The organism is Pseudomonas sp. OVF7 (assembly GCF_030644265.1).
GTDB classification, from domain to species: Bacteria; Pseudomonadota; Gammaproteobacteria; order Pseudomonadales; family Pseudomonadaceae; genus Aquipseudomonas; species Aquipseudomonas gorinensis.
This window is the reverse complement of the sequence record NZ_CP128996.1, coordinates 5,894,010-6,124,695: the sequence shown is the minus strand read 5'-3', so window position 1 is coordinate 6,124,695 and position 230,686 is coordinate 5,894,010. Positions and strand designations below refer to the sequence as shown.

At 59.4% G+C, this 230,686-nt stretch carries 201 protein-coding genes, 1 tRNA gene, 1 other RNA gene, 4 pseudogenes and 1 riboswitch (2 of these 208 only partly in view); of the genes and pseudogenes, 102 read left to right on the top strand and 105 right to left on the bottom strand.

Annotated features, from left to right (window positions below; genetic code table 11):
• Both QU606_RS27770 and QU606_RS27765 read left to right on the top strand, forming a co-directional pair.
• Positions 1-449 carry the 3' end of a 3-hydroxyacyl-CoA dehydrogenase NAD-binding domain-containing protein gene (locus QU606_RS27770; protein ID WP_024076919.1) on the top strand. 1,699 nt of this gene lie to the left of the window's left edge, so the window shows 449 of its 2,148 coding nt (coding positions 1,700-2,148); its start codon lies beyond the left edge, outside the window; it ends in the stop codon at positions 447-449.
• Between the two features lie 188 nt (positions 450-637).
• The gene (locus QU606_RS27765) at positions 638-1,381 is read left to right on the top strand and encodes an amidotransferase (protein ID WP_304997852.1); all 744 of its coding nucleotides are present in this window, start codon (positions 638-640) and stop codon (positions 1,379-1,381) included.
• On the opposite strand, the gene QU606_RS27760 is transcribed toward QU606_RS27765, so the two are convergent.
• The 3 genes from QU606_RS27760 to QU606_RS27750 all read right to left on the bottom strand — a co-directional run bounded on the left by QU606_RS27760 (position 1,359) and on the right by QU606_RS27750 (position 4,025).
• Positions 1,359-2,330, bottom strand: coding sequence for a magnesium and cobalt transport protein CorA (locus QU606_RS27760; RefSeq protein ID WP_041161284.1), 972 nt, complete (start codon positions 2,328-2,330; stop codon positions 1,359-1,361). The genes QU606_RS27765 and QU606_RS27760 overlap by 23 nt on opposite strands.
• Positions 2,331-2,372: 42 nt before the next feature.
• Entirely contained in the window at positions 2,373-3,119 is a 747-nt protein-coding gene (locus QU606_RS27755; protein ID WP_024076916.1) for a 1-acyl-sn-glycerol-3-phosphate acyltransferase, read from the bottom strand.
• 213 nt (positions 3,120-3,332) lie between these two features.
• Positions 3,333-4,025 (bottom strand): crotonase/enoyl-CoA hydratase family protein, encoded by a 693-nt coding sequence (locus tag QU606_RS27750; RefSeq protein ID WP_024076915.1) that lies wholly within the window; start codon positions 4,023-4,025, stop codon positions 3,333-3,335.
• A gap of 319 nt (positions 4,026-4,344) precedes the next feature.
• Between QU606_RS27750 and QU606_RS27745 the strand changes: the two genes are divergently transcribed.
• Positions 4,345-4,434 (top strand) — tRNA-Ser (locus tag QU606_RS27745).
• A gap of 593 nt (positions 4,435-5,027) precedes the next feature.
• Here the strand turns inward: QU606_RS27745 and QU606_RS27740 are convergent.
• The 3 genes from QU606_RS27740 to QU606_RS27730 form a co-directional block, all read right to left on the bottom strand.
• Complete coding sequence (locus QU606_RS27740) at positions 5,028-5,747, bottom strand: hypothetical protein (RefSeq protein ID WP_304997851.1); 720 nt, start codon at positions 5,745-5,747, stop codon at positions 5,028-5,030.
• 47 nt (positions 5,748-5,794) lie between these two features.
• Complete coding sequence (locus QU606_RS27735; protein ID WP_133714986.1) at positions 5,795-6,622, bottom strand: hypothetical protein; 828 nt, start codon at positions 6,620-6,622, stop codon at positions 5,795-5,797.
• Between the two features lie 200 nt (positions 6,623-6,822).
• Positions 6,823-7,986 (bottom strand): Arm DNA-binding domain-containing protein, encoded by a 1,164-nt coding sequence (locus QU606_RS27730; protein ID WP_304997850.1) that lies wholly within the window; start codon positions 7,984-7,986, stop codon positions 6,823-6,825.
• Positions 7,987-8,394: 408 nt separating this feature from the next.
• Here QU606_RS27730 and QU606_RS27725 point away from each other — a divergent pair, with 408 nt between their 5' ends.
• Both QU606_RS27725 and QU606_RS27720 read left to right on the top strand, forming a co-directional pair.
• The gene (locus tag QU606_RS27725; RefSeq protein ID WP_304997849.1) at positions 8,395-9,072 is read left to right on the top strand and encodes a hypothetical protein; all 678 of its coding nucleotides are present in this window, start codon (positions 8,395-8,397) and stop codon (positions 9,070-9,072) included.
• A pseudogene (locus QU606_RS27720) lies at positions 9,045-10,039 on the top strand (hypothetical protein). Before QU606_RS27725 ends, QU606_RS27720 begins: the two are co-directional and overlap by 28 nt.
• Here the strand turns inward: QU606_RS27720 and QU606_RS27715 are convergent.
• Together QU606_RS27715 and QU606_RS27710 are read right to left on the bottom strand one after the other, a co-directional pair.
• Entirely contained in the window at positions 10,008-10,688 is a 681-nt protein-coding gene (locus tag QU606_RS27715) for a hypothetical protein (protein ID WP_304997848.1), read from the bottom strand. The pseudogene QU606_RS27720 and the gene QU606_RS27715 overlap by 32 nt on opposite strands.
• Positions 10,681-11,943, bottom strand: coding sequence for an AAA family ATPase (locus tag QU606_RS27710; protein WP_304997847.1), 1,263 nt, complete (start codon positions 11,941-11,943; stop codon positions 10,681-10,683). Before QU606_RS27710 ends, QU606_RS27715 begins: the two co-directional genes overlap by 8 nt.
• A gap of 1,051 nt (positions 11,944-12,994) precedes the next feature.
• Between QU606_RS27710 and QU606_RS27705 the strand changes: the two genes are divergently transcribed.
• The gene (locus QU606_RS27705; RefSeq protein ID WP_304998656.1) at positions 12,995-13,204 is read left to right on the top strand and encodes a diguanylate cyclase; all 210 of its coding nucleotides are present in this window, start codon (positions 12,995-12,997) and stop codon (positions 13,202-13,204) included.
• A 53-nt stretch (positions 13,205-13,257) separates the two neighbouring features.
• On the opposite strand, the gene QU606_RS27700 is transcribed toward QU606_RS27705, so the two are convergent.
• The 6 genes from QU606_RS27700 to QU606_RS27675 all read right to left on the bottom strand — a co-directional run bounded on the left by QU606_RS27700 (position 13,258) and on the right by QU606_RS27675 (position 17,786).
• The gene (locus tag QU606_RS27700; protein ID WP_024076913.1) at positions 13,258-14,298 is read right to left on the bottom strand and encodes a DMT family transporter; all 1,041 of its coding nucleotides are present in this window, start codon (positions 14,296-14,298) and stop codon (positions 13,258-13,260) included.
• 77 nt (positions 14,299-14,375) lie between these two features.
• Positions 14,376-14,711: a hypothetical protein gene (locus QU606_RS27695; RefSeq protein ID WP_024076912.1), complete on the bottom strand. Its 336-nt coding sequence runs from the start codon at positions 14,709-14,711 to the stop codon at positions 14,376-14,378.
• Between the two features lie 91 nt (positions 14,712-14,802).
• Positions 14,803-15,156 carry a gamma-glutamylcyclotransferase family protein gene (locus QU606_RS27690; protein WP_024076911.1) on the bottom strand — a complete coding sequence of 118 codons (354 nt, stop codon included), beginning with the start codon at positions 15,154-15,156 and terminating at the stop codon, positions 14,803-14,805.
• 17 nt (positions 15,157-15,173) lie between these two features.
• Complete coding sequence (locus tag QU606_RS27685) at positions 15,174-15,833, bottom strand: M24 family metallopeptidase (RefSeq protein WP_069076755.1); 660 nt, start codon at positions 15,831-15,833, stop codon at positions 15,174-15,176.
• Positions 15,834-16,268: 435 nt separating this feature from the next.
• Positions 16,269-16,847, bottom strand: a complete 579-nt coding sequence (locus QU606_RS27680; RefSeq protein ID WP_024076909.1) for a DUF4337 domain-containing protein — start codon at positions 16,845-16,847, stop codon at positions 16,269-16,271.
• A 54-nt stretch (positions 16,848-16,901) separates the two neighbouring features.
• On the bottom strand, positions 16,902-17,786 hold the full coding sequence (locus QU606_RS27675; RefSeq protein WP_024076908.1) for a LysR family transcriptional regulator: 885 nt from the start codon (positions 17,784-17,786) through the stop codon (positions 16,902-16,904).
• A gap of 93 nt (positions 17,787-17,879) precedes the next feature.
• Between QU606_RS27675 and QU606_RS27670 the strand changes: the two genes are divergently transcribed.
• Positions 17,880-18,875 (top strand): NAD-dependent epimerase/dehydratase family protein, encoded by a 996-nt coding sequence (locus QU606_RS27670; protein ID WP_024076907.1) that lies wholly within the window; start codon positions 17,880-17,882, stop codon positions 18,873-18,875.
• On the opposite strand, the gene QU606_RS27665 is transcribed toward QU606_RS27670, so the two are convergent.
• A complete protein-coding gene (locus QU606_RS27665) occupies positions 18,835-19,191 on the bottom strand; it encodes a DUF2784 domain-containing protein (RefSeq protein ID WP_024076906.1) in 357 nt (118 codons plus the stop codon). The genes QU606_RS27670 and QU606_RS27665 overlap by 41 nt on opposite strands.
• 109 nt (positions 19,192-19,300) lie before the next feature.
• On the opposite strand from QU606_RS27665, the gene QU606_RS27660 reads away from it, so the two are divergent.
• On the top strand, positions 19,301-19,987 hold the full coding sequence (locus tag QU606_RS27660) for an HAD-IA family hydrolase (RefSeq protein WP_024076905.1): 687 nt from the start codon (positions 19,301-19,303) through the stop codon (positions 19,985-19,987).
• Positions 19,988-20,351: 364 nt separating this feature from the next.
• Here QU606_RS27660 and QU606_RS27655 read toward each other — a convergent pair whose 3' ends face one another.
• Positions 20,352-21,098, bottom strand: a complete 747-nt coding sequence (locus QU606_RS27655) for a 3-oxoacyl-ACP reductase family protein (protein ID WP_024076904.1) — start codon at positions 21,096-21,098, stop codon at positions 20,352-20,354.
• A gap of 125 nt (positions 21,099-21,223) precedes the next feature.
• On the opposite strand from QU606_RS27655, the pseudogene QU606_RS27650 reads away from it, so the two are divergent.
• Positions 21,224-21,805: pseudogene (locus QU606_RS27650) on the top strand (LysR family transcriptional regulator); the annotation flags it as partial.
• 275 nt (positions 21,806-22,080) lie between these two features.
• Here QU606_RS27650 and QU606_RS27645 read toward each other — a convergent pair.
• The gene (locus QU606_RS27645; protein ID WP_168233670.1) at positions 22,081-23,118 is read right to left on the bottom strand and encodes an IS110 family transposase; all 1,038 of its coding nucleotides are present in this window, start codon (positions 23,116-23,118) and stop codon (positions 22,081-22,083) included.
• A gap of 66 nt (positions 23,119-23,184) precedes the next feature.
• Between QU606_RS27645 and QU606_RS27640 the strand changes: the two are divergent.
• Positions 23,185-23,544 (top strand): annotated as a pseudogene (locus QU606_RS27640) (LysR substrate-binding domain-containing protein); the annotation flags it as partial.
• Positions 23,545-23,575: 31 nt separating this feature from the next.
• Here QU606_RS27640 and QU606_RS27635 read toward each other — a convergent pair.
• The 3 genes from QU606_RS27635 to QU606_RS27625 form a co-directional block, all read right to left on the bottom strand.
• A complete protein-coding gene (locus QU606_RS27635) occupies positions 23,576-24,304 on the bottom strand; it encodes an aspartate/glutamate racemase family protein (protein ID WP_168232602.1) in 729 nt (242 codons plus the stop codon).
• A gap of 13 nt (positions 24,305-24,317) precedes the next feature.
• Complete coding sequence (locus QU606_RS27630; RefSeq protein ID WP_024076901.1) at positions 24,318-25,847, bottom strand: NCS1 family nucleobase:cation symporter-1; 1,530 nt, start codon at positions 25,845-25,847, stop codon at positions 24,318-24,320.
• Between the two features lie 483 nt (positions 25,848-26,330).
• The gene (locus QU606_RS27625; RefSeq protein WP_024076900.1) at positions 26,331-27,065 is read right to left on the bottom strand and encodes a phosphoadenylyl-sulfate reductase; all 735 of its coding nucleotides are present in this window, start codon (positions 27,063-27,065) and stop codon (positions 26,331-26,333) included.
• A 152-nt stretch (positions 27,066-27,217) separates the two neighbouring features.
• On the opposite strand from QU606_RS27625, the gene thrH reads away from it, so the two are divergent.
• Positions 27,218-27,835, top strand: coding sequence for a bifunctional phosphoserine phosphatase/homoserine phosphotransferase ThrH (gene thrH / locus QU606_RS27620; protein WP_024076899.1), 618 nt, complete (start codon positions 27,218-27,220; stop codon positions 27,833-27,835).
• Between the two features lie 50 nt (positions 27,836-27,885).
• Here the strand turns inward: thrH and QU606_RS27615 are convergent, their stop codons facing one another.
• The 6 genes from QU606_RS27615 to QU606_RS27590 form a co-directional block, all read right to left on the bottom strand.
• Positions 27,886-28,242 (bottom strand): type II toxin-antitoxin system HigA family antitoxin, encoded by a 357-nt coding sequence (locus QU606_RS27615; RefSeq protein ID WP_069077441.1) that lies wholly within the window; start codon positions 28,240-28,242, stop codon positions 27,886-27,888.
• Positions 28,242-28,544, bottom strand: coding sequence for a type II toxin-antitoxin system HigB family toxin (locus QU606_RS27610; protein WP_024076897.1), 303 nt, complete (start codon positions 28,542-28,544; stop codon positions 28,242-28,244). Before QU606_RS27610 ends, QU606_RS27615 begins: the two co-directional genes overlap by 1 nt.
• A 229-nt stretch (positions 28,545-28,773) precedes the next feature.
• Entirely contained in the window at positions 28,774-30,117 is a 1,344-nt protein-coding gene (gene pabB, locus QU606_RS27605) for an aminodeoxychorismate synthase component I (protein ID WP_024076896.1), read from the bottom strand.
• 100 nt (positions 30,118-30,217) lie between these two features.
• Positions 30,218-31,204, bottom strand: coding sequence for an alpha-L-glutamate ligase-like protein (locus QU606_RS27600; RefSeq protein ID WP_024076895.1), 987 nt, complete (start codon positions 31,202-31,204; stop codon positions 30,218-30,220).
• Positions 31,204-32,736 (bottom strand): inactive transglutaminase family protein, encoded by a 1,533-nt coding sequence (locus QU606_RS27595; RefSeq protein ID WP_024076894.1) that lies wholly within the window; start codon positions 32,734-32,736, stop codon positions 31,204-31,206. Before QU606_RS27595 ends, QU606_RS27600 begins: the two co-directional genes overlap by 1 nt.
• A gap of 5 nt (positions 32,737-32,741) precedes the next feature.
• Positions 32,742-33,287: an ATP-dependent zinc protease gene (locus QU606_RS27590; RefSeq protein WP_102625418.1), complete on the bottom strand. Its 546-nt coding sequence runs from the start codon at positions 33,285-33,287 to the stop codon at positions 32,742-32,744.
• 272 nt (positions 33,288-33,559) lie between these two features.
• Between QU606_RS27590 and QU606_RS27585 the strand changes: the two genes are divergently transcribed.
• From QU606_RS27585 to prpD, 6 genes are all read left to right on the top strand, one after another.
• Positions 33,560-34,282: a GntR family transcriptional regulator gene (locus QU606_RS27585; RefSeq protein ID WP_024076892.1), complete on the top strand. Its 723-nt coding sequence runs from the start codon at positions 33,560-33,562 to the stop codon at positions 34,280-34,282.
• Complete coding sequence (gene prpB, locus QU606_RS27580; RefSeq protein ID WP_024076891.1) at positions 34,279-35,172, top strand: methylisocitrate lyase; 894 nt, start codon at positions 34,279-34,281, stop codon at positions 35,170-35,172. Before QU606_RS27585 ends, prpB begins: the two co-directional genes overlap by 4 nt.
• A 52-nt stretch (positions 35,173-35,224) precedes the next feature.
• The gene (gene prpC, locus QU606_RS27575; RefSeq protein WP_024076890.1) at positions 35,225-36,352 is read left to right on the top strand and encodes a 2-methylcitrate synthase; all 1,128 of its coding nucleotides are present in this window, start codon (positions 35,225-35,227) and stop codon (positions 36,350-36,352) included.
• A 169-nt stretch (positions 36,353-36,521) separates the two neighbouring features.
• Positions 36,522-39,116 (top strand): Fe/S-dependent 2-methylisocitrate dehydratase AcnD, encoded by a 2,595-nt coding sequence (acnD, locus tag QU606_RS27570; RefSeq protein ID WP_304997846.1) that lies wholly within the window; start codon positions 36,522-36,524, stop codon positions 39,114-39,116.
• An 11-nt stretch (positions 39,117-39,127) separates the two neighbouring features.
• The gene (gene prpF, locus QU606_RS27565; protein WP_193689663.1) at positions 39,128-40,318 is read left to right on the top strand and encodes a 2-methylaconitate cis-trans isomerase PrpF; all 1,191 of its coding nucleotides are present in this window, start codon (positions 39,128-39,130) and stop codon (positions 40,316-40,318) included.
• Positions 40,319-40,586: 268 nt separating this feature from the next.
• The gene (prpD, locus tag QU606_RS27560; protein ID WP_024076887.1) at positions 40,587-42,071 is read left to right on the top strand and encodes a 2-methylcitrate dehydratase; all 1,485 of its coding nucleotides are present in this window, start codon (positions 40,587-40,589) and stop codon (positions 42,069-42,071) included.
• 165 nt (positions 42,072-42,236) lie between these two features.
• On the opposite strand, the gene QU606_RS27555 is transcribed toward prpD, so the two are convergent.
• The 7 genes from QU606_RS27555 to QU606_RS27525 all read right to left on the bottom strand — a co-directional run bounded on the left by QU606_RS27555 (position 42,237) and on the right by QU606_RS27525 (position 51,037).
• The gene (locus tag QU606_RS27555; RefSeq protein ID WP_041161281.1) at positions 42,237-43,559 is read right to left on the bottom strand and encodes an AAA-associated domain-containing protein; all 1,323 of its coding nucleotides are present in this window, start codon (positions 43,557-43,559) and stop codon (positions 42,237-42,239) included.
• A gap of 14 nt (positions 43,560-43,573) precedes the next feature.
• Positions 43,574-45,319 carry an ABC transporter permease subunit gene (locus QU606_RS27550; RefSeq protein WP_150056265.1) on the bottom strand — a complete coding sequence of 582 codons (1,746 nt, stop codon included), beginning with the start codon at positions 45,317-45,319 and terminating at the stop codon, positions 43,574-43,576.
• A 226-nt stretch (positions 45,320-45,545) separates the two neighbouring features.
• The gene (locus QU606_RS27545) at positions 45,546-46,274 is read right to left on the bottom strand and encodes an alanyl-tRNA editing protein (RefSeq protein WP_069076762.1); all 729 of its coding nucleotides are present in this window, start codon (positions 46,272-46,274) and stop codon (positions 45,546-45,548) included.
• 2 nt (positions 46,275-46,276) lie between these two features.
• Complete coding sequence (locus QU606_RS27540; RefSeq protein WP_024076883.1) at positions 46,277-47,269, bottom strand: serine O-acetyltransferase; 993 nt, start codon at positions 47,267-47,269, stop codon at positions 46,277-46,279.
• Positions 47,270-47,306: 37 nt separating this feature from the next.
• Complete coding sequence (locus tag QU606_RS27535) at positions 47,307-48,221, bottom strand: PLP-dependent cysteine synthase family protein (RefSeq protein ID WP_304997845.1); 915 nt, start codon at positions 48,219-48,221, stop codon at positions 47,307-47,309.
• A gap of 24 nt (positions 48,222-48,245) precedes the next feature.
• The gene (moeB, locus tag QU606_RS27530; RefSeq protein ID WP_024076881.1) at positions 48,246-50,108 is read right to left on the bottom strand and encodes a molybdopterin-synthase adenylyltransferase MoeB; all 1,863 of its coding nucleotides are present in this window, start codon (positions 50,106-50,108) and stop codon (positions 48,246-48,248) included.
• Between the two features lie 35 nt (positions 50,109-50,143).
• Positions 50,144-51,037, bottom strand: a complete 894-nt coding sequence (locus QU606_RS27525; protein WP_162163613.1) for a DMT family transporter — start codon at positions 51,035-51,037, stop codon at positions 50,144-50,146.
• Positions 51,038-51,197: 160 nt separating this feature from the next.
• Here QU606_RS27525 and QU606_RS27520 point away from each other — a divergent pair, with 160 nt between their 5' ends.
• The gene (locus QU606_RS27520; protein ID WP_024076879.1) at positions 51,198-52,622 is read left to right on the top strand and encodes a PLP-dependent aminotransferase family protein; all 1,425 of its coding nucleotides are present in this window, start codon (positions 51,198-51,200) and stop codon (positions 52,620-52,622) included.
• Positions 52,623-52,733: 111 nt separating this feature from the next.
• Here the strand turns inward: QU606_RS27520 and QU606_RS27515 are convergent, their stop codons facing one another.
• Positions 52,734-53,552 carry a pyruvate, water dikinase regulatory protein gene (locus tag QU606_RS27515; protein WP_024076878.1) on the bottom strand — a complete coding sequence of 273 codons (819 nt, stop codon included), beginning with the start codon at positions 53,550-53,552 and terminating at the stop codon, positions 52,734-52,736.
• Between the two features lie 178 nt (positions 53,553-53,730).
• On the opposite strand from QU606_RS27515, the gene ppsA reads away from it, so the two are divergent.
• From ppsA to QU606_RS27475, 8 genes are all read left to right on the top strand, one after another.
• Positions 53,731-56,106 (top strand): phosphoenolpyruvate synthase, encoded by a 2,376-nt coding sequence (gene ppsA / locus QU606_RS27510; protein ID WP_024076877.1) that lies wholly within the window; start codon positions 53,731-53,733, stop codon positions 56,104-56,106.
• Between the two features lie 105 nt (positions 56,107-56,211).
• Positions 56,212-57,201: an alpha/beta fold hydrolase gene (locus tag QU606_RS27505; protein ID WP_024076876.1), complete on the top strand. Its 990-nt coding sequence runs from the start codon at positions 56,212-56,214 to the stop codon at positions 57,199-57,201.
• Positions 57,202-57,390: 189 nt separating this feature from the next.
• A complete protein-coding gene (rraA, locus tag QU606_RS27500) occupies positions 57,391-57,882 on the top strand; it encodes a ribonuclease E activity regulator RraA (RefSeq protein WP_024076875.1) in 492 nt (163 codons plus the stop codon).
• 24 nt (positions 57,883-57,906) lie between these two features.
• Entirely contained in the window at positions 57,907-58,902 is a 996-nt protein-coding gene (locus QU606_RS27495; protein WP_024076874.1) for a zinc transporter ZntB, read from the top strand.
• 86 nt (positions 58,903-58,988) lie between these two features.
• Entirely contained in the window at positions 58,989-59,234 is a 246-nt protein-coding gene (locus QU606_RS27490) for a hypothetical protein (RefSeq protein WP_005790375.1), read from the top strand.
• Positions 59,235-59,236: 2 nt separating this feature from the next.
• Positions 59,237-60,061 carry a mechanosensitive ion channel domain-containing protein gene (locus QU606_RS27485; protein ID WP_003175519.1) on the top strand — a complete coding sequence of 275 codons (825 nt, stop codon included), beginning with the start codon at positions 59,237-59,239 and terminating at the stop codon, positions 60,059-60,061.
• 87 nt (positions 60,062-60,148) lie between these two features.
• On the top strand, positions 60,149-60,739 hold the full coding sequence (gene sigX / locus QU606_RS27480; protein ID WP_017845210.1) for an RNA polymerase sigma factor SigX: 591 nt from the start codon (positions 60,149-60,151) through the stop codon (positions 60,737-60,739).
• Positions 60,740-60,846: 107 nt separating this feature from the next.
• Entirely contained in the window at positions 60,847-61,827 is a 981-nt protein-coding gene (locus QU606_RS27475) for an OmpA family protein (protein WP_024076873.1), read from the top strand.
• A 64-nt stretch (positions 61,828-61,891) separates the two neighbouring features.
• On the opposite strand, the gene cobA is transcribed toward QU606_RS27475, so the two are convergent.
• From cobA to QU606_RS27435, 8 genes are all read right to left on the bottom strand, one after another.
• The gene (cobA, locus tag QU606_RS27470) at positions 61,892-62,635 is read right to left on the bottom strand and encodes a uroporphyrinogen-III C-methyltransferase (RefSeq protein ID WP_024076872.1); all 744 of its coding nucleotides are present in this window, start codon (positions 62,633-62,635) and stop codon (positions 61,892-61,894) included.
• 10 nt (positions 62,636-62,645) lie between these two features.
• On the bottom strand, positions 62,646-65,354 hold the full coding sequence (locus tag QU606_RS27465; RefSeq protein WP_304997844.1) for a nitrate reductase: 2,709 nt from the start codon (positions 65,352-65,354) through the stop codon (positions 62,646-62,648).
• Positions 65,354-65,671: a nitrite reductase small subunit NirD gene (gene nirD, locus QU606_RS27460; RefSeq protein ID WP_024076870.1), complete on the bottom strand. Its 318-nt coding sequence runs from the start codon at positions 65,669-65,671 to the stop codon at positions 65,354-65,356. The genes QU606_RS27465 and nirD overlap by 1 nt, the downstream gene beginning before the upstream one ends.
• Positions 65,668-68,121, bottom strand: a complete 2,454-nt coding sequence (gene nirB, locus QU606_RS27455) for a nitrite reductase large subunit NirB (RefSeq protein WP_024076869.1) — start codon at positions 68,119-68,121, stop codon at positions 65,668-65,670. Before nirB ends, nirD begins: the two co-directional genes overlap by 4 nt.
• A 298-nt stretch (positions 68,122-68,419) precedes the next feature.
• A complete protein-coding gene (locus QU606_RS27450) occupies positions 68,420-70,087 on the bottom strand; it encodes a bifunctional protein-serine/threonine kinase/phosphatase (RefSeq protein ID WP_024076868.1) in 1,668 nt (555 codons plus the stop codon).
• Positions 70,087-71,298, bottom strand: a complete 1,212-nt coding sequence (locus QU606_RS27445) for a NarK/NasA family nitrate transporter (protein WP_041160996.1) — start codon at positions 71,296-71,298, stop codon at positions 70,087-70,089. Before QU606_RS27445 ends, QU606_RS27450 begins: the two co-directional genes overlap by 1 nt.
• 210 nt (positions 71,299-71,508) lie before the next feature.
• Positions 71,509-72,084: an ANTAR domain-containing response regulator gene (locus QU606_RS27440; protein ID WP_024076866.1), complete on the bottom strand. Its 576-nt coding sequence runs from the start codon at positions 72,082-72,084 to the stop codon at positions 71,509-71,511.
• A gap of 13 nt (positions 72,085-72,097) precedes the next feature.
• Positions 72,098-73,324: a CmpA/NrtA family ABC transporter substrate-binding protein gene (locus QU606_RS27435; RefSeq protein ID WP_304997843.1), complete on the bottom strand. Its 1,227-nt coding sequence runs from the start codon at positions 73,322-73,324 to the stop codon at positions 72,098-72,100.
• 247 nt (positions 73,325-73,571) lie between these two features.
• Between QU606_RS27435 and sctC the strand changes: the two genes are divergently transcribed.
• The 4 genes from sctC to QU606_RS27415 all read left to right on the top strand — a co-directional run bounded on the left by sctC (position 73,572) and on the right by QU606_RS27415 (position 77,269).
• Complete coding sequence (gene sctC, locus QU606_RS27430) at positions 73,572-75,131, top strand: type III secretion system outer membrane ring subunit SctC (RefSeq protein ID WP_370531081.1); 1,560 nt, start codon at positions 73,572-73,574, stop codon at positions 75,129-75,131.
• 167 nt (positions 75,132-75,298) lie between these two features.
• Entirely contained in the window at positions 75,299-75,703 is a 405-nt protein-coding gene (locus QU606_RS27425; RefSeq protein WP_024076863.1) for a winged helix-turn-helix domain-containing protein, read from the top strand.
• Positions 75,696-76,157 carry a transglycosylase SLT domain-containing protein gene (locus QU606_RS27420; protein WP_024076862.1) on the top strand — a complete coding sequence of 154 codons (462 nt, stop codon included), beginning with the start codon at positions 75,696-75,698 and terminating at the stop codon, positions 76,155-76,157. Before QU606_RS27425 ends, QU606_RS27420 begins: the two co-directional genes overlap by 8 nt.
• Before the next feature lie 86 nt (positions 76,158-76,243).
• Complete coding sequence (locus tag QU606_RS27415) at positions 76,244-77,269, top strand: quinone-dependent dihydroorotate dehydrogenase (protein WP_069076766.1); 1,026 nt, start codon at positions 76,244-76,246, stop codon at positions 77,267-77,269.
• A gap of 122 nt (positions 77,270-77,391) precedes the next feature.
• On the opposite strand, the gene rmf is transcribed toward QU606_RS27415, so the two are convergent.
• Entirely contained in the window at positions 77,392-77,607 is a 216-nt protein-coding gene (gene rmf, locus QU606_RS27410; RefSeq protein ID WP_002553055.1) for a ribosome modulation factor, read from the bottom strand.
• Positions 77,608-78,138: 531 nt separating this feature from the next.
• Between rmf and rlmKL the strand changes: the two genes are divergently transcribed.
• Together rlmKL and QU606_RS27400 are read left to right on the top strand one after the other, a co-directional pair.
• Positions 78,139-80,409, top strand: a complete 2,271-nt coding sequence (gene rlmKL / locus QU606_RS27405) for a bifunctional 23S rRNA (guanine(2069)-N(7))-methyltransferase RlmK/23S rRNA (guanine(2445)-N(2))-methyltransferase RlmL (RefSeq protein WP_024076860.1) — start codon at positions 78,139-78,141, stop codon at positions 80,407-80,409.
• A gap of 141 nt (positions 80,410-80,550) precedes the next feature.
• Positions 80,551-82,935, top strand: a complete 2,385-nt coding sequence (locus tag QU606_RS27400) for a diguanylate cyclase (protein WP_304997842.1) — start codon at positions 80,551-80,553, stop codon at positions 82,933-82,935.
• 64 nt (positions 82,936-82,999) lie between these two features.
• Here the strand turns inward: QU606_RS27400 and dacB are convergent, their stop codons facing one another.
• Positions 83,000-84,460: a D-alanyl-D-alanine carboxypeptidase/D-alanyl-D-alanine-endopeptidase gene (gene dacB, locus QU606_RS27395; protein WP_024076858.1), complete on the bottom strand. Its 1,461-nt coding sequence runs from the start codon at positions 84,458-84,460 to the stop codon at positions 83,000-83,002.
• Positions 84,461-84,696: 236 nt separating this feature from the next.
• Between dacB and QU606_RS27390 the strand changes: the two genes are divergently transcribed.
• Positions 84,697-85,041 (top strand): YggL family protein, encoded by a 345-nt coding sequence (locus QU606_RS27390; protein ID WP_003193255.1) that lies wholly within the window; start codon positions 84,697-84,699, stop codon positions 85,039-85,041.
• Positions 85,042-85,077: 36 nt separating this feature from the next.
• Here QU606_RS27390 and QU606_RS27385 read toward each other — a convergent pair whose 3' ends face one another.
• Entirely contained in the window at positions 85,078-86,268 is a 1,191-nt protein-coding gene (locus QU606_RS27385; RefSeq protein ID WP_024076857.1) for a benzoate/H(+) symporter BenE family transporter, read from the bottom strand.
• 360 nt (positions 86,269-86,628) lie between these two features.
• Here QU606_RS27385 and QU606_RS27380 point away from each other — a divergent pair, with 360 nt between their 5' ends.
• Positions 86,629-87,393 carry a GntR family transcriptional regulator gene (locus QU606_RS27380; RefSeq protein WP_024076856.1) on the top strand — a complete coding sequence of 255 codons (765 nt, stop codon included), beginning with the start codon at positions 86,629-86,631 and terminating at the stop codon, positions 87,391-87,393.
• Positions 87,394-87,473: 80 nt separating this feature from the next.
• On the opposite strand, the gene guaD is transcribed toward QU606_RS27380, so the two are convergent.
• The 4 genes from guaD to xdhA all read right to left on the bottom strand — a co-directional run bounded on the left by guaD (position 87,474) and on the right by xdhA (position 93,582).
• Entirely contained in the window at positions 87,474-88,778 is a 1,305-nt protein-coding gene (gene guaD / locus QU606_RS27375) for a guanine deaminase (protein WP_102623535.1), read from the bottom strand.
• Positions 88,779-88,785: 7 nt separating this feature from the next.
• On the bottom strand, positions 88,786-89,628 hold the full coding sequence (gene xdhC, locus QU606_RS27370) for a xanthine dehydrogenase accessory protein XdhC (protein WP_304997841.1): 843 nt from the start codon (positions 89,626-89,628) through the stop codon (positions 88,786-88,788).
• 113 nt (positions 89,629-89,741) lie between these two features.
• Entirely contained in the window at positions 89,742-92,141 is a 2,400-nt protein-coding gene (gene xdhB, locus QU606_RS27365; protein ID WP_304997840.1) for a xanthine dehydrogenase molybdopterin binding subunit, read from the bottom strand.
• Complete coding sequence (gene xdhA, locus QU606_RS27360; protein ID WP_024076852.1) at positions 92,134-93,582, bottom strand: xanthine dehydrogenase small subunit; 1,449 nt, start codon at positions 93,580-93,582, stop codon at positions 92,134-92,136. Before xdhA ends, xdhB begins: the two co-directional genes overlap by 8 nt.
• A gap of 282 nt (positions 93,583-93,864) precedes the next feature.
• On the opposite strand from xdhA, the gene QU606_RS27355 reads away from it, so the two are divergent.
• From QU606_RS27355 to ffs, 6 genes are all read left to right on the top strand, one after another.
• Entirely contained in the window at positions 93,865-94,524 is a 660-nt protein-coding gene (locus QU606_RS27355) for a GntR family transcriptional regulator (RefSeq protein ID WP_024076851.1), read from the top strand.
• Positions 94,525-94,526: 2 nt separating this feature from the next.
• Positions 94,527-98,015: a chromosome segregation protein SMC gene (smc, locus tag QU606_RS27350; RefSeq protein ID WP_069076771.1), complete on the top strand. Its 3,489-nt coding sequence runs from the start codon at positions 94,527-94,529 to the stop codon at positions 98,013-98,015.
• Between the two features lie 259 nt (positions 98,016-98,274).
• A complete protein-coding gene (gene zipA / locus QU606_RS27345) occupies positions 98,275-99,138 on the top strand; it encodes a cell division protein ZipA (protein WP_024076849.1) in 864 nt (287 codons plus the stop codon).
• Between the two features lie 86 nt (positions 99,139-99,224).
• A complete protein-coding gene (gene ligA / locus QU606_RS27340; protein WP_304997839.1) occupies positions 99,225-101,591 on the top strand; it encodes an NAD-dependent DNA ligase LigA in 2,367 nt (788 codons plus the stop codon).
• 475 nt (positions 101,592-102,066) lie between these two features.
• Positions 102,067-103,233 carry a putative zinc-binding metallopeptidase gene (locus QU606_RS27335; RefSeq protein ID WP_024076847.1) on the top strand — a complete coding sequence of 389 codons (1,167 nt, stop codon included), beginning with the start codon at positions 102,067-102,069 and terminating at the stop codon, positions 103,231-103,233.
• A 236-nt stretch (positions 103,234-103,469) separates the two neighbouring features.
• An RNA gene (gene ffs, locus QU606_RS27330) (signal recognition particle sRNA small type) lies at positions 103,470-103,566 on the top strand.
• Positions 103,567-103,671: 105 nt separating this feature from the next.
• On the opposite strand, the gene QU606_RS27325 is transcribed toward ffs, so the two are convergent.
• A complete protein-coding gene (locus QU606_RS27325) occupies positions 103,672-104,238 on the bottom strand; it encodes a hypothetical protein (RefSeq protein ID WP_024076846.1) in 567 nt (188 codons plus the stop codon).
• 258 nt (positions 104,239-104,496) lie between these two features.
• Between QU606_RS27325 and QU606_RS27320 the strand changes: the two genes are divergently transcribed.
• Both QU606_RS27320 and QU606_RS27315 read left to right on the top strand, forming a co-directional pair.
• A complete protein-coding gene (locus QU606_RS27320) occupies positions 104,497-105,543 on the top strand; it encodes an N-acetylmuramidase family protein (protein ID WP_024076845.1) in 1,047 nt (348 codons plus the stop codon).
• Position 105,544: 1 nt separating this feature from the next.
• Positions 105,545-106,132 carry a hypothetical protein gene (locus tag QU606_RS27315; protein ID WP_024076844.1) on the top strand — a complete coding sequence of 196 codons (588 nt, stop codon included), beginning with the start codon at positions 105,545-105,547 and terminating at the stop codon, positions 106,130-106,132.
• 58 nt (positions 106,133-106,190) lie between these two features.
• Here QU606_RS27315 and QU606_RS27310 read toward each other — a convergent pair whose 3' ends face one another.
• Positions 106,191-107,093, bottom strand: a complete 903-nt coding sequence (locus QU606_RS27310) for a DUF2167 domain-containing protein (protein WP_168232617.1) — start codon at positions 107,091-107,093, stop codon at positions 106,191-106,193.
• A gap of 61 nt (positions 107,094-107,154) precedes the next feature.
• Positions 107,155-108,018, bottom strand: a complete 864-nt coding sequence (locus QU606_RS27305) for a LysR family transcriptional regulator (protein WP_102623529.1) — start codon at positions 108,016-108,018, stop codon at positions 107,155-107,157.
• A 102-nt stretch (positions 108,019-108,120) separates the two neighbouring features.
• On the opposite strand from QU606_RS27305, the gene QU606_RS27300 reads away from it, so the two are divergent.
• Positions 108,121-109,080: a DMT family transporter gene (locus QU606_RS27300; protein WP_102623528.1), complete on the top strand. Its 960-nt coding sequence runs from the start codon at positions 108,121-108,123 to the stop codon at positions 109,078-109,080.
• On the opposite strand, the gene QU606_RS27295 is transcribed toward QU606_RS27300, so the two are convergent.
• A complete protein-coding gene (locus tag QU606_RS27295; RefSeq protein WP_069076777.1) occupies positions 108,994-109,365 on the bottom strand; it encodes a VOC family protein in 372 nt (123 codons plus the stop codon). The two genes, QU606_RS27300 and QU606_RS27295, sit on opposite strands and share 87 nt — an antisense overlap.
• A 255-nt stretch (positions 109,366-109,620) precedes the next feature.
• Here QU606_RS27295 and dnaX point away from each other — a divergent pair, with 255 nt between their 5' ends.
• From dnaX to QU606_RS27270, 5 genes are all read left to right on the top strand, one after another.
• Complete coding sequence (dnaX, locus tag QU606_RS27290; protein WP_193689649.1) at positions 109,621-111,681, top strand: DNA polymerase III subunit gamma/tau; 2,061 nt, start codon at positions 109,621-109,623, stop codon at positions 111,679-111,681.
• A gap of 43 nt (positions 111,682-111,724) precedes the next feature.
• Positions 111,725-112,063, top strand: coding sequence for a YbaB/EbfC family nucleoid-associated protein (locus tag QU606_RS27285; RefSeq protein WP_017527493.1), 339 nt, complete (start codon positions 111,725-111,727; stop codon positions 112,061-112,063).
• Positions 112,064-112,195: 132 nt separating this feature from the next.
• Positions 112,196-113,230, top strand: a complete 1,035-nt coding sequence (locus QU606_RS27280; protein ID WP_024076838.1) for an NADP-dependent oxidoreductase — start codon at positions 112,196-112,198, stop codon at positions 113,228-113,230.
• 66 nt (positions 113,231-113,296) lie between these two features.
• Complete coding sequence (gene recR / locus QU606_RS27275) at positions 113,297-113,899, top strand: recombination mediator RecR (protein ID WP_017845247.1); 603 nt, start codon at positions 113,297-113,299, stop codon at positions 113,897-113,899.
• 181 nt (positions 113,900-114,080) lie between these two features.
• A complete protein-coding gene (locus QU606_RS27270; RefSeq protein WP_024076837.1) occupies positions 114,081-115,229 on the top strand; it encodes an acyl-CoA dehydrogenase family protein in 1,149 nt (382 codons plus the stop codon).
• Between the two features lie 43 nt (positions 115,230-115,272).
• Here QU606_RS27270 and QU606_RS27265 read toward each other — a convergent pair whose 3' ends face one another.
• Together QU606_RS27265 and fnr are read right to left on the bottom strand one after the other, a co-directional pair.
• Entirely contained in the window at positions 115,273-115,821 is a 549-nt protein-coding gene (locus QU606_RS27265; protein WP_024076836.1) for an adenine phosphoribosyltransferase, read from the bottom strand.
• 95 nt (positions 115,822-115,916) lie between these two features.
• Entirely contained in the window at positions 115,917-116,651 is a 735-nt protein-coding gene (gene fnr, locus QU606_RS27260) for a fumarate/nitrate reduction transcriptional regulator Fnr (RefSeq protein ID WP_016979302.1), read from the bottom strand.
• 155 nt (positions 116,652-116,806) lie between these two features.
• Here fnr and QU606_RS27255 point away from each other — a divergent pair, with 155 nt between their 5' ends.
• Positions 116,807-117,304: a hypothetical protein gene (locus QU606_RS27255; RefSeq protein ID WP_024076835.1), complete on the top strand. Its 498-nt coding sequence runs from the start codon at positions 116,807-116,809 to the stop codon at positions 117,302-117,304.
• A 7-nt stretch (positions 117,305-117,311) separates the two neighbouring features.
• On the opposite strand, the gene hemN is transcribed toward QU606_RS27255, so the two are convergent.
• From hemN to ccoN (QU606_RS27185), 14 genes are all read right to left on the bottom strand, one after another.
• A complete protein-coding gene (gene hemN, locus QU606_RS27250) occupies positions 117,312-118,694 on the bottom strand; it encodes an oxygen-independent coproporphyrinogen III oxidase (protein ID WP_069076780.1) in 1,383 nt (460 codons plus the stop codon).
• Between the two features lie 103 nt (positions 118,695-118,797).
• Positions 118,798-119,481, bottom strand: coding sequence for a sulfite exporter TauE/SafE family protein (locus tag QU606_RS27245; RefSeq protein WP_024076833.1), 684 nt, complete (start codon positions 119,479-119,481; stop codon positions 118,798-118,800).
• Complete coding sequence (ccoS, locus tag QU606_RS27240) at positions 119,474-119,692, bottom strand: cbb3-type cytochrome oxidase assembly protein CcoS (RefSeq protein WP_024076832.1); 219 nt, start codon at positions 119,690-119,692, stop codon at positions 119,474-119,476. Before ccoS ends, QU606_RS27245 begins: the two co-directional genes overlap by 8 nt.
• A gap of 22 nt (positions 119,693-119,714) precedes the next feature.
• The gene (locus QU606_RS27235) at positions 119,715-122,165 is read right to left on the bottom strand and encodes a heavy metal translocating P-type ATPase (protein WP_069076781.1); all 2,451 of its coding nucleotides are present in this window, start codon (positions 122,163-122,165) and stop codon (positions 119,715-119,717) included.
• A 114-nt stretch (positions 122,166-122,279) separates the two neighbouring features.
• Positions 122,280-122,819 (bottom strand): FixH family protein, encoded by a 540-nt coding sequence (locus QU606_RS27230; RefSeq protein ID WP_102623524.1) that lies wholly within the window; start codon positions 122,817-122,819, stop codon positions 122,280-122,282.
• Between the two features lie 32 nt (positions 122,820-122,851).
• Positions 122,852-124,267 (bottom strand): cytochrome c oxidase accessory protein CcoG, encoded by a 1,416-nt coding sequence (gene ccoG / locus QU606_RS27225; RefSeq protein WP_024076829.1) that lies wholly within the window; start codon positions 124,265-124,267, stop codon positions 122,852-122,854.
• A gap of 351 nt (positions 124,268-124,618) precedes the next feature.
• Complete coding sequence (ccoP, locus tag QU606_RS27220; protein WP_024076828.1) at positions 124,619-125,596, bottom strand: cytochrome-c oxidase, cbb3-type subunit III; 978 nt, start codon at positions 125,594-125,596, stop codon at positions 124,619-124,621.
• Positions 125,593-125,778, bottom strand: a complete 186-nt coding sequence (locus tag QU606_RS27215) for a CcoQ/FixQ family Cbb3-type cytochrome c oxidase assembly chaperone (protein ID WP_003193169.1) — start codon at positions 125,776-125,778, stop codon at positions 125,593-125,595. The genes ccoP (QU606_RS27220) and QU606_RS27215 overlap by 4 nt, the downstream gene beginning before the upstream one ends.
• Positions 125,779-125,784: 6 nt before the next feature.
• On the bottom strand, positions 125,785-126,393 hold the full coding sequence (gene ccoO / locus QU606_RS27210; protein WP_304997838.1) for a cytochrome-c oxidase, cbb3-type subunit II: 609 nt from the start codon (positions 126,391-126,393) through the stop codon (positions 125,785-125,787).
• Positions 126,393-127,835 carry a cytochrome-c oxidase, cbb3-type subunit I gene (ccoN, locus tag QU606_RS27205; RefSeq protein ID WP_024076827.1) on the bottom strand — a complete coding sequence of 481 codons (1,443 nt, stop codon included), beginning with the start codon at positions 127,833-127,835 and terminating at the stop codon, positions 126,393-126,395. The genes ccoO (QU606_RS27210) and ccoN (QU606_RS27205) overlap by 1 nt, the downstream gene beginning before the upstream one ends.
• Positions 127,836-128,307: 472 nt before the next feature.
• A complete protein-coding gene (gene ccoP / locus QU606_RS27200) occupies positions 128,308-129,255 on the bottom strand; it encodes a cytochrome-c oxidase, cbb3-type subunit III (protein ID WP_024076826.1) in 948 nt (315 codons plus the stop codon).
• The gene (locus QU606_RS27195; RefSeq protein ID WP_024076825.1) at positions 129,252-129,452 is read right to left on the bottom strand and encodes a cbb3-type cytochrome c oxidase subunit 3; all 201 of its coding nucleotides are present in this window, start codon (positions 129,450-129,452) and stop codon (positions 129,252-129,254) included. The genes ccoP (QU606_RS27200) and QU606_RS27195 overlap by 4 nt, the downstream gene beginning before the upstream one ends.
• Before the next feature lie 3 nt (positions 129,453-129,455).
• Complete coding sequence (gene ccoO, locus QU606_RS27190; RefSeq protein WP_017735321.1) at positions 129,456-130,064, bottom strand: cytochrome-c oxidase, cbb3-type subunit II; 609 nt, start codon at positions 130,062-130,064, stop codon at positions 129,456-129,458.
• A 10-nt stretch (positions 130,065-130,074) separates the two neighbouring features.
• Complete coding sequence (gene ccoN / locus QU606_RS27185; protein WP_024076824.1) at positions 130,075-131,499, bottom strand: cytochrome-c oxidase, cbb3-type subunit I; 1,425 nt, start codon at positions 131,497-131,499, stop codon at positions 130,075-130,077.
• Between the two features lie 79 nt (positions 131,500-131,578).
• Here ccoN (QU606_RS27185) and QU606_RS27180 point away from each other — a divergent pair, with 79 nt between their 5' ends.
• Positions 131,579-132,271, top strand: coding sequence for an alpha/beta family hydrolase (locus QU606_RS27180; protein ID WP_304997837.1), 693 nt, complete (start codon positions 131,579-131,581; stop codon positions 132,269-132,271).
• A gap of 93 nt (positions 132,272-132,364) precedes the next feature.
• Here QU606_RS27180 and QU606_RS27175 read toward each other — a convergent pair whose 3' ends face one another.
• Positions 132,365-133,930 carry a PAS domain-containing methyl-accepting chemotaxis protein gene (locus tag QU606_RS27175; protein WP_024076822.1) on the bottom strand — a complete coding sequence of 522 codons (1,566 nt, stop codon included), beginning with the start codon at positions 133,928-133,930 and terminating at the stop codon, positions 132,365-132,367.
• Between the two features lie 103 nt (positions 133,931-134,033).
• On the bottom strand, positions 134,034-134,825 hold the full coding sequence (locus QU606_RS27170) for a CPBP family intramembrane glutamic endopeptidase (RefSeq protein ID WP_069076784.1): 792 nt from the start codon (positions 134,823-134,825) through the stop codon (positions 134,034-134,036).
• Between the two features lie 419 nt (positions 134,826-135,244).
• Between QU606_RS27170 and QU606_RS27165 the strand changes: the two genes are divergently transcribed.
• A complete protein-coding gene (locus QU606_RS27165) occupies positions 135,245-136,105 on the top strand; it encodes a DMT family transporter (RefSeq protein ID WP_304997836.1) in 861 nt (286 codons plus the stop codon).
• Positions 136,106-136,163: 58 nt separating this feature from the next.
• On the opposite strand, the gene QU606_RS27160 is transcribed toward QU606_RS27165, so the two are convergent.
• Positions 136,164-137,570, bottom strand: coding sequence for an FAD/NAD(P)-binding protein (locus QU606_RS27160; RefSeq protein ID WP_069076785.1), 1,407 nt, complete (start codon positions 137,568-137,570; stop codon positions 136,164-136,166).
• Between the two features lie 653 nt (positions 137,571-138,223).
• Between QU606_RS27160 and QU606_RS27155 the strand changes: the two genes are divergently transcribed.
• The 8 genes from QU606_RS27155 to cysC all read left to right on the top strand — a co-directional run bounded on the left by QU606_RS27155 (position 138,224) and on the right by cysC (position 148,577).
• Complete coding sequence (locus tag QU606_RS27155; protein ID WP_257785229.1) at positions 138,224-139,165, top strand: glycosyltransferase family 2 protein; 942 nt, start codon at positions 138,224-138,226, stop codon at positions 139,163-139,165.
• 213 nt (positions 139,166-139,378) lie between these two features.
• Positions 139,379-141,010 carry a hypothetical protein gene (locus QU606_RS27150; protein WP_069076787.1) on the top strand — a complete coding sequence of 544 codons (1,632 nt, stop codon included), beginning with the start codon at positions 139,379-139,381 and terminating at the stop codon, positions 141,008-141,010.
• A 64-nt stretch (positions 141,011-141,074) separates the two neighbouring features.
• Positions 141,075-142,724 carry a glycosyltransferase gene (locus QU606_RS27145; protein WP_172831356.1) on the top strand — a complete coding sequence of 550 codons (1,650 nt, stop codon included), beginning with the start codon at positions 141,075-141,077 and terminating at the stop codon, positions 142,722-142,724.
• Positions 142,721-143,989, top strand: a complete 1,269-nt coding sequence (locus QU606_RS27140; RefSeq protein WP_069076788.1) for a glycosyl transferase — start codon at positions 142,721-142,723, stop codon at positions 143,987-143,989. The genes QU606_RS27145 and QU606_RS27140 overlap by 4 nt, the downstream gene beginning before the upstream one ends.
• Before the next feature lie 28 nt (positions 143,990-144,017).
• The gene (locus QU606_RS27135; protein WP_193689647.1) at positions 144,018-145,517 is read left to right on the top strand and encodes a hypothetical protein; all 1,500 of its coding nucleotides are present in this window, start codon (positions 144,018-144,020) and stop codon (positions 145,515-145,517) included.
• Between the two features lie 237 nt (positions 145,518-145,754).
• Positions 145,755-146,594 carry an ABC transporter permease gene (locus tag QU606_RS27130; RefSeq protein WP_304997835.1) on the top strand — a complete coding sequence of 280 codons (840 nt, stop codon included), beginning with the start codon at positions 145,755-145,757 and terminating at the stop codon, positions 146,592-146,594.
• Complete coding sequence (locus QU606_RS27125) at positions 146,584-147,948, top strand: ABC transporter ATP-binding protein (RefSeq protein ID WP_304997834.1); 1,365 nt, start codon at positions 146,584-146,586, stop codon at positions 147,946-147,948. The genes QU606_RS27130 and QU606_RS27125 overlap by 11 nt, the downstream gene beginning before the upstream one ends.
• Before the next feature lie 35 nt (positions 147,949-147,983).
• Positions 147,984-148,577, top strand: a complete 594-nt coding sequence (cysC, locus tag QU606_RS27120; protein WP_069076792.1) for an adenylyl-sulfate kinase — start codon at positions 147,984-147,986, stop codon at positions 148,575-148,577.
• Between the two features lie 17 nt (positions 148,578-148,594).
• Here cysC and QU606_RS27115 read toward each other — a convergent pair whose 3' ends face one another.
• The 4 genes from QU606_RS27115 to QU606_RS27100 all read right to left on the bottom strand — a co-directional run bounded on the left by QU606_RS27115 (position 148,595) and on the right by QU606_RS27100 (position 152,118).
• Positions 148,595-148,933: an EamA family transporter gene (locus QU606_RS27115; protein WP_069076793.1), complete on the bottom strand. Its 339-nt coding sequence runs from the start codon at positions 148,931-148,933 to the stop codon at positions 148,595-148,597.
• Entirely contained in the window at positions 148,930-149,928 is a 999-nt protein-coding gene (locus QU606_RS27110) for a glycosyltransferase family 2 protein (RefSeq protein WP_069076794.1), read from the bottom strand. The genes QU606_RS27115 and QU606_RS27110 overlap by 4 nt, the downstream gene beginning before the upstream one ends.
• A 649-nt stretch (positions 149,929-150,577) precedes the next feature.
• Positions 150,578-151,348, bottom strand: coding sequence for a PIG-L deacetylase family protein (locus tag QU606_RS27105; RefSeq protein WP_081329235.1), 771 nt, complete (start codon positions 151,346-151,348; stop codon positions 150,578-150,580).
• Positions 151,349-151,365: 17 nt separating this feature from the next.
• Positions 151,366-152,118, bottom strand: a complete 753-nt coding sequence (locus QU606_RS27100) for a hypothetical protein (RefSeq protein WP_069077444.1) — start codon at positions 152,116-152,118, stop codon at positions 151,366-151,368.
• A gap of 460 nt (positions 152,119-152,578) precedes the next feature.
• Here QU606_RS27100 and QU606_RS27095 point away from each other — a divergent pair, with 460 nt between their 5' ends.
• Complete coding sequence (locus tag QU606_RS27095; RefSeq protein WP_069076795.1) at positions 152,579-154,015, top strand: MBOAT family protein; 1,437 nt, start codon at positions 152,579-152,581, stop codon at positions 154,013-154,015.
• A gap of 9 nt (positions 154,016-154,024) precedes the next feature.
• On the top strand, positions 154,025-155,197 hold the full coding sequence (locus QU606_RS27090) for a hypothetical protein (protein ID WP_193689646.1): 1,173 nt from the start codon (positions 154,025-154,027) through the stop codon (positions 155,195-155,197).
• A 160-nt stretch (positions 155,198-155,357) separates the two neighbouring features.
• Here the strand turns inward: QU606_RS27090 and QU606_RS27085 are convergent, their stop codons facing one another.
• Complete coding sequence (locus QU606_RS27085) at positions 155,358-156,482, bottom strand: IS481 family transposase (RefSeq protein ID WP_102672951.1); 1,125 nt, start codon at positions 156,480-156,482, stop codon at positions 155,358-155,360.
• Positions 156,483-156,701: 219 nt separating this feature from the next.
• Here QU606_RS27085 and QU606_RS27080 point away from each other — a divergent pair.
• Positions 156,702-157,904 (top strand): annotated as a pseudogene (locus QU606_RS27080) (IS66 family transposase).
• A gap of 110 nt (positions 157,905-158,014) precedes the next feature.
• Positions 158,015-158,203 (top strand): DUF6429 family protein, encoded by a 189-nt coding sequence (locus QU606_RS27075; protein ID WP_069077445.1) that lies wholly within the window; start codon positions 158,015-158,017, stop codon positions 158,201-158,203.
• Positions 158,204-158,365: 162 nt separating this feature from the next.
• Here the strand turns inward: QU606_RS27075 and QU606_RS27070 are convergent, their stop codons facing one another.
• The 3 genes from QU606_RS27070 to QU606_RS27060 form a co-directional block, all read right to left on the bottom strand.
• Positions 158,366-159,112, bottom strand: coding sequence for a bifunctional 2-polyprenyl-6-hydroxyphenol methylase/3-demethylubiquinol 3-O-methyltransferase UbiG (locus QU606_RS27070; protein ID WP_069076799.1), 747 nt, complete (start codon positions 159,110-159,112; stop codon positions 158,366-158,368).
• A gap of 172 nt (positions 159,113-159,284) precedes the next feature.
• Positions 159,285-160,169: a DMT family transporter gene (locus QU606_RS27065; RefSeq protein ID WP_069076800.1), complete on the bottom strand. Its 885-nt coding sequence runs from the start codon at positions 160,167-160,169 to the stop codon at positions 159,285-159,287.
• Between the two features lie 52 nt (positions 160,170-160,221).
• Positions 160,222-161,832, bottom strand: coding sequence for a methyl-accepting chemotaxis protein (locus QU606_RS27060; RefSeq protein ID WP_370531130.1), 1,611 nt, complete (start codon positions 161,830-161,832; stop codon positions 160,222-160,224).
• 417 nt (positions 161,833-162,249) lie between these two features.
• On the opposite strand from QU606_RS27060, the gene aceK reads away from it, so the two are divergent.
• The 5 genes from aceK (at position 162,250) to QU606_RS27035 (ending at position 170,396) form a co-directional block, all read left to right on the top strand.
• Positions 162,250-163,971, top strand: a complete 1,722-nt coding sequence (aceK, locus tag QU606_RS27055) for a bifunctional isocitrate dehydrogenase kinase/phosphatase (protein WP_024076817.1) — start codon at positions 162,250-162,252, stop codon at positions 163,969-163,971.
• A gap of 70 nt (positions 163,972-164,041) precedes the next feature.
• Entirely contained in the window at positions 164,042-167,953 is a 3,912-nt protein-coding gene (hrpA, locus tag QU606_RS27050) for an ATP-dependent RNA helicase HrpA (protein WP_304997832.1), read from the top strand.
• A 349-nt stretch (positions 167,954-168,302) separates the two neighbouring features.
• Positions 168,303-169,424 carry a beta-ketoacyl-ACP synthase III gene (locus QU606_RS27045; RefSeq protein ID WP_150054406.1) on the top strand — a complete coding sequence of 374 codons (1,122 nt, stop codon included), beginning with the start codon at positions 168,303-168,305 and terminating at the stop codon, positions 169,422-169,424.
• Between the two features lie 127 nt (positions 169,425-169,551).
• Positions 169,552-170,166 (top strand): RNA polymerase sigma factor, encoded by a 615-nt coding sequence (locus tag QU606_RS27040; protein ID WP_024076814.1) that lies wholly within the window; start codon positions 169,552-169,554, stop codon positions 170,164-170,166.
• Positions 170,160-170,396 carry an anti-sigma factor gene (locus tag QU606_RS27035; protein ID WP_024076813.1) on the top strand — a complete coding sequence of 79 codons (237 nt, stop codon included), beginning with the start codon at positions 170,160-170,162 and terminating at the stop codon, positions 170,394-170,396. Before QU606_RS27040 ends, QU606_RS27035 begins: the two co-directional genes overlap by 7 nt.
• 120 nt (positions 170,397-170,516) lie before the next feature.
• On the opposite strand, the gene QU606_RS27030 is transcribed toward QU606_RS27035, so the two are convergent.
• Positions 170,517-171,839: a putative porin gene (locus QU606_RS27030; RefSeq protein WP_024076812.1), complete on the bottom strand. Its 1,323-nt coding sequence runs from the start codon at positions 171,837-171,839 to the stop codon at positions 170,517-170,519.
• Positions 171,840-172,122: 283 nt separating this feature from the next.
• Between QU606_RS27030 and QU606_RS27025 the strand changes: the two genes are divergently transcribed.
• The gene (locus QU606_RS27025) at positions 172,123-173,247 is read left to right on the top strand and encodes a GNAT family N-acetyltransferase (protein ID WP_304997831.1); all 1,125 of its coding nucleotides are present in this window, start codon (positions 172,123-172,125) and stop codon (positions 173,245-173,247) included.
• 12 nt (positions 173,248-173,259) lie between these two features.
• On the opposite strand, the gene aqpZ is transcribed toward QU606_RS27025, so the two are convergent.
• The 5 genes from aqpZ to QU606_RS27000 all read right to left on the bottom strand — a co-directional run bounded on the left by aqpZ (position 173,260) and on the right by QU606_RS27000 (position 178,374).
• On the bottom strand, positions 173,260-173,961 hold the full coding sequence (gene aqpZ / locus QU606_RS27020) for an aquaporin Z (protein ID WP_024076810.1): 702 nt from the start codon (positions 173,959-173,961) through the stop codon (positions 173,260-173,262).
• A 188-nt stretch (positions 173,962-174,149) separates the two neighbouring features.
• Positions 174,150-175,982 carry an ABC transporter ATP-binding protein gene (locus QU606_RS27015; protein ID WP_024076809.1) on the bottom strand — a complete coding sequence of 611 codons (1,833 nt, stop codon included), beginning with the start codon at positions 175,980-175,982 and terminating at the stop codon, positions 174,150-174,152.
• A gap of 83 nt (positions 175,983-176,065) precedes the next feature.
• The gene (locus tag QU606_RS27010; RefSeq protein WP_003210708.1) at positions 176,066-176,629 is read right to left on the bottom strand and encodes a peptidylprolyl isomerase A; all 564 of its coding nucleotides are present in this window, start codon (positions 176,627-176,629) and stop codon (positions 176,066-176,068) included.
• Positions 176,630-176,632: 3 nt separating this feature from the next.
• The gene (locus QU606_RS27005) at positions 176,633-177,436 is read right to left on the bottom strand and encodes an alpha/beta fold hydrolase (protein ID WP_093235826.1); all 804 of its coding nucleotides are present in this window, start codon (positions 177,434-177,436) and stop codon (positions 176,633-176,635) included.
• Between the two features lie 14 nt (positions 177,437-177,450).
• The gene (locus QU606_RS27000) at positions 177,451-178,374 is read right to left on the bottom strand and encodes a LysR family transcriptional regulator (protein ID WP_024076807.1); all 924 of its coding nucleotides are present in this window, start codon (positions 178,372-178,374) and stop codon (positions 177,451-177,453) included.
• 49 nt (positions 178,375-178,423) lie between these two features.
• Here QU606_RS27000 and QU606_RS26995 point away from each other — a divergent pair, with 49 nt between their 5' ends.
• The 4 genes from QU606_RS26995 to QU606_RS26980 all read left to right on the top strand — a co-directional run bounded on the left by QU606_RS26995 (position 178,424) and on the right by QU606_RS26980 (position 181,768).
• Entirely contained in the window at positions 178,424-178,738 is a 315-nt protein-coding gene (locus QU606_RS26995; protein ID WP_024076806.1) for a 3-phosphoglycerate kinase, read from the top strand.
• A gap of 151 nt (positions 178,739-178,889) precedes the next feature.
• Positions 178,890-179,489 carry an FMN-dependent NADH-azoreductase gene (locus QU606_RS26990; RefSeq protein WP_024076805.1) on the top strand — a complete coding sequence of 200 codons (600 nt, stop codon included), beginning with the start codon at positions 178,890-178,892 and terminating at the stop codon, positions 179,487-179,489.
• A 202-nt stretch (positions 179,490-179,691) separates the two neighbouring features.
• The gene (locus QU606_RS26985; protein ID WP_304997830.1) at positions 179,692-180,558 is read left to right on the top strand and encodes a carboxylate/amino acid/amine transporter; all 867 of its coding nucleotides are present in this window, start codon (positions 179,692-179,694) and stop codon (positions 180,556-180,558) included.
• Between the two features lie 172 nt (positions 180,559-180,730).
• Complete coding sequence (locus tag QU606_RS26980; protein WP_168233670.1) at positions 180,731-181,768, top strand: IS110 family transposase; 1,038 nt, start codon at positions 180,731-180,733, stop codon at positions 181,766-181,768.
• Between the two features lie 488 nt (positions 181,769-182,256).
• Here the strand turns inward: QU606_RS26980 and QU606_RS26975 are convergent, their stop codons facing one another.
• Positions 182,257-183,552: a mechanosensitive ion channel family protein gene (locus QU606_RS26975; RefSeq protein ID WP_304997829.1), complete on the bottom strand. Its 1,296-nt coding sequence runs from the start codon at positions 183,550-183,552 to the stop codon at positions 182,257-182,259.
• A gap of 193 nt (positions 183,553-183,745) precedes the next feature.
• Between QU606_RS26975 and QU606_RS26970 the strand changes: the two genes are divergently transcribed.
• Entirely contained in the window at positions 183,746-185,092 is a 1,347-nt protein-coding gene (locus QU606_RS26970) for a DEAD/DEAH box helicase (protein WP_041160994.1), read from the top strand.
• Positions 185,093-185,140: 48 nt separating this feature from the next.
• Here the strand turns inward: QU606_RS26970 and QU606_RS26965 are convergent, their stop codons facing one another.
• Positions 185,141-185,416 carry a hypothetical protein gene (locus tag QU606_RS26965; protein WP_304997828.1) on the bottom strand — a complete coding sequence of 92 codons (276 nt, stop codon included), beginning with the start codon at positions 185,414-185,416 and terminating at the stop codon, positions 185,141-185,143.
• A gap of 155 nt (positions 185,417-185,571) precedes the next feature.
• Here QU606_RS26965 and QU606_RS26960 point away from each other — a divergent pair, with 155 nt between their 5' ends.
• The 5 genes from QU606_RS26960 (at position 185,572) to copD (ending at position 189,960) form a co-directional block, all read left to right on the top strand.
• Positions 185,572-185,961 carry a hypothetical protein gene (locus tag QU606_RS26960; RefSeq protein ID WP_024076800.1) on the top strand — a complete coding sequence of 130 codons (390 nt, stop codon included), beginning with the start codon at positions 185,572-185,574 and terminating at the stop codon, positions 185,959-185,961.
• A 130-nt stretch (positions 185,962-186,091) separates the two neighbouring features.
• Positions 186,092-187,807: a copper resistance system multicopper oxidase gene (locus QU606_RS26955; protein ID WP_304997826.1), complete on the top strand. Its 1,716-nt coding sequence runs from the start codon at positions 186,092-186,094 to the stop codon at positions 187,805-187,807.
• A 10-nt stretch (positions 187,808-187,817) separates the two neighbouring features.
• Positions 187,818-188,645, top strand: coding sequence for a copper resistance protein B (locus tag QU606_RS26950; RefSeq protein ID WP_304997825.1), 828 nt, complete (start codon positions 187,818-187,820; stop codon positions 188,643-188,645).
• Positions 188,646-188,695: 50 nt separating this feature from the next.
• Positions 188,696-189,082 (top strand): copper homeostasis periplasmic binding protein CopC, encoded by a 387-nt coding sequence (gene copC / locus QU606_RS26945; protein WP_069076818.1) that lies wholly within the window; start codon positions 188,696-188,698, stop codon positions 189,080-189,082.
• The gene (gene copD, locus QU606_RS26940; protein WP_069076819.1) at positions 189,079-189,960 is read left to right on the top strand and encodes a copper homeostasis membrane protein CopD; all 882 of its coding nucleotides are present in this window, start codon (positions 189,079-189,081) and stop codon (positions 189,958-189,960) included. Before copC ends, copD begins: the two co-directional genes overlap by 4 nt.
• Here the strand turns inward: copD and QU606_RS26935 are convergent.
• From QU606_RS26935 to QU606_RS26925, 3 genes are all read right to left on the bottom strand, one after another.
• On the bottom strand, positions 189,957-190,823 hold the full coding sequence (locus QU606_RS26935) for a DUF6279 family lipoprotein (RefSeq protein WP_024076795.1): 867 nt from the start codon (positions 190,821-190,823) through the stop codon (positions 189,957-189,959). The two genes, copD and QU606_RS26935, sit on opposite strands and share 4 nt — an antisense overlap.
• A gap of 66 nt (positions 190,824-190,889) precedes the next feature.
• Positions 190,890-191,612, bottom strand: a complete 723-nt coding sequence (locus QU606_RS26930) for a TorF family putative porin (RefSeq protein WP_069076820.1) — start codon at positions 191,610-191,612, stop codon at positions 190,890-190,892.
• Between the two features lie 206 nt (positions 191,613-191,818).
• A complete protein-coding gene (locus tag QU606_RS26925; protein WP_003193095.1) occupies positions 191,819-191,998 on the bottom strand; it encodes a hypothetical protein in 180 nt (59 codons plus the stop codon).
• 322 nt (positions 191,999-192,320) lie between these two features.
• Between QU606_RS26925 and QU606_RS26920 the strand changes: the two genes are divergently transcribed.
• The 3 genes from QU606_RS26920 to QU606_RS26910 all read left to right on the top strand — a co-directional run bounded on the left by QU606_RS26920 (position 192,321) and on the right by QU606_RS26910 (position 195,311).
• On the top strand, positions 192,321-193,157 hold the full coding sequence (locus tag QU606_RS26920) for a S1 RNA-binding domain-containing protein (RefSeq protein WP_010208634.1): 837 nt from the start codon (positions 192,321-192,323) through the stop codon (positions 193,155-193,157).
• Positions 193,158-193,270: 113 nt separating this feature from the next.
• Positions 193,271-193,669: a DUF2177 family protein gene (locus QU606_RS26915; protein WP_024076793.1), complete on the top strand. Its 399-nt coding sequence runs from the start codon at positions 193,271-193,273 to the stop codon at positions 193,667-193,669.
• Positions 193,670-193,868: 199 nt separating this feature from the next.
• Positions 193,869-195,311: an NCS1 family nucleobase:cation symporter-1 gene (locus QU606_RS26910; protein ID WP_102623514.1), complete on the top strand. Its 1,443-nt coding sequence runs from the start codon at positions 193,869-193,871 to the stop codon at positions 195,309-195,311.
• Here the strand turns inward: QU606_RS26910 and QU606_RS26905 are convergent.
• The gene (locus QU606_RS26905) at positions 195,223-196,431 is read right to left on the bottom strand and encodes an MFS transporter (protein WP_102623513.1); all 1,209 of its coding nucleotides are present in this window, start codon (positions 196,429-196,431) and stop codon (positions 195,223-195,225) included. The two genes, QU606_RS26910 and QU606_RS26905, sit on opposite strands and share 89 nt — an antisense overlap.
• A 103-nt stretch (positions 196,432-196,534) precedes the next feature.
• Here QU606_RS26905 and QU606_RS26900 point away from each other — a divergent pair, with 103 nt between their 5' ends.
• Entirely contained in the window at positions 196,535-197,428 is an 894-nt protein-coding gene (locus tag QU606_RS26900) for a LysR family transcriptional regulator (protein ID WP_024076790.1), read from the top strand.
• Between the two features lie 142 nt (positions 197,429-197,570).
• Entirely contained in the window at positions 197,571-197,693 is a 123-nt protein-coding gene (locus QU606_RS26895; RefSeq protein ID WP_003193089.1) for a PA1414 family protein, read from the top strand.
• A 72-nt stretch (positions 197,694-197,765) separates the two neighbouring features.
• Here QU606_RS26895 and QU606_RS26890 read toward each other — a convergent pair whose 3' ends face one another.
• From QU606_RS26890 to speB, 5 genes are all read right to left on the bottom strand, one after another.
• Complete coding sequence (locus QU606_RS26890) at positions 197,766-198,077, bottom strand: hypothetical protein (protein WP_024076789.1); 312 nt, start codon at positions 198,075-198,077, stop codon at positions 197,766-197,768.
• Between the two features lie 207 nt (positions 198,078-198,284).
• On the bottom strand, positions 198,285-199,667 hold the full coding sequence (locus tag QU606_RS26885; protein ID WP_024076788.1) for a sodium:solute symporter: 1,383 nt from the start codon (positions 199,665-199,667) through the stop codon (positions 198,285-198,287).
• Positions 199,668-199,701: 34 nt separating this feature from the next.
• The gene (locus QU606_RS26880; RefSeq protein WP_069076823.1) at positions 199,702-201,213 is read right to left on the bottom strand and encodes a cytosine permease; all 1,512 of its coding nucleotides are present in this window, start codon (positions 201,211-201,213) and stop codon (positions 199,702-199,704) included.
• A 21-nt stretch (positions 201,214-201,234) separates the two neighbouring features.
• A complete protein-coding gene (locus QU606_RS26875; protein ID WP_304997824.1) occupies positions 201,235-201,657 on the bottom strand; it encodes a nuclear transport factor 2 family protein in 423 nt (140 codons plus the stop codon).
• Positions 201,657-202,607 (bottom strand): agmatinase, encoded by a 951-nt coding sequence (gene speB / locus QU606_RS26870; protein WP_017845302.1) that lies wholly within the window; start codon positions 202,605-202,607, stop codon positions 201,657-201,659. The genes QU606_RS26875 and speB overlap by 1 nt, the downstream gene beginning before the upstream one ends.
• Positions 202,608-202,787: 180 nt before the next feature.
• Here speB and QU606_RS26865 point away from each other — a divergent pair, with 180 nt between their 5' ends.
• The 7 genes from QU606_RS26865 to QU606_RS26835 all read left to right on the top strand — a co-directional run bounded on the left by QU606_RS26865 (position 202,788) and on the right by QU606_RS26835 (position 210,704).
• Positions 202,788-203,681 carry a LysR family transcriptional regulator gene (locus QU606_RS26865; RefSeq protein WP_024076785.1) on the top strand — a complete coding sequence of 298 codons (894 nt, stop codon included), beginning with the start codon at positions 202,788-202,790 and terminating at the stop codon, positions 203,679-203,681.
• A gap of 6 nt (positions 203,682-203,687) precedes the next feature.
• Positions 203,688-204,293 carry a tRNA-uridine aminocarboxypropyltransferase gene (locus QU606_RS26860; protein WP_304997823.1) on the top strand — a complete coding sequence of 202 codons (606 nt, stop codon included), beginning with the start codon at positions 203,688-203,690 and terminating at the stop codon, positions 204,291-204,293.
• Between the two features lie 231 nt (positions 204,294-204,524).
• Positions 204,525-205,427: a cysteine synthase CysM gene (gene cysM / locus QU606_RS26855; protein ID WP_024076783.1), complete on the top strand. Its 903-nt coding sequence runs from the start codon at positions 204,525-204,527 to the stop codon at positions 205,425-205,427.
• Positions 205,427-206,779, top strand: a complete 1,353-nt coding sequence (rlmD, locus tag QU606_RS26850) for a 23S rRNA (uracil(1939)-C(5))-methyltransferase RlmD (RefSeq protein ID WP_024076782.1) — start codon at positions 205,427-205,429, stop codon at positions 206,777-206,779. Before cysM ends, rlmD begins: the two co-directional genes overlap by 1 nt.
• Before the next feature lie 123 nt (positions 206,780-206,902).
• The gene (gene relA, locus QU606_RS26845; protein ID WP_024076781.1) at positions 206,903-209,146 is read left to right on the top strand and encodes a GTP diphosphokinase; all 2,244 of its coding nucleotides are present in this window, start codon (positions 206,903-206,905) and stop codon (positions 209,144-209,146) included.
• 153 nt (positions 209,147-209,299) lie between these two features.
• Positions 209,300-210,133, top strand: coding sequence for a nucleoside triphosphate pyrophosphohydrolase (gene mazG / locus QU606_RS26840; protein ID WP_024076780.1), 834 nt, complete (start codon positions 209,300-209,302; stop codon positions 210,131-210,133).
• Between the two features lie 25 nt (positions 210,134-210,158).
• A complete protein-coding gene (locus QU606_RS26835; RefSeq protein WP_304997822.1) occupies positions 210,159-210,704 on the top strand; it encodes a DUF2058 domain-containing protein in 546 nt (181 codons plus the stop codon).
• A 65-nt stretch (positions 210,705-210,769) separates the two neighbouring features.
• Here the strand turns inward: QU606_RS26835 and QU606_RS26830 are convergent, their stop codons facing one another.
• The 7 genes from QU606_RS26830 to purM all read right to left on the bottom strand — a co-directional run bounded on the left by QU606_RS26830 (position 210,770) and on the right by purM (position 219,406).
• A complete protein-coding gene (locus QU606_RS26830) occupies positions 210,770-212,890 on the bottom strand; it encodes a TonB-dependent receptor (protein ID WP_304997821.1) in 2,121 nt (706 codons plus the stop codon).
• A gap of 11 nt (positions 212,891-212,901) precedes the next feature.
• Positions 212,902-214,113, bottom strand: coding sequence for an MFS transporter (locus QU606_RS26825; protein ID WP_304997820.1), 1,212 nt, complete (start codon positions 214,111-214,113; stop codon positions 212,902-212,904).
• Entirely contained in the window at positions 214,103-216,028 is a 1,926-nt protein-coding gene (locus QU606_RS26820; RefSeq protein ID WP_304997819.1) for an IucA/IucC family siderophore biosynthesis protein, read from the bottom strand. Before QU606_RS26820 ends, QU606_RS26825 begins: the two co-directional genes overlap by 11 nt.
• Before the next feature lie 382 nt (positions 216,029-216,410).
• On the bottom strand, positions 216,411-216,599 hold the full coding sequence (locus tag QU606_RS26815) for a hypothetical protein (protein ID WP_003175379.1): 189 nt from the start codon (positions 216,597-216,599) through the stop codon (positions 216,411-216,413).
• A 376-nt stretch (positions 216,600-216,975) separates the two neighbouring features.
• Positions 216,976-217,689 carry a DUF3108 domain-containing protein gene (locus QU606_RS26810; RefSeq protein WP_024076775.1) on the bottom strand — a complete coding sequence of 238 codons (714 nt, stop codon included), beginning with the start codon at positions 217,687-217,689 and terminating at the stop codon, positions 216,976-216,978.
• 8 nt (positions 217,690-217,697) lie between these two features.
• Positions 217,698-218,348, bottom strand: a complete 651-nt coding sequence (gene purN, locus QU606_RS26805; RefSeq protein WP_304997818.1) for a phosphoribosylglycinamide formyltransferase — start codon at positions 218,346-218,348, stop codon at positions 217,698-217,700.
• Entirely contained in the window at positions 218,348-219,406 is a 1,059-nt protein-coding gene (gene purM, locus QU606_RS26800; RefSeq protein WP_069076830.1) for a phosphoribosylformylglycinamidine cyclo-ligase, read from the bottom strand. The genes purN and purM overlap by 1 nt, the downstream gene beginning before the upstream one ends.
• 356 nt (positions 219,407-219,762) lie before the next feature.
• On the opposite strand from purM, the gene QU606_RS26795 reads away from it, so the two are divergent.
• From QU606_RS26795 to QU606_RS26775, 5 genes are all read left to right on the top strand, one after another.
• On the top strand, positions 219,763-220,803 hold the full coding sequence (locus QU606_RS26795; RefSeq protein ID WP_102624202.1) for a DUF2066 domain-containing protein: 1,041 nt from the start codon (positions 219,763-219,765) through the stop codon (positions 220,801-220,803).
• Between the two features lie 54 nt (positions 220,804-220,857).
• Positions 220,858-221,931 carry an AI-2E family transporter gene (locus tag QU606_RS26790; protein WP_024076771.1) on the top strand — a complete coding sequence of 358 codons (1,074 nt, stop codon included), beginning with the start codon at positions 220,858-220,860 and terminating at the stop codon, positions 221,929-221,931.
• Between the two features lie 204 nt (positions 221,932-222,135).
• Positions 222,136-222,840 (top strand): DnaA regulatory inactivator Hda, encoded by a 705-nt coding sequence (gene hda / locus QU606_RS26785; RefSeq protein WP_024076770.1) that lies wholly within the window; start codon positions 222,136-222,138, stop codon positions 222,838-222,840.
• A 213-nt stretch (positions 222,841-223,053) separates the two neighbouring features.
• Positions 223,054-223,683 carry a C40 family peptidase gene (locus QU606_RS26780; RefSeq protein ID WP_168233180.1) on the top strand — a complete coding sequence of 210 codons (630 nt, stop codon included), beginning with the start codon at positions 223,054-223,056 and terminating at the stop codon, positions 223,681-223,683.
• A 144-nt stretch (positions 223,684-223,827) separates the two neighbouring features.
• A complete protein-coding gene (locus QU606_RS26775) occupies positions 223,828-224,370 on the top strand; it encodes a C40 family peptidase (RefSeq protein WP_024076768.1) in 543 nt (180 codons plus the stop codon).
• 71 nt (positions 224,371-224,441) lie between these two features.
• Here the strand turns inward: QU606_RS26775 and QU606_RS26770 are convergent, their stop codons facing one another.
• Entirely contained in the window at positions 224,442-225,755 is a 1,314-nt protein-coding gene (locus QU606_RS26770; RefSeq protein ID WP_102624206.1) for a sorbosone dehydrogenase family protein, read from the bottom strand.
• Positions 225,756-225,854: 99 nt separating this feature from the next.
• Positions 225,855-226,104: riboswitch (cobalamin riboswitch) on the top strand.
• A gap of 78 nt (positions 226,105-226,182) precedes the next feature.
• Between QU606_RS26770 and cobO the strand changes: the two genes are divergently transcribed.
• The 6 genes in view from cobO to QU606_RS26740 are tightly spaced (each overlapping or abutting the next) and all read left to right on the top strand, a layout consistent with a single transcriptional unit that may run on beyond the window.
• Positions 226,183-226,794, top strand: a complete 612-nt coding sequence (cobO, locus tag QU606_RS26765; RefSeq protein ID WP_010208674.1) for a cob(I)yrinic acid a,c-diamide adenosyltransferase — start codon at positions 226,183-226,185, stop codon at positions 226,792-226,794.
• Positions 226,791-228,113: a cobyrinate a,c-diamide synthase gene (locus QU606_RS26760; protein WP_304997817.1), complete on the top strand. Its 1,323-nt coding sequence runs from the start codon at positions 226,791-226,793 to the stop codon at positions 228,111-228,113. The genes cobO and QU606_RS26760 overlap by 4 nt, the downstream gene beginning before the upstream one ends.
• Positions 228,106-228,756, top strand: coding sequence for a 5,6-dimethylbenzimidazole synthase (gene bluB / locus QU606_RS26755; RefSeq protein WP_024076765.1), 651 nt, complete (start codon positions 228,106-228,108; stop codon positions 228,754-228,756). The genes QU606_RS26760 and bluB overlap by 8 nt, the downstream gene beginning before the upstream one ends.
• Complete coding sequence (cbiB, locus tag QU606_RS26750) at positions 228,753-229,661, top strand: adenosylcobinamide-phosphate synthase CbiB (RefSeq protein WP_069076833.1); 909 nt, start codon at positions 228,753-228,755, stop codon at positions 229,659-229,661. Before bluB ends, cbiB begins: the two co-directional genes overlap by 4 nt.
• On the top strand, positions 229,654-230,643 hold the full coding sequence (gene cobD, locus QU606_RS26745; RefSeq protein ID WP_069076834.1) for a threonine-phosphate decarboxylase CobD: 990 nt from the start codon (positions 229,654-229,656) through the stop codon (positions 230,641-230,643). Before cbiB ends, cobD begins: the two co-directional genes overlap by 8 nt.
• Positions 230,640-230,686: the beginning of a cobyric acid synthase gene (locus QU606_RS26740; protein WP_304997816.1), read on the top strand. 1,420 nt of this gene lie beyond the right edge of the window; only the first 47 of its 1,467 coding nucleotides appear in the window; its start codon is at positions 230,640-230,642; its stop codon lies beyond the right edge, outside the window. Before cobD ends, QU606_RS26740 begins: the two co-directional genes overlap by 4 nt.

The window sequence follows — 230,686 nt, the reverse complement described above, 5'->3', positions numbered from 1 at the left end:
AAACCGTGCCGACCCATCCGGCGACGGTGGTGATTGATCTGCTGGTCAACGAGTACAAACGCGGGGGCAAGGCGGCGGGGGGCGGTTTCTACGAGTACCCGGCGGGCGGGCAGAAGCATTTGTGGCCTGAGTTGAAGGCGCGCTTTGAGCGAGCCGACCAGCAGATTCCAGCGCAGGATGTGCGCGACCGTTTGCTGTTTATCCAGGCCATCGAGACCGTGCGATGCGTGGAGGAGGGCGTGTTGATGTCCACCGCGGACGCCAACGTGGGGTCAATCTTCGGGATTGGCTTTGCGGCGTGGAGCGGGGGCGCGTTGCAGTTTATCAATCAGTACGGCTTGAACGACTTCATCGCGCGGTCGCGCTACCTGGCCGAGCAATATGGTGAACGCTTTACGCCGCCGGCGTTGCTGCTGGAGAAAGCGGCGCGGGGTGAAGTATTTCGGTGATCAACCTGTGGGAGGGGGCTACACCCCGATAGCGGAGCATCAGTCACAGAATACAGTGGCTGGATCACCGCTGCCGGGAGCCAGCCCCTCTCCCACAAAGAGCATCCTGCGGGGCTTGCCTTGGAGGGGTATTTCAAGGCAGGCTCTTGGGGTGTTCAATATTCCCATCGCCGTGTCAGGTATTTTTTATGTCGCTACGCGTCTGCATCCTGGAAACCGATATCCTGCGTCCAGGCTTGATCGATCAGTACCAAGGTTACGGGCAGATGTTCAAGCGCCTGTTCTCCAAGCAGCCGATTCCCGCCGAATTTGTCGTGTACAACGTGGTGCAGGGTGAATACCCCTCGGACGACGAAGTGTTCGACGCCTACCTGGTGACCGGTAGCAAAGCCGACTCCTTCGGTACCGACCCTTGGATCCAGACCCTCAAGACCTACCTGCTCGAACGCTACCAGCGCGGCGACAAGTTGCTGGGCATCTGCTTCGGTCACCAATTGCTGGCGCTGCTGTTGGGCGGCAAGACCGAGCGCGCCGGCCAGGGCTGGGGCATGGGCATCCACGACTACAAGCTCGACGCCAAGGCCCCTTGGATGAGCCCGGAGGTGCCTGAACTGACGCTATTGATCAGCCATCAGGATCAGGTCACCACCTTGCCGGAAAATGCCACGGTCATTGCCTCCAGCGATTTTTGCCCGTTCGCCGCGTATCACATCGGCGACCAGGTGCTGTGCTTCCAGGGACACCCGGAATTTGTCCACGACTATTCCCGCGAACTGCTGGAGATTCTTCAGACAACCTTGGGCGAAAAGGTCTACACCAACGGCGTGGCCAGCCTCGAACGCGACCACCACGGCATCACCGTGGCGGAATGGATGATGCGCTTTGTGGCACACAAGCCCGAGGCCAAGGTCAAAGCCAGCCCGAGCGCTTGAAGCTGGCCCACAGTCCGGTACAGCCTAAAGCGATGAACCCCAACACCCCGAAATAGCCGTAGTGCCACTGCAGCTCGGGCATGTTCTGGAAGTTCATCCCATAGATCCCCGCGACCGCCGTGGGGAACGCCAGGATCGCCGCCCACGCGGCGAACTTGCGTTGCACCACACTCTGGCGCGACGCTTCCAGCAACACCCCGATCTCGATGGTCTGGCTGGCAATGTCGCGCAGGGTGGTGAGGTCTTCCATCTGCCGCGTCACGTGGATCTGCACGTCACGGAAATACGGGCGCATGTTCTTGTCGATAAACGGGAAGCTCAGCTTCTGCAATTCCTGGCTGATTTCCACCATGGGTGCCACATAGCGCTTGAGCCGCAACACATCACGACGCAGGCCGTGAAGGTTCTGGATATCGCGCTCACTCAGCGAGCTGCACAGCACGTTGCGCTCCAGCTCATCGATCTCGGCGTGGATCGCCTCGCTCACGGGCTGGTAGTTTTCGGTGACGAAATCCAGCAGGGCATAGAGGACAAAATCCTCCCCATGCTCCAGCAATAACGGCCGCGCCTCACAGCGTTGGCGCACAAAGCCGTAGGACGCTGAATGGCCGTTGCGCGCCGTGATGATGTAGCCGTTGCCGGCGAAGATATGGGTCTCGATAAACACCAGCTTGCCGTTCTCGCGCACCGGTGAGTAAGTGACGATAAACAGCGCGTCGCCAAACGTTTCCAGCTTCGGGCGGCTGTGTTTTTCCAGGGCGTCTTCGATGGCCAGCTCATGCAGGTTGAACTGGCGTTGCAGGTTGGCCAGCTCCTGGGCGTTGGGTTCTTCCAGGCCGATCCACACAAAGTGACCGGGTTTGGCGGCCCAGGCCGCGCCTTCGTCAAGGGTGATATCAGTAACTTTCTTTCCGGCGCTGTACACAGCGGCCGCAACAACTCTACCCATGATGCTGATCACTTCTTATTAGGAGGACAGGTGTTGGGCAGCTTAGCTTGAAGCGAGTTCTATTGTTGCGGCACTTTGCAGTTCCAGGTCCATTGCCTTGATGCACTCATCCATCTGCGCATGACACGCCTGCATCAACGCCGGGATGTCATCCGAAGTCAGGCCGATGGTAGGAATCGGCGGCAATGAGCGTATGAGTACATCACCGCTGTTCCAGCGGTTCAGCCGCATATGGGTGACGTAATTGCTCACGCACACCTGCACGATTGGCACACCCGCGGCCACCGCCATATGAAACGCACCCTTCTTGAACGGCATCAGGCCACTGCCCAGGTTGCGCGTGCCTTCCGGGAATACCCAGATCGACGTGTCCTTGTGCTGCAAGGTATGGGTGGTGGTCAGCATCGCCCGGCGTGCCTTGTATGCATTGCCCCGGTCGATCAGCACATTGCCCGCCAGCCAGAACAACTGGCCGAACAACGGCACCCATTTCAGGCTTTTCTTGGCGATGCACACCGTGCGGTGCGGCACCACGGTGCCGAGCACAAACAAGTCATAGTTGGACTGGTGGTTGGCGATGATCACGCACGTACCGGGCTTGTTGCGCAACGAGTCCACGTCGGCCTTCACGTTCAGGCGCAAGATCCACATGGCCGGCAGTGCATACAGGCGGGCACACAGGCGGCTGTTGTCCGGGTTGAACGGTCGGCAGATTCCCACCAGCACGCCCAGCCCACCGGCGGCGATAAAGTGCAGACCCATCAACAACATACGCAACAGAAAAAGCATCGATACGGCTCATCGAGACAAAAGTGGGCGCAGTGTACGGATGTGCACTGAATTCGGCAATTGCGCCTAAATAGGAAGGAGATAGGCGATGTTTAAGTACATGTTTCAACAAGTGCTGACAGAGCCTGTCTAGAGCGGTGAGGGATGATTCGGATATGCCTGTAAGAAAAAGCCCGACTCTAGGTCGGGCTTTGGTGCAGCAGGTGTAGGCGATTAGCTGAGGATATGACCCTGATCCTGGATGATGGCATCGTCCAAGGCTTCCAGCAGCCCACTGCGCACTTTCAACTTGGTGTGCTTGTGCGCGTTCATATTGAGCTTCTTCAACTGCCGTGCGGCTTCCAGCGCCGCTGCGTGCAACTCCTCCGGCGCCACCACCTTATCGAGGAAGCCGGCCTGCAACGCGCCCTGCGGGTCAAACATCTCGGCATTGATCACCGAGCGATGAAACGCCGACTTACGCAGACGATCCCGCGCCAGTTCGATACCCGCATGGTGCATGGTCATGCCGATCGCCACCTCATTCAGGCCGATACTGAACGGGCCCTCGACACCAATCCGATAATCCACCGACAACAGCAGGAACGCGCCCTTGGCCACCGCATGGCCTGGGCAAGCGACGATCACCGGGAACGGGTGCGACAACAGGCGACGTGCCAGCGTCGAGCCCGACGTCACCAGGCTGATAGCCTCTTTAGGGCCGGCCGTCATCACCTTCAAATCGTAGCCACCCGACAAAATCCCCGGTGTACCGGTGATGATCACCACCGCCCGGTCTTTCTCTGCCTGATCCAGCGCTTCGTTAAATGCGCTGACCACCGCTGGAGAAATGGCGTTCACCTTGCCGTTGCTCAAGGTCAGTGTGGCGATACCGTCTTCGAGGTGGTAGGAGATCAACTCACTCATGACGCGGTTCCTTGTAGGATTTGTTATAGACGTATGCAGCAGACGTTACCCACCACGCCCGCCCTGGTAAAGCACCATGACTGACTACCCAGTCAGACTTTTCCCGTATACCCGACGGCAGACGGCCTAGGGCAGGGCACAGCAGCCAGGGTAGACCCTCGCGATCAGTGCCTGAGATTGGCACAATCACCCTCCTGCACCGCCCCCACGCCGACATACCCCCTAACCGCATGAAAATTCTGAAAAAAACCTTTGCCATCAGAAAGGCTTTCGACTACATTAGCGCGCCTCGACAGACTGAACTGGTTTGACGAGATACGGTGAAGTGTCCGAGTGGCTTAAGGAGCACGCCTGGAAAGTGTGTATACAAGAAATTGTATCGAGAGTTCGAATCTCTCCTTCACCGCCACATTAAGTAAACACAAACCCCTGATTTTCCTAGAGAAAGTCGGGGGTTTGTGGTTTCTGGCGTCTGAAAAATGGCCATATGGGACAGATCTGGGACTGGTGGTGATGTTCCGCTTCTCGCATCACTCTCAAAATCGGCTTGTATACTCTGAAGGAATGTTTTTGAATCAGTACGGCTACGAGCGAGGTGTAGCAGTGGTCTGACCATTTCCTTAGCATCGACTGGAAGTCATCTTTATGAGTCAATTAGAAAATTTAGGCAGCACAGCTTTCTCCCGTCTCCGTGTGTTGCAGCGAATTGAGAAAATAGCCTTAGCCCAGAATGTTACGGAGTTGAGTTTCCGCTTTGGGATTACTATGGGGTACCTAAACGCAGCGGCTGAACTGAGATCGCTGGGAAAGGGGGATTGGGAGGAATTAGTTTTATCCGCAGAGAGCGCATATGACAACCACCCGTTGGCATCGGTAAGTTCTACTAGTTTAACTTGAAAGGGCAGAAAGTTCAGGCGGTGCCGCCTTTGTTGGCTCTTTGTGCTCTATGTGGTTTATTCTGAGGGCGGTAGATTGGAGTTGTAGTTGTGTGTTTTTATTTTTTTATTTTGTGAATGAAAGTTCTTTCCCGATTTCAATTAATTGAATTCGTCCAATTTTTTTCGACTCAATACATGCAACTGCGTACTTTGAGTTGATATTTCCTAGTAGGTAGCATTGCTCTGTTTTGTACTGTTCCCCTACGGCTTTTGGCAGTTTTATGTCTCCGTTTAAGATTGAGCTGCCCCAGACTTTTCCAAGATAAAGAGGAGTTATATACAGGGCGAAAAGTGCCCCGAGTAAAAAGCAAATCGCAATTTTGGTGTTGAGTTTTTTATGAATGCAGACTTGAAATACAGCGAGGGTTACTAGAGTTCCCGCAATCAAGTATAAGCTGTAGCAGATTAATTTTGAAAATTTATAGCTGTTCATCCAGTCTTTGTTTAATTCATCTGTTGGCATGTATTTTAAAAATATTAACGTGAGTGATAGAAGTAAGAAGCTTACTATTTTTGCAGTTACTAATTTTCCAGAAAAGAAAATATAGGTGCTCGCAGCACAAGTTACACCGACCATAGCTAATGGCTCAAGCCCTGCGCGGAGAATGTCCTGTGTAACAGCAAAATCAATAACCCAGCCTGCATTTAATGTTTCGTACATTGACATTAGCTTTACAAAGCCGGCAATGTACGCAAATGCAGAAAGTCCGACGATGGCGCTGCCAAGTTTACCAAGCCCTTCTAGGAGGTTCGTAGGCACGGGCGGTACGCTTAACGTATTCATGAAAACTCCATAAAGTACGCCAACCTTTTATGGTTGGCGCTGAACAACTAAATATCTATGTTTCCTATCCATTCGACACCGTAGACTTTGAAACGTTTCAACTCCCCTCTGCCAGTCAAGATTCTTGATGCATTTAATGAGATTTTTCCGTCCAGACCTCTGTTTCGATCATGGCTGGACTTTGTAAGAAATTCTTTCTCGGCAGGGCTTACATCTATATCCAAATCAAATGGTATAGTTCTATCTAGTTCGTCTACAAATACTCGACCATAGCCACTCAGAATATTGTACTTGGTGACGTTACCAATTATTCCCTCTTCAGGCTCGCCTTCATCTCGAATAGATACGTAAGCCATGGTTGTATGATCTAACCTGATCATCTCTCCTACTCTCGGGCGCGAGATGGATATTTCCATGTTGGCCGCATTTTGGATGGGACGATGTAGTGATGCCATAGGTGACTCAAGCGCAACGCCAATTTCCCCAATAAGAGGCTCAACTCTATCTGCAAGCCGCCTTACGAACGGAGTTTCTGGAATATGTTCCCCTCCTATTGCTTCAGACCAAGTCCATTTTAAAAAATCCCAAAATGCAGGTGTGATTACGCTTGCCCCGATAAATTGGACGACAGGGTCTGTAAAGACAATTGTAACCAACTCTTCGAAGCTACCATTTTTGGGCGGATGCAAATAGACTTTGGCGCCTGCAACTCGCTCAGCTCGCTTTCGAATTTGTCCTTCATTTATAAATGCATGCGTGGTTACTGACAGCGCTCTCGCCAATCCCTGCGTTGAAACGCTTGCATCATAAATGTCTAGCAGCCCTTGATCCGCGCTTCCACCGCTGTATGAAATCTTAAAATTAAGCTCTTTCATTTACACCTCACGTCCTTGAGTACCGGCCTTGACTGGCCGTAAGCCATCATTCTTGCTGGCGCCTAATGTAGTCAAATTAAGCTGAAAGGCATAGCGTCTATTCTGTCTATCCGCGAGTAGACTGCTTTTTGCTTATTTTTGTGTTGTAAATAGGTTTCAGCCTCGCGATATTTGCTTGCCTCGATGCAGCGCCACGACATCTAGAGATTCAATGCAAGCTGCAGCATCCCTACGACATGCGGACCATCCTCATTGATCCACGTCCCATAGTGCTGACGAATCATGTTCCCGTTGGTATGTCCCATCTGTTCAGCGATCCAGTCGATCGACGCTATCCCTGTGGTCAGCAACTGGCTGGCGTACGTGTGCCGGCACTGACCAGGTCCACGATATCGAACCCCGGCCGCGAGCAAGTGAGCCTTGAAAAACCTGTCCCGCACCACGAAGTCGCTGACGTGCGGCAGGCCGCTTTTCGTATTCAGGAAAACAAAGTGCAGCTTATGTTGCCGGACGGTTTTGTTGTCCCGCTCAACAATATCAACGGTTTCCGCCTTCTTTTTTCTATTCAACGCATCGATCTTCCTCAACGCATCCCACGCCGGGGCTAGCAGGCGAACCTTGCGCGTTGATCGACGGGTTTTCGTCACCCGATAAGCCCCTCGCACCTTGGACCGACGGAACGTCACCGTGCCTTGCTCCAGGTCGACATCCTCCCAGGCCAGGGCAATGGTCTCGGACACCCGGGGGCCGGCCCATATCATGAACTGAACCATCAACAGTTCTTGCGTGCGGTTGGTATGGGTTTCCAGGATCTGTTTGATTTCCGCCCTGGTGAACGGGTCGGGTGCCTCGGGATCTGGCAGTCGCACCATTAAACCCTCGGTCGGGTCATGCGCGACTTTCATCCTGGTGCGATAGAGCCGGAACACCTGGCGGACGTTGCTGATGATGTCGCGGATGGTCTTGTTTTTGAGCGTTTTCGACAGTGTTACCTGTATCCATTCCTGCAGGTCCAGGTGGTCGATATTTTGGATCTGTACCTTCCCCCAGCGCGGCCGTACGTGAACCTCCGCTTTGTTGGCGTAACCCCGATAGCTGGAAGCCGCGACGCTGTTAGCTTTGATCTTCAACCACAAGTCCAGGTAATGGCCGAATGTGTTTTCCACCAACTTGACCGAGTTGGGAAAGTGCCGTGCGTAATCGAAGGTGCCGGCCTGAATCTCGTACTCGATGATTTCAACCATGCGCTTAGCCTGGGCCACGTTGGCCGGCGTGTTGCCGCCCGGGATTGCTTCCCGGCATTTCTCCCCGTTGTATTGAAAATAGATTCTCACGGACTTCCCGCGAGCTTCGACCCCACTCATGTAAACCCCTAAAGCTGTGCTTGTGTATCGACAGTCTGACGATCGGAAACAAAAAGGCCCGTTTCCGGGCCAAGTATCTGGTAGCGCATCTTCTTGTGGACGCGGCTTACCCTTTGGGCTTGTGGTTGCGTAGATGCGCGTTCTGCAGCTGGCGCCGCTGACTGCACTTGTCATGGTTACCTTGGGCGCGCCACCTGCCGCACTGATCGCAAAGGCTGGTGTAGTCAATGTTCCATGGGAAGCGCCGCGCTGGTGTTGCTGCAGGATTGTTAGACATTGCGTGATACACCCCGGGTTGTCGGCTTGGCGAGCAGTTGGGCGACGACGGCGGCGCCCGTTTCGCTCAGTTCGCCCAGGGTGTTGGCCATCTGGCTGAGATTTTCGAGGCGGGTTTTTGATTTAGGGGTTTTGTGTACCAGGTACTCGCTGATCAAAGACGAAGTACGGTTGGAGATCAAAAGCCCCGGCCGGGAGACCTTCACCATCCAGGCAGAAGGGCCGGTCAAAGGTCTGGTGACGCTCGATATCGGCTACAACGACAACACGCTGCAGCGCCACTTCATCGGCTTTGTTGAGCGCTCCACGGCGATCAACAGCGTGCAGCAGATCCTGGTCTGCCGTGAACTGGCGGAAATCCTGTCGCAGCCTATGCCGTTGAACCTGCGCCATGTCGACCTGCAGGGCGTCTTGGCCGAGGTCAGCGACAAGACCGGTCTGCGCTTTCGCGTGCCGGACAGGGCCTATGCCCAGGCCAAGGCGCCGTTCTTCTATAGCCTGGCTGCCGGTTACCTGGCCATGGACAGCCTGGCCAGCGTGTTCAGCATCCCCGACTTTATCTGGCAGCAGCAGGGTGACGGCGAAGTATTTGTGGGCAGTTGGGCCGACAGCTTCTTTGGCATCCGCTCGCCGCTGCAGCTGCCGGTAGAACTGTTCGACGGCTACCAGGGCAACCAGAGCGCAATGATCGCGGCCCTTCCAGGACTGCGCCCAGGTGCAACCATCAACCAGGGCGAGAGGATCACCAGCGTGACCCTTGCCGGCAATCAAATGGCGAGTAAATGGACGACGCAATCTGTCGCAGCGTAGAGCGGCAATTCCCCGAACTGACCGACGGCTACCACCTGCCACACTTTGGCCGCGTGGTGGCCGTGCCCGATGCACCGGCCGCACCTGGTCTGTGCGACGACTTCCGGCCGCGCTTTGGCGTCGACGTGGAAGTGCTGCTGCCCGATGGCGAACCGGATCCTGGGCTTCTGATCCTGACTGGCCTCCCGCTGCCGGCGCCGATGGGTGGGCAAGAGGCGGGCATGTTCGGCTTCCCGGAGGAGGGTACCACCGTGGTGGTAAGCTTTGCCTATGGCCTGCCGCACAAGCCCTTTATCACGCAGATCCTGCCGCACGGCCTGAGCCTGCCCCGGGTACTGAAGGGTGACCAGGTGTGGCAGCACAGCGAGGCCTGCCAGCAGCGCGTCGACACCGATGGTAAGTGGCTGCGCCAAACGGACGGCAAGATCCAAGACAAGGCGATCGAGCGGGAAGTGGAGGCGATGCAGAACACTGAGAGCTTCCAGAGCCACACCCGGACGGTGGACGACCATTCAACCGAATCGGTGGGCGGGATCAAGAAGATCGAGGCGCTGGGGGCACTCAAGCTGCTGTCGGGGGGATTTGCCAGTCTGGTGGCGATGGATGATCTACACCAGGCGACTGGGAGAGACTTCAACTTGGTGGTCGGACAAAAACATAATGCAATAGTTGGAGGGGATATGGATGAAGCAATCAACGGCTTGCGTTATAGCATTTCAGAAGTTAGCCAAAACTTTCAGGTCCCAAAAACTTGGATAGGTTCCGCTAGCGTAAATGTTCTTCGAATTCTGAATGATGTGATTTGTCTTGTTGAGAGTTTAATATAAAGCTCTCTGAGCACGTTCATACGAATATAGGGCAAGCGCCGCAAACTGCTGCGGCGTTTATTGAAGATGCTTTTAAGTTGGAGGCGCTGTCTTCGGAGCTAACTTCCGTCACGTTGAAGGCTGAGCCTCGTAAAGGTTGATTGCTGTGTTCAATATTTCAAATAGTTCAGGTGATTCAATGATGGGCCACCTTAAAAAAGCTGAATACTCTTGTTTAACATCCATTAAAGCTTTTAAGTGTTCGATTGCGAGCTGGCGGGCGCTAGGCAGCTCGTCATCATTGATGAATGTATTAATGTGTTGAATTACTTTTGCATATCTCCTATAAACCCGCTTTCTGAGCTGGACGCTCGTAATGGACTTGTTTCCGGTGTCAGCCTCATTGAAAATTCGGTTCAGTAAATGTGCGGTTTGCAAGGTGGAGGGTTCGTCGTTGGTCGCCTCAATTATAATGTTTGAGAATGGAGTATTTGGAGGGATGTGACGAACTAACATAAGTACATTTAATGTTGGATCAGTACAGTCTAGAATATTATCGTAATGGTGTCTTTTAAAGTTGTTGCACCTGCCGCAGGAATAAAATAGATTATTCCAGTCATACATTCTGCTTTCGCACCCCTGATGAGATCGGAAGTGTTCAATGTTTAAAATAAGAGGGTCTTTGGTCTCGCAGATATAACATTTGCTATGAAAGGCTTGGTCTAGTGATGCCACAACGTCTTTTGCGCTATAACTACTTTTGGCTGCTAGGGAAGCTGGAATGGTAGATGGGCGTATGACATTAAACATTTTTTCTGGCTCGCTTCTTAGTCAGATATTTGTTTAAGGCTATTTCATAGAACATTCTAGACTCATCGTCAAGGGTGTCCGCATGTGGAGACAGTGCCTCTAGTAATTTATTGATATCCTCGGGAATAAAGTTTTCGTCGTTACTTTTGGAAGTGAGCTCCTGTAAGAGATCTTGCATTTTTTGCGATATTGGAGGAACACCCAGTATTCCTTCCACCACGTGTTCCAAAGAAAATAGAGATAAATCTTCACACTCCTGCCCAGTCGATATGTCGTAAATAAGGGCGTCATCAATCGAAGTGACCACGAACGGCGAGTGGGTCGTTACGATAAATTGAATGTTTGGAAATGATCTTGTGAAGAAGGGAAAAATTTTCCTTTGCAAGGATGTGTGAAGGTGTGCATCAATCTCGTCAATTAACACTACTCCTCTCAACTCAGTAGGAAGTACGCTGAAATACTCCGTTCGCACGAGAAGGTCTGCATATATTTCAAAAATAGCTAGGTAGCCAGATGATAAGCTCTGAAAACTGTAGGGTGGCCTGTTATCTTGTTTCAAAGAGAATGCTAAGTTCTCATCGTCAAAGACAGTGTGAATTGAATCGTCTTCAAAAAGAAACTTGAGGTTTTTTTCAAAAGCTTTAAACCAGGTTTCTATTCGTTGTATTTTTTCTTTGTTTCCCTTTCTCATAGCTAAGCCAATATTGACTTCAAGATTAACTAGGTGCTGCTCTAGGTTGCGTCCTAGGTTTTCCTTTTTCTTATAATCAGGCATTTCCGGAGTAAGTGCCGTTGCTGCTGTTACTTTCAGAATTTCAGACTTTCTCGTTGCCTCATAAAAACGAATAATTGCATGTGCTTCCTTATATTCCTTTACGAAATTGTCTGAGGACACATACGAGATGGTCAAAGGCTCTGTTATTTTTTTTATTGCTTCACGGTAATAGCTAAGTGTAGATTCGTGGCCAGAAATCCTGGTTATGGGGTTTATTCTAGGTTGGTGTGTTTCTTCTGCTTGTCTAAGCTGGTCTCGGAGGTTTTCCAGTTGTGATAATTGTCCCTCGTCAATGTTGTTCATTAGGATCTGGTGTAACGACTTTAAGAATGAGGTTTTGCCTGATCCGTTTCTACCAATTATTATCAGATTTCGAGACTTTATATCTATTGAGACTTGGCGCGCAGTAGTTATAATTTCTCCTGAAATGTGTTTTATGTGCTTTGCGCTTTTGTTTTCTGTTTCTAAGGTATCATTCATTTTAGTTGTGTCCATGCGCTAGGCTTGCCCGATTGCTATCTTCACTAGTTATGTTTGTGAAGTTTAGATCTTGGTGTTTACTAATTGGGTCTATTTTATCAGTGGTGAGCTTAGTTGCTATAAGTGCGTTATGGCCCGAAAGTGTCACAAAAATTCCATCAGAGGTGAATGGCATTAGGTGATTTTGCATTGGCGCTTCCTTGAAGCCGTTGGCTGACGCGCTCTTGGGCGGGCAGCAGGTTTGAGAGTTTAAGTAGGTATTGACACAATGGCGATGCCTAAGAGGCCGGTATTGGGCAAAAAAATCAACTTCATAAAAAACAGGGGGGTGGCGAGCTGAGCGAGCGTGTGGTTGCACACATCCCTGTACGAAGAGACAGCGGCTTACTGATGATGACCACGAGTTGATGATAACGGCTGTACCGGCGAGTGGAGGCTTTCTAAAGAATAAACTCATCCGAAAAGCACTTATCCCCCTCCCGCCGACGGGCTTTGTGTCCCTTTTTTGTGCAAACGGGGTTTGGGGTGCAAACGGTGCCCCCGCCCAAGCCCGCTGCGGGGGCTGGGGGATGTTTCGCAATTGCACAGAGCGCAAGGCTTTGCAAAAAAGTGCAGTGGCCTTGCACATGCGTCACGGGACGGCAGGGGAGTGGTCACGCAAAGGAGGTGCCCGGTTTACGGGGGCTATGGTTGTGAAAACCTGCTGCAGGCGGCGTTTTCGTTTTCGGAACCGTTCATATCAGGGGTCAACCAGCTGCGGTCAAACCCTACGCAAAAAACGACTGTGAGGCCCAGCCTGTCTGGGTTTCAAGCATCCTGAGACATTGCACAGTATCGGCATCAGTTTTCGGGTGTGAGTACCCATCGAGAGCGTGCGGAAAAAATCGCCAGAACGGTTAGCGCATTGCTATTTTCCAGGCAAGGGGTGGGGAAAAGGGTAATTTTAGTAATCGGTAGGGAAGAATGGGCTGGAGCCCTTATAAAGCTTGGCTTTCAGCCATTACCTTGGAGAGTAATATCCTTGGAGAGTAATATAAGGTAACGAAGTTCGCTGCAGGCGGCCACGGATGTCGCAGAGCGACTGCGGGCCTCGATCGAAGCGGCAGATATCTACATGGTCGGCCACATCACCGTTTCGCTTGGCGTAGCGCTGTGGCGCCCGGGCGGCGATTCGGTATCCGCTGTGCTGGAGAGGGCTGACCAGTTGTTGTACCAGGCCAAGCAAAGTGGTCGTAATCGGGTGGTGGTGCAACCGTCTTAAAGGGGTGGGGCGTCGGGGGATAACATCGTGATCACACGCCCCCCAACCCCTCTTCAATGCCTATGCCGATGATGCACATCCGGAAAATGTGCATGGCTATGCTTCATCGCACCATGCATATGCACATGACTATGTGGCACCTTCGCATCCCACTCAAACCCATGCTCATGCTGGTGATGTTCATCGTGCACATGCCAATGCCCGTGCTCAGTCGCTTCATGTTGATGCTCATGGGCGTGCCGCTCCGTCAGGTGCAGCCACACCCCTACGGCCATCAGCGCGGACGCTATCCAGAAGGCCGCTGACACCGACTCCCCCAACGCCAGCAGCGCAATCGCGGCGCCCAGGAATGGCGCGGTCGAGAAATAGGCCCCCGTGCGCGCGCTGCCCAGCCCGCGCAGTGCCAGTACAAACAGGACCAGGCTGATGCCGTAGCCCAGGAAGCCGACCAACAGGATCGGCCCCAGTTGCGCGGCACTGGGTAGCTGCGCGCCGAGATAAAGCGCCAGGCTGCAATTGACCAGGCCCGCCATCAACCCCTTGGCGCCGGCGATAAACAGTGCGTCCGACGCCGACACCTTGCGCGTCAGGTTGTTATCGATCCCCCAGCACAGGCAGGCCACGGCTACTGCCAGCGGGCCGGTCCAGTCGTGGCTTGGGCCGCCGCCTTCGGGCCATGACAGCACGACGCCGCCCAGCACGATGGCGAGCATGCCGAGGACGATGCGTCGATCCGCGTTTTCCCGGAATACCAGCCAGGCGATGACGGCGGTCAGTACCGATTCTAGGTTGAGCATCAGGGAGGCCGTCGAGCCGGTGGTGCGGGTAAGGCCGAACATCAGGGCCACGGGGCCGAGGATGCCGCCGAATGCGATGGCACCGAGCAGCCAGGGCCATTCAGGTGCGGTCAGGCCGGTGGGTTTCCAGCCGCGATCACGGATGAGGCGTACGGCACTCAGGCCAATACCGCTGCCGAGGTAGAGCAGGCCGGCGAGCAAGATGGGCGAGAGGCCCAGGCCGAGGCTTTTGGCGAGCGGGGTGCTGGCGCCGAACAGCGCGGCGGCGGCGAGTGCGTAGACGATACTGAGGTTCATGGGCCATCCTCGGAAGGTTGGCCCATGATACGTCGCTCACTCGGGTTAAATCCCGGGCGAATACAGCAACGTGAGGTTTATTGCGCTTTTTTCAGCTTGATCACATCACCGGAAATGTTGGTGGTGTAACCGCTCAGCACCCAAGCCCAGAACCATTTTTCCTGTACTTGTGTGTTGATCAGCGCGTCGCCGCCTTTTGCCTTGATGGCAGCATCCTGTGCACGCACGAAACGGCTGTTCTGGCCGATCGGGATGACGCCGAACAGCATGATGCCGGTGGCGCTGGCTTCGCTGTGGCCCAGCACGGTGTATTGATTGCTGTCGTACTGCGGGGATTTGATGGCGGTGCCGGTGCAACCTGCGAGGGCGAAACCGAGAACAGCTGCTGCAACCACTTTACTGACGTACTTCACTGAGTAACTCCATGGGCTGAATCCCGAGATTCAATTCTCGGGGGCGACACTTTAATCGCTCCTGTAACAGATTGAAATAAAAGCGCCTGCGTCAGGCTTGCACATACACCCACGCGGTGAGGCCCGAGGCCAGCGCCACCGATACCCGCTTGTAGTCCGACACTTCGTAAGCATCCGCCGCCGCCAGCTCCTGCTCGGTGATCTGGAACACCATCCCGTCGACGCTGGCGCCTTGCTCGAGGGTCGGCGCCACGATCGGATGATGGGTCTTGCCACTGGTGGCCAGGACGTGCGGGTCGGTGATTTCTACCCAGCGTTGCGAGTAGCCCAGCATGGCGTCGTGATGGCCGCTCAGTTCGCGGCCGAAGTTAGCCAGTTGTACGGCTTTGTCCTGCAAGGTGCCGTAGGAAAACAACAGCACGGGAAATTCGGTTGAGCGTTCCATTTCTGTTCCTTGAAGGGTCAGGCGAGCAGGTCTTCGTAGAAGGCGCCGTAGGGTTGGGTCGGGTGGGCGATCTGGATCTCGAGAATCCACAACCCGGCATTCGGACAGTGCTCGAAATCACCCAGGTCGCCGCCACGATGAATGGCGTGGGGAAAGTCGCTGACACGGTGGCCCTTGATGTCCAGGTTCAACCGCCAGCCCATGGCGCGCGCTTGTTCTTCGGCGTAGCGGTAGAGTTCGAGGCCGACCACCTGGTCGTTTTTCCAGCGCGATTGTACGCGGTCGAACAGCTCCTTGGCGGCGCTGGCGCAGGCGATCATGTCCGGGTCGGTGCCGGTGGCGAATGTCGCGCCGGCGTCACCTTCGTGGCCTTGCCACACGGCGCCCATGTCGATGAAGAAGATATCGTTGTCGCCCAGCACCGGGTCGCCTTCGGAGCGTTGCTTGAAGGTCTTGAGGGTGTTGGCGCCGAAGCGCACCAGCAGCGGGTGCCAGATGCGTTGCATGTTCAGGTCGGCGAGCACTTGCTTGCCCAGTTCACGCGCTTGGGACTCGAGCATACCGGGGCGGATGCGCTGTGAAAGGTGTTCGATGGCTTGCCAGGTCATGGCCTGGGCGTAGCGCATGGATTCGATGCTGTAGGCGGCGCCCACGGCTTCTTTGGGTTGTGCGGACACCGGTGTTCCCCTCGAGTTGAATAGCATCAGGCGTTATGCGTTTAACTATATAGCGACTCGCAGGCAGAGCCAAAGCGCAAAGGGGCTGTGCGACGACGTTTTCTGTCGAAATCACCTGCTGGGGTTGATGAGTCAAGCGTCAACGAGGCCGTAATCTTCTCAAGCATAAAACGACCGAATTTGTGTGGCGGGCCTGTTGTGTTGAGAGGGCTTATTGTGGTGATCGGGCCTGTTGTGGCGAGCGGGCTTGCCCCGCGTTGGGCTGCGAAGCGGCCCCAAAACCTGGCGATTTAATATGCCTGGATAAACGCGGTGGCCTTATTGGGGCTGCTTCGCAGCCCAACGCGGGGCAAGCCCGCTCGCCACAACAGGCTCGCTTGCCACGGGGGAGGGGCGGTTTACTGCGCGACAGCACTCGCAAGGTTTTTATGCCCCTCAGACATGCAACCAGGCCAGGCTCCCCAGCAGCATCGCCACACCCGCTGCCGTATACGACAGCCGCTTCAACCACTCTTTCCTCGTCAACAACGTGATCGCCGCCAACGAGATCGCGATCTGGATCGCGGTCATCGCTTGGGCCCAGCGGTGATGCTGGTGCAGTGCCTGTTCGGATTTTTCATCCCAGGCTTTCGAGGTCGCTTCGAGTTTCTCGGCCTGCTTGCGCACTTCTTCCTTCTGGTTCCTGTAGCGCTCGATCTCATCCTTGTAGTGCGCGGCGTCCACACCAGGAATATGGGTGGCCAGTTCCGCCAGGTTTTGCCGGCTGGATTTGGCCTGGTAGTAGTTCCATTGGTTGGCGGCTTCGGTCTTGATGATGGCGGCGTTGTTCTTGTCCATCGCCGCTTCGCTTTCGGTGGAGCCGGCCTGGTAGCTGAGCATGGCACCCAAGGTGGCCATCAGGGCGGTCATCACGGCGATGCGGCTGGCGAAACTGTCGCCGCGTCCGTGGGCATGTTCAGTGGTGTGTTCGATGTGTTTTTCGTGGGGGCTGGGGACTTCGAAGGCTTCGGACATGGGGGCGTCTATGAAGGGAGTGAGGGAGTCTGATTCTTTACCAGTGAAGCTGTCTCAATCCTGTACGTAACGCTGCAAACCCTGCACGAGGGCATCGAATGTGACCCGGCAGCGCGGGCTGTTGCGCAGGTCTTCATGCATGGTCACCCAGGTGTCGAGTTTCAGCGCGAAGGCCTGCGGCAATACGCGCCGCAAGCGCGGGTCTCGTTTGGCCAGTTGCACCTGGCATCCACCGATACCGGCGCCGGCGCGGATCAGGGCCAGTTGGGCCAGGTCGCTGTCGCTGCTGAAGGCAAAGTCGCTGCGTTCGAAGCCGGTGATGGCCACGCTGCGGATAAACGCGTTGGCCTGGTCGTAGCCGATCACCGAATGGTCGGTGAGGTCTTTCAATACCTGTGGTATGCCGTGTTGTTGCAGGTAATCGTCGCGGGCGTGCAGGCCGACTTCGATCAGGCCGATGCGCTGTGCCAGCAGTTGTTCCTGGCTTGGGCGCACCATGCGCACGGCGATGTCGGCTTCCAGTTGCAGCAGGTCGCTGAGGCGGTTGGTCAGTACCAGTTCGACCTTGAGATGCGGGTGCTGCCGGCGCAAGTGCGTGATGATCGACGGCAGCACTTCCACGCCGACCACTTCGCTGGCCGACACGCGCACCACGCCGCGCACTTCGTCGCCCTGGGATGACGCGGCGCGCTCAAGGGCGGCGGCGGTGCGCTCCATGGTTTCGGCATGGGCGCGCAAGGTGTGGGCTACCGCGGTGGGCAGTAAGCCCGTGGGGGAGCGGGTGAACAGCACCACGCCCAGGGCACTTTCCAGCGCAGCGATGTGCCGACCGACCGTGGGCTGTGTAATGCCAAGCAGCCGCGCGGCCCCTGACAGCGACCCCTCCTTGAGTACCCCGAGGAACGACCGGTAAAGCTCCCATCCAATGCTTGATGCCATGCATAAATGTATAGCGACTGGATGGTCTTCGGCAATTTATCTATAGCAGGGCCGCGCACACAATGGCCTCACCAACCACTGTGGGAGAGGATGATGAGCAAGGTTCTGGTATTGGGTGCCACCGGTGGCATTGGCGGCGAAGTGGCGCGGCAGTTGAGCGCGGCGGGCTGGGAGGTGTGTGCGTTGACCCGGGATGTCGACAAGGCCCGTCGCCAGAATCCCGCCCTTACCTGGCTCAAGGGCGATGCCCTTGATCGCGCGGCGGTGATCGCGGCCGCCCGTGGTTGCGCGGTGATCGTCCACGGGGTCAACCCGCCGGGCTACCGCCATTGGGCCGAGCAGGTGCTGCCGATGATCGACAACAGCATCGCCGCCGCCATCGCCGAAGGTGCCACCATCGTACTGCCCGGTACGGTCTACAACTTCGGGCCGGATGCGTTTCCCGTGTTGCACGAAGACTCGCCCCAGCACCCGCAGACTCGCAAGGGCACGATCCGGGTCCAGCTTGAGCAACGTTTACGGGAGGCGTCCCAGCAGGGCGCCCGGGTGTTGATCGTGCGCGCCGGTGACTTTTTCGGTACCCGGCTGGCCAATAACTGGTTTGCCCAAGGGTTGGTCAAACCCGGCAAACCCGTACGCCGCGTCAGCTATCCCGGTGCCCCTGGGGTGGCTCATCAATGGGCCTACCTGCCGGATGTGGCGCGTACCGTGTTGGAGTTGATCGAGCGCCGCGCGACCCTCGACGCCTTCGCCTGTTTTCATATGGCCGGGCATGTGGATACGGATGGCACGCAGATGACCCAGGCGATCCAGCGCGTGGTGTTGCGCCGGACAGGCCAGCAACCCCAGGTCGGCGCGTTCCCCTGGTGGCTGTTGACGTTGGCGATGCCCTTTGTCGTGACCGTGCGCGAGATGCAGGAGATGCGCTACCTGTGGCACACCCCGTTGCGCCTGGATAACCAGCGCTTGCTGGCGACCCTCGGCCACGAGCCCCACACCCCGCTGGAGCAGGCAGTAGAGGCCACATTGGAGGGCTTGGGTTGCTTGCCTACGCCCGCCTGGTCAGGCGCACATACACCGCAAGGTTGACCAGCACCACCACGGCGCCCAACACCAGTTGAATGTTCGGCGTCAGGCCGGCGGGGTAGATCAGCGTCAGGATGTAATGCTCGATAAAGCCACCGCCATAGCCGTCTTGCCCGGCCAGGTGGCGAAACAGGTTTTCCCAGCGGGTCAGCGGACACGGCAGGTGGAACACCTCCACCGCAATGCCCCAGGCGACCGCAGGTCCATGCAGCCACAGCACCCCACGCCACTTGAGGGCGAGCAACCCGCCGAACAGCACGAACACAATGAAGGACAGATGGAACAGCACCAGGCTGTCGGCGGCCAGACGGTAGAGCATCACGGGCACTTCAAAAGGAGGGCCCCACAGTCTAAAGGGTTGCCTGCTGGCAAGGGGGGCCGTTATTGTGCTGAATCCTTTTAGTCCTTCCCCCCAAGGATCTGTAGTGATGAATGCACCGCGTACCGCCGCTCCGATCAAGGCCGTCATTTTCGATATGGACGGTTTGCTGCTGGATACAGAAGGCATCTACACCGAAGTGACGCAGATCATCGCCGAACGCTACGGCCGTACCTATGACTGGGGGATCAAGCAGCACATCATCGGGCGAGGCGCCCAGGACCTGGCCGACTATGTGGTCAAGGCGCTGGACTTGCCGATCACATCGGCGCAATTCCTCGAAATCCGTGAACCGCTGATGAGCGAGCGGTTCCCCAGGGCCCTGGGCATGCCCGGTGCCGAGGCGTTGGTGCGGCACTTGAAGGCGCACAATATTCCGATTGCCGTGGGCACCAGTTCGTCGCGCAATTCGTTTGGCCATAAAACCACCCTGCACCGCGAGTGGTTCAGCCTGTTCGGCACCATCGTCACCGCTGACGACCCGGAAGTCGGTGCCGCCAAACCTGCGCCGGACATCTTCCTCACCGCCGCCCGCCGCCTGGGTATCGCGCCACAGGACTGCCTGGTGTTCGAAGACTCACCGTTCGGCGTCACCGCTGCAAAAGCCGCGCGCATGACCGCCATCGCCGTGCCTGATGAAGCCATGGCCGACAGCAAGTACCACCACGCCGACCAGATCATCCGCAAACTCGCGGACTTTGACCTGGCGGCCTATGGCTTGCCGCCAATGTCCTGATTCACCACGATCAAACGGTGGGAGGGCCCACTGCCTCTGTGGCGAGCGGGCTATTGTGGCGAGCGGGCTTGTTGTGGTGAACGGGCTTGTTGTGGCGAGCGGGCTTGCCCCGCGTTGGGCTGCGAAGCAGCCCCAAAACCTGGCAATTCAATATGCCTGGATAAACGCGGTAGCCTTATTGGGGCCGCTTCGCAGCCCAACGCGGGGCAAGCCCGCTCACCACAACAAGCCCGCTCGCCACAAAAATCGGTCGCTTAGTGAAAAATTTAATACTTAAGAATCAATAAGTTACTTTATTGAGAAGAGGGAGCACGTCGAATCGTCGCTCCCTCTCCCTCATTTGGTTTTGCAGGGCTTCAGAAAATCAGGCGCTGAACCCACCGTCGATAGTCAGGCTGGCACCGGTGATATACCCGGCTTCAGGCCCGGCCAGATACGCCACAAAGCTGGCAATCTCTTCCACATGCCCATAACGCCCGACCGCCATCAACCCGATCAGGCTCTCGGCGAATTCGCTGTTCGCCGGGTTCATGTCGGTGTCCACCGGCCCCGGTTGCACATTATTGATGGTGATCCCACGTGGCCCCAGGTCTCGCGCCAACCCTTTGGTCAAGCCGACCAGCGCGGCCTTGCTCATCGCGTATGGCCCACCCCCGCCAAACGGCATGCGCTCGGCGTTGGTGCTGCCGATGTTGATCACCCGGCCACCTTCGCCCATATGCTTGGCGGCTTCCTGGGTCGCGATAAACACACTGCGCACGTTGATCGCCAACGTCTGGTCGAAGTCTTCCAGCTTGAAGTCTTCCAGCGGTGCGATGGCCAGTACGCCAGCGTTGTTCACCAGGATATCCAGGCGGCCAAACGCTTTGACGGTGGCATTCACGGCATTGCGAATCGCTGCCGCATCGGCACTGTCGGCATGGATCGCCAGGGCCTTGCCGCCTGTGCTGAGCACATCGTTTTGCAGTTCCTCAGCCTTGGCGGCCGAGCTGACGTAGGTAAACGCGACGGCTGCGCCCTGCGCCGCCAGGCGCTTGACGATGGCAGCGCCGATGCCACGGGAACCGCCTTGAATCAAGGCAACTTTGCCGCTGAGGTTGTGGGTGGTCATGTCGATCTCCAACGGGTCCAAGGCGGTATGCCTTGTTGATGGGACCGAGTATCGACCTCGCCTGCCCATGCCGGTAGACGGTGATTGCTATAGTCTGTGTAAACCAAAAGTTTAGAGTGGGCGATATGGAGAGCTTTGGAAGTATCGAATGCTTTGTGCGCAGCGCCGAAGGCGGCAGCTTTGCCGAAGCGGCCCGGCACTTGAGCCTGACCCCGGCAGCGGTAGGAAAAAGCGTCGCCAAACTGGAAGTGCGCCTCGGTGTGCGTCTGTTTCAGCGCAGCACCCGCCGCCTGGCCTTGACCGAAGCCGGCAAGCTGTTCCTCGAAGAGGTCAGCGGCAGCCTCACCACCATCCAGAACGCCGTGGCCAACCTGGCCAGCGCCGAAGGGCGGCCGGTGGGCACGCTCAAGGTCAGCATGGGCACGGTATTTGGCAACCGCTATGTGGTGCCGCTGCTGGGGGCGTTTATGCAGCGCTTTCCGGATATCCGCCCGGACTGGCATTTCGATAACCGCCAGGTCGACCTGATCGGCCAGGGCTTCGATGCCGCCATCGGCGGTGGTTTTGAACTGCCCCAGGGCGTGGTGGCGCGCAAGTTGGCCCCCGCCCATCGGGTGCTGGTGGCATCGCCGGATTACCTGGCGCAACGCCCAGCGGTTTTGCTGCCCGAAGACTTGTCGCGGTGCAGCGGCATTCTCATCCGCTCATACATGGACGCCCCCAGTATGCCAAGCGCTCAATTCGTGAAAACACAGACGGGATAAGGTTGCAGCCATACATCCGGACTTTAAGTGAGGCTATGCCTCTGTCCCTGATGGAATTCGCTGATCGGGCTCTTATCACCACAACGCGCTCGAAGCGCTGTGAGCGGAGCAGAGTTACCCGATCCCGGTCCTACCTGTCTTGCCATCACGTCATGATCGCCTGAGCAACCTTGGAAATACTCCCTCTAACGCACCACTTTTTGATTCCACCGAGCCGGCTACGCCCCTGTTACATCAGGGGTGTAGTCGGCTCGGAACTTGCTGCCATGGGCCAATAGTGCCCAGGCTATCCGGACAGTTTTATTAGCCTGAGCAACAACTGCAACGTTGGTGTGCCGACGAGCCAATAACCCCTTCAGCCAATCCGCCGAAGGATCTGTTTTACTCTCCACCACTCGAACCACCGACCGAGCGCCGTGAACCAGCAAAGTGCGTAAATAACCATCGCCCCGTTTACTGATCCCCAACAACGTGGGCTTTCCTCCGCTGGAATGTTGTCGTGGCACCAACCCCAGCCATGCTGCCATTTGCCGACCATTAGTGAAATTCTTCGCATCACCCACTGACGCCACTAGCGCGGTTGCAGTGAGCGGGCCGACTCCTGGTATTTCTGCCAGGCGGCAACTGTCTTCATTGCTGCGATGCCATTGTTGAATCTCCCGTTCCAACTCGACGACCTGTCGATCCAGCTCTTTGAAATGCTCACTCAAACGCTGCATCAGTTGGCGCAAAGATCGAGGAAGAGCGTTGTCACGATCTTCCAAAATGCCCGGCAAACGCTCGGTAATATGCCGAATGCCCTGCGGCAAGACCACGCCAAACTCTCCAAGAAGTCCACGAATCGAATTAGCTTGTGCCGTTCTGGCCTTTACGAATCCCTGCCGTGCGCGATGCACGGCCAGAATAGCTTGTTGCTCTACCGTCTTGATCGGCACAAAGCGCATGTTGGGCCGAGTAACGGCTTCACAGATTGCTTCTGCGTCAGCTACATCGCTTTTGTTCGACTTCACATAGGGCTTCACAAATTTCGGTGCCATTAACTTGACCGTATGACCAAGTGCCTGCAGTTTTCTTGCCCAGTAGTGGGCTCCGCCACATGCCTCCATGCCCACCAGGCACGGCTCTAACGTGGCAAAAAACGGTACAACTTGTTCACGTTTAAGCTGCTTCCTTAGCGCCGTTTTTCCTTGTTCGTCGATCGCGTGAAGTTGAAACAGGGCTTTTGCCAAGTCAACCGAAACAGTCGTAAGCTTCATGAGGACGCTCCCTTCCGTTAAGTGTGGGTAACACTTTAACTTTGGCACATAGATGCCGTTAGGAAGGGGGCGTCCATCCCATTACCGCAAACCGGCCGCGTGCGCTCCTGGCAACTGACCAGCCTGGCCCGCGAACAGCGCCCGCTGCAGCTCAAGCCCGGCATGACCATGAGTGACTCCGAAGCCGCCTGCTGTGCCAGCGCCCAAGGCCTGGGTATCGCGCTGGTAAGCATGCCGATGGCGGTGCCGTTTCTGCACAGTGGCGAGGTGGTGCGGGTGTTGCCTGACTGGTACGTCGATGACGGCAACATCTCCATCTACTACGCCGAACACAAACTGCTGCCGGGCAAGACCCGGGCGTTTGTGGATTTCATCCTCGAGCAGTTTGTGGGGCAGGGCCTGGGCCTGCAGTTCAGCGCAATCTGAAACGGAGCAGCGCCCCTCCCACTTTTAATCTTCAGTGGCCGAACCGGGTCGGCCAGCCAATGACTTTCTTCGGCCGTGGTGTCGCGTAAGTCCTGATCTTCGATGTCGACAACCCCAACCGCACCAGGGATTCGGCAATGGTCACCGCTGCCGTTACCCCGTCCACCACCGGCACCCCGGTGCGTTGGCGAATCTGCTCATCCAGCCCGGCCATGCCGCCGCAGCCCAGGCAGATCACTTCGGCCTTGTCCTCGCAGATCGCCAGCTCTGCCTGGCGCACGATGGCTTCCATGGCGGCCAATGGGTCTTCTTCCAGCTCCAGCACCGCCATGCCACTGGCGCGCACCGAGGCGCAGCGCTGGTACAGCCCGGCCAGCTTCAGGCGATCCTCGATCAGCGGCACCGTACGGTCCAGGGTGGTCACCACGGAGTAGGCATGGCCGAGGAACATCGCCGTGCTGGCCGCCGCTTCGGTGATGTCCACCACCGGCACGTCGAGCAACTCCTGCAAGCCTTCGCGGCCATGTTCGCCATAACCGGCCTGGATTACCGCATCGAAGGGCTGGTCATAGGCCATCACCCGGTCCATGACGGCGATGGCCGCCAGGTAGCTTTCAAAATTGCCCTCCACCGATTCAGCCCCGAAGTAGGGGGTGAGCCCGACAATCTCGGTGCCTGGCGACGCCACGGCCCGCGCTTGTTGGGCGATGGTTTCGGTAATGGATTCGGTGGTGTTGACGTTGACCACGAGGATGCGCATGGAAGGTCCTTGTTTAATGACTGACGTTATCGACTGCAATGCTTTCACCGCTGACATCGGCATAGAACGGCTGGCGCTTGGCGATCACCCGGTAGAGCAACCCTGCAATACCGGCGCCAAACAGCCAGGAAAACGGCGAGACGCTGGCAAAGCCCGGCAGCAGCGCCAGCAGGATGGCGATCACCGCCGCAGGAATGAACGCTGCCACCGCGCGCATATTCACGCCACGGCTGTAGTAATAAACGCCATTCGGGTCTTCGCTATACAGCTGCGGCACGTCCACCTGGCTTTTCCGAATCAGCCAGTAATCGACCATGATCACCCCGTACAACGGCCCCAGCAGCGCGCCCAGGCCGGAAAGGAAATACACGATCACCAACGGGCTGTTGTAGAGATTCCACGGCAGGATCAGTACCGCCACGGCGGCGCTGATCAAACCGGCGCGGCGGAAGTTCAGGTACTTGGGCGCCAGGTTGCTCAGCACAAAAGCCGGCGCGACGAAGTTGGCCATGATGTTCACCGCCACGGTGACGATCAGGAACGCCAGGCAGCCCAGCACCAGGAAGAAGGTATTGGGGATGGCTGCGATGATTTCGGTGGGGCTCTCGATCACCTGGCCGTTGAGCTGGAACTGCCCGCCGCAGAGCAGCACGGTAATCGCGGCGAACACCAGGATATTCACGGGCAGGCCCCAGAAGTTGCCGACCTGGATGGTCTTGCGGCACGGCGACGAGCGCGCGAAGTCGCAGAAGTTGAGGATCAACGTGCCGTAGATCGCCAGCCACAGCGCACCACCGGCAAAGATATTGCGCCACATCTCACCGCCGCTCAGCGGTTCGCGGATCGACCATGCAATGTGGCCGTCGGCCTGGAAGTACATCCACCCGGCCAGCGACGCGACGGTCAGCAAAATGACCGGCCCGGCGAAGCCTTCGTAGCGACGCACCGTTTCCATGCCGTAGGCCAGTATCACCAGTTGCACGAACCAGATGGTCACAAAGCACACCCAGCCCAGGCTCGACAAACCCAGGATCGAATTGTGGTCGTAGTCGCCGAACCCCGGATGAATCGCCGTCAGCAATACGCGGAAAACCACCGACGCCAGGTAGGTCTGGATACCAAACCAGGCAATCGCGATCACCGCCCGGATCAACGCCGGAATCTGCGCCCCGTGAATGCCGAAACTGATGCGGCTGATCACGGGAAACGGCACGCCGGTCTTTTGGCCCATATACCCCGACAAGTTCATGAAGAAGTACACCAGCGCCGCGCCTATCCCCAGGGATAACAAAATCTGCCAGCCACCCAGGCCCAACGCATATAAGCCGATGGCGAATGAATAGTTGGCAATGTTGTGCACGTCGTTGGTCCACAGCGCAAAGATGCTGTAGCGCCCCCAGCGTCGGCCTTCGACCTTGGTGGGTGCCAGGTCTTTGTTGTGCAGGCGCGGGCTGAGCACCAGCGGGCCGGGGCCGGCAGCCTCGGGGTTCAGGGCGGAGGAGGGCAGATCCAGTGCGATGTTGTTCGAGAGGCTTGTACGCATTCCGGCAGGCTCCAGCACATCTGCAGGGAAGCTGCAGACTGAAAAGTGTATGTAGGTTTTGTATTTATTGTATACAAAGCGTATTTACACTTAAGCCACATGCGTGCCAGTTTTGGATCTATGAAAGCCCTGGGTAATTTCGTTTTTATAGGTTGGTTAAATAACTGGCTGAATTTGAAGAAATATAAATTGACCGATTGAACAGCTATTTATTTTTGCGTTGTCAGCGTGCGATTCGCCAGACCAACCGAGGGGAGGGGGGAGGTGTTACGTTATGGTGCGCATGAAGAAAAATTGCACACATAAATGGCACCAATGGTTACATGTATGTGTACATTTCTAACACTCAACACAAACCAAATGTGGGAGGGGGCTTGCCCCCGATAGCGGTGTGTCAGTCACTGATGCAGTACCTGATACTCAGCCATCGGGGGCAAGTCGAATCGTCGCACCGCCCCTCCCACATTTTTTACAGCATCAACTTCAAGCCTTGCTGATGATATTCCCAGCGTGCAGCCCGCATTCCTTCTGCGTGGCTTCCTCCCACCACCAGCGGCCTTCACGCTCATGCTGGTTCGGCAGTACAGGGCGGGTGCACGGTTCACACCCGATGCTGATAAACCCGCGCTCATGCAGGCTGTTGTACGGCAGCTCCAGCATGCGGATGTACCCCCAGATCTCTTCACTGGTCATCTGCGCCAGCGGGTTGAACTTGTACAGGGTGCGTTCCGGGGTGGAGAAGGCGCTGTCGATTTCCAGCGCCGCCACCTGGCTGCGGGTGCCGGGGCTCTGGTCGCGGCGCTGGCCGGTGGCCCAGGCGCGCACGTCGGAGAGTTTGCGGCGTAGCGGTTCGATCTTGCGGACACCGCAGCATTCGCCATGGCCGTCCTTGTAGAAGCTGAACAGGCCTTTTTCTTTGACGAAGGGTTCCAGCTTGCTCTGGTCCGGCGAGATCAGTTCGATATCGATCTTGTAGAACTCGCGCACCTGCTCGATAAACCGGTAGGTCTCCGGGTGCAGGCGGCCGGTGTCGAGGCTGAACACCTTGACGTTCTTGTTCAGCTTCCAGGCCATGTCCACCAGCACCACATCCTCGGCACCGCTGAAGGAAATCCACAGGTCATCACCGAACTGGCTGAACGCCAGCTTGAGAATGTCCTGGGCAGACTTGTTGGCATAAGTCGCGGCGAGTTCAACGACATCGAAGGCTTGGTTCATCAGGACGGTTCCTACAGGTCAATGGCGCTGAGCGCTCTATAGGGGAGCGATGGTATCAAAATCCGTCCCGCGTTGCGGCGGCGGGCTTGAATCGCTAGAGTTCGGCAGTCCTTTTGCTCGCTCGACTTGAACAATATAACTAGGAGTGTCTTGTGGAAATTGCCTGTCTCGACCTGGAAGGGGTGCTGGTTCCGGAAATCTGGATCGCCTTCGCTGAAAAAACCGGTATTGAATCCCTGCGGGCGACCACCCGGGACATTCCCGACTACGACGTGCTGATGAAGCAACGCCTGCGCATCCTCGATGAACACGGGCTCAAGCTGGCCGATATCCAGGAAGTGATCGCCACGCTCAAGCCGCTGGAAGGCGCCATCGAGTTCGTCAACTGGCTGCGCGAGCGCTTCCAGGTAGTGATCCTGTCCGACACCTTCTACGAATTTTCCCAGCCGTTGATGCGCCAGTTGGGCTTTCCGACCTTGCTGTGCCACCGCCTGATCACCGACGACAGCGACCGTGTGATCAGCTACCAACTGCGCCAGAAAGACCCCAAGCGCCAGTCGGTACTGTCGTTCAAGAGCCTGTACTACCGCGTGATCGCGGCCGGCGATTCCTACAACGACACCAGCATGCTGGGTGAGGCCGACCGTGGGATTCTGTTCCATGCGCCGGAGAATGTGATCCGCGAATTCCCGCAATTCCCGGCGGTGCATACGTTTGAAGATTTGAAGAAAGAGTTCATCAAGGCTTCGAATCGGCTGTTGAGCCTTTAATTTTTTCGGCCGGGCTGATGGGACGGGTAAAGCCACTGCCTATGTTCCTGTCAGCCCTCTGCAAGCAATCGCTCATAAGGAATACTCAAGCCTTCATGCAGTCGCTTGATCATCGACAAGCTCAGCTTGCGCTTGTGATTCAGCACTTCGGATACACGTCCGCTCGTCCCGATGAAAGGCTCAAGATCCCGGGCGGTCATACCTAGCTGTTCCATGCGAAATTTAATCGCTTCCACCGGGTCTGACGGGGGGATGGGATAGTGCTGCGCCTCGTATTTTTCGATGAGTATTGCGAGGACTTCCAGCTCATCACCCTCTGGCGAGCCTGGTTGCGCTCCCCATATCTGCTCCACGCGCGCAAGCGCAGCGGTCAGGTCCTCTCGGGAATGTATCGGTTTGATGTTCATCATACGGTCTCCGCATTGATCTGATCGTATTGCGCATGAGTTCCTACGAACCGTATGAACCCAAGCTGTCGCTGGTAATCGATCGCCATGATCACTCGATATTTGTTGCCGCCCACGTTGAATACAACCCTGCCACCTTTGAGAATGCTCGCGGTCCTGAGCTCTGCCTTGAGTGCTTGTGGCGTCGGGTAAATTGCCTTTTCCATATGCCGATACAATTCAATAAGCGGCGCTTTTGCATCGATATAGGCGGGTTGGTTTTCCCAGAATATTCGTAAGGTCGATAGAGCGATTATCCGCATCGCTGCAACCTCCCAATTTGGGAGATGGTAGGTGCGATTGAGAGGAGATGCAATCTCGGAAATATTTCCTGAAGGGTAGGCAGTCGCTTCATGTGATCCTTCACAGACGGCGGGTGGACGGTTGACGCCGGACGCTATCCTCCGACGTTCAACTGCGTCTACTGCGGGTCTGATTCAGGTTTTTTCTACTGCCCGGCTCTGCGTCTGAGAGCCAGAAAGGAACTGCGCGCTACAGGCTTTCCAGTGTTTGTAACAACACCCGCACCTTGGTCAGCGACTCCTGATACTCCGCCTGCCACTGCGAATCCGCGACGATCCCGCCGCCGCCCCAGCAGCACACCTGACCATCCTTGACCAGCAAGCTGCGAATGGCGATGGAGCTGTCCATCTCGCCGCGCACATCCAGGTACACCAGCGAACCGCAATACAAGCCGCGCCGCGTCGGCTCCAGTTCGTCGATGATCTGCATCGCGCGGATCTTCGGTGCGCCGGTGATGGAGCCACCGGGGAAGCTGCCGGCGATCAGGTCCAAGGCATCTTTGTCGTCGGCCAATTCACCGATGACGCTGCTGACCAGATGGTGCACGTTGGGGTAGCTTTCCAGGCTGAACAGCTCCGGCACGCTCACCGAGCCGGTGCGGCAGGTGCGGCCGAGGTCGTTGCGCAGCAGGTCGACGATCATCAGGTTTTCGGCGCGGTCCTTGGGGCTGGCCAGCAGTTCGGCGGCATTCGCCGCGTCTGCTTCGGGGGTCAAGCCGCGAGGGCGCGTGCCTTTGATCGGGCGGGTTTCGACCTGGCGCTGGCTGATACGCACGAACCGCTCCGGCGACAGGCTCAGCACCGCGCCATCATCCGGCAGGCTCTGGAACCCGGAAAACGGCGTCGGGCAGGCTTCGCGCAGGGCGCAATAGGCCGCCCACGGATCGCCGAGGCACGGTGCGCGAAAGCGTTGGGCAAAGTTGACCTGGTAGCAGTCACCGGCCTGGATGTAATCCTGGATGCGTACGATCGCCTGGCGATATGCCTCGGCGGTCAGGTCAGGGGCCATGGGGCCCAGGAGCTTGAACGTGGCTGCTCCGTCGACAACGCCATGACTGAACACCGCGATCAAGCGTTGCCGCTCGCTGACTGCCAGCGCCGGGTGAAACACCAACTGGCTGGTCCGCGCCTGGTGATCACTGATCAGCGCCCAGGCATACAGGCCAAAACGCGCATCCGGCAGGTGCAAATCGTCTGCGGCCAGGTGCGGCATCTGTTCCAGGTGGCGGCCGAAGTCGTAGCTCAAGTAGCCGATCAGGCCGCCAGCAAACGGGAGTTCCAAGCCAGCGGGTATGCTCGCTTCACCCAGTTGGGTCAGGCTTTCCCGCAGGCGCTGCAGGAAGTCTGCGCCGCTTTCACCAGGCGATACCGTTAGTGTCACTTGCGGCCAGGCGCTGAGCAGGTCATAACGCCCGCGCTCGGCCACGGGCCTGCCGCTGTCCAGCAGGACTGCGCCTGGCGCATGGCGAATCGCCGCAAAATACTCGGCGGGGTTGGCCCGGTAGGGCAGCGGGTGTACGGAGCAGGTCGACATGCGGGGGTGGATCAGCTGTTGGCGTGGGGGAGGGGATTGTAGTCCCCCGTAGGATTTGCTCCTAGGGGGGATGTCGGGGATAGACAGATGTAAGGCCGCGTCAGCCTTCGACGGGCGGAATATGCCCGAACATTTCCTGTACGAACGCCACCCGCTCTTCCGGGGTTTCCGTCACACCGGCCGCTTTCAGCGCTTCCAGGCGCGCCTCCACGGCATGGGTGCGCAGGGTCAGGCCGCAGTCGTTGGCGATCTGGATATTCAGCCCCGGCCGTGCGTTCAGTTCGAGGATCAGCGGGCCTTTCTCCTGGTCCAGCACCATGTCCACGCCGATATAACCCAGCCCGCACAGCTCGTAGCAGCCGGCCGCGAGCTTCATGAAGCCGTCCCAGTTGGGCAGTTGCACACCGTCCACCGCGTTGGTGGTGTCGGGGTGCTTGGTGATGATGTTGTTCAGCCAGGTACCGCGCAGGGTCAGGCCGGTGGCGAGGTCGACACCCACGCCAATCGCGCCCTGGTGCAGGTTGGCCTTGCCGCCGGACTGACGCGTCGGCAAGCGCAACATGGCCATCACCGGGTAGCCCATCAAGACGATGATGCGGATATCCGGCACGCCTTCGTAGCTGATGCTCTTGAAAATCTGGTCGGGGACCACGCGGTACTCGATCAGCGCGCGGTCACGATGGCCACCCAAGGAGTACAGGCCGGTGAGGATGCTGGAAATCTGGTGCTCGATTTCCTCATGGCTGATGATCTTGCCGGACACTGTGCGGTAGCGCCCTTCAAAACGGTCGGCGACGACCAGGATGCCGTCGCCGCCGGCGCCCTGGGCCGGCTTGATCACGAAGTCGCTGCGCCCACCGATGATCGCGTCGAGCTTGTCGATTTCCTTCTCGGTGGAAATCACTCCGTACATTTCCGGCACATGGATGCCGGCCGCCATGGCCCGTTCCTTGGTGATGATCTTGTCATCCACGATCGGGTACAGGCTGCGCTTGTTGTACTTGAGCACGTAGTCGGCGTTACGCCGGTTGATGCCCATGATCCCTCGCGCTTCCAGGGCCTTCCAGGTCTTCCAGAAGCCGAACATTACGAATCAGCCTTGAGGAAGGCCTTGAACCGCACCAGTTCGGTCAGGCGGTAGCCGCGATAGCGACCCATGGCCAGCATGAAGCCCACCAGGATCAACAGGATCGCCGGGAAGGTGAATACGAAGTAAATCAGCTCCGGCACGCTCATGATGATGTGTGCCAGGGAGGCGGCGAACAGCGTGCCGATCGCGACTTTCATCGCATGGCTGGCGCCGCGTTCTTCCCAGGTGATCGACAGGCGTTCGATGGTCATGGTCAGGATCACCATCGGGAACAGCGCCACCGACAAGCCGCGCTCCAGGCCCAGTTTATGGCTGAACAGGCTGATGGCGGCGATCAGCACCACCACGAAGGTCAGCACCACCGACAACCTGGGCAGCATTTGCAGCTTCAAGTGTTCCAGGTACGACCTCAGGGACAAGCCCAATGCCGTGATAATCGTGAACAGCACAATCCCGAAGCCCAGCTGCGTCTCGCGGAACGCCAGCGCGATCAGCACCGGGGTGAACGTGCCCAGGGTCTGCAGGCCGATCAGGTTGCGCAGGATCAGGATCACCAGCACGCCGATCGGGATCATCACCATGATCATGAAGGTTTGCTGGGTTTGCAGCGGCAGGCCATACAGCGAGTATTCGAGGAAGTTGGCGTCGGTATTTTCGTCGGTCAGCTTGGCCAGGCGAATCGCGTTCATTTCGCTGTTGTTCAGGCTGAAGGTAACCACGGCTTTCTTGCCGCCATCGACGGTGATCAGGTTTTCATCGCCGGTCCACCACAGCAGGCGGTCGGCGGGCAGGCCCTGTTCGCCGGTCTCCGGGTTGAAGTACAGCCAGTCATTGCCATTGAAGCTGCGCAGCCACAGTTCCGGGGTTTGCGGCTGGTCGGCGACCAGGCGGATGGTGTGGACCTTTTCCACCGGGACGTGGGCGATGGACAGCAGCAGCTCGACGATCTTGGCCTTGTGCGGCGTCGACGGGTCGCCGCCCAGCAGCAGCTTGACGTTGTCGTCGTTGAGGTTGTTGGTGCGCTTGATCGCTTCGGTAATAAAGGTCTCGACGTCGGCCGAGTGCTGGCGGATCGGCGCCAGCAGGGCTTCGGCGGCGATTTTCTCCGGGCCTTCCACGGCAATGCTGTCGCGGAAGGTCGGGCCCTTGATCTTGACCTTCTCGCCGCTGTAGCGCTTGGTCAGCACCAGGCGGTAATACAGGGTCTGGTTGCCCTTGGCGCGGCGTGCCGACCAGGTGACCTTGCGGTTGCCATCGATGCGGTTGACGCTCACCCCGTAGTTGTTCGAGATGAAACTCTCATTGAGGCTGACGAAGTCGCGGCTCAGGGGCGGCACGAACATCTGGATCTTCACCGGGTCTTTCGGGTTGGCGACGAACTCGACCTTGGCGTCGATGTTCCACAAGTCGTCGGTGGCGTCCTCGGTAACAGGAATGCCCAGCACGAAGATCTGGTAGGCGGTGACCGAAATACCGAGCACCACCAAGAGGGTGATGAGGATTTTCAGGTGCAGGGTGAGAGAGCGCATTCGGTTTACTCGGCGGTATGAGCGTCGGCGGCGCAGGCGGGTTTGCCTGCTGCGTATTTAAGACTGGGGTCGACCAGCGCATCAAAGCGTTTCAAGGCTTCGGAGCCGATCAGCAGTGGGTATTGGAAGGCGCTGCGGTCAGTCAAGTTCACTTCGATGCTGCGTAAAGCGCTGCCCATGCAGATATCCAGGGCAATCACCGGACGGGCGGTGTAGTTCTTGTCCTCATCGGGATCGTAGTCACCGGCGCGACGCTTGATCTTGCTGACGCGGGCCAGGGGGCGTTCGATGGGGTGGGAATGGGCGGCGTCGATCGCCAGGTAGAAGCGTACCCAGGATTCACCGTTGCGCTTGAAACGCTTGATATCGCGGGCGCTGAGCGAGGCGGTCTTGGCGCCGGTGTCGAGCTTGGCCGCGACTTCCAGGTCGATACCGGCGAGCTTGGCGTATTCGTTGAGGCCATACACGGTCTTTTCGGCGGCAACGCTTAGCGCCGGCATAAGTCCCGGTACGAACAATAGGCATATCAGAAGGAAGGGCTTGAGTCTCATAGATCCTGAGGCGGTGCAGTGCGATGTTCAATTCAAGGCGACTGGCATTGCTGCGCAAGCTCCCTCGTGCGCCGTTTCATCCAGTGATGTCAGGCAAAAGCGGCGGGCATTCTAACATGATGCTTTTCTGACGCCAGCGCTGGCAGGCGGCCATGCCCCAAGCGCGTGCGGGGCTGGTTATTAGACGATTGTCGACAATGTGCATTTATTCTTTGACTATCTGGGGCTGATTGGCTAGTTTTTGCCACATTGCTTTTAAAGGTGTCGACAATATGCTCGAGCAAGCGGAGGCCCCGGTGGTGCCCTCGGACGAATCCCAGACGATGTCGGAAAACGTCTTCCGCCGTATCCAGGCCGCCATCGTCAAGGGCGAGATCGCCCCCGGCAGCAAGATCTCCGAGCCAGAGCTGGCGCGCACCTACGGCATCAGCCGCGGCCCGCTGCGTGAGGCGATCCACCGCCTGGAAGGCCAGCGCCTGCTGGTGCGCGTACCCCATGTGGGCGCGCGAGTGGTGTCGTTGAGCCACGCCGAGCTGATCGAACTCTATGAGATCCGCGAGTCCCTCGAAGGCATGGCCTGCCGCCTGGCTGCCGAGCGCATGACCGATGCGGAAATCGAAGAGCTGCGCCAGGTGCTGCACACCCATGAACGCGACGAAGCGTTCCAGGCCGGCCTGGGCTACTACCAGCAGGAAGGCGACTTCGATTTTCACTACCGGATCATTCAAGGTGCCGGTAACCGCACCCTGACCCAAATGCTCTGCGGCGAGCTGTACCAGTTGGTGCGCATGTACCGCATCCAGTTCTCCGCCACCCCCAATCGTCCACGCCAGGCTTTTGCCGAGCATCACCGCATTCTTGACGCGATTGCCGATCGCGACGGTGAACTGGCCGAACTGTTGATGCGCCGCCATATCGGTGCATCCAAACGCAATATCGCCCGTCATTTTCCCGACGGCGCTCCCCAGACAGCCACTCAGCGAGGTGAGTCATGAGTTCCAATAACAACACCACTCCAGGCCAGCGTTTCCGTGACGCGGTTGCCAGCGAACAGCCCTTGCAAGTGGTCGGCGCAATCAACGCCAACCATGCGCTGCTGGCCAAGCGCGCGGGCTTCAAGGCGATCTACCTGTCGGGTGGCGGGGTGGCTGCCGGCTCCCTGGGCGTACCGGACCTGGGCATTACCGGCCTGGACGACGTGCTGACCGACGTGCGCCGCATCACCGACGTGTGCGACCTGCCCTTGCTGGTGGACGTGGACACTGGCTTCGGCTCCTCGGCGTTCAACGTGGCGCGTACCGTCAAGTCGATGATCAAGTTCGGCGCTGCCGCCATCCACATCGAGGACCAGGTTGGCGCCAAGCGTTGCGGGCATCGTCCGAACAAAGAAATCGTGTCCCAGCAGGAAATGGTCGACCGCATCAAGGCCGCCGTGGATGCGCGCACCGATGACAGCTTCGTGATCATGGCGCGTACCGATGCCCTGGCGGTCGAGGGCCTGGAGTCGGCGCTGGAGCGTGCCGCCGCCTGCATCGAGGCGGGCGCCGACATGGTGTTCCCGGAAGCCATCACTGAACTGGAGATGTACAAGCTGTTCGCGTCCCGGGTGAAAGCGCCGATCCTGGCTAACATTACCGAGTTCGGCGCAACGCCGCTGTACACCGTCGAACAGTTGAAATCTGCCGATGTTTCCATCGTGCTGTACCCGCTCTCGGCCTTCCGCGCCATGAACAAGGCCGCCGAGAACGTCTACACCGCGATCCGCCGCGACGGCACCCAACAGAACGTGATCGACACCATGCAAACCCGCATGGAGCTTTACGATCGCATCGACTACCACACCTTCGAGCAGAAGCTCGACGCGCTGTTCGCCGCGAAGAAGTAACGAACGCGCCTCTCTATAAATACAAGATTAAATACAAGATTGGAGAACAGACATGGCTGAAGCAAAAGTACTGAGTGGCGCCGGCCTGCGTGGCCAGGTTGCCGGGCAGACGGCGTTGTCCACCGTGGGGCAGGCCGGTGCCGGCCTGACCTATCGCGGCTACGACGTGCGCGAACTGGCGGCCGATGCGCAGTTTGAAGAAGTGGCCTACCTGCTGCTCTACGGCGAACTGCCGACCAAGACCGAACTGGCCGCCTACAGCGCCAGGCTGAGCAAGCTGCGCGACCTGCCGCAAGCGCTCAAGGAAGTCCTGGAGCGCATCCCCGCCGACGCCCACCCGATGGACGTGATGCGCACCGGTTGCTCGTTCCTCGGCAATATCGAGCCCGAGCAAGACTTCAGCGTGCAACGCGACGTCACCGACCGCCTGCTCGCCGCCTTCCCGGCGATCATGTGCTACTGGTACCGCTTCAGCCACGACGGCAAGCGCATCGACTGCGTGACCGACGAGCCCAGCATCGGCGGCCACTTCCTGCACCTGCTGCATGGCAAAAAACCGAGCGAGCTGCACGTCAAGGTGATGAACGTGTCGCTGATCCTCTACGCCGAACACGAATTCAATGCCTCGACCTTTACCGCGCGGGTGTGTGCGTCGACCCTGTCCGACCTGTATTCCTGCGTCACCGCTGCGATTGGCTCGCTGCGCGGCCCGCTGCACGGCGGCGCCAACGAAGCGGCGATGGAAATGATCGAGCGTTTCGGCTCGGCAGAGGAAGCAGTCGAAGGCACCCTCGGCATGCTGGCGCGCAAGGACAAGATCATGGGCTTCGGCCACGCGATCTACAAAGACAGCGACCCGCGCAATGAAGTGATCAAGGGCTGGTCGAAAAAGCTCGCTGACGAAGTGGGCGACACGGTGTTGTTCCCAGTGTCCGAAGCCATCGACAAGACCATGTGGGAACAAAAGAAACTGTTCCCCAACGCCGACTTCTACCATGCCTCGGCGTACCACTTCATGGGCATCCCGACCAAGCTGTTCACGCCGATCTTCGTGTGCTCGCGCCTGACCGGCTGGGCCGCCCACGTGTTCGAACAGCGCGCCAACAACCGCATCATCCGTCCAAGCGCCGAGTACATCGGCGTTGAACAGCGCAAGTTCGTGCCAATCGAACGTCGCTGAATTGCAGGTGTAATCCTGCTCTCTGTAGGAGCGAGCTTGCTCGCGAAAAACGTCAAGGCATCGCGATCATTCAGTATGCCCGCATTATCGTTGACGACCTTCGCGAGCAAGCTCGCTCCTACAGGAGGCAGGTTCCCGCAGCAACCTATACCGTGACCGAGTCCTGACGATGAACACTGAATTCCGCAAACCGCTCCCCGGCAGCCGCCTGGATTATTTCGACGCCCGCGCGGCGGTCGATGCCATCCGCCCAGGCGCCTACGCCACCTTGCCCTACACCTCACGCGTGCTCGCGGAAAACCTGGTGCGCCGCTGCGACCCTGCCACCCTCAACGCGTCCCTGAGCCAGTTGATCGAACGCAAGCGCGACCTCGACTTCCCATGGTTCCCGGCACGCGTGGTATGCCACGACATCCTCGGCCAGACCGCCCTGGTCGACCTCGCTGGCCTGCGCGATGCCATCGCCCTGCAAGGCGGCGACCCGGCCCAGGTCAACCCGGTGGTGCCGACGCAACTGATCGTCGACCACTCCCTGGCCGTTGAAGCCGGTGGTTTCGACCCGGACGCGTTCGAGAAAAACCGCGCCATCGAAGACCGTCGCAACGAAGACCGTTTCCACTTTATCGAGTGGACCAAAAAAGCCTTCAAGAACGTCGACGTGATCCCGCCGGGCAACGGCATCATGCACCAGATCAACCTGGAGAAAATGTCCCCGGTGATCCAGGTGCGTGACGGTGTGGCCTTCCCGGATACCTGTGTCGGTACCGACAGTCACACCCCGCATGTGGATGCGCTGGGCGTGATCGCCATCGGCGTCGGCGGCCTCGAAGCCGAAAGCGTCATGCTTGGCCGCGCCTCGTGGATGCGCCTGCCGGAAAGCGTCGGCGTGGAGCTGACGGGCAAGCTGCAACCCGGCATCACCGCCACCGACATGGTGCTGGCGCTGACCGAGTTCCTGCGCCAACAGAAAGTGGTCGGTGCCTGGTTGGAGTTCTTCGGCGAAGGCGCATCGAAACTGACGTTGGGCGACCGCGCGACCATCTCCAACATGGCCCCGGAATACGGTGCGACAGCGGCGATGTTCTACATCGACCAGCAGACCATCGCCTACCTGAAACTCACCGGCCGCGAGGACGAACAGGTCACCCTGGTCGAGCAGTACGCGCGTCATACCGGCCTGTGGGCGGACGACCTCAAGAGCGCGAAATACGAGCGCGGCCTGACCTTCGACCTGTCCAGCGTCGTGCGCAACATGGCCGGCCCGAGCAACCCCCACGCCCGTGTCGCCACGCGTGACCTGGCCGCCAAGGGCATTTCCGGCCAGTGGGATGAAGTTCCGGGGCAAATGCCTGACGGCGCGGTGATCATCGCTGCCATTACCAGCTGCACCAACACCAGCAACCCGCGCAACGTGATCGCCGCCGGCCTCCTGGCACGCAACGCCAACAAGCTGGGGCTGAAACGCAAGCCGTGGGTCAAGTCGTCCCTGGCACCGGGTTCGAAAACCGTGGCCATGTACCTCGAAGAAGCGGGCCTGGGCCATGAGCTGGAAAAACTCGGTTTCGGCGTGGTGGCCTTTGCCTGCACCACCTGCAACGGCATGTCTGGCGCACTGGACCCGGTGATCCAGCAGGAAATCATCGACCGCGACCTGTACGCCACCGCCGTGCTCTCGGGCAACCGCAACTTCGACGGGCGTATCCACCCGTACGCCAAGCAAGCGTTCCTGGCTTCGCCGCCGCTGGTGGTGGCCTATGCGATTGCCGGCACCATCCGTTTCGATATCGAGAAGGACGTGCTGGGCCTCGATGCCAATGGCAAGGAAATCCGCCTGCAGGACATCTGGCCGACTGACGAAGAGATCGACGCAGTGGTCAAGGCCTCGGTCAAGCCGGAGCAGTTCCGCGCGGTGTACATCCCGATGTTCGCGATCCACGAAGACACCGGCCCGAAAGTCGCGCCGCTGTATGACTGGCGCCCGCAAAGCACCTATATCCGCCGTCCGCCGTACTGGGAAGGCGCACTGGCCGGGGCGCGGCCACTCAAGGGCATGCGCCCGCTGGCCGTGCTGCCGGACAACATCACCACGGACCACCTGTCGCCGTCCAACGCGATCATGCTCGACAGCGCCGCGGGCGAATACCTGGCGAAAATGGGCCTGCCGGAGGTCGACTTCAACTCCTACGCGACCCACCGTGGCGACCACCTGACCGCGCAGCGCGCCACGTTCGCCAACCCGAAACTGTTCAACGAGATGGTCGTCGAGAACGGCAAGGTCAAACAGGGTTCCCTGGCGCGCATTGAGCCGGAAGGCAAAATCACGCGCATGTGGGAAGCCATCGAAACCTACATGGAGCGCAAGCAGCCGCTGATCATCATTGCCGGCGCCGACTACGGCCAGGGCTCGTCCCGCGACTGGGCGGCCAAGGGCGTACGCCTGGCTGGCGTGGAAGCGATTGCCGCTGAAGGCTTCGAGCGCATCCACCGCACCAACCTGGTGGGCATGGGCGTGTTGCCGCTGGAGTTCCTGCCGGGCACCGACCGCCACACCCTGCACATCGACGGCAGCGAAACCTATGACGTGGTCGGCGAGCGCACCCCGCGCGCGCAGTTGACCCTGGTGATCAATCGCAAGAATGGCGAACGTGTCGAAGTGCCGGTGACCTGCCGCCTGGACACCGCCGAAGAAGTGTCGATCTACGAGGCGGGCGGCGTGTTGCAACGTTTTGCCCAAGACTTCCTGGAATCGGCGGCGACCGTCTGAAGAGGATAACCATGGCACACGTAGCGCAAATCAAGATCCCCGCCACCTATATGCGTGGCGGTACCAGCAAGGGCGTGTTTTTCAGGCTCCAGGACCTGCCCGAATCGGCGCAGGTGCCGGGTGCCGCCCGCGATGCCTTGCTGTTGCGGGTGATCGGCAGCCCCGACCCCTATGACAAGCAGATCGATGGCATGGGCGGTGCCACGTCGAGCACCAGCAAGACCGTGATTCTCGCCAAGAGCACCCGTGCCGATCACGACGTGGACTACCTGTTTGGCCAGGTCTCCATCGACAAGCCCTTTGTCGACTGGAGCGGCAACTGCGGCAACCTGTCGGCGGCGGTGGGCTCGTTCGCTATCAGCGCCGGGCTGGTCGACCCGGCGCGCATACCGCACAACGGCATTGCCGTGGTGCGGGTGTGGCAGGCCAATATCGGCAAGACCATCATTGCCCATGTGCCGATCACCGACGGCGCGGTGCAGGAGACCGGTGATTTCGAGCTCGATGGCGTGACCTTCCCGGCCGCCGAAGTGCAGCTGGAGTTCATGGACCCGGCGGCGGAAGAAGAGGGCGGCGGCGGTTCGATGTTTCCCACCGGCAACCTGGTCGACGAGCTGGAGGTGCCGGGTGTCGGCACCTTCAAGGCGACGCTGATCAACGCGGGCATCCCGACGATTTTCATCAACGCCGAAGACCTTGGCTACACCGGCACCGAGCTGCAGGGCGCGATCAACAGCGACCCCAAGGCCCTGGCGATGTTCGAGACCGTACGGGCCTATGGCGCGTTGCGCATGGGGCTGATCAAGCACCTCGACGAAGCGGCCCAGCGCCAGCACACGCCGAAGGTGGCGTTCGTGGCCAAGCCTGCCGACTACTTGGCGTCCAGTGGCAAGGCGATCAAGGCCGGCGATGTGGATTTGCTGGTGCGCGCCCTGTCCATGGGCAAGCTGCACCACGCGATGATGGGCACGGCGGCGGTGGCGATCGGCACGGCGGCGGCGATTTCGGGGACCTTGGTCAACCTCGCTGCGGGCGGTATTGAACGCAATGCCGTGCGCTTCGGGCATCCCTCCGGCACCTTGCGCGTGGGGGCTGAAGCCACCCAGGTGGACGGTGAGTGGGTGGTGAAGAAAGCCATCATGAGCCGCAGTGCGCGGGTGTTGATGGAAGGTTTCGTCCGCGTACCCGGCGACGCCTTCTAAAACCCTGCACAGATCCAATGTGGGAGGAGGCTTTTTGTAGGAGCGAGCTTGCTCGCGAAAAACTCACAGGCGCCGCGTTCATTCAGGAAGCGCGCGTTATCGTTGACGTTTTTCGCGAGCAAGCTCGCTCCTACAAGAGGCGATGTGAACTGGCATTAGGGTAAGCCCTTCCCACAGAGGATCTCTATTCCAAAAGGCAGGCATCCAAGATCTGCTTCCCATAACCGTTAGCCCGAGGATTGACCCCACCCATTTTTGGAGATCTGCCATGAGCACCAACGTCGACCAGAACAACCGCCCCGATTACGACCAGGTTTTGCAGGACATTGCCGACTACGTCCTCAACTACCGCATCGACTCCCCGGCCGCCCTGGATACCGCGCGCAATTGCCTGATGGACACCCTCGGCTGCGGTCTGCTGGCCTTGCGTTTCCCGGAGTGCACCAAGCACCTGGGGCCCATCGTCGAAGGCACGGTGGTGCCGTTCGGCGCGCGGGTACCGGGCACGTCGTTCCGCCTGGATCCGGTCAAGGCCGCCTGGGACATCGGTTGCCTCGTGCGCTGGCTCGACTACAACGACACCTGGCTCGCCGCCGAATGGGGGCACCCCTCGGATAACCTCGGCGGCATCCTCGCCGTGGCCGATCATCTTTCGCAAAAGCGCGTGGCCAATGGTGAGGCACCGCTGACCCTGCGCGCGGTGCTGGACGCAATGATCATGGCCCACGAAATCCAGGGCGTGATTGCCTTGGAAAACTCCTTCAACCGCGTCGGCCTCGACCATGTGCTGCTGGTGAAAGTCGCCTCCACGGCGGTCACCGCCAAGCTGATGGGGGCCAACCGTGAACAACTGCTGGCAGCTCTGTCCCACGCCTTCGTCGACGGCCAGGCCTTGCGCACTTACCGCCATGCGCCCAACGCCGGTTCGCGTAAATCCTGGGCGGCGGGAGATGCGTCGAGTCGTGGTGTACGCCTGGCGGACATCGCCATGCGCGGTGAGATGGGCATTCCCGGGGTGCTGAGCGCGCCGCAGTGGGGGTTCTACGACGTGTTGTTCAGCCACACCAACAAGGACTTGGCGCTCAAGCCCGAAGACAAGCGCGTCTTCAGCCTGTCGCAGCCCTACGGCACTTATGTGATGGAAAACGTGCTGTTCAAGATCAGCTTCCCTGCCGAGTTCCATGCGCAAACCGCCTGCGAAGCGGCGGTGACCTTGCACCCGCAGGTCAAGGATCGCCTGCATCAGATCGAGCGCATCGTGATCACCACCCATGAGTCGGCGATTCGCATCATCTCCAAGGTCGGCCCACTGGCCAACGCCGCCGACCGCGACCATTGCCTGCAATACATGACTGCGGTGCCCCTGGCGTTCGGCAACCTGGTGGCCGAGCAGTACGAAGATGAGTTCCACGCAGCCCACCCGATCATCGACGAACTGCGCGACAAAATGGTCATCGTCGAAGACCCGCGCTACAGCCGCGAATACCTGGAGGCCGACAAGCGCTCCATTGCCAATGCGGTGCAGGTGTTCTTCACGGATGGCACCCACACCGAGCAGGTGGCGGTGGAGTACCCGATTGGCCATCGCCGTCGCCGCGCAGACGGCATTCCATTGCTGGAAGACAAGTTCAAGGCCAACCTGGCCACGCGGTTTACCGCGCAGCGCAGCGCGGAGATTTTTGCATTGTGCAAAGACCAGGCGCTGCTTGAAGCGACGCCGGTCAATCGGTTCGTGGACCTGTTCGTGATCTAAAAAACACAGGAGATCCCGGTCACACAGGAGATCAAATGTGGGAGGGGGCTTGCCCCCGATGGCGGTATGTCAGCCAATACATCGGGTACTGACATACCGCCATCGGGGGCAAGTCGAATCGTCGCACCGCCCCTCCCACATTTGGAATTGTGCTGGAGTTGAAAGTTACATACTGCCTTCGACATCATCCAGGCTGAACGTCTCGGTATGGTCGTCATAGGAGAAAATCTCCGCATACCGCCCCCAGGCCACCACGCTTTCCAGGGTTTTCTCCACGAACGCTTCCGTCATCGAGTCTTCCAACTCCTGTTCGAAGCGCACCCGTGGCGCCCGATGCCCGCTGCGCTCCAGCAGCACCTGGTGAATGCGCGCGGCCAACGGCACGTGTTGAATCAAATGCTCGGCGAACAGGGTTTTGCGTTCCTGGGTGCCGTAGTTGGCGAACAGCTTGCCAGCATCGGTAAGCGTGATGTCGGCGCCCTTGAGTTCGGCGAAACCCAAATGTTCAAGCATCTCCGCCACCGGGAACAGGTCGTCCACTTCCAGCAAGCGCCGTTCGGCGACGGTCGGCAAACCGGCATGACCGTTGTAGGGTTCGGCGGCCAGGGTTTCGATCAGGCCGGCCATCAGGTTGGTGGACACTTCCGGCAGCAGGCTACCCATTTTCAGCTCGGGTATGCCCCGGCTCGCATCGGCGCTGCGCCTGTCGGTCATCAGGGCGTAGATGTCGTCGACCATTTGGCGGAAGGTGGGGTCCAGCCGATTGCGCGGGTGCGCGAACGGCACTTTGATCTCGGCGACCACGCGGCCGGGGTTGGACGACAGCACCAGGATGCGGTCGCACATCAGCACCGCCTCTTCGATGTTGTGCGTCACGATCAGGATTGACTTGATCGGCAGTTGTTTGCCGCTCCACAAATCCAGCAGGTCGTTGCGCAGGGTTTCGGCGGTGAGCACATCCAGCGCCGAGAACGGTTCGTCCATCAGCAACAAGGTCGGGTTGACCACCAGGCCACGGGCGAAGCCCACGCGCTGGCGCATACCGCCGGACAACTCGCGTGGGTAGGCGTTTTCAAAACCGTCCAGGCCGATCAGGTCAATCGCCGCCAGCGCGCGCCTGCGGCTTTCCTTGCGTTCGACTTGCAAGGCTTGCAGGCCGGCCTCCACGTTTTCCAGCACGGTCAGCCAGGGGAACAGCGCAAACGTCTGGAACACCATGGCCACGCCTTCGGCCGGGCCGGTCAGCGGTACGCCGTGGTAGCGCACTTCACCCGATGACGGCTGGATCAGCCCGGCGATGATGCGCAGCAACGTGGATTTGCCGGAGCCGGAGCGGCCGAGCATGCCGACGATTTCGCCTTCGTGCAGGCTCAGGTCCACACCGCTGAGGACTTGCAGTTCATCCTTACCTTTGCCGAACACCCGGTTCACGTTTTTCAGCGAGTAGATTTCCGGGGTGTCGGCAGCATGTTCGGGGCGGGTAGTCATCACAGCGAATCCCATCAGTTCAAGCGGAGTTTGTTTTCAGCCATGGCGTACATCGGTCGCCAGACCGCGCGGTTGAAAGCCACCACAAAGATCGACATCACCACCACGCCCAGGGCGATCTTCGGGAAGTCGCCGGCCGCGGTGGTCTGTGCGATATAGGCGCCCAGGCCATGGGCGACCACGTTGTCCTGGCCCCAGGATACGTACTCGGAAACGATGCTGGCGTTCCATGCCCCGCCCGAGGCGGTAATGGCGCCGGTGACGTAGTACGGGAAGATGCCCGGCAACATTACCTTGCGCCACCACAGCCAGCCGCGAATGCGGAAGTTGGCGGCGGCTTCCTTATAGTCATTGGGAAAGGCACTGGCGCCGGCGATCACGTTGAACAGGATGTACCACTGGGTGCCGAGCACGATCAGTGGGCTCAGCCAGATGTCCGGGTTGAGGTGGAAGTGCAGGATCACAATGACAAAGACCGGAAACAGCAGGTTGGCCGGGAACGCCGCGAGGAACTGCGCCAGTGGCTGGATTTTTTCCGCCAGCTTTGGTCGTAGGCCGATCATCACCCCCAGCGGTACCCAGATGAGCGAGGCGATCAGGATCAGCCCCACGACACGCAGCAGGGTAATCAGCCCCAGTACCACCACATGCCCGACTTCGGCGAGGGTCACCTCGGTGCCGACATAGCGCACGATGTGGTACAGCGCGTAGGCCGTCAGCAGGGCGATCAGTGAGCCCCATACCCAGTCGATCACCTTGGACCTCGTGGCACTGGCCGCGGGCATGGCCTTGAGCGTGCCGCGCGGCAAGGCGAAGCGTTTGTTGCCCAGGCGGCTGATCGTACGGGTTATCGGGCGCAGGATACGTTGGACCACGCGTGTGCGCTGGATCAGGTTCAACACCCAGGATTGCGGGGCGACGCCTTGTGAGGCGGTGGTTTCCATCCGGAACTTGTCGGCCCAGGCCACCAGCGGGCGAAACAGGAACTGGTCGTAGATCAGGATTACCGCGATCATCGCCAGGATCACATAGCCTACGGCGTGCAGGTCTTTCTGGGCGATGGCCAGGGCCAGGTACGACCCCACGCCTGGCAGGGTAATGGTCTTGTCGCCGACCGTGATGGCCTCGGAGGCAACCACGAAGAACCAGCCGCCTGACATGCTCATCATCATGTTCCAGACCATCCCCGGCATGGCGAAAGGCACGTCGAGTTTCCAGAACTTCTGCCAGCCGGACAGCCGCAGGTTGGTTGACACTTCGACCAGGTCGTGAGGAAGCATGCGCAGGGACTGATAGAAACTGAACGTCATGTTCCAGGCCTGGCTGGTGAAGATCGCAAAGATCGCGGCGAACTCCGCGCCGAGCACGCGCCCGGGAAACAGCAGCAGGAAGAACGTCACCGTAAACGAGATATAGCCGAGCACCGGCACCGATTGCAGGATGTCCAGCACCGGCACCAGCAGCTTTTCGGCACGTCGGCTTTTGGCCGCGAGGGTGCCGTACAGCAGGGTGAACACCAGCGCCGCCGCCATTGCCGCGAGCATGCGCAGCGTGGTGCGCATGGCGTATTCCGGCAGGTTGGCCGGGTCGAGGGAAATGACTTCGCTTTGTAGGGTGGCGATGGGGGCCCAGGTTTCCCGGGCGGTGATGGAAAAAAACAGTAAAAAGCCGATGACCAACGGCAGGGCGACCAGGTCCCAGCGATTGGGGAGCAGACGTAGCGTGGACGCCGGGATGTAGTGACGGAACACTTTGTTCATAGGCAGTCAGTCCTGCAGCGTTCAGGTTCAGAGTGGGCGTAATGGGAGTGAGCGTAGCCGCTGCACGAATGACCTACCGAACAGCACGGGTGCTGTTCATGAGTCAGGGGCATCAAGAAGATGCTGGAGGAATTGTACGTTTCTGAATGTTACAAGCGCGTCAATTTTGCTGTCAGTTTCCTGTACGAACTGAGACTGGGGCGCGAGCACCCCAGCCGCTCAGCTGTTATTCAAACCGCAGGATCACGCGGCGGTTGTGTTTGCTCTTCTTCTCGATCTTTTCGCAGAACACCCGGCCGATTTCCTCGGTGTTGGCCACATGGGTGCCGCCGCACGGTTGGATATCGATCCCGCCAATTTCAATCACGCGTACCGAGCCCTGGATCACCGGCGGCGCGACCGCCTGGGTGCGGGTGATCTGCAGCAGGGTGGCGTACTCCGTGGCGGGCATCGAGAGGGTCTTGACCTCATGGGCCTGGGCGATCAGCGCGTTGAGGTCGCGGGTGATGCTGTCCTTGTCCAGCGTCATCTCCGGCAGGTCGAAATCCAGGCGGCCCTTGTCGGCACTGATGCTGCACCCGGTCACAGGGGCATCGATGAGCGAGCACAGCAGGTGCAGGCAGGTGTGCATCTTCATGTGCTGGTAGCGCCGTTCCCAATCGAGGTTGGCCTCCACCTGCACCCCGGCAACCAATGGCTCGGGGCAGTGTTCCACCTGGTGCCAGATGATCGAGCGCGCTTCGGCGTCGCGCACGGTACCGGTGATGTCGACGCGCGTGCCATCCGCCAGGGTGAAGTGGCCAGTGTCACCCGGTTGCCCGCCGCCGGTTGGGTAGAACAGCGTGTGCTCCAGGGCGATGCCGTGCTCGCTGACGGCAATCACCCGGGCGTTGAATGCGTTCTGGTAGGGCGCGCTGTCAAACAGCGCCAGGGTTTCCATGGTGTGCACGGACATGTTCATCCTCCGACGATCAGTGGGCTGGCTTGCAGCAAGTGGCGCACCATTGCGCTCAAGCCAGGGGGGGAGAGCAAAGTGATTTCGAATTCCGGGCCGCAGACTTTGAGGTTCAATGGCAGGCGCGGCAGGTGGTCGGCCGTTTCGACGCGATGCAGGCGAAATTGCAGGTGATGGCGTTCCTTCACCGTGGGTTCGAGCATCAGCCCTTGCAGGGGGTGGAAGTCGGCGTCGAGTACGGTGACCTTGTGGCTGGTACTGATCTCACCGACCACGTGCAGGCGCTCATCGAGGGCGAAGGCACCGAGGTAGTTGCTGTGGTCCGATTCATCGTTTTTTTGCAACTGGATCTGGTTCACCACTTTGACCTTGGTACCGGCGGGCACGTCCTGGGTAATCACGCACGAGGGGCTGATAAACACGTTGTCGCCGATCGTCACATAACCCAGTACGCGGGCGCCGGAGCCGACTTCGACGTTGTTGCCCAGGCGCGGGTGGCGCTTGCCGTCCGGGTTGTTGGCGATGCCGCGGGCGCCCAAGGTCACGCCGCAGAGGATGTAGCAGTCGTTGCCGATTTCGCAGGTTTCGCCGATCACCGTGCCGTAGCCGTGGTCCAGCACAAAACGCCGGCCGATGCGCGCAGCCGGGTGAATCTCCGCGCCGGAAAGGATCTTGCCCTGGTTGCTGAGCTTGAGGGCAATGCGCGAAAACACGCCGTTGGTCCGGTCGGGGAAATTCCATACCAGGTGGGCAAGCCGATAAAACAGCACGGCCTTGAACGAGGCATAGGACTCCAGGATCAGTTCGCCCCGTCCGCGCGACGCCGGGTCGCGGTAGGCATAGGCGATCAGGTCCTCGGCTACCGCCTGTGCGGCGTTCTGGATCAGCGGCGCCAGGTGCGGTTCCAGCTGCTTCATCTGCGTGGGCGTGAGGGTTTTGATGAGGTGGGTGAGTAACTCATCGTGCAGCTGTTGCATGTCGATAAAGCCGCTCATGGAGGCACCCCCGCATTCTGGATGGTTGGAAAACCGGTTATTCGAAACTGGGCAGGTAGCTGTCGGCATTGTCGTAGACCATGGTCAACACCACCGTTTCGGGCGGTAGTTCGGCGGCGAGTTGGGCGATGGCCACCATATTGGCGGCTGAGGACAGGCCCAGGCTGATGGCGTCGGTGCGCATGATGCGTTTCATCATGTCGATGCATGCCTGGCGCGAGACCTTGAGCATGCCGTCGATCACGTCCAGGTTGAGGATGCTCGGGATCAACCCGATCGACAGGCCCTGGATATGGTGCGGCGCGTGCTGGTTTTTCAGCAGGTCGCATTCCTCCGGCTCCACGCCCATCACGCGCAGGGCCGGCCAGGCGGCCTTGAGGGTTTCACCGATGCCGGTGATATGGCCGCCGGTACCGATGCCGCTGACAAAATAATCGACACGCCGGTCAGCGAAGGCACGCAGGATTTCCGGGGCGGTGGTGTCGCGGTGGGTCTGCGGGTTGGCGCCGTTGCGTTGCTGGTTGAGCATCACGTAGCTGGGGTTTTCCAGCTGCAGTTCCATGCACTTTTCACCGTGGGAATTGTTGCCCAGGCGACTGTCCGACAGCACCACCTTGGCGCCGTAGAGGCGTAGCAGTTTCTGTTTTTCGGGGCTGTAGTTATCCGGGATCACCAGCACTACTTTGTAGCCCAGCACGTTGCCCGCCATCACCAGGCCGATGCCGGTGTTGCCACCGCTGGGTTCGATGATGGTTTGCCCGGAGTCGCGGATCAGCACGCCCCGGCGTTCGGCGTCGAGGATCATGCCCAGGGCGATGCGCGCCTTGTGGCTGCCACCGGGGTTGAGCGATTCCAGCTTGGCGTAGACCTCGATGCCGAGGTCTTCGGAAAACTGCGCCAGGCGCACGATCGGCGTATGGCCGATGGCGTCGAGTATGGAGTTATGCAACATCAGCTCATCATCCCAAATCGACGGTCAGTACAAAGGCATGTCGGGTTCGACGTCGCGAACCCAGTGCTTCATGCCGCCTTGCAGGACTTTGGTGTTGGCAAAACCGGCCGCCAGCAGTGTGCTGGCCGCTTGTTCGGCGCGGGTGCCGGCGTAGCAGATCAGGTAATGGGTGTTGTTCCGGCTGAGGCGCCCGAGTTGGCCATCCAGCTCGGCCAGGGGGATATGCACCACCCCCGGTAATTTGCACACCTCGAGTTCGCTGGCATCGCGCACATCCAGCAGCACGTCGGCGCTGCTGTGGTGTTCGAGTACCTGCTTGAGTACGCGCGGCTTGATGTAGCGCTCTTCGGCCAGGGACGGTTGGCTGGGCACGGCATCTGCGCACACGGTCGGTGCCTGGGTTTCGCTGTGGCGCAGGTCGGAGCAGCACGGGCAGTCGGCGCGGCGCTTGAAACGGATTTCGCTGAATTTCATCGCCAGCGCGTCGAAGCGCATCAAGCGGCCAGACAAGGGCTCGCCCAGGCCGATCAAGAGCTTGATGGCCTCGGTGGCCTGGATCATCCCAACCACGCCCGGCAGTACGCCGATAACCCCGCCGGCGCTGCAGTTGGGCGCCAGTTCCGCCGGCGGAGCCTTGGGGAACAGGCAGCGGTAGCACGGGCCTCCTTTATAGTTGAGCACGCTGATCTGCCCGTCGAAACGGTAGATCGCCCCGTATACCAAGGGTTTGCCCAGTTGCACGCAGGCATCGTTGACCAGGTAGCGGGTGTCGAAGTTGTCGGTGCCATCAATGACCAGGTCGTAGGCACCCACCAGTTCCAGGGCGTTATCGGCATTCAGCGCGGTGTCGTGGGCGTTGATCTGGATATGGCGGTTGAGGTCCTGCAAGCGCTGCTTGGCAGATTCGACCTTGGGCATGCCGAGGGTGCTGTTGCCATGCACGATCTGGCGTTGCAGGTTGCTGCTTTCCACCACATCGAAATCCACCAGGCCCAGGGTGCCGACGCCGGCCGCCGCCAGGTACAGGCTGATGGGCGAGCCCAGGCCACCGGTGCCGATGATCAGCACCTTGGCTTTCTTCAGGTTCAACTGGCCTTCGCGCCCAACGCCGGGCAGGGTGATATGGCGCACGTAGCGCTGTACTTCCTCATTACTCAGGGTGTCGACATCCATGCCGCCGGACGTGGCGAGCAGGACTTCGATCCTGGCCTTTTCCGGCAGCCGGTCATCGGCGTCGATCAGCGCTTCCTCGGCGGTGAACAGGAAGTGCTCCTTGAGCTGGTTGTTCTTTTCGTGAAACAGGTGCGTGCGCAGCTGGGGGTGGCTGTCGCAGAGGCTTTCAATGACTTCGCGCAATGTCGATCCGGCGCCCTCGAGGGTCGATTCCGGCAGCTTGGCCACGCGAACCAGAATGTCGGGGAAAGAGACAGCGTTCATGGACAACTCCGTGTGCAGGTCGTTGAAGGGTTGAAGGGCGAAATGCTTGCCATCCCAGGCAAACAGCTTTGATCCCAGGGCCTGGCCTCGGCGAACATCCACCACCAGGTAGCTGACGGGGTAGATCGGCTCGCCCAGGAACAGCGCCTTGTCCTGGTCTTCGTCACTGAAGTAGGCGCCGACGTCCGGGTGGGAGTGGTAGATCACCACCACCGGGTTGTCGCTGCGAAACGCCTTGTTCATCAGCAGGGTGTCGGCTACCGAGAACGTGTAGCCGTTGGCCGCGCTGCGCGGATACATCTCGGGGTTCTTGCGGTGCAGCTCATTCTGGATATTGCTGCCCAGGTACACGCTGCCATCGGCGAAGACGAACCCACAGCATTCCTCGGGGTAGCTGCGGCTGGCGTGGGCGTAGATCTGTTCGAGGGCTTCTGGGCGAAGGACGGCCATGTTTCTCTCGCGTTTCTGTGTGAGGGCCGGGAGGGTCAATTTTTCTTGGCCATGAGTTTTTCAATGGGCAACTTGGTGATCGCAAAGCCGGCCAGCAGGATGGCCGAGTACAGCATCAGGTCGCGGGAAATCGTCACGCCTTCGTACCAGGCGCCGATGATCACCGCGAACACCGGGAAGATGATGAACACGAATGACAGGATGATCGGGCTCAGGCGCTTGAGCAGCATGAAGTACACGATGAACCCACCCACCGAGGCGACCAGCCCCAGGTAGAACAGGGCGCTCCAGGAGCGCAGGGTGATGGCTTCGAAGGTCGGCGCTTCAAACCACAGCCCGGCGACGAACAGCATCAGCCCGGCAATCCCGATGGGCAGCGTGTTGTAGGTGATCACGCTGATGGCGCTGCCTTTCTGCTTGGTAATGACGTAGCACAGGGCATGCATGATCGCGGCGCTCAGAATCGCCAGCACCCCGAAGAACTCGGCGTGGTCCAGGTGCAGGCCCTGGCTCTTGATGATCATGTACAGGCTGCCGAAGCCGATACCGATGCCGACCACTTGGGAAAAATAGATGCGCTCGCGCAGGAACAGTGCGGAAAAAATCAGGATGAACACCGGCATGCAGCTGAACAGCAGGGCGGTGAGGCCGGACGACACATGCATCTCACCGTAGTTGAGCAGGTAATAGGGCACGCTGAAGTAGGACAGGGTCACGAACACGAAGAACCAGCGGCTTTCCCTGGGGAACAGGATCGGCTCACGGCGCACCATGGCGAAACACAGGAACAGCGGGAAGGCGATAAGGAAGCGCAGGCCGGCGGAGGTCAGCGGCGGCACGCTCTCCACCGCGATCTTGATGCCCAGCCAGGTAGTGCCCCAACTCAGGCACACGATGAGAAACATCACACTGGTCACCAGGCCGGCCAACCACTGTTTTTGAGTTTTTGTTTTTGCAGTGTTTTCGAGAACGGCGGACATTGGCATCGTTTATTGCTTCCCTGAGCCGGAATTGAACTCTATATTGAACTTGTAATGAGTTATTTTTTTGGCTGATTGAACCCGTAAAAGCACACTATTAGGGCGAAAGATGACTGTCAAAACAAATATTGACATGGTGTCAATTATGCGTGAGGGGTTATCCAACGGGCAGGGCGTCAAGTACAAGCGCCTGTCCGATGTCATGGAACGGGGTATCCTCGAAGGCTTGATTGAACCGGGACGAAAACTACCGCCCCACCGGGTGCTTTCCGACAATCTGGGCGTGACTATCGGCACTATCAGCCGGGCCTACGGCGAACTCGAACGCCTCGGCCTGGTGGTGGCGCGGGTCGGTGACGGCACGTTCGTGCGCAAGCGTGGGATGGAGCGACAGCGTGATGAAGGCTTTCGTAACTTCAGCGAAGAGCCGCGGCAGTACTTTGATATGAGCCGCAACATGCATATCCCGGGGCAGGAGACGTTATTCCTGGCCCAGAGCTTCCAAACCCTGTCGACCAATGCCAAGTTCCTCCAGGACATCAGCGCCTACACCCCTGACGCCGGCCTGCCGCGCTACCGTGAAGCCGGTGCGCAATGGCTGGTGCAGCGCGATTTCCATCCGATTCCCGAACAGGTCATCTGCGTCAACGGCGGCCAGCATGGGTTGTTGTGCGCGATGATGGCGCTGTTGCGTGCAGGCGATACGGTGGTCACCGAACAGTTGACCTACCCTGGCCTGATCACCGCCGCGCGCATGCTGGGTGTGCGTCTGATCGGCCTGGAGATGGATGAAGAGGGCGTGCTGCCGGGAGCGCTGGATGAAGTCTGTCGTAATCACCGGGTTTCGGCGTTGTATTGCACGCCGACCATCCAGAATCCTACGACGGCGGTCTTGTCGGTCGCACGTCGCGAGGCTTTGGTCAAAGTGTGCCGCGAGCACAACCTGCTGATTCTTGAAGATGAAGCCCACGGCGTGCTGGTAGAAGATCGGCCGCCGCCTCTCAGCTATTTCGCGCCTGAGCGTACGATTTTGATCAGCAGCCTGAGCAAGGCGGTATCGGCCGGTTTACGCGTGGGTTACGTGCACGCGCCACCGGCGCTGGTCAGCCGTATCTCGGCGGCCTTGCGCTCGACCTGCTGGATGGCCACCCCCGTGACCCTGGAACTGGCCACCCAATGGATCGAAAACGGCACGGCGGAATACCTGCTGCGCCAGCAGATCAACGAGATCAGCCGGCGCAAAGCGCTGGTGCGCGACCTGTTGGCCGGGCTGGAATACCGCACCCATCTCAATAGCCCGCATTTCTGGATTGAAGTCCCAGAGCCCTGGCGCGCGTCGGAAATCGAGGCAGAGCTCAAGCAGAACAATTACCTGATCGCCACCGCCGAAGCGTTCGCCGTCGGGCAAACGGCTGTGCCGCAGTTTATTCGAGCGAGTATCTGCAATACGTCGGGCGATGATCAGTTGTTGCGGGCCGGGTTCGATGCGTTGGCGACGGCGTTGGGGCAGGGCGGTGGGCGGTTCCACCTGTAGCGAGGGGCGTTGTTGGGGGGAGCGGGCTTCTTTGTGGCGAGCGGGCTTGTTGTGGCAAGCCCGCTCGCCACAACAAGCCCGTTCACCACCGTTAAGCAGCGTCTCAAGGCATTATTTGAAGCGTCGCTCGACGCCTTTCTCCACCAGAATCTTCGCTGAGATCTCCTCCACCGAAAAATGCGTGGAATTGATATGCGCAATATTCTCGCGACGGAACAGATTTTCCACTTCACGCACTTCGAATTCGCACTGGGCATAGCTGGAGTAGCGGCTGTTGGGCTTGCGCTCGTTGCGAATGGCCGTGAGGCGGTCCGGGTCGATGGTCAGGCCGAAGAGCTTATGTGAATGCGCGCGCAGGGCGGCCGGCAACGTCAGGTGCTCCATGTCGTCCTCGGTCAACGGGTAGTTGGCCGCACGGATACCGAATTGCATCGCCATGTACAGACAGGTGGGCGTTTTGCCGCAGCGGGACACGCCGACCAGAATCAGATCGGCCTTGTCGTAGTAGTGGGTACGGGCGCCGTCATCGTTGTCGAGGGCGAAGTTCACCGCCTCGATACGCTCCATGTAATTGGAGTTATGCCCAATGGAATGGGACTTTCCGACCGAATAAGAGGAGTGTTCGCTCAACTCCTGTTCCAGCGGCGCCAGGAAGGTCGAGAAAATATCGATCATGAAACCATTGGAGGTTGCGAGGATCTCACGGATGTCTTGATTGACGATGGTGTCGAAAATGATCGGCCGAAAGCCGTCTTTTTCTGCCGCCAGATTGATTTGTTGTACCATGGCCCGCGCTTTATCCACGTTGTCGATATAGGGCCGCGTGAATTTGGCGAAGGTAATGTTTTCGAACTGCGCGAGCAGGCTCTGACCCAGGGTTTCGGCTGTAATGCCGGTGCCGTCGGAAATAAAGAAAGCAGATCGTTTCATTTGAGCCCTGGGCCTTAAGCTGATGGCGAATCTTGGATATGATAGGCGCGATTTTGCCGTCCCGCAGTGGGCCGCATTCTCACTTATTTTCCAGGTCCAGGCCACAAGCGCTGGCGAATGCTCCTACTGAGCAGCCGGCGTCCTGAGCTTTTCCAACACAGAAAGTGGAGAGATCACCTTGGTAGAGTACGTAGTTTCCCTCGATAAGCTCGGCGTCCATGATGTAGAGCACGTAGGGGGCAAGAACGCATCCCTCGGCGAGATGATCAGTAATCTTGCAGGCGCTGGTGTCTCGGTGCCCGGTGGTTTTGCCACCACTGCCCAGGCTTACCGCGATTTCCTCGAACTGAGCGGTCTCAACGCCCAGATCCACGCCGCGCTGGATGCCCTGGACGTCGATGACGTCAACGCCCTGGCCAAGACCGGCGCCCAGATCCGTCAATGGATCATGGAAGCCGAGTTCCCCGAGAAGCTCAACGAAGAAATCCGGACGGCCTTCGCCACCCTGTCGGCCGGCAACCCGGACATGGCCGTCGCCGTGCGTTCCTCGGCCACCGCCGAAGACTTGCCCGACGCCTCCTTCGCCGGCCAGCAGGAAACCTTCCTCAACATCCGCGGCGTGGAAAACGTGATCCGCGCGGCCAAGGAAGTGTTTGCCTCGCTGTTCAACGACCGTGCCATTTCCTACCGGGTCCACCAGGGTTTCGACCACAAGCTGGTGGCCCTGTCTGCCGGTGTGCAGCGCATGGTGCGTTCTGAAACCGGCACCGCCGGCGTGATGTTCACCCTCGATACCGAGTCGGGCTTCCGTGACGTGGTGTTTATCACCGGCGCCTACGGCCTGGGTGAAACCGTCGTACAAGGTGCGGTCAACCCCGATGAATTCTACGTACACAAGGGCACCCTCGAAGCGGGTCGCCCGGCCATCCTGCGCCGCAACCTGGGCAGCAAGGCCATCAAGATGATCTACGGCGACGAGGCCAAGGCCGGTCGCTCGGTGAAAACCGTTGATGTGGACAAGGCCGAGCGCGCGCGTTTCTGCCTGACCGACGCTGAAGTCAGCGAACTGGCCAAGCAGGCGATGATCATCGAGAAGCACTACCAGTGCCCGATGGACATCGAGTGGGCCAAGGACGGTGATGACGGCAAGCTGTATATCGTGCAGGCGCGTCCCGAGACCGTGAAGAGCCGCACTTCGGCCAATGTCATGGAGCGCTACCTGCTCAAGGAAACCGGCACCGTGCTGGTGGAAGGCCGAGCCATTGGCCAGCGCATTGGCGCCGGCAAGGTGCGGATCATCAAGGACGTGTCCGAAATGGACAAAGTCCAGCCCGGCGACGTGCTGGTCTCCGACATGACCGACCCGGACTGGGAGCCGGTGATGAAGCGCGCCAGCGCTATCGTCACCAACCGTGGCGGGCGTACCTGCCACGCGGCGATCATCGCCCGTGAACTGGGGATCCCGGCGGTCGTGGGCTGCGGCAATGCGACCCAGTTGCTCAAAGATGGCCAGGGCGTGACCGTTTCCTGCGCCGAAGGCGACACCGGCTTCATCTTCGAAGGCGAGTTGGGCTTCGACATCAAGCAAAACTCCATCGACGCCATGCCGGACCTGCCGTTCAAGATCATGATGAACGTCGGTAACCCGGACCGTGCCTTCGACTTCGCGCAACTGCCGAACGCCGGCGTGGGTCTGGCCCGCCTGGAGTTCATCATCAACCGCATGATCGGCGTGCACCCCAAGGCCCTGCTGAACTACGACGGCCTGCCACAGGACATCAAGGACAGCGTCGACAAACGCATCGCCGGCTACAACGACCCGGTGGGCTTCTATGTCGAGAAGCTGGTGGAAGGCATCAGCACCCTGGCGGCTGCGTTCTACCCGAAAAAGGTCATCGTGCGCCTGTCGGACTTCAAGTCCAACGAATACGCCAACCTGATCGGCGGCAAGCTCTACGAGCCGGAAGAAGAAAACCCGATGCTGGGCTTCCGCGGTGCCTCGCGTTACATCAGCGAAGCGTTCCGTGATTGCTTCGAGCTTGAATGCCGCGCCCTCAAGCGCGTGCGCAACGAGATGGGCCTGACCAACGTTGAAATCATGGTGCCGTTCGTACGCACCCTGGGTGAAGCGAGCCAGGTTGTGGATTTGCTGGCCGAAAACGGCCTGTCCCGTGGTGAGAACGGCCTGCGCGTCATCATGATGTGCGAACTGCCGTCCAACGCCATCCTGGCCGAAGAGTTCCTCGAGTTCTTCGACGGCTTCTCCATCGGCTCCAACGACCTGACCCAGCTGACCTTGGGCCTGGACCGCGACTCCGGGATCATCGCGCACCTGTTCGACGAGCGTAACCCGGCGGTCAAGAAGCTGCTGGCCAACGCCATCCAGGCTTGTAACAAGGCTGGCAAGTACATCGGTATCTGCGGCCAAGGCCCTTCCGACCACCCTGACCTGGCCAAATGGTTGATGGAACAGGGCATCGAAAGCGTCTCGCTGAACCCCGATTCGGTGCTGGAAACCTGGTTCTTCCTGGCGGAAGGCCAAGCGTCCGCCTAAGGTCGACGCGTCAAAAGTGCCGGTCAATCGTCAGGTTGGCCGGCATTCTTATCTGTACAGGGCGGAACTCCTTCCGGACGCCGCCCTTTTTTGTGCAAGAGCATTATGCAAAGCAGCAGCAACCTGTTTCCCGTCGCCCTGATCAGCGCTGAACGTCGTGGCGACCTGAGTGAAGATGTGTATCGACTCAAACCCGGTAACAGTCCCGACGGCACCGTCGAGCTGGCCGTCACCCGGTTGGGCCTGGCCGATGTCCCGGAAAACCGGGGCATTCCGGTTATCTTGTTGCATGGCAGTTTTTCCAATCGACGCTTTTGGTATTCGCCCAAGGGCATTGGCCTGGGGGCCTATTTGGCGCGCCAGGGATTCGACGTGTGGATCCCGGAAATGCGCGGGCATGGGCTGTCCCGGCGCAACCAACAGTACGCCCGCAACCGCGTTGCCGACTATGCCCGCTACGATTTGCCGGCGATCGGCGCGTTTGTGCGCGAGCAAAGTGCGCAGGTTCCGCACTGGGTCGGCCATTCCCTCGGCGCCACTACCCTGGCAGCGGCCTTGGGGGGGAAGCACCTGGGAGCGCCGGCAGTGGCCTCGGTGGCCTTGTTTGGCTGCCAGGTGAGTCGCACCCACTGGCCATTGAAAATTCCACCGGTGGAGTGGACCGGCCGCTTGTTCTTGAAACGTTTTGGCCAGGTCTCTGGCGCTCGGCTCAAGCGTGGCCCGGAGGATGAACCGGCTGGTGTGATGATTGAGGCCATGCGCTGGAATGGCCTGTTTGGACGCTTTGGCGATGGCAAGCAGGACTGGTGGAAAGGCCTGGCCGATGTGGACGTACCGCTGCTGGCCGTCAGTGCCGCGGGCGACCGGCAGGACCCGGATTGGGCGTGCCGCAAGCTGTTCGAGCAAGTCGGCTCCGAGCACCGCCAATACCTGTGCCTGGGACGCCAGCAAGGTTTTACCGGGGACTTCGGGCATGTGGAAATGCTGGTCAGCAAACCCGCCCAGATCGAGGTGTGGCCGCTGGTGGAGCAATGGTTGAAAGATCCGCTGACACCCTCGCTGGGTGCCAGGCCTGAGGCTTTGGTCGTAGTTTGACGCAGCGCTCTGCCAAGGGCGTTTCGCTCGTGTGTGGTTGCGGCTAAGATATGACGCGTTAATCGCTTCTGGTCATATTCAGTCGCGCAGTGGTTATTGCGTTGCGACGAAGCGGATGGGATGTTGCGCACCGGCCCAGGCTGGCGCTTCTTTCGAAAGACTCTTCTTTGACAGAAAGGAATTTTTTCAATGAACCATTACGTGACCCCCGACTTGTGCGACGCCTACCCGGAACTGGTGCAGGTGGTCGAGCCGATGTTCAGCAACTTCGGCGGTCGAGACTCCTTTGGCGGCGAGATTGTCACCATTAAATGCTTCGAAGATAACTCTCTGGTCAAGGAACAGGCCGACCAGCCAGGTACCGGCAAGGTATTGGTGGTCGACGGTGGTGGTTCGCTGCGCCGTGCGCTGCTGGGCGACATGATCGCCGAAAAAGCCGCGAAAAACGGTTGGGAAGGCCTGGTGATCTACGGCTGCATCCGGGATGTCGACGTGATCGCCCAGACCGACCTGGGGGTGCAGGCCCTGGCCAGCCATCCGATGAAGACCGACAAGCGCGGTATTGGCGACTTGAACGTGGCGGTCACCTTTGCGGGTGTGACGTTTCGCCCGGGTGAATACATCTACGCCGACAATAATGGCGTGATCGTGTCGCCCAGCCCGCTGAAAATGCCTGAATAAACCGCAATAGCCAACGGGGTGAGGATGTTCGAGGAAGAAAACGCGCAATGGGGGCTGGTGCATGCCCTGGTGCTGGACGGTAAAGGCGGTGCGCGTTCGATTGCCCGGACTGAGCTCGACGATTTGCATATGCAGCCCCAGGAAAGCCTGTGGCTGCATTGGGACCGCAGCCATCCCCAGACCCAGACCTGGTTGCGCACCTCCAGCGGCTTGAGCGAATTCGCCTGTGACCTGCTGCTGGAAGAGAACACCCGGCCGCGCCTGTTGCCGCTGCCGGACGCCGAATTGCTGCTGTTCCTGCGTGGGGTCAACCTCAACCCGGGCGCGGAGCCTGAGGACATGGTCTCGGTGCGTATTTTTGCCGCAGCCAGCCGTGTGATCTCCCTGCGTTTGCGCCCGCTGCGTGCCACCGATGAATTGCTGGTGCAACTGGAGGAGGGCACCGGGCCCAAGACCGCATCCGAACTCATCCTTTATATGGCGCAGTACCTCACTCATAAAGTGCAGGATCTGGTCTCGGACCTGTCTGAAATCGTCGATATCGAGGAAGAAAAACTGGATGCCGACGAACGGTATACTCCGGAGCATGGCAGCGTTTTGCAGATCCGTCGGCGAGCGGCCGGGCTCAAGCGTTTCCTGTTCCCGCAGCGGGATATTTTTGCCCAGCTGACGCGGATCAAATTGCCGTGGTTTTGTGATGACGATGCCGACTACTGGAACGAATTGAACAACAGCCTGACCCGCTACCTGGAAGAGCTCGAATTGACCCGGGAGCGCGTGGGGCTTGTGCTTGAGACCGAAGACCGGCGCTTGAGCGTGCGCATGAACCGCACCATGTACCGCTTCGGGATCATCACCGGGATCTTCCTGCCGATGAGCTTTCTGACCGGCCTGCTGGGGATCAATGTGGGGGGGATTCCGTTCTCTTCCAGCCCCTACGGATTTGTGATTGCCTGCCTGCTGATGGTCTCGGTGGCGCTCGGACAATGGTGGCTATTTCGACGATTGCGCTGGGTTTGACCTGAATATGAGCTGAACGTAGGAAGGGTCCCATGTGACCTCAAGAATTTTACCCTCGTCTTTTAAAACACTTGCGAGAGGTCTTTATGCACGATCCGTTCGAACAGTCTTTGCGTGACATGCTCAATGCCTCGCCGTCCAACCGCGACGACGATGCTTGCCTGGGTCGCGTGTTGAAAACCGCCAACCGTCAGGTGGGTGCGGGGGACCTGTTCGGCCTGCTCGGTCGGTGGTTACCGGCGTTGATGATGGCCCTGAACAACGGTTCAGCCCATGTATCGCCGGTTTCCCGTCGTAAACCTCTTGCTCGCACTGCTGATAAGGCTGATTGAATATGGAACTTGATCTCTGGACCCAGAGCCTGGTCACCGCGATGACCGCATTGTGGACCAAGGTGGCGAATTTCATTCCCAACCTGTTTGGGGCGCTGGTCCTGGTGCTGCTGGGCTTTGTCGTGGCCAAGCTGCTCGACACCCTGCTGTCCAAATTGCTCGCGAAACTGGGCCTTGATCGCCTGATGGCAGGTACCGGGCTGACCAAGCTGCTCGGCCGCGCCGGTCTGCAAGTGCCGATTTCGACCTTGATCGGCAAGATCGTCTATTGGTTCGTATTGCTGATTTTTCTGGTTTCAGCGGCTCAATCCCTTGGACTTGAGCGAGTTTCAGCTACGCTCGACATGCTTGCGCTGTATTTACCGAAGGTTTTCGGTGGCGCGCTGGTCCTGCTTGTCGGCGTTTTGCTGGCGCAACTGGCCAATGGGCTGGTGCGCGGGGCTGCCGAAGGGGTAGGGCTGGACTATGCGGCAGGCCTGGGGCGAATTGCCCAGGGGCTGGTGATCATCATCAGTATTTCCGTCGCGATCAGCCAGTTGGAGGTCAAGACTGACCTGCTCAACCATGTGATTGTGATTGTTTTGATTACCGTTGGTCTGGCCGTTGCGCTGGCCATGGGGTTGGGAAGCCGGGAAATTGCCGGCCAGATTCTTGCGGGAATCTACGTGCGTGAGTTGTATCAGGTGGGGCAGCAAGTGCGTGTGGGCGAGGTCGAAGGGCAAATCGAGGAGATCGGCACGGTCAAGACAACGGTGCTGACCGATGACGGCGACCTGGTGTCGCTGTCCAATCGGATTCTCCTGGAGCAGCAGGTCAGTAGCCGCTAACGCGGCAAACCCTGCTAATGTACGCCGCCGCGAACCTGGGTGACCGGATTGCAGCGGACATTGACCTGACTGTCGGCACGACTTGTTTTGAATAAAGCCCAAACGCTGTCCACGCGCTATGACCCCCGTGAGCTCTCTGATGAGGAGTTGGTCGCGCGCGCGCACACGGAGCTGTTTCACGTAACTCGTGCGTACGAAGAATTGATGCGCAGATATCAACGCACTCTGTTCAACGTTTGTTCAAGGTATTTAGGGAACGATAGAGATGCGGATGATGTCTGTCAGGAAGTGATGCTCAAGGTGCTGTACGGCCTGAAGAACTTCGAGGGCAAATCGAAGTTCAAGACCTGGCTCTACAGCATCACGTACAACGAGTGCATCACGCAGTATCGGAAGGAACGGCGAAAGCGTCGCTTGATGGACGCCTTGAGTCTCGACCCCCTTGAGGAGGCGTCTGAAGAAAAGACGCCGGCACCCGAGGAGAAGGGTGGACTTGATCGCTGGTTGGTGCATGTGAACCCGATTGACCGGGAAATTCTGGTGCTACGATTTGTCGCAGAGCTGGAGTTTCAGGAAATCGCCGACATCATGCACATGGGTTTGAGTGCTACAAAAATGCGTTACAAACGTGCTCTTGATAAATTACGTGAGAAATTTGCGGGCGAGACTGAAACTTAGTGCGTGGCAAATATCTCTTACGTGTAGGCAAGTTCTGTTAGACTTGTCGCCGAGTTGTCCCCCGGTTTGTGGGACTGCTTTACAATCACCAGATGGGGATTTAACGGATGAAACTGAAAAACACCTTGGGCTTGGCCATTGGTACTCTTATTGCCGCTACTTCTTTCGGCGCGCTGGCACAAGGCCAAGGCGCAGTTGAAGGCCAGCTGTTCTACAAAAAGCAGTTCAACGATAGCGTCAAGCACATCGAAGACGGCTATAACCCTGGCGCTAGCATCGGTTACTTCATTACCGACGACGTGTCGGTTAACCTGAACTACGACACCACCAACCACACCCGTTCGAACGACGGTACTGGCAACCAGAAGATCAAAGGTGACACTGGCAGCGTGACTGCTCAGTACCACTTCGGTCAGGCCGGTGTTGACTCCCTGCGTCCATACGTAGAAGGTGGTTTCGGTCACCAGAGCCGTACCAACGTACAGGCTGACGGCCACAGCGGTCGCGACCAGTCGACCCTGGCTATCGCTGGCGCTGGTGTGAAGTACTACTTCACCAACAACCTGTTCGCTCGTGCTGGCGTTGAGTCTGACTACAACCTGGACAACGGCAAGTGGGACTACTCCGCACTGGTTGGCCTGGGCGTGAACTTCGGCGGTAACGCTGGCGCAGCTGCTCCAGCTCCTACCCCAGCACCAGCTCCAGAGCCAGTTCCAGAGCCAGAAGCTCCGGTTGCTCAGGTTGTTCGTGTTGAGCTGGACGTCAAGTTCGACTTCGACAAGGCCGTTGTTAAGCCTAACAGCTACGGCGACGTGAAAAACCTGGCCGACTTCATGGCTCAGTACCCAGCTACCAACGTAGAAGTTGCTGGTCACACTGACTCCGTAGGTCCAGACGCTTACAACCAGAAGCTGTCCCAGCGTCGTGCTGACGCTGTTAAGCAAGTCCTGGTTAAAGACGGCGTTGCTCCTAGCCGTATCACCGCAGTAGGTTACGGCGAATCCCGCCCAGTTGCTGACAACGCAACTGAAGCTGGTCGTGCCATCAACCGTCGCGTAGAAGCGTCGGTAGAAGCTACCGCTAAGTAAGTAATTACTGAGTGGTAGAAAAAAGCCCGGCTTAGGCCGGGCTTTTTTTCGCCTGGAATTTGCCTCAGGCGCTGGCGGCTTCTGTCAGCTGGGCGACCTGTGCCATGCCGGCCACCTGGCCAATCACCAGGATTGCCGGGCTCTTCAGGGCGAACGCCTGCGCATCCTCGTGCATGCGCCACAGCTCGCTGCGGCACTCGCGTTGCTGCGCCAGCGAGGCATTTTCGATCATCGCCACTGGCGTATCCGCCGCCATGCCGCCTTCAAGCAATTGCTCGCGAATCTCCTCCAGCTTCGCTACGCCCATGTAAACCACCAGCGTCGTACCACCCTCGGCCAAGGCTCGCCAGTTCAGGCGGCTGTCGTCCTGGGTATGTGCGGTGACCAGCGTTACGCCGCGACTGACCCCTCGCAACGTCAGGGGAATATCGCAATTGGTCGCCCCTGCCAGCCCTGCTGTGATTCCGTTGACCAACTCCACCTCGACCCCACGCTCGCGCAGCCAGGTGGCCTCTTCGCCACCCCGGCCGAAAATGCAGGGGTCGCCGCCCTTGAGGCGCACCACGCATTTGCCCTGGCGCGCATAGCGCAGCATCAGGCGGTGGATAAAATCCTGCGGCGTCGAGCGACAGCCGCCGCGTTTGCCGACGGTAATCACTCGCGCATCGCCGCAATGCTCCAGCACCGCCGGGTTGACCAGGTCATCGATCAGCACCACATCGGCGGCGTGCATCGCCCGTACCGCCTTGAGGGTCAGCAACTCCGGATCACCGGGGCCTGCGCCCACCAGCCAGACTTTTGCGCTCATGTTGTTGCCCTCACACACTGATTGCGATTGGCTGCGGGTTGCTGGCCAATAGACGTTTGATTTCCGGTACACAGGAACCACATTGCGTGCCGCAGCCCAGTTCCTGTTTGAGCCCCTCCAGGGCCAGGCCCCGGGCAATGCCGGCACACACCGCGTTTTCGCTGACGTTCTTGCAGTTGCACAGGATCTTGCTGCTCGCCGCCGCGCCGCCGGGTGCTGCGCTTAAGGGCGCCAACAGCCAGCGCCGCAACTGATCGTCGGTGCGACCTTCCAGCCACAGGCTTTGCAGCCAGTGGCGGGCCAGGGTTTCACCCGCCAGGCGCACCGCCGTAATACGGCCTTTCTCGATTTTTACCCGCTTGCCGATGGAGCGACGCGGGTCGTCGTAGGCCATCACCGGCCCGTCATGCAGGCCCAGCAGTTGGTCGATACGGGTCAACAGTTGCAGGTCGGGTGCCTCAGTATGTGCCGCGCGTACCAGCAACGCTGGCCGCTCACGACCGGCCAGGCTCAGGCTGACGTAGGCAAAGCCCTCGCACAGTGGGCGCAAGGCCTCGAAGTGTTGCTGAACATCGCCTTCGATCAGTGCAAATAACTGCCACGGCAGTTGCACGGCTTCCAGGCGTACGCCGCTGTGCTTGAGTTCCGGCTGTTTGGATAACGGATCGAATGCTGGCTGGGTGAGGCCATTGACGCCGCCCTTGAGAAAACGATCGCCCCAGTGCATGGGCAGGAAGGCTTGGCCGGGACGCACACTGTCATCGCTGCTGACCGCGACGATCAGGTGGCCACGACGGCTTTTCAGGTTGACCAGGTCACCGTCCTTGAAACGATGCCGGCGCAGTTCGTCCGGGTGCAGGCTGAGCCGCGCCTCACTGACGTGACCGAACAATTGCGCGGCGGTGCCGGTGCGGCTCATGCCATGCCATTGGTCGCGCAGGCGTCCGGTGATCAGGGTCAGGGGGAAGCGTGCGTCACGCTGCTCCTTGGCTGCTCGATAGGGATCGGCGATAAAGTGTGCGCGGCCATTGTCGGTCGGGAAGAGCCCATCGGTGTACAGGCGCGGTGTTCCAGCCTGGGCGCCCAGGGGAAATGGCCACTGCTGCGGGCCGATCTGGTCGAGCAGGGCATGGCTGATACCCGACAGGTCCAAGTCACGGTCGCGGGTCAGCAGCTTGTACTCGTCAAAGAGCTGCGCCGGTTGCTCGAACGCGAACAGGCTGTTCAAGCCAGGGCGCAGGCGACGCTCCAGACGCTGTGCGAAATCCACGGTAATCGCCCAGTCCGCACGAGCTTCACCCGGAGGGGCAATGGCCTGGCGCACATGGGAAATACGCCGTTCGGAATTGGTCACCGTGCCTTCTTTTTCGCCCCAACTGGCGGCGGGTAACAGCAGGTCGGCATAGGCGGCGGTTTCGGTGGTACGAAACGCCTCCTGCAACACTACAAACGGGCAGGATGCCAGGGCCTCGCGCACGTTGTTCTGGTCTGGCAGCGATTGCGCAGGGTTGGTACAGGCAATCCACAGGGCCTTGATCTTGCCCGCCTGCACCTGTTCAAACAGTTCGATGGCAGTGAGGCCAGGGGTAGCCGGTAATTGCTCCACGCCCCAATACGCGGCCACTTCAGCCCGATGCTCGGGGTTGGCGGCCTCCCGATGCCCGGGCAGCAGGTTGGACAAGCTGCCCGTCTCGCGGCCGCCCATGGCGTTTGGCTGGCCGGTCAACGAGAACGGCCCGCAACCTGGGCGGCCGAGGGTTCCGGTCGCCAGGTGCAGATTGATCAGCGCGCTGTTTTTCGCACTGCCGGCGGTGGACTGGTTGAGCCCCATGCACCACAGCGATAAAAAGCTGCTGGAGGTGCCTACCCATTCGGCACACAGGCGTAATTGCTCGACGCTGATGCCGCACAACTGCGTGACCATCTGTGGCGTGTAGTCGTGCACCAGGCGTTTGAGTGCGGCCAGGCCGTCGGTGTGGGCCTGGATAAAATCACGGTCGATCCAGTCTTCCCACAGCAGCAGGTGCAAAATCCCGTGGAAGAGCGCCACGTCCGTGCCCGGCAGGATCGCCAGGTGCAGGTCAGCCAAATCACAGGTATCTGTGCGACGCGGGTCGATCACCACGACTTTCATCTGCGGCCGCCGTGCCTTGGCCTCTTCCAGGCGTCGGAACAGTACCGGGTGGGCGTAGGCCATATTGCTGCCGACGATCATCACGCAGTCGCTGCATTCGAGATCTTCATAGCTGCATGGCGGCGCATCGGCGCCCAGGCTGCGCTTGTAGCCGACCACCGCCGAGGACATGCACAGCCGCGAGTTGCTATCGATATTGTTGGTGCCGACCAGGGCCCGGGCCAGCTTGTTGAAGCTGTAGTAATCCTCGGTCAGTAACTGCCCGGAGATGTAGAAGGCCACGCTGTCGGGCCCGTGTTCGGTGATGGTCTCGGCGAATACGTTGGCCGCATGTTCCAGGGCGGTGTCCCAACTGGCGCGGGTGCGGGCCAGGCCCTTGCCCAGGCGCAACTCCGGGTACAAGGCGCGGGCGCTGAGGTCGCCGGTCAAATGCAGGCTGGCGCCTTTACTGCACAGCTTGCCGAAGTTGGCCGGGTGGTTGGGGTCGCCTTGCACGCCGAGGATCTGTTCGCCGTCATGCTCGATCAGCACGCCGCACCCCACCCCGCAGTAACAGCAGGTGGACGCGGTGGTCTGGCGGTTCATCAACCGGCGTCCCGCAGGGCCAGCATCACCCGGCCGTTTTCCACACGGGCGGGATGATGATGGGCGCAGCCGATATCCGGCGCCAGGGCTTCGCCGGACGCCAGGTCAATCTGCCAGTTGTGCAGCGGGCAGGCCACGCGTTTGCCGTAGATCAGGCCTTGGGACAGCGGGCCGCCCTTGTGCGGGCAGCGGTCGTCGAGGGCAAAGACTTCGTCGTCGCTGGTACGAAAAATCGCGATGTCGCCTTTGGGCCCATTGATGATGCGCGAGCCCAGGGTGTTGATCTCGTCGAGGGCACAGATATCCAACCAGTTCATGCCGGCACCTCCAGTTGTTTGACGGGGATGACCTCGAACTCCTTTTTCAGCAGCGGCTGTTCCAGGCGTTCTTTCCACGGGTCCTGTTCGAACGACAGGGAGAATTGCAGGCGTTCGTTGAGGGCTTTGCGCCGGGCCGGGTCTTCCAGTACGGCTTTCTTGATATGGTCCATGCCCACCCGTTGCAGGTAGTGCACGGTGCGTTCCAGGTAAAAGGCCTCTTCGCGGTACAGCTGCAGGAACGCGCCGTTGTATTCGCGCACTTCCTCGGCGGTCTTGAGCTTGACGAAGAACTCGGCGACTTCGGTCTTGATCCCGCCGTTGCCACCGATATACATCTCCCAGCCGGAGTCCACACCGATAATGCCGACGTCCTTGATACCGGCTTCCGAGCAATTGCGTGGGCAACCGGACACCGCCAGCTTCACCTTATGCGGCGACCACATGTTGAACAGGTCATGCTCCAGTTCGATTCCCAGCTGTGTGGAGTTCTGCGTGCCGAAGCGGCAGAACTCGCTGCCGACGCAGGTCTTCACAGTGCGGATGGATTTGCCGTAGGCGTGGCCGGACGGCATGTCGAGGTCCTTCCACACGCCGGGCAAGTCCTGCTTCTTGATGCCCAGCAGGTCGATGCGCTGGCCGCCGGTGACCTTGACCATCGGCACGTTGTACTTGTCGGCCACGTCGGCGATGCGCCGCAGTTCCGAAGGATTGGTCACACCGCCCCACATCCGTGGGACGACGGAGTAGGTGCCGTCTTTCTGAATATTGGCGTGGGCCCGTTCGTTGATCAGGCGCGATTGCGGATCGTCCTTGGCTTCACCCGGCCAGGTGGAAATCAGGTAGTAGTTCAGCGCCGGGCGGCAGGTGGCGCAGCCGTTCGGGGTGCGCCAGTTCAGGTAGCCCATGGTGCCGGCGATGGTCAGCAAGTGCTGTTCGCGGATGGCCTGGCGGATTTGCCCGTGGTTGAGGTCGCTGCAACCGCAGATGGCTTTTTCGCTCTTGGGTTTGACATCGGCGGCACCGCCCACGGTGTTGATCAGGATCTGTTCCACCAACCCGGCGCAGGAACCGCAGGAGCTGGCGGCCTTGGTGTGTTTTTTCACCTCGTCGACGCTGAACAGCCCGTGTTCCTGGATAGCCTTGACGATGGTGCCCTTGCACACGCCATTGCAGCCGCAGACTTCGGCGTTGTCGGCCATGCTCATGGCTTTGTCCTGGCCTTGATGGCCGACGTCACCCAGGGCGTTTTCGCCGAACATCAGGTGGTCGCGGATCTCGCCAATTGCGTGGTTCTCACGGATTTGTCGGAAATACCAACCGCCGTCGGCGGTGTCGCCGTACAGGCAGGCGCCGACGAGGATGTCGTCCTTGATCACCAGCTTCTTGTAAACGCCGCCAATCGGATCGGAGAGGGTGATGGTCTCGGTGCCTTCGCCGCCCATGAAGTCGCCAGCGGAGAACAGGTCGATGCCGGTGACCTTCAGCTTGGTCGAAGTCACCGAGCCCTTGTAGGTGGCAAAGCCCAGTTGGGCCAGATGGTTGGCACACACCTTGGCCTGCTCGAACAGTGGCGCTACCAGGCCATAGGCAATCCCGCGATGGCTGGCGCATTCGCCGATCGCGTAGATGCGTGGGTCGTAGGTTTGCATCGTGTCGTTGACCAGAATCCCACGGTTGCAGGGGATGCCGGATTTTTCCGCGAGTTCGGTATTGGGCCGGATGCCGGCGGCCATCACCACCAGGTCGGCGGGGATGATGTCGCCATTCTTGAATTGCACCGAGCCGACCCGGCCATTGCCGGCGTCGTGCAGGGCCTGGGTCTGTTCGCACAGGCGAAATACCAGGCCACGGCTTTCCAATTCGGTTTGCAGCAGTTGGCCGCTGGTCTTGTCCAACTGGCGTTCCAGCAGCCATTCGCCGAGGTGCACCACGGTCACGTGCATGCCGCGCAGCATCAGGCCGTTGGCGGCTTCCAGGCCGAGCAGGCCGCCGCCGATCACCACGGCGTGCTTGTGGGTCTTGGCGGTCTCGATCATCGCCTGGGTGTCGGCGATGTCGCGGTAGCCGATCACACCCTGCAGGGTGTTGCCCGGAATGGGCAGGATAAACGGTGTGGAACCGGTGGCGATCAGCAGGCGATCGTACTCGGCCTCGGTCCCGTCTTCGGCAATGACCTTGCGTTTGACCCGGTCGATTTGCACCACTTTGCGGTTGAGCAGCAGCTTGACGTGGTTGTCCAGGTACCAGTCGAGGTCGTTGAGTACGATCTCTTCGAAGGTTTGCTCACCGGCCAGCACCGGCGAGAGCAGGATGCGGTTGTAGTTGGTGTGGGGCTCGGCGCCGAACACGGTGATGTCGTACAGCTCGTTGCTCAGCTTGAGCAGTTCTTCCAGGGTGCGGACCCCGGCCATGCCGTTGCCGATCATCACTAATTTGAGTTTTTTCATATCGTTCTCCGCATGGGTTCGACCCATCACGCGCAAACAAAAAAAGGCGTCCCCGCTAGTTACCTAGCGAGGACGCCTTTGTCCTGGTCCCGTTCTCTCGGGAAGCTCGACCCTTCGACGTTGAAGGTGCGGCTATATGTTGGGTGTTGGGAAAGCTAATGCAGTGGTTGTGCCAAGTTGCATGACCCTCGCATTTATTGGCTCAATCGCTCTTCATTCCCTGTTTTTTCGCACCATTTGAACGCGCGCTGCCCACATCTGGCGCATGGTCAGGCTGTAGGCGCAAGCACGCTCGTTCCTACAGGTACAGCGTGTAGAGCAGCACCAGGTTGATCAGCAGTGAGACCAGCGCCAGGGTCCGCCAGACCTTCAGGGGTTCGCGCTCCAGCAGCGGGCGTGGTCGCACGCTGAGTTCGTGGCGGTCGGCCTGTTCCAGCACCAGCAACCATTCTTCGGCGGTTTCGTAGCGCTGGGTGGGATCGGCGGCCACGGCCCGTTCCAGGCTGTGGGGCAGCCAGTCCGGCAAATCGGGACGATAGCGACTGGCGCTGACCGGCAAGTTGAACCTTGGCCGTTGGAAGGCTTCGATTTCGCCGTAGGGATAATGCCCGGTCAGCAGGTAATACAGGCTGACGCCAACACTGTACAAATCTTGTTGCGCCGTAGGACGTTCGCCATTAAATGCCTCGGGTGCAATAAAGCTCGGGGTACCGGGCAGCAGGTGGGCGCGGTCTTCGGACAGGCCCGGACAGTAGGCCAGGCCGAAATCCAGCACACGCAACTCGGCGTCGTCGCCCAGCAGCAGGTTTTCCGGCTTGATGTCGCGGTGCAGGATTTGTCGGCGGTGCAGCAGGCCCACCGCGCGCAACAACCGTTCAGCGATGGACTGCCATTGCGCCAAGGGTAATGGGCCTTGGTGCTGGAACAGTTCGGCGAGGGTTTGCCCTGGGTATTCACGCATCACGTAGTACAAATGCTGACGCCCGCTGGCGGGGTGGACTTCAGGAAACGCGCGCCCGGCCACTCGGCGTAGAAACCACTCCTCCGAGAGCAGGGCTTGGCCGGCGTCGCTGTCGTCGTCGCGGCTCAGGGGCAGGGTCTTGAGCAGCCAGGGTTGCTGCTGGGCATCGCGGACCCGGTACAGTAAGGACTGACGGCTCTGCGCCAGCACGCATTCCACCTGCCAGCCTTCAAAGTGTTGGCCAACCTTGAGCGGCGGCGGCAGTGGCCATTGCTGCAACTGCACCAGGGCGTCGCCGAGGGTGGCTGCGCCCCGTTGATCGATGCGCACCAGCAGGGCGCTGGCATTGTCCTGGCTACCCGCCAGGTGTGCGGCGTTGACCAGGGTGGTCACCGCGAGGTCGAGGTCGGTCTGCTCGCGCAGGATCGCACGGATGCTGTGGTCGCCTAGGGTGGCCCATACGCCATCGCTGAGCAGCAGGAAACATTCGCCCTCACGCAGTTCGCCATCGAGGAAGTCCAGCACCAGGTGTTGATCCAGGCCGAGGGCGCGCTTGAGCACGTGCTGCATGCCCGGTTGTTCCCACACGTGGTCCGCGCTGATGCGCAGCAGTTCATCGTCCAGCCAGCGATATACCCGGCAATCGCCGACATGCGCCAGCGTAAAGCGCTGGCCGCGAAACACCAGGGCGCTGAGAGTGGTCAGCAGCGGCTGGCCGCCGCCATTGGCTTGCAGCCAGCGATTCTGTGCGAGCAATAAACGTTCGAGTGCCTGGGCCACGCCCCAGGTTTGCGGCGTGGCGTAGTAGTCCAGGGCCAGGGCCTGCAAGGTCGAGCGCGCGGCCAGGCCACCGTCGGCGCACTGGCTGACACCGTCGGCCAGCGCGCACAGGTAGCCCTTGCTCGCGGCCAGTTCCGCCACGGGGGTGACCACGCGCAGGGCATCCTGGTTTTCGGCGCGGGGGCCGATGGCGCTGGCCTGGGCGACGCTCAGTTGCAGGCTCATCAGACGCGTGCGGCGGTCACGGCGGCCGAACCCCAGGTGGTTCTCCAACGCCGCTTGACGCCGTGCAGGCCGAACCAGGCCAGCACGCCCAGGCTGGCGAACAACCACAAGGCCAGTTGATAGCTGCCGGTGCTCTGCTTGATGGCGCCCATGCCCGCCGCCAGCGCGAAGCCGCCGATACCGCCGGCCATGCCGATCAGGCCGGTCATCACGCCAATTTCACGCCGGAAGCGCTGGGGCACCAGTTGGAACACTGCGCCATTGCCGGCACCCAGGCCGAGCATGGTGCAGACGAACAAGGCCAGTGCCGCGTAGGAGCTGGGCAGGTTGAAACCCACTGCCGCGATGCAGATTGCCGCCACGCTGTACATGCCCAGCAGGGTGCGAATCCCGCCGAAACGGTCTGCCAGCGCGCCGCCCAGCGGGCGCATCAGGCTGCCGCCAAACACGCAGGCGGCGGTGTAGTAACCGGCGGTCACCGGGCTCAGGCCGTACTGGTCGTTGAAGTAGCCGGGCAGGGCGCTGGCCAGGCCGATAAAGCCGCCGAAGGTCACGCTGTAGAAGAACATGAACCACCAACTGTCGCGGTCACCCAGGGCCTTGAAGTAGTCACTCATGGACTTGGCTTTCGGGCGTTCAGGCGCATTGCGCGCGAGCCAGGCGAAGACGATCAGGGTCAGGATCAACGGGATCAGGGCGAAGCCGAACACATTGCTCCAGCCAAACGCGGCGGCCAGTACCGGTGCCAGCAGGGCTGCAAACACGGTACCGGAGTTGCCGGCTCCCGCGATGCCCATCGCTTTGCCCTGGTGTTCGGCCGGATACCACTGGGAGGCCAAGGGCAGGGCGACGGCAAAGGACGCACCGGCCATACCGAGGAACAGCCCCAGCAGCAACGCTTGTTCGTAGCTGTGGATTCCCACTTTCCAGGCGATGAACAACGCCGCGATCACAATCACCTGGCCAATCAGCCCGGCGGTCTTGGGCGACAGCTTGTCGGCCAGCATACCCATCAGAAAGCGCAGCACCGCGCCTGCCAGGATCGGCGTCGCGACTACCAGGCCGCGCTGTTGGGTGGTCAGGTGCAGGTCGGCGGCAATCTGCACCGCCAGGGGGCCCAGCAGGTACCAGACCATGAAGCTCAGGTCGAAATACAGGAACGCGGCAAACAGGGTCGGGGTGTGCCCGGATTTCCAGAAGCTTGATTTCATCACGCACCTCAACGGTTGGGAGTCTTGTAAGAAGGCCTGGTGATGGAACAGCCGGCTAAGGCCGCCCCACCGGCCCCATGCACTGGGGCCAAAACGAAAAAACGCCGCCACCGGGTTCGCGAGGGCAAACCGGATGTGCGACGTCTTTGTCGTGGAGGGGCAACCGCCGTTGGTTACCTGTGAAGATTCTTTAGCAAGAGCTGAGCCAGGTCAGCCGAGCAGCTCGCTCATGGCGATGATCTGCTCCGCCACCTGGATCAGTTTCTGCTGGCGGCTCATGGCCTGGCGGCGCATCAGGGTGTAGGCCTCTTCCTCGTTGCAGGCCTTCATTTTCATCAGCAGGCCCTTGGCCAGTTCGATGCGCTTGCGCTCGGCCAACTGCTGGTCGCGGGCGTGCAACTGGGCGCGCAGGGCCTGGTCGCTTTCGAAGCGTGCCATGGCCACGTCGAGGATGGGCTGCAGGCGCTGGGCCTGGATGCCTTCAACGATGTACGCACTGACGCCGGATTTGATCGCCTGGCGCATCACACTGGGGTCGTGCTCGTCGGTAAACATGACGATGGGCCGGGGTTGGTCGCGGCTGACCAGCACCACTTGCTCCATGACATCACGGCCGGGTGACTCGGTATCGATCAGGATCACATCCGGACGCACCGTTTCGACGCGCGCGGGCAGGTCGATGGTCAGGCCGGACTCGTCGATCACCTCGAAACCGGCCTCTATCAGTGCCGCCTTGAGGCGCCCGACCTTGCGCGGGGTGTCGTTGATCAACAGGATTCGCAACATATCAGTCCTCCTGTCAGCGCAGGGCTTGGCGGCTGGCGTGGTCGGCCATGGCATGCAGGCGGAAGCTGCGGGCATAGGCGACGGGGTCGGCGCCGTCCCAGATCTTGCCGTCGATCAATTGGCTGCTGCGCATGTCCTGGTCCCTGGCAGGCAACCCAAGTGCCGCGGCGGCCTGGCGATAAAGCGCCAGTTGCTGCACCTGCCGCGCCACGCCGAGGTAGTCCGGGTCTTCGCGCAACAGGCCCCAGCGACGAAATTGGGTCATGAACCACATGCCGTCGGACAGATACGGCAGGTTCACTGCTCCATCGGCAAAGAACCGCAGCGCATGGGGGTCTTGCCACTGGTTACCGAGGCCATCGTCGTAGTGACCCAGCAGGCGCGGCTCGATGCAGTCGAGCGGGGCGTCGAGGTACTCGCGGGCGCTGAGCAACTGAGCGGTGGAGCGACGGTTCTCGGTGCTTTGCTCGATAAAACGACTGGCTTCAAGGATCGCCATGACCAGCACGCGGGCGGTATTGGGGTATTGGTCGACAAAGGCTTGGGTGCAGCCGAGGACTTTTTCCGGATGATTGGGCCAGATTGCCTGGCTGGTCGCCAGGGTGAAGCCTTGGTTTTGCTTGACTGCGCTGGCGCTCCAGGGTTCGCCGACACAGAAGCCGTCGATACGCCCGGCCTGCAGGTGCGCGACCATTTGCGGTGGCGGTACCACCACGCTCTCCACATCCTGCAACGGGTGAATGCCTTGGCTCGCCAGCCAGTAATACAGCCACATCGCATGGGTACCGGTGGGAAAGGTCTGGGCGAAGGTCAACGGTGTTCGGCTTTGGTGCACGTGGCGATCCAGTGCCTCAGGAGTGACCACGCCTTGCTGTTGCAGGCCGTGGGACAGGTTGATGCTCTGGCCATTCTGGTTCAGCCCCATCAGCACCGCCATGTCGGTCGGGGCGGTGCCGCCAATGCCCAGGTGCACGGCATAGATCAGGCCATACAGGCCGTGGGCAGCGTCCAGTTCGCCGCTGACCAGTTTGTCGCGCAGGCTGGCCCATGACGACTGACGCTTGAGGTTCAGCGTCAAACCATAGGGTTGGGCGAACCCCTGGGTCGCCGCAACCACCAGCGAGGCGCAGTCGGTCAAGGCCATGAAGCCCAGGTCGAGGCTGCTCTTTTCCGGGGCGTCACTGCCGCTGACCCAGGCCAGTGGGTCTTTTGTCGGGCTGCTGCCTACCGAATCGTTCATCAGTGCCTACCTTCTCGTTCAAAAAAAACGTCGTCCCTTCAGATGGCGGTGTAGGCCATTGCAGGTAACGACGTCTTTGTCCGTAAGCCCGCTCCGTCGTTGGCGCGTGCTCTGATGCAGAGTGCAAAGCAAGGCACATGCCACGGGGCGACAGGCGCCGTTCGCCGTCAACTTTTCATCAAGATTGAAACCCGGCCGGCTTTCAGTATGGCTGACTCTTTACGCCAGACCGCCCAGGAATCCCACGGTGTACGCTGACTTATCCGCAACCACGACCGTTCATTGGCCTTGCCGCTGGCTGCTATGCGCTGTACTGATGCTGGGCTGCGCGTCTGCGTGGGGGGAGACCTACCAGGCACAGGATGAAAGCCTGCACACGTTTTTTACCGCGTTGTCAGTGCCCTTCGGCCTGCCTATCGTCGTCAGCCGGGAGGCCGCCCGCCGACGCATCAGCGGCACCTACGACTTCGGCAACGCGCGGCAGGTCCTGGAGGCGGTTGCCCGGCAATACGGCCTGATCTGGCACAGCGATGGCCAGGTGCTGCACCTCTACGACGCGGGCGAGGCGAAAAGTTCGGCAGTGGCGCTGCGGCATATTTCCGTTGAAAAGTTGACTGGGCTCATGCGCCGCTCGGGCCTGGATGATTCGCGTCACCCCCTGCGACAGAGCGGGGAGCGGATGTTCTATGTGACCGGGCCGTCGAACTATGTGGACCAGGTGTTGCGGCTCGCGCAAACGCTGGACCGGCCGCAGGCTGATTTGCGCGTGGGCACCCACACATTCGGTGTGGTGCAGGTGTTCAACACCCACGTGGCTGACCGTCGGTACGCCATGGGCGATGACCATGTGAATGTGCCGGGGGTGGCGTCGATGATCGAGACCCTGTTGGCCAACGAGCGCAGGCGTAACCCGCAACCAGCGAATGACATGCTGGCTGACAAGAGCCTTTCGGTATTTGCGTACCCGGATACCAACAGCCTGTTGATCAAGGGCACCCCTGCCCAGGTGCGTTTTATCGAACGACTCGTCGCGGAACTGGATATGCCCAAGCGGGCCATCGAGGTGTCGTTATGGCTGGTGGACGTGGACAGCGAGGAACTCAAGAAGATGGAGATGGGCTGGCCTGACGAGGCCAACCCTTCAGCCGCGGCGACGCGAGTGCTGGAGCCTTCGGAAGATAATCGCTTCATGGCGTTGGTCACTGCGCTGGAGCGTCGACGGCGGGCCAGGGTGGTGACACTGCCCGTGATATTGGCCCAGGAAAATGTTCCCGCCGTATTCCAGGACAACCAGACTTTTTACCTGCCACGACCTGGAGAAGACGGTGGCGACTGGCAGCCCGTTCGGTACGGCACCCAGGTCAGCGTGTTGCCGCGCTTCACCCATGGCAATGAAATCGAGATGCAGATCAACGCTGTCGATGGTCAGCAACTGGGCAAGGGAAGGAACCGTAAACAATCGCCTGTGGTGGGGAATGTGGGCATCAGCACGGTGATTCGGGTGCCTCAGGGCCGGCGCCTGTGGATAGGGGGCTTTCAGCGTGATGCCGAGTCCTTGGCGCGGGGCAAGGTGGCAAGCCGTGGAGGCGAGGTGCGCTTATTCGTGGTCCAGGCTCGGGCGGTAGGTCATGAGCCGAGAACACTCAACGGCGCCGTGGGGCCGCCCCTCCTGACCCAGGCTCAATACGAGCGCGTGCAACGTGCGTTCGTTCGGCCTGTCGCAAAGCCCTTCAATGATCGTCAGCCCACAGGCGGATCGATCGAAGGGGAGCGGCATGAGGTTTATCTCGACAGTGATGCTCAGTGAGGGGTGATGAAGAAACGTCTTACGCATGGTCTCCCACAAAGCCTCGGATGTATGGGGTTTTTCCTAGCGTGGTTCGACCGCCAGATTTCTATAGTCATGTCTCTCGTGGTTTGGCCGGCACTGGCAATGAGGACCGTCAATGTCAGTAGTCGGATGCAGAGGTATGTATGACCGTCTTGAGTGAGCGAATGACGACGGCAACCCTGTTTTTTGCGCGCTGGACCCTTCACGGTGATGGCCGGTTGACCGGTGACGGCGTGGATATTCAATTGCCGCCCAAGGAATGGCACGTGCTGCGGCTGCTGCTGGTTTCCGGCGGCGAACTGATGACCAAGGATCGGCTTCTGGAGCTGGCATGGCCCCATGGGGAAGTTGCGGAGGAGTCGTTGACCCGTTGCATCTATTCCTTGCGTAAGCACCTCAGGGCGGACAAGGGCTTCATCAAGACGATCTATGGCAGGGGCTATCGTTTCACCTGTGCCGTGAGTATCGAGGAGCATGAGCCGCGCCGGGCCGGGCAGGGGCGCGCGGGCCGCATATGTTCGGCCTGCGGCCAGGTGAGTCATGGGTAAACCCTGGTACACCGGCCTGTTGCTGGCGGTGCTGGCGTGGAGCAATGAGGCACTGGCTTACTGCTGGGAAGAAGTGGCAGCCCGCTATGACATCGAAGCTGAATTGCTGCAGGCCATTGCAGCGGTGGAGTCGGGGTACCGCGCGCATGCGATGAATTACAGCAACAGCAATGGCACCCGCGATATCGGTTTGATGCAGATCAACAGTATTCATTTGCCGCGCCTGCTCAAGCAAGGCATTACCGAAGAGCGCCTGTTGAGTGAACCTTGCCTTTCGGTGGAGGTGGGTGCGTCCATTCTTGCGCAGTTCATCGAGCGCTTTGGCTACAACTGGACGGCCGTGGGTTCCTACAATGTGGGGGCGGGGATGGGGCCCGAGCGGGAAGCGTTGCGCATGCGCTATGCCGAAAAGATCTGGGCGCGCTATGAGGAGCTGGTGGCGTTGCGCAACTGACGATTGGGCGGCACGCCTCGCATGCAGCCCATCACCCCGGCTATAATCGCCGCCACCTTTCGCCGCCATCCGAGTCTAGCCCGCCCATGTATACCCTGGCCCGCCAGCTGTTGTTCAAACTCTCTCCGGAAACCTCCCACGATCTGTCCCTGGACCTGATCGGTGCGGGTGGCCGCCTGGGGCTCAATGGCCTGGTATGCAAGGCACCGGCGAAAATGCCGGTGTCGGTGATGGGGCTCGACTTTCCCAACCCGGTGGGGCTGGCTGCCGGCCTGGACAAGAACGGCGCGGCAATCGACGGTTTTGCGCAGTTGGGTTTCGGTTTTGTTGAAATCGGTACGGTGACCCCACGCCCACAACCGGGCAACCCCAAGCCACGGATTTTCCGCTTGCCGGAAGCCGAGGCGATCATCAACCGCATGGGGTTCAACAACCTGGGGGTTGATCATCTGTTGGCGCGGGTTCAGGCGGCGAAGTACAAGGGCATCCTTGGGATCAATATCGGCAAGAATTTCGACACGCCGGTCGAGCGTGCCGTGGATGACTATCTGATCTGCCTGGACAAGGTCTACGCCCACGCCAGTTATGTCACGGTCAACGTCAGCTCGCCCAACACCCCGGGCTTGCGCAGCCTGCAGTTCGGCGACTCCCTCAAGCAATTGCTCGAAGCCTTGCGCCAGCGCCAGGAAGACCTGGCGGTACGCCACGGCAAGCGTGTGCCCCTGGCGATCAAGATCGCTCCGGACATGAGTGATGAAGAGACCGTGCTGGTGGCCCAGGCCCTGGTGGAGTCGGGGATGGACGCGGTGATTGCCACCAATACCACCCTCAGCCGCGTGGGCGTCGAAGGCCTGGCCCATGGTGACGAGGCGGGCGGCCTGTCAGGCGCGCCGGTTCGGGACAAGAGCACGCACATCGTCAAGGTACTGGCAGCCGAGCTGGCGGGGCGTTTGCCGATCATCGCGGTGGGCGGTATCACCGAAGGCAAGCACGCAGCCGAAAAGATCGCCGCGGGCGCGAGCCTGGTGCAGTTGTATTCCGGCTTTATCTACAAGGGCCCGGCGTTGATTCGTCAGTCGGTGGATGCCATTGCAGCCTTGCCCAAGGCCTGAGAGGCGCGCAATAAAAAGGGCTCCTTAAGAGGAGCCCCTGGGCCGAAGCCCGCCGCCTGGATAAGGCGTGCGTGGTTAAGTCGTTACATATTCGTGGTGGTGTCGGAATTAAATGCCCTTGATTAGCCGACGGCGTGAAGTTCGTTGAGTCTGTGGATGCCCGCAGTGCCTGTCATACCGTCCCAGTTGTCGCCGCGTCCTTCTCGCCAGCCGTTGATCCAGGCTTGGCGTACCGACGGTAGAGTAAATGGGCAAAGCTCACGGGATTTGCCATGAACGCCATATTGATATCCGCGTAAAAATGCTCTTTCCAACGGATCACGCTTAAGTCTTCTCATAGGGTGTTTCCCTCACTTGTTGACTGTCTAGATATCCTTCGGCCTCGTCCGAGGCCGGGCAGAGTTTTTCTGCCGTTGGTGGGCTCGCTGCCGGCGTGGCGAGCCAAAGTGTCGACACCGTTACGGCGCCAACCTGTGTTGAGTTCTAACCAATAGGTCACATGGATTCAATGATCGTTTTGTCATAAGCACGTAACGATAACGATGCTATAGCCATAAGCTGGGCTGGCTTTTCGCCCCATTTATGGGGTAAAGCCAGCTATGATGTGCCCTGCGAAGAGGATTGGTTCAGTCCCTTAGTGAGAAAGACCGCCCGTTGCAGTCGGTTATTATTCGACGAAGGGTCGGAATATTTCTTTTTGTTTCATCAGATGATCTATCTGCCCCGTCAATCAAGGCCAAAAGGCCCGGCAGGCGGGGTGGGACGGCACATTCGTGCCACGCGGGCACTCTTCAAGAAAAGTGCCTGATTGAAAACCGAACCGGCGATGCGTTGCCCGTTCATTTATTGCTGAAAAGCCTGGATTGCCCATGTCGGACCGTTTTGAACTCTTCCTCACTTGCCCCAAGGGCCTCGAAGGCCTGCTGATCGAGGAAGCCGTCGGGCTTGGCCTTGAGGAAGCCCGCGAGCACACCTCGGCCGTGCGCGGCATGGCCGACATGGAAACCGCCTACCGCCTGTGCCTCTGGTCGCGCCTGGCCAACCGTGTATTGCTGGTGCTCAAGCGCTTCCCGATGAAGGACGCCGAAGACCTCTACCACGGCGTGCTGGATATCGAGTGGCAAGACCATATGGTCGCCGACGGCACCCTGGCCGTGGAATTCAGCGGGCATGGTTCAGGCATCGATAACACCCACTTCGGTGCGCTGAAGGTCAAGGATGCGATCGTCGACAAGTTGCGCACCCCAACCGGCGAACGTCCGTCCATCGACAAGATCAACCCGGACCTGCGCATCCACCTGCGGCTGGACCGTGGCGAAGCGATCCTGTCCCTGGACCTCTCCGGCCACAGCCTGCACCAGCGCGGTTACCGCCTGCAGCAGGGTGCTGCACCATTGAAGGAAAACCTGGCGGCCGCGATCCTGATCCGCGCCGGCTGGCCGCGCATTGCGGCTGAAGGCGGCGCGCTGACTGACCCGATGTGCGGTGTCGGTACCTTCCTGGTGGAAGGCGCGATGATCGCTGCCGACATGGCTCCCAACCTGAATCGCGAGCAGTGGGGCTTCACCGCCTGGCTCGGTCACGTGCCGGCGCTGTGGAAAAAGCTTCACACCGAAGCCAGCGAACGTGCCGCCATCGGCATGAACAAGCCACCGCTGTGGATTCGTGGCTATGAGGCGGACCCGCGCCTGATCCAGCCCGCGCGTAACAACGTCGAGCGTGCCGGTCTCAGCCACTGGATCAAGATCTATCAGGGCGAAGTTGGCACCTTCGAGCCGCGCCCGGACCAGAACCAGAAAGGCCTGGTGATCTGCAACCCACCCTACGGCGAACGCCTGGGTGACGAAGCCAGCCTGTTGTACCTCTACCAGAACCTCGGCGAGCGCCTGCGCCAGGCGTGCATGGGTTGGGAAGCCGCGGTGTTCACCGGTGCTCCGGACCTGGGCAAGCGCATGGGTATCCGCAGCCACAAGCAATATGCGTTCTGGAACGGCGCCTTGCCGTGCAAACTGTTGCTGATCAAGGTCAACCCGGACCAGTTCGTCACCGGCGAACGCCGTACCCCGGAACAGCGCCAGGCCGAACGTGAGCAAGCGGCTTATGACCAGGCCCCGACTGAGCCGCAAGAGCGCCAGTACAACAAGAACGGCAACCCGATCAAACCTGCGCCCGCGCCGGCCCCTGTGGTTGAGCAGGCGCGCTTGAGCGAAGGTGGGCAGATGTTTGCCAACCGCCTGCAAAAGAACCTCAAGCAACTGGGCAAGTGGGCCAAGCGTGAAGGTGTGGACTGCTACCGTGTGTACGATGCCGACATGCCGGAATACTCCATGGCCATCGACCTGTACCACGATTGGGTGCATGTGCAGGAATACGTTGCGCCGAAGTCCATCGACCCGGAGAAAGCCTCGGCGCGCATGTTCGATGCCCTGGCGGCCATTCCCCAGGCGTTGAACATCGACAAGAGCCGCGTGGTGGTCAAGCGTCGCGAGCGCCAGAGCGGCACCAAGCAGTACGAACGCCAGAGCGCCCAGGGCAAGTTCACCGAAGTCAGCGAAGGCGGCGTGAAGTTGCTGGTCAACCTGACCGATTACCTCGACACCGGGCTGTTCCTCGACCATCGCCCGATGCGCATGCGCATCCAGAAAGAGGCGGCCGGCAAGCGCTTCCTCAACCTGTATTGCTACACCGCCACGGCGAGTGTGCATGCGGCCAAGGGCGGTGCGCGCAGCACCACCAGCGTCGACCTGTCCAAGACCTACCTGGACTGGGCACGTCGCAACCTTTCGCTCAACGGTTTTTCCGATAAGAACCGCCTGGAGCAGGGTGATGTGATGGCGTGGCTGGAAGCCAGCCGCGATGAGTTCGACCTGATCTTCATCGACCCGCCGACCTTCTCCAACTCCAAGCGCATGGAAGGTATCTTCGACGTGCAGCGTGACCACGTGCAGTTGCTCGACCTGGCCATGGCCCGCCTGGCACCGGGCGGCGTGCTGTATTTCTCGAACAACTTCCGCAAGTTCCAACTGGAGGACAACCTCAGCGCACGCTATGCGGTGGAGGAAATCAGCGACAAGACCATCGACCCGGATTTTGCTCGCAATGCCAAGATCCACCGGGCCTGGAAAATCACCGCGCGTTGATTGTCCGGCTCATGAGCCGCAAGCCTGGATTTTTCCGGGCTTGCGGCTTTTTTTGCGCTGGTCAAACCCTGGACCGATGGCTATAACTAAAACCTAGCCAAAGTGACACCCCCCCGCACGCTGGCGTTGTGAGTGTTGCCTATGTCGTTGCAAGCCGTTCGCCCGAAAATCCTAGGCTTTATCAGTGAGCAGGCGTCGGCTTGGCTGGTGGCGTTGGTGGTATTACTGGCGGGTTGTACGTTGACAACCATCGTCGCCTGGGCGGCGTCCGACCTCGACCAACAACAGGAGCGCCAGCGTTTCCAGTTGCTGGTCAACGAGCGATTCAGCCGCCTGCAAGAGCGTTTCGAGGACCAGGAGCAGCGCCTGGGAAGCCTGCGGCGTTTCTTCGTCAACTCCGATGAAGTGTCCCGCGAAGAATTCGAGGGTTTCGCCCAGCCCTTGCTGCAGCGCGCCCGCGCCTATGCGTGGGCACCACGGGTGTCGCGTGATCAGCGCAAGCTGTTTGAGCAGCAGGTGTCTCGCCAGCGCGGTACGCCCTTCAACATTCGCGAGCTGAATGCAAACGGCGAACTGGCACCCGCCGCCGAGCGTGATGAATACGTACCGGTGCTGTACAGCCAGACCCTGAGCCTGCTCGTCTCGCCCCTGGGCTTTGACCTGCTGGCCCAACCCCTGCGCCGCTCGGCCCTTGAGCGTGCGCAAAAGAGCGGCAAGCTGGCGGTGTCGCAACCCATGCAATTGGTGGGTGTGGAACCCGCCTACGCCACCGGGGTGTTGTTGGTGGCGCCGGTCACGGCCCATGGAGCGACTGAGCCCCACGGCTTTGTAATGGCTGTGATCAGCATGCGCCAACTGGTGGCCGAGGGCCTGCCCAGACCCGACCGCGATAACCTGGCGATGCAGATTGTCGACACATCCGACCTGCAACAGCGGCTGTTGTACGAGTCCGGTAGCGCACGGGTCGACAGCGACCTCAGCGCCGTGCGCCGCCTGACCCTGGGCGACCATGTCTACGCGCTTAGCTTGCGCCCCAGCGAGATGTTCGAGCAGGCCAATCACTCATCATTGGCGTTGATCCTGGCCATGGGCGGGCTGCTTAGCCTGTTACTCAGCGCCTTGCTCTACGTCCTTGTCAGCCAGCGCCAACGTGCGTTGAAACTGGTGCAACAACGCACCATGCAGTTACGCGCCCGTGAACAGGAATTGCGCGGCGCCCACGGCCAGTTGCGCAGCGTATTGAATGCCGCCACCCAGGTGGCGATCATTGCCACTGATCTGCGTGGGGTGATCAATACATTTAACGCTGGCGCCGAGCAGATGCTTGGCTTCAAGGCCGAGCAGGTGTTGGGGCGCTCGACGCTTGAAAGCCTGCATGTGCCCGCAGAACTGGAAGCGCGGGCCACCAGTTTGAGCGTGGCGCTGGGCAAACGGATCCCGCCGAGCCAGGCGATGCTGGTGGAAAGCCCGGACAGCCAGCATGAGGCCAGTGAATGGACCTTGGTTCGCGAGAACGGCAGCCAGCTGACGGTCAACATGCTCGGCACGGTGTTGCTGGATGACCACGGTTTATGGGTGGGATACCTGGCGATCTACCTGGATGTGACTGAGCAAAAGCGCGCTTACGAGGCATTGGCGGCGCGGGATCGCTTGCTGAAAAAACTCAGCGCCCATGTGCCTGGCGGGATTTTCCAGTTCACCCTGGAGCCCCAGGATAACTGGCGCTTTATCTACGCCAGCGATGGCATGCGCGATATTTATGAAATCGAGACCGGGATGTTGCAGCAGGATGCGAAGAAAGTCTTCGAGCGCATTCATCCCCTGGATGTGGAGCGGGTACGCGCGTCGATTCGTTTGTCGGCGCTGCAATTGAGCCATTGGCGCGAAGAGTACCGCGTGCAATTGCCACAACGAGGCCTGCGCTGGATTCGAGGCGAAGCCACACCGGAAGAACTGCCGGCAGGCGGTACGTTGTGGCACGGTTATGTGTCGGATATCACCGACCTCAAGCGCGTGGAAGAAGAGCTGCGTACGTTGTCCATCACCGACTCCCTGACCGGCATCCATAACCGTCGGTATTTCCAGGATCGCCTCAAGACCGAGATGCTCCGCCTCAACCGCACGGCCGGAGCGCTGTCGGTGATCATGCTGGATATCGATCACTTCAAGCGAATCAACGACCTGCATGGGCACGGGGTCGGCGACGGCGTGTTGCAGGAGCTGTGCAAACGCATTGGCCAGCGTCTGCGCCGTACGGATGTGTTCTGCCGCCTGGGTGGCGAGGAGTTCATGGTGCTGTGCCCCAACACTGATGGCGAGCAGGCCTACCGCCTGGCGATGGAGTTATGGCAGTCGTTGCGCAGTGCGCCAATGGAACCGGTGGGCATCGTGACTGCCAGCTTCGGGGTGGCGAGCTGGCGGGTGGATGAAGGCGTTGACGGTTTGCTGTTGCGCGCTGACTCGGCGGTGTATGTGGCCAAGCAGGCGGGCAGGGACCGAGTGGCCGCAGAGGAAGTACAGGCTTGAGGACCGACGCCGGAGCACCCGTGGGAGGGCACGAGCCTCTCCCACAGGAGGACGGCGGTGTGGCCTAGAGAACGGGCGCTGCCGCCGCCAGTTTCGGCTGGCGATACAGGTCCAGCAGCACCTGGTCCAGTACCGACGACGCACCCCATGGCTTCGTATCGTTGAGGATCGCCACCACGGCCCAGGTATTGCCATTGTTATCGCGGCTGAACCCGGCGATCGCGCGCACGGTGTTCAGGGTTCCGGTCTTGACATGGGCTTCGCCGCGCATCGCCGTGGTCTTCAGGCGTTTGCGCATGGTGCCGTCGGTGCCGGCAATCGGCAGCGAGCTGATGTATTCCGCCGCGTAAGGGCTTCTCCAGGCCGCTTGCAGCATCTCAGCCATCTCACGGGCGCTGACCCGTTCGGCACGGGACAGGCCCGAACCGTTCTCCATCACCAGGTGCGGCGAGGTGATGCCTTTCTTTGCCAGCCACTGGCGTACCACTCGCTGGGCAGCCTTGGCGTCGTCGCCGTCCGCGTCGTTGCGGAACTGCGCGCCCAGGCTCAGGAACAGCTGCTGGGCCATGGTGTTGTTACTGTATTTGTTGATGTCGCGGATGATTTCCGCCAGGTCTGGTGAAAACGCACGGGCCAGCACCTTGGCATCCTTGGGCACCGGCGCCTGGATATCGCGGCCCTGGATCGTGCCGCCCAGCTCCTGCCAGATTGCCCGAACGGCACCCGCGGTGTAGGTCGCGTGGTCCAGCAACGACAAATAGGTTTGTGAGCTGCAACCTTCAGCCAGTTGGCCGCTGACGGTGACGGTGACACTGCCGTCCGCGGCGGTGACCGGGTTGTAGCGCACATCGCCGGTGCATTGCTTGGCGTTGGAGACCTTGACCTGGTTATCGATACGAATGCTGGCGATCGGCGGCTCGACCGATACGAGCACCCGCCCCGAATCGTTGCGCGTCACGAAGCGCAGGGCCTTGAGGTTGACCAGCAGAGCGTCGGGCTTGACCAGGAAGGGCTTGTTTTCGTCGTTGCCGTCGTCATTGAACTCCGGCAGTTGCGGCTGGGTAAAGAAGCTGCGGTCCAGCACCAGGTCGCCGGTGACTTGTTGCACGCCATTGGCGCGCAGGTCACGCATCAACAGCCAGAGCTTTTCCATGTTCAGCTTGGGGTCGCCGCCGCCCTTGAGGTAGAGGTTGCCGTGCAAGACGCCGCCACTGAGGGTGCCGTCGGTGTAGAACTCGGTCTTCCACTGGTGGTTGGGCCCGAGCATTTCCAGGGCCGCATAGGTGGTGACCAGCTTCATGGTCGAGGCCGGGTTCACCGAGACGTCGGCATTGAATACGGTGGGGGTACCGGGGCCGTTCAGGGGAATCATCACCAGTGACAGCGCGGTGTTTTGCAGCTTGGCTTTCTGAAGGGCCTGCGCGACGCTGGGCGGCAGGGTGTTGTTGATCGGCGCGGCGGTAATGGAAAAACTCAGTGGCAGGAGAAAACCGGCAAGCAGTAATGGACGCAAAGATTTGATCATAAGGAATAAGACCCTGCTGCTGACGAGGGGGAAAAGGCGAGGGGTATGTAAGAAAATCCCTCATTGGTCATGAAAGTGTCGGCATTATGCCCCAAGGTGGAGCCCGTTGTAGCTGAACGATAGCTGCTAATCGGCGTTTTTTTTGCGTGTGGCTGGCCGCCTGTACCAGAGAGTCGGGCAATCGCCACCTTAAACTGCTAAAGTGCCGCCCGTTATTACTTATGAGGATTGTTCCAATGGCGACTAACCGTTCCCAGCGTCTGCGCAAAAAACTGTGCGTTGATGAATTTCAAGAGCTGGGTTTCGAACTGAACCTGGACTTCAACGAAGGCCTGAGTGAAGAAGCTATCGACGCTTTCCTCGAAGCATTCATCAAAGAAGCCATGGAAGCCAACGGCCTGGGTTATGTTGGCGGCGACGACTACGGTCTGGTTTGCCTGCAGAAGCGTGGCTCGGTCTCCGAAGAGCAGCGTGCTGCTGTTGAAGCCTGGCTGAAAACCCGCTCCGAGCTGACCAAGGCTGAAGTCAGCCCGCTGCTGGACGTGTGGTATCCGGAAAAGCCGATCAACGCGGCTAAGTGATACTGAAAAAACGGCGACCCGAGGGTCGCCGTTTTTTTATGCCTTGCGCCCGTTCAGAATCAGCAGCGTCAACACCCCCGCCACAATCCCCCAGAACGCTGAACCGATGGAAAACAACGTCAGCCCTGACGCCGTGACCATAAAGGTGATCAGCGCCGCTTCCCGTTCCTTTGGCTCATTCATGGCAATGCTCAGGCCATTGATGATCGAGCCAAACAAGGCCAGCGCTGCAATCGATAGCACCAGTTCCTTGGGTAACGCTGCGAACAACGCTGCCAGTGTGGCGCCAAATACGCCGGCAATTGCGTAGAACACACCACACCAGACCGCCGCTGTGTAGCGCTTGTTGCGGTCTTCGTGGGCGTGTGGCCCGGTGCAGATGGCTGCGCTGATCGCTGCCAGGTTGATCCCGTGGGAGCCGAACGGCGCCAGCACCAGCGAGGCCAGGCCGGTAACGGTGATCAACGGCGAGGCCGGCACGTTATAGCCGTCGGCGCGCAGCACGGCGACGCCGGGCATATTCTGCGAAGTCATTGCCACCACGAACAGCGGAATGCCAATGCTGATGGTCGCTGCCAGCGAGAAGTGCGGAGTGGTCCACACCGGGGTCGCCACTTCCAGGTGGAAGCCGCTGAAGTCCAGCAGGCCCATCAAGCCAGACAGCAGGGTACCGATCACCAGCGCGGCCAGCACCGCATAGCGCGGCGACAGGCGCTTGATGATCAGGTAGGTGAAAAACATCCCCAGCACCAGGCCGGTACGATGTTGCGCGGCGACAAATATTTCGCTGCCGATCTTGAACAGAATGCCCGCCAGCAAGGCCGCCGCCAGTGAAGCCGGAATACGCTTGACCAGTTTTTCGAAGCTGCCGGTCAGCCCGCACAGGGTCACCAGCACTGCACAGGTGATATAGGCACCGATCGCTTCGCCATAACTGACGCCGCCCAGGCTGGTGATCAATAGCGCTGCGCCCGGTGTCGACCAGGCAATGGTGATCGGTGTGCGATAACGCAGGGACAGGCCGATGCTGCACACCGCCATGCCGATGGAGATCGCCCAGATCCATGAAGAAATCTGCGCCGTGGTCAGGCCGGCGGCTTGTCCAGCCTGGAACATCAGCACCAGGGAGCTGGTGTAGCCGGTCATCATGGCGATAAAGCCGGCGACGACGGCGGACGCGGAAGTGTCGGCCAGCGGGCGCAAGGGCGCTTGGGTGGCGTCGGTCATGGATAGGTGTTCCTTTTACCTGACCCCCTCCTTGTAGGAACGAGCGTGCTCGCGAAAAGCGTCAACGATAACGCGGGCGCCCTGGATGTTCGCGACGCGCTCGGATTCTTCGCGAGCACGCTCGCTTCTACAGTGGGGTGTCGTTCGTGGGAAATCTTGGATTCAAGCCTAAACTCAAACGTAACTACTCATTGCAATACAGCCGGCGCCGCAAACAGCCGTACAGTGTGTTGGCGCAGTGGGTTGTGTACAATGTGCCGTGTTTTTAGCTGATACTTGCCAGCGACCCATTGTTGCCGTATTACCTTAAAGTCGCCGTATTACCGTTAATTCGCCGCCGTTCTCCCGACCCGAGTGCCCATGAACGAACAGTTGCAACCTCTCAAGAAACAACCGCGAGCCGGCAAGGCCGGTCGCAGCGGAACCCAGGACGATATCGTCTACGCGCATATCTTCGAGGCGATCCTCGAACAACGCCTGGCACCCGGTACCAAATTGAGTGAAGAGGCACTGGGCGAAATCTTCGGCGTCAGCCGTACCATCATTCGCCGCGCCCTGTCGCGCCTGGCCCATGAAGGCGTGGTGTTGCTGCGGCCCAATCGCGGCGCGGTGGTGGCCAGCCCAAGCGTCGAGGAAGCACGCCAAGTGTTCCTCGCCCGGCGCCTGGTAGAGCGAGCGATCACCGAGTTGGCCGTGCAGCACGCCACCGCCGAGCAACTGGCCGAACTACGCCAGATGGTCAACGACGAGCGCGACAGCTTCTCCCGTGGCGATCGCGGTGCCGGTATCCGCCTCTCTGGCGAGTTCCACCTCAAGCTGGCCGAGGCGGCGAAGAACGCGCCGCTGATCAGCTTCCAGCGCAGCCTGGTGTCCCAGACCTCGTTGATCATTGCGCAGTACGAAAGCGGCAATCGCTCGCACTGTTCCTACGATGAACACACCCAGTTGATCGATGCGATCGAGGCCCGCGACGCGGCGCTGGCAGTTGACTTGATGATGCACCACATGGACCACATCGACAGCAAGCTCAACCTCGACGAGGAAAGTGCGTCGGATGATTTGCATGCGGTGTTCTCGCATTTGTTGCAGACCAAGAAGCCGGGGCGTTCGCCTGTAAAGTTGTAAACCCGATTAAAGAATGTGGGAGGGGGCAAGTCGAATCGTCGCACCGCCCCTCCCACATTTGTTTTGTGTTGTGGCGCAGATCAGCGTTGGTGCACCCGTTGGCCGGCCGCATAGGTCTGCAACACCGTCCGATCATCCCCCAGCGTCATCAACACGAACAACGTCTCGGCTATGTTGTTGGCCTGCTTCAAGCGATAGCTCAGCAGTGGCGTGGCGTTGTAATCCAGCACCAGAAAGTCTGCATCGGTGCCTGGCTGCAACGTGCCGATCTTGTCTTCCAGGCGCAGCGCCCGCGCACCCCCGAGGGTGGCCAGGTACAACGACTTGAATGGGCTCAACCGCGCGCCCTGCAGTTGCATGACCTTATAGGCTTCGTTCAAGGTTTGCAGCAGTGAGAAGCTGGTGCCGCCGCCCACATCCGTGCCCAGGCCAACGTTGAGCTTGTGTTTCTCGGCCATCGGCAGGTTGAACAGGCCGCTGCCGAGGAACAGGTTCGACGTCGGGCAGAACGCCACCGCCGACCCCGTCTCCGCCAACCGCGCGCATTCGTCATCACACAGGTGCACACCGTGGGCGAACACCGAGCGCTCACCCAGCAGCTTGTAATGGTCGTACACATCCAGGTAGCCGTTGCGCTCTGGAAATAACGCCTTCACCCACTCGACTTCCTGCTTGTTCTCACTGATGTGCGTCTGCATGTACAGGTCCGGGTACTCGCCCAGCAGTTGCCCGGCCAACGCCAATTGTTCCGGCGTGCTGGTGGGGGCGAAGCGGGGCGTGACCGCATAGTGCAGGCGGCCCTTGCCGTGCCAGCGTTCGATCAACGTCTTGCTTTCCTGGTAGCCGGATTCGGCGGTGTCGGTTAGGTAATCCGGGGCGTTGCGGTCCATCATCACTTTGCCGGCGATCATGCGCAGGTCGAGTTTTGCGGCCGCTTCAAAGAACGCGTTCACCGATTGCGGATGCACGCTGCCGAACACCAGGGCGGTGGTGGTGCCATTGCGCAGCAATTCCTTGATAAAAATGTCGGCCACTTCTTCGGCGTGGGCCTTGTCGGCGAACTGGCGTTCGCACGGGAAGGTGTAAGTGTTGAGCCAGTCCAGTAACTGCTCGCCATAGGCGCCGACCATGCCGGTTTGCGGCAGGTGGATATGGGTGTCGATCAGGCCTGGGGTAATCAGCGCATCCTGGTAGTGGGTGATGTCGATATCGGCGGGCAGCTTCGGCAGCAGGTCACTGGCGTGGCCCAGGGCACTGATCTTGCCGTTTTCGATCACCAGCAGGCCGTCTTCGAAATACTCATAGGAGGCTTCGATGCCCACTTCAGCGGGGTCGGCGATGCTGTGCAGGAGGGCGGCACGGTAGGCTTTGCGAGTCAAAGGCATGGTCGTCTCAATTGATAGCTTGGCTGCGGCGTGACACCGGCAGCAGTTTGGCAATAGGTTCGGCGCTCGCGGTGTGCTGGCCGAAATGGGCGTTATAGGTGGCGATGATTTCGCCGGCGATGGAGATGGCGATCTCTACCGGCAATTTGCCCTTTACCTCGGTGAGGCCCATGGGGCAGCGCATGCGTTGCAACTGCGCGGCGTCAAAGCCGCGATCACGCAGGCGGTGTTCGAACTTGACGCGTTTGGTCTTCGAGCCGATCAGGCCGAAGTAGGCAAAGTCATTACGCTTGAGCAGGGCGGCGGTCAGTTCCAGGTCCAGCGCGTGATTGTGGGTCATGACGATGCAATAACTACCCGCGGGCAGGTCGGCAATTTCGTCCACCGGCTCTTCGCTGACGATTTTACGCACGCCCTGGGGGATATGTTCCGGGAATTCCTGTTCGCGCGAATCGATCCAGCGCACCCGGCACGGCAGGCTCGCCAGCAACGGCACCAGCGAGCGGCCGACGTGACCGGCGCCGAACACCGCGATCTGCGCCTGCACCTGGCCCATGGGTTCGAACAGCAATACGGTTACGCCACCGCAGCACTGGCCCAGGCTCGCGCCGAGGCTGAAGCGCTCCAGGTGGGTGTTCTGCTGGCCGCGCGCGAGCATGTCACGGGCGATCTGCATCGCCTTGTATTCCAGGTGTCCGCCACCGATGGTGTCGAAGGTTTGCGTGGCGCTGATCACCATCTTCGAACCGGCATTGCGCGGCGTGGAGCCGAGCTCTTCGATGATGGTCACCAGTACGCAGGGTTCGCCTTGGTTCTGCAGGTCGGCGAGGGCGCTGATCCAGTTGTTCATAGTCACCTCTTGTGGTGTCTGTCAGGCCGTCATCGGGGGCAAGCCCCCTCCCACATTTGAAGGCACAGATCAAAGTGTGGGAGGGGGCTTGCCCCCGATGGCAGCGCCTCGGTCTAGAGCGAAGCCATCTCGGTTTCGGTTTCAACAGGCACAGCCGCCTGCAACTTGCGCATCTGCTCGCACCCCCACAACACCCGCTCCGGTGTCGCCGGTGCATCGATCTTCGGCTGATGGCGATAGTCACCCAGGCTCGCCACTGCATCCTTGATCGCACACCACGAGGCAATGCCGAGCATGAACGGTGGCTCGCCCACGGCCTTGGAATGAAACACCGTGTCTTCCGGGTTCTTGCGGTTCTCCACCAGCTTCACGCGCAGGTCCAGCGGTATGTCGGCCACCGCCGGGATCTTGTAGCTGGCCGGGCCGTTGGTCATCAGCTTTCCCTTGTTGTTCCACACCAGCTCTTCCATGGTCAGCCAGCCCATGCCCTGGATGAAGCCGCCTTCCACTTGGCCGATGTCGATCGCCGGGTTCAACGAGGCGCCCACGTCGTGGAGGATGTCGGTGCGCAGCATCTTGTATTCGCCGGTCAGGGTGTCGACGATCACCTCGCAACAGGCCGCGCCAAAGGCGTAGTAGTAGAACGGCCGCCCCCGCGCCTGGCTGCGGTCGTAGAAGATTTTCGGGGTCTTGTAGAAGCCAGTGCTCGACAGCGACACCTGGGCGAAGTACGCCTGCTGGATCAGCGCTTCAAAGGTCAGGATGTGATCGCGCACGCGCACATGGCCGTTGTGGAATGCCACGTCGGCCTCACTCACGTCGTACTTGCGCGCGGCGAATTCCACCAGGCGTTGCTTGATGGTTTCGGCGGCGTTCTGCGCGGCCTTGCCGTTCAGGTCGGCACCGCTGGAGGCGGCGGTCGGCGAGGTGTTGGGCACCTTGTCGGTATTGGTGGCGGTGATCTGCACGCGGTCGATTTCCACCTGGAACACTTCGGCCACCACCTGTGCGACCTTGGTGTTCAACCCCTGGCCCATTTCGGTACCACCGTGGTTCAGGTGGATGCTGCCGTCGGTGTAGATATGGATCAACGCACCGGCCTGGTTCAGGAAACTGGCGGTAAAGGAAATACCGAATTTCACCGGGGTCAGCGCCAGGCCTTTTTTCAGGATCGGGCTGTGGGCGTTGTACAGGCGGATCGCTTCACGGCGCTCGGCGTATTGGCTGCTGACTTCAAGCTCAGCGGTCATTTCCTCGAGCATGTTGTGCTCGACGGTCTGGTAGTAGTGAGTGACGTTGCGCTCGGTCTTGCCGTAGTAGTTGGCCTTGCGCACGGCCAGCGGATCCTGGCCTAAGTGGCGGGCGATGGCGTCCATCACTTCCTCGATGGCGACCATGCCTTGGGGGCCGCCAAAGCCCCGGTAGGCGGTGTTGGACGCGGTGTTGGTCTTGCAGCGGTGGCCGTTGACCGTGGCGTCGCCCAGGTAATACGCGTTGTCGGCGTGGAACATTGCGCGGTCGACAATCGAGTTCGACAGGTCCGGCGAGCAACCGCAGTTACCCGCCAGTTCCAGATTGATACCCTGCAGGCGACCGCTGTCGTCGAAGCCCACGTCGTATTCGATATAGAAGGGGTGGCGCTTGCCGGTCATCAGCATGTCTTCGACACGGGGCAGGCGCATCTTGGTCGGCTGCCCGGTCAGGCGCGCGACCACCGCGCACAGGCACGCCGGGCTGGCCGCCTGGGTTTCCTTGCCGCCGAAACCACCGCCCATGCGACGCATATCGACGACGATCTTGTTCATCGACACGTCAAGTACTTCGGCCACCAGCTTCTGTATTTCGGTGGGGTTCTGGGTGGAGCAGTAGACGATCATGCCGCCGTCTTCGGTGGGCATCACTGACGAGATCTGGGTTTCCAGGTAGAAGTGTTCCTGGCCGCCGATATGCAGGGTGCCCTGGAGGCGGTTTTTTGCGGTCGCCAGTGCGCCGGCCGAATCACCGCGCTGGTGGGTGTGGCTGTCGAGCACGAAATGCTTATTGCGAAAGGCCTCGACCACATCCAATACGGGTTCGAGGTCTTCGTATTCGATCACGGCCGCCATCGCGGCCTTGCGTGCGGTTTCCAGATCGCGGGCAGCCACGGCCAATACCACTTGGCCGACAAACTGCACGGTGTCGATGGCCAGCAGCGGGTCGCCGGGCATCAGCGGGCCGATGTCTTTCAGGCCTGGCACGTCTTCATGTGTGATGACGATACGCACACCGTCGAAGGCGTAGCAGGGCGCGGTGTCGATGCTGAGGATTTTCGCGTGGGCGCGGTCGGACATGCGCGCATACAGGTGCAACTGGTTGGGGAATTCCAGGCGGTCATCGATGTACTGCGCTTCACCGCTGACGTGCTTGGCGGCGCTGTCATGCTTGACGCTGCGGCCGACCCCGGAGGTCAGGTCCTGGGCAAACAGCTCGGCCAGTTCGGCCTGGGTTTTTACCACGGCGTGATGGTTAGACATAAGCGGTCACCCGAGTCTCGATGTGCGGCGTTTGCAGCTCGATAAAGTATTTGCGCAGCAGGTTCTGCGCGCTGAGCAGGCGGTATTCCTTGCTGGCGCGGAAGTCCGACAACGGGGTGAAATCCTCGGCCAGGGCAGTGCAGGCTTTCTCGACGGTGGCGGCATTCCAGGTGGCGCCGATCAGTACGCTCTCGCAATGTTTTGCGCGTTTCGGGGTGGCGGCCATGCCCCCGAAGGCAACACGCGCATCGCTGATCACACCGTTGTCGATCTTGAGGTTGAAAGCCGCGCACACCGCGGAAATATCGTCGTCCAGGCGCTTGGACACTTTGTACGCCCGGAATAGCGCGTGGCCCTTGGGCACGATGATTTTCTCGATGAATTCGCTGTCCTGGCGTGCGGTGACGCGGTAGTCGATGAAGTAATCTTCCAGCGCCAACGTACGACGGGTGTTGCCCTTGCACAGCACGATCTGCGCGCCGAGGGCGATCAACAGTGGTGGCGAATCACCAATCGGCGAGGCGTTGCCGATATTGCCGCCCAGGGTGCCTTGGTTGCGGATTTGCAGGGACGCGAAGCGGTGCAGCAGCTCACCGAAGTCCGGGTAGGCCTGGTGCAGCGCGGTGTAGCAGTCGGAGAGAGGGGCGGCGGCGCCGATTTCCAGGCGATCGTCGAAGGATTCAATGCGCTTCATTTCGTCGATGTTGCCGACGTAGATCATCACCGGCAGCGTGCGGTGGAACTGAGTGACTTCCAGCGCCAGGTCAGTGCCGCCAGCCAGCAGCCGGGCTTGCGGGTAGGCATCGTAGAGGTCGGCGAGGTCGGCGACGGTCAGGGGGACCAGGCAGCGTTTGTCGCCGCTGTTGAGTTCACCGGTTTGCGTCGGCGCGATGGCCTTGAGGCGTGCGATGGTTTCGACTTGCCGGCTGTCGAACTGGTCCTGGGGTTTGTTACAGCAGGCCTGCTCGGCGGCGGCCAGGATCGGGCGGTAGCCGGTGCAACGGCACAAGTTGCCGGCCAGGGCTTCATGGGCTTTCTGGCTATCTGGCGCATCGCTGTTCTTTTGCAGGGCAAACAGCGACATCACAAAACCGGGGGTGCAAAAGCCGCATTGCGACCCGTGGCATTCGACCATGGCCTGTTGCACGCTGTGCAGTTGACCCTGGTGCTTCAGGTCTTCGACGCTGATCAATTGTTTGCCATGCAACGATGAGACAAACGTCAGGCAGGCATTGAGGCTGCGATAACGAATCCGCTCAGCGCCTGGCTCGTCGCTGTGCAGCTCGCCGACCACCACGGTGCATGCACCGCAATCGCCGCTGGCGCAGCCTTCCTTGGTACCGGATTTGCCCAGGTGCTCACGCAAATAGTTGAGCACGGTCAGGTTGGGGTCCAGGGCGTGCTCGCTACGGAGCTCCTGGTTAAGTAGAAACTGGATCACGGAAGGCCTCGCAGACTCATTATTGTTGTTAACCGCTTTGCGCCGAATCTAGTCATGTCTGACTTTTCGGTCAATGATTTTCTGACTGTGAGGTCAAGAAATTGCGATCACAACACTTTCAATTATGGTCCAGTCTTCTGGAACCGCTGTTTTTGGGGGGGCTTCTGGGTTTCAGCGCTGCTTATTCCGTGCCAAATTCAGCAGGGTGGGCCTAGCGCCATCAGCCAGGCATTTGCGCTACACTGCCGCGCTTGTATCGATAGAAGATTTTGAAGGGAAAACATGACGTTCAAGGCGCCGGACAGTCTCGCCGAGCAAATTGCTCACCACCTCGCCGAACGTATCATTCGCGGCGATCTCAAGCCTGGGGAGCGGATCCAGGAACAGAAAGTCACGCTGGCGCTCAATGTCAGCCGTGGTTCCGTGCGTGAAGCCTTATTGATCCTCGAACGTCGCCACCTGATCGCGATCCTGCCGCGCCGTGGCGCCCACGTCACCGAGCTCACCGCACACAAGGTGCAGAGCTTGTGCACGTTGATGAGTGAGCTGTATATCCTGCTCGGCAATGCGGTGGCCCAGGGCTGGCAGACCCAGGCTGACATGGCGCCGTTCCTGCAGATCCAGCAGCGCCTGGTCGGCAGTTTCGAGCGCCAGGACATCCGCGCCTTTGTCGAAGAATGCTTCAGCGTGATGCGCGCCGCGTACCCCTTCGCCAACAACCCGTATTTGCAGGAAACCGTCGAAAACCTGCAGCCGGCGATGAACCGTGCCTATTACCTGGCCCTCGATCAGCGCAAGGCCTCCATGAGCGAGTACCTGGCGTTGTTCGAGCAATTGCTCGCCGCCGTGCTTGCCCGCGACCTGCCGCAGATTCGCCAGGTGTTGTCGGCCTATGGCCAGCGTAGTTGCTCGCTGGTCATCGCTGCGTTGGCGGACGCCTAAGCGTGCGGCTCAAGTGCATCAAACTGGCGGGGTTCAAATCCTTCGTCGACCCGACCACGGTGAACTTCCCCAGTAACATGGCGGCAGTGGTGGGGCCCAATGGCTGCGGCAAGTCGAACATCATCGACGCCGTACGCTGGGTGATGGGCGAGAGCTCGGCAAAAAACCTGCGCGGCGAGTCGATGACCGACGTCATCTTCAACGGCTCCACCAGCCGCAAACCCGTCAGCCAGGCCAGCATCGAACTGGTGTTCGATAACTCCGACGGCACCCTGGTCGGCGAATATGCGGCCTACGCGGAAATCTCCATCCGCCGTAAAGTGACCCGCGACAGCCAGAACAGCTACTTCCTCAACGGCACCAAGTGCCGGCGCCGGGATATCACCGATATCTTCCTCGGTACCGGCCTGGGCCCGCGCAGCTACTCGATCATCGAGCAAGGCATGATCTCCAAGCTGATCGAAGCCAAGCCGGAAGACCTGCGCAATTTTATCGAAGAAGCGGCCGGCATCTCCAAGTACAAGGAGCGCCGCCGCGAAACTGAAAACCGTATCCGCCGCACCCACGAAAACCTTGCCCGCCTCACCGACCTGCGTGAAGAGCTGGAACGCCAGTTGGAACGCCTGCACCGCCAGGCCCAGGCCGCCGAAAAGTACCAGGAATACAAGGGCGAGGAGCGCCAGCTCAAGGCGCAACTGTCGGCCCTGCGCTGGCAGGCGCTGAATGACCAGGTGGGCCAGCGTGAAGCGATCATCGGCACCCAGGAAATCAGCTTCGAAGCCCTGGTAGCCGAGCAACGCAATGCCGACGCCAGCATCGAGCGCCTGCGCGACGGTCACCATGACCTGTCCGAGCGCTTCAATCTGGTGCAGGGCCGTTTCTACTCGGTGGGGGGAGACATCGCCCGGGTCGAGCAGAGCATCCAGCACGGCCAGCAGCGCTTGCGTCAGTTGCAGGAGGATTTGAAGGAAGCCGAGCGCGCGCGCCTGGAGACCGAATCTCACTTGGGCCATGACCGCACCTTGCTGCTGACCCTCGGCGAAGAGCTGGACCTGCTCACTCCCGAGCAGGAGATCACCAGCGCGGCGGCCGAAGAAGCCGCTGCCGCCCTGGAAGAGTCCGAAACCACCATGCACGGCTGGCAGGAGCAGTGGGACACCTTCAACCTGAAATCCGCCGAGCCTCGGCGCCAGGCCGAAGTGCAACAGTCACGCATCCAGCAGCTGGAAACCAGCATGGAGCGTCTGGCCGAACGCCAGCGTCGCTTGCAGGAAGAACGCGTGTTGCTCGCTGCCGACCCGGAAGACGCGGCGATCATGGAGCTCAGCGAGCAACTGGCTGAAAGCGAGATGACCCTCGAAGAGCTGGAGGCCAGCGAAGAACAGCAAGTCGAGCGCCTGGAGCAATTGCGCCAGCAACTGCAACAGGCGACCCAGGCCCAGCAGCAGGCCCAGGGCGATCTGCAGCGGCTCAACGGTCGTTTGGCCTCCCTGGAAGCCCTGCAGCAAGCCGCTCTGGACCCTGGCACCGGTACCGCCGAATGGCTGCGCGACCAGCATCTGGCCGAGCGTCCGCGCCTGGCCGAAGGCTTGAAAGTCGAAGCCGGTTGGGAGTTGGCGGTGGAAACCGTATTGGGTGCCGACCTGCAAGCGGTACTGGTGGACGATTTTGGGGGCTTCGACCTGGCCGGTTTTGCCCAGGGCGATTTGCGCCTGCTCAGCCCGGCCGCCGACGGCACCCGCGTGCCGGGCAGTTTGCTGGACAAGGTCGAGGCGGCGATTGACTTGTCGCCGTGGCTGGGCCAGGTCAAACCGGTTGAATCACTTGAGCAGGCGCTGGCCCAGCGCGGTCAGTTGGCTGCCGGCGAAAGCCTGATCAGCCGTGATGGCTACTGGGTCGGCCGCCACTTCCTGCGGGTACGCCGCGCCAGTGAAGCAGAAAGCGGGGTTTTGGCCCGTGGCCAGGAAATCGTCAATTTGATCGCCGAGCGTGAAGAGCGCGAAGCGACCCTGGAAAGCCTGGAAACCGAGCTGCAAACCCTGCGCGCCACCCAGCGCCAGCAAGAGACCGGCCGCGAACATCTGCGTCGCCTGTTGCAGGATGAGGCGCGCCAGCAAGGCGAATTGAAAGCCCAGCTTTCCGCGAGCAAAGCCAAGGTCGAGCAACTGACCCTGCGCCGTACCCGTCTCGATGAAGAAGTAGCCGAGATGGGCGAGCAACGCGCGCTCGAGCACGAACAAATCGGCGAAGCACGCCTGCAATTGCAGGAAGCCCTCGACAGCATGGCCCAGGACACCGAGCAACGCGAACTGCTGCTGGCCCAGCGGGACAGCCTGCGTGAACGCCTTGACCGTGTGCGCCAGGAAGCTCGCCAGCACAAGGACCACGCCCACCAGTTGGCGGTGCGCCTCGGCTCGCTGCGTGCGCAGCACGACTCCACGCGCCAGGCCCTTGAGCGCCTGGAGATGCAGTCCGAACGCCTGACCGAGAAGCGCGAGCAACTGAGCCTCAACCTGGAGGAAGGCGAAGCGCCCCTGGAAGAGCTGCGGCTCAAGCTTGAAGAGCTGCTCGACAAGCGCATGACCGTCGACGAAGAACTCAAGACCGCGCAAATCGCCCTCGAAGATGCCGACCGCGAACTGCGTGACGCAGAAAAGCGCCGGACCCAGGCCGAGCAGCAATCCCAACTGATCCGCGGCCAGCTCGAACAACAGCGCATGGAATGGCAAGCCCTGACCGTGCGCCGCAAAACCCTCCAGGACCAGTTGCTCGAGGATGGCTACGACCTGCACGGCGTGCTTGACACCTTGACCGCCGAGGCTAACGAAAAAGACGCCGAAGAAGAACTCGAACGCATAGCCGCGCGGATTCAGCGCCTGGGGGCAATCAACCTGGCCGCCATCGATGAGTACCAGCAGCAGTCCGAGCGCAAACGCTACCTGGACGCCCAGGACGCCGACCTGGTCGAAGCCCTGGATACCCTGGAAAACGTGATCCGCAAGATCGACAAGGAAACCCGCAACCGCTTCAAGGATACCTTTGATCAGATTAATGGCGGTTTACAGGCGTTATTCCCAAAAGTTTTCGGTGGTGGCAGCGCTTACTTGGAACTGACGGGCGAAGATCTACTCGATACAGGGGTAACGATCATGGCGCGGCCTCCGGGCAAGAAGAACAGCACCATCCATTTGTTGTCCGGCGGCGAAAAAGCCCTGACCGCATTGGCCCTGGTGTTTGCCATCTTCAAGTTGAACCCGGCGCCGTTCTGCATGCTCGACGAAGTTGACGCACCGCTGGATGACGCTAACGTGGGACGGTACGCACGCCTGGTCAAGGAGATGTCCCAGACTGTGCAGTTCATCTATATCACCCACAACAAGATCGCCATGGAAATGGCTGATCAGTTGATGGGGGTGACGATGCACGAGCCGGGCTGTTCGCGATTGGTCGCGGTGGATGTCGAAGAAGCGATGGCGATGGTGGAATCCTGAGCCACGCCAGGAGAGAAGATTTGTAGCGCGATGTAAGACGGTTTACCGCCCTGGCGAAAGTGGCAAATGGACATATTTGTTCAAGGCATTTTGACAGACGGTGTAAAGTTATCTTTGGTCGTGCTAGTTTAATGTCAATTTTTCGTATGCGTGGGCAAAACGTCAGTCAGAACATAGAGTTGGCGCCACGTTTTAAAGCGGTTTGCACGGTGCTAAACCCCTTATTTTTCAGCATTTTTTATTAGAGGCACGGGATTACATGGAAATCGGTCTGCGCGAGTGGCTGATCGTCATCGGCATTATTGTCATTGCCGGTATTCTTTTTGATGGCTGGCGCCGCATGCGCGGTGGCAAGGGCAAGCTCAAATTCCGTCTGGACCGTAACCTGTCCAACTTGCCCGACGACGACGGCAGCGCCGAGCTGCTGGGGCCGCCCCGTGTGTTGGATACCCATAAGGAACCGCAGCTGGATGAGCATGACCTGCCGTCCATGAGCGCGCCTGTGCGTGAAGCCCGCGAGCCGTCTTCCAAACGTGGCAAGCGCGGCAGTGCTGCAGTTGCCGAGCCGCACCAGGGCGACCTGAACCTTGACGTCGACGAAGGCCCGAGTTTCAGCAGCCGCGATGACGACTTCCCTGATGAGAATGCGACCAAGAGCCCGCCGCGCCAATCAGTCAGCGATCAGCCTGCCGCCGAAGAAGTGCTGGTGATCAGCGTGATTTGCCGCGACGCCGCGGGCTTCAAAGGCCCGGCGCTGTTGCAGAACATCCTCGAAAGCGGCCTGCGTTTTGGCGAAATGGACATCTTCCACCGCCACGAAAGCATGGCCGGTAATGGCGAAGTGCTGTTCTCCATGGCCAACGCGGTCAAGCCGGGCACCTTCGACCTGGACGATATTGACCTGTTCAGCACGCCGGCCGTCAGCTTCTTCCTTGGCTTGCCAGGCCCGCGTCACCCGAAACAAGCGTTCGACGTGATGGTGGCGGCAGCGCGCAAGCTGTCCCAGGAACTGAACGGCGAATTGAAGGACGATCAGCGCAGCGTCCTCACCGCCCAGACCATCGAACACTACCGTCAGCGCATCGTCGAATTCGAGCGTCGCGCCCTGACACAGAAACGCTGAGGATTGGCCTCAAGCGTTGTCGATAGAATAAGCGCACCAACATTTGAGCAGCTTCGGCTGCTCTTTTGCTTTATGAGAGAACACCCATGACCGCCGCCCACACCCGCATCCTTGAACTGCGCGCTGAACTGGATCAGCACAATTACCGTTACCACGTGCTCGACGAGCCGAGCATTCCGGACGCCGAGTACGACCGCTTGTTCAATGAGCTCAAGGCCCTGGAAGCCGAGCACCCGGAACTGGTGACGCGTGATTCGCCGACGCAGCGGGTCGGCAGTGCGGCGTTGTCGGCCTTTACCCAGGTGCGTCATGAGATCCCGATGCTCAGCCTGGGCAACGCGTTCGATGAAACCACCATGCTCGAGTTCGATCGCCGCGTCACCGAGGGGCTCGACCTGCCGGTGGGCGATCTGTTTGGCGGTGGTGCCGCGGTGGAGTACAGCTGTGAACCAAAGCTGGATGGCCTGGCGGTCAGCCTTTTGTACCAGGACGGCGAACTGGTGCGCGGCGCCACCCGCGGCGACGGCACTACGGGCGAAGACATCAGCGTCAATGTGCGCACCGTGCGCAATATCCCGTTGAAACTGCACGGCACCGGCTGGCCGGCCACCCTGGAAGTGCGCGGCGAAGTGTTCATGTCCAAGGCCGGTTTTGAGCGACTGAACGCCTCGCAACTGGAAGTCGGCGGCAAGACCTTCGCCAATCCGCGTAACGCCGCCGCCGGCAGCCTGCGCCAGCTGGACTCGAAGATCACCGCCAGCCGCCCGCTGGAGTTCTGCTGCTACGGCATTGGCCAGGTCACCGCAGACATCAGTGACACCCACATCGGCAATTTGAAACAGTTGCAGAAGTGGGGCCTGCCGATCAGCCATGAGCTGAAGTTGGCCAAGGGCATCCAGGCATGCCTGGACTACTACCGCGATATCGGCGAGCGACGTAACAGCCTGCCCTATGAAATCGACGGTGTGGTGTTCAAGGTCAACAGCATTGCCTCCCAGCGCGAACTGGGTTTCCGTGCCCGTGAGCCGCGTTGGGCGATCGCGCACAAATTCCCGGCCATGGAAGAACTGACCGAGCTGCTCGACGTGGAATTCCAAGTTGGCCGCACCGGTGCCGTCACGCCGGTGGCACGACTGAAACCGGTCAAGGTCGCGGGTGTGACCGTGTCCAATGCCACCTTGCACAACATGGACGAAGTGGCGCGCCTGGGCCTCATGATCGGCGACACCGTGATCATCCGCCGTGCCGGAGACGTGATCCCGCAGGTGGTATCGGTGGTCACCGAGCGCCGTCCGGAAAATGCCCGCGCCGTGCAGATCCCCGAGAGTTGCCCGGTGTGCGGCTCCCACGTCGAGCGCACGCAACTGGTCAAGCGCAGCAAGGGCAAGGAAACCGTCAGCGAAGGCGCGGTGTACCGCTGTGTCGGCCGCCTGGCCTGTGGCGCGCAGCTCAAGCAGGCGATCATCCATTTCGTCTCGCGCCGGGCGATGGACATCGATGGCCTGGGCGACAAGACCATCGAGCAGTTGGTGGATGAAAAACTCATTGGTTCGCCGGCTGACCTCTACACGCTCAAGTACGAACAGATCATCGACCTGGAAGGCTTCGCCGATATCTCCAGCAAGAAGCTGATCGCCGCCATCGAGAACAGCAAGAGCCCGACCCTGGCGCGCTTCATCTACGCCTTAGGCATTCCCGACGTGGGCGAGGAGACCGCCAAGGTGCTGGCGCGTTCCCTGGGGGCCTTGGAGCGCGTGCAGCGCGCGTTGCCGGAGGTGCTGACGTACCTGCCGGACGTGGGCCTGGAAGTCGCGCACGAGATCCGCAGCTTCTTTGATGACCGCCACAACCAGGACGTGATCGGCACACTGTTGGCGCCGGACAAATGCGGCCTGCAATTGCAAGACGAAGGCGCCCTGGCCGCCGAATTCGCCGCCAGCACCACCCTCGGCGGTTTGCTCGACAAACTCAATGTGCCCAGCGTCGGTCCCGGCGCCGCGCAGAAACTGGCGGACAAGTTCGGCTCCCTCGAAGGCGTGATCAAGGCTGACTGGCTCGATATGCGCCAGGCGCTGCCCGAGAAGCAGGCCAAGGCTGTGCGCGAGTTCTTCGATAACCCCGACCATGCCAACCATGCCCTGGCCATCGAGCGGCAGCTCGAGGAATTCGGCATGCACTGGCAGAGCGAGAAGAAAGTGATCGAAGGCTTGCCGGAAGCAGGGCATACCTGGGTGCTGACCGGCTCCCTGGAGCGGATGAGCCGCGATGTCGCCAAGGACAAGCTCGAAAGCCTCGGCGCCAAGGTGGCCGGTTCGGTGTCGGCGAAAACCCACTGCGTGGTGGCCGGGCCGGGTGCTGGTTCGAAGTTGGCCAAGGCCAGCGAACTGGGCCTGAAGGTGCTGGACGAAGACGCTTTCGTGGCCTTCCTCGCCGGGCATCACATCACCGTCTGATAGCGTGCGCTTCTGGTGGCGAGCCGACTTGCTGTGGCGAGCGGGCTTGCCCCGCGTTGGGCTGCGCAGCAGCCCCCCATAAGAGCGCTGCAGTGTGTCAGCCAGCTCCGGAGCTGTGTTTTGGGGCCGCTTCGCGCCCCAACGCGGGGCAAGCCCTAATGCCGTTCAGTTAAGGCTTTTTTGTAGGAGCGAGCTTGCTCGCGAAGAACTCACAGGCGCCGCGTTCACTCAGGAAACACGCGTTATCGTTGACGTTTTTCGCGAGCAAGCTCGCTCCTACAGAAGGCGATGTACGCTTAACTGAACGGCATTAGGGCAAGCCCATTACCACAGTAAGCCCACTCGCCACAGGTTACTGTTTGCTCGTTCCATCTCTTAACCGACAGGCATTAGGACTCGCCCCGCGTCGGGCAGCAAAGTGGAACGATCCCGAGCGAGAAATGATCTAGTCTCTGTCACCCAGGGAGAGATCGCCATGTTCCGCTATTTCGAGCAACTCAGTTCGCGCATCGCCGCACCGTTCATGGCCGAATCCTCGCGCAACAGCAAGGTCTGGCAATGCCGGTGCGGTCAGCCGCTGTTCTTTCGCAACAGCCAATGCCTGGCCTGCTCGGCGGTGCTGGGCTATCAACCCCAACAAAGCCGATTGTCCTCCCTGCAGCCGGGGCCTGTCGTGGACACCTGGCTGCAAGACGACAACCTCGATGCAGGCGCCTTTCGCCGCTGCGCCAACCTCGACACGCCCGCCGCCTGCAACTGGCTGATTCCCGCCCACAGCACCGCACCGCTGTGCGTGGCCTGCAGCCTGAACCGCACCATTCCCGACCTGTCGATCACCGAGAACCACGAGCGCTGGCGCAAGGTGGAAACCGCCAAGCGCCGACTGGTGGCACAACTGATCAGTCTGGGCCTGCGCGTCGTGCCCAAGAGCATCGACGAAGACAACGGCCTGGCCTTCGACTTCGTCGGCATCGACCTGGAAGGCAATGCGCCGACCACCGGGCATGCCAACGGCCTGGTTACCCTCGACATCAAGGAGGCCGACGACGCCCACCGCGAAAAAGTCCGGGTGCAGATGCGCGAACCCTATCGCACGCTGCTCGGGCATTTTCGCCACGAGGTCGGTCACTATTACTGGGACCGCCTGATCGCCAACAGCCATTGGCAGACACCTTTTCGCGACCTGTTCGGCGACGAAAGCGCCAGTTACGCCGATGCCCTCGACCAGTATTACCAGAATGGCCCGCGCCCGGATTGGCAACATACCTGCGTCAGTGCCTACGCCACCATGCACCCGTGGGAAGACTGGGCCGAAACCTGGGCCCACTACTTGCACATGATGGACGCGGTCGACACCGCCCTGGGGTTTGGCATGAGTGCGCGGGAACTGGACCTGGATTACCAGCCATTTCCCCTGAGCACCCTCTACGACCCCGAGCACCCTGGCGGTGCGGCGTTCCTGTCTTTCGTCAACGCCTGGATCGAACTGGCTGGCATGCTCAACGAACTGTCCCGTGCCATGGGGCAGCCGGATTTCTATCCCTTCGTACTGCCACCGGCGGTGATCGCCAAGCTGCACTTCATTCACCTGGTCATCCAGGAAGAGGGCGGCCGGGCGGACGAGGTGTTGCAGACACCATGATGAATTAATGTGGGAGGGCGCTTGCTCCCGAAAGCAGTGTGTCAGTCACTGATTTATTGGCTGGCAGACCGCTATCGGGAGCAAGCCCCCTCCCACAGGGGATGGCGGGGATGCTGACGGCCATGGCAAGTACTTGAACCCCTTCATATTTTAATCCGGCACCAACGGTTGTAACTTCCGATGAGATCGGTACAATGGCGCGGCTTGCCGAGAGGCCAGCGTCGTTATGGTGACCCCATCGGTCCCCCCGCAACGATTACCCGTGAACCTGGTCAGATCCGGAAGGAAGCAGCCACAGCGGGAACATTGTGTGCCGGGGTGTGGCTGGTGGGGTTGCCTCCATAACGCTCTTCCTGAATCTTCAAAAATCCTTATTTCTAAAACGCTTTGCTGGCCATTACTGTCTGCGAATCGATTTCTGCTGTGCGCTCCACAGGCTTACGGGCGGTACAGGGGGAATGCCTTTATCACCGGCACTATTTCGTCGCCCAGGGTCTTGGCGCTTTCCCATCGCTCGTCCCTGGTCTGGGACTTGGCCGGGACGTTCCTGGCGAAGTGAAAGATGACGATCGCGCCCGTGCCGGCGTCGCGGTAGTACTTGAAGAAGCTGAATTCAGAGAAATGCCCGTCTTTGCGCAGCGCCGAGGGATAAAACAGCATCAGGTAGAGGATCCCGGTTCGGTTATCTGTTGCCAGGACCGCTGGCATGTCCGGGTTTTCCTGTTGGTGCAACTGCACCGTGCGCTTTCCCAGGTCCAGCGGCTCGAAGCGGTCATCGGGAGGCACAACCGTAAAGTCCACCATTTCAGTCCAGGCGTCGACGCTTTGGTTTTCCGGAAAGTATTCCCACAAGCCGTTTTTCTGGAATTTCAGGACAAATGTCTTACCCGCGAACACCACCGACTTTGTTTCGGCAATGGAGGGGCGTGAGAGGTCTGGAGCGGGCGTCGAGGCACAGCCTGACAGCAGGGCCATGATCGACAAGATCAGCAGAGGGGCTTTCATTTCAATCCTTGAAGGTTTTCAGATACTGGCGTTATGCGCCGGTGACAGTAGCGTAATGAATAGGCAAGCGCCCCGATTATGAAGCACCAGCGTTTTAAGGGTTTATTCGTGAGGGCTCTTTCACAGCTTTTAATGCTCACTCTGGACAACCTCAAACCACCTTGTTAGTTTCCGCCAGCCACTTGTTTCAGAGTATGACAAGTGTTTGTAATTGATATTGAAGTGCCATCACTTCTTTAACTAACAAGGATGTCTGTCATGAAAAGCCTGCAAGGGTTGCCTCGTCTTATCAGTGCTTCAGTAGGCGCTCCCGGCAAAGCCCGAAACTTGCCCGCCGATGTGCAGTGCATCCAGTATTTATTCAATTTGATCATTCCCAAGATGGGTTTTCCGCTGGCCGAGAATGGCAAGTGTGATGGCCAGTTGGTGCAGTGCATCAGCCAGTATCAGTTTCGCCATCTCAAATACGCCCACCCCGATGGCGTGATCGACCCCACCGGTCGCACGTTCAACAGCCTGATCGAAGAGGCGGTGAAGGTGCCCGTCAAAGCCTTCCCGACGATGCGTATCCCCAGCTTTCTCAATGTGTTTGGCAACAACAATGGCGATGCGGTGCAGGCCACGGTCAACGTGTACCTGGACCGCGTGCGCGCGACGATCGAGGCCGAGCGGCGTAACCGCCAATTGATGCTCCAGGCCACGTGCGACGGGGGCATGACCCTCAGCGAAACGGACTTCCAGAACGCCGCCACACAGTTGGGTAGCGGTATTTCGGTAAATATCATCAAGGCCTTCGCCACTGTGGAATCAGGTGGGCGTTCGGGGTTCGGCCCGGCCAAGTTGCCGGTGATCGCGTTTGAAGGGCACTTGTTTCGCAAGTACACCAAGCACATCTACGACCAGGCGCACCCGCTGCTGTCCTACCCCTACAAGAAAAAAGCCGGGCCGCAGTGGCAGGCCAATAACAAGGACCAGGCCAAGGCTTGGGAAACCATGGCCACCGCGTTTGCCCTGGATCAGGAAGCGGCACTCATGTCGGCTTCGTGGGGCATGTTCCAGATCATGGGCTTCAACTTTGCCTCGTGCGGTTACAAGACGGTGTTTGAGTTTTCGGCAGCATTAAAGGTGAATGCCGGCAACCAACTAAAAGCGTTCCTCGGTTTTTGCAGCAAGAGCCCGGCATTGATGAAGGCCATGAAAGCCAAGGATTTTACCGGCATGGCGCGTAACTATAACGGCGAGGACTACGGCAACTACGACGTCCTTATGCAAAAAGCCTACGAAAAACTTGAAGGGAAAAAATAGGATGATCCGTTTTCTAGCGATAGGTGTGTTGTCGTTGTGCGCCGTGGGCCCTGCCTTGGCCGGTTCGGCTGCGTTGCATTCGGGCAAGTACGAAGGGCTGATGCTGGCAGTGACGCCGGAGCATCAGGTCGAAGGGTTCTATTCGGAAGCAATGGGCGAGGGCGTTACCCGCAGTTGCGCGTTTTACCTGCAAGGCAAACCTGAGGCGCTCACCACTTGGCTCGATGAGGCTCATCCCGGCAGCCTGGCGCCTTCGTCCGATGGCGTGACCCTGACGGTGGAAGAGGGCCGCCAGCACCCTGGGTGCATGAACGTGCTGATGCCGGAGATTGCCACCGGCCTGGACCTGACCCAGACCGCCAGTAAAAAATGGATCGGCCTGGTGACGGTATCCGCCGACAAGGCTTACCTGCTGAAGACCCCAGGCGCCAAGACCGCCAAGCGTCCGTATATCGTCAAGCGCGATGTGGTCGGTGTGCTGGCCTTCAAGGACGGCTGGGCCCAGGTCGAGTTCATCAATGCCGACGACCGCTCGTTCAGCGGCTGGATCAGCCAGGATCAATACACTCGTCTAGCGGCGCCTCACTAAGACATCCCCAAAACGCCGCAGTGTGCCAGGCATACTGCGGCGTTTTTGCGTCCGGGGTTCAGGCTTTGTTGCGGTTGAACAGCTTGCGAATCACTGCGAGCAGCGCCACTACGCCGATTACCAGGAACTTCTTCGCGGCCAGCAGGAAGATACCGATCTTGGCAAAGAGCCCGGCCTTGGCGGCAATCCCGCCGGCAACCAACGCGGCGAGGCCGTAAGTGGCGAGCTTGTCGGTGTTCGGGTTGAAGTCGGTATAGAGGTTGCCGTCGGTGAAGTTGGTAAAGGCCAGCACCTTGGGCAATTCTTGCTGGATGGTGGCCAGGTCGGCCATGGCGGCGACGGCGTTGAGTTCCAGCACGCCTTCACGGCCCAGCACGCGAATGCTGTAGTTGAGGGTCGTCTGGTCGGCGTCGTCGGCCTTCAGTTCGCGGGCCCAGTACATCTTGTGGGTGGTGTCGTCGTAGTGCGGCGGCTCCGCCCAGCCCAGCAGGTGCAGGCCCGCGTAGCCTTGTTTCTGGCGTTCCTGGTTCTCTGCTTCATCTTCTTCCTGCATTTGCTTGAGCAGGTCGGCGTAGTCGATTTTTGCCGCATCTTCGTCGGAGATGTGCCCGTCGGCCTTGTAGCTGACGATCACGCCCCAGCCGCGTTGCGACAATGGGCTGACGGCTTTGGGCACGATCATGCCAAGGGTCTTGAAGCCCGGCGGGTTGCCCCAGCCATCGGTCAGCAAGCGCTCGGTATCGGCGGGGTCGAGGTAGTAGAACTCGTCGGTGAGCTTGAGGGTGGCGATGCCGCTGGGCAGGGTGACCGTGCCGGTCTTTTGCTTGAGTGAGGCCAGAAAGTGCTCGGCTGTTTCGGCGGGGGCACTGGCTTCAACGGGGGCAGGCGAGGTATCAGCAACGGCAGGTGCGGCAGGCAGGCTCAGCGCGGCCGCCGCCAACAACAGGCGGAAGTAATTCATGGTAGTCCCTTACATTTTGAATTAATTTTGCGAAAGGATAACCGAAACAACATGTTGCGAGTTAGCCGAAAGTTTCCCGCAACAGCCCGGCGAATGCGTCCCGTGCCAGGTGGCGTTGGGTGTCCTTGTGCCAGAACAGCAGGTTATCCACGGCCGCCAGTTCTTCAAATCGATACGACGCCAGCTGATTGGCCTGCTCATAGCGCGCCAGGATGCCTTCCGGCGCCAGCGCTACGCCAATGCCGGCACTCACACAGCCGATAATCGTGCCCCAACTGGCATAGCTGGCGATGGCCGGCTTGAAGTCGTGGGGCTTGACCCAGTTCTCCAGCGCCGCGCGGTAGGGGCAGCCGGGTGGCCAGACCAGCAGGGTTCGGCCGGCCAGGTCGGCCGCACTGTTGATCGGTGCGCTGGACACACTGGCGATCAGCACCAGCCGTTCGCTGTAGACCACGCTGTGTTCGAGCTTGGTGCGTTGGTTGCCGGCGGCCACCAGCGCCACGTCGAGGCGATGGTGTTGCAGATCGTCCAGCAGTTGCCCCCAGGCACCGGTCACCAGCTCCAGGCTGACGTCGGGGTAGCGTCGATGGTATTCCGCCAGCAACGGCGGCAGGCGGCCGCTGGCGCTGGACTCCACCGCGCCGATGCGCAAGGTGCCACGGGGAATGGCGTTGGCGTCTACGGCGCGTTTGGATTCATCCACCAGCGCGAGGATGCGCTCGCAGTAGTCCAGGAAAATTTCCCCGGCGGCACTGATGGCCAGCCCACGCCCGGCACGGATGAATAACGGTGTGCCCAGCTCGCTTTCCAGCTGCTTGATGCGCGTGGTGATGTTCGACGGCACGCAATGCAATTGCAGTGCGGCCTGGGCCACGCTGCCGGTTTGCGCCACGGCTCTCACCATCTTCAGTTGGGCCAGTTCCATTGCTCAGTTCCACTGATTTCAGAAGTCAGAAACGGTTAATTGTCCTGCGATGTGCCCAGGCCAAGACTGACGGCATTCCTTCCCTGTTTCTGGATGCCGTTGATGAATGCCCCGTCACCCGTAAAGCTTACGCTAGTCATCGCCAGCGTGATTCTCTGTTGGGCCTATTCGCCGATTGGCGTGCACATCGGCCTGCATAGCTACAGTCCGGGCCAGCTGGCGTTGCTGCGATTTCTGATCGCTTCGGTATTGATGGGCGCGGTGGCGCTGGTGCTGGGGATTGGTCGGCCACGTCTGCGGGACATGCCGTGGTTGCTCGTGCTGGGTTTTTTCGGGGTGTTCCTGCACCACACCAGCCTCAATTATGGGCAGCAATGGGTGACAGCGGCGGCGTCCAGCGTACTGGCGCAATCAGCGCCGTTGTTCAGTGTGCTGATCGCGGCGTTCTGTTTGAAGGAGCGAGTCAGCCTTTGGCGGTGGGGCTGTGTGCTGTTGGGGTTGCTGGGCGTGCTGGTGGTGATCTGGGGCGACCAGGGCCTCGGCGAGATGGACCCGCGCGGCCTGTTGATCCTGCTGGCGGCGGCCTCATGGAGTGTGTACTTCGTCATCCAGAAGCACTGTGCGCATCGCTACAGCCTACTGACCCTGGCGTGCTACATGGTGTGGTCGGGCACCCTGATGCTCTGCGTGAACCTGCCTGGCCTGCCCACCGCCGTGGCGCGAGCGCCGTTGGTGGAGAACCTGGCAGTGTTGGTGCTGGGGGTTTTCCCCAGTGCGTTGGCCTACCTGGCGTGGGGGTTCGTGTTAAAGCACGTCGACGTCAGCCGCGCGTCGGTGGCGATGTACCTGATCCCGCCAGTGGCCATGGGGATGGCGGCCACGCTGCTGGGCGAGCACGTAGCCTTGCAGGTGGTGCTCGGCGGGGTGATCGTGCTGGCGAGTGTGGCGGCCATCAGCCTGGAAGGGCGTTGGCGGTCAGGCGCTCAGGCTGAACGCACGCAAGCGGTGGCCGTCGAGGTCCTGGGCGACGAAGGTGTAGCCAAAGTCCAGCGTGGTCGGTGACTGAAGGATCGTGGCGCCCCGTTCTACCCATTGTTCGTGCAGGGCATCGACGGCGGCGGTATCGGCCAGCGAAAAACAGACTTCACCGCCGCCGCCCGTGGCCTGGGCCGCAGGTTCCACGGTATGGCGTGACCACAGGCCGAGCTTCACGCCATGGTCGAGAATGAACAGGGCAAAGGTCGGGTTCAATTCGACCGGTGGCTTGTCCAGCAGGCGGCTGTAGAAATTGGCGCTGGTGGCCGGGCTGTCGACATACAGCAGGAAGTAATGGGCGAGGGTGTTCATGCAGGCTCCTTGAGTACGGGCGGTTATGTGAGCCCAGTCTATAAGGCCGCCCTGTCAGTTCTTGTCAGGAGTGCGCAGGCTGGTCGCAGCAATCATCCATAAAGCGCCCAGGACTACGCGCAGACACTCTCCGGTTCAGGCCATTAAAACGCCAGTCAGGCGAGCTTGGTCAGATTAGGCGAGCGTGCCGGATGCAATTTCCCCCTTGCTCCGCTAGCATTACCGGCTTCCGCTTCCCAGTTGCGACGGTTTTCGATGAGTTATCAGGTTCTTGCACGTAAATGGCGTCCGCGCTCGTTCCGCGAAATGGTCGGCCAGACCCATGTGCTCAAGGCTCTGATCAATGCCTTGGACAGCCAACGGCTGCATCACGCCTACCTGTTTACCGGTACCCGGGGTGTCGGCAAGACCACCATTGCCCGAATTATTGCCAAATGCCTGAACTGTGAGACGGGGATCACATCGACGCCCTGTGGCACCTGTTCGGTGTGCCGCGAGATCGACGAAGGGCGTTTTGTCGACCTGATCGAGATCGACGCCGCCAGCCGCACCAAGGTCGAAGACACGCGGGAACTGCTGGATAACGTGCAGTACGCGCCGAGTCGCGGCCGCTTCAAGGTCTACCTGATCGACGAAGTACACATGCTGTCCAGCCACTCGTTCAACGCATTGTTGAAGACCCTGGAAGAGCCGCCGCCCTACGTCAAATTCATTCTGGCCACCACCGACCCGCAGAAGCTTCCTGCAACTATTCTGTCGCGGTGCCTGCAGTTTTCCCTGAAAAACATGACCCCTGAGCGCGTGGTCGAGCACTTGACCCATGTGCTGGGTGTCGAGAACGTACCGTTCGAAGACGATGCCCTGTGGCTGCTCGGCCGCGCTGCCGATGGCTCGATGCGTGATGCCATGAGCCTCACTGACCAGGCCATTGCCTTTGGTGAAGGCAAGGTCATGGCCGCCGATGTGCGTGCCATGCTCGGCACCCTGGATCACGGCCAGGTGTTCGATGTGCTGCACGCATTGATCGAGGGCGACGCCAAGAAGTTGCTCGAAGCCGTGCGCCACTTGTCGGAGCAAGGCCCGGACTGGAACGGCGTGCTTTCGGAAATCCTCAACGTGCTGCACCGCGTCGCCATTGCCCAGGCGCTGCCTGAAGGTGTCGACAATGGCCATGGCGACCGCGACCGCGTGCTGGCCCTGGCCCAGGCGTTGCCGGCCGAAGATGTGCAGTTCTACTACCAGATGGGCCTGATCGGCCGTCGGGACCTGCCGTTGGCGCCGGATCCGCGCGGTGGTTTCGAAATGGTCCTGTTACGAATGCTGGCCTTCCGGCCTGCCGACTCCACGGACGCCCCGAGACAGCCGCTAAAGCCAGTGGGGATCAGCCAAGCCACAGTTGATTCCGCCAAACCAGTGGCTGGCGCGGCGGTTGTCGCGCCAGTGGTTGCTGCGCCTGCGCCTGCGCCGGTTGCCCCGGCGCCAGAGCCTGTAGTTGTTGCGCCGGAAGTCGCGCCGGAGCCGCTGATCGAGCCCGAGCCGGCCCCAGTGGTTGACCTGCCCTGGAATGACCCGCTGGAGGCTGACGCTGAAGTCGAGTTGCAGCCCGCCGTGGAGCCGGTGCTGGAAACCGCTGGCGAGCAGCCCGAGCTGACGCCGATGCCTACGCCGACCCCGGACAGCGTGGTGCCGGACGCGCCGGAATGGGTCAGCGCGCCCGTGCCTGAGCCCACTGTGGCCCAGGTGGATGCCGCAGTCCCAGGTATCGACCTCGACGACGAACCACCGCTGGACGAAGACTACATCGAACCGGACATCGATTCGGCCTACAGCTACCTGGACGAACTGGCCAGCGAACATGCGGCCGAGCCGGCCCCCGAGCCCGAGGCCGAACCCGCCGCAGCACCTGCTACCGGCCTGGCCCTGCAATGGCTGGAGCTGTTCCCGAAACTGCCGATTTCCGGCATGACCGGCAGCATCGCCGCCAACTGCACCCTGATCGCGATCGAGGGCGACCACTGGCTGTTGCACCTGGACCCGGCCCACAGCGCCTTGTTCAACGCGACCCAGCAGCGCCGACTCAACGATGCCCTTAACCAGTACCATGAGCGCACGCTGACCATTGCCATCGAGTTGATCAAGCCCGAGCAGGAAACCCCGGCCCAGGCCGCGACTCGCCGGCGCCTGAACCGCCAGCGCGAAGCCGAAGAGTCGATCCACGCTGATCCGCTCATCCAGCAAATGATGGAACAGTTCGGTGCGGTCGTCCGTCACGATACTATTGAACCTGTCGAAGCCCCGGTGCCCCAGGCGTCATGACACCGGGCTACTTATTGATCCACGTACTTTTGAGGTGATTCCCATGATGAAAGGTGGCATGGCCGGCCTGATGAAGCAGGCGCAGCAGATGCAGGAAAAGATGGCCAAGATGCAGGAAGAACTGGCCAACGCCGAAGTCACCGGTAAAGCCGGTGGCGATATGGTCAGCGTGGTGATGACTGGCCGTCACGACATCAAGCGCGTGAGCATCGACCCGAGCCTGCTCGAAGGCGTCAGCGATGACGACCGTGAAGTGCTCGAAGATCTGTTCGCCGCCGCCGTCAACGACGCCGTGCGCAAGATCGAAGCCAACAGCCAGGACAAAATGTCCGGCGTGACCGCTGGCATGCAACTGCCGCCGGGTATGAAGCTGCCGTTCTGATCGGCCAGCCTTGGCTAGACTGAAATGCCAGGCATTGCGCCTGGCATTTTTGTTTGTGCCGATCCGATCGAACCCTGGCCCGGCACTCATGGTCTGCACCCTATACCGATGGATTCGATAAGGAGCCCCCTGATGCCTCAAGAACCGACTCTTAACCAGCGCATTGTCCTGGTTTCGCGCCCTCACGGCGCCCCCACGCCAGAGAACTTCCGCCTTGAGCGGGTAACCCTGCCGGAACTGGCGGACGGCCAGGTACTGCTGAAGACGCTGTACCTGTCCCTCGACCCATACATGCGCGGGCGCATGAGCGACGCCCCGTCCTACGCGGCGCCGGTGGAAATCGACGAAGTGATGACCGGTGGCGCTGTCAGCCGTGTCGAGCAGTCGCGCCATCCGAAATTCGAAGTGGGCGAGCTGGTGGTCGGGGCTACCGGCTGGCAGAGCCACAGCATTTCCGACGGCCGCAACCTGATCCCGGTGCCCAAGGGCTTGGCCAGTCCATCCATGGCCCTGGGCGTGTTGGGCATGCCGGGGATGACCGCCTACATGGGCTTGATGGATATCGGCCAGCCCAAGGCCGGGGAAACCCTGGTGGTGGCGGCAGCGTCCGGCGCCGTGGGCTCGGTGGTGGGGCAAGTGGCCAAGCTCAAGGGCTTGCGAGTGGTCGGTATCGCGGGCGGCCCCGACAAGTGCCGCTACGTTGTGGACGAGCTGGGCTTTGATGCCTGTATCGACCACAAGAGCGAGCACTTCGTCGATGAGCTGGCCCAGGCCTGCTTCAAGGGCGTGGATATCTACTTTGAGAACGTCGGTGGCAAGGTTTTCGATGCCGTCATGCCGCTGCTCAACCCCAAGGCACGGATTCCCCTGTGCGGCCTGATTGCTGGCTATAACGCCCATGAAGCGCCCAGCGGGCCTGATCGTTTGCCGGCGCTGCAACGTACCTTGCTGACCAAGCGCGTGCGTATCCAGGGTTTTATCGTGTTTGATGACTACGGTGATCGCCAGCCGGAGTTCCTCAGCGCCATGGCGCCGTGGGTGCGCGACGGCAAGATCAAGTTCCGCGAAGACGTGGTCGACGGCTTGGAGCAGGCACCCGAGGCCTTTATCGGTTTGCTCGAAGGGCGCAACTTCGGCAAGTTGGTGGTGCGTGTCGCGCAGGATTGAGCATTTGACGCTAATCCGAGGCGCGGGTATAAACCGCGTCTCGTTGTTTTGTCGGACCATTCCCCCATGAGCTTCAGCCCCCTGATTCGCCAACTGATCGACGCCTTGCGCACCTTGCCCGGTGTGGGTCAGAAAACCGCCCAGCGTATGGCGCTGCAACTGCTGGAGCGTGATCGCAGCGGCGGCACCCGGCTGGCCCAGGCCCTGAGCCAGGCCATGGAAGGGGTTGGCCACTGCCGGCAGTGCCGCACCCTCACCGAAGAAGAGCTCTGCCCGCAATGCGCCGACCCACGCCGCGATGACACGCTGCTGTGTGTGGTGGAGGGGCCGATGGATGTGTATGCGGTGGAGCAGACCGGTTATCGCGGGCGCTACTTCGTGCTCAAGGGCCACCTGTCGCCCCTGGACGGCCTGGGGCCGGAAGCGATCGGTATTCCACAGCTGGTGGCGCGTATAGAAGCGCAGGGCACGTTTACCGAAGTGATCCTGGCCACCAACCCGACCGTGGAAGGTGAAGCCACCGCGCATTACATAGCCCAACTGCTGAGCAACAAAGGCCTGGTCACTTCGCGCATCGCCCATGGCGTGCCGTTGGGGGGCGAGTTGGAGTTGGTGGACGGCGGCACGTTGGCGCATTCGTTTGCCGGTCGAAAACCGATCGCGCTCTAACGATCACCGCAGGCTCAAGTGTGGGAGGGGGCTTGCCCCCGATAGCGGTGCATCAGCCAATGAATCGTTGACTGACACACTGCCGTCGGGAGCAGGCCCCCTCTCATTTAGGATGTGCATACGGCTTGATAACCAAGCAAGCGCTTGGTAATTTCGCTCCACCTTACCTTGGAGCTTGCCGATGCCTGCCTTCCAGGACTACTTCGACCCCAGCCACCAATTGGTTCGTGACAGCGTGCGCCGTTTCGTCGAGCGCGAAATGCTGCCGGACATTGAGCAGTGGGAGGAGGCGGAAAGCTTTCCCCGGGAGTTGTACCGCAAGGCAGGCGCGGCGGGGATCCTCGGCATCGGTTATCCCGAAGCCCTGGGCGGTAGCCATGAAGGTGATCTGTTCGCCAAGGTCGCCGCCAGCGAGGAGTTGATGCGCTGTGGTTCCGGTGGTGTGGTGGCGGGCTTGGGCTCGCTGGATATCGGTTTGCCGCCGGTGGTCAAATGGGCGCGGCCCGAGTTGCGCGAGCGTGTGGCACCGCAGGTGTTGTCGGGCGAGAAGATCATCGCCCTGGCCGTCACCGAGCCCGGTGGCGGTTCCGATGTGGCCAACCTGCAAACCCGCGCCATTCGCGACGGCGATCATTACCGGGTCAGCGGCAGCAAGACCTTTATCACCAGCGGTATTCGTGCCGACTTCTACACCGTGGCGGTGCGTACCGGTGGGCCTGGCTTTGGCGGCATCAGCCTGTTGCTGATTGAAAAGGGCACTGCCGGTTTTACCGTGGGCCAGCCACTCAAGAAGATGGGCTGGTGGGCGTCCGACACCGCTGAATTGTTCTTCGATGATTGCCGGGTGCCTGTCGCTAACCTGATCGGCGCCGAGAACCTGGGATTTGCCTGCATCATGGGCAACTTCCAGAGCGAACGCCTGGCCTTGGCCCTCATGGCCAATATGACTGCACAGCTTGCGCTGGAGGAAAGCCTCAAATGGGCCGCCCAGCGTGAAGCGTTCGGCAAACCCATTGGCAAGTTCCAGGTGCTCAAGCATCGCCTGGCAGAAATGGCCACCGCCGTGGAAGTCTCAAGGGAGTTCACCTACCGCCAGGCCGCGAAAATGGCCGCTGGCGTCAGTGTGATCAAGGAAATTTCCATGGCTAAAAACCTGGCCACCGACACCGCTGACCGCGTCACTTATGACGCCGTGCAGATACTCGGCGGCCAGGGGTATATGCGTGGCAGCCTGGTGGAGCGGCTGTATCGCGACAACCGCATCCTGTCCATCGGCGGGGGCACCCGCGAAGTGATGAATGAAATCATCAGCAAGCAGATGGGGTTGTGAGGTGTGTTGTCCTTAATGGCTTCATCGGGAGCCCAGGTCACCGTTACCGTTCAGTCAGGGCAAACTGCGTCAGGCAAAAGGTCGGAATCCCCATGTCTTCCAAGCGCTGCGAGCCACCCAGCTCCGGCAGGTCGATGATCGCCGCCGCTTCAAAAAGCCTCGCGCCCATGCGCCGTACCAGGTTCGCCGCGGCGATCAGGGTGCCGCCGGTGGCGATCAGGTCATCGAACATCAGCACCGAGTCACCTTCGCACAGGCTGTCGGCGTGCACTTCGAGGAAGGCTTCGCCGTATTCGGTCTGGTAACCCTCGGTCAGCACATCGGCCGGCAGCTTGCCTTGCTTGCGGAACAGGATCAGCGGTTTGTTCAATTGGTAGGCGAGGATCGAGCCGATCAGGAAGCCTCGGGCGTCCATCGCGCCGATATGGGTGAAGTCGGCTTCGACGTAGCGGTGGGCAAAGCTATCGGCCACCAGGCGCAGGGCGCGGGGCGATTGGAACAGTGGCGTGATATCGCGAAAGATCACCCCAGGCTTGGGGAAGTCGATGACAGGGCGAATCAGGGATTTGATGTCGAACGAATCGAAGATCATCGTCGAAGAGTCCTGGGGCAGGGAAGCGGACTCGAAGTATACCCGCGGCCTCGCGGGTTGGCGCGGCCCCAGGTGTCTGGATCAACCTTTGAACATCAACCTTCCAGCGAACCGCCGGCCAATGCACACAGCTGGATCGGGTCGAGGATATGCACTTCCTTGCCTTCGGCGGCGATCAGCTCGTTCTGTTGGAAACGGGTGAACACCCGCGACACGGTTTCCACGGCCAGGCCAAGGTAGTTACCAATTTCGTTGCGCGACATGCTCAGGCGGAACTGGTTGGCCGAGAAACCACGGGCACGGAACCGCGCCGACAAGTTGACCAGGAACGTCGCAATGCGCTCGTCGGCGGTTTTTTTCGACAACAGCAGCATCATTTGCTGGTCATCACGAATCTCGCGACTCATCACGCGCATCAGCTGACGGCGCAGTTGCGGCAGTTGCAGGGCCAATTCGTCCAGGCGTTCGAAAGGAATTTCGCACACCGATGTGGTCTCCAGGGCCTGGGCCGACACAGGGTGAATCTCGGTGTCCATGCCCGACAGCCCGACCAGCTCGCTCGGCAGGTGGAAGCCGGTGATCTGTTCTTCGCCGCTGTCGCTCAGGCTGAATGTCTTCAACGCGCCCGACCGTACTGCATAGACGGAATCGAACTTGTCGCCCTGGCGAAACAGAAACTCGCCTTTTTTCAGCGGGCGACCGCGTTTAACGATATCGTCCAGCGCATCCATGTCTTCCAGATTCAACGAAAGTGGCAGGCAGAGGGGCGCCAGGCTGCAATCCTTGCAGTGAGCCTGGCTGTGAGCGCGCAGTTTGACTGGCTCGGACATTTCTTAAATCCTTGTGGGAGAACACACATAAGGCGTAAGGGTACCGCACTGGGAGGCGTTGAGGCCAGCGTGTACAAAAAACCAGCATCGGCATAAAGCTTTATGTGTCCAGGTCGATACAAAGGGACGAATGCTTGAGCTCGGAGGCTCGAATCATGATCTCCATTAGTGCGAATATCCCGGTCAATACGGCCTTGATGGATTCGCCGCCGTCGAAAGACCTGGTGGCGGAGACCAAGGCTGCCGCCGCCGCCAAGGCACTCAAGGACGCAACGGCCACGCCGCTGCGGCAAACCAAGGAACCTGAAGGCGTGAAGGTGACCATTTCCGGTGCCGCCTTGCTTGCTGCCAGTGCCGCGAAGAAGTCCAACAGTGATATCGAGGAGAGCGGCCTGCCGGATAACATTCAGCAGGCCCTCAAGATGATCCGCAAGATCAAGGAGCAGATCGCCGAGAAACAGCAGGAACTGCAAGCGGTGATGGCGGACAAGAGCCTTAGCCCGGAAGAGGCGCGGATCAAGATCAGCAATCTGCAAGGGGCGCTGAGCACCCTGCAAGCTAGCCTGGTGACCGCGCAAACGTCCCTGGCCAAGTCGATGAAAGGCTTGAGTGGCCCAGATGCACTCAAGGCCGGTTCCCTGGCAATGGCGTAGGACGGTCTCAGATCACCCGTGAAAATCGATGCCGGTTCTGGTGGTCCAGATAGGCATCGAACACCATGCACACCGAGCGCACCAGCAGGCGTCCGGCCGGCAGCACCCGAATACCCTGGGCGTCGAGCTCGATCAGGCCGTCTTCTGCCATCGCCTCCAGTTGCGGCCAGACTTCGTCGAAGTACCCGCGAAAATCAATGTTGAATGCCTGTTCGATCTGTTCGAAGTCCAGGCTGAAATTGCAGATCAATTGCTGAATCACTTCCCGCCGTAATCGATCGTCCGTGGTACACAACAAGCCACGGCTGGTGGCCAATTGTGCGCCGGCCAGTGCGTTCTGATAGCCGCTGAGGTCGCTGGTGTTCTGGCAATACAGGTCGCCAATCTGGCTGATTGCCGATACCCCGAGCCCGATCAAGTCGCAATGGCCATGGGTGGTATAGCCCTGGAAGTTGCGTTGCAGCGTGCCTTCTTCCTGGGCGATGGCCAGTTCGTCGTCCGGCAGGGCGAAGTGGTCCATGCCGATGTAGCGGTAGCCGGCCTCGGTCAGTTGTTCAATAGTGGTTTGCAGCATCAGTAGCTTTTGCGCCGGTGCGGGCAGGTCGTCGCTGTTGATCCGTCGCTGGGGCATGAAACGCTCCGGCAGGTGTGCGTAGTTGAACACCGACAAGCGGTCCGGTTGCAGCTTGATCACTTCTTCCACGGTGCGTGCGAAGTTGATGGGGGTTTGCTTGGGCAGGCCGTAGATCAGGTCGATATTGATCGAGCGAAACTGCAGGGTGCGCGCCGCGTCGATCACCGCGCGGGTTTCTTCCAGGCTTTGCAGGCGATTGACCGCCCGCTGCACGTCCGGGTCGAGGTCTTGCACGCCGATGCTGACACGGTTGAAGCCCAGTTCGCGCAACAGGCCCATGGTCGCCCAATCGGCCTCACGCGGGTCGATCTCGATGCCGTAGTCGCCGGAATCATCGTCGAGCAGATTGAAGTGTTTGCGCAGGCAGGCCATCACCTGGCGCAGTTCGTCATGGCTGAGAAACGTTGGGGTGCCGCCGCCGAAGTGCAGTTGTTCCACCGATTGCTTGGGGTCGAGATGGCAGGCGACCAATTGGATTTCCTGCTCCAGGCGCTGCAGGTAAGCCTGGGCGCGGCCCCGGTCCTTGGTGATCACCTTGTTACAGGCGCAGTAGTAGCAAATGTTCGCGCAGAATGGCACATGCACATACAGCGATAACGGTCGGACGGCCTTACGGCTGTCGCGCAGGGCGTGGAGCAGGTCGAAGGTACCGACCTGACTGTCGAATTGTACGGCGGTGGGGTAGGACGTGTAGCGCGGCCCCGCCAAGTCGTAGCGGTGAATCAGATTGCTGTCCCAACGAATGGCGTCGAGCATGCGGGCGTTCCCCCGGATAGGCTAGTGGGCCGAGTCTAGGGGCGTGGCTGAAAAGGCATCTTGATTTGCGTCAACGGGGAGCGGCGCTATGCCACATGGCCTTTTAGTGGCCCATTAGCCAGTGCTGATGGGGCCCTGGCAAGGTCCAGATACCGAACAGCATCACCAGCACGCCCCCCGCCACACGCACGCTACGTTTGCGCAATAACGCCGTGACGCGTTCGGCGGCCAGCCCCGTCGCCAGCAGCACTGGCCAGGTGCCGAGGCCGAACGCCAGCATCAGCAGCGCACTGTCCAGCGCATTGCCCTGGCTGGCAGCCCACAGCAGGGTGCTGTAGACCAGGCCGCACGGCAACCAGCCCCACAGCGCGCCCAGCAGCAGGGCGCGGGGCAGGCTGGACACTGGCAGCAAACGGTTCGCGACCGGCTGGATGTAGCGCCACAGGCCGCGCCCAAGGCTTTCGATACGGGTCAGCCCGCTCCACCAGCCGGCCAGGTATAGGCCCATGCAGATCAGCAGCAACCCGGCGAGCACGCGCATGAACATCGCCGCCGGGCTGTTGGCCACGGCCCAACCGGCCAGGCCGATCAACAGGCCCGCCGTGGCATAGCTGAGGATGCGGCCGAGGTTATACGCCAGCAGCAGGCGAAACCTGCGGCTGCGTTGTTCCTTGGGGATCGCCAGGGTCAGCGCGCCCATCAGCCCGCCGCACATGCCCAGGCAATGGCCGCCGCCCAAGAGCCCGAGGATCAAGGCGGAGACCAGCAGCGGCAGGAGTTCAAGCATGGGGAGGGTCTTTGGGTTGGGCCGGCTGTTCGGGGCCGTTGGCCTTGTCAACGGCGGCCAGGTGGTTCGGGTCCTGGTCGTCGAACAGCACGCTGTGGGCCGGGCCGTCGAGGTCGTCGTACTGACCACTGTCCACGGCCCAGAAGAAGATGTAGATGGCGACGCCCACTAACAGCAGCGCCGCTGGAATCATCACGTATAGAGCTGGCATCTGCACTCCATGCCCGCGCGGCTCAAGCCGGCAGCGGGCGATTTACCAAGGGGGCGCTTTTGGCCTGCGCACTCGGCAGGCGAGTCAGGCGCAGGGCGTTGAGCACCACGGTCAACGAACTGAGGGACATGCCGATCGCCGCCCAGATCGGCGTGATCCAGCCGAGGGCGGCAAACGGCAGCATCAGGCCATTGTACAGCCCGGCCCAAAGCAGGTTTTCAATGATGACCCGACGGGTGCGTCGCGCCAAGGTGAAGGCTTGCACCAAGGCATCCAGGCGGTTGGACAGCAATACCGCGTCCGCGCTGGTTTTCGCCAGGTCCGTGGCCGAACCCATGGCCACGCTGATATCGGCGGCGGCGAGTACGGGGACATCATTGACACCGTCACCCAGCATCAACACCTTACGGCCTTGCTGATGCAACTGTTGCAGCACCTGCAGCTTGTCGTCAGGGCGCAGGCCGCCGTGGGCTTCGTCGATGCCCAGTTCGGCGGCCACGCTGGCGACCATCGGTGAACTGTCCCCCGACAGCAGCAGCGTGCGCCAGCCCCGTGCCTTGCACGCAGCCAGCAGGGCCGGCGCGTCGCTGCGCAGGCGGTCATCCAGTACGAACCAGGCGAGGGCGCCGTCGCGGTCGCCCAGCAGCAGCCATTGTCCGGCTTCGTCCGGTGAGGCGGGGATCGGACAACCGCTCAGTGCGCACACGAACCCCGGCTGGCCGATCCGCAGCAGGCGTTCGCCGACGCGACCTTCCAGGCCCAGGCCGGGGGTACTGAGCACTTCGTCAGCGGCCAGGGGGGCACGGCCGAAGGCCCGTGCGATCGGATGTTCAGAGCGATTTTCGAGGGCAGCGGCGAGGCCCAGGCACTGGTCGCTGTCCAGGGCGCCCAGCGGCCGGATCGCGCGCAGCGCCAGGCGCCCTTCGGTGAGGGTGCCGGTCTTGTCGAAAATCACCGTGTCAATCTGGTTCAAGCCTTCCAGCACATGGCCTCGGGTGAGCAACAAGCCGAGTTTGTGCAGGGTGCCGGTGGCGGCAGTCAGGGCGGTTGGCGTGGCCAGCGAGAGGGCGCACGGGCAGGTCGCCACCAGCATCGCCAATACGATCCAGAACGCCCGCGACGAATCCAGCTCCCACCAGAGCAGGCCGATCAGCACGGCAGCGAGCAGTGAGCAGAGCAGGAACCATTGTGCGGCGCGGTCGGCTATCTGCGCCAGGCGCGGTTTGTCGGCCTGGGCCCGTTCCAGCAGGCGCACGATGGCCGACAAGCGCGTGTCATGCCCCAGGGCGCGGACCTCGACCGTCAGTGCGCCTTCGACGTTGAGGGTGCCCGCCGTCACAGCGTCGCCGACCTGGCGCGGCTGCGGCAGGTACTCGCCGGTCAGCAGGGATTCGTCGATGCTGGACTGGCCGTCGAGGATCACCCCATCTGCCGGCAATACCGCGCCGGGGTGCACCAACACGCGGTCGCCCAACGCCAGTTCGCTGAGCAGGATACGTTCGCTCTGCCCATCACTTTTCATGCGCAGGCATGAGGCGGGCAGCAGGTTGACCAATTGCGCGGTCGCCGCCGCCGTGCGTTCCCGGGCACGCCGCTCCAGGTAACGCCCGGCCAGCAGGAACAGGGCGAACATGCCCACCGCGTCGAAATACAATTCGCCGACCCCGGTGATCGAGGTCCAGATGCCGGCCAGGTACGCGCCGCCAATCGCCAGGGACACCGACACATCCATGGTCAGGTGGCGGGTGCGCAAGTCGCGCATGGCGCCCTTGAAAAACGGTGCGCAGCTGTAGAACACGATGGGGGTCGTGAGAAACATCGCGACCCAGCGCAGGATCACGTGCAACTCCGGGCTCAGGTCGATATTGAATTCCGGCCAGGTGGCCATGGTTGCCATCATCGCCTGGAACCACAGCAGTCCGGCGACCCCCAGTTGGCGCAGGGCCCGCCGGTTTTCGCCGGCCAGTTGTTCGGCGGCGCGGTCCGCCTGGTAAGGGTGGGCGGCGTAGCCGATATGGCGCAACTCACTGAGCAGTTGGCTCAACGGCAATTGCCCGTCGGCCCAACGTACATGCAGGCGATGGTTGGACAGGTTGAGACGCGCCTCGGCCACGGCGGGCAGGCTGCGCAGGTGTTTTTCGATCAGCCAGCCACACGCGGCGCAACTGATGCCTTCCATCAACAGGGTGGCTTCGGCAAGGTCGCCTTCGTGGCGTACGAAGGGTTTTTGCACGTCGGCGCGGTCGTACAGTGCCAGTTCGTCCACCAGTTGCACCGGCAGGGCCTCGGGGTTGGCCGAGGCTTCGCTGCGGTGCTGGTAATAGCTTTCCAGCCCGCCGGCCACGATTGCCTCGGCCACCGCCTGGCAACCCGGGCAGCACAGCTCGCGGCGCTCGCCGAGGATCTCGGCGGTGAACCGGCTGCCGGGTGGCACGGGCAGGGCGCAGTGGTAGCAGGGAGTGGGGCTGGTCATGGCGTGAGATCTTGGGTGGCAGGGAGGGCCTCATCGCGGGCAGGCCCGCGCCCACAGGGGCGCTCGTTCCTGAGGTGTGAGCGGGCTTGCTCGCGATGCGCGAAGCGCAGGCGTTTACTTCTTCAGGTCTTCAGCACCTTGCAACGGCTCATCACCCAACAGCAAGTCCTTGTCGTGGCTGACCTGTTCTTCTTCGAACAGGCGCCAGGTCCGGTCACCTTCCACACCGAGCAGTTCCACGAAACGGCGGCCTTCGACCTTGTCGGTGACCTGGCCGATATAGCGTCCGGGTTCGCTGGCGCTGCGGGTCAGGTTGATCTTGCGATCCTTCTCCGGCTGGGTCGGGGAGATCAGGTTCAGTTCCAGGGTCGCCGGGCCGCTGTTGCCGGTCAGATATACCTCGACTTCGCCGGTCAGTTCGTCCAGGTGCACCTTGGCGCGCAGTTGCAGGGTCTGGGCCAGTAGTTCGCGGTCCAGGGAGCGGTTGATGCCTTTGCCGGCCTCGTAGTAGTTGTCGTTGACCAGGTTGTCCGGGTTCTTGACTGCGATGGTCACCATGGACAAGGTCAAGGTCACCGAGCAGGCCAGGATCCCAATGATGATCCAGGGCCAGAGGTGCTTGTACCAAGGGCTTGTGGCAGTAGCTGCGGGCATTGTTCTGCTCTCTGGTTAACGAAGTAGTGTGGTTAACGAACCTGAGGGCCGATGAAACGGCTCTTGGCTTCAATATGCACGTTGGCGTCATCGGCATCCTTGAGGATGAAGGTCACCTCATTGGTGCTCGACGGTAACTGCTCCGGTGCGCTCGACAGTTCGACCGGCATGCTGACGATATCGCCGGCGGCCACCTTGATTTCGCGTCGGCCTTGCAGCTTGAGGTCCGGCAGGCCGGCGGCGTCGAGCACGTAGGTGTGGTCGCGCTGGTCCTTGTTCATGATCTTCAGGCTGTAGACGTTTTCGATCCGGCCTTCGGCGTTTTCGCGGTAGAGCACGCGGTCCTTGCTGACGTCGAAACCTACCAGCGAACGCATGAAGAATGCCGTGGCCAACAGGCTCATCATCGCCAGCAGCACCAGCGCATAGCCGATCAGGCGCGGGCGCAGTTTGTGGGTCTTCTGCCCGGACAGGTTGTGCTCGGTGGTGTAGCTGATCAGGCCGCGCGGGTAGTCCATCTTGTCCATGATGTTGTCGCAGGCGTCGATGCACGCAGCACAGCCGATGCATTCGATTTGCAGGCCATCGCGGATGTCGATACCGGTGGGGCAGACTTGCACGCACATCGTGCAGTCGATGCAATCGCCCAGGCCCTGGGCCTTGTAGTCGGCACCCTTTTTACGCGGGCCACGCACTTCGCCACGGCGTGGGTCGTAGGAGACGATCAGGGTGTCTTTGTCGAACATCACGCTCTGGAACCGCGCGTACGGGCACATATAGATGCACACCTGCTCGCGCAGCCAGCCGGCGTTGCCATAGGTGGCGAGGGTGAAGAAACCCACCCAGAAATACGACCAGCCATCGGCCTGGCCGGTGAAGAAGTCGAACACCAGTTCGCGAATCGGCGAGAAGTAACCGACGAAGGTCATACCGGTGACAAAGCCGATCAGCAGCCACAGGGTGTGCTTGCTGAATTTGCGCAGGAACTTGTTGGCCCCCATCGGCGCCTTGTCCAGCTTGATGCGCTGGTTACGGTCGCCTTCGGTGACCTTTTCGCACCACATGAAGATCCACGTCCACACGCTTTGCGGGCAGGTATACCCGCACCATATGCGCCCGGCGTACACGGTGATAAAGAACAGGCCGAACGCCGCAACGATGAGAATGCCCGAGAGGAGGATGAAATCCTGGGGCCAGAAGGTCGCACCAAAAATGAAGAATTTACGCTCCGGAAGGTTCCACCACACGGCCTGGTGCCCCCCCCAATTCAGCCACACGGTGCCGAAGTAGAGGAGGAACAAACCGGCGCCACCGAGCATACGCAAGTTGCGAAACAGGCCGGTGAAGGCACGGGTGTAGATTTTCTCTCGCGATGCGTAGAGATCGACAGGTTGATTCGAGTTTTTGGCAGGCGGGGTAACGTCATGTACCGGTATTTGGTTGCTCATCATTGCATCCCACGGCGGTGGAGATTTGCCTCGGCCAGTACGTGCCAACCGGGGTCAAATGAAGGGTGTTGCAGTGGCGTAATGATACGCCCCCGATGGTACTCCAAGGGTGCGACCTTTGGTCGCGTTGGGGGGAATCAATTGATGGTGTACGTGACCTGGATCAATTGACTTGGGAAGTATGGACGGTTTTTGCGGGGCCAGCCTTCAAAACACCGACGATCCAATGTGGGAGGGGGCTTGCTCCCAATAGCGGAGTGTCAGTCAATAAAGGTCTGACTGATCCACCGCTATCGGGGGCAAGCCCCCTCCCACATTGGTTTTTTCTGTGTTTCTAAATAACGGTCGGTATTACTGCCCTTCAGCCTTTTTATCCCCATGGGACAAGCTGTAAACATACGCCGCGAGCAAGTGCACCTTGTCGTTGCCCTGCAGTTGCTCCTGCGCAGGCATCTGGCCCTGACGGCCCCAACGGATGGTCTGCTGCAGTTGGGCGAAGCTCGAACCGTAGATGAATGCACCCGGGTGGGTCAGGTCGGGTGCGCCCATGGCTGGGGTGCCTTTACCGGCCGGGCCGTGGCAGGCCACGCAGTTGGCGGCGAAGAGTTTCTCGCCGTTGGCCGCGTCGGCTTTCACGCCTTCCGGCAGCTTGCGGCCGTCGAGGTTGGTGATGACGAACGCGGCCACATCGCTGACGCCTTGTTCCTTGAGGATATCCAGCCAGGCCGGCATGACGGCATGGCGACCTTTCATGATGGTTTCCTTGATGGTCGCCGGTTCGCCACCCCAGCGCCAATCGGCGTCGGTCAGGTTGGGGAAACCGTAGGCGCCCTTGGCGTCGGAACCGTGGCACACGGAGCAGTTGGAGGCGAACAGGCGGCCGCCCATCTTCAAGGCTTGCGGGTCCTTGGCCACTTCTTCAATCGGCATCGAGGCGAATTTGGCAAAGATCGGCCCGAACTTGGCGTCCGACTTGGCCATTTCCTTTTCCCATTCATGCACGCCGGTCCAGCCGGTCTGGCCGTTGGCGAACGGGGTTTGCTTGTCGTTGTCGAGGTAGTTGTAGCCCGGCAGCAGGCCTTTCCAATTGCCCAGGCCGGGGTACAGCACCAGGTAGCCAAGGGCGAAGACGATGGTGCCGACGAACAGCATGAACCACCACTTCGGCAGCGGGTTGTCGTACTCCTCGATGCCGTCGAACGAGTGGCCAACGGTTTCGTCCGTTTGCTCGGCGCGCTGGCCCTTGCGGGTCGACAGCAGCAGCCAGGTCAGGGCGAAGATGGTACCCAGACTGAGGACTGTGACGTACAGACTCCAGAACGTAGTCATTCTTTGTTACTCCTAGAAGCTTGCTCGACGTGCTTGATGGCTTCGGGATCATCCGCAAAAGGCAGCATGGTCGCGTCGTCAAACTCCGACTTGCGCCGCGGGCTGAACACCCACAACGCCAGGCCGATAAAGGCCACCATCACCACCACGGTGCCCAGGCCACGAATCATCCCGATATCCATGAAGAATCACCGTTTGCTTTTGATGATGGTGCCAAGGCCTTGCAGGTAGGCCACCAATGCGTCCATTTCGGTCTTGCCCTTCACGGCTGCGGCTGCACCGGCGATGTCGTCGTCGGTGTAGGGCACGCCCAGGGTGCGCAAGACTTCCATCTTCTTCGCGGTGTCCTTGCCGTCGAGCTTGTTTTCCACGAGGAACGGGTACGCCGGCATTTTCGACTCAGGCACCACGTTGCGCGGGTTGTACAAGTGCGCTCGCTGCCAGTCGTCGGAGTAACGCCCGCCGACACGGGCCAGGTCCGGGCCGGTACGCTTGGAACCCCACAGGAACGGATGGTCCCAGACACTTTCACCGGCGACCGAGTAGTGGCCGTAGCGTTCGGTTTCGGCGCGGAACGGTCGGATCATCTGCGAGTGGCAGCCGACACAACCGTTGGCGATGTAGACGTCGCGGCCTTCCAGTTCAAGGGCGGTGCGGGGCTTCATGCCTTCGACCGGCTTGTTGGTCACGTCCTGGAAAAACAGCGGAACGATCTGGGTCAGGCCGCCGATACTCACGGCGATGACCATGAAGAAGGCCAGCAGGCCGATATTCTTCTCGACTACTTCATGCTTCATCAGTGGGCTCCCACAACGACGATCTTGGCGGCGGCTTCGGCTTCTGCAGGGTCGGAAGCACGCACGGTGCGCCAGACGTTGTAGGCCATGAACAGCATGCCGGTGGCAAAGAACGCGCCGCCCAGGGCACGGACGATGTAGCCCGGGTGGCTGGCTTGCAGCGCTTCGACGAAGGAGTAGGTGAGGGTGCCGTCATCGTTGATCGCACGCCACATCAGGCCCTGGGTGATGCCGTTGACCCACATCGAGGCGATGTAGAGCACGGTGCCGATGGTGGCCAGCCAGAAGTGCGTGTTGATCAGCCCGACGCTGTGCATCTGCGCACGGCCGAAGATTTTCGGGATCATGTGGTACAGCGCGCCGATGGAGATCATCGCCACCCAACCCAGGGCGCCGGCGTGTACGTGGCCGATGGTCCAGTCGGTGTAGTGGGAGAGCGAGTTGACGGTCTTGATGGCCATCATCGGCCCTTCGAAGGTCGACATGCCGTAGAACGCCAGCGATACCACCAGGAAGCGTAGGATCGGGTCGGTGCGCAGCTTATGCCAGGCGCCCGACAGGGTCATCATGCCGTTGATCATGCCGCCCCAGCTCGGTGCCAGCAGGATGATCGACATCGCCATGCCCAGGGACTGCGCCCAATCCGGCAACGCGGTGTAGTGCAAGTGGTGCGGGCCGGCCCAGATGTACAGGGTGATCAGCGCCCAGAAGTGCACGATGGACAGGCGATACGAGTAAATAGGACGTTCGGCCTGTTTCGGCACGAAGTAGTACATCATCCCCAGGAAACCGGTGGTGAGGAAGAAACCCACGGCGTTGTGGCCGTACCACCACTGGATCATCGCATCCGTCGCCCCGGCGTAGGCCGAGTAGGACTTGAACAGGCTGACCGGCAGCGACGCGTGGTTGACGATGTGCAGCATCGCCGTCACCAGGATGAAGGCACCGTAGAACCAGTTACCCACATAGATGTGCTTGGTCTTGCGCTTGGTGATGGTGCCGAAGAACACCACCGCGTAGGTCACCCACACGATCGCGAGCAAAATGGCGATGGGCCATTCCAGCTCGGCGTACTCCTTGGTGGTGGTGTAGCCCAGCGGCAACGTGATGCCGGCCCCGACGATCACCGCTTGCCATCCCCAGAAGGTGAACGCGGCGAGGCCATCGGAAATCAGTCGCGTCTGGCAGGTTCGCTGCACGACATAGTAGGAGGTGGCAAACAGGGCACATCCGCCGAAGGCGAAAATCACCAGGTTGGTGTGCAGCGGGCGCAGGCGGCCAAAGGTCGTCCAGGGCAAGCCGAAGTTCAATTCCGGCCAGACCAGTTGCGAGGCGATGAACACCCCGAGCCCCATGCCAAGGATCCCCCAGACCACCGTCATGATGGCGAACTGGCGGACTACCTTATAGTTATAAGCAGTCGGACTGATTGCTGTGCTCATTCTAAGGTTCCACGGTTTAGGTTTTTTTATAGGTAAAAATCGGTCGCAAGTATGGAGAAACCGAGGTGCCATTGCAACGCAAGGGTGACCTGTGTCAATGCGTTCCACGCCAGATTCTGCGCCCTTTCCATGTTTGATGTAAGGACAAAATCCGAAATGGAAAGCTGATCAAATGGACAGGAATTTTATCAGGTCGTGGAGACTTGTTACTGGGTGTGTATGAACACGCTGCCCGGCTGACGAGTGGTCAGTGGCACGACAGCCGGTCGCTGCCAGCCTTTGCGCCTGTCGCCCTGTAGAAATGTTCAACCCAACGAGTGCAAGTCAGCCGTCGACCGGTCAATACCGATCCACTGTGGGGACAAGCGTAGACCCGAATGGCAGGAGGGGAAAGTTGTGCTTTGGAAGGGTGCGACACTTGGTCGCGTAACGGGGTAGGGCTGCCGCCCCAGGGCGGGGCGGCAGTTAACGGTTATTGAGCTTGGCTTTCTGGCTTGGCGCCATCAGCGTTATGGGACAGGCTGTAAACGTAGGCGGCGAGCAGGTGCACCTTGTCATTACCTTGCAGCACTTCCTGGGCCGGCATCTGGCCTTGGCGGCCGTGGCGAATAGTTTGCTGCAACTGCGCCAGGCTGGTGCCGTAGATATAGCCACTTGGCAGGGTCAGGTTGGGCGCGCCCATGGCTTCCATGCCCTGGCCTTGCGGACCGTGGCAGGCAACACAGGTGGTGCTGAACGTGGCTTGGCCGGCGGCCAGGTCGGCAGCGCTGTCGGCCGGCAGTGGCAGCTTGGCCAGTTCATGGCGTACATAGGCGGCGACGTTTTTCACCCCCTCGTCACCCAGCATGTCACCCCAGGCCGGCATCGCCGCATGGCGACCGTTCATGATGGTGGTCTTGATTGCTTCGGCCGAACCGCCCCAGCGCCAGATGTTGTCCGCCAGGTTCGGGAAGCCAAACGCGCCCTTGGCATCCGAGCCGTGGCACACCGCGCAGTTGGACGCGAACAGGCGTCCGCCCATTTTCAGCGCTTGTGGATCTTTTGCGACGGCTTCCACCGGCATGGCCGAGAATTTGGCGAAGATCGGCCCGAACTTGGTGTCGGCCTTAGCCATTTCCTTGTCCCACTCCTTGGCCGATGTCCAGCCGCCTTCATAGCCTGGCAGCACGCCTTTCCAGTTGCCCAGGCCCGGGTAGAGGATCAGGTAGCCGACGGCAAACACCAAGGTGCCGGCGAACAGCATGAACCACCACTGGGGCAGCGGGTTGTCGTATTCCTCAATGCCGTCGAAGGCGTGGCCCATGGTCTGGTCGACACTGCCCTTGGTCTCGCCCTTGCGGGTGCCGAACAACAGCCAGGTCAGGCCGATCAGGCTGCCGAGGGTCAGTACGCAGATCCATGTACTCCAAAAGGTAGTCATGGCCGGTTGCTCCTTGTTACAGGCTCTTCTTGAGCGTCGGATGGAGAGGGTTCGTCGGCAAACGGCAGCAGGCGCGCCTGCTCGAATTCCTCATTGCGCCGGTTGTTGAACACCCACAGCGACAAGCCGATAAACGCGATAGCGACGACCAGCGTGCCGAGGCCGCGGATGGTGCCCGCATCGAATTCAAATCCCATGGCTCACCTCTTGCTCTTGATGGCAGTGCCGAGCACTTGCAGGTACGAAACCAGTGCATCCATCTCGGTCTTGCCCTTGAGGCTGGCCACGGCGCCACTGATGTCGTCGTCGGTGTAGGGCACGCCGAGGGTGCGCATCACTTTCAACTTGGTCTCGGTGTGGCTGCTGTCGACAGCGGCGGTCACCAGCCATGGGTAGGCCGGCATTTTCGACTCGGGCACGACGTTGCGCGGGTTGTACAAATGCGCGCGGTGCCAGTCGTCCGAGTAGCGCGCGCCGACGCGGGCCAGGTCCGGCCCGGTGCGCTTGGAGCCCCACAGGAACGGGTGGTCCCACACGCTTTCACCGGCGACCGAGTAGTGGCCGTAGCGTTCGGTCTCGGCGCGGAATGGGCGGATCATTTGCGAGTGGCACTGTACGCAGCCTTCGCGGATGTAGATGTCGCGACCTTCCAGTTGCAGCGCGGTATAGGGCTTCATGCCTTCCACCGGTTTGTTGGTGACGTCCTGGAAGAACAGCGGGACGATCTGGGTCAGGCCGCCGATACTCACGGCCAGTACCATGAGCAGCATCAGCAGGCCGACGTTCTTTTCAATCGTTTCGTGTTTCATCATCGACTCCTCAGGCCATCTGCGCCGCAGCGGCGACTTCGGCAGGTTGTGCCGAACGCACGGTGCGCCAAGTGTTGTAAGCCATCAGGAACATGCCGCTGAGGAAGATGGCGCCGCCGACCAACCGCACGATGAAGCCTGGGTGGCTGGCCACCAGGGTTTCGACGAAGGAGTAGGTCAAGGTGCCGTCTTCGTTGACCGCACGCCACATCAGGCCCTGGGCGATGCCGTTGACCCACATCGAGGCGATGTAGAGCACGGTGCCGATGGTGGCCAGCCAGAAGTGCGCGTTGATCAGGCCGAGGCTGTACATCTGCTCGCGACCGAAGATTTTCGGGATCATGTGGTACAGCGCGCCGATGGAGATCATCGCTACCCAGCCGAGGGCGCCGGCGTGTACGTGGCCAATGGTCCAGTCGGTGTAGTGGGAGAGGGCGTTGACCGTCTTGATCGCCATCATCGGACCTTCGAAGGTCGACATGCCGTAGAACGCCAGCGAAACCACGAGGAAGCGCAGGATCGGGTCGCTGCGCAGCTTATGCCAGGCGCCCGACAGGGTCATCATGCCGTTGATCATGCCGCCCCAGCTTGGCGCCAGCAGGACCAGCGACATCACCATGCCCAACGACTGTGCCCAGTCCGGCAGCGCGGTGTAGTGCAGGTGGTGAGGACCGGCCCAGATGTACAGGGTGATCAGTGCCCAGAAGTGCACGATCGACAGGCGATAGGAATACACCGGACGCTCGGCTTGCTTGGGTACGAAGTAATACATCATCCCCAGGAAGCCAGCGGTCAGGAAGAAGCCTACCGCGTTATGCCCATACCACCACTGCACCATGGCATCCGTCGCACCGCCGTACAGCGAGTAGGACTTGGTCAGGCTGACCGGGATTTCCAGGTTGTTGACGATATGCAGGATCGCGACGGTGATGATGAACGCACCGAAGAACCAGTTGCCGACGTAGATGTGCTTGGTGTTGCGCTTGGCCACGGTGCCGAAGAACACAATGGCGTAGGCCACCCAGACAATGGTGATCAGGATGTCGATCGGCCATTCCAGCTCAGCGTATTCCTTGGAGCTGGTGTAGCCCAGCGGCAAGGAGATCGCGGCGAGCAGGATCACCAGTTGCCAGCCCCAGAAGCAGAACGCTGCGATTTTCGGCGCGAACAGCTGGGTCTGGCAGGTGCGCTGCACGGAGTAGAAGGAACTGGCGAACAACGCGCAGCCACCGAAGGCAAAGATCACCGCGTTGGTGTGCAACGGGCGCAAGCGGCCGAAGCTGGTCCAGGGTAAGTCGAAGTTGAGCGCAGGCCATACCAATTGGGCGGCGAGAAAAACCCCGAGCCCCATGCCGACGATGCCCCACACCACCGTCATAATGGCGAATTGGCGGACCACCTTGTAGTTATAGGCGGTACTTAATGTAGTGTTCATGGTTCCCCATCCACGGTTCAACCCAAGCGAATGCGGCACTTGGGCTGGAGTTATAGGCAGACTGAATAGCGAGGCAAGCATGAGCAAAGAGCACAAGGCCAGTATTGACGGGGATCAATGGGCGCAGTGTGTGCGGGAACACGGCTGGTTGTGGGACGCCGCGGCAAAGGGAGATCGGCGTGAGCCTGTCACCCTGATTCTGGCCCACGGCGCCGGCGCACCGATGGACTCGACGTTCATGACCGACATGGCTGCACGCCTTGCCCTGCATGGGGTGAACGTGTTGCGCTTCGAGTTTCCCTATATGGCCCAGCGGCGCGTAGAGGGCGGCAAACGCCCGCCGAACCCGGCCGCCAAACTGTTGCAGGCATGGCGTGAGGTGCATGCCGAGGTGCGACGCCATGTCGCTGGAACACTGGCCATCGGTGGCAAGTCCATGGGCGGGCGCATGGCCAGTCTGGTGGCCGATGAACTGGGCGTCGATGGGTTGGTATGCCTGGGGTATCCGTTCTATGCGGTGGGCAAGCCGGAGAAGCCCCGGGTCGAGCATCTGGCCGGGCTGCAGACGCCGACGTTGATCGTGCAGGGCGAGCGCGATGCCTTGGGTAATCGAGTGGCGGTAGAAGGCTATGATTTGTCGCCGAGCATCGAGGTAATGTGGCTGGTGGCGGGGGACCATGACTTGAAGCCGTTGAAGGCTTCGGGGTTCAGTCATGAGCAGCATCTGGAGGCTGCGGCGGTGCAGGTTGCCCGGTTTCTCGGAGCCCTCTAGGGCCCTATCGGGGGCAAGCCCCCTCCCACACTCGACTGCGTTCCAAGGGGTGTACGCGGTAAATGTGGGAGGGGGCTTGCCCCCGATAGCGGTCTAGCGGTTAAACCGCTCGACCAGCGAGTACTGGGTATTGGCGGTATGCGTCAATTCCTCACTCAACTGCGCCGAGTTCAACGCCTGTTCCGAAGTCTGGTCCGCCAACAGCGCAATGGTGCTGATGTTGCGGCTGATCTCTTCGGCTACCGAGCTTTGCTCTTCGGTGGCGGCCGCAATCTGGGTGGTCATGTCGGTGATGTTGGCCACTGCTTCGCTGATGCCGACCAACGCCTGATCCGCTTCCATCACCCGCGCCACCCCTTCTTCGGCCTGGCGATGCCCGGCGTCCATGGTTTGCACGGCGGCGGCAGCGGTTTGTTGCAGCTTGGCGATCAAGGCATGGATCTGCCCGGTCGACTCGGCGGTGCGCTGGGCCAGTTGACGGACCTCGTCGGCCACGACTGCGAAGCCACGGCCCATCTCCCCGGCACGCGCGGCTTCGATTGCCGCGTTCAGCGCCAGCAAGTTGGTCTGATCGGCGATGCCTTTGATCACATCGACGACACCGCCGATTTCATCGCTGTCCTTGGCCAGTTGGGTAACGGTCACCCCGGTTTCGCCCACGGCCAGCGACAGACGCTGAATGGCCTCGCGGGTTTCCCCGGCGATATCGCGGCCACGACCGGTCAGGCGATTGGCTTCCTGGGTCGCATCCGCCGTGCGCTGCACATGGCTGGCAACTTCCTGGGTGGTCGCCGCCATCTGGTTGACCGCGGTGGCCACCTGTTCGGTTTCCACGCGCTGGCGTTCCAGGCCGCTGGAGCTGTTATGCGCCAGGGTGTTGGACTGCGCCGCCTGGTCGTTGAGGTGTTCAGCCGTGTCCTGCAGACGCGTGAGGCAGGTTTTCAGGCGGGCTTCCTGGCTGAGGATCGACATTTCCAGTCGCGCCTGGGCGCCACGGCTGTCGGTGTACATCTGCGCGATCAGCGGGTCTGAGGTGGTCTGCTCGGCCAGGCGCAGCAGGCGCTTGAGGCCACGCTGTTGCCAACTCAGGCCCAGCAGGCCCAAGGGCACCGACAGCCCCGCCGCCAGGGCAAAGCCCCAGTGGGAATTCAGCGACGCACCGATCATGAAGCTCAACTGGCTGATCAGGATAAACGGCAGCCAGTCCTGCAACACCGGCAGCCATTTGTCCCGCTGGGGAACGGCAGACTTGCCCTGGTTGATGCGTTGATAGAGCGCTTCGGCCCGGCGGATCTGCTCGGCGGTGGGCTTGATGCGCACCGACTCGTAGCCGACCACCTGGTTGCCGTCGAAAACCGGCGTCACATAGGCGTTAACCCAGTAGTGATCACCGGTCTTGCAGCGATTCTTGACAATGCCCATCCATGGCAAGCCTTGTTTGAGCGTTGACCACATGTGCCCGAATACGGCCGCCGGAACGTCCGGGTGACGAACCAGGTTGTGCGGGGCACGCACCAGTTCATCGCGGGAGAACCCACTGATTTCGACGAAAGCGTCGTTGCAGTAGGTGATCACGCCCTTGGCATCTGTGGTGGAGATCAACCGTTGCTGAGCGGGGAAGGTACGTTCGCGCTGGGTAACGGGTTGGTTATTACGCATGATTGTTCAATCCGCAAGGCTTTCAGGGAGTATCGGCAGGAGCGGGCGCTTATTTAACTTATTTTTGCAACAATCCGCAGGAACGCCTTGCCTCCGGTAGACATCAGCCAGCCAGCATCGGATAAGTAAACAACCCGAAGTGAAGCAGGTTCAGCCCAAAGTGCGTGGCAATCGCCGCACCCAGCCCACCAAAGCGATAAGCCAGGCCGTAACCCACACCGGCAATGCTTGCCAGCAACACCCATTGCCAGCCCGCGCCCAGGTGCACCAGCCCGAACAGCAGCGAGGCCAGCAGCAGTGCCAGGTTCTCGCCGTAGGGCAGGTGCTTGAAGCGCTGTTGCAGGCCGCCCTGAATGTAGCCGCGAAACAACGCCTCTTCCACCAAGGTCACCAACAACAGGTTATTCAATACCCACAACCACGCCTGCACCGGCCATTTCGGCGCCCAACTGATGACGCCCAGCAAGGCTGCGCCGCCGAGGGCGGCAATCGCGGTCAGGGCCAAGGCCAGGGCCGTGACGCAGATCGACAGGCGCAAGGAGCGTCGCGCCACCACCCACGGGCAGGCCAGTAACAGCCAGAAGCCGATCAGCGGTTTGTCCTGGTTCAGGTACATCGAGAAGGGCACCGCGTCGGGGGTAAAGCGTTGCGGCTCGATGGCGCGCCCGTTGTAGAAGCCCGGTAGCCAGTGCATCGCCAGGCTCAGGGCCAGCACAATGAACAAACCATGGCCGATGTAGCGTGCCCAAGGCGTGCGCTGCTGGCGCACGGCATAACCGGCAATCAGCAGCAGGGCGACGGACACCAGCGCCAGCACGCCCAGTTGCCCATAGGCCAAGGCCAGCACATAGCCGATGGAAAGAAGCGCCAGGTACAGCCAGGGCAATGCGAGCATGGGGAGTCCTTGGAAAAAACTGGACGGCATTATAGCGATCGTCCCCTGCGGGCCACATGAAAACTGTGCCACGCAAGGGCGTTGGTGAAGTGATTGCAAAACGTATCAACGGCTGGTTATAGTCAGGCCTTCTTCATCCCTCCATACAAGATCAGCCCATGCCAGCTCTCCAGCGCATAGCGGTAGTCGATTCAGCGGTCAACGCTGTGGTCGTACCGTGCGGGAACAAGCAGCCTGCGCAGATCAGTCACTACCCCCCACCTGTCAGTCGCACGCCGGTGTACGCAGTCGTATCACCGCCGGGTGTTGGCATTTCGGGCTGATCAGCGACTCGCTGTCCCCGTCTGCACGCCTGAAAAAACTCCAGAACTTCAGCCTTTGCTGAGTCGGCTTTTTTTGCCTGATTACAGGTGGTAACCATGTCTGTTCTTTCGAAACAATCCGTGGCCGCGGCGGCCTCGACGAGCCTGTTTGTCCTGCTGTGGAGCAGCGGGGCGATCTTCTCCAAGCTGGGCCTGGCCCATGCGTCGCCCTTCGCCTTCTTACTGATCCGTTTTGCCATCGCCCTGCTCGGTCTGGTGATCCTCGTACCGATGCTCAAGCTGCAACTGCCGCGCCCCGGCAAACCGCTGTGGTATGCAGCGGCGACCGGCCTGGTGTTGTTGGGGGCCTACCAGATTTTCTATCTGCTGGCCCTGGACCTCAACGTCACCCCCGGCGTGATGGCGACCCTCATGGGCGTGCAGCCGATCCTGACCGTGGCGCTGACGGAGCGCCAGCGTTCCGGGCGCCGCCTGTTTGGCCTTGGCCTCGGGTTGGCGGGGTTGATCATGGTGGTGTACCAGGGTATCGGGCTGGCGGGGATGTCCCTGGCCGGGATGCTCTTCGGCCTGCTGGCCCTGGCGAGCATGACCTTCGGCTCAATCATGCAAAAACGCATTACCGACAACCCTTTGGGCACGCTGCCGGTGCAGTACCTGGCCGGGCTGCTGTTGTGCGCGGTATTCGTGCCGTTCCAGCCGTTCCACTTCGAACAGAATGCCGGCTTTTACCTGCCGGTATTGTGGATGGGGCTGGTGGTGTCGGTGCTGGCGACGTTGCTGCTGTACCGCCTGATCGCGCGGGGCAACCTGGTCAATGTCACCAGCCTGTTCTACCTGGTGCCGGCGGTGACGGCGGTGATGGATTACCTGATCTTCGGCAATCGGCTGGCGTTGTTGAGCCTGCTGGGGATGGGGTTGATCATCGTTGGGTTGGTGTTTGTGTTCCGTAAAGGCTAGGTGATGGCACTGCCCTCCTTCGTGGCTGCCAACGGAGGAGGGCGGGCTGCGCAAAGGGTTATTGCTGAGAGAGAGCGGTTGCAAGGGTGTCCGCCATACGTTTCACATATTCGCGTAGTTCAGGCACGGCTGTCGCCTCCCAGTCACGGGCTTGGAGGAGAGGGCCAACATAATACAACCATCGTGATTCCACTCCATTGTGATCCACCAGTGCTCCGGAGGGCGCGATCTCCATGCCTATTCCGAGTGCATCGGGTTTCAACTGGCCCCTAGTTCGCAGCGACGCAAGCAATGGGTCGTCCAGTTGTCGAATATCGAATGCTGGAGTCGTGCAATTGATCACGGCCTTAACCTCAATAGTGTCCTCGTTCTTTGCGCCACGGCGCCGCAGATGAACGGTGACACTTTCTGATCCGGACTCGTAGCCTGTCACGCGTCCGGCGAAGAGCTTGAGCTTGCCACGTTGAATCTCAGCCAGCATGCGGGCGCCTGACTGCGGGGCGCAGCGGTGACGATGGGTGTCCCAGTATGGGCGAACGTGACGAAGGAAGCGCTGACGTTCAACAATGGGCAGTGCGTGCCACAACTGTGCTGTTGCTGATCGTAGCCCGCCAATCACGTCTCTCCAGTCATCTCCCTTGCAGGTCTGCAGCTTTATCGCATTGCGAACTGCCCTGACATAATGACGAGTTGTGCAGTTCGTGAGCATTTGCTGGGTAAGTTGCCCATCATAGTGGGGGTGTGAGTTCAATATTCGATGGGGTTGAGGAGCGAGGCCGCGACGAGAAATCACATAAATCATCCCCTGATGCCCGCGGTCGCGTAGGTCAAGTACTACGTCCAGCATGGTCAGTCCGCTGCCAATAAGCAGTACGGCAGCATTGGCGTCAATACTAGCTAAGGCGTCGGGTTGCCATGGATCGTGCAGATACCGAGGGTCTTCGTAAAATAATCTGTGTGCCGCTGCACTTGATGGTTGTTGACGAGCGCAACTGCCGGTGCTCAGGACGATATGGTCAGCGTAAAGAGAGTCACCGTTTTTCATCAGCAGGTGAGCCCTATGGCGTTCGGTGTCATATGAAACTTCCACGACCTCGCCTGTGACATTGCGTAGCTCGCTTCCTGGAGCTGCATTCTTCGACGCATCGTTCAATAAGGTTTCAAGGTAGTCGCCATAGAGTTGCCTCTGAACAAAAGACCCTGGGGTGACCTCGGGAGCATAGCGCTTGGCGAACTCATAAAAGCCGTCGCTCTCATCGTTGGTCAGGGCATTCATCCTGCCTGCCGGTACGTTCAGTACGTGTGATGAGGTACGCGTACCATAAGCGACGCCACGAGCCATGGCGCCGGGCGGGCTGATCAGCAAGATTCTAACGGGGGCGGCCAATGAGCTGCGCAATAAATGAACAGCTAACGTGGAGCCGCAGAAACCTGCGCCAATGATTGCGATGGTTTTGATCTTCATCCTTGCTCCTGCTTGGATAGGGCGTTTCATTCCATTTTGACAATCAGTCGCAGTCAAATTTGGTGGCGTGTGCGTTGAGTAAGGCGCAAATCAAGAAGCCGGAAAACGGGCCTCATATTGGAGTGGATTTGGATGTTACTCCAATGCCTGATTGGGTGCTTTCAGGATTGTTGATGTGAGTCGCTTGGTCCCAAGGACTGATGGCAATTAAGTATTACTGCTATTCGTGCATCGAATAAGTAATACAGGTTTAAGTAATGTTTTCCTCTATAAAAATAATGAACTTTCTTATAAGGCGAAATTCAGGGGTGCAGTATTTGTTGCTTTGCGTTATGTCAATCTCATGACTGTGTCAAAAAAATCGCTTGGTAGTGGCTTGTCGCCGCCGAGATTCAAGATTTTTCCCTGCAGTTATTAGGAAATTTCAGCTTTCTTTGTAGGCTTTAGCGTCAGTGCGGCCGCGCGCTTGGCTTCAAGGCATGCGCTCTCTGTTACGAAACTGATCATTGGTCACTGAGTTGGATTGTACCCACGGAAAATAGCTGTAATACTTATTGCTTTATAAGGGCGTATATCCCCTGTTCCCTACAGGGTGTTCAGTTCTTCGCGATGGGATATTAGTGTCTATTCTTACAGTGTGTAGTCCTTCTCGCCTGCAATCGCGTGATCCTCGCGGAGCAAGAGTTGTGGTGTTGATGTGCACCTACAACGGCGAGTCATTTCTGGCTGAGCAGCTCGACTCGTTTGAGCGGCAGACTCATTCCAATTGGTCCCTGGTGGTGTCTGATGATGGGTCCATGGACGGCACTCTTGCGGTTTTGGAGGGGTATCGTAATCGTTGGGAGCAGGACCGACTGCTGATGCTGGAGGGACCAAAAAAAGGGTTCGCCGCCAATTTTCTCTCGCTGACGTCTCGAGCAGATATTGATGCCGACTTTTTTGCATGGTCGGACCAGGACGATATTTGGAATGATGACAAGTTAGAAGTGGCTCTGGCTTGGCTGCAGACAGTACCCGCTCATAGGCCTGCGCTTTATTGTGGTCGCACCCAATTAATTGGTGAAACTGGCGTTCATCTTGGGTACTCGCCCCATTTTAGACTCTCGCCAGGTTTTAGTAATGCGTTGGTTCAAAGCATCGCAGGGGGCAATACGATGGTCTTCAACCGGGCTGCCCGCACGCTGCTGTGCGAAGCCGGCCCTGAGCTGCAGGTACCTGCTCACGACTGGTGGTTATATCAACTGATCTCCGGTGTGGGGGGGGTTATTCACTACGATCCCGAACCCAAAATGAAATATCGGCAACATGCGGAGAACGTGGTTGGCAGTAATTCCGGCTGGCTTGCCAGGCTGATTCGCTTGCGGATGGTGTTTCAGGGACGTTTTCACGAATGGAATGAACAAAATATACAGGCGCTGGATGCCATGCATCATCGGCTGTCCCCCGATAGCCAGGTGACGCTTACTCACTTCAAGTGGGCGCGCGAGCAAAAAGTTCTTCGCAGGATTTCGGGAATCTGGCTGGCAGGGCTGTACCGGCAAACTCTGCTGGGGAATTTAGGTCTCGTGCTTGCTACCGTCATGAAAAAGATCTGAATCTGTGTGTGTTCAGGGGCATTGGGTTTGTTGGGGCGCGGAGGGGATCATTCATACCTTCACCAGCGCACCACCGCATTTCGCTTCGCGGGCACAGTGCGTCCCTCAGGCATAATTATGAATATTCAGGATCTACAGCAGCTCATTTAAGTCAGTAAAAGGGCCTTTTGGTCTGACTTTTGTCAAAATATCAACAAAATAGAGTTTTTGATAATGTATCCAGTTGACGCGAATGAAAATGTGGTAATCGTGCTGGGTATGCATCGTAGTGGCACCAGCGCCATTGCCGCAGGCCTTGAGCAGTTGGGGCTGGTGATGGGGAGTTCCTTATTTAAAGGCGACGAATGGAATCCCAAGGGCTATTTCGAAGAGCGCGAGATTGTCCAATTCAACGATAGATTGCTTGCCTTGTACGACTGCCGATGGGACTCGCCGTTGCCTCCACTGCTTGAGCGCGATCATCGGTGGGACGCCTGTATTGACGAAGCGATGAGTTTGGTTCGAGTCCTGTTTGACGAAGTACCTGCGTGGGGATTCAAGGATCCGAGAATGTGCCAGCTGGCACCTTTTTGGGGGCAGGTTTTCTCACAATTGGGTATCAAGCCACGGTTGATGATAGTGGTGCGTGATCCAGCTGAGGTTGTGCATTCGCTGGCCCGGCGCGATGGTATTTCCTCGGATCGTGCAGCGTGGCTATGGATGACGCATCTTCTCGGAGCTATGGAATATCTTGATGTTGCCGATGACATCAGATTTTTCGCGTTTGACCATATGCTTAGCCAGCCAGCCACATTTTTATCCGATGTTGCGGGTTGGCTGAATTTAAAACCTGCGTCCGAAACGATTGCTCACTTCGCGCGGGACTTCATCGCTCCAGCACTCTCGCATGGTGCGGGCACCAGGCAAGCGGCTCTTCCGTCGCTTGTGTTGCAAGCCTATGAAAGCGTACGGAGTGCGATCGAGAGAGGACTCACGCCGCGCGCTTTACGCGAGAGTTTCGAGTGGCAGGGCATAATCAGCGAATATCGGCGTGATATCATTCCGACACTGACTTCAGTTCAAAGATTTTTCCAGAATGATCGCCAACTTTCGGTCATGGAGTTGCGTATCAGCGCGTTGAGCAAGGGGTTGGCGTCTGCCGAGAAATTGGCACTCGATCGTCTGGAGGAGATGCAAAAACTCGACACTCAACTTATAGAGACCAGCGATGCTCTGGCTCGCGCCGAGCAAATTGTGCTGCGTCAGCAGGAAGAGCTAAAGCTTAGGGGGGATGCGCGTTCTCGTCCTAACGAATTCGAGTCCCTGGCAGTTGAGCGTTTGAAGCAAGTGCAAAAGCTTGATGGCCAATTGAGTCAGATGAGTGCTGAGCTCGCGCACGCTGAGCAAATCGTATTGGAGCAGCAGGGCGTTCTCATGTCTCAAAACGAGGAGTACGCTCGATTCCGGGAAACTGAGTTGGCTCGATTTCGTGAGATTGAGTTGTTAGCGATTGAGCGTCTGGAGCACATGCAAAAATTGGATGCTCAACTAATTGAGACGAGTGCCGCGCTCGCGCTCGCCGAGCGGGTCGTGAGTGAGCAACAGGATGCATTCAAACGAAAGGATGAGCTGCTGGCACTTTTTGAGGAAACTCAGTTGCTTGCAATTGAGCGCCTGGCACAGATGCAAAAGCTTGATGCTCAGCTCCTTCTGACCAGCGACGCTTTGGCTTATGCCGAAAAGATCGTGATGGAACAGCAGGAAGCGTTAGCGCACGCAAATTTTCAGGCGTCAAGTTCTGATGAGGCCCCAGTGCCTGCCTCGGAGTCTCTGCAAGATGCGCCAAAGCTGGATTTGAAGGTCTAACCGGTGACTTTGGCGAATGTCAAAGAATTTTTGTGATGGTAACTCGATATTGGAACAGATACACATGGATGTAGTGGGTTCTGACGTGCCGCGTCTCAATCAAGCAGAAGTACGGTCAACGACCTTGATCTGCCAAATAGATCATTTCGTTCGTCATCCCCATGGTCTGTTCGGCTTCGGATGGGCGCTGGATCATGAACATAAGATCGTTCAGTCGCACCTGAATATGCTCTTCGCTGATGGGCGGGTCGAGCGTGTTGCCGTGTCGCTGGGCAGGGTGCGCGAAGATGTTGCGTCGGCGTTTCCGGATAATGACCAAGCGGGAAATTCGGGCTTCATGGTTATCGCTGGCTGGGGAGGTGAGCCTCCGGAAAAAGTCGAGTTGGTTTTCGAGATGCAGGATGCAGTGACAGGTCGCCACGAACTCGCTCTGTCTGCGCTCGACACAGCATCCGGAGCAGAAGTGGCAGAGAGCATATATCTCGCCAAGCGCGCCTGGGCTTACTTACGCCGGGGAAACATCAGGACGCTGATCAAAAAGTTCCTCCGGTATCGTGGGCGAAATCCAACGTTAATGAGCCAGGACGAAGTCGCTCTCGCAGCACGTCTGAAGAATCGGCCTTGCCGCTTGTTGATTGATCATTCAATGGGTGGAGGGGCCAATCTCTTTCGCGAGCGTGTGGCGTCTGCCTGGAGTGCAGCCGACGATACCGTGATATTGCTTAGCTTCCGCGTGTCGTCCATGCAGACGTTTGTCGAAGTACGCGACCACAACGGGTCCTATTCGTGCAAGCTGTCGAACTTGAACAGCTTGGTTGAACTGTTGGTGCGTGCAGATCTAAGAGAGGTCTTTTTCAACTGTGCGGTCTCTTTCCCCCAGCCGCAAAATCTTAGAGAGTTTATGCTGGTCTTGAAGCAGCGAACCAAGGCTAGCCTGGTCGTGGCGATACATGAGTATTTTCTTGTCTGCCCGTCGCACTTCCTACTGGACGATAAGGGGCAGTACTGCGGCATACCTTCGATAACACGCTGTCATTCTTGTTTGAATAACCATCCCGATGGATTTGTGTCCCTCGCTGGTGAGCGGTCAATTGTACGTTGGCGCGAAATGTGGGGGGAGTTGCTGAGGTGCGCGGATGAAGTTCGTTGCTTTTCAACGTCGTCTCTTGCCCTGCTTGAGCGGGCTTATCCCGGCATGGGAGCCAGGGCTAAACTGTGTCCTCACTATGTGAAGCCGCTTCGCGAAGTCAGCCTTCCGAAAAAGCCGCAAAAATATCTGACGATTGGGGTGATAGGTTCCATTTCCCATCATAAAGGAGCGGGCGTCCTGGAAAGTCTGGCTGAGGCAATTTGTCAGACGGACGCGCCAGTTCGAATCGTGGTTATTGGAAATCTGGATGCACCTTGTCCTGCGCCGGTGGTGAAGGAAACGGGGCCTTACGCACAGGATGATTTACCCAAAATTGTTGAAAAATATGGGATCAGTATTGCGTTTTTGCCATCAATTTGCCCTGAAACATTTTCCTTTGTCGCCCACGAAATCCTATCGATGAAGTTGCCATTGATCTGTCTGGACTTGGGCGCTCAAGCTGATTTAGTGCGGAGTCTGGATACCGGTTACATCGCAAAGCGACAGGATGGCCCGGGTTTGCTTGAAGATATCCTGGCTTTTGATCGCTTTCTTCACCCTTTAAGTCTTAAGGTTATTTCTTGAAAAAAATACATGTCTATACCAGCGCGGCCTGTAATTACATTCCAAAAGTCCGGGCTTTGGTCGAATCGATTAAAAAATACCATCCTGACTGGGTCGTGCACTTGGCGTTGTCGGATGAAGTACCCGCCGGTCTGGACCTTTCTGCAGAGCCGTTTGATGAAATTCATCCTATCAGCAGCCTCGACATACCGGATGTGAACGGCTGGGCGTTTTGTCACACCATCGTTGAGTTATCGACGGCCATCAAGCCGTTCCTCCTGGCTCGTCTGCTTGATCGTAAAGATTGCTCCGGTGTCATCTACCTTGACCCGGACACCGTATTGTTTTCACCTTTGAATGATGTACTGGAGGCCCTCCAGCATTCAAATATTGCGCTGACGCCTCACCAGGTCACCCCAGAGCCGACATTAGCCGCCATCATGGATAACGAGATCTCCAGCCTGAAGCACGGCATTTACAACCTGGGTTTCCTCGCCGTTGCGCCTACGGAAACAGGCAAGCAGTTTGCTCAGTGGTGGTCGGACCGTCTCTATTATTTCTGTCGCGCTGAAATTCACAATGGATTGTTCACCGATCAACGTTGGATCGATCTGGTACCAGCATTTTTCGAGGGCGTGTGCATCCTTCGAACGTCGCGTCTAAACGTAGCTCCATGGAACATTACTACTCGGCAGATTACTGGTGAGTTGCCAGATAGCGTGATGGTGGACGGCCAGCCTCTTGGCTTCTATCACTTCACTGGTTTTGACAGCGGTGCGCATCGGACCATGGCTTGGAAAAACGCTGCGAACCAACCGACTGCACACGCGCTGATCAAATGGTACGCGGATACGATTGCTGATTTGGGCAAGGACCCTTTAAGCCAAGTACCTTGGGCATTTTCACGTTTTGCCGACGGCACTGTCATTCCCAAGGCCGCACGACTCATTTATCGCGAGCGATTGGATCTGCAACAAGCCTTTCCTGATCCTTTTGCAACTGAAGGTGGTGGTTACCTGGCCTGGTGGGAATCCCAGGGGCGCGTGGAGTTTCCGGCCCTTTTTGATTCTGAATCTTCGGCAGCGGAAATACTTCGGGTGACGTCTGCTTTGACGCCAGGTTATCAGGCGGGTGGCGTTCCGATGGTCTTCAGTTCTAGCCGTGTTCGCGCACATTTGGGACAGGTACTGGACGACCCACGTCACGGTGTATTGTTGGCCAAGCGCGCATGGGAAGTTCTTCGTACGGAAGGTGTTCCCGGTGTTATGAAGCGCATCTCCCGATGATTTTTATCGCTGAACAGGACTTGTTGAAATGTCAGTAATGGATGTTAAACAACAGCGACCGGGTATACTTCAAAGCAAGACTTTGCATGCGTTGCTTGCTATTAATTCGAGCAGTGTCAGCCGGCTCATTATTTTGCTCACCTTCGTACTTGCATGTGCAGCGATTGCGATGCATGCGCCTGGGCAGATGTCGATGGACACGAGCATACAGCTCTACGAGGCCCATATAGGCCGATCTGTGAGTTGGGGCCCCCCCTTCATGTCGGCGCTGCTCAGGTGGCTAGGTGGGGGAGAGCTATCTGCTGCGATGTTCGTAATGATCAATTCAATACTTTTGTATGGAGCCTTTGCAGTTGTTGTATTAACGATGTTGCAGATGCGCGCCGCTCAGGGACTTCGTGATGTTCCAACGTGGCGAGTGCTCGCTGCGTTCCTCCTGATAATGAATCCCATCGTTTTCATTTATTCAGGCATTGTATGGAAAGACGTACTCTTCGCATCGTTATTAACAGCTTCTAGCGCATGCGCTATTGCCGCAACGGTGGGCTCACCTTTGCGTCGGTATTGGTGTATTGGCTTGTCGATAATTTTTCTAAGCGCCGGATATCAGACTCGCCAGCAAGGGGTGTTCATGGCGCCCGTCCTGTTGCTATCGCTGATTGTTGCTCTTTATTCCTTCAAATCGACTAAAAAAATCCTAGGTGCTTCGCTGATCATTGTTTTGTTCGCAAGTGCTGTCTTGGGAATTCAGCATCAGGCCAACTCGACCGTGACGGGAGCTGGGGATCGCGCCAGTTCTGTGGGGTTTCGCAGCATCATTCAGTTTGACCTTGCGGGTATCATCAGCAATTCAAAGTTACCCCCTAACCAACTTGCTAACCCTGTGACTCAAGAGCAGCTTGCTGCCATCAAGTCTGTTTACGATCCAAGTAGAATTGACTTTCTTGATCTGAACCCAGTTGTTCGTGCTTGGTTCGCCGCCATACCAAGCGAAACGCTTCGGCATGAGTGGTGGGAGATGGTGAAGCAGAACCCGAGTGCTTATATGGAGCACCGTTTTACAACCTATGCGACATTGCTGGGGCTGCGAGGGCTTAATGGCACGCTGCCCGTCTTTGTTGGTGTGGAAGGTAATCCAGAGTATCTGGCTGCATCGGGAGTCAGGCAGGGAACTACCCCAAGGGCTCAAAGAATATATGATATGGCCGTGTCTTTTTTCAGTTGGCCAATTTACCGTCATGTTTTTTGGATGGCGGCGCTTATAGTGATTGTTGCCATCGGTGCACGCAGAATCTCCCCAGGGCCTGTTAAAACCATAGGTGGAGTTATTGCTCTGGCGACACTCCTGATGTATGGCTCTTTCCTACCGACCAGCATCGCTTCGGATTTTCGATATTTATTTGCAACGATACCATTAGTGATGGTGTTGGGCTTGATTCTTCTGTTCGGTGTCGAAAAGAAGAGTGACACGGAGTGTGGTGAAAAAGAGTGGCAGGTTTCACCCGTCTGTGCTGCTGAATCAGCATAAGATGAAGAGTAAGCCGGGTTTCTAAGGATCACATTACATCATGGCAGTTCTCCTAGTGGTTCCTTCTTTTCGGTGGCGCCACTGGGTGTTTTAGAGGGCTTTTGGTGAATTTAGAGATGGTGATGCCTCGACTGCTTATCTATTTTATATTTGGAAGCGGTATAGGTCGGACTTGAGGAGAACGGATATCAATATTTATATTCAACTGGGTACGCTGGAAAATACAGAGGGCAGGCGATGAATCCGCATGCCCCTCAACCGTTATCCATGTGGGCTCTGTTACGTAGTTTGTGGTTGAATCGCCAGTTGATTGGTCGAATGACGAGGCGCGAAGTAGTTGGTCGCTATAAGGGATCGTTTCTTGGTCTGGGTTGGTCCTTTCTCAACCCGTTACTGATGCTTGCGGTATATACCTTTGTTTTTTCTGTAGTATTCCGTTCTCGCTGGGGAATAGCTGAGAACGGGGTAGAAGAAAGTAAGGCCATGTTCGCCGTTGTGCTATTCATCGGTATGATCGTATATGGCCTGTTTGCGGAGATTCTTAATCGAGCTCCCAGCCTGATTGTAGGGAACGTCAACTATGTAAAAAAAGTAGTTTTCCCTCTCGAAATTTTGCCTGTCGTGGCTGCAGGTGCGGCGCTATTTCACGCGCTGGTCAGCCTGACCGTTTGGCTATTGGCATACACCCTGCTCATCGGTGTTCCTCATTGGCATGTGTTGTTTCTTCCTTTGGTGCTTTTTCCGTTATTACTCCTTGCGCTGGGGTTGGCGTGGTTTCTCGCATCCCTAGGTGTTTTTCTGCGAGATGTAGGGCAAACCGTGACTATTATCACCACCATGATGATGTTTTTAGCACCGGTCTTTTTTCCCGTTAAAAATTTGCCGCTAGAGTTTCAACCACTTATCATGGCTAATCCTTTGACGTTTATAATCGAACAAGCTCGCGATATATTGATTTGGGGTGTAATGCCCGATTTTGTCGGATTGTTTTATTATTCTCTTATTGCATTGGTCGTATTTTGGGGAGGGTTTTTCTGGTTCCAGAAGATGCGAAAAGGGTTTTCCGATGTGCTCTGATTTTGCAATAAGGGTAAGCGCCGTCAGTAAATGTTTCCATGTTTACGACACGCCGCGCGATCGCTTCTTTCAGATGTTTAATGGTCGGCGTAAACAATATTTCAGAGAATTTTGGGCACTACGCGAAATATCTTTTGCTGTAAGGAAAGGCGAGACCGTTGGTATTGTCGGGCGCAATGGCAGTGGAAAATCTACTTTGTTGCAGATTATTTGCGGGACGCTAGCGCCCTCCTCGGGAGATGTTTATACGTCTGGACGGGTGGCCGCACTGCTTGAGTTGGGATCAGGGTTTAATCCGGATTTCAGTGGGCGTGAAAACGTATATATGAATGCAGCGGTACTTGGACTGTCTCGAGAAGAAACAGATTCCCGGTTTTCCGATATCGAGGCGTTCGCAGAAATAGGTAGCTTTATTGATCAACCCGTCAAAAATTATTCCAGCGGTATGATGGTACGTCTGGCTTTTGCTGTAGCGATTCATGTGGATCCGCAAATTCTTATTATCGACGAAGCGTTGTCGGTGGGGGATGAGCTATTCCAGCGTAAGTGTTTTGCACGCATTGAAGCGATTAAAGCCAATGGTGCAACAATTCTTTTTGTATCTCACTCAGGGAGCGCAATTGTAGAGCTGTGTGATCGTGCCATTCTTTTGGACGGTGGCGATAAGCTCACGGAAGGCGCCCCCAAAAATGTCATCGGAAAATATCAAAAATTACTTTATGCTCCTGCCGAGAAGGCTAAGGATATCCGCGCAGCGGTTAGTGCGGAGGGTGATGTAACTTTGTCGACACTGAATTCAATTGTAGAGTCGGTTCAGCATACTTCCTCGAAGAATGCTATTGATGAAATTTTCGAGTTCTACGATCCACATTTGAAAACCCAAAGTGAACTATCCTATGAACCCCAAGGCGCAACCATTCAATTCCCCCAGATTGTCAATCTTGCCGGCGAATCTGTTAATTGTTTGATACGCGGGCGGACATACCGTTACACCTATAAAGTCAACTTCACGCTTGCTGCCATGAGTGTCCGCTTTGGTATGATGATTAAAACTCTGACTGGCGTCGAATTGGGCGGGGCCGCTACCGCCATGAGCCCTTTAGATACGATCAGTTATGTGGCCCCCGGCACTATAATTCAGGTTGAGTTTGCCTTTGAGTGCAATCTAAATCCAGGTACATACTTTTTGAATGCAGGAGTACTGGGGGCAGTTGGCGAGGAAGAAACATACCTTCATCGGCTGTTGGATGCATGCTTATTCCGCGTACTACCGATGACTGAACAGTTGGCAACAGGAGTTGTAGATTTTAAGTGTGTGCCCGATGTTTTAATATTCAGCGGTGAAAACATTTAACACTCGAATAACCAACCTTCAATGGACTCTGTGTAATGAATAATAATCTGGTATTTCAAATTTCTAGCGTAAGTGCTAACGCCAGGGCCTCTATGAAAGGGCAAAAACCATTTGTGTTGTGGTTGACCGGGCTTAGCGGCGCGGGGAAAACCACTGTTGCTAATGCGATTGAAGTTGCTCTGGTTGAGCGAGGTCGACACACCTACCTGATTGACGGCGACAATGTTCGCATGGGCTTGTGTCGAGACTTGGGTTTCAGTGACGCTGATCGTGAGGAAAATATTAGGCGCGTTGCAGAAGTGTCGCGTTTGTTCGTTGATGCAGGTCTTATTGTGATCACCTCGTTTATCTCGCCATTCGAGCGAGACCGAGCGCTTGCTCGCGACGTCATCGGCGCTGAGACATTCATAGAGGTCTTTATTGATGCGCCGCTTTCTGAATGCGAGCGCCGAGATCCTAAGGGGTTGTATGTCAAAGCTCGTAAGGGATTGATCAAAAAATTTACGGGTATAGACTCCATCTACGAAGCCCCGCAGGCACCAGATATTCATCTCAATACATTGGAGGACGATGTATTGACAGTGGTTTCGAACGTTATGGACTATCTGGACGAGCGCACGTTGGTATAGGTATTACGATAACCGCTTCAGGCCTTCACGGTAACCATAATACCAAGCATGATAATGGCAACGCCAATGAAGTATTGTGGTTGAAAGCGCTCTCCAAAGACAAAGTGACTTCCTAAGGGGACCAGTACAAAGGCAAGGGCCATCAATGGGTATGCTTTACCTAGCTCGATTTTTTGCAGTACCCATATCCAGGCTATCGTAGTGATTCCGTATAATGCAAAAGCTGAAAATAAAGTGATCAGTGTTTTGGTATCAAACCAACTGTCACTTTCATGCAAAGAAACAGCGCTCAGCTTAAATAGAATTTGCCCGGTGGCAATACCAAGAACACAAGCAAACGCTATCAGATAGGTCATGAGCGGGGGGCCTTTTTAGTCAGTATGTGTTTCTTGCGTAATACATGGAAAGCTTGACGCGGTGAAGAAGCAATATCATGGCCAAGAAATGCCAGTAAAAGTTGGATGCCGATAATGACCGGTAGTGCTGACAGCATGACAGTGCCTGCTGGGGTTGGCATATTTGCATGCAGAGAGTCAATCCAGTGGCTAATCCCAAAAGTTGATCCTGCCGTCAATAATATTAGCCCGAGCGGTAGCTCTATCGACGCTAAAGACATGCCTCGAAGATAGTAATTATAGAAGATGCGTTTTCCAAAGTTTCGGATGTGTTTAATTAAAAATTCGCCAATTACCTTGGACACTTTAAGGTTGCTGACTTCGTCTTCATACTTGGCATCCATAGGGATATCAATCACAACAGCATTCAATGTGTTAAGACGAAAAAGCATGTCGGTTTCAAAGAAATAGCGTTGGCTTATTTTGTTAAGAGGAAGGTGCTTGGCTATTTCACTGTGTATGGCTGTATAACCATTGGTTGGATCGAACAACTCCCAGTATCCAGAAGAAAGCTTTGTCATGAACGAAAGTACAGCGTTTCCGAAAAGCCGAATTTTTGGCATTTCGGATATTTTTTCTAAATTGAAAAAGCGATTACCTTTAGTGTAATCAGCATTCCCTGCGATGATGGGCGATACAAAGTCGCTGATGAGGCTCGGGTCCATCTGCCCATCGCCATCAATTTTGACGATGATATCCATTCCATCCGCGATGGCGGCCCTGTACCCCGTCATTACCGCTCCGCCAACGCCCAGATTGACCGGATTGCGCAACACGATTACGCGTTCGTCGACGCAATGTTCAACGACGAAGTCAGCTGAGCCCTCTGGGCAGCAGTCGTCAACGACGTAGATTTTAAAAACTTCCGGCCCGATCTGCCGAATAACTTCTAATATGTGGTTCCTCACCTTATAGCAGGGGATCAGAACCGCTATTTTCGTCGCTTGATCAGACACGTGAGTGCTCCATCTCTCATGCAAAAAATTTGAGTGAGACTAGCATATTCATTTGTAATGAAGAACAGTTGAGTGGCATTAATTCATTAGCGCCTCGTCGATAATGCCTTTCGACCGAAGAGGATAATATTGGTTCGTTTTAAATTGACGGCGTGTAGATATTCTTGGCTTGTGAGCTTGATCACCTGGAAATGATGCTTCTTGCCAGAGTTTCCTGTGGTTGATGGTGGTAGATTTTTGGACGACTGATCAGTAGAGGTCTTAGTCTAGGCGCTGGAGGGGCGTGGCCTTTGTTAGGGGGCGGATTGGCTGTCGTGTACTGACGGGATGGTGAGTCCGGGGTGAGCCTTGCAGGTTTTTTGGGGCATTGCCATTATTTGGTAGTTGATCACCATCGTCTTTGTCATTGAGGATCGCAGTGAAATCATTGGATTAAATAAGCAAAAAACTGATGGTTTGCGACGATATTAATTCTAAATTAGTGAATAAGCAGTTGCGCAGTTTTCGGGCCTTTATTTGGACTGTTGATTCAAGGTTGATGTATCAACAGTCTAAATAAACAGAATTTTTGAAAGATGGAAAGCTCAAGGTCCTGCTCTCTCTAGAAGAGTTTTTTTCTTGGGAGGGAGCACGGTTTTTGTGAGTGAGACTAACCCAGGCGTGATAATTTTTTATGTAACTGCTCTATAGCACTACACATTGTTGGCCAATCGAGAAAGCCGCGTTTTTCGTAATAAAGAGGTTGTTGATGTGGAGGCTGTGTTAGTCGATGCCGATTCACACCTTGCAGCGATTGGACGCCATAATAAAAATAATGGCCACCTACAAATGGGAATAAACCTAACCAGCTACGCCATTGTGATGGATAAGAAAGACAAAGTCTTATGTAGAAAAAACGAGCTCGCCAGGTGATCGACTGCTGCTCAATGGGGCCATTTTCTGGAAGTGGTGATAGCACACGGAAAAGCGGACCTGAACAATTCCGAGCGTTGTAGAGCGGGTATTGCCAGACGGTCGCTGAATGTGTTCGGACTGCTAATAACTCAACTACAATGGCGTGGAGCAGATCGTGGTCAGGGTGACCGCCTTCCCAGGCTGGCACAAAACAGGCATGAAGAGTTGGATGGTCATTAAGGAAGCAATCAAGCCAGTCTACAAATACGTCAATATGGCGATGCAGCTGACCGTCTATAATTGACAATTGTCGGCCGATAAAAACAATATCGTCCGTGGCAACTCCCAACTTCTGTAGAACGGTTCGTGACTCATGGTCTCGACGATCAGGGTCAGCAGTGGCGGAGCCATCGGTTACGTAAATACAGCGAACCCATCGGCCAGCCGCTAACGCTTGCTCAATCTGGTGGAATAAGCCGAACTCGTCATCTTGATGAGGCATAAAAAATATAGAAGCTAACTTCATGCGGGGGGCTCTCGAAATTAAGGTATATCAATGGTGTCGAGATTGAGTCGTGTGATTTTTTTCAAAAAAGCATCGTTCTTTTCTACATCTTCGGTAAGATATTTGTAACCAAAACTTCTCGGCTCGAAAAAGAAGCCGGGTATCTTAATAAAAAAATAACCGGGTCGATAAGCCGATAACGTTATTACCAGCCCCAAATTAGACGAGTACAATCCATCTGTGCCGAGAAGGTTGAAAAATAATGGCTTTTTTCTTGTGAACCATCCACCTGTTGGTCTTATCGCTTTCCATAAACCATCGTCTTTGATTTCGTCTCTAAAGAAACGCCAAAAAAACGGCACACCTATATACAGGTGAAGATTTCCTTTCAGTGTCCACCCCAAACCTTTTTCGCGTATTTTCCTTATGTTTTTATTGGGGTAGCCGCACACGACAGCTATATCGTCTTCGGCAAATGATTTATACAAACGCTTTCCAAGAATAATCGAAGAACCCTTTTGAGTCCCGTCGGACATGGTGTCCGTAGAAAGGAAAACTGCGGAGTCTCCATGGCTTAATTTTAAGCCACAGTACGCGGCCACCATAGTGCCATTTTTAATAGAGCAACAGATTCTTGATTCATTCAGCAGGTATTTTTGAAACACGAGAGTCGCGTTTTTCTCGGAGCTCCCGAAACATCTTCGGAATAAACGAGTCCATTGTTCGATGAATTCACTGCTATAGTCGCTGCGCTTGGCTATATGAATGCCATCATCCAATAAGTTGCTCATTATTAAGTTTCGCTCCCTGTGAAAGCTGTAGATTTTATTGCGCATACCTGATCAAGCTAGAAGCTTTTTTTTGCGCGTCAGCATCCTGGCCAATTAGGCGGGTGGTCGGCCGGGAAATTGTAAATGGTTGGGCAGAAACCTACAAATAGTTTGATCAAATTCAGTTTTCTTCTTTCCCAATGCTCAGAGTTGATCGGTGGGCTATTTGCATTCTGCTAAACCTACCAACCGTTTTAATTCTACCCTCTTGGCGAAGAGCAGGCAGCGCTCCACGGGAAAATTCGTCCTCGGTGTCCGTCATTTTAGGGCCTGGCTGAGAGGGGGGAAGCGCGCTTGGGCAGAGGATGGTCACTATCTTGACGATGGGGCGAGAAATCTAGGGCTGGGTTGTCGTATTTTGTTGAGTTGTCGCAGTTTTGTGGTAGATTTCCGCAAAAAATTTACTATGGACGAATAAGAAATGGTTTTCAGCTCGGTCGTGTTTATTTTTTACTTCTTACCTGTTTTTCTTTTGTTTTACTATTTGACGGGGGTCAGAAACGCATTTTTACTTACTGCCAGCGCAGTATTTTATGTTTGGGGGGAAGGGCTGTATTTATTGCTGTTGATGGCTATGTTGATAATTAATTTTAGTGCGGGAAAGATAATAGATTCAGCAGTCGGACCACTTCGTAGGTGGGCGCTGGGTGTGTTTGTTATTGTCAATCTTTTAGTGTTAGGCGTTTTTAAGTATAGCCAATTTTTGGTTGATATCATCTTCGGGGTTTTAGGTGTTGAGTCTCCCCACCTTGGCATGCATCTGCCACTTGGTATTTCATTTTTTATTTTTCAGTTAGTGTCCTACCTTGTCGAGGTATATAGACGAACGATCCGCCCTGAAAATAGTATCGTGCGGCTGTCTACTTATGTGATGATGTTTCCGCATTTAGTCGCGGGCCCGATTGTTCGATATACCGACATTGAGACTGAATTGCATCATCGAACAGTGGGTGTAGAAAAGTTCGGCCTGGGTGTTCAGTATTTCATTGTGGGGCTATGTCAAAAGGTAATGATCGCAAATTCGGTCGCGCCGGCAGCTGATCATTTGTTTAGTCTTGATCCATCGGGAGTGACGTCTACAGTTGCCTGGATTGGTACAGTTGCCTATACAATACAGATATATTTTGATTTTTGTGGCTACTCTAATATGGCGATCGGTCTCGCCTTTATGTTGGGGTTCAGATTTCCTAAAAATTTCGACTATCCATACTCCTCAACGTCGATCACAGAGTTTTGGCGGCGTTGGCATATGTCTCTTTCTTTTTGGTTCAGAGATTATGTTTATATACCACTGGGTGGCAGTCGGGGGGGAGAGGTTTCGACAATTCGAAACCTGCTGATTGTATTTTTTGTGACGGGGCTCTGGCACGGTGCAGCATGGACATTTATTTTTTGGGGGATGTTTCATGGTGTGTTCGTTGTATTGGAGAGAGTATTTTTGAAAAGAGTACTCGAGGCCGTCCCTGTTATTTTGGCGCGCTTCTACACGTTACTGGTGGTCATGGTTGGCTGGGTGTATTTCAGGGCCGATAGTTTTGATGACGCATGGGTCATTATCAAGGCGCTAGCGGGTTTCGACAGTCCCCAGCATGAATGGCAACCCATGATGGTCTGGATGACGCCTGAAACAATAGTTGCGCTGGCCGCAGGAATTGCTCTGTCATTCCCTATTATTCCGTGGGTCTGCGCACAGCTAAATCTAACGAGAATCAATGGGTCTACGGAACCCGGCATGCATGGTCGAGATGCCGCGGATGTTCATGCTCTGCCTGTTTTTTTGTTGGTGGGTGGGCTGGTTTGTTGTGTGGTGCTACTTGCAAGCAGCTCTCTTAACCCATTTCTATATTTCCGATTCTGAGGCGCATAAATGAGCCATGCATCCGAAAGTAGTGAGCTGTCTATAAAGACCCGACGTACTTATCATTGGTGGTCTTTGGTTGTTGGAGTACTGGTGGTCGTTTTCGTCATCCACTTGTTTCCTTTGTTCAATGTTGCTGAGCCAGGTATGTCTGAGAACCGGGTACTCGCAAGTGCACCCGGGGTTCCGAAAAGTCTCGCTGACTGGGCGATATTGCCGGCAAAGTTGGACGCCTTCGCAATCGACCAGTTTCCACTGCGTGCACATATGATTGCGGCGTTGAATTTTATTCGTTACAAACTCGGATATTCGGGTTCGAAAAGGATTATTGTCGGCCAGAACGGCTGGCTATTTTATGATGATGGTAGTCACTTGGTACTTATGTCAGGTGATTTAATTCTGGATAAACCAAATATTGATGCTTGGGTAAGTGGGTTTCGTCAACGCGTGGATTACCTGAACAAAAGAGGCGCGAAATTTTATTTCATGGTAGCTCCTGTGAAGGAGGATATCTATCCCGAAAATCGACCTAGTTGGATGCCTGGGCATAGAGTTAATACTGAAGTTGATGAAATCATCAGTGCTTCAAAAAAAGCAGGGTTCGATCAAATCGTAGATCCTCGTGAAGCCATTTTCCAAGAGCGACACAATCAAAAGCTCTATGATGAGTACGACACGCATTGGACGGGATTGGGCGCTTATATTGCTTACAAACAGTTAATGACCAGATTGTCTAAAGACTTTGCCGGCATGCAGCCGTTGCCGTTGACTGCGTTTACACCGGTTGGGCTCTCAAAGGCAGGGATTCCCAGAGATTTGTCATTGATGCTTGGGATAGCGGATTTCGTCCCGCATGATCGGGTCTCGTTTGCGGGGATGGTGACCCATCCTCCTGAAAAAACGACCTTCCTGAGTGACAACCATAGCTGGGTTGGGCCGCAGGTTCTTCATACCGACGCTAAAACCGGAAAGACGCTACTCCTTCTGAGGGACTCATTCTCAACTGAGTTGCTGCCACTTCTGAAAGAGCACTTTGATACGATTGTCATGGCGCATGTGCAGGACGGTTTCTTTCGTACTGACCTCATTGAGAAGTTCAAACCAGACGCTGTTGCAATTGTCATTATTGAAACGGGAACCCGGCACACTATGAGTGTCATGCCCACTTTAGAAGACCATTGACAACATCTGTCACAGCAATTTCGCACATTGGTTTGGCGCAGGCAGGACATATTACGGGGGCCAAGCCAATGTGTCTTGCAGATTTCTAAGCGCTCCATTAACCCGACATTGTATGGACCGGACACATGGTGGACACATGTGCGGGGACATGGTTGACACATTATGGACCATAGTCAGGTTTGCTCACGTCGATCGTTCGTAGGAAGTGATGGCAGAAAAACACGTCAAACAGTCCATCACCTTCAGTGTTGGGCCGTATTGCGATGTGATGCCCAGCCAAACCTTTGGCGATGCTGAAGTAGCGTTTCTGAAAACGAAAACGGCTGTGATAAGCCTTGGCTAATACGTCGTCCGGTCCGTACTCAAAGGTTGGTAACTGTTGCGGATAAGCCCATGGGCTGGCTCTATACCGGTCCATAGGCACCTTGTAGTCCAGCGCCTGATGGGGCCGTTGCAGGTTATAAACATCACGCCACCGATCAAATGCTGCTTGAGCTTCCTTGAGCGTGGAAAACTGACGCCCTTCAAGTACTTCGGCCTTGAGTGAGCGATGGAAACGCTCAATCTTTCCATTGGTTTGTGGGTGGTAAGGGCGGCTGAAACTGATCCGAATACCCAGACGAATCAACCAGATACTCAGCTCTGTGATTTCACCAGGGTTACGTGGAGAGCCCCAAGGCGGTCCGTTATCAACGTTGATGCGAGCCGGTAATCCGAAGCGCTGGAATACCTCGGTCAACCTTTCTTTCACCGTGGCTCCACGCTCGTTATCACAAGCTTGAATAGCCAAACTGAAACGTGAATGGTCGTCCAGTAAAGTCAGGGGATGGCATCTGCCTTCTTGCGTCGGGAAATGCCCTTTGAAATCCATCTGCCAAAGATTGTTGGGCGCCTCGTGTTCAAACCTCAGCTTTGCCTCTTGCTCCTTCGTAGTCGGCTGAATCAGCCCGTGCCGGTGCAGGACATTGGTAACGGTGCTGGGAGCAATCTGCTTTTTCAAGAGGCTGCTGATCGTGCGCCCACCCCATGCTGGATGGTCTTGTCTGAGCGCTATGACCTGCGCTTCCAGGGCCGGCGTGGTCAGCTTGGGGCTGGTAGCCGGTTTTCGGGATTTATCTTGCAGCCCTGAATGGCCGAGCGTCGCGTAGCGGTTAAGCCACTTGTAAGCCGTCTGCGGACTGATACCGAACCGTCGGCATAGTTCTCGTTTGTTGCTGCCGGGTTGCCGTGCTAAGGCAACAAACTCTTCTTTCAGGCTCATGGCATCTCTCGTGTCCCAGGGCATGATGGCTTTCCGGCGAAATTGGCTCGCCGAAAAGTGTCCACCATGTCCCCGCACACCCGTCAACCATGTGTCCGGTCCATACACCCGACATTCAAAGTGGCCACCTAATCCCCGATGCTGTGCTTCCGATTCCCTCATGAGCCGGTCCGCCATGATGCGACCCGACGTAAAAAGTAAAAAAGTCTATCTCTACGCTAAGCTCGTCGACTTTCGAAATCCATTGATGGCCTGGTCGAAGTGGATATCAAAGGAGAAAATTCGCTGTTGCGTCAGCGCCTGTTCGGACGCAGGTCTGAGCAAGTGGCTGACCCGGAAACGCTGCAGCTAGCCTTGTTCAATGAAGCGGAAAGCGTCGTAGAACCCATCGATTAAGCCGCCGAAGAGGGAGCTGTTGCGCCGACCACTGCGGATTGGTAAGCGCAAACTGCTGCCGGCCGATCTCCCTTGCATCAAGTCATCCATGAACTGTCCGGGAATGAACTGACCTATGCGTGCGGCTGCCGCAAACACGCTATCGGCGAGCAGGTCAGCGAGCAGCTTGAAACCCTGCCGATGTAGATCCGAGTGATCAAACATTTTCGTAAGGTCTACATTGCCGTGCCTGTGAAACGGCACCGGCCACGGCGGACAAGCCGGCTCAACTGATTCAGAAAAGCATGGCCTGCCCAAGCGTGCTAGCGATGCTGCAGACCATCAAATACGTGGACGGTTTGCCGCTTCCCCGTTTCGAAATGCTACGGGGCTACCATGGAATCGATATCCCGAGTCAGACCTTGGCCCGCTGGGTTATCCAGTGCGGCGAACACTTACAGCCAGCGCTGAATTTAATGCGCGACCAGTTGCTGGAAAGCCGCATCATCCATTGCGATGAAACTCGGGTACAGGTGTTGAAAGAGCCTGATCGAGAGACAAGTAGTGTGCGCAAACCGGCGGCCCGCTCTACAAACCAGTGATCCTTTTCTACTACCCCATCAGTGGGGCGCAGGAAGTGCCGACGCGCCTGCTTGATGGCTATCGCTGCTACGTGATGGCCGATGATTACGCTGGTTACAAAGCGCTGGGCACGCAGGCAGGGGTTGAGCGTTTAGGTTGCTGGGTGCATGCACGGCGAAAATTTGTCGAAGCGCAAAAAGTGCAACCCAAAGGCGAGGGGGGCCGGCCGACATCACACAGGACCTGATCAACAGGCAAAGCCATCAACTACCTGGCGAGCAACTGGAACAAACTTGAGCAGTACATCGAGGAGTACATCTGCCAATCGACAACAACCTGACGAAAGAGCTATCAGGCCCTTTGGGATCCTAAGAAAGAACTGGTTGTTCAGTGACACGCCCAAAGGTACGACGGCTAGTGCCCAACTTTACAGTGGGGCCCTATACGTGGTTACACCACACCCTTGAGTGCCTGCCGGCGGCTCTTTAAGCTTTACTGTCCTGGAAATGCTCACCAGTATCGTATAGTTAATATTCTATCCATCTTGATGGCTGGTGGGGTTTACGATGAGGTTAAAGAATACAGGCGGAGCAACGATCATGGAATACGATGATAAACGGATTGAGGAAGCCGTGTTGCCCCTGTTGGTAACCTTCAGTTTTGATAACGGCAATGCGTGGAAAAAGCTCGACTTCGAGACCGTGAGCCGATTGCATGAATACGGTTTCATCAGTAGTCCTGTGAACAAGAACAAATCAATCCGGTTCACGGCTGAAGGGCTAGAGTGAGGTCGGCAGATAGCCAACCGCTTGTTTGGGGTAAAAAACTCAAGTGGAGCATGTATCCGATTCGGATATATGACTTAATACCGGAGCCATACGGTAGAGGGGGGGTATGGATTGAATGTTTTTAACTTACTACCTGTGCTCAGACATTATTCATACTGACTCTTATTTTGAACAGTAAAACGTATCTCTCCAGCCTTCGCTGTAGTCCACCATTGCACTTTCAATTTCAGGGTTCTCTAAAATGAATGTGTTCCAGTCGAACGTCTCTGTCGCATATCCAAAGTGTTTAGCAATAAAGCGTATGGCGCTTCTTGACGGGCGTCCGACGAGGGTTTTTCCGTTTCGCGTCAGTGAGTCGGAGTAAGCCATTTGCTGGTCTTCCACCGGGTCAAGCAGGAGCTGGACGCCATGAGGGTTGGCAAATACAACGCGAGGATCGCTGTTTTCAATGTCCGGTAACTCATCGACTACCGGTGTCACTTCGGTGTCGATTACCACAAGTTTTGCGCCGGTACGTTCGATCAAGTCAAATAATTCAGCATGTCGAATAGTGTGGTAATAAAACCCGAGGCAAAAAACGATATCAAATTCTTTGTTGCTGAGGTGGTCGAATACATCGCCGCACAAAAAATTAAAACGTGAGGGTTCGATACCATACTCGTTAAACGTATCAATGGCGTTGTTAATCAACTCTTGCCGGGGTTCGATACCCGTAACATGGGCCGCACCTGCTTGTAGGGCAGCAAATGACCAACGCCCGTCGTGACTTGCTATATCAAGAACGCGCTTGCCTTTTATTAACTCGATATTCCGCTCCATTATTGCGCAAAACCGCGAATTCAGGCGGTCTGGAAACGGGCTGGTTTGGCTGGTTTTATAAAATCTTGGGAAATTATCAAAAAAGCCCATGTGGTTCCCCTCTACGCAACTTGGCGCGACTCGACATTGAGTCGAATACGCTCAGGATAATACACGACGTGCCTCCTAGCGGAAGACTGCGGTAAGATTTATCCCTTTCCTTGCAGGTTTCCGTCGCTGCTGTTTTTTACAATTATGGATAAAAGCATCCAGGCTGGCTTATTTATAGTTTTTTTGGCCGCAACACCAACCACAACGCCCCCGCAATCAACACTCCGCCATACAGATGCGCCATTGATAACGGCTCGTCGAGCAGCAACGCGCCCCACAGCACGCCGAACGGCGGGATCAGGAAAGTGGTGGTCATCGATCTCACGGGGCCAATCGCAGTGAGCAAGCGGAAGTACAACACATAGGCAAACGCCGTACACACCAGCCCCAGGCCCAGCAGCGACAACCACACCTGCCACCCACCCCAACTCGCGGGCGGATGGCTGATGGCGCTGTAGATAAACAACGGCAGCAGGAACAACGTGGCGCCGAGCATGCTGCCCAGTGCGGAAAGACGACTGTCCAATCCTCCCCGCTGGTCCAGCCAGCGGCGCGCCAGGAACCCGGCAAAGCCATAACACGTAGTCGCCAGCAAACAGGCCAGCGCGCCCATCAATAATTCCAGGTCAAACGCCACCGGGCCCGCGCGGGTCAGTACGCCTACACCGAAAAGCCCCAGGCACACCCCGGCGATTTTCGACGGGGTCAGCCGCTCGCTGAAGAACAGCCCGCCGATCAACACCCCCATCAACGGCGTGGTGGCATTGAAGATCGCCGAGTAACCCGCTGGCAGCACCTGGGCGGCCACCGAATACATCGTCGCGGGAATCCCGGAGTTGATCACCCCCAGCAGCAGGACGGTCTTGAACTTGCCCTGGAAGTCCCAGCGCACGCGCATCATCGCCAGGATCACCAACAACCCTGCGGCGGCAATCGACACGCGGAAAAACGCGGTCGGCACCGTGCCAATCTCTGGCGCGATGATGCGCATGAACAGGAAACTCGCGCCCCAGATGGCGGCGAGCCCCAGCAAGTACAAGGTGTCGACAGGTCTCACGTAACGCTCCTACCTCAATAAGCCGGCGAGTGTTACATGACCTTTCTATTGATTACAGAACAAACCGCGTCACCAACCCATTCAGGTCCACCGCCAGGCGCGACAGTTCCTGGCTGGCGGCCGAGGTCTGGGTGGCGCCAGCGGCGGTCTGGGTCGACAGGTCCCGGATATTCACCAGGCTGCGGTCCACTTCGCGGGCCACCAACGCTTGTTGCTCGGCGGCGCTGGCGATCACCAGGTTGCGCTGGCTGATCTGCGAGATGGCAGCGGTGATTTTTTCCAGGGCGCTGCCGGCGTTGTTGGCCCGTTGCAAGGTTTGGCCGGCGTGCTCGGCGCTGCTGTTCAAGGCACTGACGGTGTCCTGGGTGCCTTGCTGAATGCCGGCGATCATCTGCTCGATTTCTTCGGTGGAATCCTGGGTACGCTGGGCCAGTGAGCGCACTTCATCGGCGACCACCGCAAAGCCACGCCCGGCCTCACCCGCGCGGGCGGCTTCAATGGCGGCGTTGAGCGCCAGCAGGTTGGTTTGACCGGCAATGCCGCGGATCACTTCCAGCACCTTGCTGATGTCCTGGGCCTGCATCGCCAGGCCCTCGGCTTTGTTCGAAGCGCCGAGCACTTCGTCCACCAGGTTCTGGATCGAGCTGATGGTTTCGCTGATCTGGTAGTGGCCGTGCTTGCTGTCTTCGTCGGACGCCTGGGACGCTTCGGCGCTGGATACCGCATTGCCCGCCACTTCATCCACCGCCGCGCTCATCTCGGTCACGGCGGTCGCGGCCTGTTCGATCTCGTCGTTCTGCGCTTGCAGGCCACGTGTGCTCTGTTCCATCACCGAACTCATTTCTTCAGCCGCCGATGCCAGTTGCTGCGCCGATTCGCTGATGCCACGGATGGTGGTTTGCAGTTGCGCCTGCATGGTTGCCAGTGCTGTCAGCAGTTGTGCCGGTTCGTCATGGCCCTGCACCACGACGGGCTGGCTCAAGTCTCCGGCGGCAATGCTGCGCGCAACGCTCAGGGCCTGGCCCAGTGGCGCGGTGATGCTGCGGGTCAACAGCCAGGCCAGCAGCAAGGTGGCGACCAGCGCAACGCTGATGATCAGGCCGACAATCCACTGCGCGCGCGTATACACCTGTGCCGCTGCATCGGTTGCGGCTTCCACGCCGTTCTGGTTGAAGGTGATCATGTCCTCCAGGCTCTTGGTGAGGATTCCACCCTGTGGCGCCAGGCGGTTGTTGAGCAGGTCGATAGCGTCCTGCTGCTGGTCCTTATCCACCAGGGCGATCATCTGCCCGACGATGGTGAGGTAAGTGTTTACGTTGGCTTTGACCTGCTTGAGCAGTTCGCGCTCCTGGTCGCTGCTGAGCAGGGTTTCGTGATGGTCCAGCAGGGTTTGCAATTCCGTACGCTGGCGGCTGATCAGGCCTTTGCTGTTGTCACGCACGCGCGACTCGTCGGTGGTTGCCAGGCGCAACGCTTCCAGACGGATGCTGGCCGCGTAGGCCGCGCTGTCATGGATATTCTCGATGCTCGGCATCCACGACCCCTCGATCACCAGGGCGTTTTCACGCAGCTTGGCCATCTGACCCAGGCCAAACAGGCCGACAATCACCAGCAGGCTGGCCAACACCCCAAAACTCAGACTGGCGCGCAGCCCGATCCTCATGTTCCTCAATGACATCTCAGTGCTCCTCGGGCGATTAAAACCAGTTCCCGGATCGGTCTTCTGACCTTGTTAGGGTGGGAGAGGGCGCGGTATATATCAAAGTGCCATCACTGCGGTAATCAGGGTTTCCCTTAGGCTGTATCGAAATGCTTACATATGCTGAAAACCAGTCGCCGTGCGGGTTTGCCTCGGCTGCTGCGGCCAGGCCACGTGGTTCCAGGCTTTCAGATGAAACGTTTAACGTACGAAACGCGACTTTAGGGGGTGTTTATTGACCGTATGGTCGAATTAAAAAAACTGAAAATAAATGTACGATCTGCGCGAAGTTGTACAAGCCGTCGGAAAAAATCATCCTTCTCCTGTCACTCTTCACTGGCTAAGCTCAGGGCTTCCAGATGCCCGTTCGAGGTTTCCCGCATGTCGCAATCCACGCCCGCCCTCGCTATTGCGCGGATGATCCTTGAAGGCTTCGACGATTACCGCGAGCACTTTCGCCAGATCACCGACGGCGCCCGCGAACGTTTCGAAAAAGCCCAGTGGCAACTGGGGCAGGCAGCCTCGGCGGCGCGTATCAACCTGTATGAAGAGAAGGTCAGTGAAGTGACCGAGCGCCTGCGGGCTGCCTTCGACGAGGCCACGCTGCTGGATATCGACGTTTGGCCGCTGGTGAAAAGCGCCTATATAGGCCTGATTGACCTGCGCTTTGACGATGAGCTGTCCGAGACTTGGTACAACTCGATTTTCTGCGGCCTGTTCAGCCATGACCTGATCAGCGACGGCTGCATGTTCATCCACACGACCCGGCCGAGCCTGCGTCGGGCGCGAGCGGCGCAGACCCGCATCTACACGCCGGCCGGCAAAATCACCGATATGCTCGCGCAGATCTTCGCCGACTACCGCTTCAGCGAACCCTATGCCGATTTGCCGGCCGACCTGCGCCGCCTCGAAGCACAACTGCGCGAGAACCTGCCGGATTGGGTCTGCAAGGACCCGGAGCTCAAGGTCGAGCTGTTTTCCTCGGTGCTCTACCGCAACAAGGGCGCCTACCTCGTAGGACGCATCTACACCCATGAAGAACAGTGGCCCCTGGTCATCCCGCTGCTGCACCGCGAAGGGCGCGGCATCCAGATCGACGCGCTGATCACCGATGAAGCCGATGTGTCGATCATCTTCTCGTTCACCCGTTCTTACTTCATGGTCGACGTACCGGTACCGGCGGAATTCATCGGCTTTCTCAAGCGCATCCTGCCGGGCAAGCACATCGCCGAGCTGTACACCTCCATCGGGTTCTACAAGCACGGCAAGTCGGAGTTCTACCGCGCGCTGATCAACCACCTGGCGACCACCGATGACCAGTTCATCATGGCCCCCGGCGTGCGCGGCATGGTCATGAGCGTGTTCACGCTGCCGGGCTTCAACACCGTGTTCAAGATCATCAAGGACCGCTTCTCGCCGTCGAAAAACGTCAACCGCGCCACGGTGATCGAGAAATACCGCCTGGTCAAAAGCGTCGACCGCGTCGGGCGCATGGCCGATACCCAGGAGTTCGCCGACTTTCGCTTCCCCTTGAGCAAGTTCGAGCCCGAGTGCCTGGCCGAATTGCTCGATGTGGCCGCCGGTACCGTCGAAGTGGAGGGCGACACCGTGCTGATCCGCCACTGCTGGACCGAACGGCGCATGACCCCCCTCAACCTCTACCTCGACAACGCCAACGACGCTCAAGTGCGCGAAGCCCTGGAAGACTACGGCCTGGCCATCAAGCAATTGGCGGCGGCGAATATCTTTCCCGGTGACATGTTGCTGAAGAACTTCGGCGTCACCCGCCACGGCCGTGTGGTGTTCTACGACTATGACGAAATCTGCTTCCTGACCGAGGCGAATTTCCGCCACATCCCCGCACCCCGCACCCCCGAGGATGAAATGGCCTCCGAGCCCTGGTACTCCATCGGCCCGCTGGATGTGTTCCCCGAAGAATTCCCGCCGTTCCTGTTTGCCGACGCTGGCCAGCGCAAGCTGTTCAATGAACTGCACGGCGAGCTGTATAACGCCGACTACTGGAAAAGCCTGCAAGACGCGATTCGGGCCGGCAAGGTCATCGATGTGTTCCCTTACCGGCGCAAGGACCGCGATAACGAATGAGGGGCGCGCGCGGCGGCGGTTTTCTGCGACAATCCGCCCCCTGCATAAATAGACGACCCAAACGCACCTGATGACTGACCAAGCGCCTGCTATCGACCAACTGCTGAAAAACCTCGACCACGCCATGCTCGCCGACCGCCACCGCTTGCGGCGGCAGTTGCTCGAGCTGCGCAAGAAGCCCGATGAGGAGAAGCTGGCGCAGTGGGTCACGCGCATGCAGGCGTCCTGTGCCCAGGTCACGGCGCGGCGTGCCAGCCTGCCGGTGATTCGCTACGACGACAGCCTGCCGATTGCCGCCAAGCGCGATGAGATCAAGGAAGCATTGCTCAAGCATCAGGTGCTGATCATTGCGGGCGAAACTGGCTCGGGTAAAACCACCCAACTGCCGAAAATCTGCCTGGAAATCGGCCGCGGCCAACACGGCCTGATCGGTCATACCCAGCCGCGCCGGATTGCCGCGCGCAGCGTCGCCAGTCGCGTCGCCGAAGAGTTGGCCACGCCGCTGGGCGCGCTGGTCGGCTATCAGGTGCGCTTTGAAGACCAAAGCGACTCCAACACCCTGATCAAGCTGATGACCGATGGCATCCTGCTGGCCGAAACCCAGAACGATCGCTACCTCGAACGCTACGACACGATCATCGTCGACGAAGCCCACGAACGCAGCCTGAACATCGACTTCCTGCTCGGCTACCTGAAGACCCTGCTGCCGCGTCGTCCGGACCTGAAGGTGATCATCACCTCGGCAACCATCGACCTGGAGCGTTTCTCCAAGCACTTCGACGATGCGCCGATTGTCGAGGTTTCGGGCCGCACCTTTCCGGTGGACACTTGGTACCGTCCACTGACCCTGGAACAGGACGAAGAGGGCAATCGTGTCGAAGATGACTTGACCGTCGACCAGGCCATCCTCGCCACCCTCGATGAAATCGCCGCCTATGAGCGCAGCGAGCGGCGCAGCCCCGGCGATGTGCTGGTGTTTTTGCCCGGCGAGCGCGAGATTCGTGACGCCGCCGACATGCTGCGCAAGGCGCAGCTCAAGCACACTGAAATTCTGCCGCTGTACGCGCGCCTGTCGCCGGCCGAACAGCAGCGTATCTTCCAGTCCCATCCCGGACGACGTGTGGTGCTGGCGACCAACGTTGCCGAAACCTCGCTGACCGTGCCGGGCATCCGCTATGTGATCGACAGCGGCACCGCACGCATCAGCCGCTACAGCTACCGCGCCAAGGTGCAGCGCCTGCCGATCGAAGCGATCTCCCAGGCCAGCGCCAACCAGCGTAAAGGCCGTTGTGGTCGGGTTGAGCCGGGGATCTGCATTCGCTTGTACAGCGAAGAAGACTTTATCGGGCGCCCGGAATTTACCGACCCGGAAATCCTGCGCACCAACCTGGCTGCCGTGATCCTGCAGATGCTGCACCTGCGCCTGGGTGAAATCACCGACTTCCCGTTTATCGAGCCGCCGGATGGCAAGGCGATCAGCGACGGTTTCAACCTGTTGCAGGAGCTCTCGGCCGTCGACCGCAACAGTCAGCTGACGCCGCTGGGGCGCCAATTGGCGCGCCTGCCGGTGGACCCGCGCATGGGCCGCATGCTGCTGGAAGCCGCCAAGCTCGGCAGCTTGCAGGAAGTACTCATCGTGGCCAGCGCCATGTCGATCCAGGACCCACGCGAGCGCCCACCGGAGCGCCAGCAGGCCGCCGACCAGGCCCACGCACAATGGAAGGACCCGGATTCGGACTTCGCCGGGTTGGTCAACCTCTGGCGCGGCTTTGAAGAACAACGCCAGGAACTGACCGCCAGCCCGCTGCGCAACTGGTGCCGCAAGAACTTCCTCAACTATTTGCGCCTGCGCGAGTGGCGAGACTCCCATCGTCAGTTGAGCTTGATCTGTCGCGACATGCAGTTGACGGTCAATAAGGAACCGGCGGACTTCCCCAAACTGCACAAGGCGGTGCTGTCTGGCCTGCTCAGCCAGATCGGCCAGAAGACCGAAGACGGCGATTACCTCGGCGCGCGTCAGCGGCGCTTCTGGATTCATCCGTCGTCGGGCATCGGCAAGAAGCGCCCGCAATGGTTGATGACCGCCGAACTGGTGGAAACCACCAAGTTGTATGCGCGCATGGTGGCCAAGATCGATGCCGACTGGATCGAGCCATTGGCCGGGCACCTGATCAAGAAAAACCACTTCGAGCCCCATTGGGAGAAGAAGCGCGGCCAAGTCGTGGCGTTCGAGCAGATCACCTTGTTCGGGCTGATTGTGGTCGGTCGGCGGCCGGTGCATTACGGGCCCATCGACCCGGTGGTGTCCCGCGAGCTGTTTATCCGCGAGGGCCTGGTGCGCGGCGAGATTCAGTCCCGCGCCAAGTGCCTGGCGGCCAACCAGCAACTGCTGGAGCAGCTCGACGAACTGGAAGCCAAGGCGCGCCGTCGCGACATCCTGGCGGACGAAGAAACCCTCTACGCCTTCTACGATGCGCGCTTGCCGGCGGAGATCCACCAGACCGCCACCTTCGACAGCTGGTACAAGGTCAACAGCCACAAAGACCCGCAATTGCTGATCATGCGCGAAGAAGACGTGCTGGCCCGCGAAGCCAGCGAAGTCACTGCCGCACATTACCCCGACACCCTGCACCTGGGCGACCTGGAACTGGCCCTGAGTTACCACTTCGAGCCCAACCATCCGCGCGACGGCGTGACCCTGCGGGTACCGGCGCCGCTGTTGCCGGCCTTGCCGCCGGAGCGCCTCGAATGGCTGGTGCCGGGGGTGATCGAAGCCAAGTGCATCGCGCTGGTGCGTAACCTGCCCAAGGCACTGCGCAAGAACTTCGTGCCGGTGCCGGATTTCGTTAAGGCCGCGCTGCAACGCATCGAATTTGGCCAGGGCTCGCTGCCCCAGGCATTGGGCCGCGAACTGCTGCGCATGACCGGCGCGCGGGTCAGTGATGAAGCCTGGGCCGAGGCCGCGCAGCAAGTCGACAGCCACTTGAGGATGAACCTGGAAGTGGTCGACGGCCAGGGCAAGTTCCTCGGCGAAGGCCGCGACCTGGCCGAGCTGACCGCGCGCTTTGCCGAAGCCAGCCAGGCCGCATTGGCCGTGCCGCAGACCGCGAAAAGCCAGCAACCGGTGCAAGCCAAGGCGTTCGCGGCGGTGGCCGAGAAGACCCAGCAGAAGATCGCCGGGCTGTCGATGACGGTGTACCCGGCGCTGGTGGAGGAGGGCGGCGCGGTCAAGGAGGGGCGTTTCTCAACGGCCGCGGAGGCTGAATTCCAGCACCGCCGCGCGTTGCAACGCTTGCTGATGCAGCAACTGGCTGAACCGGCGAAATTCCTGCGCGGCAAGTTGCCCGGCCTGACCGAATTGGGCCTGATGTACCGCGAACTGGGGCGTATCGATGCCTTGGTGGAGGACATCCTGCTGGCCAGCCTCGACAGTTGCGTGCTGGACGGCGAAGCCAGCCTGCCGCGCGACGGTGCCGGCCTGGCGGCCTTGGCCGAACGTAAGCGTGGCAGCTGGACCGAGCACGCCGAACGCCTGGCGCGCTTGACCCTGGAGGTGCTGAAGCTCTGGCACGGCCTGCAAAAGCGCTTCAAAGGCAAGATCGACCTGGCCCAGGCGGTGGCCTTGAACGATATCAAGCAACAGTTGAGCAACCTGGTCTATCCCGGTTTTGTGCGGGAAACCCCGGCGCAATGGTTCAAGGAGCTGCCGCGTTTCCTCAAGGCCATCGAGCTGCGCCTGGAGAAGCTGCCGAGCCAGGTGCAAAAGGACCGGGTGTGGAGCACCGAGCTGGGCGGCCTTTGGGCGCAGTACCAGAACCGCCTGAACAAACATGCCCAGGAAGGCAAGCGCGACCCTCAGTTGGAACTCTATCGCTGGTGGTTGGAGGAGTATCGCGTGTCGTTGTTTGCCCAGCAGTTGGGCACCAAGGTACCGATTTCCGACAAGCGCCTGAGCAAGCAGTGGAGCCAGGTAGAACCCTGAAGCCTCTCCCTGCCTCCAGGAGGGCAGGTCCAAATGTGGGAGGGGGCTTGCCCCCGATAGCGGTGTGTCAGGCAAAGATTCTGTGACTGATACACCGCTATCGGGGGCAAGCCCCCTCCCACATTAGAAATCGGTGCGCTTTGAACAGTGGCATATGGCGCCAAATCCCTGGGTTTGTGGCAAACTTCGCGGTTATAAATGCCGGGATCGTCGTGATGGGCTGGTGCGCAGCCGCGGCGCGATGGAATAAAGCGTTGCCAGTTTGGTGCCCGCGGTGGGGAATCGGACTACTTACAGTTTGGTACGACGGTACCAATATCTTCTGCCTGACAGATTTAGAGGAACGACCGTGCATAACGTCGTCATCAGCGGCACTGGCTTGTACACCCCGGCCAACAGCATCTCCAACGAAGAGCTGGTGCAGTCTTTCAATACCTACGTGCAGCAGTTCAACAGCGACAACGCCGCTGCCATCGAGCGCGGCGAGGTGCAGGCGCTGACCGAGTCCAGCGCAGCCTTTATCGAGAAGGCCTCCGGTATCAAAAGCCGCTTTGTCATGGACAAGGACGGCATTCTCGACCCGCAACGCATGGCCCCGCGCCTGCCCGAGCGCAGCAACGATGAATGGTCGGTCCTGTGCCAGATGGCTATTGGTGCCGCCGAGCAAGCCCTGCAGCGCGCCGGCAAGACCGCCGCCGATATCGACGGCGTGATCGTTGCCTGTTCCAACCTGCAGCGTGCGTACCCCGCCATCGCCATTGAAGTCCAGGAAGCCCTGGGCATCGAGGGGTTTGGTTTCGATATGAACGTGGCGTGTTCCTCGGCCACTTTCGGCATCCAGAATGCCGCCAACAGCATCCAGCTGGGCCAGGCCCGGGCGATCCTGATGGTCAACCCCGAAGTTTGCACCGGCCACTTGAACTTCCGTGACCGCGATAGCCATTTCATCTTCGGTGACGCCGCCACGGCCGTGATCCTGGAGCGCGCCGACCTGGCAACTTCCGAGCACCAGTTCGACGTGGTGAGCACCAAGCTGTTGACCAAGTTCTCCAATAACATCCGCAACAACTTCGGCTTCCTCAACCGTGCGGCGGAAGAAGGCATCGGGGCCCCCGACAAGCTGTTCGTGCAGGAAGGCCGCAAAGTCTTCCGCGATGTCTGCCCGATGGTCGCCGAGCTGATCGGTGTGCACCTGGAAGAGAACCAACTGAATGTGGCCGATGTGAAGCGCTTCTGGCTGCACCAGGCCAACCTGAGCATGAACCACCTGATCGTGAAGAAACTGCTGGGCCGCGAAGCCACGGTGGAAGAAGCACCGGTGATCCTCGACACTTACGCCAATACCAGTTCGGCAGGTTCGGTGATTGCGTTCCACACCTACCAGGACGACTTGCCCAAGGGCGCCGTGGCGGTGCTCAGCTCGTTCGGCGCCGGGTACTCCATTGGTAGCGTGATCCTGCGCAAACGCTGATCTACCGGTCGGTCACGATCCAATGTGGGAGCTGGCTTGCCTGCGATTGCATCACTGCGGTGCCAGCATCGCAGGCAAGCCAGCTCACACGGGAATCGGGTTTTCCACGGTGGAATCGAGGTAGACGATGGCGGCAGCGGACGATGCGCACCTGCTTGAACGCTTGCTCAAGGGCGAGCAGCGGGCCTACAAGGAATTGGTCACCCAATACCAGAGCGCCATGCGCGCGGTGGCCTATGCCATCGTCGGTCAGCGCCATGCCGATGAAATCGTGCAGGACGCCTGGCTGGCGGTCGTGCGCAACCTGCCCAAGTTCGAAGGACGCTCCAGTCTCAAGACCTGGCTGCTGACCATCACTGCCAACGCCGCCAAGAGCCGTTACAAACAGAATCGCCGGGAAGTGCTGCTCGACGATTTGCCCTCGCCCCATGGGACGATCGGTGATGAGCGTTTCTCGCCCGACGATGGCCACTGGGCCGTCGCCCCCTATGCCTGGCACCAGGACACGCCGGAAGCCCTGCTGACCGAGGAAGAGCTGCGCAAGTGCCTGGAGCATACGTTGCTGAGTCTGTCTGAGTTGCAAGGCAGCGTGTTGGTGTTGCGCGAACGCCAGGGCCTGGAACTGGAAGAGATCTGTAATCTTCTGACGCTGTCGCTCTCCAACGTTCGTGTGCTGCTGCATCGAGCGCGGCTTAAAGTCTTCGCCACGGTGGAGCATTTTGAGGAAACGGGCGAATGTTGACCTGTAAAGAGCAAGTGGCACGTTCCAGTGACTATCTCGATGGGCAATTGACCTTTCGCGAGCGCCTGTTGGTGCGTCATCACTTGATGTTTTGCCCGAACTGTCGGCGGTTTATCCGCCAGATGCGCCTGATGCAGGCGACGTTGCGGATCTTGCCGCAGCCGCCGGTCGACGATGCGGATGCCTTGGCACAGCGGCTGGCTGCCGAGCGGCTCAAGGATCAGGAGTAGCGGGGAAGCAAAAGCTGGCTCGCGTGGGTGAGTCGAACGGATGATGGGGACCGATTCACCCACGCAAGGCTGTTACAGCCACCTCGGGCCGTCCTGGCCCAAGGCTTGTCACACGGGTATTCAGAACTTGGCTTCAGCATCCAACTGCAGGGTGTTGGTGTTGGCGTCGCGCTGAGTGCGGCTGGCGTAGTCAGCCTTGGTCAGGAAGTACGTGGCGCCGACGGCGAAGTTTTTGTCGATGTCGTAGCTGACCTTCATCTTGTGGCCGCGCGAACCGGTGGTGCCGTTGCCGAAGTCCGAATCGGTGAAGGCGCCTACAACAGCGTTACGTTGCGTATCGCGGTAGTTGTAGTCCAGGTTGAAGCCGAACACCTTGGACTTGGCACCCAGCAACCAGGCAGTGTCCTGGTCGTTGGAGGCGTCGTTGTTCTTCACGTACTGGCCGTAGAACGCCAGTGGCACGGCCAGGCCGCCGATGTCTGCCTGGGCAAACCCTTCGTACAGGCGGAATTGTTCGTTTGGCGAGTTGCCGTTGACCGCCAGTGCGCAAGGTGTGCTGGTGGTGGTACAGGCACTGTTTTCGTCGTTCTGGTAAGCGTAGATGCTGCCGCCCAGGGTCATTTTCAGGTTGTCGGTCACCGAGAAGCGTGTGCCCAACTGGCCGGAAGTCAGGCGCAGGTCGTGGCGAAATTGCACGCCGTCGCCGTCGACGTTGTCCTTGAGGTTGTAGTTACCGATGCTGCCGAACAGCTCGGCGCTGCTACCCAGTGGGTATTTGTAGGTCAATGCCAGGCCTTCCGGGTTGATATCGCTATCCCAGATCACGTCGCCCATGTTCACCCAAGGCTGGAGCATTTTGCCGCCGATCACGTGCAGGTTCTTGATCTGCTCGGGGTGGTAGTCGATGTAGCCAAGGTCCAGCCAGATCGACTTCTTGTCGAAGTAGTTATCCTGGTCCTGGTTGGTGGACCGCGCGTCGTCGCTGCTGCCCGTGGCGATACGGATGCCGGTGTCGACCTGGGAGTTGATCTCGGTGTAGGCGCCCAGGCGGGCACGAATGCGCTGACGGTCCTTGTCACGGCCACCGTTGTTGGATTCGCCCTGGATCTTCACGGTCTCCTGGCGGAAACGTACGTCACCCTTGAATTGCGTCTTCGCGGCCCATGCCAGCTTCTGATCGAAGACGCTGAGGTCGTTGGTTTTTTTCGCGGTGGCCGCGATCTGTTCGTTGGTCTCTTGTTGAGCTTGCTGAGCGATCTGCTTTTCTTTCTGATCCTTGGCCAGTTCAGCTTGCAGTTCGGTGTACTGCGCTGCGGTGATCTGGCCGTTGGCCTTGAGCATGTCGAGCAATTTAGCGTCGACTGCGGCGCTGGCAGGAACGCTCAGGGCCAGTAACAGGCCACCGCACAGGACCGCCGCAGTTTTAGTGGAAGCAAGACGCATATCAATCTCCGAAAGTGAGGAGGGATGGCAAACCATCCAGGACACAACCGACCGAGGACGGACGGAAAAAATAGCCGCCCGGTAGAACCAGGCGCTCTAAAAACAGGCGTCAGTATCGCGATGGTTTATGACGGCGCAGTGGCGAAGTAATGTCATCTACATGACAAATTATTTAAGAAGGAACTATTGGCATGCAGCCTTGTCCGGCGATTTGAGGGTGTACTGGGTCCGGCGATAAGCGATACTCGCCAGGCTTTCACGCCCTGAAGTAGTGAGGATGCCGATGCCGTTGCAACGCCTGCCAAGCCTGTCCGAAACCGCCCCTCAGACCTGGGATGCCCTGGTGCCGGACGCCCAACCGTTCGTGCGTCATGCGTTCCTGAGTGCGCTGGAGGACAGCGGTAGCGTCGGCCCCCATTCCGGCTGGCAACCGGAGCATCTGTTGCACTGGGAGGGCGATCGGCTGGTCGCGGCGTTACCCGGCTATCGCAAATGGCACTCCTACGGCGAGTACGTGTTCGATCACGGCTGGGCGGATGCCTGTGAGCGTGCCGGTATCGACTATTACCCCAAGCTGCTGACGGCCGTACCGTTCAGTCCGGTCAGCGGACCGCGCGTGTTGGCGGCCAATGCCGCCGACGCTTTTGAACTGCTCCAAAGCCTGCCGGGCTACCTGGAAATCGAGGGGCTCTCCGGCGCCCATATCAATTTCACCGATGCGTTGGCCGATGACGCCCTGGCCCAGCAGCCGGGCTGGATGCAGCGCCTGGGTTGTCAGTTTCACTGGCAGAACCGTGGCTATCGCGACTTTCAGGACTTTCTCGATGCCCTGAGTTCACGCAAGCGCAAACAGATGCGCAAGGAGCGCGAACAGGTGGCGGGGCAGGGCATTGAATTTGAGTGGTTACAAGGCCATGAACTGAGCGAAGCGCAATGGGATTTTGTCTATGCCTGCTACGCCAACACCTACGCCGTCAGACGCCAATCGCCGTACCTGACCCGCGCGTTTTTCAGCCTGCTCGCCGAGCGCATGCCCGAAGCTATCCGCGTGGTGCTGGCCAAGCAAGGCGCCCGCCCGGTGGCCATGGCGTTCAGCCTGGTCGGTGGCGACAGTTTCTACGGCCGCTACTGGGGCTGCCTGGCGGAGTTTGACCGCCTGCATTTCGAAACCTGTTTCTACCAGGGCATGGACTATGCCATCGCCCACGGCCTGCAACGTTTCGACGCCGGCGCCCAGGGCGAGCACAAGTTGATTCGCGGGTTTGAGCCGGTGATTACCCGGTCATGGCATTACTTGCGTCATCCGGGGTTGAAAAAAGCCGTTGAGGATTTCCTGGCGCGCGAGCGGGTGGGGATCCTGGCGTATGCCGAAGAGGCGAGGGCAGCCCTGCCTTACCGGCAGGGCTGAACCCGCGCGGCCTCAGGCCGGCTCCTCCTTGCCCAGCCATCGATAGGTAAAACCGCCGACCACCGCGCCGAGAATCGGCGCGAGCCAGAACATCCACAACTGCTGGATCGCCCACCCGCCCACGATCAGCGCCGGGCCCGTACTGCGGGCCGGGTTGACCGAGGTGTTGGTCACGGGGATGGAGATCAGGTGGATCAAGGTCAGGGCCAGGCCGATGGCGATCGGTGCGAGGCCCTTCGGGGCACGAGGGTCGGTGGCGCCAAGGATGATCAGCACGAACATCGTCGTCATCACTAACTCACAGACAAACCCCGCAGCCAATGAATAGCCCCCCGGCGAATGCTCGGCATAGCCGTTGGAGGCCAGGCCCGACGCCAGTTCAAACCCTGGCTTGCCGCTGGCGATGAAGTACAGCAGCGCTGCGGCGACCGTGCCGCCAATTACCTGGGCCACGATGTAGGCCGGTAATTCCCTGGCCGGAAACCGCCCGCCCACCACCAGCCCCACCGATACCGCCGGGTTCAGGTGACAACCGCTGATGTGTCCGATGGCGACGGCCATGGTCAGCACCGTGAGCCCGAACGCCAGGGCTACACCCAACAACCCGATGCCGACGGCGGGAAACGCCGCGGCCAACACCGCACTCCCGCAACCGCCCAACACCAGCCAAAACGTGCCCAACCCTTCTGTGACTGAACGCTTGAACAAAGACATGCAACCCGTCCTTGATAGATCGCTCTACCGAATCAGTAAATCAGTGATGCTCCCTGCGGATTTACTTCAGCGCCCGCCTGGGCACTGCACTGAGTACAGCACGGTTCCGGCACAAATCCAGGGTACTCATGGGGGAGGGAGCAAGCTCCCTCCCTCTCACATTTTGAGTTGCGTAGGCCCGGCAGTTTTCAATCGATACCGACAAACCCGCCAGTCTGGTGTTGCCACAACCGCGCATACAGCCCGCCATGGGCCAGCAGCTCGGCATGGCTGCCGCTCTCGGCGATCTGGCCCTTCTCCAGCACCACCAGGCGATCCATGCGTGCGATGGTCGACAATCGGTGCGCAATCGCAATCACCGTCTTGCCTTGCATCAGGGTCTCCAGGCTTTCCTGGATGGCGGCTTCCACTTCCGAGTCCAGCGCCGACGTGGCTTCGTCCATGATCAGGATCGGCGCGTCCTTGAGCAGTACGCGGGCGATGGCAATCCGTTGCCGCTGGCCGCCGGAGAGTTTGACCCCGCGCTCACCCACGTGTGCATCCAGCCCGGTACGTCCTTCGGCATCCGACAGCAGCGGGATGAACTCATCGGCGCGCGCCTTGTGCACGGCGGCCCAGAGTTCTTCATCGGTCGCATCCGGTTTGCCATACAGCAGGTTGTCGCGGATCGAGCGGTGCAGCAGCGAGGTGTCCTGGGTGATCATGCCGATCTGTTCGCGCAGGGATTCCTGGGCAACCTCGGCGATGTCCTGGCCGTCGATCAGGATGCGCCCGCCCTGCAGGTCGTAGAGGCGCAGCAGCAGGTTGACCAGGGTCGATTTGCCCGCGCCGGACGGGCCGATCAGGCCGATTTTTTCCCCGGCCTTGATGGTCAGGTTCAGGCCGCCAATGATCCCGCTCTTCTTGCCATAGTGAAAATCCACCTGCTCGAAGCGCACTTCCCCATGGGGGACGCTCAGGCGCGGGGCGTTTTCGCGGTCGATCACCGCCAGTGGCTGGGCGATGGTTTTCAAGCCGTCCTGCACCATGCCGATGTTTTCGAAGATGCCGTTGACCACCCACATGATCCAGCCGGACATGTTGACGATACGAATCACTAGGCCGGTCGCCAGGGCAATCGCGCCTACGGAAATCAGCGAGTGGGTCCACAACCACAGGGCCAGGCCAGTGGTGGTGACGATCAGCAGGCCGTTCATGGTGGTGATCACCACGTCCATGCTGGTCACCACGCGGCTGGCCAGTTGGGTTTTTTCGGTCTGCTCGATGAGCGCTTCCTTGGCGTATTGCTGCTCGTAATGGGTGTGAGCAAACAGCTTCAAGGTGGTGATGTTGGTGTAGCCGTCGACAATCCGGCCCATCAATTTGGAGCGCGCCTCGGAGGAAATCACCGAGCGCTCTTTCACTCTGGGCACGAAGTAGCGCAGCGCCAGGCTGTAGCAGACGATCCAGGTCACCAGCGGGATCATCAGGCGCCAGTCGGCTTCGGCAAACAACACCAGCGAGCTGATCGCATAGATCGCCACGTGCCAGATCGCATCCACCGCCGCGACAGCGGAGTCGCGCAGGGAGTTGCCGGTCTGCATGATGCGCTGGGCAATACGCCCGGCGAAGTCGTTCTGGAAGAAATTCAGGCTCTGCTTGAGCACGTAGCTGTGGTTCTGCCAGCGGATCAGGCTGGTCATGCCGGGGCTGATGGTCTGGTGCACCAGCAGGTCATGCAGGGCGCCGAAGATCGGGCGCAGCAGCAGGGCCACCACAGCCATCCAGATCAGTTCGGTGCTATGCAACTGGAAGAAGTTCGCCGGGGGCGTCCCCTGGGCCAGGTCGATAATGCGGCTCAGGTAGCTGAACAGCGCGACCTCGATCAGCGCACCGATCAGGCCCACCACCAGCAGCGCGGCAAAACTCGGCCACACCTGGCGCAGGTAATAGAGATAGAAGGGCAGGACTTTATCGGGAGGGGCCGCGCTGGGGGCTTCGCGGAAGATGTCGATCAGTTGTTCAAAACGACGATAGAGCATTAGGGTTGACGCCCGCCTGGCGGGCTCTCCTGTTCAAATGCGTGCGGTGCCTGGTGGGCGCCGCACGGAACTACCTGCAGACCTCAGTCGATGCGCTTGGCCGACTTGATCAGGACAGGATCGATAGGCACGTTCTGCATGCCTTGCTTGGTGGTGGTCTGCGAGTTGACGATGATGTCGACCACGTCCATGCCCTTGACTACCTTGGCGAACACGGCATAACCAGCGTCTCGACCTGGATCGAGGAAGGCATTGTCGGCGACGTTGATGAAGAATTGGCTGGTGGCCGAGTTCGGATCGTTGGTGCGCGCCATGGACAAGGTGCCACGTACGTTGTGCAAGCCATTGCTGGCTTCGTTCTTGATCGGCGCTTCGGTCGGTTTTTGCGACATCTGCTGGGTGAACCCGCCGCCCTGGACCATGAAGCCCGGGATCACGCGGTGGAAAATCGTGTTGGTGTAGAAGCCCTTGTCGACGTAGGCCAGGAAGTTTTTGGTACTGATCGGCGCCTTGACCGGGTCCAGTTCGATTTCAATGTCGCCATTGGTGGTGGTGATCAGTACGTGCGGCGCCTTGGCAGGCTCGGCCGCCATCAGGTTGGCAGCGAACAATACGGAACCGGCGAAGAAGGCGATTTTTTTCAGCATGGGTCAGTGATCCTGGGTAGTGGTTTCGACTGTCTTTAGAAAATCGAGCAACGTAGCGTTAAAGACTTCGGGTTGGTCCAAGGGCGTGGCATGGCGGGAATCCTCGATCACCACCAGCCGCGCATCGGGCAGCAGTTTTACATAGATTTCTTTCTGCGCCACGGGGGTGTAGTCGTGGTCGGCGCTGATGACCAGGGTTGGACAGGTAATCCTCGAAAGTCGTTCCTGTACGCCCCAGCCCACAATCGCGTCGAAGCTGGCGAGATAAGCACGTTTGTCGTTTTTTGCCCAGCGTTCGGCCATCTTGCGGCGCAGGTCGGCCTGGTGCGGTTTGGGGAACAGTCGGTCGCCGAGAGCTTTGCCGATCGTGGCCAGGCTGAGCGCGCGCGCGAGGCTCCAGCGCTTGGCCCACTGCCAGTAATCATCGGCACTGCGAACCTTGACCTCGGGCGCGCTGTTGACGATGCACAGGCTCTTGACCAGGCCGGGCTCGTCCACCGCCAGCTGGAAGGCGATCATCCCCCCCATGGACAAGCCCACCACATGGGCGGGCGGCAGGTCCAGGTGTTCGATCAGGGCGAGCAGGTCGAAGGTAAAGCCCTGGATACTGTAGCGCTCTCGAGGTTTGTCGGAGCGCCCATGGCCGCGTACATCCACCACGATCAAGCGGTAATGCCTGGCCAGCACCGGGATCTGCAGCTCCCAATCCTGGCTGCTGGAGCCCAGGCCATGGATCAGGATCAGCGGCGTGCCGTGACCGTATTCCTCGTAATGCAGGTTGCAGCCTTCGTGGTCGAACCAGGCCATGCTTGAACTCCGTTTCAGGCTTGCTGCGGGGCGGCGAAAGGGGCGTCCAAGGGGGCTGTGTCGAACGTGCGCAGCAGCTCCACCAGGATCTGCGTGGCTGGGCCCAAGGGTTTGTCCTTGTTTGAATACAGGTAGAACGTCGGATGGCGGCTGCCGCCCTGTTCCAAGGGTAGCTGCTTGAGCACGCCTTCGGCGAGTTCGCGTTCGATCATGTGCCGGGGCAGCCAGGCAAAGCCCAGGCCGCTGCCGACAAAGGCGGCGGCGGTGGCCAGGCTGCCGACGGTCCAGCGCTGCTCGGCGCCAAGCCAGCCCACATCGCGCGGCTGCTGGCGACCGGAATCGCGGATCACCACCTGCATCTGGCTTTCCAGGTCCTGGAAGCTCAACTCGCGGTTCATGCGGTGCAAGGCATGCTCGGGATGGGCCACGGCGATGAACTCCACATCGCTCATTTCCGTGCCCAGGTAGCCGGGAATGCTGAAACTGCTGATCGCCAGGTCGGCCACGCCTTCCATCAACAGCTCTTCGACACCCGACAGCACCTCCTCACGCAAGCGCACGCGACAACCGCGGCTTTGCGGCATAAAGGCCGTCAAGGCACGCACCAGGCGCGCATTCGGGTAGGCGGCATCGACCACCAGGCGCACTTCGGCCTCCCAGCCCTGTTCCATATGGTGGGCCAGGTCTTCCAGTTGACTGGCGTTTTTCACCAGTTGCCGGGAGCGGCGCAACAGCACTTCACCGGCCTCGGTCAGCACCGCCTTGCGCCCGTCGATGCGCAACATCGGAACGCCGAGTTGGTCTTGCATGCGGGCCACGGTGTAGCTCACCGAGGACTGCGAACGGTGCAGCGCTTCAGCCGCCTGGGCGAAGCCGCCATGGTCGACCACGGCTTGCAGCGTGCGCCATTGATCAAGGGTAACGCGGGGCGCTTTCAAGATGAGCTCCTCTTGTCCTAAGCTGGCGGTCCTTATTGGAGACTGCCGAATGAGAAAATTCTGTTGTGTGTTGCTGGCGCTGTTGCCGATGAGTGCCTTTGCCTACCCCATCGACGTGACTAAAAAAATCGACGGCGTGAGCATCGATTACACCGCCTCCGATGTGGACGGCGACATCAGCTCGATTCAATTGAATAACTACGGCACGAAGGACGCCGTGTGTTCGGTCACCTTTACCAACGGTCCGGAATCACCCCGTCGACGCACGGTCACGGTACCGGCGGGTAAAAGCACCAACACCACCGTCAAGTTCAACCGCGCGATCATCAAAATGCGGATCGCCCTGGCCTGCGCCCCGAAATAAAGCAGCAGCGGAGCGTCCCGACAGGAATACTCCGCTTATAAACAAATTTCTAGATGGTTTATAGCAGTTTTTTGCGCTTTTTTATCGAATTGGCTCTGTCTACTCTTCACTCCATCGCCTTACAGCAAATGCAGATGGAGCCTACGAAGCCATGTCCAATGTTCTGATCATCGAAAGCAGCGCCCGCCAACAGGATTCGATTTCCCGGCAACTGACCCAACAGTTCATCAGCCAATGGCAGGCCGCCCATCCGGCAGATCAGATCACGGTGCGTGACGTCGCCCTTGACCCGGTGCCGCACCTGGACGCCAACCTGCTCGGCGGTTGGATGAAACCTGCCGACCAGCGCAACCCCAGCGAACAGGCCTCCCTCGACCGTTCCAACGAATTGACCGATGAATTGCTCGCCGCCGACGTGCTGGTGATGGCGGCACCGATGTACAACTTTGCCATCCCCAGCACCCTCAAAGCCTGGCTGGACCACGTGTTGCGTGCGGGTGTGACCTTCAAGTACACCGCCACGGGGCCCCAAGGCCTGCTCACCGGTAAACGCGCCATCGTGTTGACCGCTCGCGGCGGTATCCATGCCGGCGCCAGCTCCGATCACCAGGAACCCTACCTGCGCCAGGTCATGGCTTTTATCGGGATCCATGACGTCACCTTCATTCATGCCGAAGGCGTGAACCTGAGCAGTGACTTCCAGGAAAAGGGCATCAACCACGCCAAGGCGCTGCTGGCGCAGGTGGCTTGATCCTTTAATCGCCAGATAATCGCGCGGTGTTTATATCGCTCCACGCAAACCCTTCAAGTACGCGTAAGAACCTCCCTTTGCACTTGTTGCTCCTGAGTGCTCCTGCCCGACTGACGCTATAGCGAGGTCGGGTTTTTTTTGCCCCGAGTTTCGTCAAACGCCGAAAACCTTTAATGTCCCGCCCATTCGAAATGAGGCGCGCATGGGCTATCTACTGGTTGTTACCCTGATTCAGGCATTTTCCTTCAGCTTGATCGGCGAATACCTCGCCGGTCACGTCGACAGCTACTTCGCGGTGCTGGTGCGTGTGCTGCTGGCCGGGCTGGTCTTTATCCCGTTGACCCGCTGGCGCTCGGTAGAACCGGCCTTCATGCGCGGCATGCTGGTGATTGGCGCGCTGCAGTTTGGCGTGACCTACGTGTGCCTGTACCTGAGCTTTCGTGTGCTCACGGTGCCGGAGGTGCTGCTATTCACCATCCTCACTCCGTTGCATGTGACCCTGATCGAAGACGCGCTCAACCGCCGCTTCAATCCCTGGGCGCTGATCGCCGCCTTGGTGGCGGTGACGGGGGCGGCGGTGATCCGTTTCGACCAGATCACCCCGCACTTCCTCATGGGCTTCCTGTTGCTGCAACTGGCCAACTTCACCTACGCCGCCGGGCAGGTTATGTACAAGCACCTGGTGGCGCGCTACCCCAGCGACCTGCCGCACTATCGACGCTTCGGTTACTTCTACCTGGGCGCGTTGTTGGTGGTGCTGCCGGCGTTCCTGTTGTTCGGCAAAGCCAACTTCCTGCCGGAAGCGCCATTGCAATGGGGCGTGCTGGTGTTCCTCGGATTGGTCAGTACCGCCTTGGGCATGTATTGGTGGAACAAGGGGGCCTGCCTGGTCAGCGGCGGCACCTTGGCGGTGATGAACAATTTGCATGTGCCGGTGGGGCTGCTGCTGAACCTGCTGATCTGGAACCAGCACGAGCCGCTGGGGCGGTTGGCGTTGGGTGGCCTGGTGATTCTGGGGGCGGTGTGGATCAGTCGGTTGGGGGCGCGCAAGGAGCCAGTGCTGCGCTGACCCGCCCAGGGGAGCGGGCTGTTGTGGAGAGCCGCAATGCCAGTCAGTCAAAGAGGAACTGTAACTGTGGCGAACAGGCTTGTTGTGGTAATGGGATGGACGCCCCCTTCCTAACGGCATCTATGTGCCAAAGTTAAAGTGTTACCCACACTTAACGGAAGGGAGCGTCCTCATGAAGCTTACGACTGTTTCGGTTGACTTGGCAAAAGCCCTGTTTCAACTTCACGCGATCGACGAACAAGGAAAAACGGCGCTAAGGAAGCAGCTTAAACGTGAACAAGTTGTACCGTTTTTTGCCACGTTAGAGCCGTGCCTGGTGGGCATGGAGGCATGTGGCGGAGCCCACTACTGGGCAAGAAAACTGCAGGCACTTGGTCATACGGTCAAGTTAATGGCACCGAAATTTGTGAAGCCCTATGTGAAGTCGAACAAAAGCGATGTAGCTGACGCAGAAGCAATCTGTGAAGCCGTTACTCGGCCCAACATGCGCTTTGTGCCGATCAAGACGGTAGAGCAACAAGCTATTCTGGCCGTGCATCGCGCACGGCAGGGATTCGTAAAGGCCAGAACGGCACAAGCTAATTCGATTCGTGGACTTCTTGGAGAGTTTGGCGTGGTCTTGCCGCAGGGCATTCGGCATATTACCGAGCGTTTGCCGGGCATTTTGGAAGATCGTGACAACGCTCTTCCTCGATCTTTGCGCCAACTGATGCAGCGTTTGAGTGAGCATTTCAAAGAGCTGGATCGACAGGTCGTCGAGTTGGAACGGGAGATTCAACAATGGCATCGCAGCAATGAAGACAGTTGCCGCCTGGCAGAAATACCAGGAGTCGGCCCGCTCACTGCAACCGCGCTAGTGGCGTCAGTGGGTGATGCGAAGAATTTCACTAATGGTCGGCAAATGGCAGCATGGCTGGGGTTGGTGCCACGACAACATTCCAGCGGAGGAAAGCCCACGTTGTTGGGGATCAGTAAACGGGGCGATGGTTATTTACGCACTTTGCTGGTTCACGGCGCTCGGTCGGTGGTTCGAGTGGTGGAGAGTAAAACAGATCCTTCGGCGGATTGGCTGAAGGGGTTATTGGCTCGTCGGCACACCAACGTTGCAGTTGTTGCTCAGGCTAATAAAACTGTCCGGATAGCCTGGGCACTATTGGCCCATGGCAGCAAGTTCCGAGCCGACTACACCCCTGATGTAACAGGGGCGTAGCCGGCTCGGTGGAATCAAAAAGTGGTGCGTTAGAGGGAGTATTTCCAAGGTTGCTCAGGCGATCATGACGTGATGGCAAGACAGGTAGGACCGGGATCGGGTAACTCTGCTCCGCTCACAGCGCTTCGAGCGCGTTGTGGTGATAAGAGCCCGATCAGCGAATTCCATCAGGGACAGAGGCATAGCCTCACTTAAAGTCCGGATGTATGGCTGCAACCTTATCCCGTCTGTGTTTTCACGAATTGAGCGCTTGGCATACTGGGGGCGTCCATGTATGAGCGGGCTTGTTGTGGCGAGCGGGCTTGCCCCGCGTTGGGCTGCGCAGCGGCCCCAATAAGAACGCAGCAGTGTGCCAGGCAGCTCCCCAGGGCTGTGTGTTGGGGCTGCTGCGCAGCCCAACGCGGGGCAAGCCCGCTCGCCACAGGGGGTGGTGGGGCAGTTTGCTGCGCGGCAGCGCTAAGTCAGAAACTCCCACGGAGGATGCGGTGTTAACCCGAATGCTGTTCGATGGCGGGTAGATGACTGGCCCCCAACACCGCCGGCAACACCCCGGCACGCAAGTCATTCCCGCTGGGTTGTTGATAGAGACTCAACCCAAATTCCGGCAGCACCGCCAGCAAGTAATCGAAGATATCCCCCTGGATCCGCTCGTAATCCGCCCACGCGGTGGTGCGGGTGAAGCAGTAGATTTCCAACGGCACACCCTGGGCGGTGGTTTGCATCTGGCGCACCATGCAGGTCATGTTCGGTTGGATGTCCGGGTGGCTTTTCAGGTAGGCCAGGGCGTATGCGCGGAAGGTGCCGAGGTTGGTCATGCGGCGACGGTTGGCCGACAGTTGCGCGCTGTGGCCCTGGGCTTCGTTCCAGGCCTTGAGTTCGGCCTGCTTGCGGCTGATGTAGTCGGTGAGCAGATGCACCTGGGTCATGCGCGTTTCTTCATCATCGCGCAGGAACCGCACACCGCTGGCGTCGATGTACAGGCTGCGCTTGATGCGTCGCCCACCCGACGCCTGCATGCCGCGCCAGTTCTTGAACGACTCGGACATCAGGCGCCAGGTGGGGATGGAGACGATGGTTTTGTCGAAGTTCTGCACCTTGACGGTGTGCAGGGTGATATCGACCACATCGCCGTCGGCACCGACCTGCGGCATTTCGATCCAGTCGCCCACCCGCAGCATGTCGTTGCTGGTGAGCTGCACGCTGGCGACGAACGACAGCAGGGTGTCCTTGTACACCAACAGGATCACCGCCGACATGGCGCCCAGGCCCGACAGCAGCAACGGCGAGCGGTCGATCAGGGTGGCGACGATGATGATTGCGGCAAAGACGAACAGCACCATCTTCGCCAGTTGCACATACCCCTTGATCGAGCGCGTGCGCGCATGTTCGGTGCGGGCATAGATGTCGAGCAGGGCGTTGAGCAGGGCGCTCATGGCCAGCGTCATGAACAGGAGGGTGAATGCCAGCGCGACGTTGCCGATAAACAGGGTGGCGGTCTTGCTCAGGTCTGGCACCAGGTACAAGCCGAACTGGATCACCAGGGACGGCGTCAGCTGTGCCAGGCGATGGAAGACTTTGTTGTGCCGCAGATCGTTGAGCCAATGCAGGGGCGGTTGCCTGCCGAGCAGCTTGATGGCGTGAAGGATGAGGTAGCGCGCCACCCGGCCCAGTAACAAGGCCACCACCAGCAACACCAACATACCCAGGCCAGCATGCAGCAACGGGTGTTGATCGAGGGCGCCCCAAAGGTCTTGGACGTTGAGCCAGAACTGTTTGATATCCATGGGTGAAACCGATTCTTCTGTAAGACAAGACGGGGCGATTAGAGCATTTAAGTGCAATAAAGTTGACGTTGTGGACAAACCAGCTGACAAAAAAGCGGCTGATTAGCGCCGTTCGCGTAAAGAAACTCGGTTTGGACGGCCGAAACCGGTACCCTATGCAGCTGATATTTTGTATTTCTTCGAGGTAGCACCCGTGTTTTCCCAATTCGCCCTGCACGAACGCCTGCTCAAAGCCGTGGCCGAGCTTAAATTTGTCGAGCCTACGCCTGTGCAAGCAGCGGCCATCCCGCTCGCGCTCCAAGGGCGTGACCTGCGGGTGACGGCTCAAACCGGGAGTGGCAAGACTGCCGCTTTCGTCCTGCCGATTCTTAACCGCCTGATCGGCCCGGCCAAAGTCCGCGTCAGCATCAAGACCCTGATCCTGCTGCCGACCCGCGAGCTGGCCCAGCAGACCCTGAAGGAAGTGGAGCGCTTCTCGCAATTCACCTTCATCAAGTCCGGCCTGATCACCGGTGGCGAAGACTTCAAGGTCCAGGCCGCCATGCTGCGCAAGGTGCCGGATATCCTGATCGGCACGCCGGGCCGCATGATCGAGCAGCTCAACGCTGGCAACCTCGACCTCAAGGAGGTCGAAGTGCTGGTGCTGGACGAAGCCGACCGCATGCTCGACATGGGTTTTGCCGACGACGTACAGCGCCTGGTGGGCGAGTGCGTCAATCGCCAGCAGACCATGCTGTTCTCCGCCACCACCGGTGGTTCGACCCTGCGCGACATGGTGGCCAAGGTCCTGAACAACCCTGAGCACCTGCAGGTCAACAACGTCAGCGACCTGAACGCGACCACGCGCCAGCAGATCATCACCGCTGACCACAATGTGCACAAAGAACAGATCCTCAACTGGCTGCTGGCCAATGAGACCTATCAGAAAGCCATTGTCTTCACGAATACCCGCGCTGCGGCCGATCGCATCTACGGTCGCCTGGTGGCGCAGGACTACAAGGCGTTCGTGCTGCACGGCGAGAAAGACCAGAAGGACCGCAAGCTGGCCATCGATCGCCTCAAGGCCGGCGGCGTGAAGATCCTGGTGGCCACCGACGTCGCCGCCCGCGGCCTGGACGTGGACGGCCTGGACATGGTCATCAACTTCGACATGCCCCGCAGCGGCGACGAATACGTGCACCGTATCGGCCGTACCGGGCGTGCGGGCAACGATGGCCTGGCGATCTCGCTGATCTGTCACGGCGACTGGAACCTGATGTCGAGCATCGAGCGCTACCTCAAGCAGTCGTTCGAGCGTCGCACCATCAAGGAAGTCAAAGGCACCTACACCGGGCCGAAGAAGGTTAAGGCGTCGGGCAAGGCCGTTGGCGTGAAGAAGAAAAAAGTCGACGCCAAGGGCGACAAGAAAAAGGCCGGCGCCAAGTCGCCGACCAAGCGCAAGATCACCAACCGGCCGAAGACCGACAACCTGTCGCTCGTCAGCAAGGACGGCATGGCACCGCTCAAGCGCCGCAAGCCAGAAGCGCCGGCTGCCGAGTAAGGCGGAGGTGAAATAAAAAAACCGGACGTTGTCCGGTTTTTTTTGCCTTCAGTTTTTCGCCTTGGCGGCGGCCTCTTTCAATTCTTTGAGGCGGGCATCGATCAACTGGCACTTGTCGGGGAACTCCGCGCTCTGGGTATCCAGGTCCATTTTCTGCAACTCGTCGTTCATCTCCTTGGCCTTGGAGGGGTTCTGTTCGGTGAGTTTCGCTACTTCCTGCCCCAGCTGTTCGCGCTTGGCGGTCGCCTCGTCCGGCGTACAGGCCCAGGCGGGCAGGGCCGTGAGCAACATGGTGGCAATGACCAGGTTCATCAGGGTTTTCATACTGGGACCTCCTTGGTGGTTATGTGCAGTTGAGGACGCGAACGTCTGGAAAGTTCAGAGAAATGACGCTCGTCCATTCGGCTGAACGGCCAGTGACGCGGCGTGTCACACCTTGAGACGGGCTCCCTTTCCATCGGCCCGCAGGAGGAATCAGGATGACGACTTACAACTGGGATTTGATCGAACGTCTGCTGCATGAAGTGCAGAACGGTGAGGGCAGCTTCGCCCCACGCAAGTACGCCGAAGAGGAAGCGGCCGAGAAGGCCACGGCGGGCGAGTCCACGGGCAACCTGGATGCGTTGAAAAAAACCGCTGCGGATTATGAAGCGCTGCTGTTCAAGCGCGGTTTTATTGAATCGCGACCTGAGGAAGAGGGCGGCAACGGCGAAAACTTTATCCTGACCGGGCTCGGCGCGCAGTTGCTGGCGCTGATCGACAGCTCTATTCCGGGCAATGATCACCCACGCCAAGTGCTGGATGAGCAGGCAGATGCGTTGGACCCGGCGACCTTTGCTGAAGTGGCGTCCAAGGCACAGATCGCTTGAATCCCTCCATACCCGGCCCCTTCGCGCCGCCGGGTACGCCGCAGCTGTCAGATCGGTAATCTGCCGCTAAGGTTGCTGACAGCTGGCGCCGCCTAATCTGCAGCCATTCATCTCATGGACTTGAATCGGCATGCATTCCACTACCTCCAGACGAACCTTCGTCAAAGGCCTGGCCGCCGGCGGCTTGCTCGGTGGGCTCGGGCTATGGCGCCCGCCGGTTTGGGCGCTGAGCAATCCCGGCCACCCCACCGTGCTGACGGGCAGCGAATTCGATCTGTTTATCGACCAGACGCCTGTCAACCTCAGCGGCCAACAGCGTACCGCGCTGACGATCAATGGCAGCCTGCCCGGCCCGCTGTTGCGCTGGCGCGAGGGCGACACCGTGACCCTGCGCGTGAAGAACCGGCTCAACGAGCCTACCTCGATCCACTGGCACGGCATCCTTCTGCCGTCCACCATGGACGGCGTGCCTGGCCTCAGTTTTGAGGGGATCGAACCGGGTGGGGTGTATGTCTACCAGTTCAAGGTCAAGCAGCATGGTACCTATTGGTACCACAGCCATTCCGGGTTTCAGGAGCAACAGGGCGTGTACGGGCCTCTGGTCATCGATCCCAGGGAGCCGGAGCCGTTCAGTTACCAGCGCGACTACGTTGTCATGCTGTCGGACTGGACCGACGAAGACCCCGTCGCGCTGATGAAGACCCTCAAGAAACAGTCCGATTACTACAACCGGCACAAGCCCACGGTGGGCGATTTTATCAGCGATGCAGGCAAGCACGGCTGGTCGGCTACGGTCGCCGATCGGCTGATGTGGGCGCGCATGAAGATGAATCCTACCGACCTCGCGGACGTCAGCGGCGAGACCTACACCTACCTGCTCAACGGCCAGCCGCCCGGTCGCAACTGGACCGGCTTGTTTGAGGCCGGGGAGAGAATTCGCCTGCGCTTTATCAACGGCTCGGCGATGACCTATTTCGATGTGCGCATTCCGGGGCTGAAGATGACCGTTATCGCCGCCGACGGCCAGCCGGTGCAACCGGTCAGCGTCGACGAGTTCCGCATTGCCGTGGCTGAAACCTTTGATGTGCTGGTCGAGCCCACTGCCGCCGCCTACACGCTGTTTGCCCAGTCGATGGACCGTACGGGGTATGCCCGTGGCACGCTGGCCCGGCAGGCGGGGGCGGAGGCCTCAGTGCCGGCGCTTGATGCGCGCCCTTGGATAACCATGGACGACATGGGCATGGGCGGCATGGACCACGGCGCCATGGACGATATGCCGGATATGGAAGGCATGGACCACAGCGCCATGGGTTCGATGTCGATGCAGAGCCATCCGGCCAGCGAGCAGGACAACCCGCTGGTGGATATGCAGGCGATGAGCCCGATGCCCAAGCTCGACGACCCTGGCGTCGGCCTGCGTAACAATGGCCGGCGCGTCCTGGCCTACGCCGACCTGCGCAGCACCTTCGAGGACCCCGATGGCCGTGATCCCTCGCGTACGATCGAGTTGCACCTCACCGGGCATATGGAGAAGTTTGCCTGGTCATTCAATGGTGTGAAATTTTCCGCTGCCGAACCCTTGCAGCTGACCTATGGCGAGCGGGTGCGACTGGTACTGGTCAACGACACCATGATGAGCCACCCGATTCATCTGCATGGCCTGTGGAGCGACCTTGAAGATGAAAACGGCGAGTTCCAGGTGCGCAAACACACGATCGACATGCCACCGGGTACCCGGCGCAGTTACCGCGTGACGGCCGATGCTCTCGGCCGCTGGGCCTATCACTGCCACCTGCTGTACCACATGGAAATGGGCATGTTCCGTGAAGTTCGCGTGCATGAATGAGGAAGCGGGCATGAACCATCGTGTTATATCGCTGTGCATCACGTTTGCCACATTAACCTGCGGCTCGCTGGTGTTGGCGGATGAACTGCAGGGCATGAGCCCGGCGGCTTCGTCCGCACCCACCCAAAGCCGCACGCCGATCCCGGTACTGACCGACGCCGATCGCGCAGCGGTCTATAACGCGCCTGGCGGGCACAGTGTGCACGACAGCGCGATTCATTCGATGCTGCTGATCAACCAGTTGGAATGGCAAGGCGCCGACGATGGCAGTGCGCTGAACTGGGACATCAAGGGCTGGGCCGGCGCTGATATCGACCGACTGTGGCTGCGCAGCGAAGGCGAACGCAGCGCCGGCCGCACTGACAGCGCCGAAGCCCAGGTTTTGTGGGGGCACGCCATCAGCCCTTGGTGGGACTTGGTTGGCGGTGTGCGGCAGGATTTCAAACCCGGTCACAGCCAGCGCTGGGCAGCCTTCGGCATCCAGGGCATGGCGCTCTACAACTTTGAGGCCGAGGCGACGCTGTTTGTTGGCGAGTCGGGCCGCACCGCGGCCCGGCTGGAAGGCGACTACGACATTCTGCTGACCAACCGCCTGATCCTGCAGCCGACCGCGGAACTCAACTTTTATGCGCAAAACGATCCGCAGCGCCGCGTGGGCTCAGGCCTTGCGGAAAGCGAATTGGGCCTGCGGTTGCGCTACGAGGTACGCCGAGAGTTTGCGCCTTACGTGGGGGTCAGTTGGAACCGCACCTATGGGCAGACAGCACAGTACGCCCGCGCGGAGGATGAAGACGTCAGCCAACTGCGCTGGCTGGTCGGTGTGCGCCTATGGTTTTGACACTTTTCCTATACCTATAACTCGCCGCCTTGAGCGGCCTGGAGCCTTGCATGTCTCTGTTGAAAACTGCGTTAGCGGGTGGTGCGCTGTGGGCCGGATTAATCCTCAGCCTGCCGGCCGCGGCCCATCCGAAATTGCTCTCGTCCATTCCAGCCGCTGGCACCCAGGGCACGCCGCCCGCGGTCATAGAGCTGCGCTTCTCGGAGAACCTGCTGACGCAGTTTTCCGGCGCCAAGCTGACCATGACCGATATGCCCGGCATGCCCAACTCGCCGATGCCGGTCAAGGCCAGTGTGGCGGCGAGCACCGATCCCAAAGTGATGTTGATCAAGCCGGCTTCCGTGCTGAGCACCGGTACCTATCGGGTTGACTGGCGCGCGGTGTCGTCCGATACGCACCCGATCACCGGTAACGTAGTATTCAGCGTTCAGCCATGAGTGAATTGAGCCAAGTCGCCCTGCGGTTTGCCCTCTATCTTGACCTGATGTTGTTGTTTGGCTTCGGGCTCTTTGGGCTTTACGGGCTGAACGCTTCGCAGCGCACGCTACTGAACTTCAAGAGGCTGATGGGGTGGACGGCGGGCCTGGGGGTGTTGTTGTCCGTGGCGTCGCTGCTGTCCATGACCCAGGCCATGAGTGGCGCCAGCGATTGGCAGGCGTTATGGCCACATTTGCAGATGATGCTCTGGCAGACCGACCTGGGTGTGGCCTGGTGCCTGCGTATCGTGGCGCTGGTCCTGGCAGGGTGTACTACCCGCTTGCTGCCGGCCACGGTGTTGGGGGGCGTCGCGCTCGTGACACTGGTCTGGAGTGGGCACGGCGTGATGCACGAAGGGATGCTGGGCGCGTGGCACATCATCAGCGACGCGGCACATCTGCTGGCTGCGGGAGGCTGGGTCGGGGCGTTGGCGGCGTTTGGGCTGTTGTTGAGGCGCGCATTGTTTCGGGACCGTTATCGCGTCGAGGTGTTGGCCGGGGCACTTGCAGGGTTTGAGCGTATCGGCGCGGGATTCGTCGCGGTGCTGATCGTCACCGGTGGGGTCAATTATCTGTTGGTGGTGGGGCCGAACCTGGACGGCATCAACGGCAGTGTCTACGCGATCCTGTTGGGCCTGAAGCTCGGCGTTTTTAGCTTGATGCTGGGGCTGGCGGCACTCAATCGTTTCCATCTGGTTCCGTTTCTGCAACGGTCCCTGGCGGCGGGCGACACTGCCGCTGCGGGCCGCGTGCTGCGGCGCAGCATGGCCCTGGAGTTCGGCGCGGTGGTATTGATCCTGGGGCTGGTGGCTTGGCTGGGAACCTTGGCGCCGGGCTAGGGTTGCACGCTTTTCAGGCACTTGAGCGCCTGGAAGTCACTGCGGACCTTGTCGATTTTTTGCGAGAGTTTCAGCCGTTGCTGCACTGTGCTTTCAGCCGTCAGATCCACGAGCAGGCTACGGGCAGCTGTTTCAGTCTGGGCGTAGGCGACGCGATACTCTGGAGTCCATAGGCTTTCGCGGTTCACCAGCAATTGCTCGATTTTCTGCGGGAAATCGGCGCCGTCACGGTGTTGCACCGCTTCGATAAATTGCGCCTGCCAGCGGGCGCGGTTGCCGATCCACTGCTGGTTCTGTTCACCCAGGTCGATTGACCAGGTCATCACGCGGTTCTGCTGGCTGGCGCTGAGCGGGCCCATCCAGGTCTCAAGGCGCTTGTTCATGCGCTCGGCGCGTTCCTTGATCTGCTGGGGGAGGGGCGGCTTGAGGTATTCGTCCTGGCGTTTGCGCAGGTCTTTGGCCAGGGCTTGGTTCATGTCCTTGACCTGTTGGTCGTCCAGGCCTTGCAGCAATTGGATCGCTGACGGGGTGACCTGTTGCGCAATCTCGGCAATCGCCTGTTTGGCTTCGACGGTGCGGGTCTGTAGTGCGGCGTCGGTGACCTGGTGGTTGTCGACCATCTGTTGCAGGCGGTCGAGCCAATCCAGATAACCCGGCAGTTGTGTGGTGCAGTGCCAGGCCAGGTGTTCCTTGAGTGTGTCGTTGAACCAGGTCTTTTGCCCGGGGGTCATGTCCAGGTAGTCACTGAGGGTCCAGGGGATGATGACATCGAGATTGCGGTAGGCCAGGCCCACGCGATTGCAGCCGGCGAGCACCAGGCTCAGGGCCAGCAATACCAGCAGAAGTTTGAGCCGTTGCAGCATGGGCGGGTCCTTGCGCGGGAGGGGTTAGTGCATGTGAACCCGCGGCAGGCACCACAGTTCAGCCCATCAATAAAACGACCGCGCGGCCTTCAAGGTCAACAGGCCATCGCATTGCGAATTGTGTCCGGAGTAGGCCGAGCAATCGCTGCCGGTGAGGCTGGAGCCGCTGTAGATCAGGTCTAGGTCAATGCCTTTCCAGGCGCGGGAAAACTGCACCGACCAGTCGCTGAAACTGCTGATGGCGCCGCCTTCCACCGACGCTGGCGTGCCCAGTTGATGGGTGGTGTACTTCATGCTGACACCAATGCCGAAAGGCTGGGTGCCGCTGAGGTCGGCAAACAGCGTGCTGTCCTGGCGGTCGGGGTCGTTGCTGAAGGATGCACCGAAGCGGTTGCCCAACAGGTTCAGGCCACCGTAGAACTCCTGGCTGTTCCTGAGGCTGAGCGTGGGGTAGCTGTAGTGGATCAGCCCTACTTCGTAGCCGAGGGTCTGGTCGAAAGGATGTTTGAAGCCCATGTAGGAATCGACCTCGAGGTTGCTGGTCGATGACAGGCCCATGTTCGGGGAAAACTGGCCGATGTACAGACCGCTGTCGTGACTGAGGTCCAGGCCGCCATGGAATGAATCACTGCCGGGCGATGTCGGCTTGACCAGGCCCTGGGCCATGCTGCGGCTGGGGGTGGTGCCCAATTTAAGGTCGAAGTCGCCCAATTCGCGCTGGAAGATCTGCGCTTGGGCAAGCGGGCTGGCGGCCAAGGCACTGACCAGGAAGATGTAGGGTTTGAGCATGCTTCACTCCATGAAAAGCGAGGAGCAGTGACGGAAAAATCGGGCAGATGCCCGTGCTAGACGTGTGCAAGCATACCGGCGAATGCCAGGCGATGAGTCCCGTTCGTCGATTAACGTATTAGAGGATCAGGCAAGCGGGTATTTCGGGCTCTAGTCCTAGCGCCTTGAAGGCAAGACGCTTAGGGACCAGGTGCGTTGCGCGGGGGTTACTTCTTGCCCAGGCTGATTTGCTTGGACGGGCCGAAAGTCTGGCCGCTCACGCCCTTGGCAATCTGCTGGATTTCGCCACCGGATTTGAGGAACGCAGCAATCTGGCTGTTGATCGATTCGCTGGTTTCAACGGCGGGAGCTGGCTTTGCTTTGCTGTTGGATGCTTTTACGCGCATGGCGGCCACTAACCTGTAGAAAATTAACTTGGCCAGGCATCGTACAGGAAATACTTGACAATTGCTTGGTAAATATCCCCTTGGAATTATAAGTGGGCTGGAAAATCAGCTGGTTTTAACTTTGCAATAAGCGCCTAACTGACTGTTTTAACTCGTAACGCTGGGGGTGAAATGGCCGTTGTGCCGTGGAGCAATCGAGCTGTTTGATCTGACGAGCGGGGCGCTGCCAGTAGAACGCCATGCCAGCCGCGATTTTTCAGGCGCGCGCGCGTGCTGCACGCAACTCGGGTAGAATGCCGCCCACGCAATGAGGGTATTGGAAATGGCTTTAGTCGGGCGCTACAACAGCTTGCAAGTGGTTAAACACACTAACTTTGGTTTGTACTTGGATGGTGCGCAAGATGGCGAAATCCTCTTGCCTAATCGTTACATCCCCAAAGATATTCCCAGTGAAGATGAAGACTGGCTTAACGTTTTCATCTATCTGGACAGCGATGACAAACTTATCGCCACCACCGAAAAACCGAAAGTTCAAGTCGGCGAATTTGCCAGTTTGAAAGTCGTCGAAGTCAACAGTATTGGTGTGTTCCTTGATTGGGGCTTGCCCAAGGACCTGTTGCTGCCGTATTCGGAAGAAAAGCGCCAGTTGAGCGCCGGTGAATATTGCGTGGTGCACGTCTACCTCGATAAGCACACCAAGCGCATCACGGCGACTGCACGCCTGGACCGTTACCTGGACAAGACGCCGGCCAACTACCAGGTGGGCCAGGAGGTCGATCTGCTGGTGGCCGAAGCCACCGACATGGGTTTCAAGGCGATTATCAACAACAAGCACTGGGGCTTGATTCACAAGAACGAAGTGTTCAAGTTCCTGCGCCCGGGCAAGGAAGAGAAGGGCTTTATCAAGGAGATCCGCGCCGATGGCAATATCAGCCTGAGCCTGCAGCCGGTTGGCCAGGAAGCGGCCTCCAGCCTGAACTCGAAGATCCTCGCCAAGTTGCGTGAAAACAACGGCAGCCTGCCGGTCAGCGACAAGAGCGACCCGGCGGTGATCAGCAACTTGTTTGGCGTGAGCAAGGGCAACTTCAAGAAAGCCATTGGTGCACTCTACAAGCAGGGCCAGATTGTGATTCACGCGGATCGCATTGAACTAAGCTGAGTTCGCTTGGCTCTCTGGTAGGAGCGAGCGTGCTCGCGAAAAAGGTACATCCGACGCAGCGATGCGCTTGGAATACATTCGCGAGCACGCTCGCTCCTACAGAGGTTGTATCAATGTCCAAGACGTCTGTCTTCGCCTACCTCGGCACCTTGTTCGCCTTTCTGGTGCTCGACGGCCTCTGGCTCGGCGTCCTTATGGGCCCGACCTACAAATCCCTGCTGGGCCCACTGATGCTTGATCAGCCTCGCCTGTTGCCCGCCGTGCTGTTCTATCTCCTGTACGCCATCGGTTGCGTGGTCTTGGTGGTCCTTCCCAGCGCAAGCTGGCAACGCGCGGCGCGCCTGGGTGCTTTGCTCGGCCTGGTGGCCTATGGCACCTATGACCTGAGCAATTGGGCCACGCTGCAAGGCTGGTCGGCCGGCTTGGCGGTGATGGACATGGCGTGGGGCACTCTTCTGACCGCGGCGTGCTGCACGGTCGGGCACTTGTGTGCACATCGAGTGCACCGGTGATTGTGTACAGGATTTATGTGCACCGTTGCTGAGCGTCTTACCAGCCTCTAGCCAAGCATAAATACCTTTGCAACCCGCGCTGCAGGGGGATTGTGTGCTATTGGCACGCATTCTGCTGACTCTATCGTATACAAACCATGCCGCCTCCCGTATGCATCCCGTTACGGCAGCGCAGGCCGGTATTTCGAGGAGCCCAGCGATGACCGAACAATTGCCCAAAGGCTACAGCCCCCGCCTGTATAACCAGGACCTGGGCCCGCAGCCGCAGAAGTGGACCTGGTACAACATCTTCGCGTTCTGGATGAGCGACGTGCACAGCGTCGGTGGCTATGTATTCGCCGCCAGCCTGTTCGCCCTCGGGTTAGCCAGTTGGCAGGTGTTAATCGCCTTGCTCGCGGGTATTTGCATCGTGCAATTGATTGCCAACCTGGTGGCCAAGCCCAGTCAGCAAGCAGCGGTGCCTTATCCGGTCATCTGCCGGCTGGCGTTTGGCGTGTTTGGTGCGAATATTCCTGCGGTGATTCGCGGCCTGATCGCCGTGGCGTGGTATGGCATTCAGACTTATCTGGCGTCCAGTGCCCTGATCATTGTGGTGCTGCGCTTTTTCCCGCAGATGGCCGTGTATGCAGAGCCGCACTTCGCAGGCCTGTCCTACCTTGGCTGGTTGGGTTTTCTGAGCCTGTGGGTGCTGCAGGCGGCCGTGTTCTGGGCCGGCATGGAATCCATCCGCCGTTTTATCGACTGGGCCGGGCCGGTGGTCTACGCGGTGATGTTCGTCCTGGCGGGTTGGATTGTGTGGAAGGCGGGTTGGGCGAATATCAGCTTTACCCTGTCGGAGAAATCCCTGTCGGGCTGGCAGGCGTTTGGCCAGGTCATAGTGGCGACGGCGCTGGTGGTCTCGTATTTCTCCGGGCCGACCCTGAATTTCGGCGACTTCAGCCGCTACTGCCGCAGTATGCATGATGTGCGGCGCGGTAATTTCTGGGGGTTGCCGGTGAATTTCCTGGCGTTCTCCCTGGTTACCGTGGTGATCGTCTCGGGCACCTTGCCGGTGTTTGGCGAAATGCTGCATGACCCGATCGCCACCGTGTCGCGAATCGACAACAGCATGGCCGTGTTGCTGGGGGCCTTTGCCTTTGTGACGGCGACCATTGGCATCAACATCGTTGCCAACTTCGTGTCCCCGGCCTTTGACTTTGCCAACGTCGCGCCAAGCAAGATCAGCTGGCGTGCCGGCGGGATGATCGCGGCGGTGGCGTCGATCTTCATTACGCCGTGGAACTTGTTCAATAACCCGCTGATGATCCACTACACCCTCGACATCCTCGCGGCATTCATCGGGCCGCTGTTCGGGATTCTGCTGGTGGACTTCTACCTGATCAAAAAGCAGAAGATCGATGTGGATGCGCTGTTCGATGACAGCCCCAGCGGGCGCTATTACTTCGACGGCGGTGTGAATTGGACAGCGGTCAAGGCCCTGTTGCCCGCGACGCTGGTGGGTGTCGCGATCACTTTTACCCCAGCCTTGCAGGGCATGGCCAACTTCGCCTGGTTTACCGGCTGCTTCCTGGGTGGGCTGTTTTTCCTGGTGCTGGCGCGGCGTGAGCAGGTTCGTGCGCCGGCACCGTTGGTCGCGGGCTGACCAACACCCCTCCCGCCACTAACAGGCCTGCACCGGCGATCAGCAACGCGGGTTGCAGGCCACCGCTCAGGTGGCTGCTCACCGACGCCAGCAACGGCCCACTCAATTGGCCGATGGCAAAGCTGGCGGTCAGCAGCCCGGTGTTGCGCTGATAGCCGTGGGGTGCAACGTCCCGCAGGCGCGCCATCACCAACTGCATGCAGGCCAGGAAGGGCCCGCCGCACAGCAACACCCCCAGCGCCAGACCCCAACCGTTACCCAGCAGGCAGGCAAATACGCCGGCCGCTTGCAGCCACAACGTGCTCATCAGCCAGCGGCGGGTGGTGTCCGGGTCCTTGCGCCGCAGGCTTGCGACCACCACGCCAATCGCCGCCGCCAAACCAAAGCAGGGCCAGAACAGATCGGCCTGCCAGGCGCCCTTGAATTGCGCGCTGGCCATCTGTGACAGGAACGTCGCCGGAATGATGTAGCCCAGGCCGAACAACACATAGATCCAGCACAGGTGGGTAATGCTGCCGTTGCTGGCTGTGTCGGCGTGGCTTGCAACAGGCGCAGTGACGGCGGACGGCTGGGGCAAGCATGGCAAGATTGCCAGCAGCATCACCAGCGCCACGACGCCATAGACCAGCCACAACGTTGCAGAGCTTTGGCCCAACAGGTTGGAGCCCAACGCCAGCAATCCGGTCAACAGAATCCCCAGCCCTGGCGCGGCGAACACCAGCGCCCCCAGGCGTGCACGTCCAGCGGCAATCGCCAGTGGCTGGCTCAGGCTGGTGATCATCACCAATACCCAGGCACTTGCAACGCCGGTACCGAAGCGCAACAGCAGGTGCGGCCAGAACCCATGGGCCCAGTACGAGGCCAGGGTCAGCAGCACGCACAACCACAGCCCGCCATACAGGCGACCACGCACGTGGTGATGGCTGCGGGCGAAGATCGAGTCCACCGCTCCCACGAAGTAACCCAGGTAATTGGCGGCGGCGATCAGCCCGGCGCCGGTCAGGTCGATCTGGCCTTCGCTGAGCAGATGGGGCATTTGCGGGGTGAGGGCGAAGCGGCCAATGCCCATGGCCATCATCAGGGCGATAAAGCTGGCGAGTAAGCGGATCAGCGCAGACATGGGCAGGCGTCCTGGACGAAAGCGAATGCCTGTAGGCTAAAGCGAATTGACTTTCTGTAAAAATGAATAATAGTGAGTAACTTGTTCAGTTTTGGAGAAAGGTGTGGAGTTCAGTCAATTGCGCATTTTCCAGGCCGTGGCGGAAGAGGGCTCCATCACCCGCGCTGCCGAGCGCCTGCACCGTGTGCCATCGAACCTGTCGACCCGGCTCAGGCAGATGGAGGAACAGCTCGGCGTCGAGCTGTTTGTGCGCGAACGCCAGCGTTTGCAGCTTTCTCCGGCGGGCAAGGTGTTGCTGGACTACAGCACCCGTCTGCTGGCGCTGCACGATGAAGCCCATGGCGCCGTGCAAGGCGGGCAACCGGCCGGCGACTTTGTACTGGGCAGCATGTACAGCACGGCGGCGGTGCACTTGCCGAAGCTGTTGGCGCGTTATCACAAGGCGTACCCGATGGTGAACTTGCAGGTGCAATCGGCGCCCAGCGGTGAATTGCTCGAAGGGTTGATTACCGGTCGCCTGGATGCTGCTTTTGTGGATGGGCCCATCACCATCGCCTCGTTGGACGGTTTAGCCCTGTGCGAAGAACGCCTGGTGCTGATATGCGAAGCCGATCACCCGCCGGTGCGCGGCCCCCAGGACGTTGCTGGCCGTTCGGTGTTCACTTTCCGACGCAGCTGCGCCTATCGCACGCGCCTGGAAACCTGGTTTTCCCACGAGCACGTCGCCATGGGCCGGGCGATTGAGATCGAGTCTTACCAGGGCATGCTCGCCTGCGTCATCGCCGGTTCTGGTGTGGCCTTGATGTCTGAATCCATGCTCGACAGCCTGCCGGGCAAGGACGGTGTGTCCGTTCATCCGTTGACAGGGCATTTTGCCACTGCGACCACCTGGCTGATGTGGCGAAAGGGTATGCTCGGCGCTAACCTCAATGCATGGATCGACCTGCAGCAAGAGGGCAAGGCCGAGTCCCTGCCAGGCACGCGCGCGATTGCTTGAGCGATCCGTCAGGATTGGGATCGATTCGGTAATAGTTCGTTGTGGTTTCGTTCAAGCAATACGTAGGACTTAGGGCTACTATCAATGTAGGAAAGGGCGACAGAATTTGCGCCTACCCGCATTACCCTCAAAGGGGGCAACCATGAAAGAGAAAATCCAAAATTGGCTCCACGACCTCGGCGTTGCACTGGGCTTGATCGAGCCACCGCTGCAACCGGTGCCGATTCGTACTGATGACGAGCAGCGTCGTCCTCGTCGTCGGTAAGACTTGGGAAGCGCTCACACGAAGCACGTTACGAGCTGTGTGAGCGTTGCGGAGTAAAGGTCTGTATAGGTGTTATTTAGAGCGGGTGATTTTTGTCTTCCCGAAGCTGCGATCATCCTCATTAACCGGGCTGTTTGGGGCGTACTCTCCAACGACGGAAAACTCGCCGGTGTAATTGGGATCGACTTGAAAGTAAATTTCATGAGCGTAGTTGCGGCTTATAGACAGAGGAAAAGCGAGGCTTCCTGTTGCGTTATTGAATAGGAGCCTACATAGGCCGGAGTAGACCTCCACATTTTTTCCGTTCAGATGCACCCTGTCACCGGTTTGCAAGTTGGCGGGTACTGTAGGTCCGGGTGGATGTGAAGCTTTTGGATTTTTCATTTCAACACCTCGTTCCGTAAAGGTAACTATAAGCCCAGCTGTTTCCAGCTTGACATTGCAGTGTCAAGCTAATGCTGCGTTCAGCCTCATATCTACTGTCAGAAATACCAGTCCAGACCAACGGAAACTCCAGAATCCACGCAAAAAAAACGGGTGCGACATCCGACGTCGCACCCGCTGAAGAAACCGCTCTAAACCCGTTATTTCTTACAACGCCCGAGCCACCTCCGCCTCCGGCTGGCGCGACAACAAGCTCACCAGCACAAAGCTCACCAACGCCACCGCCAGGCTGTAGTAGATCGGCGTGTTCGCATCCAGCCCATCCTTGAACATGAACACCAGCGCCGTCACGAAGCCCAGGGTCATGGACGTGATTGCCCCCGATGTGGTTGCCCGCTTCCAGAAGATCGCGCCGATCAGCGGGATCAGCATGCCACCCACCAGCAGGTTGTAGGCCAGGGTCAGGGCGCTGATCACGTCATTTACCACCAGTGCGATACCCAGCACGACGATACCGGTCAACATTGTGAACAGGCGGTTGATTGCCAGGCTCGACTGTTTACCACCGCGTAAACGTGGCAGCAGGTCTTCGGTCAATACGGTGGCCGCCGCCAGCAAGCCCGCGCTGGCGGTGGACATCATCGCCGCCAGTGCCGCCGCAATCACCAGCCCGCGAATCCCATCCGGCAGCGACGCTTTGACGATCGCCGCAAACGCGTTATTGACGTTATCCAGATCCGGGATCAGCACGTGCGCCGCCATGCCGATCAAGGCACACGCCAGGCCATAGAGGATGCAGTAGAAACCAGCGAAAGTGCCTGCGTACTGGGCGACCTTTTCGTCCCGGGCGGTGAACACCCGCTGCCAGATGTCCTGGCCAATCAGGATGCCGAAGAAGTAGATCATGAAGTAGGTGATGATCGTGTCCCAGCCGATCGCGGTGAAGCTGAAGCTCGATGCTGGCAGCTTGGCCACCAGCTCATCCCAGCCGCCCACGCGGTACAGGCAGATCGGCAGCAGGATAAACATCAGGCCGACGGTCTTGATCACGAACTGCACGATGTCGGTGAGGGTCAGCGACCACATGCCGCCGATGGTCGAATACACCACGACCACGCCACCGCCCAATACCACCGAGATCCAGAACGGCAGGCCAAACAGCACTTGCAGCACCGTGCCGATGGCCAGGATCGAGGTCACGCCGATCATCAGCGCGTAGGCTAGCATGATCACCGCACTCGCCTGGCGAGCCATGGGGTTGTAGCGTTTTTCCAGGACCTGGGTCACGGTGAAGATCTTCAGCTTCAACAGCGGCTTGGCCAAAAACAGGTTCAGCGCGATGATCCCCATGCCCAATGCGGCACACAGCCAGAAGCCAGAGATGCCGTGCACATAGCCCAGGCGCACGGTACCGACGGTGGACGCGCCGCCCAGTACCGTGGCGGCCATGGTGCCCATGTACAGCGATGGCCCCAGGTTACGCCCGGCCACCAGGTAGTCTTCGTGAGTCTTGGCGCGGCGCATGCCGTAGTAGCCGAGCACAAGCATGCCGGCGGCGTAGATGAGTACGACGAATAAATCCAAAGCCATGACGGCGAGTCTCCGATTATCTTTTTTATTGGGGTCAGGCGGTCTGTTGCTGCGCTGATTGCGCGCGCGCGTCAGTGCGCTGGCTGCGAGGGTCCGTTGGCCCATAGACGGCAGCCGGTTCCGGGAACAGGCGAAGCAAGGTCAGGTACACCACCGAGGCCAGCCCCAGCGTCACCGGCAGGCTGATATCGATACCCTCGGCCAAGTTGCCCAGCGGCCCGACAAACTGCCCAGGCAAGTTGACGAAGCACAGGCCCACCAGCGCACTCGGGATCCAGGCTCCCAGCCCGCGCCAGTTCCAGCCATGGCTGAACCAGTAGCGGCCACCGGTTTCGCCGCGGGTGAACACCTGCAGGTCATCCGGGCAGTAGAAGCCTCGGCGTACGATCAGGCCGATGATCATCATCACCATCCACGGCGTGGTGCAGGTGATGATCAGCACGGCGAAGGTCGACACGCTTTGCACCAGGTTGGCGGCGAAACGTCCGATAAAGATGAAGGCAATCGACATCACCCCGATCAGCAGCGTGGCCTTGACCCGCGACAAAACGCGCGGAAACACGCTGGACATGTCCAGCCCGGTGCCATACAGCGACGTGGTGCCGGTGGACATGCCGCCGATCACTGCAATCAGGCACACCGGCAGGAAGAACCAGCTAGGTGCCACCGCCAGCAAGCCGCCGACATAGTTGTTGGCCGCGATGTAGTCCGGCGCCTTGATCGCCACGATGGTGGCGGTAGCCAGGCCGAACAGGAACGGAATCAAGGTGGCGACCTGCGCCAGGACCACGGCCAGCATGATCCGGCCCTTCGGGGTTTCCCGCGGGATATAGCGCGACCAGTCACCCAGGAACGCACCGAAGGAAATCGGGTTGCTCATGGCCACCAGCGCGGCGCCGATAAAGGCCGCCCAGAAACCGCTCTGGCCCATCGCGACGGTGCCGGCGAAGTGGCTGTCGAAGGTTGGCGCGAACGCGAAGATGCCCAGCAGGAACAGCAGGCTCGCCGCCCACACGGCAATGCGGTTGACCCACAGCATGAAGCGAAAGCCGTAGATGCACACCGTCAGCACGAGAATCGCGAATACGCCGTAGGCCAGGCCCAGGGTCAGGTCGGTTTCCGGCAGGCCGATCAGGCGTTTCGCACCGCCGACCAGGGCATCACCGGAACTCCACACCGACAGTGAGAAGAACGCAATCGCGGTCAGCAATGACAAAAACGAACCGACAATTCGCCCATGCACGCCAAAGTGCGCGCCGGAAGACACGGCGTTATTGGTGCCATTGATCGGCCCGAACAGGCCCATGGGCGCCAAAATCACGGCCCCCACCAGCACGCCCAGCACAATCGCCCAGACCCCAGCCTGGAACGACAAGCCGAACAACACCGGAAAGGAACCCAGCACGGCGGTGGCAAAGGTATTGGCACCGCCGAAGATCAGGCGAAACAGATCCTTGGGCCCCGCGGTACGTTCGTGGTCCGGGATCTGTTCGACCCCGTTGGTTTCTATTTTGCGAATACTGTTGTCGTTGTTTTTATTATTCATGATCAGCTCCGATCACATTGGCTAAGGGGGCGGCAGCCCTTCCGGCATAGCGGACAAATGTTCGTGACAGGCCAGCCATAGGCCTTCTTGTTGTTCTGCGCGCAGCCCTTGCCGTTTGAAGACAATGGTCTCGCGTTCCTGGCTAAAAAATTGCTCCCCGTTCATGCGCAGCTCGGTGGCCACGTCATGCATGAAAATCGCCACGTCGCCTTGCAGGCTGACAAAGGCGTTGCTTGAGGTGCAGGACAGCACTTCGAATCCCTCGTCCCGCCGCCAACTGTCCCACAACGCCTGGTAGGCATCGCGACTGAGCAGCGGCTGGGGGAGGGTGTAGAACACGAAGCTGGCATCGGCGCTGAACGCGCCGAAGTAAGCCTCGCGATCATTGCGCGCGAAGGCTGACACCAAGTCGGCCGCAGCTTTCAACACCTCACGGGCGCTCATCAGCGATGGGCCACGCCGGGCAGTACGCAGAGCATTTCGTACAGCAGGTTGGCGCCCAGCAGCGAGGTGTTGCCGGTGGTGTCGTAGGGCGGCGAAACCTCGACCAGATCGCAACCAATCAGGTCGAGGCCCTGGCAACCACGGATGATCTCGATTGCCTGGATCGTGGTCAGCCCACCAATTTCTGGGGTGCCGGTGCCAGGTGCCCAGGCTGGGTCGATACCGTCGATGTCGAAACTCAGGTACACCGGGCCGCCACCGACTTTTTCGCGTACTTCGGCCATCAACGGTGCGAGGGAGTGGTGCCAGCATTCTTCGGCCTGGACCACCCGGAAGCCCTGCTTGCGGCTCCAGTTGAAGTCTTCGGCAGTGTAGCCCTGGGCACGCAGGCCGATCTGCACCACACGGTCACAATCGAGCAGGCCTTCTTCCACCGCGCGGCGGAAGGTGGTGCCGTGGGCGATTTTCTCGCCGAACATGTGGTCATTGACGTCAGCGTGGGCATCGATGTGCACCAGCCCGACCTTGCCGTGTTTCTTGTGGATCGCCCGCAGGATCGGCAGGGTGATGGTGTGGTCGCCACCCAGGGTCATGGGGATCACGTTGTGTTCGAGGATTTCGTCATAGGCTTCTTCGATGATGCGCACGGCGTCGAGCAGGTTGAAGGTGTTGATCGCCACGTCGCCGATGTCGGCCACCGACAACGAATCGAACGGTGCGGCGCCGGTGGCCATGTTGTAAGGACGGATCATCACCGATTCGGCGCGGATTTCACGCGGCCCGAAGCGGGTGCCGGCGCGCAACGACGTGCCGATGTCCAGCGGTACGCCGATAAACGCGGCGTCCAGGCCCTTGGCCGACTGTAGGTGGGGTAGTCGCATCATGGTGGCGATGCCGGCGAAGCGCGGCATTTCGTTGCCGCCCAGTGGTTGGTGGAAAATCTTGTCCACAGGATTGCCTCAGCGTTGTTTTGTTTATTAGGGGTCGATTCTGCGAAAAGCCAGGGGAGGGAAGAATCGCCAGGGGCAAATACTTAGTTCAGATTTTTCTAAACTAATGGCTGAGGTAGACTCTGACGATTCTTGTAGGCGCGAGATTGCTCCTACAGTTACCGCGTTTTTGGAGGCCCGATGGCCAACGCCTTGCCCGACCTGAAACTCCTGCGCATCTTCGTCAGCGTCGTGCGCCACCAGGGGTTCGCCAATGCCCAGCACGAACTCAACCTGTCCACCTCGGCCATCAGCACCTATATGAGCCAGTTGGAGTCGGCGTTGGGCCTGGTGCTGTGTCATCGCGGCCGGGGCGGGTTCAGCCTGACCAGCAAGGGCGAGTTGTTCCACCAGGAAACCCTGCGCCTGCTCGGCGAACTGGAAGGCTTCGAGCAATACGCCGCCGCATTGAAGGGTGAGTTGCGCGGTACCCTCAAGCTCGGCGTGCTCGACTCTACCGTCAGCGACAAGGCCCTGCCGTTCGCCGAAGTCATCGGCGCCTATAGCCTGGAACACCCGGCGGTGCATTTGCATTTGTCGGTGATGAGCCCGTACGAACTGCAACTGGGCGTGCAGGACAATCGCCTCGACCTGGCCATCGGTGCCTTCTCCAATCGCATGAGCGGGCTGGTCTACATGCCGCTGTACCGCGAGCAACACTGGCTGTATTGCAGCACTCGCCACCCACTGTTCAACGAGCGGCGTATCCCCGAACAAGTGATTACCCAGCAACGCATGGTCGGGCGCGGCTACTGGAGCCAGGCGGAACTGGCGCGCCATGGTTTCAAGCACAGCGCCGCCACGGTGGAAAGTATGGAGGCACAGTTGATCCTGGTGCTGTCCGGCGCCTATATCGGCTACCTGCCCGAGCACTACGCCCAGGCCTGGGCTGACAAGGGTGACCTGCGCGTATTGCTGCCGGCGACCTTCGGCTACCAGGCGCCGTTCTCGATGATCATGCGCCGTGGCCGCAGTCGCGAACCGCTGATCCAGACCTTCCGCGATTTACTCAAAGCCCAGCTCAACCAGGCCTGAAGAACCATGTCCCGACCCCAATGTTCCCGCTGTCACAGGCCCGCTGTCCATTGCCTGTGCGCGCTGATCCCCAGCCTCGACAGCCGTACCCGTGTGTTGCTGTTGCAGCATCCGAGCGAGGTCAACCATGCGCTCAATACCGCGCGGCTGGCGGCGTTGGGTTTGAACAATGCGCAACTGGTGGTGGGGGAGGTCTTTGATGATCTGCCGACGCTATTGAACCCGCCAGGCTATCAGGCGCGGCTGTTGTTCCCCGCCGACGACGCCCAGCCGCTGCAAGCCTATGCGCCCGACGATCAGCCGCTGTTGCTGGTGGTGCCCGATGGCACCTGGCGCAAGGCGCGCAAACTGCTGCACCTCAACCCTTTATTGGCGGCGTTGCCCCGGGTGGCCCTGGCCGAGGGTGGCGTGTCGCGTTATCGGCTGCGCAAGGCGCCGGGGCCGGGGGCATTGTCGACGGTCGAAGCGATCGTGCAGGCGTTGCAGGTGCTGGAGGCGCCGGTTTCGTTTGAGCCGTTGCTCAAGCCGTTTGATGCATTGATCGAAGGGCAGATTGCGGCGATGGGAGAGGAGGTCTTTCAGAAAAATCATGGTGACGGGCATTTGGGCTAGGCGGGTTATCGAGGTGCGGCTATCGGGGGCAAGCCCCCTCCCACATTCGACCGCATTCTCATGCTGGAACTCGGTCCAGTGTGGGAGGGGGCTTGCCCCCGATAGCGTCCACCCAGCCGCCACCTCCCTCGCTTATTCCTATAAGCCATAAGCACCACACTTTGCGTGATATGGCGCGCCTGGCTTTCCCGGTATGATGTTCGCCCCCGCAGTCTGGATTGCGAATACGCCATGACCTTGCAGTACCCTACAATCGCCGATTGCGTCGGCAATACGCCCCTGGTCCGCTTGCAACGCATGGCGGGTGAAACCAGCAATACCCTGTTGCTCAAGCTCGAAGGGAACAACCCGGCTGGTTCGGTCAAGGACCGCCCGGCGTTGTCGATGATCACTCGCGCCGAGCTGCGCGGGCAGATCAAGCCGGGCGATACCCTGATCGAAGCCACCTCGGGTAACACCGGGATTGCCCTGGCCATGGCCGCGGCGATCAAGGGCTACAAAATGGTGCTGATCATGCCCGACAACGGCAGCGCCGAGCGCAAGGCGGCGATGACCGCCTATGGCGCCGAGCTGGTGCTGGTCACCCAGGAAGAAGGCATGGAAGGTGCCCGCGACCTTGCCGAGCGCATGGCCGCCGAAGGCCGTGGCCAGGTACTGGACCAGTTCGCCAACGGTGATAACCCCGAAGCGCACTACACCACCACCGGCCCGGAAATCTGGCGCCAGACCCAAGGCACGATTACCCATTTCGTCAGTTCCATGGGCACTACCGGCACCATCATGGGCAACTCGCGCTACCTCAAGGAGCAGAATCCTGCGATCCAGATCATCGGCCTGCAACCGATGGAAGGCGCGGCGATCCCCGGTATCCGGCGCTGGCCCGAGGAGTATCTGCCGAAGATCTACAACGCCTCGCGGGTGGATCGCATCATCGACATGGCCCAGCGTGAAGCCGAAGACACCACCCGTCGCCTGGCCCGTGAAGAAGGTATCTTCTGCGGCGTGTCGTCCGGTGGGGCCGTGGCTGGCATGCTGCGCCTGTCCAAGGAAGTGGAAAACGCGGTGATCGTCGCGATCATCTGTGACCGAGGCGACCGTTACTTGTCGACCGGCATTTTCGACGAACCCAACTGATGGCCAAGCACGAGAGAGGCCTGCGCTTCCAACCGACGGGCGGCAGCCGGGCCCCGCAGATTCCTGTAGGCAAGAAGCAGCGCCTGACCATCGAGCGCCTGGCCAATGATGGCCGTGGCATCGTGTTCTTTGAGGGGCGCACCTGGTTCGTCAACGGCGCGTTGGCCGGCGAAGAGGTGGAAGCGCGGGTGCTGGGCGCCCACGGTAAGGTGGTCGAGGCGCGTACCGAGCGGGTGTTCAAGGCCAGCGAATTACGCCGCCCGGCACCGTGCGCGCACTTTGGCCGCTGCGGCGGTTGCAGCGTGCAGCACTTGCCCCATGACGAACAACTCGCCCTGAAACAGCGCATGCTCGCCGAGCAACTGTCCCGTGTGGCCGGTGTCGAACCGCAAGAATGGGCCGCGCCGTTGAGCGGGCCGGAGTTTGGCTATCGGCGTCGCGCCCGAGTGGCCGTGCGTTGGGATGCCAAGGCCAGGAAACTGGAAGTCGGTTTCCGCGCCGTGGCCAGCCAGGACATTGTCGCCATCGACGATTGCCCGGTGCTGGTACAGGCCTTGCAACCGATCATGCAGCGTCTGCCGAACATGCTGCGTCGCTTGAGCAAGCCTCAGGCATTGGGGCATGTGGAGGTGTTCAGCGGGTCGTCCAGCGCCGTGTTGCTGCGGCATATGGCGCCGTTGTCGGATGCGGACCTGCTGATCCTGAAAGAATTTTGTAACTTCCATGAAGCCCAGTTGTGGCTGCATGGCGAAGGCCAGCCGGAGCCTGTCGAGCCTGATCAGTCGCTGGGTTTTCGATTGGACGCATGGGACTTGGAGTTGGCGTACCGACCAGGGGATTTTGTCCAGGTCAACGCCGGGGTCAACGAGGCGATGGTTGCCCAGGCCCTGAACTGGCTGGCACCACAACCCGATGAGCGGGTGCTGGACCTGTTTTGCGGCCTGGGCAACTTCGCCCTGCCGCTGGCGAAACAGGTGCGCGAAGTGGTGGCGGTGGAAGGCGTGCAGGCCATGGTGGACCGGGCTGCACGGAACGCCATCAGCAACAATTTGCATAATGTGCAGTTTTTTCAGGCCGATTTGTCCCAGCCTTTGAATGACGTGGAATGGGCCAAACAGGGCTTTTCTGCGGTACTCTTGGACCCACCCCGCGATGGTGCCCTGGAGGTTGTGCGCAAGCTCGCCACCCTGGGGGCCAAGCGCCTGGTGTATGTGTCCTGTAACCCGGCGACGCTGGCGCGGGACACGGTTGAGCTGGTCAAGCAAGGCTACCGGCTAAAACGTGCCGGGATCCTCGACATGTTTCCGCAGACAGCGCATGTCGAGGCCATGGCGTTATTTGAAGCGGGCTAGGATGCCCGTTTAATCCGACTGGCCTGCGATCTCCAAGGCCTATGACCTGCCACGGAGTTCGCAGTAAAAAGGTCGGCGATGATTCTGGCGCATCGAAGGTGCGTCGTAGGGAAGGTAAGCAAGATGGTACAGGTGAGAGCACACCAGCCGATCAACACCGACGGCAGTATCAATCTCGAGGCATGGCTGGATCATGCCGTCAGTGTCGACCCGGCACTGGACCGTGAAGCCTTGAAAGCAGCCTGCGAGTTCGCTCGTGAGTCTGAACAGCAAGACAATGCGGCCAAGAACCTGTGGGCGGAGGGCACTTCCAGCTTTCGTACCGGGTTGGAAATCGCTGAGATCCTCGCCGATCTCAAGCTGGACCAGGATTCGCTGATCGCCGCCGTGCTCTATCGCGGCGTGCGTGAAGGGCACATCCCGTTGGCTACCGTTGGCCAGCGCTTTGGTTCGGTGGTGGCCAAGCTGATCGACGGCGTGCTGCGCATGGCCGCCATCAGTGCCAGCCTCAGCCCGCGCCAATCGATGGTGCTGGGCACCCAGGGCCAGGTGGAAAACCTGCGCAAGATGCTGGTGGCGATGGTCGACGACGTGCGTGTCGCGCTGATCAAGCTGGCCGAACGTACCTGCGCGATCCGTGCGGTGAAGACCGCTGATGACGAGAAGCGCAACCGCGTCGCCCGCGAAGTCTTCGACATCTACGCGCCCCTGGCCCACCGCCTGGGTATCGGCCATATCAAGTGGGAGCTGGAGGATTTGTCCTTTCGCTACCTTGAGCCCGACCAATACAAACAAATTGCTACCCTGCTGCATGAGCGGCGGCTCGACCGTGAGCGCTTCATCACCGACGTGATGGGCCAATTGCGGGCCGAGTTGCAGGCCACGGGTGTGGATGCCGACATCAGTGGCCGCGCCAAGCATATCTATTCGATCTGGCGCAAAATGCAGCGCAAGGGCCTGGCCTTCAGCCAGATCTACGATGTGCGTGCGGTGCGCGTGCTGGTGCCGGAAATGCGCGATTGCTACACCGCGCTGGGTATCGTCCACACCCTGTGGCGGCACATCCCCAAGGAATTCGACGACTACATCGCCAACCCCAAGGAAAACGGTTATCGCTCGCTGCATACGGCGGTGATTGGCCCCGAGGGCAAGGTGCTGGAAGTGCAGATCCGCACCCACGCCATGCACGAAGAGGCAGAGCTGGGTGTATGCGCGCATTGGCGCTACAAGGGCACCGACGTCAAGGCCGGGTCCAACCAGTACGAGGAGAAAATCTCCTGGCTGCGCCAAGTGCTGGAGTGGCACGAAGAACTCGGCGATATCGGCGGCCTGGCCGAACAGCTGCGCGTGGATATCGAGCCGGACCGGGTCTATATCTTCACCCCCGACGGCCACGCCATTGACTTGCCCAAAGGCGCCACGCCGCTGGACTTTGCCTACCGCGTACACACCGAAATCGGCCACAACTGCCGTGGCGCCAAGATCAATGGGCGCATCGTACCGCTCAACTACAGCCTGCAGACCGGTGAACAGGTCGAGATCATCACCAGCAAGCACGGTACGCCGAGCCGCGACTGGCTGAACCCGAACCTGGGCTACATCACCACGTCGCGGGCGCGGGCGAAGATCGTCCACTGGTTCAAATTGCAGGCGCGCGACCAGAACGTCGCCGCCGGCAAGACCCTGCTCGAACGCGAATTGGCGCGCCTCGGCCTGCCCCAGGTGGACTTCGACAAGCTGGCCGAGAAGGCCAACATGAAGGTCGCCGAAGACATGTTCGCCGCCCTCGGGGCTGGCGACCTGCGCCTGGCGCAACTGGTCAACCTGGCCCAGCAGTTGGTGGAGCCGGAGCGTGGCAACGAGCAACTGGAGCTCATCCCGCGCAAGGCCACCGGCTACAAGCCTGGCAAACGTGGCGATATCCAGATCCAGGGCGTGGGCAACCTGCTGACGCAAATTGCCGGTTGCTGCCAGCCTCTGCCGGGCGACGCCATCGTCGGCTACATCACCCAGGGCCGTGGCGTGAGCATTCACCGCCAGGACTGCGCTTCGGTGCTGCAACTGGGCGGGCGCGAGCCGGAGCGGATTATCCAGGTCAGTTGGGGCCCGGTGCCGGTGCTCACCTACCCGGTGGACATCATCATCCGCGCCTACGATCGTTCCGGTTTGCTGCGTGACGTCTCGCAAGTGCTGCTCAACGAGCGGATCAACGTGCTGGCGGTCAACACCCGCTCGAATAAAGAGGACAACACGGCGTTGATGTCCCTGACCATCGAGATCCCGGGGCTGGACGCGTTGGGGCGGTTGCTGGGGCGGATTTCCCAGTTGCCGAACATCATTGAGACGCGGCGCAACCGTACCCCATGAACGTCTGGATGAACACAGTCTGAAATGTGGGAGGGGGCTTGCCCCCGAAAGCGGAGTGTCAGGTACCAGATTCTTGGTTGACCCACCGCAATCGGGGGCAAGCCCCCTCCCACATTTGATCGGCGGTGTTCATACCTGATCGGAAATAGAATGATGTATTCACTTGAAGACCTGCTGCACCTGATGAGCCGCCTGCGAGACCCGCAATACGGGTGCCCGTGGGATATCAAGCAAACCTACGCCACCATTGTCCCGCACACCCTGGAAGAGGCCTACGAAGTGGCCGACGCCATCGAGCGCGGCGATTTCGATCATCTGCAAGGTGAGTTGGGCGACCTGTTGTTCCAGGTGGTGTATTACAGCCAACTGGCGCGGGAAGAGGGGCGCTTCGAATTTGCCGGGGTGATCGACAGCATCACGCGCAAGCTGATTCGCCGTCATCCCCATGTGTTCCCGACCGGCGATCTGTATGCGCCACTGGATATTCCTCAACTGAGCGAAGAACAGGTAAAGGAACGCTGGGAGCAGATCAAGGCCGAGGAGCGTGCGGAAAAATCCGACGCGCCAGAGCAACTGTCCTTGCTCGACGATGTGCCGACGGCCTTGCCGTCCTTGTCCCGTGCCGCCAAATTGCAGAAGCGCGCCAGCCAGGTCGGTTTCGACTGGCCGGCGGCCTTGCCGGTGGTGGATAACGTGCGCGAAGAGTTGGACGAAGTGCTCGAAGCCATGGCCGATAACGATCCGGTGGCCATCGCCGATGAAGTCGGTGACCTGCTGTTTGCGGCGGTCAACCTGGCTCGTCACCTCAAGGTCGACCCGGAAACCGCCTTGCGCGGCGCCAATGCCAAATTCGAGCGACGTTTCCGATTTATCGAACAGGCATTGCGCGATACGCGCCAATCCATGGAAGATTGCACCCTCGAAGAGTTGGACGCCCTGTGGGGCGAAGCCAAACGCCAGGAAAAGAACGTGTCCAGCTGCGGTTGAGCAGTTGCCTAAGTGAGTAAGCACCATGAGCCTTTCCCTTCGCGACCAGTTGCTTAAAGCAGGTCTGGTCAACCAAAAGCAGGCCAAGCAGGTCGGCAAAGAGAAACAGAAACAGCAGCGCCTGGTCCACAAGGGGCAGGCCGAGGCCGATGACACCCAGGCGCGCCTGGCCCAGGAAGCGATGGCCGAGAAGGTCAAGCGTGACCAGGAGTTGAACCGTCAGCAACAGGAAAAAGCCGAGGCCAAGGCCCGTACGGCCCAGGTCAAGCAACTGATCGAGACCTCGCGCCTGCCCAAGCTGACCACCGAGGACTACTACAACTTCGTGGATGACAAGAAGGTCAAGCGCCTGTCGGTCAATACGTTGATGCGCAACAAGCTGAGCAACGGTTCCCTGGCGATCGTGCATCACGGTGGCGGCTATGAGATGATCCCGCGCGAAGCGGCGCTGAAGATCCAGGAGCGCGCACCGGAGCGTATCGTGCAGCTCAATATCCTCACCGAAAGCCAGGTGCCGGACGAGGACGATCCGTATGCGGCCTATCAGATTCCTGATGATCTGATGTGGTAAGGCTGTAAAACAACAAACCCCGCTCAAAAGGCGGGGTTTGTGTTTTAGCGCGCAGCGTCAGGTGGTTACCAATCCACGGCGTAACTCATGCTGAAGGTGCGACCCTCGGCATTCGGGTAAGGCGCGCGGGCGTTGGCCTGGGCGAACATGTTCTGGTAGTTGCGGTTGCTGAGGTTGTACACCGCACCTTCCAGGCGACCCACCGGCAGTCTCACGGAACCCAGCAGGTCGACCAGCGTGTAGCCTTGGATATCGCGGCCGTTGTTGTCTTTGAACGCCGCGTCGTAGTCGGCCAGGCGCATGCCTTGCAAGCGCACGCTGTAGTCGCCGCGGTCATAGCCAACAAAGGCCGTCGTCTTGGCGGGGGCAATACGTGTCGCCGGCAAGTCGATCCATTGTCCGTTCTGGCGGGTTTCGCCTTTGGCGTAAGCGTAAGTCCCACCCACCGACCATTGATCGGTGACGTTGTACGTCAGGCTGGTTTCGATGCCGCGCACGCGCTCTTTCTGGTTCACCAGGCGCAATACACGATCATTGGCATCGTAGAACTGAGTGACATCCGAGGTGTTTTCATACGCGGTGACGTTCGCCAGCCACTTGTCCCAATTCCCACGCCAGCCCAGCTCGTAGCTGTCGACCTTCAGGGCCTGGGCATTCAGTTTTTGAATGTCGTAAGTGCTGCTGACGTCGCGCAGGAAGCGCTGGATGTCCGGCAGGGAAAAGCCCTGGCTGAAGTTGACGAATACATCCTGGTTTTCGCTCAGGTGGTACACCGCCCCGAGGTTGTAGAGGGTGTCATCGTATTTGAGGGTGCCCCCTGGCAGGGTCGCGCGATTACCGGTCTGGACGATTTCGCCGTACGCAATGCTGTCGGCAATGTCGCTTTCGATCCACTCGCGACGTACACCGCCACGCAGGGTCCAGTCGTCGATGTCGTAGGACAGTTGGCCAAAAATAGCTTTGGTGGTGGTCTGGATGTCCGGCCCCAGTTCGAACGTGGTACCGGTCTTGGTGTAGGTGAGGCCGTTGACCCGGTACTGGTCGCCACGCTGACGTGAGGTTTCATGATCATAATCGGCACCCCACACCAGGTTGCCGGTCGCCGTGCCAATGTCCGGCATTGGCGTGTCGATGGCCGCTCGCAGGCCGTAAACATCTTGCACGCTGTTGTTGTCGGACACGCCCGCGCGGCCCCTGGACAGGTCGGGGAAGAACAGCGCGTCGGCACGCCGCCAATAACTTTCGACCTGCAGGCTTTGGCCGTAGAAATCCTGATCGGCGTAATTGAGGTTTACTGCCTGGTTGTGGGTGAACGGTTGATCGTCCAGGTCCAGGCCTTTTACCGCGACTGCGGTGTTGGTGACGCGTGGATTCTTGGTGTAACGCGTGTCTTGTTCGTCCTTGTAGTCTTGCAGGGACAGCGTGATTTTCTTGTCGTCATCCAGCTCGTAGCCGAAGCGACCTTGCAGGTCGTAGGTGTCGGTGTCCATGTTGCTGCCCTGGGACGTGTCCTGGGGAATGCGCTTGCCGTTACCGTCGAACTGGTCGTTGCGTTGCACAGCGTTGGCCGAGAGATACCAATCCACCGGGCCACTGCGGCCCGTGGCGCTTTGGAACGCTTCGTAGGAGAAACCTTTATGGCTGAAGTTGTTGCCGGTGGTCATGCCGATCTTGCTGCTCAACGCCAGCTCTTCACCTTTGTTGCGCTTGGTGATGATGTTGATGATGCCGCCTGACGCGCCCGCACCGTAGACACTGCTGGCGCCGGAAATGACTTCGATACGCTCGATGCTTTCCGGCGCGACGCTGTTGAGCTGGCGGAAGTTGTCACGTGTGGCGTTCTGGGATACCCCGTCGATCAGGATCAGGGTATTGCGCCCACGAAGCGTCTGGCCGAAGTTGCTCATGCCGCCGCTGGAGGGGGCGATGCCTGGTACCAGTTGCCCGAGGATGTCTGCAACCCGGCGACCGGCACCCGCTTGCTGGCGGATCTGCTCTTCGCTGATCACCTGCACCGAGCCTGGAATCGCCGCGATGCTGGTTTCACTGCGGGTGGCCGACACGACCGTGGCCTGCAGTTGCAGGTTGGTGGGTGCGGCTTGCGTACCTTCGCTCTCATCGGCCCAGGCGGGCGCGCTTATCGACCCTAGAAGCGGCAGCAGAACTGCCAGTTGCGATTTGTTCATGACCTTGCCTTTCAGTTGTTAGAAGTATTGACAGAAAAACCGGATGTCTCGGGTGTTCGGGTGAACGAACGAATCGCGCGGATGCCCAGGGCGGCCAAGGCGTACGTGAGTGCCACCAGCCAGAAGCTGTGCGCCAGGCCCACGATGCCCATGCCGATACCGCCGATCAGCGCGCCACACAGCGCACCGGCTTTGGCGGCGCTGTTGCCCAGGCCCAGGGCAAAGCCCTGCTGGCTGGGCGCAACGGTGTTGGCGATCAATGTGTAGGCGACTGGCAGCAATGCACCCTGCCAAACGCCCCACAGGAGCCGGCTGGCGAGGAATCCCAGCCATTCGCTGGCCAGTGCCGTAAACGCCAGCGTCAAGGCACAGGACCACGTGACCCACTCGATGATGCGCAGCGTGTGCGCCGGTTGATGGCGGTCGAACAGGCGCCCCCATAACGGTGCGGACAGCGCCAGGGTCAGTGCGCTGGCGGCATAGCTGGCGCCGATCAGCCACGCAGGAGCGTGTAGCACGTCGGCGACGTACAAGGCGTAAAACGGCTGGGGCATCATCTTGGCCGCCTGGATCAACACGATGATTCCCAGCATCGCACCGAGCCAGCCTTTGGGCAGCGCGGTCGGCGTTGCGCTGCGTGTTGGTCGTGATCGTGGTGCGTCGGTGGGCAAGAACAGGCTGATCACCGCGCACAACACGCACACCGCCGTGGCGCTGTAGCACAGCAGTGCAAAGCCCGAGACATCCATCAACCAGCCGCCCAACACCGGTCCGGCCAGCGAGCCCACGGCAGTCGCCGATTGCAGTCGAGCCAGAATGTGCCCGCGCCCGCCGTCGCCGCAGCAGGCCAGTGCATAGGCTTGCGCCGCGGCGATAAAACCGGCCAGTGCCCCTTGCGCGACCCTGATTGCCACGAGCAGCCAAGGATCGAAGGTCACGGCGGCCAGGCCCTGGCACACCGCCAACGCCAGCAACGCCCGGATGATCATTGGCTTGTGCCCGGTGCGGTCACCCATTCGCCCCCACATGGGGGTCAGGATCATCGCCGCCATCATCGGCCCTGCGTACACCAGCGAGGACAGCAGGCCGGTGTATTGGGCATTGGCGACGCCGAGCAGCTTCTGGATTTGCAGCGGCCAGAAAGGTCCACTCATTTCCATGGCGCCCATCGACACCAACTGAATCACTACCAGCAGCCGCAGTGCGGTGTTGTTAGCCGGCATTGGCGGCGGCGCTCAGCGGGTTCGGCAAACGCCCGACGATATCGGCATGGCTCTCCAGCAGACGCATGCGCATGAACGACTTGGCTGGCCAGTCCTGCTCCAGCAACGCTTTGCGCTCGGTCTCCCAGCGCTGTGGTTCGACCTCGTTGCGCAAGTCGTCGAAGCACTGGCTGACCTGTGTCGACAGTTCGTTCCAGAGCAGCACTTGGGGCACGTCGAAGTGGCGTGCGCTGAGCAACACGAGTTCGCCCAGGTGGCACATGAATACGGTGTGCAGCAGTTTGTCGCGCACGAACCCGGCATCGTCGTACAGGGTCATTTTGGGATCGTGCAGTTCGATGTCCAGGCCATGGGCGTGCAAGGTCTTGCGGTCGATCCGGATATCACCGAAATCACGCAAGAGCAGGCGGCTCAACTGCCCGTCAGCCGCCATGACCATGAAGGAGTTCTGCTGATGAGCTTCGAAGGCCACGCCATAACGTAAATACATGCCCAGCAGCGCCGGTACGGCAATCGCGGCGTAGTCCCGAAAGAACGCGAGCAGGGCAGCTGTGTCGTCCTTGCCTTGGCTCAGTCGCACCCATTGGCGCAGCAGCGGCTGCCCGTGCTGGTCGATCGCGAACAGGCTGCCGACCGGCACGGCCATTTCACCCGGTTGGAGCAGGCTCTGGGGGGCGTCACGGTACAGTACGGCCAGGTGGCGGGAGTGTTCATCATTGGCCGGTTGCGGCTTGAAATGCACGCCGATCCGCTCGGGGACGATGCTGAGGATCTGCTGGATCGAAGGCTCGCGCTCGAGGATCGTCTGCAGCAGGTGGCTGATCCGCGGGCCCATGCGCGCCGAACGTGGCGAAACAGTGCGTTGCACACTGGTCAGGCGCAGTGAAACCGGGAGTTTCACCATCGGTGCATCACACCGGCCTTCAGGCAGCACGGTCCTGAACGACATGGTCGGGTGGGCGGTGAACGCAACGATATCGGTCAGCACCAACAACCGGTCTCCAATTTCGTTGGCGAACAATTGCGGTAACTCTTGGCGGGCCTGCCAAGGGTGAGCCGGCAACGGCAGATAATCGCCAGCCTCAAGGCCTTGAGCGGTCAACTGCTCCGTCAGCTGCCGGGCGGCCTGGGGGAAATGATGTTGCCACCATTGCCAGTAATCCGCCGTGCCCGCCAGCCTTTCCACATGGGCGAATTGGCGATGCAGGGCGCACAGGAATACCGGAAAACGGGCTTCGAATTCCGGTGAGAAATCGATGACCTGGTGGGTATTCAAACCCAGTTTGGTCTTGTAGTTGGGGTGCCAGGGATGGCCCAGCGTGCCCCATTGCTCAAGCGTGGAGGTCGGATTGGTCACACTGGGGTCATGCTTGAGGTGGCTCAAAAGGTTGCTTTGGTGCATCGGGTCCATTGCCGCATGGAGCTTGAGTGTCCATTGCTCATGAAAGGCGAGGCACAGCGTATCGTTGACAAAGCTGTCGTCGATTTCGGTGTTGAGGCGGCCCAGGACGTCCGGGTCGGCAGGTGATTCGAGACTGCTGTTGAGCAGCGTCAGTAGCTGCGACGGGAACTGAATATTCAGGTCAGGATGATCATCACGCAGCAGGGCGACCCGGCCACGCACGTCCCAGCTGGCCATGCGGCCGGGGAGCAGGTGATCGAAACGCAGGCGGCTCTGGTCAGGCAGCGCGAGCCAGCAGTGTCCGTGTTCGTCATAGGTGCGGGTGCTGGGGTCCAGCAGGCCTTCACGAAACAGTGCTTGGATCAAACGTTGAAAGCTACGCTCGGCGGCGGGGGCCAGGGCGTTGATCAGAGCGTCGAGGGTGATGTTGTTAGCCTGAAATTGCGGGGTAGCAAGTGCTTCGCTCCAACGTTCAAGCAACAATTGTTCTGGGGTACGGCTGTGTCCGCGCATCAAGTGGAGTTCCCTGTCCGTGAGCCTGAGTGAAAAGCGGCTGAATGTTATCGAGAACTATTACCAATTGTCTATTTATTGTTACCTTTTTGCTGAAAGGTTTATTCAGAGGCGCGGGGGGAGAGGTGGGGCGCGAACGATTCGGGTGGTCAAAAGCACGGCAAGGGGCGTCGAGGCCTGTGTAAAGGGCTGCTTCAACGTTGTGATAGGGGGGGGGCGGGAGGTGGGCTGGGGCGGCGTGAAATATGTATTTTTCAATACAGTTGTCGAGGCTGAGGCAAAGACGGTCACGATTAAAAACGGCAAACCCCGCTCAATGGCGGGGTCTGTCGTGTGTAGACGGCCTGGCTGCGTGGGCCGACGCCTACTTGATTTCAGTGTTTCAGGAGCTCTGGGCCTGGCGTTTCATTTCAAGCGATTCGAGCTCGTTTTTATAGTTATGAGCGTCGCTCTCGTTGTGAAACATGCCGACCAGCAGGTCTTGTTGGTGGACATCCCAGATGTGAATCCCATGGCCCAGCGCTTCGTGGGACATATGTTCGTCGTCGCGTTCAGTCACTTTTACAGTCATCTGCTTGCTCCAATCTCTGGTTGATCTGCGGCAAGTCGTCGCAGGCCTTTGTTATATGTTTTGTTAGCTTGCTAAGTAAACTGATTTTCCCTGCAACAATTAATTGCAGGAAACGCAACAATCCCGCAGGCCCCGTAAACCGCGACATTGCGTCGCAGGGCGCTGGGTTTTATGACAAAAGTTTCATGTCTGGGTCAGGCTTTGACTGCTTTATTGACCCAGCCGCCCGCCATCGGAGGCAAGCCCCCTCCCACATTTGGAATGCGTTCCCAGTGGAGGAGGGCGCTTGCCCCCGATGGCGATAGCGGCCCGGCGTGAAAAGCCAGGCGAAAAAAAGCCCCGCATCAGCGAGGCTCCTTTATTGAACATCAGCTCATCAGCTGCCTTTGACAGACTTGCCGTCAACGGTGCCATCTTGCAGCATGATGTTGTATTCCTTGCCGTCGGTTTCCACCTGGCGCAGGGCGACCAGAAGGCCGCCCCAGTCCTTGGCGAACCACATCTGGGTGATGCGCTTGCTTTGGGTTGGGTCACGCACTCGCTCGACCTTGATCGCGTCGATGGAGCCGGCTTTGGTCTGGACCTTTTCCGGGCCGATCACGCGGAAGTCGTAGGTGTCGACATCGGTGCCTTCAACCACGTTGTAGCTCATGCTTTTCTTGCCTGCAGCGACATCCCGCTGCAGGGCCAACTGGTAGGTCGACTTATCAAGCATGCCGCTTTGCAGGGGCACGTTGACCGGGTCCTTGTTTTCAAAACCGGTGACTTTCTTGGTCGTCTGGTCGAAGTCCAGGTTGATCTTCTTCGCCCTGCCCAAGCCACCCCGTTCGAAGGTGTAGCTCTTGGGTTGCAGGGTGTCCTTGTCAAACAGGATCACGCTGGTCTCGGTCAGGCTGGCGATCATCATGGACGCCTTGAAGTTCAAGGTCCAGGAGCCGTCGCCGTTCTTGGTCAGGCTGCGTTCGGCCGAACCACTCATGGGCAACTGTTTCCAGTCGGCGGTGTAGCTGGCGGAGAACGGGTGTAGGTCTGCCGCTTGCACGGCGGGCAAGGCGAACAGCGCAAAAGCGAAGAGCAAGGCGCGACGCATAAAATCTCCTAGGTTCGAATCAAGTGGCCGCTGGCCGCAAGTAACTGGCCGTCCAATAATGCACCCTGGTTACCAAGAATCAACCGCCCCTCGGCAAACCAGCGAACAGCCAGCGGGTAAATCCTGTGTTCCTGGGTATGAACCCGTTGCGCAAGCGTCTGCGCCGAGTCGTCAGACTCTACCGGAACCACTGCCTGTACGACCAGAGGCCCGCCATCGAGTTCCTCGGTGACAAAGTGCACGCTGCAGCCATGCTCGCTGTCGCCGGCGTCGAGGGCGCGTTGGTGGGTGTGCATACCTTTGTACTTGGGCAGCAGGGAAGGGTGGATATTCAGCAGGCGCCCCGCGTAGTGCCGCACGAAGTCAGCGCTGAGGATGCGCATGAAGCCGGCAAGGACCACGAGTTCAGGGTTGAAGGTATCGATCAGTTCGATCAAGGCGCTGTCGAAGGCCTCGCGACCTTCGAAAGCCTTGTGATCCAGGGTGCGGGTTTCAATGCCCGCGTCCCTGGCGCGTTGCAGGCCGTAGGCGTCGCTGCGGTTGGAGATCACCGCAGCGATGCGCACCGGGCTATCGCCGGTACGCGTGCTGTCGATCAGGGCCTGCAAGTTACTGCCGGTGCCGGAAAGCAGCACCACGACATCACAGGTCTGGGACATCAGTGAGCCTTGAGGTTCTTCAGTTCAACCTGCGCAGCGCCTTCAGGGGCGGTGGCGATCTGGCCGATGACCCAAGGCTGCTCGCCCGCTTCACGCAGAACGTTCAGCGCGGTTTCAACGTGCTCTTGCGCCACGCAGATCACCATGCCGACGCCGCAGTTCAGTACGCGGTGCATTTCGGTTTCATTGACGTTGCCTTTCTCTTGCAGCCAGTCGAAGACCGCCGGACGCTGCCAGCTGGCCACGTCGACAATCGCCTGGGCGCCTTTGGGCAGTACGCGCGGGATGTTGTCCAGCAGGCCGCCACCGGTGATGTGGGCCATGGCCTTGACCGCGCCGGTGTCCTTGATCAGCTTGAGCAGTGGCTTGACGTAGATGCGTGTCGGAGCCATCAGCAGGTCGGTCAGCGGTTTGCCGTCGAGCTGGGTGTTCTCGATGTCGGCGCCGGACACTTCGATGATCTTGCGGATCAGCGAGTAGCCGTTGGAGTGCGGGCCGGACGATGGCAGGGCGAGCAGGGCGTCGCCGGCAGCCACTTTGGAGCCGTCGATGATCTCGGCCTTCTCTACCACGCCAACGCAGAAGCCGGCCAGGTCGTAGTCTTCGCCTTCGTACATGCCCGGCATTTCAGCGGTTTCGCCGCCGACCAGGGAGCAACCCGACAGTTCGCAGCCGGCGCCGATACCGGTCACCACTTGTGCAGCGGTGTCTACGTTCAGCTTGCCAGTGGCATAGTAGTCGAGGAAGAACAGCGGCTCGGCGCCGCACACCACCAGGTCGTTGACGCACATGGCGACCAGGTCGATGCCGATGGTGTCGTGCTTGTTCAGGTTCAGTGCCAGGCGCAGCTTGGTGCCCACGCCGTCAGTGCCGGAGACCAGCACGGGCTGCTTGTAGCCGGCCGGGATCTCGCAGAGGGCGCCAAAACCGCCCAGGCCGCCCATGACTTCGGGGCGCGCAGTGCGCTTGGCGACGCTCTTGATGCGTTCGACCAATGCTTCACCGGCGTCGATGTCTACACCGGCGTCCTTGTAGCTCAGGGAGGGTTGCTTGCTCATGATCCAGGCCTTTAGGGGGGATTCAGGGGTAACGACCGAGCTGGCGAAGGCTTTCATGAAGAGGCCCAGCCGTTGACGGTCTGCGAAGGCGCGCGATTTTATCAGGCTTGAGGGGCAGCGGCCATCCTCGGGCCGACGGGCAGGGCCACATAGATAAAAAAAGCGGGTTAAAAAAATGCTAACCGCGCCTGCCCAGGCACGTATTAAGGTATAGCCTTTAACTCGCTATCGTTATGACAGTACGAAAACTTACCGAGACTCCGTGAATGTTTTACCGGTCGCTGTGGTCACAGCCTTGGGAAACCGGGTTCGCGCGGTCTGTTCCAGCCGCTAAATTTGTCGTTCGGGAATCTTCCATGCGTCTGTGTAAATTCTTTTTTGTAGGCTGCCTGTCATTGGCCAGCCTGGCGAGTCATGCCGAAACCCTCAATGGCCTGTATCAAGTACTTGAACCGGTCAGTAGTCAGTCCCCGCAAGAGCGTGACCAGGCGACCCAGCGCGCCGTGCAGACCTTGGTCATCCGCCTCACCGGTGATGCCAAGGCCGCCGACGGCCCGAGCCTGGCGGCGGTGCGCAAGGACCCGCAGCAAATCATCAGCCAGTATGGCTACGACGCCGGCCCACCGGAAAGCCTGCAAGTGGATTTCGACCCGGTCAGCACTGATCGCGCCTTGCGTGAAGCCGGCCTGCCGATCTGGGGCAGCAACCGGCCATCGATCCTCGGCTGGTGGTTGAACGACTCCACCGACGGCAGCAGCCTGGTGGGCGATGGTCAGGCCGTCGCCCAAGCGCTACGCCGTGCGGCCCAACATCGTGGCTTGCCATTGCGCCTGCCGCTGGGCGATCTGGATGAGCAGGTCGTCGCCACTGCGCCGAATCTCGAAAGTGCCGATGCCACGCCCCTGCGCGCGGCCTCCGAACGCTATGGCGCCGACGCTTTGCTGGCGGTGCATGCGCGTCAGGACGGCAACCAGTGGCAAGCCAAATGGCGCCTGTGGCTGGGCGACAAGAGCGAGCAGGGCACCGCGCAAGGGGCCGATACCGCCGCCGTCGCCGATGCCGTGATGCTGGCCGTGAGCCAAAAACTGGCTCCCCGCTTTGCGGTCAAGCCGGGTGTCAGCACAGAACAATTGTTGGAAGTGCAGGGGATGAACCTGGAGCGGTATGCCGCCCTGGGGCATCTGCTGGAGCCGTTCGGTGGCCAGCCGCAGCTCGTTGACGGCAATCGTATTGTGTATCGCGTCAACGGCAGCGCCGATCAGTTGCGTACCCAGTTGAGCCTGGCCAAGTTGCAGGAGATTCCTGCCGCAGAGGCGCCGGTTCAGCAGCCCGTGGCAGATGGTACCCGGCCGGCTGTGGTAGCCCAGCCTCAGGCGCAACTGCGTTTTCGTTGGTAAATGTTCTTCCTGCTCTATATAGAAGCAGGAAGCAAATGACAGATGGAGTGGTTTATGGCGGATGCGCGTCGTTGGGTGTGGCTTGGCGGGATCGTCCTGCTGTGCGTTTTTGTGTTCCTGCTGCATTCGATCCTGACGCCGTTCCTGGTGGCGTTACTGCTCGCTTACCTGTTCGATCCGGTGGTGGATCGCCTGGAGAAAGCCGGGCTGTCGCGCACCTTGGGCGTGGTAGCGGTGTTTGCGCTGTTTACGTTGATCATTACCGCGCTGGTGTTGGTGCTGGTGCCGATGCTGGCCAAGCAACTGTTTCGCCTTTATGAGTTGGCGCCGCAGATGCTCGACTGGCTGCAGCACACGGCGATGCCGTGGGCCCAGGCCAAGCTCGGCCTGGCAGATGGCTTCTGGAAGTTCGACAAGGTCAAGGCGGCGATCAGCGAGCATATGGGCCAGACCACCGATATCGTCGGTGTCGTGCTCAGCCAGGCGACGGCTTCCAGCTTGGCGCTGATCGGCTGGCTGACCAACCTGGTGTTGATCCCGGTGGTGGCGTTCTACCTGTTGCGGGACTGGGACATCATGATGGCCAAGATCCGCAGCCTGCTGCCGCGCGACCGCGAGGAGCGCATTGTGTCCCTGGCCGGCGAGTGCCACGAGGTGCTTGGCGCGTTCGTGCGTGGCCAGTTACTGGTGATGCTGGCCCTGGGGGTTATCTACGCCGCCGGATTGATGGCGATCGGCCTGGAGCTGGGCCTGTTGATCGGCTTGATCGCCGGGCTCGCCGCGATCGTGCCCTACATGGGCTTCGTGATTGGTATCGGCGCGGCGCTGGTGGCCGGGTTGTTCCAGTTTGGCGGCGATTTGTACCCGATGCTGGGGATTGTCGCGGTATTCATGGTCGGCCAGGCCCTGGAAGGCATGGTGCTCACGCCGCTGCTGGTGGGGGACCGTATCGGCCTGCACCCGGTGGCGGTGATCTTTGCGATCCTGGCGGGCGGTGAGTTGTTCGGTTTTACCGGCATCCTGCTGGCGTTGCCGGTGGCGGCGGTGATCATGGTCCTGGTGCGCCATCTGCATGATCTGTACAAGGATTCGGATGTGTATACGGGTGTCGAAGACCCCGAGTTGTAATTGCAGTGTCACAAACCCGGTCGATGGCCGGGTTTGTTGTTTCTGGCGCCTGCGTGTCAAATATTCCGCTTGAATCCAACAAGTTAACGCAAACCTTTGATTTTGCTTGTGGTCTGTTGCATTGTGCGCCCGGCGTCACGGGTATAAACTTTGCAAACTTTACACAGAGGCCACTAACGGTTCGATTGGAGCCGTTCAGTCAGCATGAAACCGATTCAGCTGCCCCTAGGTGTGCGTCTGCGTGATGACGCCACCTTTATCAATTACTACCCAGGCGCCAATGCCGCTGCACTCGGCTATGTCGAGCGGCTCTGCGAAGCCGACGCCGGGTGGACTGAAAGCCTGATCTATCTGTGGGGCAAGCATGGCGTGGGGCGGACCCACCTGTTGCAAGCCGCATGCCTGCGCTTCGAGCAAATGGGCGAGCCGGCGGTTTACCTGCCCTTGGCCGAGTTGATGGACCGCGGTATCACGATATTCGACAACCTTGAGCAGTATGAGCTGGTGTGCCTGGATGACCTGCAGGCGGTTGCCGGCAAAGCTGATTGGGAAGAGGCGCTGTTTCATCTGTTCAACCGCCTGCGCGACAGCGGCCGCCGCCTGCTGATTGCCGCGTCCACCTCGCCCCGTGAGCTACCGGTCAAGCTGGCCGACCTGAAATCGCGCCTGACCCTGGCACTGATCTTCCAGATGCGCCCCCTGTCCGACGAAGACAAGTTGCGAGCCCTGCAATTGCGCGCGTCCCGTCGCGGCCTGCACCTGACCGATGAGGTGGGGCATTTTATCCTCACCCGCGGCACGCGCAGCATGAGCGCATTGTTCGATCTGCTCGAACAGCTCGACCAGGCCTCTTTGCAGGCCCAGCGCAAGCTGACCATTCCCTTCCTGAAAGAAACCCTCGGCTGGTAGTCAGCCCTTGTTTTTCGGGGCTTTCGGCAAATTCCAGGCGCCAGAAAACCTGCGTTTTGGCCGGTTTGGCCACGCAAAAGGCACGTATAGGGTATTAAGGGCTTAGATGTCATGGCGCAAACAGTAAGTCACATAGAGCGCGATTGAATTTGCAAATCGATGTGATAGAGGGCATAGTCTCGACTTCTTTACACATCAGCCACGGTCGTGCCCATGCTAAATCGCTTCGCACCCCTCGTGCCTCTCGCACTCGTTACCCTGTTGTTTGGTTGCGCCTCCCACCCTCAACAAGTGGCTGAGCAGCACAAAAACCAACAGCAATCCCAGGCAAAATTTGTTGCTGCACAGTCTTCTACCGTTTACGAAGAAGAAGTGGCAACCGAAAAGGAACTGGCCGACTTTGCCGGCAGCAAGCCTTATCAGCTTCCCGTTCTGGCCGACAGCATCCTCGAACGCGGCATGTCCCTGATCGGTACCCGTTACCGTTTCGGCGGTACCTCTGAAGCCGGTTTCGACTGCAGCGGTTTCATCGGCTACCTGTTTCGTGAAGAAGCTGGCATGAATCTGCCACGCTCCACTCGCGAAATGATCAACGTGAAAGCACCGTTGGTCGCGCGCAACAACCTCAAGCCCGGTGATCTGCTTTTCTTCAGTACTGCAGGCCGTGGTCGTGTCAGTCACGCCGGTATCTACTTGGGCGATAACCAGTTTATCCACTCCAGCAGCCGTCGCAGTGGCGGTGTTCGAGTCGACAACCTGGGTGACAGCTACTGGAGCAAAACCTTTATCGAAGCCAAGCGCGCACTCGCCATGGCCCCGACAACGGTTACCGCCAGCAAGTAAAGTTAAAGTGATACTTGAAGTTTGACGTGTAAGCGCTAGAATCCCTGGATATTGTTGTAATCCGTTCGCGCAAGCTTTGCTTGCGCGTTCTGGTTTTCAGCGTTCGGCAGCGAAAGCCGCATCCAGACCAGGATTGTTCTGCACATGTCGACCTCGGCCCGCCTGATTCTTATTGTTTGCGCCGCGCTCCTCAGCGCCTGCGCAAGCCGCACACCGCCACCCGCTCACGTAGCGGCCAAGCCTAAGCCGGTGTTCAACTATTCCAGCCAAAGTTTTTCGCCTGCTGCCGAAGATGTGCTCTTCCGCGCGCTGGGCCTGGTCGGCACGCCTTACCGATGGGGCGGCAATACGCCGGATTCGGGTTTTGATTGCAGTGGCTTGATCGGCTTCGTCTACCGCGATGCCGCTGGCATCTCCCTGCCGCGCACCACCCGCGAATTGATCGTGATGCGCGCCCAGGATGTCAGCGAAGAAAACCTGCAGACCGGTGACTTGCTGTTCTTCGCCACCGGTGGTGGATCACAGGTCAGTCATGCCGGGATCTATGTAGGCGAAGGGCGCTTTGTGCATGCGCCACAAACGGGCGGTACGGTGAAGCTGGACACCTTGTCCAAAGCCTATTGGCAGAACGCCTACCTGAGTGCCAAGCGCGTGTTGCCGGCTGAGCACTTGGCCCGCAATCCCTAAGCCAGAAACCGAACCCAATGTGGGAGGGAGCAAGCTCCCTCCCACATTTTTTGTGGTGGTCTTGAGAAAAGTTACTTAACTGCAGACACCCGCCACACCTTATTCCCCACATCATCCGCCACCAGCAGGTCCCCCTGCTGATCGATCACCACACCCACCGGCCGGCCCATGGCGTTCTCATCCTTGTCGAGGAACCCGGTCAGCACGTCCACTGGCTGCCCCTTGGGTTTGCCACCTTCGAACGGCACAAAGATCACCTTGTAGCCACTGTGCGGCTTGCGGTTCCATGACCCGTGCTGGCCGATAAAGGCGCCGTTGACGAACGGTGCAGGTAATTTGCTGCCTTCGGCGAAGGTCAGCCCCAGCGAAGCGGTATGCGGGCCGACGGCGTAGTCCGGCGCGATCGCCTTGGCGACCAGGGCCGGGTCCTGTGGTGTGACACGCACATCCACATGTTGCCCGTAGTAGCTGAATGGCCAGCCATAAAACGCGCCATCCTTGACCGAGGTGATGTAGTCCGGCACCAGGTCGCTGCCGATCTCATCGCGCTCGTTGACCGCGGTCCACAGCTTGCCACTCTGCGGTTCCCAGGCCATGCCGTTGGGGTTGCGCAGGCCCGAAGCGAAAATCCGGTGCTGGCCACTGGCGCGATCGACTTCCCAGATCGCCGCCCGACCTTGTTCCGCTTCCAGGCCGTTCTCGCCGACGTTGCTGTTGGAACCGACGCTCACATACAACTTGCTGCCGTCCTTGCTGGCTACCACGTTTTTCGTCCAGTGGTGGTTGATGCTGCCGCCCGGCAGGTCGACCACCGTGGTGCCGGCCTGCGTGATTGCGGTTTCGCCCGGTTGATAGGGAAAGCGCAGCAGCTTGTCTGAGTCGGCCACGTAGAGGTCGTTGCCCACCAGGGTCATGCCGAACGGCGAGTTGAGATTTTCCAGGAAGACCGTGCGGGTCTCGGCGACGCCATCGTGATCGGCATCGCGCAGCAAGGTGATGCGGTTCGGGCTGGGCACGCCGGCACCGGCACGGCCCATGACCTTTTCCATTACCCAGCCGCGAATGCCCTTGGCGTCATCCGGCTTGGGCGGCGCATTGGTTTCGGCCACCAACACATCGCCATTGGGTAGCACATACAGCCAGCGAGGGTGATCCAGGCCTTCGGCGAACGCTGTCACCTGGGTGCCCGCGGCGGCGGTTGGCTTCATGCCATCAGGCCAGCCAATGGCTGGGGCGATATTCACGGTGGGGATCAGGGTCTTGTTGGGCTCTGGCAGTTGGGGCGAAGGGCCGGTGCCATCCGATACCTTCAAGGTCGAGCTTTCTCCGCAGGCAGCGAGGGTGCCTGCGACCATGATCAGTAGGGCGAGTCTTGTTTTATGCATGGTTTTCTCCTGAATGCCTGTAAGGGTAGAGGAGTGCTGCGGCACGATGGTTCAAGTGCAAGGCCAGCTTTAATTGACGCTCCCCCCCCAACCCACTAACCTTCGCGACTTGTTTCAGGTGCTCTGTGACCCAAGGGTCGACTGAGTGAAACAGGGAAGCCGGTGAGTGAGCGCACTTGTACACAGTGTTGCCGCAATTCCGGCGCTGCCCCCGCAACGGTAAATGAGTCAAGACGGTGCTATTGGCCACTGTATCGCGCTGCGATATGGGAAGGCGCAGCGTCGGCCTGCTTTCTATAAAGCGAGCCACTCATGAGTCCGGAGACCGGCCTGGATCATCCAACAGCATCACGGTGGGCGATGCTTGGCTGTCTGTTTTTGTTTTTTCCTGCCCGCTGTTTTTGTCCAGCCCCAACGGAGAGCTGCCATGACCGATTCCCCCGACCGCGACGAACGCCACCTGGCGCGCATGCTGCGCAAAAAAGCCGTGATTGACGAGCGCATTGCCAATTCCCCGAACGAATGCGGTTTGCTGCTGGTGCTGACCGGCAACGGCAAAGGCAAAAGCAGCTCTGCGTTCGGCATGCTCGCGCGCGCCATGGGCCACGGCATGCAGTGCGGCGTGGTGCAGTTCATCAAAGGCCGTAACAGCACCGGCGAAGAATTGTTCTTCCGGCGTTTCCCCGAACAAGTGCGCTTTCACGTCATGGGCGAAGGCTTCACCTGGGAAACCCAGGACCGCCAGCGCGACATCGCCGCCGCCGAGGCCGCCTGGGCCGTGTCTCGCGAACTGCTGCAAGACCCGAGCATCGGCCTGGTGGTGCTGGATGAGCTGAACATCGCCCTCAAGCATGGCTACCTCGACCTGGACCAGGTACTGAGTGACCTGCAAGCCCGTCCGCCGATGCAGCACGTGGTGGTTACCGGCCGTGGCGCCAAGCCGGAGTTGATCGAGATGGGTGACACCGTCACCGAAATGGGCATGCTCAAGCACGCGTTCCAGGCCGGTATCAAGGCACAGAAGGGCGTCGAACTTTGAATCAGCCCCGTCATTGTCCGGCCGTACTGATCGCCGCACCGGCGTCCGGCCAGGGCAAAACCACGGTCACCGCTGCGCTGGCCCGTTTGCACCGCAACCTGGGGCGCAAAGTACGCGTGTTCAAATGCGGCCCGGACTTCCTCGACCCGATGATCCACGAACGCGCCAGCGGTGCGCCGGTGTATCAGTTGGATATGTGGATGGTTGGCGAGCAGGAAAGTCGTCGCTTGCTGTGGGAAGCGGCAGGGGAGGCCGACCTGATCCTGATCGAAGGCGTCATGGGCCTGTTTGACGGTACGCCGTCCAGCGCCGACCTGGCGCGGCACTTCGGTGTGCCGGTGCTGGCGGTGATCGACGGCACCGCCATGGCCCAGACCTTCGGAGCCCTGGCCCTGGGCCTGGCGCGTTATCAGCCGGACTTGCCGTTTGCCGGTGTGTTGGCCAACCGTGTCGGCACCCTGCGCCATGCGCAATTGCTCGAAGGGAGCCTCACCGAAGGCCTGCGCTGGTACGGCGCGTTGTCCCGTGAAACCGGGATTGAGTTGCCCAGCCGCCATCTTGGCCTGGTGCAAGCCAGCGAACTGAATGACCTCGACGTACGCCTGGACGCCGCTGCCCAGGCCCTGGGCAACAGTTGTGAAGTTGCCTTGCCGCCGCCGGTGACCTTCGCCGCGCCTGAAGTGATCGAAGCCGAACCGCTGCTCGCCGGTGTGCGCATCGCCGTCGCCCGTGACGAAGCCTTTGCCTTCACCTATGGCGCCAGCCTGGATCTGTTGCGGGCGATGGGGGCCGAGTTGCGCTTTTTCTCACCGATTCATGATCGCCAAGTGCCCGAGGCCGACAGCCTCTATCTGCCAGGCGGGTACCCGGAGCTGCATCACCAGGCGCTGGCGGAAAACACCTCGATGCTCGATGCCATCCGTGCCCATCATGCTGCCGGTAAACCCTTGCTTGCCGAGTGTGGCGGCATGCTCTACCTGCTGGACTCGCTCACCGATGTCGACGGCACCCGTGTCGAGCTGGTCGGCCTGTTGCAGGGGGATGCGGTGATGCAGAAGAAACTGGCGGCCCTGGCCCTGCAAAGCGTCGAGTTGCCGGAAGGCGTATTGCGCGGGCACACCTACCACCATTCCCTGACCAGCACCGACTGGCAACCGATCGCCCGTGGCTTGAGCCCCAACGGCGGGCGGGGTGCCGAGGCGGTGTATCGGCAAGGGCGGATGACCGCTTCCTACGTGCACTTCTACTTCCCCTCCAATCCCCGTGCGGTTGCTGCGCTGTTTGCGCCCGACCTTGAGTCAGCCCAGTCCCATGAGTGACAACGCTTTCCCCCCGGCCGAGCGCGACGCCGTTTACCGCGCCATCGCCGAACGCCGCGACATGCGCCATTTCACCGGCGGCACGGTGGCCCCGCACTTGCTGCATCGCCTGCTCCAGGCCGCGCACCAGGCGCCCAGCGTCGGCCTGATGCAGCCCTGGCGCTTTATCCGCATCAGCGACCGCCAGCTACGAGGGCAGATCCAGCAACTGGTGGAGGAAGAACGTATACGCACCGCCGAAGCCTTGGGCGAGCGCTCCGATGAATTCATGAAGCTCAAGGTCGAAGGCATCCATGACTGCGCCGAAGTGCTGGTGGCGGCGCTGATGGACGATCGCGAGCGGCATATCTTCGGGCGACGTACCTTGCCGGAAATGGACATGGCCTCCCTGGCCTGCGCGATTCAGAATCTGTGGCTGGCCGCGCGCGTCGAGGGCTTGGGCATGGGCTGGGTCTCGCTGTTCGAACCCCGGGCCCTGGCCGACCTGCTGGGTTTGCCGCCTGGCGCGAAACCCCTGGCGGTGCTGTGCCTGGGGCCGGTCGACGCCTTCTACCCGGCCCCGATGCTGCAGCTCGAAGGCTGGACCGAACCGCGTCCGCTGAGTGACATGTTGTATGAGAATGTGTGGGGAGCAAGTCAATGAGTGTGGCCTTGCTGTGTGTCGCCGCGGTGGCGCTGGATGCGCTGCTGGGTGAACCCAGGCGCTGGCATCCGCTGGTGGCGTTTGGCAATTTCGCCGGACGCATCGAGCAACGTTTCAATAGCGGTGGCCGTGGCTGGCGCAGCCACGGTGTGACCGCGTGGGTGATTGCGGTGGTGCCGTTGACGCTGTTGGCCACCGCGTTGTCGTGGGCACCCTATATCGGTTGGGTGTTGGAGGTGCTCGCACTGTACTGCGCCCTCGGCATGCGCAGCCTTGGCGAGCATGTGATTCCGGTGGCCCAGGCCCTGCGCAGCGATGACCTGGATGAGGCCCGCAAGCGCGTGAGCTACCTGGTCAGCCGCCAGACCAGCGAACTGGACCGTACTGAAGTCGCCCGTGCCGCCACCGAGTCGGTGCTGGAGAATGGCAGCGACGCAATATTTGCTGCGCTGTTCTGGTTCGTGGTGGCCGGCGTGCCGGGTGTGGTGCTCTACCGTCTGAGCAACACCCTCGACGCGATGTGGGGCTATCGCAACGAACGCTTCGAACGCTTCGGCTGGGCCGCGGCGAAGATCGACGATGTACTCAACTATGTGCCTGCGCGCCTGGTGGCCTTGACCTACGCGTTGCTGGGCAAGACTCGACTGGCGCTCAAATGCTGGCGCACCCAGGGGCCGACCTGGGACAGCCCGAATGCCGGGCCGGTGATGGCCGCTGGCGCAGGCGCCTTGGGCGTCGAGTTGGGCGGTGCGGCGATTTATCATGGTGAGGTGCACCAGCGCCCTCAGTTGGGAGAAGGTCCACCGGCCGATGCCGACGCCATCGACCGTGGCTGGCAACTGGTGCAACGCGGCGTATGGTTGTGGTTGCTGATCCTATGTGCAGGGGCGCAATTCTATGCTTGAACACGGCGGCCGCCTGCGCAAGGCGGCGATTCAATACGGCATTGCCGAAGCCGATTGGCTCGACCTGTCCAGTGGCCTGGCGCCATGGCCGTGGCCGATCCCCGAGATCCCACAGCGGGCCTGGGCACGCTTGCCGGAAACCGACGACGGCCTGGAGCAGGCCGCCAGCGAATATTATGGGGTGGCGCACGTATTGCCGGTGGCGGGTTCCCAGGCGGCAATCCAGCTGCTGCCGCGCCTGCGGCGTGCCGGCAAGGTCGGCGTGCTGTCGCCGTGTTATGCCGAGCACGCCGAGGCCTGGCGCCGCGCGGGTTACGTGGTGCGCGAAGTGCAGGAACAAGAGGTCGATTTCTTTCTCGACAGCCTTGATGTGCTGGTGGTGGTCAACCCTAACAACCCCACGGGCCTGAGCCTGGCGCCGCAACGCCTGCTCGACTGGCATACACGGCTGGCCCAGCGTGGCGGTTGGCTGGTGGTGGACGAAGCCTTTATGGACGTGACCCCGCAGTTGAGCCTGGCGGGCCAGGCCCATCAGGTCGGCCTGATCGTGCTGCGCTCGTTCGGTAAATTCTTCGGCCTGGCCGGCGTTCGACTGGGTTTTGTGCTGGCCGAACGCAAGTTGCTCAAGCTATTGGCCGAACAGGTCGGACCTTGGGCCGTCAGCGGTCCGACGCGAGTACTGGGCCAGGCCTGCCTGCGCGACACCGCCGGGCAGGTTCAACAGCGCGCGCGTTGCATTGAAGCCGGCCAGCGCTTGTTCGCATTGTTGGAGCGGCATGGTTTTCAGCCCCAGGGCGGTTGCGCCCTGTTCCAGTGGTTGATCACCCCGCACGCCGAACGGCTGCACGAATTCATGGCCCAGCGCGGCATCCTGCTGCGTCTGTTCGTACACGACAGCAGCCTGCGCTTCGGCCTGCCAGACACGGAAGCAGACTGGCTGCGCCTGGATGAAGCGCTGACCGCCTATAAGGACGTTGCATGAGTACGCTGATGGTGCAGGGCACCACCTCCGATGCCGGCAAAAG

Excerpts from the sequence above, each read along its gene's own strand:
- QU606_RS27765 (WP_304997852.1), top strand. The coding sequence starts at position 638 with ATGTCGCTACGCGTCTGCATCCTGGAAACCGATATCCTGCGTCCAGGC.
- QU606_RS27760 (WP_041161284.1), bottom strand. The coding sequence starts at position 2,330 with ATGGGTAGAGTTGTTGCGGCCGCTGTGTACAGCGCCGGAAAGAAAGTT.
- QU606_RS27755 (WP_024076916.1), bottom strand. The coding sequence starts at position 3,119 with ATGCTTTTTCTGTTGCGTATGTTGTTGATGGGTCTGCACTTTATCGCC.
- QU606_RS27750 (WP_024076915.1), bottom strand. The coding sequence starts at position 4,025 with ATGAGTGAGTTGATCTCCTACCACCTCGAAGACGGTATCGCCACACTG.
- QU606_RS27740 (WP_304997851.1), bottom strand. The coding sequence starts at position 5,747 with ATGAATACGTTAAGCGTACCGCCCGTGCCTACGAACCTCCTAGAAGGG.
- QU606_RS27735 (WP_133714986.1), bottom strand. The coding sequence starts at position 6,622 with ATGAAAGAGCTTAATTTTAAGATTTCATACAGCGGTGGAAGCGCGGAT.
- QU606_RS27730 (WP_304997850.1), bottom strand. The coding sequence starts at position 7,986 with ATGAGTGGGGTCGAAGCTCGCGGGAAGTCCGTGAGAATCTATTTTCAA.
- QU606_RS27715 (WP_304997848.1), bottom strand. The coding sequence starts at position 10,688 with ATGTTTAATGTCATACGCCCATCTACCATTCCAGCTTCCCTAGCAGCC.
- QU606_RS27710 (WP_304997847.1), bottom strand. The coding sequence starts at position 11,943 with ATGAATGATACCTTAGAAACAGAAAACAAAAGCGCAAAGCACATAAAA.
- QU606_RS27700 (WP_024076913.1), bottom strand. The coding sequence starts at position 14,298 with ATGAACCTCAGTATCGTCTACGCACTCGCCGCCGCCGCGCTGTTCGGC.
- QU606_RS27690 (WP_024076911.1), bottom strand. The coding sequence starts at position 15,156 with ATGGAACGCTCAACCGAATTTCCCGTGCTGTTGTTTTCCTACGGCACC.
- QU606_RS27680 (WP_024076909.1), bottom strand. The coding sequence starts at position 16,847 with ATGTCCGAAGCCTTCGAAGTCCCCAGCCCCCACGAAAAACACATCGAA.
- QU606_RS27675 (WP_024076908.1), bottom strand. The coding sequence starts at position 17,786 with ATGGCATCAAGCATTGGATGGGAGCTTTACCGGTCGTTCCTCGGGGTA.
- QU606_RS27670 (WP_024076907.1), top strand. The coding sequence starts at position 17,880 with ATGAGCAAGGTTCTGGTATTGGGTGCCACCGGTGGCATTGGCGGCGAA.
- QU606_RS27665 (WP_024076906.1), bottom strand. The coding sequence starts at position 19,191 with ATGCTCTACCGTCTGGCCGCCGACAGCCTGGTGCTGTTCCATCTGTCC.
- QU606_RS27660 (WP_024076905.1), top strand. The coding sequence starts at position 19,301 with ATGAATGCACCGCGTACCGCCGCTCCGATCAAGGCCGTCATTTTCGAT.
- QU606_RS27655 (WP_024076904.1), bottom strand. The coding sequence starts at position 21,098 with ATGACCACCCACAACCTCAGCGGCAAAGTTGCCTTGATTCAAGGCGGT.
- QU606_RS27645 (WP_168233670.1), bottom strand. The coding sequence starts at position 23,118 with ATGAAGCTTACGACTGTTTCGGTTGACTTGGCAAAAGCCCTGTTTCAA.
- QU606_RS27635 (WP_168232602.1), bottom strand. The coding sequence starts at position 24,304 with ATGCGCATCCTCGTGGTCAACGTCAACACCACCGAATCCATTACCGAA.
- QU606_RS27630 (WP_024076901.1), bottom strand. The coding sequence starts at position 25,847 with ATGCGTACAAGCCTCTCGAACAACATCGCACTGGATCTGCCCTCCTCC.
- QU606_RS27625 (WP_024076900.1), bottom strand. The coding sequence starts at position 27,065 with ATGAACCAAGCCTTCGATGTCGTTGAACTCGCCGCGACTTATGCCAAC.
- QU606_RS27615 (WP_069077441.1), bottom strand. The coding sequence starts at position 28,242 with ATGAACATCAAACCGATACATTCCCGAGAGGACCTGACCGCTGCGCTT.
- QU606_RS27610 (WP_024076897.1), bottom strand. The coding sequence starts at position 28,544 with ATGCGGATAATCGCTCTATCGACCTTACGAATATTCTGGGAAAACCAA.
- pabB (WP_024076896.1), bottom strand. The coding sequence starts at position 30,117 with ATGTCGACCTGCTCCGTACACCCGCTGCCCTACCGGGCCAACCCCGCC.
- QU606_RS27600 (WP_024076895.1), bottom strand. The coding sequence starts at position 31,204 with ATGTTCGGCTTCTGGAAGACCTGGAAGGCCCTGGAAGCGCGAGGGATC.
- QU606_RS27595 (WP_024076894.1), bottom strand. The coding sequence starts at position 32,736 with ATGCGCTCTCTCACCCTGCACCTGAAAATCCTCATCACCCTCTTGGTG.
- QU606_RS27590 (WP_102625418.1), bottom strand. The coding sequence starts at position 33,287 with ATGAGACTCAAGCCCTTCCTTCTGATATGCCTATTGTTCGTACCGGGA.
- QU606_RS27585 (WP_024076892.1), top strand. The coding sequence starts at position 33,560 with ATGCTCGAGCAAGCGGAGGCCCCGGTGGTGCCCTCGGACGAATCCCAG.
- prpB (WP_024076891.1), top strand. The coding sequence starts at position 34,279 with ATGAGTTCCAATAACAACACCACTCCAGGCCAGCGTTTCCGTGACGCG.
- prpC (WP_024076890.1), top strand. The coding sequence starts at position 35,225 with ATGGCTGAAGCAAAAGTACTGAGTGGCGCCGGCCTGCGTGGCCAGGTT.
- acnD (WP_304997846.1), top strand. The coding sequence starts at position 36,522 with ATGAACACTGAATTCCGCAAACCGCTCCCCGGCAGCCGCCTGGATTAT.
- prpF (WP_193689663.1), top strand. The coding sequence starts at position 39,128 with ATGGCACACGTAGCGCAAATCAAGATCCCCGCCACCTATATGCGTGGC.
- prpD (WP_024076887.1), top strand. The coding sequence starts at position 40,587 with ATGAGCACCAACGTCGACCAGAACAACCGCCCCGATTACGACCAGGTT.
- QU606_RS27555 (WP_041161281.1), bottom strand. The coding sequence starts at position 43,559 with ATGACTACCCGCCCCGAACATGCTGCCGACACCCCGGAAATCTACTCG.
- QU606_RS27550 (WP_150056265.1), bottom strand. The coding sequence starts at position 45,319 with ATGAACAAAGTGTTCCGTCACTACATCCCGGCGTCCACGCTACGTCTG.
- QU606_RS27545 (WP_069076762.1), bottom strand. The coding sequence starts at position 46,274 with ATGTCCGTGCACACCATGGAAACCCTGGCGCTGTTTGACAGCGCGCCC.
- QU606_RS27540 (WP_024076883.1), bottom strand. The coding sequence starts at position 47,269 with ATGAGCGGCTTTATCGACATGCAACAGCTGCACGATGAGTTACTCACC.
- QU606_RS27535 (WP_304997845.1), bottom strand. The coding sequence starts at position 48,221 with ATGTTGCATAACTCCATACTCGACGCCATCGGCCATACGCCGATCGTG.
- moeB (WP_024076881.1), bottom strand. The coding sequence starts at position 50,108 with ATGGCCGTCCTTCGCCCAGAAGCCCTCGAACAGATCTACGCCCACGCC.
- QU606_RS27520 (WP_024076879.1), top strand. The coding sequence starts at position 51,198 with ATGACTGTCAAAACAAATATTGACATGGTGTCAATTATGCGTGAGGGG.
- QU606_RS27515 (WP_024076878.1), bottom strand. The coding sequence starts at position 53,552 with ATGAAACGATCTGCTTTCTTTATTTCCGACGGCACCGGCATTACAGCC.
- QU606_RS27505 (WP_024076876.1), top strand. The coding sequence starts at position 56,212 with ATGCAAAGCAGCAGCAACCTGTTTCCCGTCGCCCTGATCAGCGCTGAA.
- rraA (WP_024076875.1), top strand. The coding sequence starts at position 57,391 with ATGAACCATTACGTGACCCCCGACTTGTGCGACGCCTACCCGGAACTG.
- QU606_RS27495 (WP_024076874.1), top strand. The coding sequence starts at position 57,907 with ATGTTCGAGGAAGAAAACGCGCAATGGGGGCTGGTGCATGCCCTGGTG.
- QU606_RS27490 (WP_005790375.1), top strand. The coding sequence starts at position 58,989 with ATGCACGATCCGTTCGAACAGTCTTTGCGTGACATGCTCAATGCCTCG.
- QU606_RS27485 (WP_003175519.1), top strand. The coding sequence starts at position 59,237 with ATGGAACTTGATCTCTGGACCCAGAGCCTGGTCACCGCGATGACCGCA.
- QU606_RS27475 (WP_024076873.1), top strand. The coding sequence starts at position 60,847 with ATGAAACTGAAAAACACCTTGGGCTTGGCCATTGGTACTCTTATTGCC.
- cobA (WP_024076872.1), bottom strand. The coding sequence starts at position 62,635 with ATGAGCGCAAAAGTCTGGCTGGTGGGCGCAGGCCCCGGTGATCCGGAG.
- QU606_RS27465 (WP_304997844.1), bottom strand. The coding sequence starts at position 65,354 with ATGAACCGCCAGACCACCGCGTCCACCTGCTGTTACTGCGGGGTGGGG.
- nirD (WP_024076870.1), bottom strand. The coding sequence starts at position 65,671 with ATGAACTGGTTGGATATCTGTGCCCTCGACGAGATCAACACCCTGGGC.
- nirB (WP_024076869.1), bottom strand. The coding sequence starts at position 68,121 with ATGAAAAAACTCAAATTAGTGATGATCGGCAACGGCATGGCCGGGGTC.
- QU606_RS27450 (WP_024076868.1), bottom strand. The coding sequence starts at position 70,087 with ATGAGCCTGCAACTGAGCGTCGCCCAGGCCAGCGCCATCGGCCCCCGC.
- QU606_RS27445 (WP_041160996.1), bottom strand. The coding sequence starts at position 71,298 with ATGAAATCAAGCTTCTGGAAATCCGGGCACACCCCGACCCTGTTTGCC.
- QU606_RS27440 (WP_024076866.1), bottom strand. The coding sequence starts at position 72,084 with ATGTTGCGAATCCTGTTGATCAACGACACCCCGCGCAAGGTCGGGCGC.
- QU606_RS27435 (WP_304997843.1), bottom strand. The coding sequence starts at position 73,324 with ATGAACGATTCGGTAGGCAGCAGCCCGACAAAAGACCCACTGGCCTGG.
- QU606_RS27425 (WP_024076863.1), top strand. The coding sequence starts at position 75,299 with ATGACCGTCTTGAGTGAGCGAATGACGACGGCAACCCTGTTTTTTGCG.
- QU606_RS27420 (WP_024076862.1), top strand. The coding sequence starts at position 75,696 with ATGGGTAAACCCTGGTACACCGGCCTGTTGCTGGCGGTGCTGGCGTGG.
- QU606_RS27415 (WP_069076766.1), top strand. The coding sequence starts at position 76,244 with ATGTATACCCTGGCCCGCCAGCTGTTGTTCAAACTCTCTCCGGAAACC.
- rmf (WP_002553055.1), bottom strand. The coding sequence starts at position 77,607 with ATGAGAAGACTTAAGCGTGATCCGTTGGAAAGAGCATTTTTACGCGGA.
- rlmKL (WP_024076860.1), top strand. The coding sequence starts at position 78,139 with ATGTCGGACCGTTTTGAACTCTTCCTCACTTGCCCCAAGGGCCTCGAA.
- QU606_RS27400 (WP_304997842.1), top strand. The coding sequence starts at position 80,551 with ATGTCGTTGCAAGCCGTTCGCCCGAAAATCCTAGGCTTTATCAGTGAG.
- dacB (WP_024076858.1), bottom strand. The coding sequence starts at position 84,460 with ATGATCAAATCTTTGCGTCCATTACTGCTTGCCGGTTTTCTCCTGCCA.
- QU606_RS27390 (WP_003193255.1), top strand. The coding sequence starts at position 84,697 with ATGGCGACTAACCGTTCCCAGCGTCTGCGCAAAAAACTGTGCGTTGAT.
- QU606_RS27385 (WP_024076857.1), bottom strand. The coding sequence starts at position 86,268 with ATGACCGACGCCACCCAAGCGCCCTTGCGCCCGCTGGCCGACACTTCC.
- QU606_RS27380 (WP_024076856.1), top strand. The coding sequence starts at position 86,629 with ATGAACGAACAGTTGCAACCTCTCAAGAAACAACCGCGAGCCGGCAAG.
- guaD (WP_102623535.1), bottom strand. The coding sequence starts at position 88,778 with ATGCCTTTGACTCGCAAAGCCTACCGTGCCGCCCTCCTGCACAGCATC.
- xdhC (WP_304997841.1), bottom strand. The coding sequence starts at position 89,628 with ATGAACAACTGGATCAGCGCCCTCGCCGACCTGCAGAACCAAGGCGAA.
- xdhB (WP_304997840.1), bottom strand. The coding sequence starts at position 92,141 with ATGTCTAACCATCACGCCGTGGTAAAAACCCAGGCCGAACTGGCCGAG.
- QU606_RS27355 (WP_024076851.1), top strand. The coding sequence starts at position 93,865 with ATGACGTTCAAGGCGCCGGACAGTCTCGCCGAGCAAATTGCTCACCAC.
- zipA (WP_024076849.1), top strand. The coding sequence starts at position 98,275 with ATGGAAATCGGTCTGCGCGAGTGGCTGATCGTCATCGGCATTATTGTC.
- ligA (WP_304997839.1), top strand. The coding sequence starts at position 99,225 with ATGACCGCCGCCCACACCCGCATCCTTGAACTGCGCGCTGAACTGGAT.
- QU606_RS27335 (WP_024076847.1), top strand. The coding sequence starts at position 102,067 with ATGTTCCGCTATTTCGAGCAACTCAGTTCGCGCATCGCCGCACCGTTC.
- QU606_RS27325 (WP_024076846.1), bottom strand. The coding sequence starts at position 104,238 with ATGAAAGCCCCTCTGCTGATCTTGTCGATCATGGCCCTGCTGTCAGGC.
- QU606_RS27320 (WP_024076845.1), top strand. The coding sequence starts at position 104,497 with ATGAAAAGCCTGCAAGGGTTGCCTCGTCTTATCAGTGCTTCAGTAGGC.
- QU606_RS27315 (WP_024076844.1), top strand. The coding sequence starts at position 105,545 with ATGATCCGTTTTCTAGCGATAGGTGTGTTGTCGTTGTGCGCCGTGGGC.
- QU606_RS27310 (WP_168232617.1), bottom strand. The coding sequence starts at position 107,093 with ATGAATTACTTCCGCCTGTTGTTGGCGGCGGCCGCGCTGAGCCTGCCT.
- QU606_RS27305 (WP_102623529.1), bottom strand. The coding sequence starts at position 108,018 with ATGGAACTGGCCCAACTGAAGATGGTGAGAGCCGTGGCGCAAACCGGC.
- QU606_RS27300 (WP_102623528.1), top strand. The coding sequence starts at position 108,121 with ATGAATGCCCCGTCACCCGTAAAGCTTACGCTAGTCATCGCCAGCGTG.
- QU606_RS27295 (WP_069076777.1), bottom strand. The coding sequence starts at position 109,365 with ATGAACACCCTCGCCCATTACTTCCTGCTGTATGTCGACAGCCCGGCC.
- dnaX (WP_193689649.1), top strand. The coding sequence starts at position 109,621 with ATGAGTTATCAGGTTCTTGCACGTAAATGGCGTCCGCGCTCGTTCCGC.
- QU606_RS27285 (WP_017527493.1), top strand. The coding sequence starts at position 111,725 with ATGATGAAAGGTGGCATGGCCGGCCTGATGAAGCAGGCGCAGCAGATG.
- QU606_RS27280 (WP_024076838.1), top strand. The coding sequence starts at position 112,196 with ATGCCTCAAGAACCGACTCTTAACCAGCGCATTGTCCTGGTTTCGCGC.
- recR (WP_017845247.1), top strand. The coding sequence starts at position 113,297 with ATGAGCTTCAGCCCCCTGATTCGCCAACTGATCGACGCCTTGCGCACC.
- QU606_RS27270 (WP_024076837.1), top strand. The coding sequence starts at position 114,081 with ATGCCTGCCTTCCAGGACTACTTCGACCCCAGCCACCAATTGGTTCGT.
- QU606_RS27265 (WP_024076836.1), bottom strand. The coding sequence starts at position 115,821 with ATGATCTTCGATTCGTTCGACATCAAATCCCTGATTCGCCCTGTCATC.
- fnr (WP_016979302.1), bottom strand. The coding sequence starts at position 116,651 with ATGTCCGAGCCAGTCAAACTGCGCGCTCACAGCCAGGCTCACTGCAAG.
- QU606_RS27255 (WP_024076835.1), top strand. The coding sequence starts at position 116,807 with ATGATCTCCATTAGTGCGAATATCCCGGTCAATACGGCCTTGATGGAT.
- hemN (WP_069076780.1), bottom strand. The coding sequence starts at position 118,694 with ATGCTCGACGCCATTCGTTGGGACAGCAATCTGATTCACCGCTACGAC.
- QU606_RS27245 (WP_024076833.1), bottom strand. The coding sequence starts at position 119,481 with ATGCTTGAACTCCTGCCGCTGCTGGTCTCCGCCTTGATCCTCGGGCTC.
- ccoS (WP_024076832.1), bottom strand. The coding sequence starts at position 119,692 with ATGCCAGCTCTATACGTGATGATTCCAGCGGCGCTGCTGTTAGTGGGC.
- QU606_RS27235 (WP_069076781.1), bottom strand. The coding sequence starts at position 122,165 with ATGACCAGCCCCACTCCCTGCTACCACTGCGCCCTGCCCGTGCCACCC.
- QU606_RS27230 (WP_102623524.1), bottom strand. The coding sequence starts at position 122,819 with ATGCCCGCAGCTACTGCCACAAGCCCTTGGTACAAGCACCTCTGGCCC.
- ccoG (WP_024076829.1), bottom strand. The coding sequence starts at position 124,267 with ATGAGCAACCAAATACCGGTACATGACGTTACCCCGCCTGCCAAAAAC.
- ccoP (WP_024076828.1), bottom strand. The coding sequence starts at position 125,596 with ATGACTACGTTCTGGAGTCTGTACGTCACAGTCCTCAGTCTGGGTACC.
- QU606_RS27215 (WP_003193169.1), bottom strand. The coding sequence starts at position 125,778 with ATGGATATCGGGATGATTCGTGGCCTGGGCACCGTGGTGGTGATGGTG.
- ccoO (WP_304997838.1), bottom strand. The coding sequence starts at position 126,393 with ATGAAGCATGAAGTAGTCGAGAAGAATATCGGCCTGCTGGCCTTCTTC.
- ccoN (WP_024076827.1), bottom strand. The coding sequence starts at position 127,835 with ATGAGCACAGCAATCAGTCCGACTGCTTATAACTATAAGGTAGTCCGC.
- ccoP (WP_024076826.1), bottom strand. The coding sequence starts at position 129,255 with ATGACTACCTTTTGGAGTACATGGATCTGCGTACTGACCCTCGGCAGC.
- QU606_RS27195 (WP_024076825.1), bottom strand. The coding sequence starts at position 129,452 with ATGGGATTTGAATTCGATGCGGGCACCATCCGCGGCCTCGGCACGCTG.
- ccoO (WP_017735321.1), bottom strand. The coding sequence starts at position 130,064 with ATGAAACACGAAACGATTGAAAAGAACGTCGGCCTGCTGATGCTGCTC.
- ccoN (WP_024076824.1), bottom strand. The coding sequence starts at position 131,499 with ATGAACACTACATTAAGTACCGCCTATAACTACAAGGTGGTCCGCCAA.
- QU606_RS27180 (WP_304997837.1), top strand. The coding sequence starts at position 131,579 with ATGAGCAAAGAGCACAAGGCCAGTATTGACGGGGATCAATGGGCGCAG.
- QU606_RS27175 (WP_024076822.1), bottom strand. The coding sequence starts at position 133,930 with ATGCGTAATAACCAACCCGTTACCCAGCGCGAACGTACCTTCCCCGCT.
- QU606_RS27170 (WP_069076784.1), bottom strand. The coding sequence starts at position 134,825 with ATGCTCGCATTGCCCTGGCTGTACCTGGCGCTTCTTTCCATCGGCTAT.
- QU606_RS27165 (WP_304997836.1), top strand. The coding sequence starts at position 135,245 with ATGTCTGTTCTTTCGAAACAATCCGTGGCCGCGGCGGCCTCGACGAGC.
- QU606_RS27160 (WP_069076785.1), bottom strand. The coding sequence starts at position 137,570 with ATGAAGATCAAAACCATCGCAATCATTGGCGCAGGTTTCTGCGGCTCC.
- QU606_RS27150 (WP_069076787.1), top strand. The coding sequence starts at position 139,379 with ATGTATCCAGTTGACGCGAATGAAAATGTGGTAATCGTGCTGGGTATG.
- QU606_RS27145 (WP_172831356.1), top strand. The coding sequence starts at position 141,075 with ATGGATGTAGTGGGTTCTGACGTGCCGCGTCTCAATCAAGCAGAAGTA.
- QU606_RS27135 (WP_193689647.1), top strand. The coding sequence starts at position 144,018 with ATGTCAGTAATGGATGTTAAACAACAGCGACCGGGTATACTTCAAAGC.
- QU606_RS27130 (WP_304997835.1), top strand. The coding sequence starts at position 145,755 with ATGAATCCGCATGCCCCTCAACCGTTATCCATGTGGGCTCTGTTACGT.
- QU606_RS27125 (WP_304997834.1), top strand. The coding sequence starts at position 146,584 with ATGTGCTCTGATTTTGCAATAAGGGTAAGCGCCGTCAGTAAATGTTTC.
- cysC (WP_069076792.1), top strand. The coding sequence starts at position 147,984 with ATGAATAATAATCTGGTATTTCAAATTTCTAGCGTAAGTGCTAACGCC.
- QU606_RS27115 (WP_069076793.1), bottom strand. The coding sequence starts at position 148,933 with ATGACCTATCTGATAGCGTTTGCTTGTGTTCTTGGTATTGCCACCGGG.
- QU606_RS27105 (WP_081329235.1), bottom strand. The coding sequence starts at position 151,348 with ATGAAGTTAGCTTCTATATTTTTTATGCCTCATCAAGATGACGAGTTC.
- QU606_RS27100 (WP_069077444.1), bottom strand. The coding sequence starts at position 152,118 with ATGAGCAACTTATTGGATGATGGCATTCATATAGCCAAGCGCAGCGAC.
- QU606_RS27095 (WP_069076795.1), top strand. The coding sequence starts at position 152,579 with ATGGTTTTCAGCTCGGTCGTGTTTATTTTTTACTTCTTACCTGTTTTT.
- QU606_RS27090 (WP_193689646.1), top strand. The coding sequence starts at position 154,025 with ATGAGCCATGCATCCGAAAGTAGTGAGCTGTCTATAAAGACCCGACGT.
- QU606_RS27085 (WP_102672951.1), bottom strand. The coding sequence starts at position 156,482 with ATGCCCTGGGACACGAGAGATGCCATGAGCCTGAAAGAAGAGTTTGTT.
- QU606_RS27075 (WP_069077445.1), top strand. The coding sequence starts at position 158,015 with ATGGAATACGATGATAAACGGATTGAGGAAGCCGTGTTGCCCCTGTTG.
- QU606_RS27070 (WP_069076799.1), bottom strand. The coding sequence starts at position 159,112 with ATGGGCTTTTTTGATAATTTCCCAAGATTTTATAAAACCAGCCAAACC.
- QU606_RS27060 (WP_370531130.1), bottom strand. The coding sequence starts at position 161,832 with ATGAGGATCGGGCTGCGCGCCAGTCTGAGTTTTGGGGTGTTGGCCAGC.
- aceK (WP_024076817.1), top strand. The coding sequence starts at position 162,250 with ATGTCGCAATCCACGCCCGCCCTCGCTATTGCGCGGATGATCCTTGAA.
- hrpA (WP_304997832.1), top strand. The coding sequence starts at position 164,042 with ATGACTGACCAAGCGCCTGCTATCGACCAACTGCTGAAAAACCTCGAC.
- QU606_RS27040 (WP_024076814.1), top strand. The coding sequence starts at position 169,552 with ATGGCGGCAGCGGACGATGCGCACCTGCTTGAACGCTTGCTCAAGGGC.
- QU606_RS27035 (WP_024076813.1), top strand. The coding sequence starts at position 170,160 with ATGTTGACCTGTAAAGAGCAAGTGGCACGTTCCAGTGACTATCTCGAT.
- QU606_RS27030 (WP_024076812.1), bottom strand. The coding sequence starts at position 171,839 with ATGCGTCTTGCTTCCACTAAAACTGCGGCGGTCCTGTGCGGTGGCCTG.
- QU606_RS27025 (WP_304997831.1), top strand. The coding sequence starts at position 172,123 with ATGCCGTTGCAACGCCTGCCAAGCCTGTCCGAAACCGCCCCTCAGACC.
- aqpZ (WP_024076810.1), bottom strand. The coding sequence starts at position 173,961 with ATGTCTTTGTTCAAGCGTTCAGTCACAGAAGGGTTGGGCACGTTTTGG.
- QU606_RS27015 (WP_024076809.1), bottom strand. The coding sequence starts at position 175,982 with ATGCTCTATCGTCGTTTTGAACAACTGATCGACATCTTCCGCGAAGCC.
- QU606_RS27010 (WP_003210708.1), bottom strand. The coding sequence starts at position 176,629 with ATGCTGAAAAAAATCGCCTTCTTCGCCGGTTCCGTATTGTTCGCTGCC.
- QU606_RS27005 (WP_093235826.1), bottom strand. The coding sequence starts at position 177,436 with ATGGCCTGGTTCGACCACGAAGGCTGCAACCTGCATTACGAGGAATAC.
- QU606_RS26995 (WP_024076806.1), top strand. The coding sequence starts at position 178,424 with ATGAGAAAATTCTGTTGTGTGTTGCTGGCGCTGTTGCCGATGAGTGCC.
- QU606_RS26990 (WP_024076805.1), top strand. The coding sequence starts at position 178,890 with ATGTCCAATGTTCTGATCATCGAAAGCAGCGCCCGCCAACAGGATTCG.
- QU606_RS26985 (WP_304997830.1), top strand. The coding sequence starts at position 179,692 with ATGGGCTATCTACTGGTTGTTACCCTGATTCAGGCATTTTCCTTCAGC.
- QU606_RS26980 (WP_168233670.1), top strand. The coding sequence starts at position 180,731 with ATGAAGCTTACGACTGTTTCGGTTGACTTGGCAAAAGCCCTGTTTCAA.
- QU606_RS26975 (WP_304997829.1), bottom strand. The coding sequence starts at position 183,552 with ATGGATATCAAACAGTTCTGGCTCAACGTCCAAGACCTTTGGGGCGCC.
- QU606_RS26965 (WP_304997828.1), bottom strand. The coding sequence starts at position 185,416 with ATGAAAACCCTGATGAACCTGGTCATTGCCACCATGTTGCTCACGGCC.
- QU606_RS26960 (WP_024076800.1), top strand. The coding sequence starts at position 185,572 with ATGACGACTTACAACTGGGATTTGATCGAACGTCTGCTGCATGAAGTG.
- QU606_RS26955 (WP_304997826.1), top strand. The coding sequence starts at position 186,092 with ATGCATTCCACTACCTCCAGACGAACCTTCGTCAAAGGCCTGGCCGCC.
- QU606_RS26950 (WP_304997825.1), top strand. The coding sequence starts at position 187,818 with ATGAACCATCGTGTTATATCGCTGTGCATCACGTTTGCCACATTAACC.
- copC (WP_069076818.1), top strand. The coding sequence starts at position 188,696 with ATGTCTCTGTTGAAAACTGCGTTAGCGGGTGGTGCGCTGTGGGCCGGA.
- copD (WP_069076819.1), top strand. The coding sequence starts at position 189,079 with ATGAGTGAATTGAGCCAAGTCGCCCTGCGGTTTGCCCTCTATCTTGAC.
- QU606_RS26935 (WP_024076795.1), bottom strand. The coding sequence starts at position 190,823 with ATGCTGCAACGGCTCAAACTTCTGCTGGTATTGCTGGCCCTGAGCCTG.
- QU606_RS26930 (WP_069076820.1), bottom strand. The coding sequence starts at position 191,612 with ATGCTCAAACCCTACATCTTCCTGGTCAGTGCCTTGGCCGCCAGCCCG.
- QU606_RS26925 (WP_003193095.1), bottom strand. The coding sequence starts at position 191,998 with ATGCGCGTAAAAGCATCCAACAGCAAAGCAAAGCCAGCTCCCGCCGTT.
- QU606_RS26920 (WP_010208634.1), top strand. The coding sequence starts at position 192,321 with ATGGCTTTAGTCGGGCGCTACAACAGCTTGCAAGTGGTTAAACACACT.
- QU606_RS26915 (WP_024076793.1), top strand. The coding sequence starts at position 193,271 with ATGTCCAAGACGTCTGTCTTCGCCTACCTCGGCACCTTGTTCGCCTTT.
- QU606_RS26910 (WP_102623514.1), top strand. The coding sequence starts at position 193,869 with ATGACCGAACAATTGCCCAAAGGCTACAGCCCCCGCCTGTATAACCAG.
- QU606_RS26905 (WP_102623513.1), bottom strand. The coding sequence starts at position 196,431 with ATGTCTGCGCTGATCCGCTTACTCGCCAGCTTTATCGCCCTGATGATG.
- QU606_RS26895 (WP_003193089.1), top strand. The coding sequence starts at position 197,571 with ATGAAAGAGAAAATCCAAAATTGGCTCCACGACCTCGGCGTTGCACTG.
- QU606_RS26890 (WP_024076789.1), bottom strand. The coding sequence starts at position 198,077 with ATGAAAAATCCAAAAGCTTCACATCCACCCGGACCTACAGTACCCGCC.
- QU606_RS26885 (WP_024076788.1), bottom strand. The coding sequence starts at position 199,667 with ATGGCTTTGGATTTATTCGTCGTACTCATCTACGCCGCCGGCATGCTT.
- QU606_RS26880 (WP_069076823.1), bottom strand. The coding sequence starts at position 201,213 with ATGAATAATAAAAACAACGACAACAGTATTCGCAAAATAGAAACCAAC.
- QU606_RS26875 (WP_304997824.1), bottom strand. The coding sequence starts at position 201,657 with ATGAGCGCCCGTGAGGTGTTGAAAGCTGCGGCCGACTTGGTGTCAGCC.
- QU606_RS26865 (WP_024076785.1), top strand. The coding sequence starts at position 202,788 with ATGGCCAACGCCTTGCCCGACCTGAAACTCCTGCGCATCTTCGTCAGC.
- QU606_RS26860 (WP_304997823.1), top strand. The coding sequence starts at position 203,688 with ATGTCCCGACCCCAATGTTCCCGCTGTCACAGGCCCGCTGTCCATTGC.
- cysM (WP_024076783.1), top strand. The coding sequence starts at position 204,525 with ATGACCTTGCAGTACCCTACAATCGCCGATTGCGTCGGCAATACGCCC.
- rlmD (WP_024076782.1), top strand. The coding sequence starts at position 205,427 with ATGGCCAAGCACGAGAGAGGCCTGCGCTTCCAACCGACGGGCGGCAGC.
- relA (WP_024076781.1), top strand. The coding sequence starts at position 206,903 with ATGGTACAGGTGAGAGCACACCAGCCGATCAACACCGACGGCAGTATC.
- mazG (WP_024076780.1), top strand. The coding sequence starts at position 209,300 with ATGTATTCACTTGAAGACCTGCTGCACCTGATGAGCCGCCTGCGAGAC.
- QU606_RS26835 (WP_304997822.1), top strand. The coding sequence starts at position 210,159 with ATGAGCCTTTCCCTTCGCGACCAGTTGCTTAAAGCAGGTCTGGTCAAC.
- QU606_RS26830 (WP_304997821.1), bottom strand. The coding sequence starts at position 212,890 with ATGAACAAATCGCAACTGGCAGTTCTGCTGCCGCTTCTAGGGTCGATA.
- QU606_RS26825 (WP_304997820.1), bottom strand. The coding sequence starts at position 214,113 with ATGCCGGCTAACAACACCGCACTGCGGCTGCTGGTAGTGATTCAGTTG.
- QU606_RS26820 (WP_304997819.1), bottom strand. The coding sequence starts at position 216,028 with ATGCGCGGACACAGCCGTACCCCAGAACAATTGTTGCTTGAACGTTGG.
- QU606_RS26815 (WP_003175379.1), bottom strand. The coding sequence starts at position 216,599 with ATGACTGTAAAAGTGACTGAACGCGACGACGAACATATGTCCCACGAA.
- QU606_RS26810 (WP_024076775.1), bottom strand. The coding sequence starts at position 217,689 with ATGCGTCGCGCCTTGCTCTTCGCTTTTGCGCTGTTCGCCTTGCCCGCC.
- purN (WP_304997818.1), bottom strand. The coding sequence starts at position 218,348 with ATGTCCCAGACCTGTGATGTCGTGGTGCTGCTTTCCGGCACCGGCAGT.
- purM (WP_069076830.1), bottom strand. The coding sequence starts at position 219,406 with ATGAGCAAGCAACCCTCCCTGAGCTACAAGGACGCCGGTGTAGACATC.
- QU606_RS26795 (WP_102624202.1), top strand. The coding sequence starts at position 219,763 with ATGCGTCTGTGTAAATTCTTTTTTGTAGGCTGCCTGTCATTGGCCAGC.
- QU606_RS26790 (WP_024076771.1), top strand. The coding sequence starts at position 220,858 with ATGGCGGATGCGCGTCGTTGGGTGTGGCTTGGCGGGATCGTCCTGCTG.
- hda (WP_024076770.1), top strand. The coding sequence starts at position 222,136 with ATGAAACCGATTCAGCTGCCCCTAGGTGTGCGTCTGCGTGATGACGCC.
- QU606_RS26780 (WP_168233180.1), top strand. The coding sequence starts at position 223,054 with ATGCTAAATCGCTTCGCACCCCTCGTGCCTCTCGCACTCGTTACCCTG.
- QU606_RS26775 (WP_024076768.1), top strand. The coding sequence starts at position 223,828 with ATGTCGACCTCGGCCCGCCTGATTCTTATTGTTTGCGCCGCGCTCCTC.
- QU606_RS26770 (WP_102624206.1), bottom strand. The coding sequence starts at position 225,755 with ATGCATAAAACAAGACTCGCCCTACTGATCATGGTCGCAGGCACCCTC.
- cobO (WP_010208674.1), top strand. The coding sequence starts at position 226,183 with ATGACCGATTCCCCCGACCGCGACGAACGCCACCTGGCGCGCATGCTG.
- bluB (WP_024076765.1), top strand. The coding sequence starts at position 228,106 with ATGAGTGACAACGCTTTCCCCCCGGCCGAGCGCGACGCCGTTTACCGC.
- cbiB (WP_069076833.1), top strand. The coding sequence starts at position 228,753 with ATGAGTGTGGCCTTGCTGTGTGTCGCCGCGGTGGCGCTGGATGCGCTG.
- cobD (WP_069076834.1), top strand. The coding sequence starts at position 229,654 with ATGCTTGAACACGGCGGCCGCCTGCGCAAGGCGGCGATTCAATACGGC.